This is a genomic window from Nonomuraea sp. B208, assembly GCF_057536035.1.
This window is the reverse complement of sequence record NZ_BAAJOU010000028.1, coordinates 225403-448939: the sequence shown is the minus strand read 5'-3', so window position 1 is coordinate 448939 and position 223537 is coordinate 225403. Positions and strand designations below refer to the sequence as shown.

The 223537-nt window shown below is 73.1% G+C and carries 212 protein-coding genes and 1 riboswitch (2 of these 213 running past the window's edge); of the genes, 100 read left to right on the top strand and 112 right to left on the bottom strand.

What is annotated here, in order from left to right:
* From AC27IY_RS38365 to AC27IY_RS38355, 3 genes are all read right to left on the bottom strand, one after another.
* Positions 1–797: the 5' portion of a HAMP domain-containing sensor histidine kinase gene (locus tag AC27IY_RS38365; RefSeq protein ID WP_487181000.1), read on the bottom strand. The gene continues 514 nt to the left of window position 1, outside the view; 797 of the gene's 1311 nt are visible here — the first part of the coding sequence; it begins with the start codon at positions 795–797; its stop codon lies beyond the left edge, outside the window.
* Between the two features lie 35 nt (positions 798–832).
* Positions 833–1531 carry a response regulator transcription factor gene (locus tag AC27IY_RS38360; protein ID WP_344211891.1) on the bottom strand — a complete coding sequence of 233 codons (699 nt, stop codon included), beginning with the start codon at positions 1529–1531 and terminating at the stop codon, positions 833–835.
* A gap of 62 nt (positions 1532–1593) precedes the next feature.
* On the bottom strand, positions 1594–2796 hold the full coding sequence (locus AC27IY_RS38355) for a cytochrome P450 (protein WP_487180999.1): 1203 nt from the start codon (positions 2794–2796) through the stop codon (positions 1594–1596).
* 84 nt (positions 2797–2880) lie between these two features.
* Between AC27IY_RS38355 and AC27IY_RS38350 the strand changes: the two genes are divergently transcribed.
* On the top strand, positions 2881–3441 hold the full coding sequence (locus tag AC27IY_RS38350) for a TetR/AcrR family transcriptional regulator (protein WP_364444681.1): 561 nt from the start codon (positions 2881–2883) through the stop codon (positions 3439–3441).
* A 78-nt stretch (positions 3442–3519) separates the two neighbouring features.
* On the opposite strand, the gene AC27IY_RS38345 is transcribed toward AC27IY_RS38350, so the two are convergent.
* Positions 3520–5034: a phytoene desaturase family protein gene (locus AC27IY_RS38345; RefSeq protein WP_487180998.1), complete on the bottom strand. Its 1515-nt coding sequence runs from the start codon at positions 5032–5034 to the stop codon at positions 3520–3522.
* 166 nt (positions 5035–5200) lie between these two features.
* On the opposite strand from AC27IY_RS38345, the gene AC27IY_RS38340 reads away from it, so the two are divergent.
* From AC27IY_RS38340 to AC27IY_RS38325, 4 genes are all read left to right on the top strand, one after another.
* The gene (locus AC27IY_RS38340) at positions 5201–6127 is read left to right on the top strand and encodes a pseudouridine-5'-phosphate glycosidase (protein ID WP_344211899.1); all 927 of its coding nucleotides are present in this window, start codon (positions 5201–5203) and stop codon (positions 6125–6127) included.
* Positions 6124–7053, top strand: coding sequence for a carbohydrate kinase family protein (locus AC27IY_RS38335; RefSeq protein WP_371249513.1), 930 nt, complete (start codon positions 6124–6126; stop codon positions 7051–7053). Before AC27IY_RS38340 ends, AC27IY_RS38335 begins: the two co-directional genes overlap by 4 nt.
* An 82-nt stretch (positions 7054–7135) precedes the next feature.
* Positions 7136–9562 (top strand): serine/threonine-protein kinase, encoded by a 2427-nt coding sequence (locus tag AC27IY_RS38330; protein ID WP_487180997.1) that lies wholly within the window; start codon positions 7136–7138, stop codon positions 9560–9562.
* A gap of 85 nt (positions 9563–9647) precedes the next feature.
* The gene (locus AC27IY_RS38325) at positions 9648–10853 is read left to right on the top strand and encodes an MFS transporter (protein WP_487180996.1); all 1206 of its coding nucleotides are present in this window, start codon (positions 9648–9650) and stop codon (positions 10851–10853) included.
* Positions 10854–10999: 146 nt separating this feature from the next.
* Here AC27IY_RS38325 and AC27IY_RS38320 read toward each other — a convergent pair whose 3' ends face one another.
* The 6 genes from AC27IY_RS38320 to AC27IY_RS38295 form a co-directional block, all read right to left on the bottom strand.
* Positions 11000–13996: a helix-turn-helix transcriptional regulator gene (locus AC27IY_RS38320; protein WP_487180995.1), complete on the bottom strand. Its 2997-nt coding sequence runs from the start codon at positions 13994–13996 to the stop codon at positions 11000–11002.
* A gap of 49 nt (positions 13997–14045) precedes the next feature.
* The gene (locus AC27IY_RS38315) at positions 14046–14480 is read right to left on the bottom strand and encodes a GNAT family N-acetyltransferase (RefSeq protein ID WP_364444668.1); all 435 of its coding nucleotides are present in this window, start codon (positions 14478–14480) and stop codon (positions 14046–14048) included.
* Positions 14481–14546: 66 nt separating this feature from the next.
* Positions 14547–15683, bottom strand: a complete 1137-nt coding sequence (locus tag AC27IY_RS38310; RefSeq protein ID WP_364444667.1) for an acyl-CoA dehydrogenase family protein — start codon at positions 15681–15683, stop codon at positions 14547–14549.
* A 1-nt stretch (position 15684) separates the two neighbouring features.
* Positions 15685–16590 carry a hydroxymethylglutaryl-CoA lyase gene (locus AC27IY_RS38305; protein WP_487180994.1) on the bottom strand — a complete coding sequence of 302 codons (906 nt, stop codon included), beginning with the start codon at positions 16588–16590 and terminating at the stop codon, positions 15685–15687.
* Complete coding sequence (locus AC27IY_RS38300) at positions 16591–18564, bottom strand: acetyl/propionyl/methylcrotonyl-CoA carboxylase subunit alpha (protein WP_487180993.1); 1974 nt, start codon at positions 18562–18564, stop codon at positions 16591–16593.
* 2 nt (positions 18565–18566) lie between these two features.
* Positions 18567–20120 carry a carboxyl transferase domain-containing protein gene (locus tag AC27IY_RS38295; protein WP_435874957.1) on the bottom strand — a complete coding sequence of 518 codons (1554 nt, stop codon included), beginning with the start codon at positions 20118–20120 and terminating at the stop codon, positions 18567–18569.
* An 87-nt stretch (positions 20121–20207) separates the two neighbouring features.
* Here AC27IY_RS38295 and AC27IY_RS38290 point away from each other — a divergent pair, with 87 nt between their 5' ends.
* Together AC27IY_RS38290 and AC27IY_RS38285 are read left to right on the top strand one after the other, a co-directional pair.
* Positions 20208–20807, top strand: coding sequence for a TetR/AcrR family transcriptional regulator (locus AC27IY_RS38290; protein WP_344211918.1), 600 nt, complete (start codon positions 20208–20210; stop codon positions 20805–20807).
* A gap of 138 nt (positions 20808–20945) precedes the next feature.
* Positions 20946–21347, top strand: a complete 402-nt coding sequence (locus AC27IY_RS38285) for a hypothetical protein (protein ID WP_487180992.1) — start codon at positions 20946–20948, stop codon at positions 21345–21347.
* Positions 21348–21398: 51 nt separating this feature from the next.
* Here the strand turns inward: AC27IY_RS38285 and AC27IY_RS38280 are convergent, their stop codons facing one another.
* Positions 21399–22769, bottom strand: coding sequence for a hypothetical protein (locus tag AC27IY_RS38280; RefSeq protein ID WP_487180991.1), 1371 nt, complete (start codon positions 22767–22769; stop codon positions 21399–21401).
* A 199-nt stretch (positions 22770–22968) separates the two neighbouring features.
* Here AC27IY_RS38280 and AC27IY_RS38275 point away from each other — a divergent pair, with 199 nt between their 5' ends.
* Positions 22969–25188, top strand: a complete 2220-nt coding sequence (locus AC27IY_RS38275; RefSeq protein ID WP_487180990.1) for a thiamine pyrophosphate-dependent enzyme — start codon at positions 22969–22971, stop codon at positions 25186–25188.
* 4 nt (positions 25189–25192) lie between these two features.
* Here AC27IY_RS38275 and AC27IY_RS38270 read toward each other — a convergent pair whose 3' ends face one another.
* Positions 25193–25891 carry a M50 family metallopeptidase gene (locus tag AC27IY_RS38270; RefSeq protein WP_487180989.1) on the bottom strand — a complete coding sequence of 233 codons (699 nt, stop codon included), beginning with the start codon at positions 25889–25891 and terminating at the stop codon, positions 25193–25195.
* A 34-nt stretch (positions 25892–25925) separates the two neighbouring features.
* Here AC27IY_RS38270 and AC27IY_RS38265 point away from each other — a divergent pair, with 34 nt between their 5' ends.
* Genes AC27IY_RS38265 through AC27IY_RS38250 form a run of 4 tightly spaced genes read left to right on the top strand, consistent with a single transcriptional unit; the run spans position 25926 to position 29173 of the window.
* Positions 25926–26810, top strand: coding sequence for an amidohydrolase family protein (locus tag AC27IY_RS38265; RefSeq protein ID WP_344211928.1), 885 nt, complete (start codon positions 25926–25928; stop codon positions 26808–26810).
* A 1-nt stretch (position 26811) separates the two neighbouring features.
* Complete coding sequence (locus AC27IY_RS38260) at positions 26812–27285, top strand: nuclear transport factor 2 family protein (RefSeq protein WP_364444655.1); 474 nt, start codon at positions 26812–26814, stop codon at positions 27283–27285.
* Positions 27286–27302: 17 nt separating this feature from the next.
* The gene (locus AC27IY_RS38255) at positions 27303–28421 is read left to right on the top strand and encodes a magnesium and cobalt transport protein CorA (protein WP_364444654.1); all 1119 of its coding nucleotides are present in this window, start codon (positions 27303–27305) and stop codon (positions 28419–28421) included.
* An 11-nt stretch (positions 28422–28432) separates the two neighbouring features.
* A complete protein-coding gene (locus tag AC27IY_RS38250; RefSeq protein WP_371249502.1) occupies positions 28433–29173 on the top strand; it encodes a hypothetical protein in 741 nt (246 codons plus the stop codon).
* 107 nt (positions 29174–29280) lie between these two features.
* Here AC27IY_RS38250 and AC27IY_RS38245 read toward each other — a convergent pair whose 3' ends face one another.
* Positions 29281–30081: a Clp protease N-terminal domain-containing protein gene (locus AC27IY_RS38245; protein ID WP_487180988.1), complete on the bottom strand. Its 801-nt coding sequence runs from the start codon at positions 30079–30081 to the stop codon at positions 29281–29283.
* 92 nt (positions 30082–30173) lie between these two features.
* On the opposite strand from AC27IY_RS38245, the gene AC27IY_RS38240 reads away from it, so the two are divergent.
* The 3 genes from AC27IY_RS38240 (at position 30174) to AC27IY_RS38230 (ending at position 36034) form a co-directional block, all read left to right on the top strand.
* Positions 30174–31373 (top strand): hypothetical protein, encoded by a 1200-nt coding sequence (locus tag AC27IY_RS38240; protein ID WP_364444649.1) that lies wholly within the window; start codon positions 30174–30176, stop codon positions 31371–31373.
* 167 nt (positions 31374–31540) lie between these two features.
* A complete protein-coding gene (locus AC27IY_RS38235) occupies positions 31541–32812 on the top strand; it encodes a hypothetical protein (protein ID WP_487180987.1) in 1272 nt (423 codons plus the stop codon).
* 63 nt (positions 32813–32875) lie between these two features.
* Positions 32876–36034, top strand: coding sequence for a coiled-coil domain-containing protein (locus AC27IY_RS38230; RefSeq protein ID WP_487180986.1), 3159 nt, complete (start codon positions 32876–32878; stop codon positions 36032–36034).
* On the opposite strand, the gene AC27IY_RS38225 is transcribed toward AC27IY_RS38230, so the two are convergent.
* Positions 36027–37421: a citrate synthase gene (locus AC27IY_RS38225; RefSeq protein ID WP_487180985.1), complete on the bottom strand. Its 1395-nt coding sequence runs from the start codon at positions 37419–37421 to the stop codon at positions 36027–36029. The genes AC27IY_RS38230 and AC27IY_RS38225 overlap by 8 nt on opposite strands.
* Before the next feature lie 66 nt (positions 37422–37487).
* On the opposite strand from AC27IY_RS38225, the gene AC27IY_RS38220 reads away from it, so the two are divergent.
* Positions 37488–38711, top strand: coding sequence for a LeuA family protein (locus AC27IY_RS38220; protein ID WP_344211946.1), 1224 nt, complete (start codon positions 37488–37490; stop codon positions 38709–38711).
* 3 nt (positions 38712–38714) lie between these two features.
* On the opposite strand, the gene AC27IY_RS38215 is transcribed toward AC27IY_RS38220, so the two are convergent.
* Together AC27IY_RS38215 and AC27IY_RS38210 are read right to left on the bottom strand one after the other, a co-directional pair.
* On the bottom strand, positions 38715–40028 hold the full coding sequence (locus tag AC27IY_RS38215) for an NAD(P)/FAD-dependent oxidoreductase (RefSeq protein WP_487180984.1): 1314 nt from the start codon (positions 40026–40028) through the stop codon (positions 38715–38717).
* 88 nt (positions 40029–40116) lie between these two features.
* Positions 40117–41409: an MFS transporter gene (locus tag AC27IY_RS38210; RefSeq protein ID WP_423450706.1), complete on the bottom strand. Its 1293-nt coding sequence runs from the start codon at positions 41407–41409 to the stop codon at positions 40117–40119.
* A gap of 92 nt (positions 41410–41501) precedes the next feature.
* Between AC27IY_RS38210 and AC27IY_RS38205 the strand changes: the two genes are divergently transcribed.
* Together AC27IY_RS38205 and AC27IY_RS38200 are read left to right on the top strand one after the other, a co-directional pair.
* Positions 41502–42137, top strand: coding sequence for an HAD family hydrolase (locus AC27IY_RS38205; RefSeq protein ID WP_487180983.1), 636 nt, complete (start codon positions 41502–41504; stop codon positions 42135–42137).
* A 95-nt stretch (positions 42138–42232) separates the two neighbouring features.
* Complete coding sequence (locus AC27IY_RS38200; protein WP_423476599.1) at positions 42233–43072, top strand: class I SAM-dependent methyltransferase; 840 nt, start codon at positions 42233–42235, stop codon at positions 43070–43072.
* Positions 43073–43078: 6 nt separating this feature from the next.
* Here AC27IY_RS38200 and AC27IY_RS38195 read toward each other — a convergent pair whose 3' ends face one another.
* From AC27IY_RS38195 to AC27IY_RS38185, 3 genes are read right to left on the bottom strand one after another with little or no spacing between them, the layout of a single operon-like run.
* On the bottom strand, positions 43079–43969 hold the full coding sequence (locus AC27IY_RS38195) for an NAD-dependent epimerase/dehydratase family protein (RefSeq protein WP_423476600.1): 891 nt from the start codon (positions 43967–43969) through the stop codon (positions 43079–43081).
* Positions 43970–44010: 41 nt separating this feature from the next.
* Positions 44011–47817: an AAA family ATPase gene (locus AC27IY_RS38190; protein WP_487180982.1), complete on the bottom strand. Its 3807-nt coding sequence runs from the start codon at positions 47815–47817 to the stop codon at positions 44011–44013.
* The gene (locus AC27IY_RS38185; RefSeq protein WP_487180981.1) at positions 47818–48939 is read right to left on the bottom strand and encodes an exonuclease SbcCD subunit D; all 1122 of its coding nucleotides are present in this window, start codon (positions 48937–48939) and stop codon (positions 47818–47820) included.
* A gap of 107 nt (positions 48940–49046) precedes the next feature.
* Between AC27IY_RS38185 and AC27IY_RS38180 the strand changes: the two genes are divergently transcribed.
* Positions 49047–50546, top strand: a complete 1500-nt coding sequence (locus AC27IY_RS38180; RefSeq protein ID WP_344211962.1) for an alpha/beta hydrolase family protein — start codon at positions 49047–49049, stop codon at positions 50544–50546.
* Here the strand turns inward: AC27IY_RS38180 and AC27IY_RS38175 are convergent.
* Positions 50519–51463 (bottom strand): alpha/beta hydrolase, encoded by a 945-nt coding sequence (locus AC27IY_RS38175; protein ID WP_487180980.1) that lies wholly within the window; start codon positions 51461–51463, stop codon positions 50519–50521. The genes AC27IY_RS38180 and AC27IY_RS38175 overlap by 28 nt on opposite strands.
* 1 nt (position 51464) lies before the next feature.
* A complete protein-coding gene (locus tag AC27IY_RS38170; RefSeq protein ID WP_487180979.1) occupies positions 51465–52325 on the bottom strand; it encodes a crotonase/enoyl-CoA hydratase family protein in 861 nt (286 codons plus the stop codon).
* Positions 52326–52448: 123 nt separating this feature from the next.
* Between AC27IY_RS38170 and AC27IY_RS38165 the strand changes: the two genes are divergently transcribed.
* The 3 genes from AC27IY_RS38165 to AC27IY_RS38155 are packed head-to-tail and all read left to right on the top strand — an operon-like array spanning position 52449 to position 54425.
* Positions 52449–53981 carry an LCP family protein gene (locus tag AC27IY_RS38165; protein ID WP_449945918.1) on the top strand — a complete coding sequence of 511 codons (1533 nt, stop codon included), beginning with the start codon at positions 52449–52451 and terminating at the stop codon, positions 53979–53981.
* A gap of 57 nt (positions 53982–54038) precedes the next feature.
* Complete coding sequence (locus tag AC27IY_RS38160; protein ID WP_487180978.1) at positions 54039–54179, top strand: hypothetical protein; 141 nt, start codon at positions 54039–54041, stop codon at positions 54177–54179.
* Between the two features lie 3 nt (positions 54180–54182).
* Positions 54183–54425: a hypothetical protein gene (locus AC27IY_RS38155; RefSeq protein WP_435874955.1), complete on the top strand. Its 243-nt coding sequence runs from the start codon at positions 54183–54185 to the stop codon at positions 54423–54425.
* Positions 54426–54629: 204 nt separating this feature from the next.
* Here the strand turns inward: AC27IY_RS38155 and AC27IY_RS38150 are convergent, their stop codons facing one another.
* From AC27IY_RS38150 to AC27IY_RS38120, 7 genes are all read right to left on the bottom strand, one after another.
* Positions 54630–55208, bottom strand: a complete 579-nt coding sequence (locus AC27IY_RS38150; protein ID WP_487180977.1) for a hypothetical protein — start codon at positions 55206–55208, stop codon at positions 54630–54632.
* Positions 55205–55429, bottom strand: a complete 225-nt coding sequence (locus AC27IY_RS38145; protein ID WP_487180976.1) for a hypothetical protein — start codon at positions 55427–55429, stop codon at positions 55205–55207. Before AC27IY_RS38145 ends, AC27IY_RS38150 begins: the two co-directional genes overlap by 4 nt.
* A gap of 101 nt (positions 55430–55530) precedes the next feature.
* Positions 55531–56529 carry a hypothetical protein gene (locus AC27IY_RS38140; protein WP_487180975.1) on the bottom strand — a complete coding sequence of 333 codons (999 nt, stop codon included), beginning with the start codon at positions 56527–56529 and terminating at the stop codon, positions 55531–55533.
* Positions 56526–57185, bottom strand: coding sequence for a class I SAM-dependent methyltransferase (locus AC27IY_RS38135; protein WP_487180974.1), 660 nt, complete (start codon positions 57183–57185; stop codon positions 56526–56528). Before AC27IY_RS38135 ends, AC27IY_RS38140 begins: the two co-directional genes overlap by 4 nt.
* A gap of 118 nt (positions 57186–57303) precedes the next feature.
* The gene (locus AC27IY_RS38130) at positions 57304–58308 is read right to left on the bottom strand and encodes an enolase C-terminal domain-like protein (protein ID WP_364444623.1); all 1005 of its coding nucleotides are present in this window, start codon (positions 58306–58308) and stop codon (positions 57304–57306) included.
* A gap of 23 nt (positions 58309–58331) precedes the next feature.
* Positions 58332–59729 (bottom strand): MFS transporter, encoded by a 1398-nt coding sequence (locus AC27IY_RS38125; RefSeq protein WP_487180973.1) that lies wholly within the window; start codon positions 59727–59729, stop codon positions 58332–58334.
* Between the two features lie 101 nt (positions 59730–59830).
* Positions 59831–60571: a TetR/AcrR family transcriptional regulator gene (locus AC27IY_RS38120; protein ID WP_344211982.1), complete on the bottom strand. Its 741-nt coding sequence runs from the start codon at positions 60569–60571 to the stop codon at positions 59831–59833.
* Between the two features lie 106 nt (positions 60572–60677).
* Between AC27IY_RS38120 and AC27IY_RS38115 the strand changes: the two genes are divergently transcribed.
* Positions 60678–62126 (top strand): MFS transporter, encoded by a 1449-nt coding sequence (locus AC27IY_RS38115; RefSeq protein ID WP_487180972.1) that lies wholly within the window; start codon positions 60678–60680, stop codon positions 62124–62126.
* Between the two features lie 35 nt (positions 62127–62161).
* On the opposite strand, the gene AC27IY_RS38110 is transcribed toward AC27IY_RS38115, so the two are convergent.
* The 5 genes from AC27IY_RS38110 to AC27IY_RS38090 are packed head-to-tail and all read right to left on the bottom strand — an operon-like array spanning position 62162 to position 69629.
* Positions 62162–63328 carry a VWA domain-containing protein gene (locus AC27IY_RS38110; RefSeq protein WP_344211986.1) on the bottom strand — a complete coding sequence of 389 codons (1167 nt, stop codon included), beginning with the start codon at positions 63326–63328 and terminating at the stop codon, positions 62162–62164.
* On the bottom strand, positions 63325–65664 hold the full coding sequence (locus AC27IY_RS38105) for a DUF5682 family protein (RefSeq protein ID WP_487180971.1): 2340 nt from the start codon (positions 65662–65664) through the stop codon (positions 63325–63327). The genes AC27IY_RS38110 and AC27IY_RS38105 overlap by 4 nt, the downstream gene beginning before the upstream one ends.
* Positions 65661–66725 (bottom strand): ATP-binding protein, encoded by a 1065-nt coding sequence (locus AC27IY_RS38100; RefSeq protein ID WP_344211990.1) that lies wholly within the window; start codon positions 66723–66725, stop codon positions 65661–65663. Before AC27IY_RS38100 ends, AC27IY_RS38105 begins: the two co-directional genes overlap by 4 nt.
* Positions 66722–68113: a DUF5691 domain-containing protein gene (locus AC27IY_RS38095; protein WP_487180970.1), complete on the bottom strand. Its 1392-nt coding sequence runs from the start codon at positions 68111–68113 to the stop codon at positions 66722–66724. The genes AC27IY_RS38100 and AC27IY_RS38095 overlap by 4 nt, the downstream gene beginning before the upstream one ends.
* Positions 68114–68153: 40 nt before the next feature.
* Entirely contained in the window at positions 68154–69629 is a 1476-nt protein-coding gene (locus AC27IY_RS38090) for an SWIM zinc finger family protein (protein WP_487180969.1), read from the bottom strand.
* A 55-nt stretch (positions 69630–69684) separates the two neighbouring features.
* Here AC27IY_RS38090 and AC27IY_RS38085 point away from each other — a divergent pair, with 55 nt between their 5' ends.
* Positions 69685–70230, top strand: a complete 546-nt coding sequence (locus AC27IY_RS38085) for a cupin domain-containing protein (protein WP_423450721.1) — start codon at positions 69685–69687, stop codon at positions 70228–70230.
* Positions 70231–70256: 26 nt separating this feature from the next.
* Here the strand turns inward: AC27IY_RS38085 and AC27IY_RS38080 are convergent, their stop codons facing one another.
* Positions 70257–71171 carry a sigma-70 family RNA polymerase sigma factor gene (locus AC27IY_RS38080; RefSeq protein WP_487180968.1) on the bottom strand — a complete coding sequence of 305 codons (915 nt, stop codon included), beginning with the start codon at positions 71169–71171 and terminating at the stop codon, positions 70257–70259.
* Between the two features lie 118 nt (positions 71172–71289).
* On the opposite strand from AC27IY_RS38080, the gene AC27IY_RS38075 reads away from it, so the two are divergent.
* The gene (locus tag AC27IY_RS38075; protein WP_487180967.1) at positions 71290–71964 is read left to right on the top strand and encodes an HAD family hydrolase; all 675 of its coding nucleotides are present in this window, start codon (positions 71290–71292) and stop codon (positions 71962–71964) included.
* On the opposite strand, the gene AC27IY_RS38070 is transcribed toward AC27IY_RS38075, so the two are convergent.
* The 3 genes from AC27IY_RS38070 to AC27IY_RS38060 form a co-directional block, all read right to left on the bottom strand.
* The gene (locus AC27IY_RS38070) at positions 71957–72487 is read right to left on the bottom strand and encodes a hypothetical protein (protein ID WP_487180966.1); all 531 of its coding nucleotides are present in this window, start codon (positions 72485–72487) and stop codon (positions 71957–71959) included. The genes AC27IY_RS38075 and AC27IY_RS38070 overlap by 8 nt on opposite strands.
* Before the next feature lie 108 nt (positions 72488–72595).
* Positions 72596–73249, bottom strand: a complete 654-nt coding sequence (locus AC27IY_RS38065) for a CBS domain-containing protein (protein ID WP_423450725.1) — start codon at positions 73247–73249, stop codon at positions 72596–72598.
* An 85-nt stretch (positions 73250–73334) separates the two neighbouring features.
* Entirely contained in the window at positions 73335–74207 is an 873-nt protein-coding gene (locus tag AC27IY_RS38060; RefSeq protein ID WP_487180965.1) for a universal stress protein, read from the bottom strand.
* Positions 74208–74376: 169 nt separating this feature from the next.
* Between AC27IY_RS38060 and AC27IY_RS38055 the strand changes: the two genes are divergently transcribed.
* From AC27IY_RS38055 to AC27IY_RS38040, 4 genes are read left to right on the top strand one after another with little or no spacing between them, the layout of a single operon-like run.
* Positions 74377–74976, top strand: a complete 600-nt coding sequence (locus AC27IY_RS38055; protein ID WP_423476618.1) for a hypothetical protein — start codon at positions 74377–74379, stop codon at positions 74974–74976.
* Positions 74973–75242, top strand: coding sequence for a DUF1876 domain-containing protein (locus tag AC27IY_RS38050; RefSeq protein WP_344212010.1), 270 nt, complete (start codon positions 74973–74975; stop codon positions 75240–75242). Before AC27IY_RS38055 ends, AC27IY_RS38050 begins: the two co-directional genes overlap by 4 nt.
* A gap of 54 nt (positions 75243–75296) precedes the next feature.
* Complete coding sequence (locus AC27IY_RS38045; protein WP_371249476.1) at positions 75297–76169, top strand: UTP--glucose-1-phosphate uridylyltransferase; 873 nt, start codon at positions 75297–75299, stop codon at positions 76167–76169.
* 31 nt (positions 76170–76200) lie between these two features.
* Positions 76201–77754, top strand: a complete 1554-nt coding sequence (locus AC27IY_RS38040) for an aldehyde dehydrogenase family protein (protein WP_487180964.1) — start codon at positions 76201–76203, stop codon at positions 77752–77754.
* Positions 77755–77806: 52 nt separating this feature from the next.
* Here AC27IY_RS38040 and glnII read toward each other — a convergent pair whose 3' ends face one another.
* The gene (gene glnII / locus AC27IY_RS38035; protein ID WP_423450731.1) at positions 77807–78826 is read right to left on the bottom strand and encodes a glutamine synthetase; all 1020 of its coding nucleotides are present in this window, start codon (positions 78824–78826) and stop codon (positions 77807–77809) included.
* Positions 78827–78963: 137 nt separating this feature from the next.
* Between glnII and AC27IY_RS38030 the strand changes: the two genes are divergently transcribed.
* Complete coding sequence (locus AC27IY_RS38030; protein WP_423450732.1) at positions 78964–80184, top strand: TerC family protein; 1221 nt, start codon at positions 78964–78966, stop codon at positions 80182–80184.
* A gap of 30 nt (positions 80185–80214) precedes the next feature.
* Here the strand turns inward: AC27IY_RS38030 and AC27IY_RS38025 are convergent, their stop codons facing one another.
* Both AC27IY_RS38025 and AC27IY_RS38020 read right to left on the bottom strand, forming a co-directional pair.
* Positions 80215–83190 carry an AAA family ATPase gene (locus AC27IY_RS38025; RefSeq protein ID WP_487180963.1) on the bottom strand — a complete coding sequence of 992 codons (2976 nt, stop codon included), beginning with the start codon at positions 83188–83190 and terminating at the stop codon, positions 80215–80217.
* A 10-nt stretch (positions 83191–83200) separates the two neighbouring features.
* A complete protein-coding gene (locus AC27IY_RS38020) occupies positions 83201–83878 on the bottom strand; it encodes an LptM family lipoprotein (RefSeq protein WP_487180962.1) in 678 nt (225 codons plus the stop codon).
* 247 nt (positions 83879–84125) lie between these two features.
* Here AC27IY_RS38020 and AC27IY_RS38015 point away from each other — a divergent pair, with 247 nt between their 5' ends.
* The gene (locus AC27IY_RS38015) at positions 84126–84461 is read left to right on the top strand and encodes a carboxymuconolactone decarboxylase family protein (RefSeq protein WP_344212024.1); all 336 of its coding nucleotides are present in this window, start codon (positions 84126–84128) and stop codon (positions 84459–84461) included.
* Positions 84462–84478: 17 nt separating this feature from the next.
* The gene (locus AC27IY_RS38010; RefSeq protein WP_344212026.1) at positions 84479–85228 is read left to right on the top strand and encodes an SDR family NAD(P)-dependent oxidoreductase; all 750 of its coding nucleotides are present in this window, start codon (positions 84479–84481) and stop codon (positions 85226–85228) included.
* A gap of 105 nt (positions 85229–85333) precedes the next feature.
* On the opposite strand, the gene AC27IY_RS38005 is transcribed toward AC27IY_RS38010, so the two are convergent.
* Positions 85334–86548, bottom strand: coding sequence for an ABC transporter ATP-binding protein (locus tag AC27IY_RS38005; protein ID WP_329574150.1), 1215 nt, complete (start codon positions 86546–86548; stop codon positions 85334–85336).
* Positions 86549–86729: 181 nt separating this feature from the next.
* On the opposite strand from AC27IY_RS38005, the gene AC27IY_RS38000 reads away from it, so the two are divergent.
* The gene (locus AC27IY_RS38000) at positions 86730–87785 is read left to right on the top strand and encodes a LacI family DNA-binding transcriptional regulator (protein ID WP_344212029.1); all 1056 of its coding nucleotides are present in this window, start codon (positions 86730–86732) and stop codon (positions 87783–87785) included.
* On the opposite strand, the gene AC27IY_RS37995 is transcribed toward AC27IY_RS38000, so the two are convergent.
* Together AC27IY_RS37995 and AC27IY_RS37990 are read right to left on the bottom strand one after the other, a co-directional pair.
* A complete protein-coding gene (locus tag AC27IY_RS37995) occupies positions 87754–88932 on the bottom strand; it encodes a 2,5-dihydroxypyridine 5,6-dioxygenase NicX family protein (protein WP_423450737.1) in 1179 nt (392 codons plus the stop codon). The two genes, AC27IY_RS38000 and AC27IY_RS37995, sit on opposite strands and share 32 nt — an antisense overlap.
* Positions 88933–88985: 53 nt before the next feature.
* Positions 88986–89474 carry a glutathione peroxidase gene (locus AC27IY_RS37990; RefSeq protein ID WP_344212033.1) on the bottom strand — a complete coding sequence of 163 codons (489 nt, stop codon included), beginning with the start codon at positions 89472–89474 and terminating at the stop codon, positions 88986–88988.
* Between the two features lie 201 nt (positions 89475–89675).
* Here AC27IY_RS37990 and AC27IY_RS37985 point away from each other — a divergent pair, with 201 nt between their 5' ends.
* Together AC27IY_RS37985 and AC27IY_RS37980 are read left to right on the top strand one after the other, a co-directional pair.
* Positions 89676–90068 carry an aggregation-promoting factor C-terminal-like domain-containing protein gene (locus AC27IY_RS37985; RefSeq protein WP_344212035.1) on the top strand — a complete coding sequence of 131 codons (393 nt, stop codon included), beginning with the start codon at positions 89676–89678 and terminating at the stop codon, positions 90066–90068.
* A gap of 339 nt (positions 90069–90407) precedes the next feature.
* Positions 90408–90893: an aggregation-promoting factor C-terminal-like domain-containing protein gene (locus tag AC27IY_RS37980; protein WP_364444590.1), complete on the top strand. Its 486-nt coding sequence runs from the start codon at positions 90408–90410 to the stop codon at positions 90891–90893.
* Between the two features lie 34 nt (positions 90894–90927).
* Here the strand turns inward: AC27IY_RS37980 and AC27IY_RS37975 are convergent, their stop codons facing one another.
* On the bottom strand, positions 90928–91608 hold the full coding sequence (locus tag AC27IY_RS37975) for a TetR/AcrR family transcriptional regulator (protein WP_487180961.1): 681 nt from the start codon (positions 91606–91608) through the stop codon (positions 90928–90930).
* 36 nt (positions 91609–91644) lie between these two features.
* A complete protein-coding gene (locus AC27IY_RS37970; RefSeq protein ID WP_449945962.1) occupies positions 91645–92124 on the bottom strand; it encodes a nucleoside deaminase in 480 nt (159 codons plus the stop codon).
* Positions 92125–92241: 117 nt separating this feature from the next.
* Between AC27IY_RS37970 and AC27IY_RS37965 the strand changes: the two genes are divergently transcribed.
* Positions 92242–94035, top strand: coding sequence for an ABC transporter ATP-binding protein (locus AC27IY_RS37965; RefSeq protein ID WP_487180960.1), 1794 nt, complete (start codon positions 92242–92244; stop codon positions 94033–94035).
* Positions 94032–95879 (top strand): ABC transporter ATP-binding protein, encoded by a 1848-nt coding sequence (locus AC27IY_RS37960; RefSeq protein WP_487180959.1) that lies wholly within the window; start codon positions 94032–94034, stop codon positions 95877–95879. Before AC27IY_RS37965 ends, AC27IY_RS37960 begins: the two co-directional genes overlap by 4 nt.
* Before the next feature lie 4 nt (positions 95880–95883).
* On the opposite strand, the gene AC27IY_RS37955 is transcribed toward AC27IY_RS37960, so the two are convergent.
* From AC27IY_RS37955 to AC27IY_RS37935, 5 genes are all read right to left on the bottom strand, one after another.
* Positions 95884–96246, bottom strand: coding sequence for a hypothetical protein (locus AC27IY_RS37955; protein WP_423450742.1), 363 nt, complete (start codon positions 96244–96246; stop codon positions 95884–95886).
* A 181-nt stretch (positions 96247–96427) separates the two neighbouring features.
* Positions 96428–96709 carry a hypothetical protein gene (locus AC27IY_RS37950; RefSeq protein WP_364444579.1) on the bottom strand — a complete coding sequence of 94 codons (282 nt, stop codon included), beginning with the start codon at positions 96707–96709 and terminating at the stop codon, positions 96428–96430.
* A gap of 88 nt (positions 96710–96797) precedes the next feature.
* Complete coding sequence (locus tag AC27IY_RS37945; protein WP_423450743.1) at positions 96798–97142, bottom strand: DUF202 domain-containing protein; 345 nt, start codon at positions 97140–97142, stop codon at positions 96798–96800.
* Positions 97143–97158: 16 nt separating this feature from the next.
* Positions 97159–97485 (bottom strand): YidH family protein, encoded by a 327-nt coding sequence (locus tag AC27IY_RS37940; protein WP_344212053.1) that lies wholly within the window; start codon positions 97483–97485, stop codon positions 97159–97161.
* 57 nt (positions 97486–97542) lie between these two features.
* A complete protein-coding gene (locus AC27IY_RS37935; protein WP_423450744.1) occupies positions 97543–97935 on the bottom strand; it encodes a hypothetical protein in 393 nt (130 codons plus the stop codon).
* Between the two features lie 174 nt (positions 97936–98109).
* Here AC27IY_RS37935 and bla point away from each other — a divergent pair, with 174 nt between their 5' ends.
* Genes bla through AC27IY_RS37920 form a run of 3 tightly spaced genes read left to right on the top strand, consistent with a single transcriptional unit; the run spans position 98110 to position 101486 of the window.
* Complete coding sequence (bla, locus tag AC27IY_RS37930) at positions 98110–99033, top strand: class A beta-lactamase (protein WP_487180958.1); 924 nt, start codon at positions 98110–98112, stop codon at positions 99031–99033.
* A complete protein-coding gene (locus tag AC27IY_RS37925) occupies positions 99033–101174 on the top strand; it encodes a transglycosylase domain-containing protein (protein ID WP_487180957.1) in 2142 nt (713 codons plus the stop codon). Before bla ends, AC27IY_RS37925 begins: the two co-directional genes overlap by 1 nt.
* Positions 101175–101228: 54 nt before the next feature.
* On the top strand, positions 101229–101486 hold the full coding sequence (locus AC27IY_RS37920; RefSeq protein WP_364444566.1) for a ubiquitin carboxyl-terminal hydrolase 14: 258 nt from the start codon (positions 101229–101231) through the stop codon (positions 101484–101486).
* A gap of 12 nt (positions 101487–101498) precedes the next feature.
* Here the strand turns inward: AC27IY_RS37920 and AC27IY_RS37915 are convergent, their stop codons facing one another.
* Together AC27IY_RS37915 and AC27IY_RS37910 are read right to left on the bottom strand one after the other, a co-directional pair.
* Positions 101499–103076: a Na+/H+ antiporter gene (locus AC27IY_RS37915; RefSeq protein ID WP_449945971.1), complete on the bottom strand. Its 1578-nt coding sequence runs from the start codon at positions 103074–103076 to the stop codon at positions 101499–101501.
* 75 nt (positions 103077–103151) lie between these two features.
* Positions 103152–104369, bottom strand: a complete 1218-nt coding sequence (locus tag AC27IY_RS37910) for a hypothetical protein (RefSeq protein ID WP_487180956.1) — start codon at positions 104367–104369, stop codon at positions 103152–103154.
* 374 nt (positions 104370–104743) lie between these two features.
* Between AC27IY_RS37910 and AC27IY_RS37905 the strand changes: the two genes are divergently transcribed.
* Complete coding sequence (locus AC27IY_RS37905) at positions 104744–106756, top strand: ATP-dependent DNA helicase (RefSeq protein ID WP_371249622.1); 2013 nt, start codon at positions 104744–104746, stop codon at positions 106754–106756.
* 444 nt (positions 106757–107200) lie between these two features.
* On the opposite strand, the gene AC27IY_RS37900 is transcribed toward AC27IY_RS37905, so the two are convergent.
* The 10 genes from AC27IY_RS37900 to bar form a co-directional block, all read right to left on the bottom strand.
* A complete protein-coding gene (locus AC27IY_RS37900; protein ID WP_344212067.1) occupies positions 107201–107956 on the bottom strand; it encodes an SGNH/GDSL hydrolase family protein in 756 nt (251 codons plus the stop codon).
* Positions 107953–108387 carry a type II 3-dehydroquinate dehydratase gene (gene aroQ / locus AC27IY_RS37895; protein WP_344212069.1) on the bottom strand — a complete coding sequence of 145 codons (435 nt, stop codon included), beginning with the start codon at positions 108385–108387 and terminating at the stop codon, positions 107953–107955. The genes AC27IY_RS37900 and aroQ overlap by 4 nt, the downstream gene beginning before the upstream one ends.
* Positions 108384–109457, bottom strand: coding sequence for a 3-dehydroquinate synthase (gene aroB / locus AC27IY_RS37890; protein ID WP_423450749.1), 1074 nt, complete (start codon positions 109455–109457; stop codon positions 108384–108386). The genes aroQ and aroB overlap by 4 nt, the downstream gene beginning before the upstream one ends.
* Positions 109454–109957, bottom strand: coding sequence for a shikimate kinase (locus AC27IY_RS37885; RefSeq protein ID WP_344212072.1), 504 nt, complete (start codon positions 109955–109957; stop codon positions 109454–109456). The genes aroB and AC27IY_RS37885 overlap by 4 nt, the downstream gene beginning before the upstream one ends.
* Positions 109954–111135, bottom strand: a complete 1182-nt coding sequence (gene aroC / locus AC27IY_RS37880) for a chorismate synthase (RefSeq protein ID WP_344212074.1) — start codon at positions 111133–111135, stop codon at positions 109954–109956. The genes AC27IY_RS37885 and aroC overlap by 4 nt, the downstream gene beginning before the upstream one ends.
* A 43-nt stretch (positions 111136–111178) precedes the next feature.
* Positions 111179–111754 carry a prepilin peptidase gene (locus AC27IY_RS37875; protein ID WP_423476637.1) on the bottom strand — a complete coding sequence of 192 codons (576 nt, stop codon included), beginning with the start codon at positions 111752–111754 and terminating at the stop codon, positions 111179–111181.
* A 116-nt stretch (positions 111755–111870) separates the two neighbouring features.
* On the bottom strand, positions 111871–112398 hold the full coding sequence (locus tag AC27IY_RS37870) for an SseB family protein (RefSeq protein WP_449945982.1): 528 nt from the start codon (positions 112396–112398) through the stop codon (positions 111871–111873).
* Positions 112399–112409: 11 nt separating this feature from the next.
* The gene (locus AC27IY_RS37865) at positions 112410–113285 is read right to left on the bottom strand and encodes an HD domain-containing protein (RefSeq protein ID WP_487180955.1); all 876 of its coding nucleotides are present in this window, start codon (positions 113283–113285) and stop codon (positions 112410–112412) included.
* Positions 113282–113623, bottom strand: coding sequence for a PadR family transcriptional regulator (locus AC27IY_RS37860; protein WP_487180954.1), 342 nt, complete (start codon positions 113621–113623; stop codon positions 113282–113284). The genes AC27IY_RS37865 and AC27IY_RS37860 overlap by 4 nt, the downstream gene beginning before the upstream one ends.
* Positions 113624–113686: 63 nt before the next feature.
* Positions 113687–114787 carry a barbiturase gene (gene bar, locus AC27IY_RS37855; protein ID WP_329574096.1) on the bottom strand — a complete coding sequence of 367 codons (1101 nt, stop codon included), beginning with the start codon at positions 114785–114787 and terminating at the stop codon, positions 113687–113689.
* A 119-nt stretch (positions 114788–114906) separates the two neighbouring features.
* Between bar and AC27IY_RS37850 the strand changes: the two genes are divergently transcribed.
* Together AC27IY_RS37850 and AC27IY_RS37845 are read left to right on the top strand one after the other, a co-directional pair.
* Complete coding sequence (locus AC27IY_RS37850; protein ID WP_364444545.1) at positions 114907–115584, top strand: alpha/beta fold hydrolase; 678 nt, start codon at positions 114907–114909, stop codon at positions 115582–115584.
* Positions 115585–115672: 88 nt separating this feature from the next.
* Positions 115673–116755 carry an FUSC family protein gene (locus AC27IY_RS37845; protein WP_487180953.1) on the top strand — a complete coding sequence of 361 codons (1083 nt, stop codon included), beginning with the start codon at positions 115673–115675 and terminating at the stop codon, positions 116753–116755.
* 30 nt (positions 116756–116785) lie between these two features.
* Here AC27IY_RS37845 and AC27IY_RS37840 read toward each other — a convergent pair whose 3' ends face one another.
* Entirely contained in the window at positions 116786–117952 is a 1167-nt protein-coding gene (locus tag AC27IY_RS37840; RefSeq protein ID WP_423450754.1) for a pyridoxal phosphate-dependent aminotransferase, read from the bottom strand.
* A gap of 25 nt (positions 117953–117977) precedes the next feature.
* On the opposite strand from AC27IY_RS37840, the gene AC27IY_RS37835 reads away from it, so the two are divergent.
* The 6 genes from AC27IY_RS37835 to AC27IY_RS37810 are packed head-to-tail and all read left to right on the top strand — an operon-like array spanning position 117978 to position 122768.
* Positions 117978–119684 (top strand): alpha/beta hydrolase, encoded by a 1707-nt coding sequence (locus AC27IY_RS37835; protein WP_487180952.1) that lies wholly within the window; start codon positions 117978–117980, stop codon positions 119682–119684.
* On the top strand, positions 119681–120610 hold the full coding sequence (locus AC27IY_RS37830; protein ID WP_423476642.1) for a DUF418 domain-containing protein: 930 nt from the start codon (positions 119681–119683) through the stop codon (positions 120608–120610). The genes AC27IY_RS37835 and AC27IY_RS37830 overlap by 4 nt, the downstream gene beginning before the upstream one ends.
* A complete protein-coding gene (locus AC27IY_RS37825; RefSeq protein WP_344212093.1) occupies positions 120570–121346 on the top strand; it encodes a carbon-nitrogen hydrolase family protein in 777 nt (258 codons plus the stop codon). Before AC27IY_RS37830 ends, AC27IY_RS37825 begins: the two co-directional genes overlap by 41 nt.
* Before the next feature lie 26 nt (positions 121347–121372).
* A complete protein-coding gene (locus AC27IY_RS37820; protein ID WP_371249458.1) occupies positions 121373–121819 on the top strand; it encodes a hypothetical protein in 447 nt (148 codons plus the stop codon).
* Positions 121816–122211, top strand: a complete 396-nt coding sequence (locus tag AC27IY_RS37815; protein WP_344212097.1) for a hypothetical protein — start codon at positions 121816–121818, stop codon at positions 122209–122211. The genes AC27IY_RS37820 and AC27IY_RS37815 overlap by 4 nt, the downstream gene beginning before the upstream one ends.
* Positions 122208–122768, top strand: coding sequence for a GNAT family N-acetyltransferase (locus AC27IY_RS37810; RefSeq protein ID WP_449945995.1), 561 nt, complete (start codon positions 122208–122210; stop codon positions 122766–122768). The genes AC27IY_RS37815 and AC27IY_RS37810 overlap by 4 nt, the downstream gene beginning before the upstream one ends.
* A gap of 194 nt (positions 122769–122962) precedes the next feature.
* Here AC27IY_RS37810 and AC27IY_RS37805 read toward each other — a convergent pair whose 3' ends face one another.
* Complete coding sequence (locus tag AC27IY_RS37805; protein WP_487180951.1) at positions 122963–124450, bottom strand: carboxyl transferase domain-containing protein; 1488 nt, start codon at positions 124448–124450, stop codon at positions 122963–122965.
* A gap of 64 nt (positions 124451–124514) precedes the next feature.
* Positions 124515–125672 carry a CaiB/BaiF CoA transferase family protein gene (locus tag AC27IY_RS37800; protein WP_487180950.1) on the bottom strand — a complete coding sequence of 386 codons (1158 nt, stop codon included), beginning with the start codon at positions 125670–125672 and terminating at the stop codon, positions 124515–124517.
* A gap of 74 nt (positions 125673–125746) precedes the next feature.
* On the opposite strand from AC27IY_RS37800, the gene AC27IY_RS37795 reads away from it, so the two are divergent.
* Positions 125747–126277, top strand: a complete 531-nt coding sequence (locus AC27IY_RS37795; protein ID WP_364444526.1) for a uridine kinase family protein — start codon at positions 125747–125749, stop codon at positions 126275–126277.
* Positions 126278–126281: 4 nt separating this feature from the next.
* Here AC27IY_RS37795 and AC27IY_RS37790 read toward each other — a convergent pair whose 3' ends face one another.
* From AC27IY_RS37790 to AC27IY_RS37775, 4 genes are read right to left on the bottom strand one after another with little or no spacing between them, the layout of a single operon-like run.
* Positions 126282–126950, bottom strand: coding sequence for a histidine phosphatase family protein (locus AC27IY_RS37790; protein WP_487180949.1), 669 nt, complete (start codon positions 126948–126950; stop codon positions 126282–126284).
* A 2-nt stretch (positions 126951–126952) separates the two neighbouring features.
* Positions 126953–128761: a hydantoinase B/oxoprolinase family protein gene (locus AC27IY_RS37785; RefSeq protein ID WP_364444521.1), complete on the bottom strand. Its 1809-nt coding sequence runs from the start codon at positions 128759–128761 to the stop codon at positions 126953–126955.
* The gene (locus tag AC27IY_RS37780) at positions 128754–130772 is read right to left on the bottom strand and encodes a hydantoinase/oxoprolinase family protein (protein WP_487180948.1); all 2019 of its coding nucleotides are present in this window, start codon (positions 130770–130772) and stop codon (positions 128754–128756) included. Before AC27IY_RS37780 ends, AC27IY_RS37785 begins: the two co-directional genes overlap by 8 nt.
* Before the next feature lie 7 nt (positions 130773–130779).
* The gene (locus AC27IY_RS37775) at positions 130780–131151 is read right to left on the bottom strand and encodes a hypothetical protein (protein WP_487180947.1); all 372 of its coding nucleotides are present in this window, start codon (positions 131149–131151) and stop codon (positions 130780–130782) included.
* A gap of 75 nt (positions 131152–131226) precedes the next feature.
* Between AC27IY_RS37775 and AC27IY_RS37770 the strand changes: the two genes are divergently transcribed.
* The gene (locus AC27IY_RS37770) at positions 131227–131964 is read left to right on the top strand and encodes a thymidine kinase (protein WP_487180946.1); all 738 of its coding nucleotides are present in this window, start codon (positions 131227–131229) and stop codon (positions 131962–131964) included.
* Positions 131965–132016: 52 nt separating this feature from the next.
* Here the strand turns inward: AC27IY_RS37770 and AC27IY_RS37765 are convergent, their stop codons facing one another.
* From AC27IY_RS37765 to AC27IY_RS37755, 3 genes are all read right to left on the bottom strand, one after another.
* Entirely contained in the window at positions 132017–132688 is a 672-nt protein-coding gene (locus AC27IY_RS37765) for a DsbA family oxidoreductase (protein WP_487180945.1), read from the bottom strand.
* 53 nt (positions 132689–132741) lie between these two features.
* On the bottom strand, positions 132742–133638 hold the full coding sequence (locus AC27IY_RS37760) for a hypothetical protein (protein WP_423450764.1): 897 nt from the start codon (positions 133636–133638) through the stop codon (positions 132742–132744).
* A gap of 65 nt (positions 133639–133703) precedes the next feature.
* Positions 133704–134378 carry an SRPBCC family protein gene (locus AC27IY_RS37755; protein WP_449946004.1) on the bottom strand — a complete coding sequence of 225 codons (675 nt, stop codon included), beginning with the start codon at positions 134376–134378 and terminating at the stop codon, positions 133704–133706.
* 131 nt (positions 134379–134509) lie between these two features.
* On the opposite strand from AC27IY_RS37755, the gene AC27IY_RS37750 reads away from it, so the two are divergent.
* The 3 genes from AC27IY_RS37750 (at position 134510) to cydB (ending at position 137820) form a co-directional block, all read left to right on the top strand.
* Positions 134510–135373 carry a polysaccharide deacetylase family protein gene (locus AC27IY_RS37750; protein WP_487180944.1) on the top strand — a complete coding sequence of 288 codons (864 nt, stop codon included), beginning with the start codon at positions 134510–134512 and terminating at the stop codon, positions 135371–135373.
* Between the two features lie 204 nt (positions 135374–135577).
* The gene (locus AC27IY_RS37745) at positions 135578–136924 is read left to right on the top strand and encodes a cytochrome ubiquinol oxidase subunit I (protein WP_423476652.1); all 1347 of its coding nucleotides are present in this window, start codon (positions 135578–135580) and stop codon (positions 136922–136924) included.
* 17 nt (positions 136925–136941) lie between these two features.
* Complete coding sequence (gene cydB, locus AC27IY_RS37740) at positions 136942–137820, top strand: cytochrome d ubiquinol oxidase subunit II (RefSeq protein WP_423450768.1); 879 nt, start codon at positions 136942–136944, stop codon at positions 137818–137820.
* A gap of 8 nt (positions 137821–137828) precedes the next feature.
* On the opposite strand, the gene AC27IY_RS37735 is transcribed toward cydB, so the two are convergent.
* The 9 genes from AC27IY_RS37735 to AC27IY_RS37695 form a co-directional block, all read right to left on the bottom strand.
* Positions 137829–138251, bottom strand: a complete 423-nt coding sequence (locus AC27IY_RS37735; protein WP_423450769.1) for a hypothetical protein — start codon at positions 138249–138251, stop codon at positions 137829–137831.
* A 53-nt stretch (positions 138252–138304) separates the two neighbouring features.
* Complete coding sequence (locus tag AC27IY_RS37730; protein WP_344212129.1) at positions 138305–138733, bottom strand: hypothetical protein; 429 nt, start codon at positions 138731–138733, stop codon at positions 138305–138307.
* Between the two features lie 32 nt (positions 138734–138765).
* Positions 138766–139782, bottom strand: a complete 1017-nt coding sequence (locus AC27IY_RS37725) for a leucine-rich repeat domain-containing protein (RefSeq protein WP_487180943.1) — start codon at positions 139780–139782, stop codon at positions 138766–138768.
* Between the two features lie 10 nt (positions 139783–139792).
* Positions 139793–142144, bottom strand: coding sequence for an aerobic carbon-monoxide dehydrogenase large subunit (gene cutA / locus AC27IY_RS37720; protein ID WP_449946015.1), 2352 nt, complete (start codon positions 142142–142144; stop codon positions 139793–139795).
* Positions 142141–142617 (bottom strand): (2Fe-2S)-binding protein, encoded by a 477-nt coding sequence (locus AC27IY_RS37715; protein WP_487180942.1) that lies wholly within the window; start codon positions 142615–142617, stop codon positions 142141–142143. The genes cutA and AC27IY_RS37715 overlap by 4 nt, the downstream gene beginning before the upstream one ends.
* Positions 142607–143446 (bottom strand): FAD binding domain-containing protein, encoded by an 840-nt coding sequence (locus tag AC27IY_RS37710; RefSeq protein WP_487180941.1) that lies wholly within the window; start codon positions 143444–143446, stop codon positions 142607–142609. Before AC27IY_RS37710 ends, AC27IY_RS37715 begins: the two co-directional genes overlap by 11 nt.
* A complete protein-coding gene (locus AC27IY_RS37705; RefSeq protein ID WP_344212139.1) occupies positions 143443–144864 on the bottom strand; it encodes a uracil-xanthine permease family protein in 1422 nt (473 codons plus the stop codon). The genes AC27IY_RS37710 and AC27IY_RS37705 overlap by 4 nt, the downstream gene beginning before the upstream one ends.
* A gap of 139 nt (positions 144865–145003) precedes the next feature.
* On the bottom strand, positions 145004–145213 hold the full coding sequence (locus AC27IY_RS37700) for an RNA-binding S4 domain-containing protein (RefSeq protein WP_020540721.1): 210 nt from the start codon (positions 145211–145213) through the stop codon (positions 145004–145006).
* 10 nt (positions 145214–145223) lie between these two features.
* The gene (locus tag AC27IY_RS37695; protein WP_423450773.1) at positions 145224–146843 is read right to left on the bottom strand and encodes a PucR family transcriptional regulator; all 1620 of its coding nucleotides are present in this window, start codon (positions 146841–146843) and stop codon (positions 145224–145226) included.
* A gap of 131 nt (positions 146844–146974) precedes the next feature.
* Here AC27IY_RS37695 and AC27IY_RS37690 point away from each other — a divergent pair, with 131 nt between their 5' ends.
* From AC27IY_RS37690 to AC27IY_RS37655, 8 genes are all read left to right on the top strand, one after another.
* Positions 146975–147859, top strand: coding sequence for an oxamate carbamoyltransferase subunit AllH family protein (locus AC27IY_RS37690; protein WP_487180940.1), 885 nt, complete (start codon positions 146975–146977; stop codon positions 147857–147859).
* Positions 147856–149205, top strand: coding sequence for an AllF/FdrA family protein (locus tag AC27IY_RS37685; RefSeq protein WP_487180939.1), 1350 nt, complete (start codon positions 147856–147858; stop codon positions 149203–149205). The genes AC27IY_RS37690 and AC27IY_RS37685 overlap by 4 nt, the downstream gene beginning before the upstream one ends.
* Complete coding sequence (locus tag AC27IY_RS37680) at positions 149202–150602, top strand: YlbE family protein (RefSeq protein WP_487180938.1); 1401 nt, start codon at positions 149202–149204, stop codon at positions 150600–150602. The genes AC27IY_RS37685 and AC27IY_RS37680 overlap by 4 nt, the downstream gene beginning before the upstream one ends.
* A gap of 144 nt (positions 150603–150746) precedes the next feature.
* Entirely contained in the window at positions 150747–152783 is a 2037-nt protein-coding gene (locus tag AC27IY_RS37675; RefSeq protein ID WP_344212163.1) for a serine/threonine-protein kinase, read from the top strand.
* 46 nt (positions 152784–152829) lie between these two features.
* Entirely contained in the window at positions 152830–153402 is a 573-nt protein-coding gene (locus tag AC27IY_RS37670) for a TetR/AcrR family transcriptional regulator (RefSeq protein ID WP_371249439.1), read from the top strand.
* A 52-nt stretch (positions 153403–153454) separates the two neighbouring features.
* Entirely contained in the window at positions 153455–154657 is a 1203-nt protein-coding gene (locus AC27IY_RS37665; RefSeq protein WP_487180937.1) for a Cmx/CmrA family chloramphenicol efflux MFS transporter, read from the top strand.
* The gene (locus AC27IY_RS37660) at positions 154654–155466 is read left to right on the top strand and encodes an MOSC domain-containing protein (protein ID WP_487180936.1); all 813 of its coding nucleotides are present in this window, start codon (positions 154654–154656) and stop codon (positions 155464–155466) included. The genes AC27IY_RS37665 and AC27IY_RS37660 overlap by 4 nt, the downstream gene beginning before the upstream one ends.
* 104 nt (positions 155467–155570) lie before the next feature.
* Positions 155571–156833: an MFS transporter gene (locus tag AC27IY_RS37655; protein WP_487180935.1), complete on the top strand. Its 1263-nt coding sequence runs from the start codon at positions 155571–155573 to the stop codon at positions 156831–156833.
* Between the two features lie 28 nt (positions 156834–156861).
* Here AC27IY_RS37655 and AC27IY_RS37650 read toward each other — a convergent pair whose 3' ends face one another.
* Positions 156862–158430 carry a bifunctional 3'-5' exonuclease/DNA polymerase gene (locus AC27IY_RS37650; RefSeq protein ID WP_487180934.1) on the bottom strand — a complete coding sequence of 523 codons (1569 nt, stop codon included), beginning with the start codon at positions 158428–158430 and terminating at the stop codon, positions 156862–156864.
* Positions 158431–158451: 21 nt separating this feature from the next.
* Positions 158452–159858, bottom strand: coding sequence for a metallophosphoesterase family protein (locus tag AC27IY_RS37645; protein WP_487180933.1), 1407 nt, complete (start codon positions 159856–159858; stop codon positions 158452–158454).
* A 211-nt stretch (positions 159859–160069) separates the two neighbouring features.
* On the opposite strand from AC27IY_RS37645, the gene AC27IY_RS37640 reads away from it, so the two are divergent.
* Positions 160070–160483, top strand: coding sequence for a hypothetical protein (locus tag AC27IY_RS37640; protein ID WP_344212175.1), 414 nt, complete (start codon positions 160070–160072; stop codon positions 160481–160483).
* A 90-nt stretch (positions 160484–160573) separates the two neighbouring features.
* On the opposite strand, the gene AC27IY_RS37635 is transcribed toward AC27IY_RS37640, so the two are convergent.
* Positions 160574–162142, bottom strand: a complete 1569-nt coding sequence (locus tag AC27IY_RS37635) for an FAD-binding oxidoreductase (protein ID WP_487181223.1) — start codon at positions 162140–162142, stop codon at positions 160574–160576.
* Positions 162143–162173: 31 nt separating this feature from the next.
* On the opposite strand from AC27IY_RS37635, the gene AC27IY_RS37630 reads away from it, so the two are divergent.
* From AC27IY_RS37630 to AC27IY_RS37610, 5 genes are all read left to right on the top strand, one after another.
* A complete protein-coding gene (locus AC27IY_RS37630; RefSeq protein ID WP_423450781.1) occupies positions 162174–162713 on the top strand; it encodes a TetR/AcrR family transcriptional regulator in 540 nt (179 codons plus the stop codon).
* Positions 162676–164211 carry a glycerol-3-phosphate dehydrogenase/oxidase gene (locus AC27IY_RS37625; RefSeq protein WP_487180932.1) on the top strand — a complete coding sequence of 512 codons (1536 nt, stop codon included), beginning with the start codon at positions 162676–162678 and terminating at the stop codon, positions 164209–164211. The genes AC27IY_RS37630 and AC27IY_RS37625 overlap by 38 nt, the downstream gene beginning before the upstream one ends.
* A gap of 104 nt (positions 164212–164315) precedes the next feature.
* Complete coding sequence (locus tag AC27IY_RS37620; protein WP_344212181.1) at positions 164316–165200, top strand: sucrase ferredoxin; 885 nt, start codon at positions 164316–164318, stop codon at positions 165198–165200.
* A gap of 100 nt (positions 165201–165300) precedes the next feature.
* On the top strand, positions 165301–165612 hold the full coding sequence (locus AC27IY_RS37615) for a WhiB family transcriptional regulator (protein WP_080036407.1): 312 nt from the start codon (positions 165301–165303) through the stop codon (positions 165610–165612).
* Positions 165613–165867: 255 nt separating this feature from the next.
* Complete coding sequence (locus tag AC27IY_RS37610) at positions 165868–166509, top strand: maleylpyruvate isomerase N-terminal domain-containing protein (protein WP_487180931.1); 642 nt, start codon at positions 165868–165870, stop codon at positions 166507–166509.
* A gap of 34 nt (positions 166510–166543) precedes the next feature.
* Here the strand turns inward: AC27IY_RS37610 and AC27IY_RS37605 are convergent, their stop codons facing one another.
* Positions 166544–166777 carry a DUF397 domain-containing protein gene (locus AC27IY_RS37605; protein ID WP_091082158.1) on the bottom strand — a complete coding sequence of 78 codons (234 nt, stop codon included), beginning with the start codon at positions 166775–166777 and terminating at the stop codon, positions 166544–166546.
* A gap of 134 nt (positions 166778–166911) precedes the next feature.
* Complete coding sequence (locus tag AC27IY_RS37600; RefSeq protein ID WP_344212186.1) at positions 166912–167790, bottom strand: helix-turn-helix domain-containing protein; 879 nt, start codon at positions 167788–167790, stop codon at positions 166912–166914.
* 129 nt (positions 167791–167919) lie between these two features.
* On the opposite strand from AC27IY_RS37600, the gene AC27IY_RS37595 reads away from it, so the two are divergent.
* Positions 167920–168393, top strand: a complete 474-nt coding sequence (locus AC27IY_RS37595) for an ATP-binding protein (RefSeq protein ID WP_344212188.1) — start codon at positions 167920–167922, stop codon at positions 168391–168393.
* Positions 168394–168406: 13 nt separating this feature from the next.
* On the opposite strand, the gene AC27IY_RS37590 is transcribed toward AC27IY_RS37595, so the two are convergent.
* Together AC27IY_RS37590 and rsgA are read right to left on the bottom strand one after the other, a co-directional pair.
* Entirely contained in the window at positions 168407–169033 is a 627-nt protein-coding gene (locus AC27IY_RS37590) for a phosphoribosyltransferase (RefSeq protein WP_344212190.1), read from the bottom strand.
* Between the two features lie 79 nt (positions 169034–169112).
* On the bottom strand, positions 169113–170213 hold the full coding sequence (gene rsgA / locus AC27IY_RS37585; RefSeq protein ID WP_423476666.1) for a ribosome small subunit-dependent GTPase A: 1101 nt from the start codon (positions 170211–170213) through the stop codon (positions 169113–169115).
* Between the two features lie 248 nt (positions 170214–170461).
* Between rsgA and AC27IY_RS37580 the strand changes: the two genes are divergently transcribed.
* From AC27IY_RS37580 to AC27IY_RS37570, 3 genes are read left to right on the top strand one after another with little or no spacing between them, the layout of a single operon-like run.
* Positions 170462–171073 (top strand): sigma-70 family RNA polymerase sigma factor, encoded by a 612-nt coding sequence (locus tag AC27IY_RS37580; protein WP_487180930.1) that lies wholly within the window; start codon positions 170462–170464, stop codon positions 171071–171073.
* The gene (locus AC27IY_RS37575) at positions 171070–171801 is read left to right on the top strand and encodes an anti-sigma factor family protein (RefSeq protein ID WP_487180929.1); all 732 of its coding nucleotides are present in this window, start codon (positions 171070–171072) and stop codon (positions 171799–171801) included. The genes AC27IY_RS37580 and AC27IY_RS37575 overlap by 4 nt, the downstream gene beginning before the upstream one ends.
* Before the next feature lie 15 nt (positions 171802–171816).
* Entirely contained in the window at positions 171817–173034 is a 1218-nt protein-coding gene (locus tag AC27IY_RS37570) for a DUF3455 domain-containing protein (protein WP_487180928.1), read from the top strand.
* Positions 173035–173206: 172 nt separating this feature from the next.
* Here AC27IY_RS37570 and glyA read toward each other — a convergent pair whose 3' ends face one another.
* From glyA to AC27IY_RS37545, 5 genes are all read right to left on the bottom strand, one after another.
* On the bottom strand, positions 173207–174457 hold the full coding sequence (gene glyA / locus AC27IY_RS37565; RefSeq protein WP_344212198.1) for a serine hydroxymethyltransferase: 1251 nt from the start codon (positions 174455–174457) through the stop codon (positions 173207–173209).
* 24 nt (positions 174458–174481) lie between these two features.
* Positions 174482–174564, bottom strand: a riboswitch (ZMP/ZTP riboswitch).
* A 66-nt stretch (positions 174565–174630) separates the two neighbouring features.
* Positions 174631–176025, bottom strand: coding sequence for a serine/threonine-protein kinase (locus AC27IY_RS37560; RefSeq protein WP_487180927.1), 1395 nt, complete (start codon positions 176023–176025; stop codon positions 174631–174633).
* 26 nt (positions 176026–176051) lie between these two features.
* Positions 176052–176996, bottom strand: a complete 945-nt coding sequence (locus AC27IY_RS37555) for a YihY/virulence factor BrkB family protein (protein WP_423476670.1) — start codon at positions 176994–176996, stop codon at positions 176052–176054.
* 55 nt (positions 176997–177051) lie between these two features.
* The gene (locus tag AC27IY_RS37550; RefSeq protein ID WP_371249425.1) at positions 177052–177426 is read right to left on the bottom strand and encodes a YccF domain-containing protein; all 375 of its coding nucleotides are present in this window, start codon (positions 177424–177426) and stop codon (positions 177052–177054) included.
* A gap of 75 nt (positions 177427–177501) precedes the next feature.
* Positions 177502–178275, bottom strand: coding sequence for a TIGR03084 family metal-binding protein (locus AC27IY_RS37545; RefSeq protein ID WP_423450788.1), 774 nt, complete (start codon positions 178273–178275; stop codon positions 177502–177504).
* Positions 178276–178322: 47 nt separating this feature from the next.
* Between AC27IY_RS37545 and AC27IY_RS37540 the strand changes: the two genes are divergently transcribed.
* The 6 genes from AC27IY_RS37540 (at position 178323) to AC27IY_RS37515 (ending at position 182042) form a co-directional block, all read left to right on the top strand.
* Entirely contained in the window at positions 178323–178448 is a 126-nt protein-coding gene (locus tag AC27IY_RS37540; RefSeq protein ID WP_344212208.1) for a hypothetical protein, read from the top strand.
* Positions 178449–178534: 86 nt separating this feature from the next.
* Entirely contained in the window at positions 178535–178618 is an 84-nt protein-coding gene (locus AC27IY_RS37535; protein ID WP_311132608.1) for a putative leader peptide, read from the top strand.
* 112 nt (positions 178619–178730) lie between these two features.
* The gene (locus AC27IY_RS37530) at positions 178731–180419 is read left to right on the top strand and encodes a nitrite/sulfite reductase (protein WP_487180926.1); all 1689 of its coding nucleotides are present in this window, start codon (positions 178731–178733) and stop codon (positions 180417–180419) included.
* Positions 180416–180559, top strand: coding sequence for an Insertion element protein (locus AC27IY_RS37525; RefSeq protein ID WP_329573976.1), 144 nt, complete (start codon positions 180416–180418; stop codon positions 180557–180559). Before AC27IY_RS37530 ends, AC27IY_RS37525 begins: the two co-directional genes overlap by 4 nt.
* The gene (locus tag AC27IY_RS37520) at positions 180556–181284 is read left to right on the top strand and encodes a phosphoadenylyl-sulfate reductase (protein ID WP_020540752.1); all 729 of its coding nucleotides are present in this window, start codon (positions 180556–180558) and stop codon (positions 181282–181284) included. Before AC27IY_RS37525 ends, AC27IY_RS37520 begins: the two co-directional genes overlap by 4 nt.
* 59 nt (positions 181285–181343) lie before the next feature.
* On the top strand, positions 181344–182042 hold the full coding sequence (locus tag AC27IY_RS37515; RefSeq protein WP_371249423.1) for a sirohydrochlorin chelatase: 699 nt from the start codon (positions 181344–181346) through the stop codon (positions 182040–182042).
* Positions 182043–182061: 19 nt separating this feature from the next.
* Here the strand turns inward: AC27IY_RS37515 and AC27IY_RS37510 are convergent, their stop codons facing one another.
* Positions 182062–182802 carry a DUF1707 SHOCT-like domain-containing protein gene (locus tag AC27IY_RS37510; protein ID WP_487180925.1) on the bottom strand — a complete coding sequence of 247 codons (741 nt, stop codon included), beginning with the start codon at positions 182800–182802 and terminating at the stop codon, positions 182062–182064.
* Positions 182803–182943: 141 nt separating this feature from the next.
* On the opposite strand from AC27IY_RS37510, the gene AC27IY_RS37505 reads away from it, so the two are divergent.
* Positions 182944–184287 carry an ankyrin repeat domain-containing protein gene (locus AC27IY_RS37505; RefSeq protein WP_423450791.1) on the top strand — a complete coding sequence of 448 codons (1344 nt, stop codon included), beginning with the start codon at positions 182944–182946 and terminating at the stop codon, positions 184285–184287.
* A gap of 19 nt (positions 184288–184306) precedes the next feature.
* Here AC27IY_RS37505 and AC27IY_RS37500 read toward each other — a convergent pair whose 3' ends face one another.
* From AC27IY_RS37500 to AC27IY_RS37490, 3 genes are all read right to left on the bottom strand, one after another.
* The gene (locus AC27IY_RS37500; RefSeq protein ID WP_423450792.1) at positions 184307–184891 is read right to left on the bottom strand and encodes an HD domain-containing protein; all 585 of its coding nucleotides are present in this window, start codon (positions 184889–184891) and stop codon (positions 184307–184309) included.
* A gap of 86 nt (positions 184892–184977) precedes the next feature.
* Entirely contained in the window at positions 184978–185868 is an 891-nt protein-coding gene (locus AC27IY_RS37495; protein WP_423476674.1) for a maleylpyruvate isomerase family mycothiol-dependent enzyme, read from the bottom strand.
* Complete coding sequence (locus tag AC27IY_RS37490) at positions 185868–186419, bottom strand: sigma-70 family RNA polymerase sigma factor (protein WP_487180924.1); 552 nt, start codon at positions 186417–186419, stop codon at positions 185868–185870. The genes AC27IY_RS37495 and AC27IY_RS37490 overlap by 1 nt, the downstream gene beginning before the upstream one ends.
* 174 nt (positions 186420–186593) lie before the next feature.
* On the opposite strand from AC27IY_RS37490, the gene AC27IY_RS37485 reads away from it, so the two are divergent.
* Complete coding sequence (locus AC27IY_RS37485; RefSeq protein ID WP_329573962.1) at positions 186594–187019, top strand: OsmC family protein; 426 nt, start codon at positions 186594–186596, stop codon at positions 187017–187019.
* Positions 187020–187119: 100 nt separating this feature from the next.
* Positions 187120–189243 carry a glycogen debranching protein GlgX gene (glgX, locus tag AC27IY_RS37480; protein ID WP_423476676.1) on the top strand — a complete coding sequence of 708 codons (2124 nt, stop codon included), beginning with the start codon at positions 187120–187122 and terminating at the stop codon, positions 189241–189243.
* Positions 189244–189253: 10 nt separating this feature from the next.
* On the opposite strand, the gene AC27IY_RS37475 is transcribed toward glgX, so the two are convergent.
* Positions 189254–189649 (bottom strand): hypothetical protein, encoded by a 396-nt coding sequence (locus tag AC27IY_RS37475; RefSeq protein WP_449946069.1) that lies wholly within the window; start codon positions 189647–189649, stop codon positions 189254–189256.
* A 168-nt stretch (positions 189650–189817) separates the two neighbouring features.
* On the opposite strand from AC27IY_RS37475, the gene AC27IY_RS37470 reads away from it, so the two are divergent.
* The 3 genes from AC27IY_RS37470 to AC27IY_RS37460 are packed head-to-tail and all read left to right on the top strand — an operon-like array spanning position 189818 to position 192071.
* A complete protein-coding gene (locus tag AC27IY_RS37470) occupies positions 189818–190546 on the top strand; it encodes a pyrimidine reductase family protein (protein ID WP_449946071.1) in 729 nt (242 codons plus the stop codon).
* Positions 190543–191703 carry an ATP-dependent DNA ligase gene (locus AC27IY_RS37465; protein ID WP_487180923.1) on the top strand — a complete coding sequence of 387 codons (1161 nt, stop codon included), beginning with the start codon at positions 190543–190545 and terminating at the stop codon, positions 191701–191703. Before AC27IY_RS37470 ends, AC27IY_RS37465 begins: the two co-directional genes overlap by 4 nt.
* A gap of 26 nt (positions 191704–191729) precedes the next feature.
* The gene (locus AC27IY_RS37460) at positions 191730–192071 is read left to right on the top strand and encodes a hypothetical protein (RefSeq protein WP_344212233.1); all 342 of its coding nucleotides are present in this window, start codon (positions 191730–191732) and stop codon (positions 192069–192071) included.
* 19 nt (positions 192072–192090) lie between these two features.
* Here AC27IY_RS37460 and pgeF read toward each other — a convergent pair whose 3' ends face one another.
* Positions 192091–192798, bottom strand: a complete 708-nt coding sequence (pgeF, locus tag AC27IY_RS37455) for a peptidoglycan editing factor PgeF (RefSeq protein ID WP_364444405.1) — start codon at positions 192796–192798, stop codon at positions 192091–192093.
* 72 nt (positions 192799–192870) lie between these two features.
* Between pgeF and AC27IY_RS37450 the strand changes: the two genes are divergently transcribed.
* Positions 192871–194304 (top strand): aldehyde dehydrogenase family protein, encoded by a 1434-nt coding sequence (locus AC27IY_RS37450; RefSeq protein WP_487180922.1) that lies wholly within the window; start codon positions 192871–192873, stop codon positions 194302–194304.
* Between the two features lie 18 nt (positions 194305–194322).
* Complete coding sequence (locus AC27IY_RS37445) at positions 194323–195204, top strand: tetratricopeptide repeat protein (protein WP_364444399.1); 882 nt, start codon at positions 194323–194325, stop codon at positions 195202–195204.
* Between the two features lie 115 nt (positions 195205–195319).
* On the opposite strand, the gene AC27IY_RS37440 is transcribed toward AC27IY_RS37445, so the two are convergent.
* Both AC27IY_RS37440 and AC27IY_RS37435 read right to left on the bottom strand, forming a co-directional pair.
* Positions 195320–195730: an RNHCP domain-containing protein gene (locus tag AC27IY_RS37440; protein ID WP_344212241.1), complete on the bottom strand. Its 411-nt coding sequence runs from the start codon at positions 195728–195730 to the stop codon at positions 195320–195322.
* A 1-nt stretch (position 195731) separates the two neighbouring features.
* Positions 195732–196100, bottom strand: coding sequence for an RNHCP domain-containing protein (locus tag AC27IY_RS37435; protein WP_344212243.1), 369 nt, complete (start codon positions 196098–196100; stop codon positions 195732–195734).
* A 358-nt stretch (positions 196101–196458) separates the two neighbouring features.
* On the opposite strand from AC27IY_RS37435, the gene AC27IY_RS37430 reads away from it, so the two are divergent.
* A complete protein-coding gene (locus AC27IY_RS37430) occupies positions 196459–198495 on the top strand; it encodes an acyl-CoA dehydrogenase family protein (RefSeq protein ID WP_487180921.1) in 2037 nt (678 codons plus the stop codon).
* Positions 198496–198499: 4 nt separating this feature from the next.
* On the opposite strand, the gene AC27IY_RS37425 is transcribed toward AC27IY_RS37430, so the two are convergent.
* Entirely contained in the window at positions 198500–199228 is a 729-nt protein-coding gene (locus AC27IY_RS37425; RefSeq protein WP_423476681.1) for a class F sortase, read from the bottom strand.
* Positions 199218–199790, bottom strand: a complete 573-nt coding sequence (locus AC27IY_RS37420; protein ID WP_487180920.1) for a hypothetical protein — start codon at positions 199788–199790, stop codon at positions 199218–199220. Before AC27IY_RS37420 ends, AC27IY_RS37425 begins: the two co-directional genes overlap by 11 nt.
* Positions 199791–200009: 219 nt before the next feature.
* Between AC27IY_RS37420 and AC27IY_RS37415 the strand changes: the two genes are divergently transcribed.
* On the top strand, positions 200010–200204 hold the full coding sequence (locus AC27IY_RS37415) for a hypothetical protein (RefSeq protein ID WP_344212251.1): 195 nt from the start codon (positions 200010–200012) through the stop codon (positions 200202–200204).
* Positions 200205–200212: 8 nt separating this feature from the next.
* On the top strand, positions 200213–201025 hold the full coding sequence (locus AC27IY_RS37410; RefSeq protein WP_423450804.1) for an MBL fold metallo-hydrolase: 813 nt from the start codon (positions 200213–200215) through the stop codon (positions 201023–201025).
* A 112-nt stretch (positions 201026–201137) separates the two neighbouring features.
* Here AC27IY_RS37410 and ligD read toward each other — a convergent pair whose 3' ends face one another.
* Positions 201138–202142: a non-homologous end-joining DNA ligase gene (gene ligD, locus AC27IY_RS37405; RefSeq protein WP_344212255.1), complete on the bottom strand. Its 1005-nt coding sequence runs from the start codon at positions 202140–202142 to the stop codon at positions 201138–201140.
* Between the two features lie 367 nt (positions 202143–202509).
* Between ligD and msrB the strand changes: the two genes are divergently transcribed.
* Positions 202510–202911 carry a peptide-methionine (R)-S-oxide reductase MsrB gene (msrB, locus tag AC27IY_RS37400; protein WP_020542927.1) on the top strand — a complete coding sequence of 134 codons (402 nt, stop codon included), beginning with the start codon at positions 202510–202512 and terminating at the stop codon, positions 202909–202911.
* A 163-nt stretch (positions 202912–203074) separates the two neighbouring features.
* Here the strand turns inward: msrB and AC27IY_RS37395 are convergent, their stop codons facing one another.
* Complete coding sequence (locus AC27IY_RS37395) at positions 203075–203953, bottom strand: hypothetical protein (RefSeq protein WP_487180919.1); 879 nt, start codon at positions 203951–203953, stop codon at positions 203075–203077.
* A gap of 337 nt (positions 203954–204290) precedes the next feature.
* Here AC27IY_RS37395 and AC27IY_RS37390 point away from each other — a divergent pair, with 337 nt between their 5' ends.
* The 3 genes from AC27IY_RS37390 to AC27IY_RS37380 are packed head-to-tail and all read left to right on the top strand — an operon-like array spanning position 204291 to position 207530.
* A complete protein-coding gene (locus tag AC27IY_RS37390) occupies positions 204291–205229 on the top strand; it encodes an ABC transporter ATP-binding protein (RefSeq protein ID WP_487180918.1) in 939 nt (312 codons plus the stop codon).
* Between the two features lies 1 nt (position 205230).
* Entirely contained in the window at positions 205231–206370 is a 1140-nt protein-coding gene (locus tag AC27IY_RS37385; protein ID WP_487180917.1) for an ABC transporter permease, read from the top strand.
* Entirely contained in the window at positions 206367–207530 is a 1164-nt protein-coding gene (locus AC27IY_RS37380) for an ABC transporter permease (protein WP_487180916.1), read from the top strand. Before AC27IY_RS37385 ends, AC27IY_RS37380 begins: the two co-directional genes overlap by 4 nt.
* A 6-nt stretch (positions 207531–207536) precedes the next feature.
* Here AC27IY_RS37380 and hemQ read toward each other — a convergent pair whose 3' ends face one another.
* Entirely contained in the window at positions 207537–208238 is a 702-nt protein-coding gene (gene hemQ / locus AC27IY_RS37375) for a hydrogen peroxide-dependent heme synthase (protein ID WP_091082099.1), read from the bottom strand.
* A gap of 2 nt (positions 208239–208240) precedes the next feature.
* A complete protein-coding gene (gene hemG, locus AC27IY_RS37370; protein WP_487180915.1) occupies positions 208241–209647 on the bottom strand; it encodes a protoporphyrinogen oxidase in 1407 nt (468 codons plus the stop codon).
* A 107-nt stretch (positions 209648–209754) separates the two neighbouring features.
* Between hemG and AC27IY_RS37365 the strand changes: the two genes are divergently transcribed.
* Positions 209755–210717, top strand: a complete 963-nt coding sequence (locus AC27IY_RS37365) for a DUF4349 domain-containing protein (RefSeq protein ID WP_487180914.1) — start codon at positions 209755–209757, stop codon at positions 210715–210717.
* A gap of 137 nt (positions 210718–210854) precedes the next feature.
* On the opposite strand, the gene hemE is transcribed toward AC27IY_RS37365, so the two are convergent.
* Positions 210855–211853: a uroporphyrinogen decarboxylase gene (gene hemE, locus AC27IY_RS37360; RefSeq protein WP_487181222.1), complete on the bottom strand. Its 999-nt coding sequence runs from the start codon at positions 211851–211853 to the stop codon at positions 210855–210857.
* Between the two features lie 620 nt (positions 211854–212473).
* Here hemE and AC27IY_RS37355 point away from each other — a divergent pair.
* The 6 genes from AC27IY_RS37355 (at position 212474) to AC27IY_RS37330 (ending at position 218149) form a co-directional block, all read left to right on the top strand.
* A complete protein-coding gene (locus AC27IY_RS37355) occupies positions 212474–213070 on the top strand; it encodes a DUF3000 domain-containing protein (protein ID WP_329573918.1) in 597 nt (198 codons plus the stop codon).
* Positions 213071–213115: 45 nt separating this feature from the next.
* Complete coding sequence (locus tag AC27IY_RS37350) at positions 213116–214342, top strand: HRDC domain-containing protein (protein WP_371249405.1); 1227 nt, start codon at positions 213116–213118, stop codon at positions 214340–214342.
* Between the two features lie 113 nt (positions 214343–214455).
* A complete protein-coding gene (locus tag AC27IY_RS37345) occupies positions 214456–214935 on the top strand; it encodes a DUF5946 family protein (RefSeq protein WP_487180913.1) in 480 nt (159 codons plus the stop codon).
* Positions 214936–215016: 81 nt separating this feature from the next.
* Positions 215017–216162, top strand: coding sequence for a Gfo/Idh/MocA family protein (locus AC27IY_RS37340; protein ID WP_423476691.1), 1146 nt, complete (start codon positions 215017–215019; stop codon positions 216160–216162).
* Entirely contained in the window at positions 216159–217310 is a 1152-nt protein-coding gene (locus AC27IY_RS37335; protein ID WP_487180912.1) for a dihydrodipicolinate synthase family protein, read from the top strand. The genes AC27IY_RS37340 and AC27IY_RS37335 overlap by 4 nt, the downstream gene beginning before the upstream one ends.
* The gene (locus AC27IY_RS37330) at positions 217307–218149 is read left to right on the top strand and encodes a sugar phosphate isomerase/epimerase family protein (RefSeq protein WP_423476693.1); all 843 of its coding nucleotides are present in this window, start codon (positions 217307–217309) and stop codon (positions 218147–218149) included. Before AC27IY_RS37335 ends, AC27IY_RS37330 begins: the two co-directional genes overlap by 4 nt.
* On the opposite strand, the gene AC27IY_RS37325 is transcribed toward AC27IY_RS37330, so the two are convergent.
* The 4 genes from AC27IY_RS37325 to AC27IY_RS37310 form a co-directional block, all read right to left on the bottom strand.
* Positions 218125–220740, bottom strand: coding sequence for a PEP/pyruvate-binding domain-containing protein (locus AC27IY_RS37325; protein ID WP_487180911.1), 2616 nt, complete (start codon positions 220738–220740; stop codon positions 218125–218127). The genes AC27IY_RS37330 and AC27IY_RS37325 overlap by 25 nt on opposite strands.
* A gap of 80 nt (positions 220741–220820) precedes the next feature.
* Positions 220821–221768 carry an alkaline phosphatase family protein gene (locus AC27IY_RS37320; protein WP_487180910.1) on the bottom strand — a complete coding sequence of 316 codons (948 nt, stop codon included), beginning with the start codon at positions 221766–221768 and terminating at the stop codon, positions 220821–220823.
* 46 nt (positions 221769–221814) lie between these two features.
* Positions 221815–222588 (bottom strand): sugar phosphate isomerase/epimerase family protein, encoded by a 774-nt coding sequence (locus AC27IY_RS37315; RefSeq protein WP_487180909.1) that lies wholly within the window; start codon positions 222586–222588, stop codon positions 221815–221817.
* A gap of 33 nt (positions 222589–222621) precedes the next feature.
* On the bottom strand, positions 222622–223537 hold the 3' portion of the coding sequence (locus AC27IY_RS37310) for a LacI family DNA-binding transcriptional regulator (protein ID WP_344212289.1). The gene runs 80 nt beyond the window's last position; only the last 916 of its 996 coding nucleotides appear in the window; its start codon lies beyond the right edge, outside the window; its stop codon occupies positions 222622–222624.

Sequence of the window (223537 nt, the reverse complement as noted above, 5' to 3'; positions counted from 1 at the left end):
TCGGCGAACTGCGCCTTGACGTTGACCAGCAGCCGCTGCTTGGCCTCGGGGTCGATGCTGCGGCCGGTCTGCTCGCTGCGCAGCAGCAGGTCGATGTTGGTCCGCAGGGTGGTCAGCGGGGTGCGCAGCTCGTGGCCGGCGTCGGCGACGAGCTGTTTCTGGCGTTCGCGGGAGCCGGCCAGGGCGGAGGTCATCGCGTTGAAGGACGACGACAGGCGGGCGATCTCGTCGGTGCCGCGCACGGGGATGCGGGTGTCGAGGTCCTCAGTCTGCGCGATGTGCTCGACCGCCCTGGTCAGCTCGCCCACGGGGCGCAGCGCGGCGCGCGAGACGGCGAGGCCCGCCATGGCCGCGCCGAGCGTGCCGAGCGCGGCGATGCCGCCGAGCCCGACGGCGGCGTAGCGCAGGGTGCGCTCGACGTGCCAGAGCGGCCGGGCCGCCATCACGGCGAGTCCCGGCTCCACGTTGACGGTCACGACGCGCACCCGTTTGCCGTCCGTCGTCACCCCGTTGCGGTAGATGGGCTCCGGCAGGGGCTCCAGCGCCTTGCGGTCCTCCTGGGTGGGCACGATGGCCCGGCCGAGCGAGCAGGTGGTGCCGTCGGGGCGGAGCACCGTCGCCATGCCCTCGAAGTAGGGGCCCCGCGTGCCTTCGGGGCGGCACTCGTTGAGCAGGTACTTCACGTCCCCCTGGTTCTCCAGGATGCTCTGGTCGACCTGCGCGAGGACCAGCATCTGGATGATGAACCACGACAGGACCGCGCACAGCACGACGGCGAACGACACCGCCCCCGTCACGAGGAGTGTCAGCCGAGCCCGGAGGCTGCGGGGTCTCACGCGCCGGCTCGCAGGACATAGCCCACCCCGCGGACGGTGTGGATGATCCGCGGCTCGCCTCCCGCCTCCGTCTTGCGCCGCAAGTACATGACGTAGACGTCGAGGGAGTTGGAGGTGGGCTCGAAGTCGAAGCCCCACACCTCGCTGAGGATCTGGTCGCGGGTGAGCACCTGGCGTGGGTGCGACAGGAACAGCTCCATGAGCAGGTATTCGGTCCTGGTGAGGTCGAGCCGGCGCTCGCCGCGGGTGACCTCGCGGGTGGCGGGGTCCATGCGCAGGTCGGCGTACGTCAGCGTGTCGCCCTCGGGGCCGCCGGTGCTGAGCGCGCCGCGCCGCAGCAGGGCGCGGACCCTGGCCAGCAGCTCGTCCAGCTCGAACGGCTTGACCAGGTAGTCGTCGGCCCCGGCGTCGAGCCCCGAGACCCGGTCGCCCACCGCGTCGCGCGCGGTGAGCATGAGGACCGGGATGTGGTTGCCCGAGGCCCGCAGGCGGCGGCAGGCGGTCAGCCCGTCGAGCCGCGGCATCATGACGTCGAGCAGCACCGCGTCGTAGGAGGCGCGGGCCAGCTCGTCGAGCGCGGCCTGCCCGTCGTTCGCGGTGACGACCCTGTAGCCCTCGAACTCGAGGCTGGACTGCAGCGCCTCGCGCAACGCGGGCTCGTCGTCGACTACCAGCAACCGTGCGGCCTCACTCATGCAGCAAACGCTAAGGGAACATCATGAGAACCCTATGAACGGGCCGTCCGTGTCCCCCGGGGTCACCAGGTGACGGGGAGCGCGTTGAGCCCGAAGATGGCGGCGTCGTACTTGGCGGGCACCTCCTCCTCGCTCACCGTGGCGCGCAGGTCCGGCAGGCGCTCGAACAGCGTGCGCAGGGCGATCTCCAGCTCGGCGCGGGCCAGGTTCTGGCCGAGGCACTGGTGCACGCCGTAGCCGAAGGCCACGTGGTGGCGGGCGCCGCGCCGGGCGTCGAAGTCGTCGGGGCGTTCGAAGGCCCGCTCGTCGCGGTTGGCGGAGGCGCCGAGGACGAAGATGCCCTCGCCCCGGCGGACGAGCTGCCCGCCGATCTCCTGGTCCTCGGTGGAGACCCGGTCGAAGGCCACCCAGTCGACGATGGACAGGTAACGCAGCAGCTCCTCGACCGCCATGGGCCAGCCGTCGGGGTCGGCGCGCAGCGCGGCGAGCTGGTCGGGGTGGCGCAGGAGGGTGAGCACGGCCAGCGGGATCATGTTGGCGGTGGTCTCATGGCCGGCGACGAGCAGCAGGAAGATCACGCCGACGATCTCGTCGTGGGTGAGCCGGCCGCTGGTGATGATCCGGCCGAGCAGGTCGTCCTCGGGGCCCTTCTCGGCGGCGGTGACGAGCGCGTCGAGGTAGTTCCTGATCTCGGACGCGGCGGTGAAGCGGACCTGCTCGTCGTCGAGCGCGCTGAGCATCGAGCGGGTGCGCGACTGGAAGAACTCGTGGTCGGCGTACGGGACCCCGAGCAGCCTGCAGATGACCAGCGACGGCAGCGGCAGCCCGAAGTCGGCGACGAGCTCGGCCTCCGGTCCCTTGTGCAGCATGTCGTCGATGAGCCGGTCGGCGATGTCCTGGATGCCGGGGCGCATGTCCCGTACGCGGCGGACGGTGAACTCGGGGATGAGCAGCTTGCGGAAGCGGGTGTGCTCGGGCGGATCGAGGTCGATGAAGTGCCCGGGGGCGTTCTCGGCCAGGAGCGCCTGGCGCTCGGGGGTGGCCCCTCCGGGGTGGAAGACGTGGTGGGGGTGGCCCGGCGTGGCGGGGCTGGTGCTGATGCCCGTCCCGGCCAGGACCCGCTGCGCCTCTGCGTGCCTCGTGACCAGCCAGACGACGCCGCCGGGCAGCTCGGCGCGGACGAGGGGGGCCTGCTCGCGCAGGTCGGCGTACTCGGGGGGCGGCGCGAAGGGGCACCTGCGCTGAGCGGGGAAGATCTGAGCCATAGTCTGCTCCCTACAGGCTGGACCGCATTGCTTACTTACACGAAAGTAAGCAATGCGGGAGTGTGCGTCAAGGATGGGAGCGGCATGGCAGGGCGGCGAACGGACACACGAGAGCGGATTCAGCAGGTCGCGCTGGAGCTGTTCGCCGAACGCGGATACGACAAGACCACGCTCCAGGAGGTCGCCGAACGGCTGGAGATCACCCGGCCGGCGCTCTACTACCACTTCCGGACGAAGGAGGCGATCCTCGCCAGCGTCGTGGAGCGGCTCGCCGAGTCGATGGACGAGCTGGTGGCGTGGGCCGAGGAGCAGCCGGCGACGGCGGAGGCCAGGAAGGAGATCCTCGCGCGCATCTCGGGGCTGCTGGAGGACCAGTGGCGGCCGCTGTTCCAGTTCGCTCAGGTGAACCAGGGCGTGATGCGCGAGCTGCCGGCCGGGGAGCGCATGCAGCGGGGCCTGATCGCGATGATCTCGGTGCTGGCCTCGCCCGGCGACGATCCGGTGCGGGCGTTCGAGGCGCGGCTGGCGGTGCTCGCGGTGGTCCTCGGCAGCGTGCCGTTCCTGTTCGACCTGAAGGTGCCGGACGAGCGGCGTACGGAGGTGGCGCTGGAGGTGGCCGGCAAGCTGGTCGCCGGCGGCTACTAGCGGGCGGGGGTTCAGCGCGCGCGGGCGGACACGCGCGGGCGGGCGGTTACCCGCGGGCGAGCAGTTACGGGCGGGTGGTTACCCGCGGGCGAGCAGGGCCATCGCGGCGTTGTGGCCGCCGATGCCGCTGACGCCGCCGCCCCGGCGGGCGCCCGCGCCGCACATGAGGATGCGCTCGTGCTCGGTCTCGACGCCCCAGCCGCCCCGGCCGTCCTCGTCGTACGGCCAGCTGAGGTCCGTGTGGAAGATGTGGCCGCCGGGCAGCCCGGCGTCCCGCTCCAGGTCCACCGGGCTCTTGGCCTCGACGCACGGCGTGCAGTCGGGCGCGCGGAGCAGGCAGTCCTCGATGGGCTCGGCGAGCACCGCGTCCAGCGAGGCGAACGTGGCGCGCAGGGCCGCCGCGCGCGCCCCCTCGGGGTCCTCACGGAACAGCCGGGCGGGCATGTGCAGGCCGAACAGCGTCATCGTCTCGGCCCGGCCGCGCAGCTCCGGCCCCAGGATCGACGGGTCGGTGAGCGAGTGGCAGTAGACCTCGGCGGGCGGGAGGTCCGGGATCCGCCCGGCCGCCGCCTGCGCGTGGGCGCGGGCGAGCTGGTCGCGGGTCTCGTTGATGTGGAAGGTGCCGCTGAAGGCCGCGCGCGGGTCCACCAAGTCGTCCTTGAGCCGGGGCAGCCGGCTCAGCACCATGTTGACCTTGAGCTGCGCCCCCTCGGGGACGGCGGGCGCGCGGCCGAGCAGCCGGTCGAGCACCGCGGGCGGCAGGTTGACCAGCACGTGCCCGCCGGTCACGGTGTGCTCGCCGCGCTCGTCGGCGAACGTGACCTCCCCGGACGGCGCGATCCCGACGATCTCCGCGCCGGTCCTGATCTCCGCGCCCGCCCGGCGGGCCGCCGCCTCCAGCGCGCCCGAGACCGCGCCCATGCCGCCCACCGGGACGTTCCACTCGCCGGTCCCGTCGCCGATCACGTGGTAGAGGAAGCAGCGGTTGGCGAGCAGGTCGGCGGACGGGTCGGCGAAGGTGCCGATGAGCGCGTCGGTGAGGACGACCCCGCGGACCGTGTCGTCGGCGAACCGCGCGTCCACGGCCTGGCCGATCGGCTCGGCGAACAGCGCCCGCCACGCCTCCGGGCCGACCAGGCGCTCGATCTCGGCGGGCGCGCGGAGGGGTTCGAGGAGGGTGGGGGCCAGGGCCTCGGCCACCCGCCCGGTCATCGCGTAGAAGTCCTGCCAGGCCTTGTGGTCGCTCTCGCCGCCGGTGACCGCCGCGAACGAGGCCGCCGTGCGGGCGGTGTCCTCGTTGTCGACCAGCAGGCCCGTGCCGCCCACCGGCGTGTACGAGGCGTAGCGGCGGCGGCGCAGCTCCAGGTCGAGGCCCAGGTCGCGGACGATCCGCGCCGGGAGGAGGCTGACGAGGTAGCTGTAGCGGGACAGCCGCACGTCCACCCCGGGGAAGGCGCGCGTGGAGATCGCCAGGCCGCCCACGTGGTCGTACCGCTCCAGCACCAGCACCCGCCGGCCGGCCCGGGCCAGGTAGGCCGCGGCCACCAGCCCGTTGTGCCCCGCTCCCGCCACGATCACGTCATACGCGCCCATCCCCGCACTTTACGTGTCATACCACGCCCCGCGTCAACGCCGGACGTGTGATCATCGGTGGGGATGACCGACCCCGGGAATGGCCGTAACCTGCATTGTCGGCGAGCGATGCCGTAGAGTTCGCCGTTCCCCGCCCCCGGATTTCGCAAGGAGCACGAGACCCACCATGCGCAGCACCGCCGACTCCGTCCTGCAGCCGTCCGACGAGGTGGCCGAGGCCCTGGCCAGTGGCGCCCCCGTCGTGGCGCTGGAGTCCACGATCATCTCCCACGGTCTGCCGCAGCCGCGCAACCTGGAGGTCGCGCGCGAGCTGGAGGAGATCGTCCGCGCGGCGGGGGCGGTGCCGGCCACGATCGCCGTGCTCGACGGCGTGCCCCGCGTCGGGCTGGACGCGGCCGGGCTGGAGCGCATCGCGACCGAGCCCGGCCTGCGCAAGCTGGGCCAGCGTGACCTGCCCATGGCCGCCGCGCTCAAGGCGAGCGGCGCGACCACGGTGTCGGCCACGTCGTTCCTCGCCGCGCGGGCCGGGGTCCGCATCTTCGCCACCGGCGGGCTCGGCGGCGTGCACCGGGGCTGGACCGAGGACCAGGACGAGTCCGCCGACCTCGACACGCTCGCCCGCACCCGGATCACCGTCGTCTGCGCGGGCGTGAAGTCCATCCTCGACGTGCCCGCGACGCTCCAGCGCCTGGAGACCCGCGGCGTGAGCGTGGTGGGCTACCGCACCGACGCCTTCCCCGGCTTCTACCTGCACACCTCCGGCCTGCCGATCGACTGGCGGATCGAGTCGCCCGACGAGGCGGCGGCGATCATGCGCGGCCAGGACGCGCTCGGGGGCCAGGAGACGGCCCTGATCGTCGCCAACCCCGTCCCCGTGGACCAGCAGCTCGACCCCGAGCTGCACGACCGCGTGCTGGCCGAGGCGCTGGCCGCCGCCGAGCGCGACGGCGTCAAGGGCCAGGCGATCACCCCGTTCCTGCTCGGCTACCTGGTCGACGGCACGGGCGGCGCCTCGCTGGAGGCCAACCTGGCCGCCGTGCGCGGCAACGTCGCCCTCGCCGCCCGGATCGCGGTGAGCTGGGCGGACTCGTGACCGACCGCGGTCTCCTGGTCGTCGGGGACGCGGTCACCGATGTGGTGGCGCTGCACGGCTCCCCCGTCCTGGCGGGCACCGACACCGCGGCCGACATCATGCTGCGTCCCGGCGGCTCGGGCGCGAACACCGCCGCCTGGGCCGCCCACCTGGGCGCCGACACCCGCCTGCTGGCCAGGCTGGGCTACGACAGCAGCGACTGGCACATCGCCGAGCTGACCAAGGCCGGCGTACGGCCCCAGGTGACCGTGGACCCCGACCACCCCACCGCCGTCGTGATCGCGATGGTGGACCCGAGCGGCGAGCGGTCCATGCTCACCAACCGGGGCGCGGGCGGCCTGATCTCCGCACGCGACTGGGACCCCGCCCTGCTGGAGGGGGTGGCCCGGCTGCACCTGTCCGGGTACGTGCTGTTCGCCGAGCCGGGTCTGGGCCTCGCCAGGGCCGCCCTGGCGGACGCGGCGGCGGCCGGGGTCGCGGTCAGCGTGGACCCGGCCTCGACCAAGCCCCTGCTCGACTTCGGCGCCGAACGTTTCATGGCCGAGACCGCCGCCGCCGACCTCGTCATCCCCAATCTCGACGAGGCCCTGCTGCTGTCCGGCGCGCGGACGCCGGAGCGGGCGGCCGAACTGCTGAGTGAGAGATACGGCACAGCCGTGGTGAAACTGGGCGCCGACGGCGCGCTGGCGGCGGTGGACGGCACCATCACGGCGCGGGTTCCCGGGCTGCCGAGCCAGGTCGTGGACACGACCGGAGCTGGGGACGCGTTCGCCGCCGGGTTTCTCGCGGCGACCTTGCGGGGATGCGGGGAAAGAGCCGCTCTTGAGGAAGGATGTCGTGCGGGTGCCGCATGTGTGGCCCAGGTGGGGGGTCGTCCACGGTACGGTTTGGATCTGAACCGTCTTTACCCTATTCACACTGATTGATAGCTTGCCGCGTAGGCTGCACCAAGAGCCACATGCGCAACGGGCAGCACACGCGGCACACTGGGGAGGATAAGGTCCGCCGATGGAAGTCGAGTCATCGATCTGCCTGAGCGACCTAGTCCCAGCTCTTCGCTGGAGCCGACCACAGCAGGTGGCCGAGGCGCTGGGCGACCCGCGCCTGCCCGCGGGATGGTGGTCCTCCCTCCCCCTCTCCAAGGCGCTCGGCACGGCGGGGCTCGACTGGATCTGCGAACGCCTCGGCCGGCTGGCCACCGCCCGCTGGGACCACCTGCCGCTGTCCGACCTGGTGCCCGCGCTGACCGTCCATCCCGTCGACCCCGCGCTGCCCGGCTGGCCCGAGGCCACCCGTACGGCGGTCATCGGCCTCGGCGGCTGGCAGCGGCTGCGCCGCCTGTCCCCCAGCGATCTCGGCACCCCGTCCGCCACGCCTGAAGTGGTGGTCGGCGCGGTCCTCCGCGAGATCCTCGGCCGCATCCCCGCCCTTCCCGCCGCCGGCCAGGCCGAGCTGACGCGGCCGGTGCCGCGCGGCGCGGACGGCGCCGAGGAGACCAGGAACACCGGCTCCTTCCCCGCCGTGCCCTCGGGCGGCCCCTTCGTCGCCCCCTCCCCCAACGGCCAGAGCGGCCCCTTCCCCGCCCCTGCCGACGGCCGCGACGCCCCGCTCGCCGCCTCTCCGGGCCAGAGCGGCCCGTTCCCCGCCCCCGCGGACGGCCGCGACGCCCCACTCGCCGCGTCCTCCGGCCAGAGTGGCCCGTTCGCGGCTTCCGGCGGCGGCCAGAGCGGCCCGTTCGCCGCTTCTTCCGGTGGTGGCCAGAGCGGTCCGTTCGCCGCGCAACCGGGCGGGCAGAGCGCGCCCGGCACGGGACAACCAGGCGGACAGCCGGGCGGGCAACCCGGTGGGCAGCCGGGCGGGCAGGGCAACGGGCTGCCGCAGCGCCCTGCGGCGGCGTTCCCCGGGCGGCCCGCGGAGCCGCCGGCGGGCGGGCAACCCGGCGAGCCGCGCCAGACGGGCTCGTTCCCGGCGCAGAGCGGCGACCGGCACACGGGCTCCTTCCCCTCCTTGCCCGGCGACCGGCAGGCCGGCCCCCTACCTGGCGGCCAGCAGACGGGCTCCTCCCCTGCCGCGCCCGGCGACCGGCAGGCCGGCCCCTCCCTACCCGGCGGCCCGCAGACGGGCCCCACCCCCGCTGTCCCCGGCGAGTCGCGCCAGACGGGGTCGTTCCCGGCGCAGAGCGGCGCGTTCGCCGCCCAGCCGCAGAACGGCGCCCTGCCGCAGCGCCAGACCCCCGGCCAGCCGCCTCAGCCCGGTCAGCCCGGCGCGGGAGCGCTGCCGCAGCGCCCGGCGGCCCGGCAACCCGGCCGCGAGGAGACCGGCTCCTTCCCCGCAGGCCCCGGCAAGACCGGCGCCGGCTCCTCCCCGGTGCCGTTCGACACCGACCACGCGATGGTCCGCGTCGTCGACAACCTCTTCCGCGGCCTGGACAAGCTGGAGCTGGCCGTGGCCGTGCACCGGCTGTTCGCCGAGGACCCGATCAGCCTCCGTACGCTCGCCCACAAGCTGCTGGTCGAGCGCGAATCCCTCTCCCACGCCCAGCGCACGGCCGAGGAGCGCGTGCTGACCTGGCTGCGTTCCTCCGAGTCCGCGCCGGTGACCGGGCACATGTTCCGCCTGACGGAGTGGCTGGGCGCGGCGGCCACCGAGGAGCAGCTGATCGGCGCCGACCCGGCCCACCCGGTGATGGTGCCCTCCCTGCGCACCCCGCTCTGGCGGGTGCTGGTCACGCTCATGCCCGACCGCCGGCTCCAGGACGGCTGGCTCGTGGTGGGCGACATCCACGGCCTCCAGGCCCGTACGCGCCAGCTCCTGGCCTCGGCCCCGCCGGACGCCGACATGGTGGAGCTGATGGGCGAGCTGGGCATCCGCGCCCACTCCGCCAAGGCGTGGCTGGACGCCCTGCCGCCGGAGTCCGCCGACCCGATGGCCTCGGCCCCGTCCCCGGCCCAGCCCCTCCCCCGCCGCACGCCGGGCGCGAACGGCCACCACCACCGCGGCGGCCAGCCGATCCCGTCCGCGACGGCCGGCTCGATCGACCCGTCGGCCGCGCTCGCCACGCTGTCGGCGCTGTCCGGCGGCCGGTCGGGCATGCTGCCCGCCGGTCTCGCGGGCGCCCCGTCGACGCCGCCCCCGCCGCTGCCGAGCCCGTCCTCCGACCCGCGCCGCTGGCAGCGGATCGAGGTCACGCCCGAGCACCTGCGCGGCGGCCCGGTGCCGGTCCCCGAGGGGTACGCGGCCCAGCTCGGCATGCGCCCCGGCACCCTGCTGTCGGTCACCGGCCCCGGCGACAACGCGATCGTCCTGGTCTGGCAGGGCCACCAGCCGGTCTTCGACTCGCTCCAGCCGGTGCTCATGCGCCTGAACGCCCGCCCCGGCGACCAGGTCTACGTGACGGTGGACGGCTACCGCCTGGAGGCCCAGCTCACCGGCTAGCGGCGCCCGTACCCTTGATCACCAGCTCCTTCGCGACGATGCTCTAACCCGGACGAACCTGTGCGGAGCAACGCGAAGGAGATCCATGAACGCCGGGACGACCCCCGACACCTCGGCCCAGCCACGCACTCCCTGGGGCACGATCGCCGTCGTCTACCTCGGAGGGGTCGTCGCGGCCATGAGCCTCGGCAAGTTCAGCCCCGTCGGACCGGCGGTGGCGGCCGAGCTCGGGCTGTCGCTGGCGCAACTGGGCTGGGTCATCTCCACGGTGGTCGGCGTCGGCGCCGCCGTCGGCCTGCCGGCCGGCTACCTGATCCGCCGCCTCGGCGCCGAACGGTCACTGGTCGCCGGACTCGCCCTGACGGCGGTGGCGAGCGCGGCGGGGACGGTCGCGGGCGGCTACGCCTGGCTGCTCACCGCCCGGGGCGTCGAGGGCATCGGATACCTCCTGGTCACCATCGCCTGCCCCGCGCTGATCGTACGGCTGGCCAGGGAACGCGATCGCGGGACCGCGCTGTCCATCTGGGCCACGTTCGTCGCGGTGGGCCTGGGCGCGAGCACGCTCGCCGGAGGCGCGGTCGGCGCCGCGATCGGCTGGCGTGGCTGGGTCGGCGTGCTCGCCGGGCTGACGCTGGTGATGGCACTGGTGGTGCGGTTACGGCTGCCGCGCGGCACCGTCCGGCACCAGGACGCCGGAGCCGTGCCCCGCGTGCGGGCGCTGGCCTGGCCGGGCCTGCTGGCCGCGGCCTTCTGTCTGGCCGTGCTCGTGACCATGCCGGTGCTCGTCCTGCTGCCCACGCTGCTGGTCGAGCGGTACGGCCACTCGACCGCCTCCGCCGGCGCGGTCACCGCCGTGATCTCGCTGCTCAGCGCGCTCGGCGGGGTGGCCGTGGGGATGCTGCTGCGCCGGGGCACGCCGGTCGGCGTCCTCGCCTCTGCCGGGCTGCTCACGCTGCCGGCCGCCTGGCTCATGTTCGGCGGTCACGGCTCGTCGCCGGTCGCGCTGACCGGCGCGGCCGTCATCTCGATCGAGAACGGCTTCCTCGGCGCCCTCGTCATGGCCGCCCTGCCGCTGGTGCTGGAACGACTCGACCACGCCGACGTCGGCAACGGCATCGTCGCCCAGGCAGGCAGCATCGGCTCCCTCCTCGGCCCGCCGCTGTTCGGCCTGGTGGCCGATGGCCTCGACCTGCAAGCCCTGGTGCCGGTCATCGCCGTCGGGATCGTGATCTCCGTCAGCGCACTACTACTGGTCGGCCGAAGAACCTCCCGCACACTGCCCGCCACCTGACCCCAGAGCCGTGGCCACAGACCTGCGGACGCGACGGAACCGGGAAAGGACGGTGGGTCAGGAAGGGACGCTGGGCCAGCGAGGGCCGTGAACCAGGACAGGCGCCATAGGCCCCGGGCGGCCAGTGGGTCACGGGAGGCCCTGGGTCAGGGGAGGTCGTCGAACAGGTGGAGGCGGTGGGCGGTGGCGGCGGCCTCGCCTCGGCCGGCGACGCCGAGCTTGGCCAGGATGTTGGAGACGTGCACGCTCACCGTCTTCACCGAGATGACCAGCGTCTCGGCGATCTCGCGGTTGCTGCGGCCGTTCGTCACCTCGCGCAGCACCTCCAGCTCGCGCGCCGTCAGGCCGAGCGGCTGCCCGTCGCCGGCGGGCTCGTCGGACGGGCCGCCGCCGAGGCGGGCCCGGCGGCGGACGACGTCGAGCTGTTCCAGCAGCGGCGCGGCGCCGAGCCTGGTGGCCAGCTCGCGGGCCCGTTCGAGCCGCGCCGCCGCCCCCTGCCGGTCGCCCGCCGCGAGCAGCGCCTGCGCCGACCCCAGCAGGGCGCGGGCCTCCGGATAGGGCTGCCCCAGATCGACCCAGGCCCCGACCGCGGCCTCCCACGCCTTGACCCGCCACGCGACCCGCGCTTCCACGTCAGTGGCCGGCGACTCCGGCCTCAGTCGCGCAGCCTCACCCGCCGCCGGCGGCTCCGGGCCCAGCAGTGCCTCGAAGGTGAGCCGCTGTGCCTCCTGCAGCTCGCCCTCGGTGCCGATGCGCCGCGCCACCTCCCGCAGCCGGGGCAGCGCCGCCGTCGCCTCCTCCACCACGGACGCCCGCCCCGGAGCCGTCCTGCCCCCGGCTGCGGTCAACAGGTGGGCGAAGGTCACCAGGAGCTGCCACACGTAGCGCGGGCTGGACACCAGGTCGCGTTCCGCCAGCGCCTCGGCCGCCTCCCGCACCGCCTCGCCGGCCTGGCCGCGTGCCTCCAGCAGCTCCACCTTGCGCCGCAGATGCGGCAGCAGCGTCTGGTCGCGGTAGGTGCCCCGTGACAGCACCCCGCGCGAGGCGTCGAACAGCTGCTCGGCCCGGTCGAGCTGCCCGCGCGCGAGCGCGATGTCGGTGATGAACCCCTGCAGGCTCGCCCGGTAGGGCGCGGGGGGCGTGAGGTCGAGGGCCTGTTCGATGACCTCCAGCGCCTCGTCCCACCGCCCGAGCGAGACCAGCGGCTCGGCGAGGTTGATCGCGAGGAAGGTGCCGGAGGTGCGCGCCAGGCCGTAGTGGGCGGAGTCGGCGATGCCCGCGCGGGCGACCTCGGCGGCCCGCTCGTGCCACCCCGCGCCCTCCAGCGCGTCGGACTCGGAGATCGCGCAGCGCATGAGCGCGTTGTAGGCGTCCGCGGCGGCGGCGATGCGGCGAGCCTCGGCGAACGCCTCCATCTGCGCCTCGACCTCGTGGAAGCGGTAGCGCGCCCAGGTGGCGGTGATGAGGGAGTTGGCTTCGACGTTGACGTCGCCGACCGCGCGGGCGATCTCCCGGGCGATCTCGGCGGTGGCGATCTTCTCGTCCTTGTCCTCGGGACGGAACAGCATACGGGACAGGCTCTCCAGCACCTGGGCGCGCAGCCGCGAGGGCGGCTCGGCGGGCACCAGCGAGGCGGCGCGGCGCAGGTCGTCGAGATGGCCGGGGCGGCCCAGGTCGTAGCGGGTCAGGCCGCGCTGGCGCAGGACGACGGCGGTGCGCACCGGGTCGGTCTCGGGGTCGAGCTCGGCGAGGAGTGCGCCGGCCAGGGCGATGCTGCGTTCGTACTCGCCGGCCAGGTGGGCGACCACGGCGGTCTGCCGGAGCACCTCGAGGCGGTCGGCGCCGATGCGCCCGGCGGCGTCGGGCACCTGGTCCCACAGCTCCAGGACCCGCGACAGCATGCGGAGCTGCTCGTCGTAGGCGGTGGAGGTGCGCGCGGCCGCGGCCGCCCGCCACGCGCTGACCAGCGCCCACGTGGAGTCGTGGGCGGCGTGCCAGTGATGGGCCAGCTCGATCGCGCCGCGCGGGGCGGGCAGGATCGACAGGTCGCGCTCCAGCGCCTCGGCGTAGCGGGTGTGCAGGCGGGTGTGCTCGCCGGGCAGCAGGTCGTCGTGGAGCGCCTCGCGGATGAGCGCGTGCCGGAAGCTGTAGCCCTCGCCGTCGACCACGAGCACGTTGCCCGCGACGGCCGGGCGCAGCGCCCGCGACAGGGCGTTGTCGTCGAGCCCGGCGACGGCCGACAGCAGGTCGTGCTCCAGGCGCTGGCCGCCCGCGCTGGCCACCCGCAGCAGCTCCTGCGTCTCCTCGGGCAGCCGCTCGACGCGGGCGAGCAGCAGGTCGCGCAGCGACTCGGGCAGGTCGCCCCGGCCGCCGCCCTCGCTCAGCAGCGCCTCGACGAACAGCGGGTTGCCCTCGCTGCGGGCGTAGATGAGGTCCATGTCGGCGTCCGCCGGCCGGCGCTCCAGGATGCTGGCCGCCTGCGCGACGGCCTCCCTGCGGGTGAGCCTGCGCAGCTCGACCCGGGTGACCCACTCGACCCGGCCCAGCTCGGCCAGCATGGGCCGCAGCGGGTGGGTGCGGTGGAGCTCGTCGCTGCGGTAGGTGACCACGAGCAGCAGCCGCCCGGCGGTGCGCTGGTAGCGGACCAGGAACGACAGCAGGTCGCGGGTGGAGCGGTCGGCCCAGTGGGCGTCCTCGATGACGAGCGCGACCGGGCGCTCCTCGGCCAGCCGCTCCAGCAGCCCGAGCACCAGCTCGAACAGGCGCGCGCGGGCCTCGGCGCCCTCCCTGCCCGGCTCGCCGAACTCGGGCAGCAGCCGGGCCAGCCCGCCGGCCGCGCCGCCGGGCACGAGCGCCGCGACGCCGTCACGGCCGAGCCGCCGCACCAGCCCGCGCAGCACGGCGGTGAACGGCGCGAACGGCAGGCCCTCCGTGCCCAGCTCCAGGCAGCCGCCGACGAGCACCAGGGCGTCGTCGGCGCGGTCGGCGAACTCGCCCAGCAGCCGCGTCTTGCCGACCCCGGCCTCGCCGCCCACCAGCACGGTCGCGGGCATGCCGGCGCGCGCCTCGCCGAGCGCGTCGCGCAGGACGGCGAGCTCACGGGCACGCCCGACGAACAACGGGCTGACGGCGTGTACGGTCACGTACGCAAGGATGCCATCGCCCTCCGACAGAAGCGCCCGCCGATCGCCCTCAGCGCAGCACCTTGCGGAAGAACGTGGCCGACGCCTCATAACCGAGCGCGTGGTAGAACTCCGGCGCCCGCCGGGTGGCCATGGCGACGTAGCCGGCCTCCCGCGAACGGGCCCACTGTTCGAACTCCTCCAGCAGCGCCCGCCCGATGCCCTGCCGGCGCGAGCCCGACTGGACCATGGCCTCCTCGACCCAGGCGACCGGCCCGTTGGCGAACAGCGTGAGGTGCGTGAAGCCCAGCAGGTAGCCGCGGACCCGGCCTTCGGCGACGGCCACGAGCAGCAGGGCGGAGTCGTTCGCCAGCAGCTCGGGGAGTGCGGCGTCGAAGGCCTCGCGCTCGGGCCGGAACGTCAGCCCGAAGTCGCGGGCCAGCGCGAACACCTCGTCCGCGTCCGCCTTCTCCGCCCTCCTGATGAGAAGATCGTCAGCCGTCATGACCCCTGACAGTAGATCCTCGCGCGCCGGTGGCGCAAACATGGAAGCCCTCGCAGGCCAGCGACCTCACAGGTCGGCCAGGCCGAGCTGGCGGGCGATGAGCATCCGCTGCACCTCGCTGGTGCCCTCGCCGATCTCCAGGATCTTGGCGTCGCGGTAGAAGCGGCCGACGGGGAACTCGTTCATGAAGCCGTAGCCGCCGAACACCTGGGTGGCGTCGCGGGCGTTGTCCATGGCGGCGTTGGAGGAGACCAGCTTGGCGATCGCGGCCTCCTTCTTGAACGGCAACCCGGCCAGCATGCGCTCGGCCGCGTGGTAGTAGGCCAGGCGGGCGGTGTGGGCGCGGGCCTCCATGTCGGCGACCTTGAACTGGATGGCCTGGTAGTGGCCGATGGGGTTGCCGAAGGCCCGGCGTTCCCTGACGTACTTCAGGCACTCGTCCACGCAGCCCTGAGCCAGGCCCACGCTGAGGGCGGCGATCGCGATGCGGCCCTCGTCCAGGGTCTGGAGGAACTGGGCGTAACCGCGGCCGCGCTCGCCGAGCAGGTTGGCCGCGGGCACCCGGCAGTCGGAGAAGGACAGCTCGCGGGTGTCGGAGGCGTTCCAGCCGACCTTGGAGTACTTCTTCGACACGGTGAAACCGGGCGTCCCCGCCGGTACGAGGATCGTGGAGATCTCCCGCTCGCCGGTGAGCGCGGCCACGCCGACGACGCTGGTGATGTCGGTGCCGGAGTTGGTGATGAACGCCTTCGACCCGTTGATCACCCATTCGTCCCCGTCGAGCACGGCCGTGGTGCGCATGCCGCCGGGCACGTCGGTGCCGCCGCCGGGCTCGGTCAGGCCGAACGCGCCGAGCTCCGCGCCGGAGGCGAGCCTGGGCAGCCAGTGGGCGCGCTGCTCCTCGGTGCCGAAGCGGTAGATCGGCATCGCGCCGAGCGAGACCGCCGCCTCCAGGGTGATCGCCACGCTGGAGTCCACACGGGCCAGCTCCTCCAGGGCCAGGCACAGGGCGAAGTAGTCGCCGCCCATGCCGCCGTACTCCTCGGGGAAGGGCAGGCCGAACAGGCCCATCGCGCTCATTCTGCGCACGATGTCGTACGGGAACTCCCCGCGCTCGTAGTAGTCGCCGATCACGGGGGCGACCACGTCGCGGGCGAACGTCTCGACCGTCTTGCGCAGCTCTTCGTACTCGTCCTTGAGCATGTCAGCCTTTCGCGAGCGCCTGTACGACGCGGGATGGGCTGGGCCGGCCGAGCAGCCCGGCCAGCCAGGTGCTGGTGGCGACGAGCTTGCCCAGGTCGAGCCCGGTGTCGATGCCGAGTCCCTGCAGCATCCAGACGAGGTCCTCGGTGGCGAGGTTGCCCGTGGCGGACTCGGCGTAGGGGCAGCCGCCGATGCCGCCGGTGGAGGCGTCCACGGTGGTCACGCCGGCGCGGAGCGCGGCCAGGGTGTTGCCGAGGGCCTGGCCGTAGGTGTCGTGGAAGTGCACCGCCAGCCGCTCAGGGGAGCGGAACGCCTTGATGAGCGCGGTGACGTGGCCCGGCGTGCCGACGCCGGTGGTGTCGCCGAGCGACAGCTCGTGGCAGCCGAGCCCGAGCAGCCGTTCGCCCACCCGGACGACCTGCGCGATCGGGGTCGGCCCCTCCCAGGGGTCGCCGAAGCACATCGACACGTACGCGCGCACCCGCACGCCGTTGTCGAGCGCCCTGGCGACGACCGGCTCGAACATCTCGAACTGGCTCTCCAGGCTGCGGTTGAGGTTCTTGGCGGCGAAGGTCTCGGTGGCGCTGGCGAACACGGCGATCTCGGTCACGCCGCGGTCGAGCGCCCGGTCGAGGCCGCGCTCGTTCGGCACCAGGACCGGGTAGCGGACGCCCGGCCTGCGGTGCAGCCGGGTCAGCAGCTCGTCGGCGTCGGCGAGCTGCGGCACCCACTTGGGGTGGACGAAGCTGGTGGCCTCGATGACCTTGTGCCCGGCGTCCGCGAGCCGGTCGATGAACTCGGCCTTCACCTCGACGGGCACGATCGCGGACTCGTTCTGCAGGCCGTCGCGCGGCCCGACCTCGTAGACGGTGACCTGCTTGGGAAGGCCGTCCATGGGATGCGGCATCTAGTCCTCCTCGGGGGTCACGACGGCCAGGACGGCGTCCATGTCGACCGGCTGGCCGGGCTGGACCGGGAGGTCAGTCAGCACGCCGGAGCACGGGGCGGTGACGGCGTGCTCCATCTTCATGGCCTCGACGACGATGAGCGGCTGGCCGGCGCTCACCCGGTCGCCCGGCTGGGCCTTGACGACGAGGACGGTGCCCGGCATCGGGCTGCGCACCACGCCGTCGCCGGAGGCGGCGGCTCCTGGGCGGTCGCCGGGGTCGCCGATCAGGTGGCGGGTGAACGCCCAGGCCCGGCCGTCGTGGCCGAGCCAGAGCGTGTCGCCGTCGCGGGCGCACAGGTAGCGTACGGTCCGGTCGCCGAGCGTGACGGCCACCTCCGGGCCCTCCGCGCGCAGGCGGGCAGGCACCGGGCGCTCGTCCGTCAGCACCTCGGCCGACTCGGCGGGCAGGCCGCGGACCCGTACCTCGTGGACGCCGTCCCTGGACGCCAGCCGCCAGGTCGTCCAGGCCCGCTCGCCGACCCGCCAGCCGTCGGTGACCTCCCACGGGTCGTCGCCCTGCGGCAGCGCGTGGAAGACCAGCCCGGCCGCGGCGAGCACGCCGGCGGGGGCGGCGGCGTCGGTGACCAGCTCGGGCAGGGCCCGCTCGACCAGGCCGGTGTCCAGCTCGCCCGCGCGTACGGCCGGGTGGGCGGCCAGGGCGCGCAGGAACGGCACGTTGGTGACCACGCCCAGCACGGCGGTGCCGGCGAGCGCGCGGTCGAGGGCGCGCAGCGCGGCCTTCCTGTCCGGGGCCCAGGCCACCACCTTGGAGAGCATGGGGTCGAACTCGCTGCCGACGACCCCGCCCTCGGACAGCCCGGAGTCCGTACGGACCAGCGGGCCGGAGCCGGCCGGGTGAGCGGCGGGACCGGGGACGCCGGGCTCGCGGAGCAGCAGGACGCGCCCGCCCGTCGGCAGGAAGCCGCGCGAGGGGTCCTCGGCGTAGACGCGGGCCTCGACGGCGTGCCCGCTCAGCCGCACCTCGTCCTGGCCGAACGGCAGCGGCTCGCCGGCCGCCACCCGGAGCTGCAGCTCCACCAGGTCGAGGCCGGTCACCAGCTCGGTGACGGGGTGCTCGACCTGGAGGCGGGTGTTCATCTCCATGAAGTGGTAGGCGCCGGTGGCGCCGTCCACGATGAACTCGACGGTGCCCGCGCCGACGTAGCCGACCGCCCGTGCCGCCTCCACGGCCGCCGCGCCCATGCGGGCCCGCAGCTCGGGGGTGACGAACGGCGACGGCGCCTCCTCGATGACCTTCTGGTGCCTGCGCTGCAGGCTGCACTCGCGCTCGCCCAGGTGCACCGCGCCGCCGAGGGAGTCGGCCAGCACCTGGATCTCGATGTGGCGGGGGCTGTCGACGTACCGCTCGATGAGCAGCGTCGCGTCGCCGAACGCGGCCCGCGCGGTCCGCCGCGCCGACGCCAGCGCGTCGGGCAGCTCCGCGGCCGAGCGCACCAGCACCATGCCCTTGCCGCCGCCGCCCGCGGACGGCTTGATGAGGGCCGGGAAGTCGCGCCACTCCTCCAGCGCGTCGTCGGGCTCGGCCCCGCCCGGGACCACCGGCACCCCGGCGGCCGACACCGTGGCCTTGGCCCGGATCTTGTCGCCCATGGCGTCGATGGCCTCGGCCGGCGGCCCGACGAACGCCGCACCAGCGGCGGCGCAGGCCCGCGCGAAGGCGGCGTTCTCGGCCAGGAAACCGTAGCCGGGGTGCACGGCCTGCGCCCCGGACGCGAGCGCCGCCCCCGCGATCGCGTCGGCGTCCAGGTAGCTCGGCACCTCCAGGGCGAGGTCCGCCTCGCGTACGTGCCGGGCGCCGGCGTCGGACGGCGTGTGCACGGCCACCGCCGTGACGCCGAGCCGGCGCAGCGTGCGGGCGATCCGTACGGCGATCTCGCCCCTGTTGGCGATGAGAACACGGTCGAACAGCATGATCACATCCGGAAGACGCCGTATCCGGCGGGTTCGAGCGGGGCGTTGGCCGCCGCGGACAGCGCCAGGCCGAGGACGGTGCGGGTGTCGAGCGGGTCGATCACGCCGTCGTCCCACAGCCTGGCCGTGGAGTAGTACGGGTTGCCCTGGTGCTCGTACTGGGCCCTGATGGCGTCGGCGTCGGCGGTGCCGACGGTGGTGAGGACGTTCGCGGCCTGCTCGCCGCCCATCACGGAGATGCGGGCGTTGGGCCACATCCACAGGAAGCGCGGCGCGTACGCCCGGCCGGCCATCGCGTAGTTCCCCGCCCCGAACGAGCCGCCGATGACCACGGTGAACTTGGGCACCCGCGCGCAGGAGACGGCGGTGACCATCTTCGCGCCGTGCTTGGCGATGCCGCCCGCCTCGTACGCCTTGCCGACCATGAAGCCGCTGATGTTCTGCAGGAACACCAGGGGGATGCGGCGCTGGTCGCACAGCTCGATGAAGTGGGCGCCCTTCATGGCCGACTCGCTGAACAGGATGCCGTTGTTGGCCACGATGCCGACCGGGTGGCCGTGCAGGTGGGCGAAGCCGGTGACGAGGGTGTGGCCGTACTCGGCCTTGAACTCCAGGAAGCGCGAGCCGTCCACGAGGCGCGCGATGACCTCGCGCACGTCGTACGGCTGGCGGGTGTCGGCCGGGACGACGCCGTACAGGTCGCGCGGGTCGTGGCGGGGCGGCTCCGGCGTGACCACCGGCCAGGGCCGCTCGGCGCGCGGGGCGAGCGTGGAGACGATGTCGCGGACGATGGCGAGGGCGTGCGCGTCGTCCTCGGCGAGGTGGTCGGTGACGCCGCTGACCCGGGCGTGCAGGTCGCCGCCGCCCAGCTCCTCGGCCGTGACCTCCTCGCCGGTGGCCGCCTTCACCAGCGGCGGGCCGCCCAGGAAGATCGTGCCCTGGCCGCGGACGATGACCGCCTCGTCGCTCATCGCGGGGACGTACGCGCCGCCCGCCGTGCACGAGCCGAGCACGGCGGCGATCTGCGGGATGCCGCGGGCGGACATGGTGGCCTGGTTGTAGAAGATGCGGCCGAAGTGGTCGCGGTCGGGGAACACCTCGTCCTGCCGGGGCAGGAACGCGCCGCCGGAGTCCACCAGGTAGACGCAGGGCAGGTGGTTGTGCAGGGCCACCTCTTGCGCGCGCAGGTGCTTCTTGACGGTCATCGGGTAGTAGGTGCCGCCCTTGACCGTGGCGTCGTTGGCGACGATCACGCACTCGCGGCCCGAGACCCGGCCGACTCCCGTGATGATCCCGGCGGCCGGCGCCTCGTCGTCGTACAGGCCGTTCGCGGCCAGCGGCGACAGCTCCAGGAAGCGCGAGCCGGGGTCCAGCAGGCCGTCCACGCGGTCGCGCGGCAGCAGCTTGCCCCGCTCGACGTGCCGCCGCCGCGACCGCTCGGGGCCGCCGGGCGCGGCGGCGGCGAGGCGGTCGAGCAGGTCGGCGGCCAGGCGTTCGTTGATCTCGGTGTTGCGCTTGTACGCCTCCCCCGCCGGGTCGGCGGCCGAGCCCAGCACCGGCCAGTCGCTGCTCATGCGTCCCCTCTCATGCCCTCATGGCTCGAATGTTAGCGAGCGTTAACGTCATCGTCTAGCATGTGAGACGTGACCAGCACCTCCGCCACCCCTGCCCGCTCCCGGCGCAACAGGCGCGCGGAGATCCTGGAGGCGGCGGCCCGGCTGTTCGCGGCACGGGGCTTCCACGGCGTCCCGATCGAGGAGATCGGCGGCGCGGTCGGCGTCTCGGGCCCCGCGCTCTACCGGCACTTCAGTGGCAAGGAGGCGCTGCTGGCCGAGATGCTGCTCGACGTCAGCTCGCGGCTGCGCGAGTCCGCCGTGGCCGTCGTGACCTCCTCCCCGGGGCCGGAGCAGGCCCTCGACGCGCTGCTCGACGTGCAGATCACCTTCGCCACCGAGCAGCCGGCGCTGATCGTCGTGCACGACCGGGAGCTCGGCAACGTGCCCGAGCCGCACCGGCGGCAGATCAGGCGGCTGCAGCGGCTGTACGTCGAGGAGTGGGTGACCGTGCTGGCCGAGCTGCATCCCGCGTGCCCGGCCGCCCGGCTGCGGGCCGCCATGCACGCGGTCTTCGGGCTGCTCAACTCCACCCCGCACAGCGCGGGCGAGCTGCCCGGCGGCGACATGCGGCCGCTGCTGCGCGCGATGGCCCGCGCGGCGATCGACGCCGCTGTTAACGCTCGCTAACACTCCCGTTGTCGTGGTGCGCGCCGACTAGGACTGGCTTTCGCATCTCCCTGCGCTCGATCAAGTACGGAGGGTAACTTTCCCGATGCGGCCGCGCGGCTTCCCTCCGTCCTCCCTCCGCAGTAAGGAGCGCACCGAATGTTGGATCTCCAGAAGAAGTACGATGACCTGGAAGTGCGGGTCACGGCGCTGGAAGCGGCTACTGTAAGCGGCGTGCCACAGCTCACCATCGCCGACCGGATCGACACGCTGCACCGGCGCGTGGACGACGTCGCCGAGAACCTCCTCGACAAGATCGACCGCGAGGTCGGCGCACTCAGGTCCGAGATGAGGGCGGGCTTCGCCAGAATCGACCAGCGATTCACCCAGATCGACCAGAAGTTCGCTCAGATCGATCAGAAGTTCGTCGAGATCGACGGGCGGTTCGCCAGGGTGGAGGAAAGGCTCGACAGGCTCGAGAAGCGGCTCGACTCGCATGACGATCGCTTCGATCGCCTGGAGTCGATCCTCGGCCGGATCGAGAGCAAGCTCTCCAACTAGCAGCCGGCGACACGAAAAGGCCCGGAGCCGTGGCTCCGGGCCTCCTCCTGCCTACCTGCGGGTCACCCGGACATAATCCGTACGGCTGGAGGACCCGTACGTGTCGTCGTCACCCTTGAACACGAACTTCCAGCGCCCCGAGTCCCAGGCCCTGGCCTTCACGTAGAGGCGCCCGCTGTCACCGGACCGGAACACCTTCACGTACTCCCACTTCTTCGACCCGGCCTTCTTGAAGTACAGCCCGACCTTGCCGCTGTACCCCTCCCAGCCGTCGTCGTCGGCGATCTGCAGCCGCCCCTTGAACCTCAGATACTTGCCGCGCTTCACCGGCTCCGCATAGGCGTTGAACCCGATGATCCGGCTGTCCGCCCTGCTCACCGCGGGCGGCGGGGCGGGCTGTTCGACCGTCACCCAGTCGGCGTCGCCGACGCTGCCGTTCACGCCGCGGGTGCCCGCGTACTCGGCGCGCCACCAGCCGGAGGCGACGGCGGTGGCGGAGGCCCAGAAGCGGCCGTCCCTGCCGGTCACCGTGCTGGTCACGTCCTCCCAGCGGGAGGAGCCCGCGGCCCTGAAGGACACGGTCACGCGCTGCCCGGCGAGCCCGCCGCGGCGCTCGGCCCTGAGCGTGCCGGTGAACGTCAGCCGGTCGCCCTTGTCGACGGGCTCGGGCCGGGCGTCGAAGCCGTCGATCCTGCTGTCGGCGTTCGGGCGCCTGACGGCCACGCCGGCGAGGTCGCTGACGGAGCCCTTCGCGGCGGCGGTTGCGGCGAAGACAGCGCGGAACGTGCCGCTCGTCCGGATCCGCACCCCGTCGCCGAACCAGCCGTCCTTGCCGGTCGTCGTCCTCGCGACCTCGCGGAAGTCGCCGGAGTGGCGGCCGCGGAACTGGAGGGAGACGGTCTGTCCCGCGTACCCCTTGCCGTCGGCGAGCAGGCGCCCGAAGACCTTGACCACGTCACCGCGGTCGGCCTCGCGCGGCCGGACGCCGAAGGAGGCGAACTTGGTGTCGAGCGTCTTCTTGACGACCACGTCGAAGGTCCCGGAGGCGGACTTCTCCTGGCCGCCGCCCGTGGCCGTGGCGAGGTAGCTCCACGTGCCGGTGGGCGAGGTCTCGAACTTCCTGGTGCCGGTCCACTTGACCCAGTCGCGTACCGGCGTCCTCGTCAGCTCGCCTATGGAGGTATAGACCCCCACGGGCGGCTTGAGCTGGAGGGTGGCCTTGTCCGCGTTCTTCGTGAAGACGGTGAAGGTGGCGGTGACCGGGCCGCCGGTCACGTCGAGCGGCGAGGCGGGGCTGATGACCACCCTGCCGATCTCGACGGGTTTCTGCGGGGCCGCCGACGCGGCTGCCGGCGCGAGGGCGACCAGGGCCCCTGCGCCGATCATCACGGCGAAGGCGGTGACACGGAGGCGTTGTAACATGCGGGTTCCTTTCTGGAGACCCCAGTGCTTCAACGCGGCATTGAGGGTGCCACGTGTGTCTCCTTTAGAGACGCCCAGGTGAGTGGCGAGGTTCGAAATACTGACAAACGGTTATAGATAAGGGTCTATAACGACCGGACCGCAACCTGTCCCCACGCGTCGGGCAGACGCCGGGCCCGATGACAGACATAATCGGGGTGTGGCGCGGGACACTGTTGAAACACATTTCACCGAAACCGTCGCGACCCTTGAAGCGGGTCCCCCGCGAGATCCGGCCCAGCCGGTCCGGGAGGGGACGACGCTGACCGGCGAGCGATGCCGGGCGCTGTTCCGGCGCCAGCTCGACAGCCGGCTGCTCGACATCGCCGCCCGCTGGCTGCGCGAGCAGAACGAAGGCTTCTACACGATCGGCTCGGCCGGGCACGAGGGCAACGCCGCGGTCGCCGCCGCGCTGCGGCCCACCGATCCCGCGCTGCTCCACTACCGTTCCGGCGCGTTCTACCTCACCCGCTCCGAGCAGAAGGGCCGGCTGCCCGAGCAGGGGCTGCGCGACGTCCTCATGGGCCTGAGCGCGGCGGCCGACGAGCCGATCGCGGGCGGCCGGCACAAGGTGTTCGGCCATCCCGAGCTGGCGGTCATCCCGCAGACCTCGACCATCGCCAGCCATCTGCCGAGGGCCGTGGGCGTCGCCTTCGCCGTCGAACGCGCCAAGGCGCTCGGCGCGCCCTGCGCGTGGGAGCCCGACGCGGTGGTGGTGTGCAGCTTCGGCGACGCCTCGATCAACCACGCGAGCGCGCTGTCGGGCCTCAACCTCGCCTCCTACGCCACCTTCCAGGGGCAGGCGCTGCCGATCCTGTTCGTGTGCGAGGACAACGGGCTCGGCATCAGCGTACGCACGCCCAAGGGCTGGGTGGCGGCGGCCGCGCGGCGGCCCGGCATCGAGTACTTCGCGGCCGACGGGTGCGACCTGGCCGACGCCTACGACGCCGCCGCGCGCGCGGTCGAGCACGTACGCACCCGCCGCTCCCCCGCCTTCCTGCACCTGTCGACGGTGCGGCTCATGGGGCACGCCGGGTCCGACGTGGAGGCGGCCTACCGCACCCAGCGCGACATCCGCGCCGACCTGGCCCGCGACCCGCTGCTGCGCACCGCCGCGATGCTCGTCGAGGCCGGCCTGGAGACCCCGGACGAGCTGCTCAAAAGGTACGAGAGCGCACGCGAGCACGTGCTGCGCATCGCCCTGGAGACCACCCGCCACCCGCGGCTCGGCACCGCCAAGGAGATCAAGGAGCCGCTCGCGCCGCGCGACCCCGACCTGATCGCCCGCATCAGCCCGGTGGCGGCCCCGCCCGCGGCCAGGGACAAGGCGTTCGCCGGGGCGCTGCCCGAGCTCGACAAGCCGCTCACGCTCTCCCAGTCGATCAACCGCACGCTCGCCGACGCGCTCGCCGTCCACCCCGAGATGCTGGTGTTCGGCGAGGACGTCGCGCGCAAGGGCGGGGTCTACGGGGTGACGCGGGGGCTGCAGAAGCGCTTCGGCGCGGGCCAGGTGTTCGACACGCTGCTGGACGAGCAGGCCATCCTGGGGCTGGCGCTCGGGTCGGGGGTGTCGGGGCTGCTGCCGGTGCCGGAGATCCAGTATCTCGCCTACCTGCACAACGCGCTCGACCAGATCCGCGGCGAGGGGGCGACGCTGTCGTTCTTCTCCCGCGGCGCCTACCGCAACCCGATGGTGGTGCGGGTGGCGGGCTACGCCTACCAGAAGGGGTTCGGCGGCCACTTCCACAACGACAACTCGGTGGCGGCGCTGCGCGACATCCCCGGCCTGGTCATCGCCTCGCCGGCGCGGCCGGACGACGCCTCGGCGATGCTGCGCACGTGCCTGGCGGCGGCGCGGGCGTGCGGGACGGTCGCGGTGTTCCTGGAGCCGATCGCGCTCTACCACACGCGCGACCTGTTCGAGGAGGGCGACGGGGGCTGGCTGGCGCCGTACGCGCCGCCGTCGCGCTGGGCCGAGACGCACGTGCCGATCGGGCGGGCCCGCTCCTACGGCGACGGGCGCGACCTGACGATCGTGACGTTCGGCAACGGGGTGCGGATGAGCCTGCGGGCCGCCGTGCGGCTCACCCAGGAGGGCTACGGCTGCCGCGTCCTCGACCTGCGCTGGCTCGCGCCGCTGCCGGTGGAGGACCTGGTGCGGGCGGCGGAGCTGACCGGGAAGGTGCTGATCGCCGACGAGACCCGGCACTCCGGCGGCGTCTCCGAGGGCGTGCTGGCGGAGCTGGCGGACGCCGGGTTCACCGGGCAGGTGGCGCGGGTGACGTCGGACGACAGTTTCATCCCGCTGGGCGGGGCGGCCGATCACGTGCTGCTGTCGGAGGCCGAGATCGAGCAGGCGGCACGCAAGCTCCTCGGATGAGGCTTCAGAGCGGGTTCATCAGGTAGGCCCCGAACGCCGCGGCCGTCACCGCCACCACGAAGAAGAAGAACACGAAGAAGCCGCCCGGCAGGATCGTCAGCCGGGCGAGCTGGTCGGCGTCGGAGTCCCTGGCCTGCCTGCGGCGCCGCTTCTGCTGCAGCTCGATGATCGGCCGGATCCCGCCGAGCAGCAGGAACCACACGGCGACGAAGGCGACGCCCTGCTGGACGGCGGCGGGGGCGTACATGCTGAGCGCGAACACCGCGCCCCCGGTGGCGAGGAGGATCAGCGCGCCGTAGAGGTTGCGGATCAGCAGCAGCATGCAGACCAGGAACAGCAGCACCGTCCAGATCAGCAGCGTGATCCGCCCTTGCTGGGTCAGCCAGGCGGCGGCCAACCCGAGCAGCGGGGGCGCGAGGTAGCCCGCCATCGCGGTCAGCACCATGCCGGGCCCGGTCGGCTTCCCCCTGGTGAGCGTCACGCCGGAGGTGTCGGAGTGGAGGCGGATGCCCTCCAGCTTGCGCCGGGTGACCAGCGCCATGAGCGCGTGGCCGCCCTCGTGGGCGATCGTGATCAGGCCCCGGGAGACCTGCCAGGGCATGCGGAAGGCGACGATCGCGAGCGCGACCAGAGCCGAGACCACCACGACCCAGGGGTGGGGGTCAGGCTGAACCTTGATCAGGTGGGCCCAGAGCTTGTCCATCGAGACAGAACCCTATCCAGGTAAAGTCACGGCCGTGGTCACGGAACGACATTCTGACCAGGGGGTGCCGGAGTGGTGGCGGCGGCTCGGGCTGCCCGGCCTGGTCGACCTGCACGTGCACTTCCTGCCGGAGCGGATGGAGCGGCGGGTCTGGCATCACTTCCGTCACGGCGGGCCGCTGATGGGAGAGGGCTGGCACATCGCGTACGAGTGGCCGGTGGCGGAGCGGGTGGCGCACCTGCGGGCGATGGGGGTGCGGAGCTTCCCCGCGCTGGCGTACGCGCACAAGCCGGACATGGCGGCCGACCTCAACGCCTGGACGATGGATTTCGCCCGCCGTACACCGGGTTGTCTCCCGTCGGCGACCTTCTACCCGGAGCCTGGGGTGGTGGCGTACGTGCGGCGCGCCCTGGACGACGGGGCCCGCGTCTTCAAGGTGCACCTGCAGGTCGGCGGGTTCGATCCGCGGGTCCCCGAGCTGTCGGAGGTCTGGGGGCTGCTGGCGGAGTCGGGCGTGCCCGTCGTGGTGCACGCCAGCTCGGTGCCGGTGCCCGGCGGCCACGTCGGCGCGGAGCCCATCGGCGAGGTGCTGCGCCGTCATCCCCGGCTGCGCCTGGTGATCGCGCATCTCGGCATGCCGGAGTACGACCCGTTCTTCGAGCTGGCCCTGCGCTACGAGCGGGTGGCGCTGGACACCACGATGGCGTTCACCGACTTCAGCGAGCGGGGCATGCCGTTCCCCGCCCGGCTCCGCCCCGCGCTGCTTGATCTGGGACTTGCGGGGAAGGTGATCCTCGGCAGTGACTTCCCGACCATCCCCTACCCCTACGCGCACCAGCTCGACGCGCTCGCCCGCCTGGACCTCGGCGAGGACTGGCTCAGGGCCGTGTGCTGGCGCAATGGGCGGGCCGTGATCTGATATGAAGGTGAACGAACGTCACATGGCGCTGATCAGCGCTTTCTTCGACGCGCTGGGGCGAAACGACCTCGCGGCCATGGAGAGCTGCTACCACCCCGAGGTCAGCTTCGGCGACCCCATCTTCCAGGAGATCGAGGGCCGCGACCGGGTGATGCGGATGTGGCGGCTGCAGCTCGGCGTGCGCGACGGGTTGCGGTCCGCCTACAAGGACGTATGGGCCGACGACCACACCGGCACCGCGCGCTGGACCGCCCGCTACACCTTCTCCAGCACGGGGCGGGAGGTGGTCAACGAGGTGGAGGCGCTGTTCAGGTTCGAGGACGGGCTGATCGTGCGGCACCACGACGAGTTCGACTTCAAGCGCTGGTCGAGGATGGCGCTCGGCCGCCCGCACGGGCTGCTGTTCGGGTGGACGCCGATGTGGCGCAAGACCATCAGGGATCGGGCGACGCAGCAGCTCGACGCGCTCGCCTAGGAAAGGATCGGAGGGGCATGGCCAGGGTCAGGAGTCTGCGCCGCGGCGGTGACGCGCGCGAGGAGCCGCCCGAGCACTCGATGGACCCGCGGGCCACCGAGGAGCCCCCCTACCAGCCCACCGTCATCGACAACGCCATCTACCGCGACGGCGAGCGGGTCGACAACCCCGGCTCGCTCGCCGACGCCTTCGAACGGCTCAAGGACATGCCGGGCAGCATGGCCTGGATCGGCCTCTACCGGCCGAAGGAGTGGGAGCTGGTCAAGCTCGGCGAGGAGTTCAAGCTGCACGAGCTGGCGCTGGAGGACGCCATCGTCGGCTCCCAGCGCCCCAAGGCCGACCGCTACGGCGACACGCTGTTCGTGGTGCTGCGCGCCGCGCGCTACCTCGACGAGGCGGAGGAGGTCGCGTTCGGCGAGCTGCACGTCTTCGTCGGCCCCGACTTCGTGATCACCGTACGGCACGCGGAGGCCCCCGACCTCCAGGGCGTCCGCAAGCGCATGGAGTCCGACCCCGACCTGCTGCGGCAGGGCCCGCAGGCGGTGCTCTACGCGATCGTCGACGCGGTCGTGGACGGCTACGCCCCCGTGGTGGCCGGGCTGCAGAAGGACATCGAGGAGATCGAGGCCCAGGTCTTCAGCGGCGACCCCTCGGTGTCGCGGCGCGTCTACGAGCTGTCCGGCGAGGTCATCGAGTTCCAGCGGGCCACCGCGCCGCTCGTCGGCATGATCCACGGCTTCATCGCCGGAGCCCCCAAGTACGGACTCAACGACGAGCTGCAGAGCTATCTGCGTGACGTGGCCGACCACGCGATCACGGTGTCGGAGCGGGTGTCGTCCTTCCGGCAGATGCTCCAGAACATCCTGGTCGTCAACTCGACGCTGGTCACCCAGGCGCAGAACGCCGAGATGGCCCGGATGACCGAGGCCAGCATCCAGCAGGGCGAGGAGGTCAAGAAGATCTCCGCGTGGGCGGCCATCCTCTTCGCGCCCACGCTGGTCGGGACGATCTACGGGATGAACTTCGACTTCATGCCGGAGACGCACTGGGCGTTCGGCTATCCGTTCGCGATCGTGCTGATGGCGGCCGTCTGCCTGGTGCTCTACATGGTCTTCAAGCGGCGCGACTGGCTCTAGTATCCCACCTCATGATCTCTCGTTTACCGGCGGCCGCGTTCGCCGCCGCCGCTCTGACCCTGCTGTCCACCGCGACCGCCGCGCACGCCGCGCCCGTGACGGGCGCCCCCGAGCTCACGCACAACGCCCTCTACAAGGCGGCCAAGCTGCCCAAGGTCGGCTGCGCGCTGAAGAAGGGCACCACCGCGGCCTCCACGAGGAAGTACGTCACCACGCTCGTCGGCTGCCTCAACAAGGCGTGGAAGCCGGCGATCAAGGACTTCACGCCCGTCGAGGTGCAGTTCAAGGAGTCCAAGGACAAGAAGTCCTGCTCCACGGGCCTGGAGGTGTCGGGCTCGTTCTCGGAGATCTGCGCCACGGCCGTCCGGGTGCGCCTCGCCGACGACTGGATCAAGGCGAAGGACGACAGGAAGGTGTTCACGTCCGTGGTCAGGACGTGGAGCGGGGTCGTGACCGGCCAGACCGGCATCGGCCGGGCCTGGTGGGGGCTGGAGAACGGCGGAGTCGAGACCGTCATGGACGAGCACAACCGCCGCTACTACCTGCAGCTCGACTGCTTCTTCGGGGTCTCGGCCAAGAGCCTCGGCCGGGTGGTCAAGGACTGGAAGCCCGTCCTCGGCATCCCGGACATCTGGAAGAACCGTTTCCACGGCAAGACCGCCAACCGCCTGTCCTGGGTGCGGGCGGGATACGAGACGGGCAAGCCGGGGGCGTGCAACACCTGGAAGGCGAGCTCGGCCAAGGTGGCCTGACGTCCTAGGGCTGTCACAGGGCCCCGACGACCAGGCCGACGAGGATCAGGGCGACGAGGGCGAGGCGTAAGGCGGCGAGCACGTGCCGGTTGCCGTCCACGGCGGGGTCAGGGCTTCAGGCCGGCGTGCGTCTCCAGGCGTTCCAGGCGCTCCACGATCGGCCGCAGCTCGGCCTTGAGCTGGGCCTTGAGCGCGGCGGCCAGCTGTTCGGCCTGGCCGGGAGCGGGAGCGGGGGCGGCGGCCTGCTGGGTGTTGGCGCGCAGGTGCACGTACCCGGCCAGGGCCGCCGACACGGCGCGGCGGGTGAGGCGCGGCTCGGCGCCCAGGGCGCGCAGCACCTGACCGGCCGTGCCGTCGGGCTCGGCGACCAGGCCGAGCAGGAGATGCTCGCAGCCGACGTAGTTGTGGCCGAGCGCGATCGCCTCGGTGACGGCGAGTTCGAGGGCGTTGGCGGCGGGCGAGCTGAGCCGGCGCGAACCGGCCCCTGCCGGGTCGGCGGGAGCGGCGGCGTCGGCCGGAGCCGGGTCGGTGGCGGGCGGGACGTGCCGGTCGAGGTCGCGGCGCACCTGGTCGAGGCCGATCTCCATGGCGCGCAGCACGTGCAGGGCCAGGTTCGTGCCCTCGGTGAGCATGGCGTCGAGCAGGTGCCCGGTGCCGACCTCGACGGTCCCCTGCGTGCGGGCGGCCTCGGCGGCGAGCTTGAGCACCGTACGGGTCCGGGCCGTGAGGTGGGTCAGCGCGCCGGTCGGCTGGTCCAGGTCGAGATCGCCGAGCGAGGTCTCCCTGATCGCGGTCACCCGGCGGACCGCCTGCTCCAGCGCCCGCTGGCAGACGGCGGACACCGGCACGCCGGCCTCCTTGACGGCCTCGGCGAGGTCGTCGGGCAGGTACACGTTGATCTTTGGCATACCCCCACCATAACCCCGCTGGGGTTACACGTCCAGGGTCATAGTGGCGTCGAGTTCTCCGACTGTCGGTGGGAAGCCGTACCTTAGAGCGCGTGTCCGAACAGCCCCTGACCCTCGACGCCGTCCTCACCGACGAGGCGGTCCTGTCCACCTACCGCCGCATGTTCGCCGCGCTGGCCCGCGACAGCGGGGCCGTGGTCGACGACCCGGTGCTGGTCGACATCGCCGAGACGCTGTTCGCGGCGTTCGCGGAGGCGGGCGAGGAGTGGCTGACGCACGAGCAGATGCGCTTCGCCTGCCGCGCCTACCCCGGCGAGCAGTTCGACAACCGGCTGCGGGTGCTCAAGGGGCTCGGCGCGATCCGCGAGGTGTTCCCCAAGCCCAACCAGCTCCGCTACCGCGCCTCGTTCACCAGCGTCGTCGGGCTGATGTTCATCCGGCGCATGATGGACGACGGCGGGCAGTCGGAGATGCACCGGTTGCTCGCGCTCGAAGACCTCAACGTCGCCGACCCGCGCACCACCATGGAGGAGGCGCGGCAGAGCGCGGTCAACCTCGCGCGGGCGTTCCGGCTGTGGGCGCTGGAGCTGATCACGCTCACCACCGGCACCATCGAGGAGCTGCGCGAGCAGGCGCCCAAGCTGTGGGGCACCGAGGAGATCGCGCGGCGGGCGCAGGGCCTGCACGGCACCATCCTGACCCGCTGGCCCGAGCTCGACCGGGTCTGCACCGACCTGCGGGCCGCCATCTACGCCTACAGCGACGCCTCCCGGCGAGCGGCCGGGCGGCTGGCCGACTCGGCGGGCACCACCCGCAACCTCACGCTGCTGCCGACCGAGACGTGGCGCACCTTCTCGCAGACCGCGTCCAAGGAGCGGCTGGCCGCCGTGCTCGACGGGTTCGTCTTCGACGCGCCCGCGCCCTGGCACGATCCGGCCGCCATCGCGCGGGCCGTGGACGAGGCGCCGCGCCCGGCTCCGGCGCAGCCCACGCCGCCGCGCTCCACCCTGCCCGATCCCGGGCCGTCCGACTCGCTCGACACCTCGCCGGGAGCCGCCGTCGAGCGGCTGCGGGAGATGGCCGAGTCGCTGCTCGGCGGGTCCGCCCGGGTCGCGCTCGGCGACGTGCTCGGGCCCGACTGGGTGACCGCCCGGCGGGTGCTCGCCGACCTCACCAGCATCGATCTGCGGCCGGAGCTGCCCTACCGGCTGACCTGGAGCGACGAGCTGTCGGTCGATCCCGGGCGGGAGCCGGCCTGGCTGTCCTGCGGCCACCTGGAGCGTACGCGATGAGCACCGGTGAGGGGCAGGGGCTTACCGGGGAAGAGCGGGCCGCAGCGGGCCCGGACGCGAAAGGTCCGGTGGCGCGGGGGTCGGTTCTGGAGGGGCCGGTCGCGCATGTGCGGGCGCGGTCGGGCGGGCCGTTGCCGCTCGGGCCTGGGGCACCCGCTCCGGCCGGGATGATACGGCTGACCTGGCCCGACTCCACCGGGCAGGCGCTGCCGGTGTGGCCCGACGGTGTGACGCCGGCGCTGCTGGAGGAATACCAGGTGGCGCCCGCGCCCGTGGAACGGGCCGGGGAGACGCGGCGGGTGCTGGCGGCCGTGCTCAAGTGCTGCTGGACCGACCTGTCGGTCGATCCTTGGCCGGGTACGCCCGCGCCGGTGGAGCTGGTGCTGGACACCTATCGGGCGCTGATCGGGCGTACCGACGACCTGATGCGCAACTGGGCCGTCGGGGCGCTGCGGCGGCTGCACGACTCGGCGTGGGTCGTCGTGGACGACGGTGTGGTCGTGCTCGGGCCGAGGTGCGCGCTGTGGCCGGTGGAGGCGCACGCGCAACTCCAGGAGCTGGTGCGCCGGCTGCCCTCACCGGACCGGGCCGAGCTGACCGTGGTGGGCGACGCCGACATCGTCGCCGCCGCCATGCCCACGATGTCCAGCATGCCCGCCGAATCCGGAGAGTTCGCACAATCCGCCGGGCTCGCCGCGTTCGGAGAGGCCGCCGGGTCCGGTATGCCTGCCGCGTCCGTTCCAGATGCCGCCGCCGGTGGGCGGGCCGAGGGTGGGGGTGCCGGGTTCGATGACCTGCTCGGTGCGTACGACGAGCGGCGGCGGGCGGAGCTGGTGGCGGCTTACATGGTGGTGGAGCACGCGGCGGAGCCGGTGCAGGAGGTGCGTTTCGCCGCCCTGCGGGATCCGGCGCTGCGCCACACGCTGAGCGAGATGCTGGCCCGGCGCGGCCGGGTCCTCGTCCAGCACCGCGACCGCTGGATCTCGGGTTACGACGACGCCTGCGCGGCGGTCCCGGCCGCCTCCGGCCCAGACGACCGCGCCGCCGAGCCCCCGCCTTCCGTGGGCGGGGGGCGGCTCGGGGTGGCGGAGCGGGCGGTGCTGACGCTGGTGCTGGTGCACTCGGTGGCGATCCCGCGGGCCGAGGGGCTGCTGCCGGAGGACTCCTGGCTGTCGCCGCACCCCACTCCGGCCGACGAGCTGCGCCGGCACACACAGTTGCCCATCGGGGAGCTGGAGGCGGCGCTCCGCACCCTGCGCCACGCCGGGCTGCTCGCCCAGGTGAAGGCCGGTGAGGAGGCGGGCGGTTACGTCCCTGGCCCGCAGTTCCACCGGCTCACCCCGGCGGCGCGGCGGCGGCTGCAGGAGGAGCTGATTCTCGCGGCCGGGCCCAACACGCCGCTGGCGGCGGCCGTACGGGCCCGCAGGTCGGCCAGATGACACGAACAGACACGGGCAGAGCCAGAGCAGCCACAACGGGCGGAAGGGTTACGGGGGTCACAGGTGTCGCAGGTGGAGAACGTCGTCGGAGACCGGGTGCTGATCGCCGTGCAGGCGGTCAACATCTCGCGGCTGTCCACCCATCCGGTGCCCACGGTCCCCGGCACGCTCATCGTGGTGGCGGGCGCCGGGCCGAAGGACTCCAACGGGGCGGGCAAGTCGTCGTTCATCGCCTCGATCACGGCGCTGCTGGGTGACGAGCAGTGGCGGTTCGCCTCGGGCGCGAAGGCGGTCTCCGAGCTGCTGTTCAACGCCGAGCTGGCGAGCGGCGCGGGCGGCCGGCAGTGGGCGAGCGCCGACCACGGCTACATCGTGGGGGTCTTCGCGCCGCCCGGCATGAACGGCTTCCCCGACGACGACGCCCAGCCGGCCCAAGTGGACGAGCCGGACGCCGTGCCCGCTGACGAGCTGCTGCTTGTGGACTCGGGCGAGGCGGGCGGTGAGCTGTTCGAGGTGCCCGACACCTCCGGCGGCGCCCTCACGGTGTGGCTGCGCGTCAACCAGGAGGCGCCCCACCTGGAGATCCGCTGGCGTGAGGGCGTTCATCTGGCGGCGTCGCCGTCGGAGGCCGAGCGGGTGGCGCGGGCCGACGAGATCTGGGCGTCGCTGCCGAAGTCGGCGGGCAAGCGTGACGTCGTGGCGCGCGACCTGACCAAGGCGCTCTACGGCGACCGGGTCAGGTGCGTGTCGTTCCTGTCCACGTCCGTACGCAGCAAGGTCGCCACGAACCTGCTCTCCCAGCCGCTCAACGAGATCTCCCCCGAGCGCGTCTTCGAGGCCATCGCCGCCCTGACCGGCCTGGACGCCGAGCTGGAGCAGGAGCGGGAGGCCCGCAGGGACGAGCACGCCAAGCGGGTGCGCGCGGCGCAGGCCGGCGAGCGGCTGGCGGAGTTCGAGGCGGAGTCGAAGGCGCTGCTGGGGACGTTCGACCGGCGGGACGAGGCGCGGGTCCGGCTGGCGGAAGCGTTGCGGTGCTGGCGGGGGCGGCAGGCGCGCAAGCTGGCCGACGCCGCGGCCAAGGACGACGCGCTGGCCGCCGAGCTCGACCGGCACCGCGCGGCCGGCGAGGCGGCGAGCGAGGCGATCGCCCTGGTCCGGGCCGAGATCGGCACGCTGCGCGAGGACACGCTCGACCGGCAGGTGTCCGAGGCGCGCAAGGAGCTGGCGGCGCTGCAGGCCAGGGCCGCCAAGCTGGACGCCGACCGGGCCGTGGCCGACAACTCCGCCGACGAGCTGCGCGGCCGGATCCCGGCGCTGGAGCAGAGCCGCAGGTTCGCCGACGGGCGGGACGTGCCCGCCGCCGAGCGGGAGCTGCGCGAGGCCAGGCTCCGGCTCAACGAGGCGCTGAAGGCGCTCGGCGTGGCCGACCAGGAGGTTGCGTCGGCGCAGGCGGCGCTGGACGACGCCGAGGGCGGGCCGGCTGCGGCCCAGCTCAACGCGCTCGCCGCGGCGGGTGTCGGCGCCACCGGCCTCCTCGACGCGCTCGACGTGGCCGAGCAGGCCCGCGACAACGCCGCGCACACGCCCGGACGGACGCGTACCGCCGGTCAGACGGGCGCCCCCGGGAAGGCAGGCGCGACCGGGAAGGCGGGCGCGACCGAGCAGGCTGGCACGGTCGGGCAGGTGGGGCGGTCGGTCGGGCAGGTGGTCGGGTTGCGGGGGTGGCCGCATGAGCATGCGGTCATCGTGGACGCCGCCCGGCTCGGCGAGGCGGCCGAGGCGTTGGCGGGGCTGCCGGGGTCGGTGCTGGTCAGCGCGGCCGGGGTGAGTGTGGTGGGGGCGTTCGAGGGGGTGGCGACCGGGCGGGAGGCCCGGATCAAGGCCGCCGAGCAGCGCCTGCACCGGGCCAAGGACGCGCAGGAGACGGCGGCCCAGGCCGTACACGACGCCGAGGAGGCCGTCGCCGAGGCGCAGCGGCGGCTGGACGGCGCCCAGGCCGGGGTGCGGCTGGCCGAGGTGGAGGCGAAGCTGGCCGAGCGGCGCGCCCGCCTGACCGAGCTCAACGCGGCCGTCGAGGAGCTGGCCCCCAAGGTCGCCGAGGCCGAGCGGCTGGCCGGCGCGCTCGACTTCCGGGCCCGCACCCGGGACATGGAGATCGAACGCCTGGAGGGCCGCAGGCAGCGGCACGAGAGCGAGCGGGCGCAGGCCCGCGACCAGGAGGCGAAGGTCGCCGCCGAGCGGGAGGCGCTGCGCCTGGACGCGCTCGCCGCCGACTGGGGCGGCACGGCGGAGACCGCCAGGCAGTGGCTGGAGGCGCTGCCGGAGGATGAGCGGCCGCGCACCGCCGACGAGTGGTGGCGGGTCGCCGAACGCCACTTCGACCAGGCGCTGCGCGACACGTTCCCCGAGGAGGACGCCGAGATCCCCGAGGAGCTGGCCTTCCTGCTCAACGAGCGGGGCGGGAGCACGGCACGCGAGCAGGCCACGTTCGCGGCGGTGTGCGGGGCGCTCGCGTCCTATCTGCGCGCCCAGGAGGAGTACGAACGGCACCAGCGGCGGCAGATCGAGGCGCAGCTCGGCTCCCGGCAGCGCGACCTGTCGGCGGCGGCCCGGGGCGCCGAGGAGGCGGCGCAGTCCACGGCGGTGCACCGGGCGGCGCTGACCGCGGCGATCAGGGCGCGGCTGACGCGGGTGGCGGAGGAGTTCGACAAGCTCGACACCTCCTACGGCGGCTACGGCGCGACCCTGGAGTTCCCGGTGCCGCCCGCGCCCGCCGATCCCGAGCAGCGCTGGCAGTGGCGGGTCACGCCGAAGTGGCGGCGCGGCGAGGGCCAGGGGTTCGTGCCGTACAACCGGCGGGCCAACACCGCGCTCATGGACGAGAAGGCGGTCAAGCTGGTGTGCGCCGCCGCCATCGCCTCGTCCGGGGGCGGTCACCTGTGCCTGGTCCTCGACGAGCTGGGCCGCAACCTGGGCAAGGAACACCGGCGGGAGGCGGTGGCGCTGTTCCGGCGGATCGGCGAGACGTATGGCATCACGGTGATCGGGGCGTTGCAGGACGACATGGAGCCGTACGCGATCGACGCCTGCGGCCAGTACGTCAAGCTGCGCCGGTCGTCGGACGCGATGCCGTACAACGAGCCGCCGGTGATCGTGGGCCACGACCAGCACGCGGAGCGGGTCCGGGCGCTGGCCGCGTACGTCGAGCGGACCGCTATCTGACCGGCGGGCCGGTGTAGGAGGCACGCAGGCGGAGGAGGCTGCCGCGCTCGTACTCCTCCATGGCGTGCGCCAGCCAGCCCGCCACCCGGGCGACCGCGAAGATCGCCTCGCCGGCTCCGGGGGTCATGCCGGCGACGGCGGTGAGGACGGCGAGGGCGAAGTCGACGTTGCGCTCGGGGAGCCGGCGCCGGCGCATCTCGGCGGCCAGCGCCTCGGCCGCGGCGATCCGATCGTGCCCAGGGACGGCCCGTTCGACCAGGTCGAGCAGGACGGCGCCGCGGCCGTCGCCGTTCTTGTAGACGCTGTGGCCGAAGCCGGGGACGCGCTCGCCGCGCCGGACCCGCTCGGCGACGGCGCGGGCGGCCTGGCCCGGCTCGGCGACCTCGCGGAGCAGCCGTTCGGCCTGGTATGACGCGCCGCCGTGCAGCGGGCCGCCCAGCACGCCGAGGCCGGTCAGCACCACCGCGTACGGGTCGGCCTTGGCGGAGGCGGCGACCCTGGCGGCCAGGGTGGAGGCGGCCAGTTCGTGGTCGGCGAGCAGGACCAGCGCGGCCCGTAGCGCGTCGAGCAGGGCGGGCGTGGCGGGCTGCGGGCACAGGCGGGACCAGAGCCGGGCGGCGATCGATTCGCCGGCGGGCTCGCTCAGGGCGGGGAGGGCGTCCACCAGGCCGGCGATGAGGCGGCGGCCGGTGGCCGCCACCGAGGCGCGGTCGAGCTGGAAGCGCAGCGAGTCGGACGCGCCGAGGACCGTGGTGATCACCTGGAGGCGGTCGAGCGGCAGGAGGTCGGCGGGCAGACCCCGCTGCGCGGCCACCGCCGCCCGCAGCGCCTCCTCCTCACACCGCCACGGCCCCCCGTCCCCGCCATCTGCCTGAGCGTCGGAGCCAGGCGGATTGGAGAGGGGGGTTGCGGGGTCAGGGGGACGGGAGAGGGGGTCGAGGTCAGGGGGACCGGAGAGGGTAGCGGAGGCGGGGCCCGGCCCGGGAGTGGAGCCCGGATCGGGAGTGGAGCCCGGATCGGGGGCGGGGCCCGGCCCGGGCGCAGGTGCGGGGGCAGGTGCGGGGGCGGGGGCGGAGGTGGCGGTCCAGAGCCAGGTGGCGACGGTTTCGAAGGGGTGTCTTCTGGCCAGTTCCAGGGCGTCGGCCCCGCGATAGTACGGCCGGTCCACGCCCAGCGCCGTCACCGCCGACTCGATGACCAGCTCCGGTGGCTGGCTGCGCGGCCGGCCGCGGCGGGCGAGACGTTCGACCTCCTCGGCGGAGAAGAGGCTGCGCCGCCCGTCGTCGGCGTGCCGCCGCTGCAGCACTCCCCTGCTCACGTACGCGTACAGAGTGGCCGGTTTCACCCCGAGCCGTTCGGCGGCCGTGGCCGCGTCGATCCACTCCATCGGACCCTTCCACGTTGACGAAAATCAATATTGATCCATATTGAGCAAGCATGTCAACGTGAGTGCATGCCCAAAGTTCACTTCCTCGACGTGACCAACCGGGACGGCGTGCAGACCGCGCGTACCGGCCTGTCGAAGTTCGGCAAGACCATGGTCAACTTCTATCTGGCCAAGCTCGGGGTGGCGCAGTCCGAGATCGGCTTCCCGTTCCTGTTCCACGAGGTCCCGTACGTACGGGCACAGCTGGCGCTCGCCGAGGCCGGCGCGTTCGGGGAGCTGCGGCTGTCCGGCTGGTGCCGGGGCGTGCCGCAGGACGTGGAGCGGGCCGCCCCGCTCGGGCTGAAGCACTACAACCTGTCCATCTCGACGTCCGACTACATGATCCAGAACAAGTTCCGCGGCCGGCTGGACCGGGAGGCGATCATCAGGGAGATGACCGCGGCGGTGCGGGCGGCCAAGGCCGCGGGCGCGCTGACCGTGGGGGTGAACGCGGAGGACGGCTCGCGTACGGACGACGCCTTCCTGCTGGAGTTCGCGCTGGCGGCGAAGGAGGCCGGGGCCGACCGGGTGCGCTACTGCGACACGATCGGCGGCGACACGCCCGACCGGATCCGCGAGCGCTTCGCCAAGCTGGCCTCGGCCGCCGCGATGCCCGTCGAGACGCACTGCCACAACGATCTCGGCCTGGCCGTGGCCAACTCGGTCTCCGGCGCGCTCGGCGACCTCGACGCCGGCCAGGACGCCTGGATCAACACCTGCGTGAACGGCATCGGCGAGCGTTCCGGCAACGCCGACCTGCTCTCCACCATCCTGGCCTTCCGGCACGGCTTCGGCCTGGACGCCGAGATCGGCGACGACCTGGACCTGTCGTGGGCGCGGCGCTTCGCGTTGTGGGCGGCGTACGCGTTCGGGCAGCCGCTGCCGTACAACCAGGTCGGGGCGGGGCGGAACGCCTTCGCGCACGAGTCGGGCATCCACGCCGACGGCGCGCTGAAGGACCACGGCAACTACGAGCTGTACGACGAGGCGACGCTCGGCCCGTTCCCGCAGGACTGGCACGCCCGCTCCGGCCGGGTGGTCCTGACCGGCGAGTACGGCGGCAAGGCCGGCTTCCGCCACGTCATGGACGGCCTCGGCGCCGAGGTGGCCGCCGGGGACGAGGAGCTGGCGTTCCGCCTGGTCCAGCTCTGCAACGCGATGACCGGCAAGCCGCTCACGGACGACGAGCTGCGCCTGATCGCCGCCCACCCGCGCGAGCTGTCGCTGCTCTTCCCCGGCCTCACCGAGTGATGGTCAGGCCGCCCGGGGCGCGTCGAGCGCGGCGGCGGCGCGGAAGTCGGCGTCGGCGTGCTCGATCGCCTGGAGCGGCACGGTCTCCCTGCGGAAGACCGCCGACAGCGCCCAGTCCGTCAGCACCCGGGCCTTGTTGCCGAACGTCGGCACCCACGCCAGGTGGTACGCCCGGTGCGCCAGCCACCCGAGGAACCCGGTCAGCCGCAGCCGGTACACCTGGGCGACCCCCTGGTGGTGCCCGAGCCCGGCGACCGAGCCGAGGTAGGCGTGCCGGTACGGCCGCAGCCGCCGTCCCCGCACGTGGGCCACCACGTTGCGGGCGAGCAGCTTGGCCTGGCGGACCGCGTGCTGGGCGTTGGGGGCGGTGAACTCGCCCGGCCGGGTCAGGTCGGGCACCGCGGCCCCGTCACCGGCCGCGAACGCGTTCGGCACCCCGGCCACCGTCAGGTATTCGGTGGCGACGATCCGCCCGAGCCGGTCCACGGGCAGGCCGGCGGCGGCGGCGAGAGGATTCGGCCGGCCGCCGGCGGCCCAGACCAGCGTGCCGGCGTCGAGGCGGGTGCCGTCGCTCAGCTCGGCGACGCCGCCCTCGGCCGAGACCAGCCGGACGCCGACGCGCACGTCCACGCCGCGGGCGCGCAGCGCGCCGGCGGTCCACCGGCCGAGCGCCGCGTCCAGCTCGGGCAGGATGCGCTCGCCGGCCTCGACCAGGGTCCAGCTCAGGTCGGCGGGCTCGACGCCGGCGTGGTGCCGAACGGCCTCGTCGGCCAGGCCCTGCATCTCGGCCAGCGCCTCCACGCCCGAGAACCCGCCGCCGACCACCACGAAGGTCAGCGCCCGGCGGCGTATCTGCTCGTCGTCGGTCGAGACGGCGGCGGCGAGCTGGGCGAGGACGCGGTTGCGCAGGTGCACGGCCTCGCCGACGGTCTTGAAGCCGACGGCGTGCTCGGCCAGCCCGGGGATGGGCAGCAGGCGGGTGACCGAGCCGGCCGCCATCACGAGGATGTCGTACGTGAGAGTCCTGGCCGGCCCCTGCACCGGCTGGAACTCGGCGGTGCGGGCCGCGTGGTCCAGGCAGGTGACGTGACCGGTCAGCACGCGCGCGCCGGGCAGCGCCGGGGCGAGCGGGGCGACGACGTGCCGCGGCTCGACCGCGCCGCCGGCCGCCTCGGCGAGGAAGGGCTGATAGGTCATGTAGCCGCGCGGGTCCACGATGGTCACGCTCGCCTCTCCTGAACGGATCAGCTTGCGCAGCCCCAGAGCGGTGTAGAAACCGACATATCCGCCGCCGACGATCAGGATGTGCTTGCTCACTGTCCCCAGCTCCTTTCGGTTCTCACCATGAGGACGGGACAGCGCCGCCGGACGTGACAACCCGGCGCAGGAACTTACGACGTCCGGTTCACAAAGTCCGGTCGCCGGTCTCCGGCAGGGCGAGCAGGCAGAGCAGGCTCAGCAGGGCCATCGCGGAGACGTACGCGCCGACCGCCGTCGCCCCGAGCCCGCCGGCCTGCATGCCGGTCGCGACCAGCGGCGGCACCGCGCCGCCGAGCACGCCGCCGAGGCTGTAGGCGACAGAGGCGCCGCTGTAGCGGTATTCGGTACGGAACAACTCCGGCAGATAGGCGCCCATCGGGCCGAAGACCAGCCCCATGAGGCCGAGCGCGCCCGCCAGCGCCACGCCGACGAGGACCACCGACCGGGTCTCCATCAGCGGGAACATCACCAGCCCCCACGCGATCGCCAGCCCGCACCCGGCGATCAGCGTGCGCCGGCGGCCCAGCCGGTCGGACACGATGGAGGAGGCGACCGTCCCCGCAGCCATGAAGAGGACGCCGACCATGGTGAGGCCGAGCATCGTGGTGCGCGGGATCTCCAGCGTGCCGGTGCCGTACGACAGGCAGTAGGTGGTGGCGGTGTAGAACAGCGTGTACGCGACCGTCATGGCCCCCGCGCCGAGCAGCACCCGCCGCCACTGGTGCCGCATGAGGCCGACGAACGGCACCCTGGCGATGCGCCGCTCGTCCATCGCGGCTTTGAAGACCGGCGTCTCGGAGATCTTGAGCCGGACGTACAGGCCGACGATCACCAGCAGCAGGCTGGCCACGAACGGCAGCCGCCACCCCCATCCGTCGAACTGCTCCTCGCTCAGCGCCTCGCCGAGCACGAGGAAGAGCCCGTTGGCGGCCAGGAACCCCACCGACGGCCCGAGCTGCGGGAACATCGCGTACAGGCCGCGCTTGCCGGGCGGCGCGTGCTCGGTGGCGAGCAGCGCGGCGCCGCCCCATTCGCCGCCGAGGCCGATGCCCTGGGTGAAGCGCAGCAGCACCAGCAGCACGGGCGCGGCCACGCCGATGGCGGCATAGCCGGGCAGCAGCCCGATGAGCACCGTCGACAGGCCCATCACCAGCAGCGACACGACGAGCATGGACTTGCGGCCGATGCGGTCGCCCCAGTGACCGAACACGGCCGAGCCGAGCGGCCGCGACACGAACGCCACCGCGAACGTCGAGAACGAGGCCAGGGTGCCCGCCACCCGGTCCATCTCGGGGAAGAACGCCGTGTTGAGCACCAGGGCGGCGGCGGTCCCGTAGATGTAGAAGTCGTAGAACTCGATGGCGGTGCCGGCGAGGCTGGCGACCGCGATCCTGGACCGGCTCGGGGCGGCCGTGTCCGGCCGGGGGGTTGTCTTCATGGCGCTCACTCTGGGGGCTGACGTGCGGTGACTCGACCTGTCAACGCTACCTGCCGATAGGGTTCGGAACGAACAAGGGGAGGTAAGGCGCGTTGGGTGTCGAACTGGTCATCTTTGACTGCGACGGGACATTGGTGGACAGCGAGGCCATATCGGTCCGCGTAGGCACCGCCGCGCTGCGACGCCTGGGCTGGTCGATCGACGAGGCGGAGTACGCCGAGCGCTTCGTGGGCTGCACCAACGAGTTCTGGGCCGAGCAGGTCGGCGAGACCCCGCCCGGCTGGAAAGAACAGCTCGACGCCGAGTACGAGGCCGCGATCACGGCCGAGCTGCGCGTGATCGCGGGCATCGAGACGGCGCTCGACCAGCTCGACGTGCCGAGCTGCGTGGCCTCCAACGGCCGCCACCGGACCATCCGCCGCAGCCTGGAGATCACCGGGCTGGCCGGGCGGTTCGCGGGCCGGGTGTTCAGCGCCGAGGACGTCCCGCGGGGCAAGCCGGCGCCCGACCTGTTCCTGCACGCCGCCGCCACGATGGGGGCCGACCCCGAGCGGTGCGTCGTCGTGGAGGACAGCCCGTTCGGGGTGATGGCGGCGGTGAGCGCTGGCATGCGGTGCCTCGCTTACGCGGGCGGCTTCCACCCGCCCACCCGGCTGACCGGCGCGGGCGCCACCCACCTGTTCCACGACCCGGCCGGCCTCCCCGAACTGCTCACCAGGCTGGACTGAACTTCTCCCGTTCGGGTTTTCTTTTGTTATCGCAAATTGACATTCACGTGTTATGCTGTTTGCATTCCCATAAATGCCGTGGCTAATATCGCCGCGTGTTCAGCGAGAAACCCAGCCAGACCGCGATGATGGCCGCCGCCGCGCGCGCCGCCCACCTCGTGGTCGACGAGCCCCCGCACATCTTCGCCGACCGTCTGGCCGCCCCGCTGCTCGGCGAGCGAGCCGGCGAACTGCTCGGCTACCACCGCCTGCACGGCGGCCATCTCATCCTGTCCGGCACCCGCGCGCAGGTCACCGCCCGCAGCCGGCACGCCGAGGACCGCCTGCTCGGCTCAGGCCTCACGCAGTACGTCAGCCTCGGCGCCGGCCTCGACACCTTCGCCTACCGGCAGGCCGGCGGCGGGATCCGGGTCTTCGAGGTGGACCATCCGGCCACCCAGGAATGGAAGAAAAGGCTCCTCGCCGACGCCGGAATTTCGGTGCCGGAATTTCTCACCTTCGTCGGCGTTGATTTCGAGAGGGAGGACCTGAATTCCCGGCTCGGCGCGGCGGGATTCGCGTTCGGCCAGCCCGCGTTCGTGAGCTGGCTCGGGGTGAGCATGTATCTCACGGCGGAGGCGGTGTCGGCCACGCTGGCCGCGTTCGCCGCCTTCGCGCCCGGCTCGGAGCTCGTCATGGAGTACGCCCTGCCGCCCGAAGCCCGGGACGCGCTGGGCGCGGAGATGGCCGGCTATGCCCTGCCCGCCGCCGCCGAGCGCGGCGAGCCCTGGCTGACGTTCCACACGCCCGAGTCGGTCACCGCGCTGCTGGCCGGGCACGGGCTGCGGGTGGTCGAGCACGTGCGCCAGCCCGACCTGCCGGCCGTGGCCGCGCGGACGGCGGCCACGCCGGTCAGCGTGGACCTGTGCCGCCTGGTCGTCGCCACCCCCGCCTGAACGCCGTCAGCCCTCCTTGACTCGGGCGCGGCCGTTCTCGTCCAGGTAGTCGCGCCACGACCGCTTCGGGGTCCAGCCCAGCAGGCGGTGCGCCTTGGCGCAGGAGACGCCCGAGGCGTCGGGACGGGCGAGCGGCCGCAGCTCGATCGTCTCGCTCACGTGCTCGCGCAGCGCCGCCGCGAAGTCGTGCCCGCCCGCGTTGTCGGGGGCGGCGATGTAGAACACCTCATGGCCCGGCAGGTCGGACTCCACGGCCAGGACGATCGCGTCCGCCAGGTCGTAGGCGTCGGTGTAGCTCCACAGCCCCGCCCCGGGCTGGCTGACGTCGCGCACCTGCGGGCCGAGGTTGCGCTCGTAGTTGCCCTCGTGCTGCACCCAGCTCGGCCGCAGGGAGATGCACCTGAGGTCGGAGCGGCGCACGGCCGCGTCCATGAGCTGCTCGCCGACGTGCTTGGACAGCGCGTACGGGTCCTGCGGCCGGATCGGGTGCTCCTCGTCCACCGGCACGTAGTCCGGCAGGAACGGCCGCTCGGCGAAGAAGAACCCGGGCACCGTCTCGCTGGAGATGTTGACGAACCGGGTCACGCCGAACCGCACGGCCGCCTCGACCAGGTTGAACGTCGCCATGACGTTGTTCTGGAACACCACGTGCGGCGGGTTGTGCGTGGGGTCGGGAATGGCCGCCGCGTGCACCACCGCCTCCGCCCCGCGCGCCACGGCGAACGCCTGACCGGCGTCCGTCAGGTCGGCCTGCACGTAGCGGGGGGTGCCCGGATCCTCCCGTTCCCAGACCGGACGGGTGACATCGCAGGCGGTCACCTCGTGACCGGCCGCCAGCAACGCCTGGACGGCCGAGCGCCCCACCTTGCCGTGGGCCCCCGTGACGACGACACGCATGGGTTTGTCTCCTTCGCCGCATAGTGGTGGATCCTGAAAGATCATCCCACCCCGGAGATGGCCAGCGCCGAGCCTCTGCGGGTCTTGGTGACCTTGAGCTGAGCGGTGATCCGGGACCGCAGCTCGGCCACGTGGCTGACGATGCCCACCGCCCGGCCGCCGTCCCTGAGCCCGTCGAGGATGTCGAGCACGCCGTCGAGGGTGTCCTCGTCCAGTGTGCCGAAGCCCTCGTCCACGAAGAGGGTGCCGATCTCCGCGCCGCCCGCCTCCGCGGTGACCACGTCGGCCAGGCCGAGCGCGAGGGCAAGGGAGGTGATGAAGCTCTCGCCGCCCGACAGGGTCGCCGGGTCGCGGTCGACGCCGGTCCAGCCGTCGGACACGCGCAGCCCCAGCCCGCCGCCCGAACGGCCGCGCGAGCCGGCCGTCTTGCGCAGGTCGTGCTGGAGCAGGTAGCGGCCGGCCGACATGTGGTCGAGCCGTTCGTTGGCGGCCTCGACGACCGCGCGCAGCCGCTCGCCGAGGACGTACGACGAGAGGCTCATGCTCCACCGGTTGTCGCTGGAGGTGCCGCCGGTCAGGGCCGCCATGCGCTCGGCCAGGCGGTGCCGCTCCTCCGCCGGACGCCAGCGCTGGACGCACGCCGACAGCTCGGCCTCCAGCTCCGCCAGGCGGCGGGCCCGGGCGGCGGCCCGGTCGCGTACGCTCGCCAGGTTCGTGTGCGCCTGCTCGGCCGCCTCGCGGACCGCGGCGGCCCCGGCCAGGTCGGGGGCGGGCTCGGCCGCGGCGGCGGCCAGCTCGGGATCGGCGAGGGCGGCGGTGACGGCGGCGTGCTCGTCGTCGAGCCGCCGCAGGGCCTCGGTCTTGCGCTCCCGCTCGGCGGGGCCGCGGTAGGCGGCCTCGGCCTCCTGGACGTCCGCGAACCCGGCCTCGGCCGCCGCCTCCCGCGCCTGGCCTCGCGCGCGGGCCAGCTCGTCGTCCGCCGCCAGCGCGGCCCTGGTGGCCTCGACCGCCTCGCGCAGCAGCTCGGCCTCGTCGGTGAGGCGGGACAGGCGGGCGGTCAGGGTCGCGTCGCCGCCGCGCGCCGCGTCGAGCCGCGCGGCCAGGCGGGCGGCGTCGGCGCTCAGCTCCTCGTGCCGGGCGCGGCCCGCCGCCAGCCGGGAGGCGACCGCGCGCGCCCGCTCCTCCTGCTCCCGCGCCTCCTCCCGCCGCCGGGCCACCTCCCGCGCCGCCCCGCTCTCCACCTCCGCCACCCGCCGCAACCGCCTCAGCTCCCCCTCAACCTCCGCCAGCACCGCGACGGCGGCGTCGGGCGCGGAGAGATCAGGCATCACGGAATCGGGCACAGCGCCAGCGGCCGCGCCCGCGCCGGGCGCGGCGGCGTCGGGCACGGCAACGTCGGGCGCATCGGGCGCGATAGGCACGGCCGCATCGGCCACGGTCGCATCGGGTGTATCGGGCGCGCCGACACCAGCCACAGCAGCATCGGGCGCGGTGGCGTCGGTGGTGGCCGCATCAGGCGTGCCCACCGCGACTTCGGGCGCGCCCACCGCGATCCCGGGCATGCCCGGAGCGGCTCCGGGCGTGTCCGTAGCGGCTCCGGGCGTGCCCATCGCGGCTTCGGGCGTGTCCGTGCCCGGCCGGGTGAGGTGGGTGCGGAGACGGGTGTGGTCGGTTGTCAGGCGGGTGTGGAGGCGGGTGCGGGCGGACTCCAGGTGGGTGCGGTGGGCGTGGCAGGCGGCCAGTTCCTCGGCGACCCGCGCCGCCTGGTCGCGTACGCGCTCTCGCTCGGCCTCGACCCGCTCCAGCGCCGCCGCCAGGGCGGCCTCACGCCCGGCCACCTCCCGCAGGCGGGACAGCTCCTCCTCCGCCTGGTGTACGCGGTCGGCGGCGGTCTCCGGGTCGAGGTCGCCAATGGCCTCGGCGGCGTCGGCGTGCCGGGACCCCAGGGAGGCGAGGTGGCGCTCGGACGCCTCCCGCTCGGCCAGGGCGCTCTCGTGGGCGCCCTCGGCCGCCCGCTCGTCGTCGGCGGACGGCGCGCTCGGGGCAGGGGACGCCGGATGGGGATGGTGTTCGGAGCCGCAGACCGCGCACGGGCGCCCGTCGGCGAGGTCGCGGGCCAGCTCGGCCGCCATGCCGTCCATCCGGGCCTGGCGCAGGTCGAGCCAGCGTTCGCGGAGCGCCTGGGCCTGGTCGACCAGCACCTGATGGGCGGCAGTCGCGGTCTCCAGCTCGGCGGCCAGGACGTCGCGGCGGCGTACGGCCTCCAGCGCTGCCCGCGCGGCGTCGAGCCCGGCGGACGCGATCGGGATGGCGGCGGCCTGGGCGCGCACCTCCTCCAGGGCGGCGCTCGACGCGGCCAGGCGGGCGGGCAGCTCGGCCTCGACGGCCGACACCTCCGCCTCGCGCCGCTCCAGCGTCTCCAGCTCCGCCGCGAGCCCCGCCAGCTCCCTGTCGACGCCGATGAGGTCGGCGGCGGCGGCGCGTACGGCCTCGGCGGCGGGGATCCTGGCGGCGGCGGCGCGGCACCGGGCCAGCTCGGCCTCGGCCTGCTCGATCAAAGCGGGGAGCGCGGCCAGCCGGGCGGCCACCCGCTCGTCCTCGGCGGCCAGCCGGGTCAGCTCCTCCTCGACGCGGAGCAGGTCACGCCGTACGCCGGCGAGCCTGGACTCCTCGGTCAGCAGCTCCGACAGGCGCGCGATCTCGGCCCGCCGGTCCCGCTCCAGCGCGGCCAGCTCATCCGCCGAACGCAGGGACGACGAAGGCAGGGACGACGGAGGCAGGAGGGGATGGGCGCGGGCGAGGGCGTCGGCAGCCAGGGTGCGGGCCTTGGCGGCGGCCTCCTCGCGTTGCCGTACGGCGGTGACGAGCGGGATGACCCGATCGGCGCGGGCGGCGTCGTCGAGGACGGCCTGGAGGTCGGCACGCTCGTCGGCGCGTTCGTCGAGCGCGCGCCGGGCGGTCAGCGCGTCGGCGTGACGGCGCTGCCGGTCGGCCAGGGCGGCGGCCTGGTCGAAGCGCTGGCGGGCCTCGCGCAGCGCCCGCGCGGCGGCCTCGTGCTCCTCCTCGGAACGTACGGCCACCGCCCTGGCGGCGGCGAGCAGCGCCCCCGCCCAGCGCAGGGGATCGTCGTCGCGCGAGGGCGCCCCGTCATCGGGAGCGGCGGGCAGCGGGATCAGGGGGTCGAACGTGGCCTCCTCGACGCGCTGGACGGCGAAGTCCACCTGCCGCCGCAGCTCCTGCGCCTCCCGCCAGGCCAGTTTGCGCTGCTCGGCCAGCCATCCCTCCGCCGCCGTGAACACCTTGACGGTGAACAGCCGCTCCAGCAGCTTGCCGCGCTCCTCGCCGTCGGCGCGCAGGAACTTGGCGAAGTCGCCCTGCGGCAGCATCGCCACCTGCCAGAACTGCTCGGCGTTCATGCCGAGCAGCCCGCCCACCAGGTCGCCGGCCTCGTCCAGGCGGGTGGTGAGCCCGTGCCAGGCGCCGTCGCGGCGTTCGGAGACGATGACCTTGGACTTCTCCTCCGTGACGCCGCTGCCCCGCAGCTTGGGACGCAGCCACGCCGGGGAGCGCTCGACGCGGAGTAAGCGGCCCCGGATGGTCGCCTCCAGGGTGACCGACGGCCCGGTGCCGGCCGGGGCATGGTCGCAGCGCAGGCTGCGGGCGCTGTTGCGCTGCCCGGGAACCTGCCCGTAGAGGGCGAAGCACAGGGCGTCGAGGATGGTGGTCTTGCCCGCGCCGGTCGGCCCGTGGATGAGGAACAGGCCCGCCTCGGCCAGTGCGTCGAAGTCGACCGTCTCGGTGCCGGGGAAGGAGCCGAACGCCGTCAGCGTCAGCCGGTGAGGCCGCATCTACGCCATCGTCTCCTTTGTCCTCGACGCCTCGATGGCCCGTCTTAGCAGGTCTTCCTCCTCGGGTGCGGCAGGCTCGCCGCGCACCTCGCGGACGAAGTCGAGGGCGACCTCGGCCTCGGGCCGCCCGCTCAGGCGGACCGGCTGCGCGGCCGGGGCGGCCTCGGCCGGGTCGAAGGCGAGGGCGAGGGTGTGCGGGAAGCGGGCGCGCAGCCGGTCCATGGCCGCCTTGGGGCGTACGGGGTCGGTGAGGGTGACCTGGAGCCAGTGGTCCTCGACGGCGGCGTGCCGCGGATCGGCGAGCAGCCGCTCCAGCTCGCCGCGCAGCCGCCCGACGGGACGGGGCACCGGCGCGGGCACGAACTCGGCGCAGAACCCGTCACCGCCCCCCAGCGTGACCAGCCACGAGCCCTTCACGTGGCCCGTCTCGGAGAAGGAGTAGGCGATCGGCGAGCCCGAGTAGCGCACGGTCTCGGACATGCGCTGGCGGCCGTGCAGGTGACCGAGCGCGACGTAGTCCACGCCGTCGAACGCGGCGAGCGGCACGTGCGCCACCCCGCCCACGCTGATGTCGCGCTCGCTGTCGCTGGCCTGCCCGCCGGTGACGAAGCAGTGGGACAGCACGACGGCCGCGCGGTGGCGGGCCGCGTCGGCGCGGACGCGGTCCATCGCGTACGTGATCGCCGCCGTGTGGCTGCGGTCGGGCAGCTCCCACGGCGCCCGCACCAGCTCCGGCTCCAGGTAGGGGATGCCGTAGAAGGCGACGCCGTCGACGAGCACCGGCTCCCAGGCCCGCTCGGGCGCGCAGCGCACGTGCACCCCGGCGGACTCGAACAGCGCCGACCCGAACCGCAGCCGCAGCGCCGAGTCGTGGTTGCCGCTGATGAGCACCACCCGCGCGCCGGCGCCGGTCAGCCGGGCGAGCGCGTCGTCGAGCAGGGCGACCGCGTCGACCGGGGGCAGCGCCCGGTCGTAGACGTCGCCGGCGACGGCCACGACGTCGACCCGCTCCTCCCGCACCGTCTCGACCAGGTGGTCGACGAACGCGGCCTGCGCCGCGAGCAGGCTCTCCCGGTGGAAGGCGCGCCCGAGGTGCCAGTCGGAGGTGTGCAGGATCCGCATGTCGCAGGAAGCTAACAGCTCTCACCGACAAATGTGGCCCCACTGGTCCCAGGAGCCGGGAGTACGCTAGAAGATCGGCGGGCAAACCAACGCACATGGGGAGGCCGATGCGCACGGGCCGGGGCACCTTGAGCATCGCCGCCGGTCTGGTGCTGGTGGCGCTCGCGACGGTCGGCTACGTCCTGCCGCCCGCCTTCGACCCTCCGCCGCTGAAGGCGGACCCCGCCTTCCAGGCGATCCCGCCGCAGCCCGAGCACGAGCTGAAGCCGCCGGCGGCGACCGCCGCGATCCGCCGGCAGGAGATCTCGGTCGCGGCGGAGGGGCAGCGCCTCTACGGGACGCTGCGCACGCCGCTGACGCCGGGGCGGCATCCGGCGATGGTGTTCGTGTCGGGGTCGGGCAACGGCTCGCGCACGGAGTTCACGCCGCAGGCGGAGTTCCTGGCCAAGGCGGGCGTGGTGACGATCGCCTTCGACAAGCGCACGGTCGGCTACGACTTCCGCGAGCGCGACTTCGGCCTGCTCGCCGACGACGCGCTGCGCATGGTGGAGTACCTGCGCGCGCTGCCCGAGGTGGACCCGGCGCGGGTCGGCGTCTGGGGCGTCAGCGAGGGCGGCTGGGTGGTGCCGATCGCGGCGGCCAAGAGCGCGGCGGTCGGGTTCGTGGTGCTGGTGTCGTCCCCGAACGTCTCCCCGCTGCGCCAGGTCGCCTGGGCGCTGAACGAGCAACTGCTGCGGCTGCGCGCTCCCATCGGCGCGCGCGACCTGCTGACCAGGGCGATGGGCGGGGTCGGCTTCACGTTCCTGCGCTACGACGCGATGCCCGCGCTCAGCGGGATCAAGGTGCCGGTTCTCGCGTTCTACGGCACGACCGACCCTTCGATCCCCTTCGTGGAGTCCACCAAGGCGCTCGTCACCGCGATGGGCAGGGCCGGCAACGACGACTACACGATCCGCTTCATCGGTCAGGGCGACCACGCCATGCGGGTCGGTGGCGGGCCGTTCGCCAAGGGCTACCTGGAGACCCTCGGCAACTGGATCAGCGGCCTGCCGGCCACGGCCAAGCCGGCGGCGCACCTGGCGGGCGCGACGCCGGTGCAGCGGTTCGAGGCGAGCGACGTCCCCGCGGCACCCTGGTACGCGGGCGGCACGATGCTCGGCCTGACGATCTGCTTAGCGGCCGTCGGCTACGTGGCGGGGCCGGTCGCCGCCGTGGTCGTCCGGCTGCGGGGCCGCGGCCATCCGCTCGTCGTCGCCGAGGCCAACGCCCGGCTGTGGCCGCCGATCCGGCGCCGTCTGGTCAGGATCGCGTGGACCAGCCTGGGGCTGCTGGCGTCGGTGGTCGCGTTCATCACGCTGCTGGTGCTGTTCTCCATCAACCAGGCGGGCGCGTGGCCGGCGGTGCTGGCCGGCTGGCTCGTGGTGCGCATCCTCGCCGTGCTCATGCTGGTGCAGGAGGTCACGGCGGTGGCGGCGGTGCTGTCGGCGCTGCGCGAGGGCATGCGGCCGGGCCGCTGGCAGCACGTCGCGGTGGCGGGCGTGCTGGGCGGCACCGGCCTGCTGATGGTGGCGGCGGCCTACTACGGCCTCTTCGCGTTCCCCTGGTGAGCGTCTCCCTGGTGGATGTAGGTGCTCATCCAGCGGTCCAGCTCCGCGAAGACCTGCTTGCGCACCGGCTCGGCCGACAGCACGAGGTCGTGCACGCCGTCCTGGATCCGTACGCAGGTGACGTGCGGCCCCACCGAGGTGGACCAGCGGGCGATGTGGGCGGGGTCGAGCACGATGTCGGCCGAACGCGCCTCGGGGACGAAGTCGCGTACCCGCAGGCCGTTCGACGAGGCCAGCACCAGCACGGGCACGTCCACCGCGAGCCCCTTGTGCAGGCGGCGCTGGGCCCGCCGGATGGCGGCCAGCCACATGGCGTGCACGGAGAACCCGCCGAGCGGCTTGAGCTGCAGGTCGTAGTCCCATTCGCCGCCGTGGTCGCGGTGCAGCGTCTGCCCGTAGACGGTGCTGACGCCCAGCGGGAGCGGCCGGCGGGTGTACGACAGCGGCGTCCGCAGCAGGTCGGCGGCCATCCGCAGCGGCGCGGGCACGTTGAGGTCGAAGAACGGGCTGTTGAGCGCGAGCCCCTGCACCAGCCCCCGGCCGCGGACCCGGTCGGCCCACAGGGCGGCGACCAGGCCGCCGGTGGAGTGTGCGTTCAGTGTCAGCTCGTCGTGGTCGCGCCGGATGAGGCGGACGGCCTCGTCGATCTCGGGGAAGTAGTCGGTGACGCTCCTGATCAGGCCCCTGGTCTGGTGCGGGAGCAGGGAGCGGCCGTACTTGCGCAGGTCGAGGGCGTAGAAGTCGATGCCGCGCTGGACGTAGTGCTCGGCCAGGTGGTCCTGGAAGAAGTAGTCGGTGAAACCGTGCAGGTAGAGCACCGCCCTGCGGGACGCGGCGCCCGCGGTCCTCGCCACCAGGGTCGCGACGACCTCGCCCTCGAAATCGTCGGGCAGCCGCAGAGTGGTGATTTCGTACATGTCAGAGACCATAAGGATTGTCGGGCCAGGACGGTACACCCGGCGGCAGGTCCTCGCTGACCTTCATCGGGAAGTCGGCCTGCCGCTTCTCCAGGAACGCGGTCACCCCTTCGACCGAGTCGGCCCCGCCGCCCAGCTCGGCCATGAGCCGCGAGTCGGCGGCGTGCGCCTCCCACGGCGAGCTCGCCGACAGCCCGGACCACATCAGGCGGCGGATCGCGGCGACGGAGACGGCCGAGGTGTTGTCGGCGATCTCCCTGGCCAGCGCGTACGCCGCCGGCAGCAGCTCCGCGTCCGGCAGCACCCGCGACACCAGCCGCCCCGCCAGCGCCTCGGCGGCCGGGAAGACGCGGCCGGTCGCCGCCCACTCCATGGCCTGCGCGATGCCGACGATCCGCGGCAGGAACCAGCTCGACGCCGCCTCGGTGACGATGCCGCGGCGGGCGAAGACGAACCCGAAACGCGCCGACTCGGCCGCCAGCCGCACGTCCATCGGCAGCGTCATCGTCACGCCGACGCCCACGGCCGGGCCGTTGATCGCGCCGATGACCGGCTTGAGCGAGCGGGCGATGCGCAGGGCCACGGTGCCGCCGCCGTCGCGCGGCGCGCCCTCGACGGTCTCGCCCCGCTCCCGGTGGCCGAACGTGCCGCCGCCCCCGCCGAGGTCCGCCCCCGCGCAGAAGGCCCGGCCCGCGCCGGTCACCACCACCGCGCGGACCCCGTCGTCGGTGTCGGCCCGGTCGAACGCCTCGATGAGCTCGACGCGCATGGTGTGCGTGAACGCATTCAGCCGCTCAGGGCGACACAATGTGAGGGTGGCCACGCGGTCGGCCACGTCGTACGCGATCTCGGTGAAGGCCATGAACCGAATCTTATTCGGTCAGTGGTGTTCACCTGCCGATAACGACATCATTCGTTTTCGGTGCGTATGCTGCCGCCTCGGTCCGGTGGCCTATGGAGACCTTTACGGGGAAACGGGGATGTCGTGCAGGCAAAGGAACCGGTGAGCACCGGCGCGGTGCTCGGCTGGCTGGCGCTGTCGGCGCTGGCTCCGGGCGCGGCGCACCTGCGCGCGGGCCGCCGCAGGACGGGCCTGGTCCTGCTGTCCTGCTACGCGGTCCTGCTGCTGACCGCGCTCGGGGTGTGGCTCGCGGTCGACACCGGCGACCTGGTCGGCGCCCTGATGGACAACACCGCCATGACGGCGGTCATCGCCGGCACGATCGCGCTCGGGGTGGCCTGGTTCGCCCTGATCGTCCACTCGTTCGTGGTGCTGCGGCCCAGCGGGCTGTCGCAGGGCGGGCAGATCCTCACCGGCACGCTCGCGGGGCTGATGGCGGTGCTCGTCGTGGTGCCGTTCGGGGCGCTCGGCAACCTGGCCTGGACCGCCCAGGCGACGATCAACGACATCTTCCAGGAGCCCGCCGACGCCGCCGCCGACCCGGGCACCGGGCTCAGCGCCGACGCCGGCACCCCGGCCACGGCCCAGCCCTCGCCCGAGGACCCGTGGGCGGGACGCAAGCGGGTCAACATCCTGCTGCTGGGCGGCGACGCCGACGACCACCGCGTGGGGGTCCGCACCGACAGCATGAACCTGGCCAGCGTGGACGTGGAGACCGGCAACACCGTGCTGTTCAGCCTGCCGCGCAACCTGGAGGACGTGCGTTTCCGCCCCGGCACGCCGATGGCCGAGCGCTTCCCCAGCGGCTTCCGCCTGCCGGCCGACCCCGGCGGCGGCCGCAGCGACCTGCTCAACAGCGTCTGGGAGTACGCCGACGCGCACCCGGAGATCTTCGGCGGCAAGCAGCACCAGGGCCCCAAGGTCCTGATGGACACGATCGGCTACACCCTCGGCCTCAGGGTCGACTGGTACGCCCTGGTCAACATGTGGGGTTTCGCCCGCCTCATCGACGCCATCGGCGGCATCACGCTCACCGTCGAGACGGACGTCGTGTTCGGCCGCTACAACGAGGGCCTGGTCAAGGCCGGCACGCGCAAGCTCAAGGGCGCCGACGCGATGTGGTACGCCCGCTCGCGCACCAACAGCGATGACTTCACCCGGATGCGCCGCCAGCGGTGCGTGCTCGGCGCGCTGCTGACCCAGGCCGACCCGGCGACGGTGCTGACCCGCTTCAACCGCATCGCCCTGGCCACCAAGGAGCTGATCAGGACCGACATCCCGTTCTCGATGCTGAAGAACCTGGTGCCGCTGGCTCTCAAGGTCAAGAACGCGAAGGTGTCGAGCGTGCAGTTCGTGCCGCCGCTGATCAACACGGGCTATCCCGACTGGGACAAGATCCGCGGCATCACGGCCAAGGCCATCCGCGACTCCTCCGCCGCGAGCCCGGCCGTCGCGGCCACCGGGCCCGCCACGCCGGCGAACGCCGACAGCGGCGCGTCGGCCGACCCCTCGCCGACCAAGACTCCGGAGAAGAAGGCCCCGAAGAAGAAGCAGCAGTCCGGGACGGACGACGACCCGGTCAAGGGCCTGACGGAGGGCTGCGGCGGCGCCCTCTGAGCGCCATCGTCCCCGCCGTCGTCAGCGCGCCAGGCGCTGCCCATCGGGATCATCCTCATGGTGATCAGCGAGCAGATGTGGAGCGGCATGATCCTGCTCGGGCTCGTCGGCATCGCCCTGCCGACGGCGTTCCGGGCGGTGGAGGCCCGGCTGCCGCGGTGGTACACAGGTTTGCCTACGGCACAGCGAGGGCGCTGATGCATGACCGCCATGCTGGACGTCCGCGGGTCGCGGAAGGTCTACGAGGGACGGGGCTTGAGTGTCGAGGCCGTCCGCGACCTGCGGGCGGTCGCGTACGAGCCGCGCCTGCTGCTGATGGACGAGCCGTTCGCCGCCGTGGACGCCCAGACCCGCGCCGACCTGGAGGACCTCGTCCGCTCGCTGTGGCGGCGGCTCGGGGTCACGGTGCTGTTCGTCACGCACGACATCGACGAGTCGGTCTAGCTCGGGCAGCATGTCATCGTGCTGTCCAACTCGCCGACGGTTGCGCTGGAGGACGTCCCGCTCCCTACCCCGCTTCGCCGAGCTCCGCCCCCACATGTACGGACTGATCCGGCTCGCCAAGTCCGGCCACCGCCCCACCTGACCCCCCGTCAGGATCGAGCCGGTGACCGACGCCCTGCTCCACCCGGGCAGGCCGCGTACGGCTCATCGCCCTTTGACCGGCTCCGCCGCGGCACCGGCGCCATCGCGCAGCCGTTCCCTCAATGCCCTGAGCTTGCCCAACGTGGCAGGCGTCGGATCACCCTCGGGCACATCAGGAAGAAGCGACCTCAGCAGTTCCATTCTGCTGAAAGCGTCCGCAGAGCGGGGTGCGGCTGCCTCCTCCGCCTCCTGCAGCAGCTTCCCGACGGCCTGATGGGAGATGCCCAAGAGGTAGCCGATGTCGCGGTGGACATAGCCTCTGCGTGCCAGATCGGCCACGGTCGTCTGCGTCACTTCCGCGGCCTGCTGCTTGGCCACCCTGGCGGCGAGGCGGGCCAGCAATGTGGCCTCCAGTTCGGTGGCCACGTCCTCGTCGGCCACCGTCAGCTCGAAATCGGCGTCGACCTCGGAGGCGTCGACGTCGAGCATCGTGGCCACGAGATCGCGAGCCATCTCCTCGGCGTGCTCCAGGCGCTTAACCTGAGTGTGGTAGCCGCGCTTGAGGCCGGGCCCGCAGACGGTCAACGCCCACCAGTGGCCGCTCCTGCCAGCGGTGATGATGTAAGTGTCGCGTGCGCTCACTGACCCTCCTGCTCCTTCGCGGCCTCGACGAGGATGCTCTCCCAGTTCTCTAAGATTCCTTTCGCCGTCCGCTCGTTGACCTCCGCATGGCGAGGGACGGGCATCGCCTCTGAACCGGCGTGCCACTTGGTGTGACTGCCGCCTTCAGTGGAGCGCACAGGCACGCCGTATTCCTTTGCGAGCTTACGCATCCGGCGTTCTAGCTCCCGCTTCCTCATCACGCAGTTTAGGCTACCCAGGTTGCAAAACTCCAGGCAACCTAGGTTGCAGATTGTCCGCAATTGCGCGACCGAAACAGGAACAGCAGTGGGAAAGTGACACGTCAGGCGGGGGTGACGGTTTCCGTGGCCTCGTTCCAGCGCCACGCCACCTGGTGGCCGTGCAGGTGGACGCCGCCGATCCACCGGTCGACGCCGTTGAGCGTGACCTGGTCGGCCTGGCCGGCGAGGACGCGCGCGCCGGTGTCCGTCAGGCGCAGTCGGGTCGCCCGCGTCACCGGCCCGGCGGCCGGGTCGAGGTCGAGCAGCGGGTGAGGGCCCCGCGCCAGCCGTTCCATCCGGTCGAAGCAGGTGAGGTCGCCCATGAACGGCCGCGGCTCGCGTGCCGCGGCCCGGACGAAGGCCGTGCCCGCGTCGGGCGCGCCGGCGGCGACGGCGGCCAGCACCCGGCGCTCGGACAGCGACAGCCCGTCGCGGGTGGAGGGGTATTCGCGGCCGAGCCGGTCGAACGCCTCGCCCAGGAAGCGCAGCTCCCCCAGCCGGGCGGCGGCGATGGCGGCCAGGCCCTCGGGCGTCGGCGCGCGGAAGGCCGCCCACGCGCGGGTGGCCAGCTCCAGCGCCGCCGGGGTCAGCCGGGCGCACGCTCCCGTGCCGGGCAGCTCGCGCAGTTGCTCGGCGGTGAGCTGCCCGAGGCCGCCGAACTGAGCGATCCCGGGGTATTCGCCGATGCAGATCAGCGTCACCCGCTCTGCGGAAACGCCCAGGGCGGCCAGGCGGGCGAGGATCTCCACGATCTGGAGCTGGTCGTACAGGTCGGCCTCGAACCACAGGACGTACGCGCCGTCGCGGTTGTCCTCAAGGGCCTGGTCGCGTTCGGTGAAGGCGCGCAGCGTCGCCTCGCGCTCGGCACCGTGGCAGGCCGTGAGGTAATCGGCGCGGACACGGCGCAGCTCGGCCGGGGCGACCTCCGGCACCGGGCCCTCGTGCAGGACGTCGCGCCAGTAGACCACGCGCCGGGCGAGCCCGGTGCCCGGCACGTCGGTGGCGTCGCCGTTGCTGAGGTGCAGCGCCTCCTCGGGCAGCACGGCGCTCGGCCCGTTCATGCCGTGAGCGAGCGGTGGAAGGTGGCCCGCCAGCGGTGGCGCCCGCCGTCCCGCAGGTCCTCGACTGTGCCCCGCTCCAGGCCGTCCGTCGCGAACGCGGCGATCTCGGACGGCGTCAGCGGCCACGGCGGCGCGAACACCGGCCCGCCCTCCTCCCGCCCGGTGGCGATCACCAGCAGCGTGCCGCCGGGGCCGACGAACCCGGCGACCGCCTCGGTGGCGGCGGCGTGCAGCGGCTCCGGCAGCACCTGCACGGTCATGATCTCCACCACCAGGTCGTACGCCCGCCGCCACTCCTCCGGCGGGCGCAGCAGGTCGGCCACCTCGTAGCGCACCCGGCTCCCGGGGAACCGCTCGCGCGCCAGCCGCACCGCCGACTCGCTCACGTCGAAGGCGACGGTGTCGTAGCCGAGCCCGGCGAGGTGTTCGGCGTCGTCGCCGAGCCCCGCCCCCGCGACGAGCGCCCGCCCCTTTCCGTCGGCGTGGGCCTCGGCCCACTCGCTGAGCAGGGGGTGCGGGGCGCGCGAGTCCCAGGGCACGATCGCCTCGCCGGACGCCGACTCGGCGTAGAGGCGCTCGAACCAGCCCAGCGGATCGCCGGCCGCCAGCGACTCCCCGGCCAGCCGGATCGCGTCCTCGTCGGGGTCCTTCGCCATCAGCCCACCTCCGGCAGCAGCCCGGACGGTCCCGCCGCGCCCGGCTCTCCGGCCAACTCCACCACGTCGGCGCGTCCGCCGGGCCGCCCGGCCGGTACGCGCTCGGCGAACACCGGCCTCAGGCGTGGAAGGTCTCCTTCGCCATCCGGCGCAGGCGGGTCTCGTCGATGTCGTGGCCGAGCCCGGACTGCGTCAGCGGGACGGCGATGACGCCCGCGTTCGCCCCCACGATCGGGGTGACGAGCTGGTTCTGGCGAGGCGGCTGGGTGACGTCGCAGGGCAGCGTGCAGCCGGGCAGGCTGGCGACGGCGACGGTGGCCGCCCTGGCCAGCCCCATCCCCTGGCCGCCCGCGCACTGGATGTCCCAGCCGGCCGCCGCCGCGCGGTCGTGGGCGCGGCGGGCCTCGCTCAGGGACGGGAAGGCCGTGGGCCGCAGCAGCAGCACCCGCGCGGCCCGTACGGTGAGGAAGTCGTCGAGCTCGGCGGTGGAGGCGACCTCGACGGCCACGGAGGCCGTCACCTCGTCCTGGAGCGCGGCGTGGGCGTAGACGTCGCCGGTGGCGAACGGCCGCTCGATGACCTCCAGGCCGTAGGAGTCGAGGGCGACGAGCTGGCCCTGCTCGGTGTAGGCGTTGCCGCAGTCGACGGCGAGGGTCAGCGCGGGGTAGGCGGCCCGGACGGCGCGTACGGGCTCGACGTCCCAGCCGGGACGCACGTCGAGCGTGACGTGCCCGTAGCCGGCGCAGACCTGCTGGTTGACCCGGCTGACCAGGCTTTCCGTGGACGGATCGGGCGACAGGCGGACGGTGGCCATGAGGGAGGTGCGGGTGCCGCCGATCGCCTCGGCGAGCGGCACGCCGCGCATCCTCGTCCACAGGTCCCAGCAGGCCATGTCGACCGCCGGATCGCCGCTCGGGACGGCGTCGGGGTGCTCCCAGTCGACGCCGATGAGCAGGGCTGCCAGCGTCTCTTCCAGCTTCGACCAGGTCTTGGGCTGAGGGGAGAGCGCTTCGCCCCACCCGGTCATGCCGCCTTGGTCGGTGAGCTTCACGAGCAGGGTCTCCGACCTCCTGCCGTACGGCAGGACGAGCCGGAAGACCTCGAGCTCACGCACTCGCGGCATGTACCCCCCTCTTACGGCCCACTTCAGGGCACGGTCACTTCCATAGTGCCTGCTGTGCGGGACCGGACCAAACGGGGGGCCAGCGCGAACGCCAGCACGGCGAGCGCGACGGCGGTGAGCAGACCGGCCGCGTAGCTGCCGCCCGAGGCCGTGAAGATCGCGCCGCTGGCCGCGACGGCGACCACGGTGAAGACCGACTCGCCGACGCCCACGGCGGCGCTGTTCTGGCCCTCCTCCCCCGGCGCGGACATCTCCAGCACCAGCACCGAGACCGTCGGGTGCAGCATGCCGATGCCGAGTCCGGCGACCGCCATGGCGACGTGCGCGAGCGCCAGCGGCACCGAGTCCACCAGCACGAGCGTGACCAGCGCGAGGCCGGTCGCGAGCAGGGCGGCTCCGCCGCGGACCGCGAGCAGGTTGCTGATCCGGCCGCGGCCCTTGAGCCAGGAGCCGGTGGACCAGCCGAGCGCGCCGACCGTGAGGACGATGCCGGCGGCGGTGGCGCTGAGCCCGCGCTCGTTGATCAGCATGAGGGGAATCAGCACCTGGGCGGCGGTGAGCGAGCCGAACGCCAGCCCGCGCAGCACCGGCGCGCTCGGCAGGCCGGGCGCGGCCCGCAGCGAGCCGGTCGGCAGCAGCCTGGGCAGTGCCACGGCCAGCAGGACGACGCCCGCCGCGAGCAGGGGCAGGCCGGCCAGCTCCAGGGCGCTGCCGTACTGGATGAGCGCGGCGGCCACGGCCGTCACCGCGGCCCAGACCAGCTTGCGGCCGAGCGCGGGGGCGGGGTCGGCGCCCGGCGCGGGCTCTCCGCTGCCCGTGCCGAGGTCGCGGCCGGTGGTGCCGCGCCAGAGCAGCAGCGCCGACGGGACGACGATGAGCGAGACGCCGAGGAAGATCCACCGCCAGTCGGCGTTCTGCACCACGAACCCGGCGATCGCCGGGCCCACCATCGACGGCACCACCCACGCGGCCGAGAACAACGCGAACACCTTCGGATGCAGCGCGGCGGGGTAGACGCGGGCGACCAGCACGTACAGGGCGACCTGGGTGGCCCCGGCGCCGAGCCCCTGCACGAACCGGCCGGCCACGAACACCTCCATGGTCGGCGCGAACCCCGCCAGCAGCAGCCCGGCCACGAACGTCACCACCCCGGCCGCGATCGGTTCGAGCGGCCCGCGCCGGTCGCTCCACCGCCCGCCCAGCACGGTCGCGATCACGCTGGCCGCCAGGGTGGCGCTGAAGGCCAGGTTGTACAGGGGCATGCCGTCCAGCTCGCGGGCCACCACGGGCATGGCCGTGGCCACCGCCATCGCCTCGAACGCCAGCAGGGTCACGATGGCCACGAGCCCGAAACTCAGCGCACGGTACGGCGCCGACACCACGCCGGCCGGGGCCGGCTTCTCCTCAACGATCGTCGTCATGCCGGTCACGCTAGGGCGAAGGCACAGCTCAGCACATCGGCCGCTGGTCCTAGCCGCCTCTCGGCACTTGGACCTAGATCAGGCTCTGGACCGGGGCCGGGTCAGGCTCCGGGCATCCGGTTCTCCAGGCCGTCGAGCATCAGCTCCAGCCCGTACATGAAGCGGTTCTCGCCGTCGTCGGCGACCAGCTCGTCGATGTGCTGGTGCAGGTGCGGGAAGGTGGAGGCGGGCAGTGCGCGGTAGTAGGTGGCGATCTGGCCGGAGAACCGCTCGAAGTACTCCTGCGGGTCGGTCAGCCCGGCGGCACGCATCCTGGCGCGGTGCAGGGAGCCCTCGTAGGCGTCGCCGATGAGGTAGAGCGAGAGACGGTCCATGACCAGCGACGCCTCCCTCGGGTGCATGCCGGCCTCGATGAGCAGCCCGTAGACGAACTCGCCCGCGCGCAGGGAGTTGGGGCCGGTGGGGATGCTCGCCAGCGCCGCGCGGGCCACGTCGGAGTGGTGGCCGAGGACGCGGTGCACCTCCAGGCAGTACGCGCGCAGCTGCTCCTTCCAGTGGGCCGCGTCGCGCTCGGGCAGCCGGATCTCGCCGAGCACCCGGTCGTAGATCAGCTCCAGCAGCTCCTCCTTGTTCGCGACGTGCGCGTACAGGGACGCGGGGCCGGTGTCGAGCTCCTGGGCGACGCGCCGCATGCTGAGCGCCTCGAACCCCTCGTCGTCCAGGATCCGCAGCCCGGCCTCGACGATGAGGTCCTGGCTGAGCTGGCGCTTGGGCTGCGGCTGCCGGCGTGACTTGCGCCAGGGAGGGGCGGGCACGCCGTCGGTCGTCCTCGTCCGGTCCATACCGAACACTGTACTTGACACGAACGGTGTTCGCTACTAAAACGGTGTTCGTGACGAACACCGTTCGTTCCCCAGAACACTGTTTCATCCGTCAGGAGTTACCAAGATGACCGTCACCGCCTCCCAGGAGACAGGCGAGGCCCAGGGCTACCGGTGGCGATGGGTCGCGCTCTTCGTGATCCTCGCCGCCGAGGTCATGGACCTGCTCGACGCCCTGGTCACCACCATCGCCGCCCCCACCATCCAGCGCGACCTGGGCGGGAGCGACAGCCTCGTGCAGTGGCTCGGCGCCGGCTACACGCTCGCCATGGCCGTCGGCCTCATCACCGGCGGCCGGCTCGGCGACCTCTACGGCCGCAAGCGCATGTTCCTCATCGGCGCCTTCGGCTTCACCGCGGCCTCGCTGCTGTGCGGCGTCGCCGTCAGCCCCGAGATGCTGATCGCCGCACGGGTGCTGCAGGGCCTGTTCGGCGCCGTGATGCTGCCCCAGGGGCTGGGCCTGATCAAGGAGATGTTCCCGCCGCACGAGATGGGCAAGGCGTTCGGCATGTTCGGGCCGGTCATGACCATCTCGTCGGTCGGCGGCCCGGTGCTCGCCGGCTGGCTCGTCGACGCCGACTTCTTCGGCACCGGCTGGCGCATGATCTTCCTGATCAACCTGCCGCTCGGCCTCGCCGCCGCGCTCGCCGGGATCCGCTTCCTGCCCGAGTTCCGCCTGTCCAACGCCACCCGGCTCGACCTCGGCGGCGTCGGGCTGGTCTCGCTCGCCGCGCTGCTGCTCATCTACCCGCTCATCCAGGGGCGCGAGCAGGGCTGGCCCTGGTGGACGTTCGCGTCCATGGCCGCCTCGATCGTGGTCTTCGCCGTGTTCGCCCGGTACGAGACCCGCCGCGCCGCCTCCGGCAAGGACCCGCTGGTCGTCCCCGGCCTGTTCCGCAAGCGCGCCTTCACCGGCGGGCTCGTCGCCGGGCTCGCCTTCTTCACCGGCATGATGGGCATCGGCCTGGTCTTCGCCCTCTACACCCAGATGGGGCTCGGCTTCTCCCCGCTCAAGGCGGGCCTCGCCGGGCTGCCGCAGGCCGTCGGCGGCGTGGTCGGCTTCGGCCTGGCGATGTCCGGGCTGCAGGAGAAGCTCGGGCGCGGGCTGCTGCAGATCGGCGCGACCGTGATGGGGGCGGGCGCGGCCGTGCTCGCGCTCACCATCCACTTCGCCGGGCTCGACGTCACCGTCTGGCAGCTCGCCCCCGGCCTGGGCCTCGTCGGCATCGGCATGGGGCTCACCATGGCGCCGTTCTTCGACATCGTGCTCGCCGGCGTCGAGCCGCACGAGTCCGGCTCGGCGTCCGGGACGCTGACCGCCGTGCAGCAGCTCGGCGGCGCGCTCGGCAGCGCCGTGCTGGGGACCCTGTTCTTCAACCTGCTCGCCGACCAGTGGGGGTTCGGCGCCTCGATGGAGGTCACGGTGTGGGTCGAGGTCGGGCTGCTGGTGCTGACGTTCGCGCTGTCGTTCCTGCTGCCCCGGCACGCCCGCCCCGACCAGGAACCCGCCCACTGAGCCCCGCCGGCCATGAGGACGGCAGGGCTGTGGGATCAGGCTCCGAAGGTGTGCTCCGCCCAGCGGCCGATGTCGCGGCGCTCGATCGCCGCCGCCATCAGCCCGGGAAAGGCGTCGGGGGTGCAGGCGAACGCCGGCACCCCCATCGCGGCCAGCGCGGCGGCGTTCTCGTGGTCGTAGAAGGGCGCCCCCTCGTCGGACAGCGCCAGCAGCACGATCACCTGGACGCCGGCCTCCTTCATCGCCGCCACCCGGCGCAGCATCTCCTGCCGGACACCGCCCTCGTACAGGTCGCTGACCAGGACGAAGATCGAGTCGGCCGGACGGGTGATGAGGCCCTGGCAGTAGGCGACGGCCCGGTTGATGTCGGTGCCGCCGCCGAGCTGGGTGCCGAACAGCAGCTCCACCGGGTCGTGCAGCTGGTCCGTGAGGTCCACCACCGCCGTGTCGAACACCACGAGCGACGTCCGCAACGACCTCATCGAGGCCAGCACCGCCCCGAACACGCTTGAGTACACCACCGACGCCGCCATCGACCCGCTCTGGTCGACGCACAGCACGACCTCCCGCTGCACCGCCCGCCTGCGCCGGGCGTAGCCGACCAGCCGGGACGGGACCACCGTGTTGCGGTCGGGCAGGTAGTGCTTGAGGTTCGCCCGGATCGTACGGTCCCAGTCGATGTCGGCCGTCCGCTTCGGGCGGTGCGTACGCGCCGAGCGGTCGAGCGCGCCCGCCACCGCCGCCCGCGTCCGCTGCGCCAGCCGGCGCTCCAGCTCCGCCACCACCGTGCGGACCACCGCCCGCGCCGACTCCCTGGCCTGGTCGGGCATCACCTTGTTGAGCGCGAGCAGGGTGCCGACCAGGTGCACGTCGGGCTCCACGGCCTCCAGCATCTCCGGCTCCAGCAGGAGCCTGGTGAGGTTGAGCCGTTCGATCGCGTCCTTCTGCATCACCTGGACGACCGTGGCGGGGAAGTAGGTCCGGATGTCGCCGAGCCAGCGCGCCACGCGCGGGGCCGACGCCCCCAGCCCGCCCTCTCTGCCGCCGCCGCCGGTCCCGGCGCCGCCGCCCTCGCCGTGGTCGTAGACGGCGGCGAGGGCGGCGTCCATGTGGGCGTCGTCCCCCTGCAGCCCGAACCCGACCCCGTCGGCGTCGCCGCCTCCCAGCACCAGCCGCCAGCGCCGCATCCGCTCGTCGTTCATCGTTCCCCCTCGGTCGTGCGGGCGGGTGTGCGGGCGGGTGTGCGGCCGATGATCGACAGGACGGTGGCGACGGCGCCGGCCGCGCGGCGGTCGTCCAGGTCGTGGGCGTCGTCCCGGTCCCGTTCGCGTCCCGCCGAACGCAGGCGCTCGCCGATCGAACGGCGCTCGGGGGCGGCGAACGCGCCGAACGTACGGCGCAGCAGCGGCAGCACGTCGGTGAACTGGTCGCCGGACAGCCCGGTGAGCCAGCCGTCCACCAGGGAGAGCAGCCGCGGGTCGTGCACCAGCAGCAGGCCGCCCCCGCTCAGGAAACCCTCCACCCAGGACGCGGCCCGCGCGGGCGCCTGTCCGCGGGACATGGCCCGGGACATGCGGTCGCCGGCGTCGTCGAGCTCGCCGCAGTCGAGGAGGATCCGGGTGAGCCGGCCTTCGATGAGGCCGTGCAGATCCTGCCGGTCGCTGAGCCCACGCAACGTCGCCAGCCAGCGTTCCCGCTCCCGTCCCCCCTCGGGCCGCTCGACGGGCTCCGCATATCCGGCGTGTTCCGCCTGTTCCGTCTGGTCCACGTGTTCGGTGAGGAGGGCGACGGCGGCGTGGACGGCGTCGATGTGTTTGAGCAGGTCGGCTGCGGCGTCGTCGTCCAGGCCGGTCACGGCGACCGGCAGCCCGATCCTGATCCGGTCCAGCATCGAACGGACGATCACCGCCAGCCCCTCGGCCGGGGTGCCGCGTACGTCGCCGTACCGGTGGGCGCGGACCATCGCGGGCAGCGCCGCCATGAGGTGCGTGACGTCGGTGTCCAGGGCGGCCCGCGCCGACAGTGCGGCGAGCACGGCGGGCAGCGCGTCCGGCAGGTCGGCCAGCAGGCAGTGCTCGACCAGCGCCGTCAGCTCCGCCAGCGCCGCCGAGCCGCCCCCGGCGCGGTCGGCGGCGCGCCGCGTGGCCGCCGCCGCGACGGTGGTGCCGAGCGCGGCGTGCTCGATGAGCGCGAGATCGTGCTCCGGCCGCCACCGCAGGGTCCACGTCTCGCGGAAGGTGCCCTTGCCGCGCGCCTGCCCCGGCGTGCCCCAGCCCACCTCCAGCAGCCGCAGCCGGTGCAGCAGGTGGCTGCGTTCGAGGTCGAGGGGTTTGCGCAGGTCGAGGTCGAGCTCGCGGTCGAGCGCCTCGGGCCGCAGCCGCAGTCGCCGTTGCTGGTCGCGCAGGTCGCGCTGGAGCGGCACCATCGGCACGCCGTCCGGTACATGGCCGAGCCGGTCGCCGACGACCAGCCGCCGCTGGATCAGCTCCACCGCCAGGTCGTCGCCCTCGCACAGGACCGCCCGTGCCGCCTCGGTGACCTCGCTCAGCCCGGCCAGGGGCCGGCCGCGGAGCGCGGCCAGGCTCTCGGCGAGCCGTACGGACTCGATGACGTGCGCGGACGACACCGCGAGCCCTTCGTCGCGCAGCACCCCGGCCGCCTCGGCCAGCCACCGCTCCACCGGGTGGTCGGGCACGGTGAAAAGGTGGTGGTACCAGCCCGGCGAGGTGACGCCCGCGCCGTAGCCACTCCAGGAGGCGAGCCGGCCGTACGTCCACGGCACCCAGGTCAGCTCCACCTTCACCTTGGGCAGGCCGCGCAGCAGCGCGTTGTCGGCCGCGGCGGACGGCTGCGGGCCGGCGAGCGCGGGCACGTGCCAGGCGCCGCAGACGACCGCGACGCGGGTGTGGCCCTGTTTGAGCGCGGCGCGGACGGTCCTGCGCATGTAGGCCTCGCGCCTGGCCTCCCGCTCGTCGGGCACGTGACCCTCGCGTACGGTGGCCATGGCCTCGGCGATCACCTCGAACCAGGGCGCCGGCCCGTGTGCCGGCGCTTCGGCGGTGGGGCCGGGCCGGTGCTCGACGACGTCCTCCCACCAGCGTTCCGGGTCGTCGTAGCCGGCCGCGGCGGCCAGTGTGCCGATGGGGTCGGCCGGTCGTGCGTCGGGCGGCTGGTCCTCGCCGCCTCGCGGGTCCTCGGCCAGGGTGTGCGCGGCCGGCAGATCGCAGAAGCGCACCGGTACGCCGGCCGACACCCCGTACAGGATCGCCTGCCACTCGGGCGAGAACCCGGCGAACGGCCAGAACGCCGCACGGGACGGCGCCCCCGGCACGTGCGCCAGCAGCGCGACGGGCGGGTCGAGACCAGGGGCGAGGCGGACGAGCGCGTCGGCCTCGGGCGGCCCCTCGATGAGGATCGCGTCGGGGCGCAGGCGTTCGAGCTCGGCGCGGACGGCCCTGGCCGAGCCCGGCCCGTGGTGGCGCACGCCGAGCACCGTCACGCGCGCCTCCCCCACCACCAGCACTCCGGACGTGGTCATGTGGCCTCGCGGCAGGCTCGGTAGAAGTCGCGCCAGTCGGAGCGCTCGCGGACCACGGTCTCCAGGTATTCGCGCCACACCACCCGGTCGGACACCGGCTCCTGCACCACGGCCCCGACGATGCCCGCGGCGACGTCGGCCGGGCGCAGGACGCCGTCGCCGAAGTGGGCGGCGAGCGCGATGCCGCTGGTCAGCACGGAGATGGCCTCGGCCGTGGACAGCGTGCCGCTCGGCGACTTGAGCTTGGTGCGCCCGTCCTCGGTGACGCCCATGCGCAGCTCGCGGAAGACCGTCACCACCCGCCGGATCTCCTCCAGCCCCGTGGCCGTCTCCGGCAGCTCCAGCGAGCGCCCGAGCTGGGCGACGCGCCGGGCGACGATGTCGACCTCCTCCTCGGCGGTCGCCGGCACCGGCAGCACCACGGTGTTGAAGCGGCGGCGCAGGGCGCTGGACAGCTCGTTGACGCCACGGTCGCGGTCGTTGGCGGTGGCGATGACGTTGAAGCCGCGTTCGGCCTGCACTTCGCGGTTGAGCTCGGGGATCGGCAGCGTCTTCTCCGAGAGGACGGTGATCAGCGCGTCCTGGACGTCGGACGGCATGCGGGTCAGCTCCTCGACCCTGGCGATGCGCCCCTCGGCCATGGCCCGCATGACGGGCGACGGGGTGAGCGCGTCGAGCGAGGGGCCCTCGGCGAGGAGGCGGGCGTAGTTCCAGCCGTAGCGTACGGCCTCCTCGGCGGTGCCGGCCGTGCCCTGAACGAGCAGCGTGGAGTCGCCGCTGACGGCGGCGGCCAAGTGCTCCGACAGCCACGTCTTGGCGGTGCCGGGCACGCCGAGCAGCAGCAGCGCGCGGTCGGTGGCGAGCGTGGCGACGGCGACCTCGACGATGCGGCGGGGACCGATGTACTTGGGGGTGACGCGGTCGCCGTCGCCCAGCACGTAGGTGGTGACCGCCCACGGCGACAGCCGCCAGCCCGGCGGCCGTGGCCGGTCGTCGTCCTTGGCGAGGAGGGCGAGCTCCTCGGCGTACTGGTCTTCCGCGTGCGGGCGCAGAACGGTCATGGGTGCTCCTTCGTCGGTCTCATGACCGGGGCGCTGTCGGACATCTCGGGCAACAACTCCTTGTGCAGGTCGGCGCGGAACCGCAGCAGGGCCGCGACCTGCTGGATCGGCTCGACCGGCGAATAGCTCTCGGCCAGCGGGAACAGCGAAGGGTCGATGTGCTCGCCGGCCAGCTTGACCAGCTCGCCGAGGTTCCACGGCTGCGTGGCCGACACCTTGACGATCTTGTGGAGGACGGCCGTGGCCAGCTCCTCCTTCCACGGGGACGACACGCCGCCGAGCACCATGATGAGCTGGCTGTCGGGTTCGTGGCCGCGTACGAAACCGGCCGCCAGGTCCTGCTGCTCCTGCGGCGGCAGCGACACCAGCAGGTCGGCGATCGGGTCCCAGCCGAACATCGCCCGCGCCCACGCGGGGTCGCGCTGGAGCACGGCGGCGCGTACCCAGGCGGTCCTGACCTCGGCGTCCCAGTCGGGTACGCGCATGGCCAGCAGCCGCTCGGGCGGGTGGCCCCAAGCCGCGAGGGGGGCGCGGGAGATGAGCTGCTGGAGCCACCAGGCGCGCTCGCCGAGGCCGCGCGGGGGCTTCGGACGGATGCCGTCGCGCTCCATCGCCTTGTCGCACGCCTCGGGGGCCTCGATGACGATGACGTCGCCGGTGACGGTGACGCACGACCGCAGCCGCTCGGCCATCCGCCGCGCCATGCGGGAGGCGGGGAGGCGGGTGAGGAGGTTGGCGGCGGTCTGGCGCACCTCGCGGCGGCGGTCGTCGAGCGCGGCCTCCAGGAACGGCTCGTCGGCCATGCTCAGCCCGTCGGACAGCAGCGCGACGAACTCGGCCCGGTCGTCCGGGGTCTCGCGCTCCCACGTGCTCTCCAGCAGCAGCCTCGCCTCGCCGGGGTCGGCCGCGCGCAGCGCCCGCAGGTGGGCGCGGCGGTCGGCGGGGCCGCCGAGCTCCCAGGTCTCGCCCGTGGGCTCGGCCAGCAGGTAGGCCCACGCCGGGTTGAGCGCGGCCAGCCACCTGCCGCGCCGCCCGGCCAGCACGCCGAGGTGCGCCCGGATGGAGCCGTCGCGCCGGCCGCGGTCGAGCAGGTCGGGCAGCACGCGCGGGGGGACGCGGCAGCCGGTCGCCGCGGCGGCGGCCAGCCACTCGGGCAGCAGCCGCTCGTGCTCGCCGCCCAGGATGCGGGCCAGGCGCTCGGCCGCCTGCCGTCCGACGGCCGGGCGGTCCTCGGCGGGCGCGGGGTCCGGAGGCGCGAGCGGGCCGAGGCGCCGCCCCGCCCGCAGGCGCGCCACCTCTACGGCCGCGTCCTCCAGCAGCACACCGTGGTACGGCCGCCGATCGGTGCCCACGAGCGCCGCCGACGTCAACTCGTCCCACCGGCTCACCGAGCCCCCTCCCTCACTGCTCCCACCGGCCCTCGTACGCTCACAAGATCACCGCCGCGCCGTCGTCGTCCCAGGTGGTGAGGGGGCGCAGGCCCCGCGGCGTCCACTCGGCCGCCACCGTGAGCGGATGGCCGCCCGACACCGCGAGCAGTCGCCAGGGGTCGTGGGCGGCGGGGTGCAGCGGGAGCCCGCCGAGCGCGGTCCGCTCGGGGACGACGTCCGCCAGCACCACCGGCCACGACTCCACCCACGGGTCCTCCGCCACGGCGCGGGCGACCTCCTCCAGCGCCTCCTCGGGCGGGCCGCCGGGCGGTGGGCCGGCGGCGGGGACGGTGCCGTGCCGGTCGGCGACCAGGGCCCGCAAGGGGGCCGCGCCGGGGTAGAAGGCGACGTCGGCGTCGAGGGTGACGCCCGTGACCAGGGAGGCGTCCAGCGGCTGGCCCTGCGGCGCGAACGACAGCACCAGCGCGGCCCGCCCGCTCCGTCGCCCGCGCAGCCACACGCGGCGCGCGGTCAGGCGGTCCTGCACCTCGTCGCGGCGGCCCAGGACGTCCCAGTGGTCGCGGAGGGCCGGGCCGGCCAGCACCTCCTCCCGCGTGACGGGGAATCCGGCGCGGATGAGGACGGTACGGGCCAGCGGAGCGGGCAGCTCGGCGCGCCGCCGGTAGGCGACGGCGAGCAGGTTGATCAGCGCGTACTCGGCCAGCAGCCGGCCCGGCCAGTCGTCGCCCGCCCGCACCTGGGCCAGCCGCGACACCATGCCCGCGACGCCGGGGGCCTGCGCGTCGATGAGGCGCTTGGCCAGGCCGTCCCACTCGTGCTCGGCCGCTCCCGCGAGCCCCTGCCTGACCTGGTCGGCCAGCCACCGCTCCACCTCGGCCAGCCCCGCACCCACCCGCCCATGCCGCACCGACTCCGCCGCGGCGGGCTGCCGCGCCGGTCCCATCTCGACCCCATCGGCCTGCTGCCCCGGCCCTACCTCGGCCTCCTCGGCCTGCCGCCCTGCCCCGGCTTCGGCGGGCTGCCGCTCCGGCCCGGCCTCCGCCTTCTCGGGGCGTCGCTCCGGCCCCACCCCGACCCCATTGGACTGCTGCCCCACCCCGGCTCCGGCGCCGGCCGGCTGCCGTTCCGGCGCCAATTCGGGCTCGGTGGGGGGCTGCGCCGGAGATCGGGTGGAGGTGGCTCGGGCGGTGCGGGCGGTGAGCCACTCGGTGGCCCAGGCCGGGGCCTGGGTTCCCGCCGGGACGGCGTCACCCGCCCACAGCAGCAGCAGCCCCAGCGCGTGCTTGCAGGGGAACTTCCGGCTGGGGCAGGTGCAGCGGTAGGCGGGCTCGGTCAGGTCGACGCACGCCAGGTAGGGCGTGGCGCCGCTGCCGCGGCACGCGCCGTAGAGAAGCGCGCCGGCCACGCCGCGCACCTGCCATTTCCCCGGCGACGCCACGCCCTGCGCGGCCTTGCGGGAGGCGGCGTCGGGGGCGAGGGCGAGCACCTGATCACGGCTCCACCGTTCGATCACCCGTCGCAGACTAGCCACTCCGACCGACATTTCGCGGCCCCCTAGACTCGGCCGGGTGGAGCTCAAGACCTATCCCGACGGGCCGTCCGTCCACGTCGCCGACGAGGCCGCCGCGCTGGCCGCCGGCCTGCCCGGACAGCTCGTCCTCGACGGCACCCGCTTCCTGCGCAGGGACGTCACCGGCGCCCCGGTCGCGTTCGTGGAGCGCCCGCCCGTGGCCGCCGCCCTGGACCTTCTCCCCCACCCGGAGGGCGGGTGGTTCAGGGAGACCTGGCGTACGGGGGTGACGTTCGAGCCGCCCGGCTACGCCGGTCCCCGCGCCACCGCGACCGGCATCTACTTCCTGCTCAACCCGGGCGAGGAGTCCGTGCCGCACGCGGTGAAGTCGGACGAGGTCTGGCTGTGGCACCGGGGCGGGCCGCTGGAGCTGACGATCGGCGAGCGCACGGTCGTCCTGGGGCCGCGGGTCGAGGACGGCGAGGTCCCGCAGGCCGTCGTCCCCGGCGGCGTCACGCAGTCGGCCCGGCCGGCGGCCGGCGAGCCGGTGCTGGTGAGCTGCGTCGTCTCGCCGGGCTTCGACTTCGCTGACTTCACGGCCTGACGCCGCCGAGGCCCGGACGCGCCGATTCAGCCGATCCAGGCCGTCAGGCCCGCCCTCGTGCCGCGCCGGCACAGGCGGGCCAGCGACTCGCGTTCGAGCTGGCGCACCCAGTGCGGGGTCACGCCCATCCGGTCGGCGATCTGGCGGGGGGTGTGCTCGTCCTGGCCGTCCAGGCCGTAGCGCATCCGTACGATCATCGCCTGGCGCGGCGCCAGCCCGGCCACCAGCGCCGTCAGCACGTCCTTCAGCGCCTCCCGCTCGGCGCTCTCCACGGGCGCCGGTCCGCCGGGGTCCTCGACGAGGTCGCCGGGCGCCAGGTCGAGGCTGACGCAGCCCTGGGAGATCCGCCGCAGCAGGACGAGCTTGGCGGGCTTCTCGCCGAGGTGGGCGGCCAGCTCGTCCTCGGTGGGGGTGCGGCCGAGGCGCTGCGTGACGGCGCTCTCGGCCCGCGACAGCCTGCCGAGCTCGTCCTGGACGCCGATCGGCAGCCGCACGGTGTGCGCGTACTCCAGTCCTTGCTGGATGTACTTGCGGATCCACCAGGTGGCGCAGGTGGCGAAGCGGTGGCCGCGGGTGTGGTCGAAGCGTTCGACGGCCTCCATGAGGCCCAGGTTGCCGTCCTGGACGACGTCGGCCCAGGACATGCCGCGGTAGGCGTACCGCTTGGCGACGGAGACCACGAGGCGCAGGTTCGCCCGGATGAGGTGCTCCCGCGCGGCCCGGCCGTCGGCGGCCAGCTCCTCCAGGCCGGGCCGCGCGTCGCCGGCGGCGAGCAGGCGGGCGGCGGACCTGCCGGCCGCGACGCGCCCGGCCAGCGCGACCTCCTCCTCGGCGGTCAGCAGCGGCGTGCCGCCGATGCGGGCCAGGTAGTCGCCGAGCCGGTCGGCCTGCGGCCCGGTGTCGTGTGCCGTAAGGGAGCCGTCGGACCCCACCATGCTCATCACAGCCTCCTGATCACTCCGGCTCCCATGACATCGCCGGGGCGGGCGGCGGGCCCAGCGGCGAAAGTCCTTTTCGTGAGGGACCTCCGGGCATGTACGCGGCCGTAGGCTGGCGGGCATGTCGCCGCTCGTGCTCTTCGACCTGGACCGGACCCTTCTCGACCTGGACACGGCGGTGGCCGGATGGGCCGCCGAGCTGGCGGAGGAGCGGAAGCTCGGGCCGGAGGCGGCCGGGCTGATCACGGCGCTGGACGCCGAGGCGGGTGCGGACCGGGCGCGGTTCTTCGCGGGGGTGCGGCGGCGGTTCGGGCTGCCCGAGCCGGCGGCCGAGCTGTGGGAGGCGTTCCGGCGGCGGCTGCCGTACCTGGTGGACTGCTATCCGGGGGTCCGCGAGGCGCTGGCCGAGCTGCGCGCCGGCGGCTGGCGGGTGGGGATCGCCACGAACGGCTCGGGCGAGCGCCAGCTCGCCAAGATCCGGCGGACGGGGCTGGACGCGCTGATCGACGGTTACGCGATCTCCGGCGCGGAGGGCGTGCACAAACCGGCGGCGGAGCTGTTCGCGATCGCGGCCCGGCGCTGCGGGGCGGACCTGGCGGCCGGGGGCTGGATGGTGGGCGACGACCCGGCCACGGACGTCACGGGCGCGAGGGCGGCCGGGCTGCGCAGCGTGTGGATCGACCACGGCGTCTGGCCGGTGGACGCGAACGTGGCCGACCATGTGGTCGGCCACGTTCTGGCGGGTGTGTCTGTTCTGCGGGAAGCCGGTTCCGGGGCGGGCGGTCCGGCTACCTGAGCCACGCGTGCTCGCGGACGATCCGCAGGTTGCCGAGGCCGAGGGTGGCGCCGGCGTCGGCGAGGGCCAGACCGACGAGGACGATCGCGTAGATGATGTGCTCGTCCATGAACGGGTTCGTGGTGAGGGGCAGCTCGGCCGCCCACATGAGCACCAGCATCAGGGTCCCGGCGACGGCGGCGATCCGCGTGCCGACCCCGAGGACGAGCGCGGCGCCGACGCCGAGGAGGCCGAGCATGAACAGCCAGTCCACCCAGACCTGTCCGGCCAGCGCGGTGAACAGGCCGCCGAGGGCGTTCTCGCCGGTGCCCTTGAGGAAGCCGGTGGTGGGGCTGCCGCCGTTGATCCAGGCCTTGGCCGCCGGGGTGGCGAAGCCCCAGCCGAAGGTCTTGTCCAGGAAGGCCCACAGGAAGACCCAGCCGAGGGCGACGCGGGCGGCGGCCCAGACGTAGTCCACGGGGCGGCGTGCGCTTTCGGTGGCGACGTTGGCCCGGGTGGCGTGCTTGCTGGCGGTGGCGGTCATGACGGCGTCCTTTCGGGGAGATCGCGTCGATTTCCGGTATCTCAAGGACATCGCTTCACCCGGTTCTGACGCAGAGCCGTACGACCCGCCTGGCGGGGCCTTTGGTCCTCAACCCGGCGGCATGGCCACGAGGTCGTCCACGGCGCAGCGCACGTCCGCGACCACGTCGATGACGCCCTCCACCGCGCGCAGCCGCTCCACGAGCGCGATCACCTGCGAGCGCCGTTCGGCCTCGCCCGCGACGCGCACCACGCCCCGGTCGATCTCGACCGTGTACGCCCCCCGCTCGGGCAGCACGGCCCGCACGTCGGCCGCCAGCTCCTCGCCCGGCCGGGTGAAGACGCGCAGCACGTCCCGCTGGTGGAGGGTGCCGACGATCCTGCCGGTGTCCGGGTCGACCACGGGGAGCTGCTTGACGCGCCTGTCGTGCATCAGCCGGGCCGCCACCCGCACCGGGTCGCGGGGCGTGACGGTGATCGCCGGCGAGGTCATGAGCCGGGCGGCCGTGACCGCCGCCGCCTTCTCGTGCTCCGCCCGCTGCCGGTGCGACTCGTACATCGAGACGCTGTGGCGCACCTGGTCGGTCTCCTTCATGAGGAGATCGTCCGCGGTGACCACGCCCACGGGACGCCGCTCGGCGTCGATGACGGTGACGGCGCCGACCGCGAACCGCCTCATCGCGGCCACGATGTCGGCGAACGACGCGTCCTGCCTGACGGCGATGGCCACCCGTCCCATGAGGTCCTTGACTTCGATGGTCATGCTCTTCCCACCTCGCTTTCCCCTCCCACGCTCCGCTACCCGCGGGCGTGCCCGTCACCGGCGAACGTCCCGTGCCGGTGGTGGCTTAAGTCCTCTGCGCGGGGACGTCCGCTCTCGGAGCCCGTACGACGGCGACCGTGCAGCGGGCGTGGTGCAGGACGCCCCGGCTGACCGAGCCGAGCACCGCCGCGCCGAACGGCCCGCGCCCGTGGGAGCCGACCACCACCAGGTCGGCCTCGGCGGAGGCCGCGGTGAGCGCGTCCACCGGGTGGGCGAACCTGACGGTCTCCTCGACCTCCAGGTGCGGATAGCGCTCGCGGAAGGCCCGCAGCCGCTTCTGGACGACCCGGTGCCGGCCGGCGCGCACCTCGTCGAGGTCGCGGGCGATCTCCGGCGCGAAGGCGTGCACCACCTGGAGGGCGCTGCCGCGCAGGTCCGCCTGCTGGAAGGCGTAGGCGAGCGCAGGCTCCGACGTCGGCGAGTCGTCCACGCCGGCCACGATCCTGCCCTGCCGGGGCCGTCGTTCGCCGCGTACGACGACGACGGGGCAGCGCGCCTGCCCGGCCACTTGGGCGCTGACGGAGCCGAGCAGCGTCCCGGCGAAGCCGCCGAGCCCCCGGCTGCCGAGCACGATCTCGTCGGCCCGCTCCGCCTGCTCGCGCAGCACGGCCACGGGCGAGCCCTCGAGGTCCCGCGTCGTCACCTCGACCGAGGGCTGCCGCTCGCGCGCCAGGGCGACGGCCTCACGCAGCACCCGCTGCCCCTCACGGACCAGCGTGTCGCCGCCGACGCCGCCCCCGATGCCGCCCCTGGAGCCGCCGGACCTGTCCACCTGGTACGGCGAGCGGTCCACCGCGTGCACGATCCGCAGCGGCAGGTGCGCGCGGAAGGCGTCCGCGGCCGCCCAGTCCACCGCCGCCCGCGCGGTCATCGATCCGTCCACACCCACCACGATCATGATGGCCTCCTCTCGTCCTTCCATCGCAGCGCGCGGGCGGGTGCAGGGCGCAGGGCCGGAGGTCCATCAGGCGGGGGCCGAAGGACCTCCGCACGCCCACCCGAACGTCCGCGCCACCACCGCCCTTCGGCACTGGCCGCCGTCAAGGGGCAGAACGGACACTGAAGACATGAGAGGTTTCTCCAACCCCCGGCCCTTCTGGTGGGCGGCCGTGCCGGTCGCGTACCTGCTGCTCGTCCGTCCCCGGCTGCTGCGCTGGGGCGCGACCCGCGAGGAGGCCCGCGCGGCGCTGCCGGGCGACGAGCTGGTGACGCACCCGCACGTCGTCGCGACCCGCGCCGTCACGATCGAGGCACCGCCGGAGGCGGTGTGGCCGTGGCTGGCGCAGGTGAGCGGCCCGGACGAGCGCTTCGCGCCGGAGCCGGGGAAGCTCGAGGTCGGCGACCTGCTGCCGGCCAAAGGCGACGACGTGGGCTACCGGGTGACGCAGGCGGAGCCGGACCGGCTGCTGGTGCTGTCGATCCGCGCCTTCCACGTCACGCTCGCGTGGACGATCGCGCTGCGCGACCTCGGCGAGGGGCGCACGCGGCTGGTGTCGCGGCAGCGGATCCGCTGCCGCCCGGGCGTGCCGGGCCTCGTCTATCTGCTGCTGTCGCAGTCGGCCGACTTCCTCGCCGTACGCGGCCGGCTGGCCGCCGTGAAGGCGCTGGCCGAACGCGAGTTCCGGCGGAGTTTCCTCGAGCCGCGGGTGGGCAGCCGGGTGCCATGAGAGCGAAAGAATGGAACGTACGCCTGGAGCTGACCGAGGACGGCGACGACACCTCGGCGCGGGCGGAGCTGGTGACCGACGCCGGTGTCGAGGTGACGGGTCAGGGGCGGGCGCGACGCAACCCGTCGGACCCGTCGGTGCCGCTGATCGGCGACGAGCTGGCGGCCTCGCGGGCCCTCGCCGACCTCGCGGAACAGCTGGCGCTGACCACGCGGAAGGACATCGCGAGCTCGGCCGAGACGTCCGCACCGAACCGTTCGTGGTGATTTCGTCATGAAATGATCCCGGTGACGTGCCCACACCTCGCGAAGGAGATCGACGTGGTGCGCAAAGCCGTGATCCCGGTGGCCGGTCTGGGCACGAGGCTGCTGCCTCTGACCAAGGCGCTGCCGAAGGAGATGCTGCCGATCGGCGACAAGCCCGTCATCGAGCACACGATCAGGGAGCTGGTGGAGTCGGGCATCGACGACATCACCATCGTCACCTCCTCACGCAAGGAGCTGGTCCAGCGGCACTTCGCGCCCGACGCCGACCTGGAGGCGCAACTGGCCGCGGCCGGCAAGGACGAGCTGGCGGCGGCGATGGCCGAGCTGTCGTCGCTGGCCCACATCACGTACCTGTACCAGAACGGCCCCTACGGCAACGGCACGCCGGTGCTCAACGCCGCCCGCGTCATCGGCGACGAGCCGTTCATGGTGCTGTGGGCCGACGACGTGTTCGTGGCCGAGGTGCCGCGCGCCCGGCAGCTCAAGTCCGCCTACGAGGCGACGGGGGCCCCGGTGCTGGCCCTGATGCCGATGGCGGTCGAGGACGCCTCCCGCTACGGCGTCCCCGTGGTCGAGGAGGATCTCGGCGGCGGCCGGCTGCGCATCTCGGGGCTGGTGGAGAAGCCGCGCCCGGAGGAGGCCCCGTCCCGTTACGCCGCCATCGGCGGCTACGTCGTCACCCCGGGCGTGGTGGCGGAGCTGGAGGCCGCCACCCGCCGCTGGCACGAGCATCCCGAGGGCGAGATCTACCTCACCGACGCCCTGCACCGTCACGCCGCCGCCGGCAACCCGGTCTACGGGCAGGTCATCGACGGCACCTGGTGGGACACCGGCACTCCGCTCAACTACCTGAAGGCGCAGTTCGCCGCCGCGCTCGCCGATCCCGCCTACGGGCCGGAGCTGCGTAAATTGGCTCAGGAGGGCTAGCGTCTACCGCAACACTTACGGAGGAGGCCCGGTGAGCCGACAAATCATGTCCGTCGTGGGCGGCAAGGAGGCCGCGAGCACGGCCACGTACGACTCGACCAACCCGGCCAGGCCGGCCGAGGTCGTGGCGCGGGTCGGCCTGGCGGACGCGGCCACGTTCGCCGCCGCCTGCCGCACCGCGGCGGAGGCGCAGCGCGAGTGGGCGAAGGTGCCGGCGCCGGTGCGCGGCCGGGTGATCGCCTCGATCGGGCGGCTCGTGGAGGCCAACGCCGAGGCGCTGGCCCGGCTGGTGACCGAGGAGATCGGCAAGCCGTACGCGGAGGCGCTGGGCGAGGTCCGCGAGATCGTCGACACCTGTGACTTCTTCCTGGGCGAGGGCCGCCGGCTGTACGGCCAGACGGTGCCGTCGGAGATGCCGGACAAGAACCTGTTCACCTTCCGCAACCCGGTCGGCGTGGCGGCGGTCATCACGGCGGGCAACTTCCCGGTGGCCGTCCCCTCGTGGTATCTCGTCCCGGCCCTGCTGTGCGGCAACGCGGTGGTGTGGAAGCCCGCCGAGTACGCCGCCGCCTCCGCCCACGCCATGTTCCAGCTCTTCACCGCGGCGGGCCTGCCCGACGGCGTGCTCAACGTGCTCTTCGCGGACGGCGCGGAGACGTTCGCGGGCCTGGAGCGGGCGCTCGGCGAGGGCACCGTGCACAAGGTGGGCTTCACCGGCTCCAGCGAGGTCGGGCGGCGCATCGGCGAGCTGACCGGCCGGCACCTGCAGTCGGCCTGCCTGGAGCTGGGCGGCAAGAACCCCATGGTGATCATGCCGGACGCCGACCTCGACCTCGCCGCCGAGGGCGCGCTGTTCTCCGGCTTCGGCACCGCGGGCCAGCGCTGCACCAGCCTCGGCACGGCGATCGTGCACGAGAGCGTCCACGACGCGTTCGTCGAGCGGCTGGTGCGGGCGCTGGCGGCCGCCACCGTCGGCGACCCCACCGGTGACGTGCTGGCCGGACCGCTGCTCGACCGCAAGTTCGCCGACCGCTACGAGGAATACCTCACCTGGATCCAGCCGCACCACACGGTGGTGTCGGGGCCTGTCGGGCGCATCACGAAGGACAACCCGCGCGGCGGCTTCGACGGCGGCGAGGGCCTCTACTACCACCCGGTGGTCGTGGACGGCGTACGTCCCGGCGACAGGCTGTTCATGGAGGAGACGTTCGGCCCGATCGTGGGCGTCACGACCTTCGCCACCCTGGACGAGGCCGTCGAGCTGGCCAACCTGCCCGGCTACGGGCTGTCCAGCTCGATCTACACGAGCGACGCGCGGAGCGCCTTCCGCTTCCGCGAGGGCGTCTCGGCCGGCATGGTCAGCGTCAACAACTCCACCTCCGGGGCCGAGGCGCACCTGCCGTTCGGCGGCAACGGCAAGTCGGGCAACGGCAGCCGCCAGTCGGGCATGTGGGTGCTCGACCAGTTCACCCGCTGGCAGGCGATGAACTGGGACCACTCGGGCCGGCTGCAGAAGGCGCAGATGGACGTCGCGGAGATCGTCCCCGACCTGGACTTCCGGCTCGCCGAGACCCGCCTGCCCTGAGCGCGCGAAAAGGGGGCTCCCGCCCGGCGGGAGCCCCCTTTCACGTCTGGGATCAGACCTGGCCGGCCTTCTCCAGCGCCGCGCAGCAGGTGTTCACCAGCAGGCGGGTGACCACGTACGGGTCGACGTTGGCGTTGGGGCGGCGGTCCTCGATGTAACCCTTCCTGTCCACCTCGACCTGCCACGGGATGCGCACCGACGCGCCGCGGTCGGAGACGCCGTAGGTGTACTTGTTCCACGGGGCGGTCTCGTGGTGGCCGGTGAGGCGGAGCTCGATGTCGGCGCCGTACTGGCGCACGTGCTCCATCGGCTTGTCGCCCTCGCCGAGGGCCTCGCAGGCGGTGATGATGGCGTCGTAGCCCTCACGCATGGCCTTGGTCGAGAAGTTGGTGTGGGCGCCGGCGCCGTTCCAGTCGCCGCGGGCGGGCTTGGCGTCGAGGGTGGCCTCCACGCCGAACTCCTCGGCGGTCCGGTAGAGCAGGTAGCGGGCGACCCACAGGTGGTCGGCGACCTCGATCGGGCCCGCCGGGCCGACCTGGAACTCCCACTGGCCGGGCATGACCTCGGCGTTGATGCCGGAGATCTTCAGGCCGGCGGCGAGGCAGCGGTCGAGGTGCAGCTCGACGATCTCGCGGCCGAACACGGCCTCGGCGCCCACGCCGCAGTAGTAGTGGCCCTGCGGGGCGGGGAAGCCGCCCTCGGGGAAGCCGAGCGGGCGGCTGCCCTTGAAGAAGGTGTACTCCTGCTCGATGCCGAACCAGGACTCCTGGTCGGCGAACTGCTCGGCGATCGGACGCAGCAGGGCGCGGGTGTTGCTGGCGTGCGGCTCGCCGTTGGTCTCCTCGACCTCGCACAGCACGAGCTTGTGGTCGCCGCCGCGGATCGGGTCGGGACACGTGAAGACAGGGCGGAGCACGCGGTCGGACGCGTGGCCCTGGGCCTGGTTGGTGCTGGAGCCGTCGAAGCCCCACACCGGCGGCTCGACCCCGTCAGCCACGATCCTGGTCTTCGAACGCAGCAGGGCGGTGGGCTCGGTGCCGTCGATCCAGATGTACTCAGCCTTGTAGCTCACGGTGGTCCCTTTCACGTCTCTTCCAGCCACGCCGAGTCTTGCGGACGGCCGTTTCCCGCTTTTTGCCCGAATGTGAACGCCGTGTTAAGGCGCAGGCAGCCTCATAGGAAGGTCACGGGAGGCATAACCAGCGGAAGGTGGGACAGACGTTACTCATGAGCGTCTCGCCGCTGGTCTGGGGTCTCACGATCGCCGGGATCGTCGCGCTGCTGCTGTTCGACTTCTTCTTCCACGTGCGCAAGGCGCACATCCCCTCGCTGCGCGAGGCGTCGCTCTGGTCGGCCCTGTACGTCGGCATCGCCCTCGTCTTCGGCGCCGGCGTGTGGTTCTTCGGCGGCTCCGACCCCGGCGCCGAGTACTTCGCCGGTTACGTGACGGAGAAGGCGCTGTCGGTCGACAACCTCTTCGTCTTCCTCGTCATCATGTCGAGCTTCAAGGTGCCGCGCGCCGACCAGCAGAAGGCGCTGCTGTTCGGCATCGTGTTCTCGCTCGTCGCGCGGACGCTGTTCATCCTGCTGGGCGCGGCCCTGATCAACACCTTCGCCTGGGTGTTCTACCTGTTCGGCCTGATCCTGCTGCTCACCGCGGGCAACCTGCTCAAGCCCGAGAGCGAGGAGAGCCACTCCCCCGACAACCTCATGGTGCGCCTGGCCCGCCGGGTCTTCCCCGCGACGGACGTCTACGACGGCGACCGGCTGTTCACCGTCAAGGACGGCCGGCGGGTCATGACCCCGATGCTGCTGGTGATGATCGCCATCGGCGGCACCGACATCCTGTTCGCGCTCGACTCGATCCCCGCGATCTTCGGCCTCACCCAGAACGTCTACATCGTCTTCACCGCCACCGCGTTCTCGCTGCTGGGGCTGCGCCAGCTCTACTTCCTCATCGACGACCTGCTCGACCGGCTGATCTACCTGGCCTACGGCCTGGCCGTCATCCTGGGCTTCATCGGGGTCAAGCTGATCCTGCACGCGCTGCACGAGAACAACGTGCCGTTCATCAACGACGGCGAGCCCGTGCCGGTCGTCGAGATCAGCACCGGCCTGTCCCTGATAGTGATCATCGCCGTCCTGCTGGTCACCGTGGTCGCCTCGCTGGCCAGCCCGAAGGGCCGGGCGCAGAGCACCGTCTCGGCCGCGCGCCGCTACACCCAGGAGTACCTGGAGGTCGAGCACGACCCGAAGCGGCGGGCGGAGCTGTTCGCGAAGGTGTGCGCCAAGGAGCGGGACCTGCGGGAGCTGCCGGAGAAGTACCGCAGGCGCATCCGCGAGGAGGACAAGCTGCTGGCGCTGCTGCGCCGGGTCCACGAGGAGCACGACCGGCACCAGGAACGCGAGGAGCGCGACCGGAGCCGCTGAAGGCTCCGGCCGCGCTCCTCAGGCCCGCGGTCAGGTACGGCCGTCGCGCCCGTTGCCGTTCCCGTTGCCGTCGTAGCCGAGCAGCCGCAGCGCGGTGTCCGGGTCCATGGCGGCGGCGAGGAGCTGCGCCCGCGCGTGCGCCTCGTCGCGCTCTCGCTCGGCCTTCGCCTGGGCCGCGCGGACGCCCTTGACCGCGACCAGCGCGAGCCCGCCGCCCACGATGACCGCGACGATCACCACGAACAGCACCAGCAGCAGCCCCGGCGAGGCGATCCCCGGGGAACCGGCGGCGTTGAACAGGTTGCCGCCCGCGCCCGTCACGGCCAGCGCGGCGATGACGGACAGCACGACCAGGCCGAGCAGGCTGGCGACGACCAGCCACACCCTGCCCGCGGCCCGGCGTCCCCGCGAGGGCTCCGGCACGGTGGCCGCCGGCCCGACCACCACCGGCGCCGCCGGCGCGGGCGGCCGCTGCTCGGCCGCCCACGGCACGAACTCCGGCCGCTCGGCGCCCTCCCCCAGGGCTGCGGGAGGTGGGATCGGGGACGGCACGATCACCGGGGGCGGGGGCGGGGGTCCGATCTGGACGGCCGTCGCGACGGTGCCCCCCGCGTGGGCCGTCGCCGCCGGGACGGGCGCGCGGGCCGGGCCCGGCAGCTCGCGCTCGACCCGGCTGTGCTCCCGGTGCGCCCGCGCCGCCTCCGCGTGGTACTCCTCCAGCTCCTCGTAGAGCGTGTCGGAGGCGTAGACGGTGCCGTCGACGAGCGGCCCGGGCTCGCGCCGGATGATCGCCACGACGTCGTCGCCGTTGAGCGTCTTGTGCGTCTCCAGCGCGTGCGCCACGCAGAGCACCTCCCTGCGGTGCTCGCGCAGCAGCTCCTCGGTCTGCTCCAGCAGCCGTACCAGGTTGAACTCGATCCGCTCCCCCAGCACGTCGGGGGTGAGGTCGGGCTCGCGCCTGGCCGGCTCCCTGTCGGTGATGCCGATGCCGCCGCCCCCGCCGGCCGGGCGCTTGCGCACGGCCTTGCCGCCCAGGATCTCCAGCTCCTGGAGCGCGGGCAGCGAGGTGACGCCCGATCCCATGCCCCAGTACGACTCCATCATGGCCGTCAGGTAGGTCGCCGAGAACAGGTCGCCGGAGACGCCGGAGGAGTTGTCCTCGCCGAAGAACATGCGCTCGCCGGCCAGCGACGCCAGCGACACCATGATGTCGGCCTCGTGCTCGGACTTCCACCGGGTGAACTGGTCCTCGGGCTTGATCGAGGCGACCATGCCGAGGTAGTCGGCGCCCTTCTCGATGGTGGCGATGTCGATCTCCAGGTGGAACCTGGTCGCGTACGCCACCACGGCGTGACAGGCCTCGTGCACGGCGACCGCGTGCCGCTCGCGCTCGATGTACTCGACGTCCTCGGGCGGGCCGAGCTGCTTGAGCCGTTTGGCGCGCAGCACGTCGGACCAGGTGATGATCTCCCGGCCGTCGCGGATGGCGGTGATCAGTGACTCGTTGACCAGGTCCTTGATCGTGGCGCCCGTCGCGTACGGGGTGATGGTGGCGAGCTTGTCGATCTGCTCCGGGGTGAGCTCGTGCCAGACCTTGTCGAAGTAGCCCTGGTAGGTGCGCACTCGCCCGGCCTTGGACGGATAGCCGACCTTGTAGATGCGGTCGATGCGGCCGGGCCGCAGCAGCGCCTCGTCGAGCGCGTCGGGCCGGTTGGTGGCCATCATGACGAGGATGCGGTATTTGGGCGGCGGCTTGGGCCGCATGCCGAGCAGCCGGCGGACGAACCGGTTGAAGAAGCCGCGCGGTTTCTTGAGCCCGGACAGCTCGGTGAGCAGCGCCTGGAGGGTGCCCGGGTCGCCGCCGCCCATCATGCCGCCGCCCATCATGAAGCGCTCGCGCCCGCCGGGCTCGTCGCGCTCCTCGTGCCGGGAGCGGAAGGTGAGCATCTGCCTGGTCGGCTCCGACAGGTAGCCGAAGCCGTGGCAGCCGTGCGCGTCCGTCATCGCGGAGAAGCCGCCGCCGGGCACGTTGGGCCCCTGCTGGGCGAGCCGGCCGCGCTTGCCGAGCGAGTCGGCCTCGTCGAAGAAGACGATGACGCCGCCGTAGCGGAGCGCCAGCTTGCGCAGCTTCCTGAACAGCGTCTTGACCTTGAGGATGCCGATGCCCATGAACATGTTCGTGAACGCGCCCGGGTCCACGAACACGTACGGCTTGCCGGTCTCGCCGGCCACGGCCTCGGCCATGAGGGTCTTGCCGGTGCCGGGCGGGCCCCACAGCAGCAGGCCGCTGGGGACGTACCCGCCGCGCCGCTCGATCTCGTCGGGCCGTTCCAGGAAGACGATGTTCTCGCGGACCCGCTCGACCACGTGGTCCTGCCCCCAGACGTCGTTGAAGCGGGTCTTGATGTCGTCGGGGAAGTACGTCTCCACGCCGCCGCGCGACAGGAACCAGAACAGGCCGACGAACTGGATGATGACGAAGAAGAACAGGAAGACGATCTGGAGGAAGAACGGCAACGCCTGCCAGATCAGCGCGGGCGCCTGCATGAGCGCGGCGAACGGGCTGACGTCCAGCACCGCCCCTAGCACCAGGGCGACCAGCGCGACCAGGAAGGCGATCTTGAGCGCGCGGGAGAGCCGGTAGCGCGTCCAGTCGTCGAAACGCCGGTGCGTCCACCGCTCGAAGCCGCCGAAGACCTTCTGGCTCCAGAACCGGTGGTAGCCGGACCAGTGCTCGCTGACGAGGAAGTGCAGCTGACGCACGAGCTCGACGCCCAGCAGCCAGAAGATCCAGGGGTAGGCGTTCGCGATGGACCGGGCCGCGTCGGGGAAGGTGGTGACGCCCTCGTAGTCGGCCATCACCTTCCAGGTCAGGACGAGGTAGGCGAGCACCAGGGCGATGAGGAACTTGCTCCGGTCCCAGAACTGCATCTTCTTCCTGGTCACGGATTCGGGATCGGAGGGCCCGCTGCCGGGTGCGCGCAGCCCTTCAAGGTGATTGGTCAATGGTGCTCCCTCATCCAGGCAGCCGGAGCAGCTTGAAGGAACTCGCGATCCTGTCGAACTCGTCGGCGCGCCGCCGGTAGCAGGTCGTCTGGCAGGCGATGAGCATGACGGAGACCGTGTCGCCCTTCTCGCCGAGGATGGCGGTGTGGTCGAAGGTCTGGACGTCCGCGCCGATCTGGTAGTTGAACCGCACCCGTACGCCCTTGGCGCCTCCGCCGAGGATCAGGACCTGGTCGTCGAGGAGCTCGAAGTTCCTGAAGACCGGCGGCTGCCCGGTGGCGGCGGCCTGCTGCGCGTAGAGCTCGCGCACTTGCTCGGTGACCGGCAGCACGAAGTCGCGCAGCCGGTTGAGCGAGATGCCGTCGCGCTGCTCCTCGGTGAGCTGGTGCACGGTGGCGTAGACGAAGGGGTCCTTGGAGCCCAGCAGATGGTCGACCGAGGGGGCGGCCGACTGGTCGAAGGCCGTCGACCAGACCCGCTGGGCCCGCAGCGCCGCCGCCGCCGAGCCCGGGTGGTCGCCCGACAGATACTGCTCGATGGGGTTGGCGTCGAGTTGCTTGAACGAGGACGGCACCTTGAAGTATGTCGTCCCGTCGCGGTCACGGACGTAGGTGAACTCCGGCTGCCCGCAGGCGGACAGCAAGGTCACCGTCACCATGAGCGCGATCAAAGCCCGTGTCTTGGTCACCAGGGCTTACCTCCGGTTTACGGACCGACGGAGTTGTTGTGCCCGCTTTGCAGAGGGAATGAGCCCGCGACGGAATGAGAAATCTTGACCAAATCTTGCCCGGCTCTTGGCTCGATTTGTTACAGATCCGCCCGAGAGGCGGAGTCTCCGGTGGCGTCGGGGTCACTACAACGTTCATGCAACCCCCATTGGTTCAATCCAGGAAGTAGCGAAAGATATGAGGATCCCTATCGACCCGGAGCTCGTGATGACGGAACCCGCAATGCAGATCGTCGACTCCTTCGGCATGATGGCCGAGCGCCGGTTCGCCGACGTGTGGGCGAGGACCGTCCTGCCGGTCAGGGAGCGAAGGATGCTCCTCCTCGGATTGCTCGTCGGCCAGGGTCTGGACGATCAGGTGGAGATCCATCTGGACGCCGCGCTCCGCACCGGCGAGCTCACCGAGACGGAGCTGCGCGAGGTGGTCGTGTTCCTGTCCCACTACGCCGGCTGGGCGCGGGGAGCGCGCCTCAACGACCAGGTGGAGAGCCTGATCGAACGCGCCGGCCGGCCCCGCTCCGGTGCCGCGGGGCACGCGGGGTAGGCGTTAGGGTTGCGGGCATGCCCACCGCTCTGATCACCGGCGCCACCGCGGGCCTCGGCGCCGCCTTCGCCCGCCGCCTGGCCGCCGAGTCCTTCTCGCTCGTCCTGGTCGCCCGTGACGAGGCCCGCCTCACCGAGACCGCCGGCCAGCTCAAGCTGAGGTACGGCGTGAGCGTCGAGGTGCTGCCCGCCGACCTGACGACGGAGGAGGGCCTGGCGGCGGTCGAGTCGCGCGTCCGCGACGGCGTCGATCTGCTGGTCAACAACGCCGGTTTCGGCAACCGCGGCCATTTCCCCGAGGTGCCGGTCGCCGACGAGGTGCGCATGCTGCGGCTGCACTGCGAGGCGGTGCTGCGGCTCACCCTGGCCGCGCTGCCCGGCATGCGCGAGCGCGACCGGGGCGCGATCGTCAACGTCGCGTCGGTGGCGGCGTTCTTCACGCGGGGCACCTACAGCGCGTCCAAGGCGTGGGTGGTCAACTTCAGCGAGTCGGCCGCGAACGAGGTCGGCAACCCGCGCATCAAGATCATGGCGCTCTGCCCGGGGTTCGTGCGCACCGAGTTCCACCAGCGGGCCGGCATGGACACCAACGGCATCCCGGGCTTCCTGTGGCTCAGGGCCGACGACGTGGTCCGCGAGGGGCTGCGCGACCTGGCGCTGGGCAAGCGGGTGTCCGTGCCCGACCCGCGCTACAAGGCGATCGTGGCGGTCGGCCGGCTGGTGCCGCGCGGCCTGCAGCGCTACGTCTCCTCCCGCATCGGCCGCTGACGGCCCCGAATGAGAACGGGCCCCCGCCGCGGGAGGGGGTCGCGGTGGGGGCCCAACGGCCGTGAGCCAAGCTCACGGCCGGGATTCAGGAGACGGGAAGCCCGCTCAGCGGTTGGCCTCGTGGCCGATGGACAGGCCGGAGGTCGTGTCGAAGAAGTGCAGGTTGTGCGTGTCGACGACCAGGTCGAGGCTCTGGCCGGAGCGCGCGTGGCTGCGGGCGTTGACGCGGGCGGTCCACAGCGACTTGTCGCCGGCCAGCGGCAGCGTCGCCTCCTCGTCGTCACCGGTGTCGGCGGCGGCGACGGTGTCCTTGTGCTCGACCGGCGGGGCGTCGATGAGGAACAGCACGTTGATCTCGGAGCCCAGCTCCTCGGTGACCTCCACGCGGACCGGCAGGGTGGCCCAGCCGTTGGCGTGGTTGCCGGCCGAGTTCGCGTCCTCGAAGTCGGACGGGCGGATGCCGAGGATGATCTTCTTGCCGACGTACTGGTCGAGGCCCGGCTTGTCGGTGAAGGTGGAGTCGGGGATGGGCAGCTTGTAGCCGGCGAAGGCCACGGCGGCGCCGCCCTCGTCGCGGACCAGCTCGGCGGTGACGAAGTTCATCGCCGGGGAGCCCATGAAGCCCGCCACGAACAGGTTGACCGGCTTGTCGAACAGGTTCTGCGGGGTGTCGACCTGCTGGAGGATGCCGTCGCGCAGCACGCAGACGCGGTCGCCGAGGGTCATGGCCTCGACCTGGTCGTGGGTGACGTACACGGTGGTGACGCCGAGGCGCTCGTGCATCTGGTTGAGCGAGGCGCGCATCGAGACGCGCAGCTTGGCGTCGAGGTTGGACAGCGGCTCGTCCATGAGGAAGGCCTGCGGCTCACGCACGATCGCGCGGCCCATGGCGACACGCTGGCGCTGACCACCGGAGAGGGCGGCCGGCTTGCGCTTGAGGTACTGCTCCAGGCCGAGCATCTTGGCGGCCTCGTTGACGCGCTTCTGGATCTCCGGCTTCGGCATCTTGCGCAGCTTGAGACCGAAGGCGAGGTTCTCCTCGACCGTCATGTGCGGGTAGAGCGCGTAGTTCTGGAAGACCATCGCGATGTCGCGGTCCTTCGGCGGCAGGTGGTTGACCACCTTCTCGCCGATGGAGATCTCGCCCCCGCTGATGTCCTCAAGGCCGGCGATCATCCGGAGCGCGGTCGACTTACCGCAACCGGACGGGCCGACCAGCACCATGAACTCGCCGTCCTTGATCTCAAGGTTGAGTCCGTTCACGGCCTTCACGCCACCGGCGTAGATCTTGTCGACGTTGCTCAGAACGATGGATGCCATGACAGTCCTTCGTGCTCCAGGGCGCGTTGAAGCCCGGATTGGTAGCGTGTCCCCACGTACGTGGATACGTTTTCAAACATCTCACCGGAAAGGGTGATCCGTGTCAAGAGTTCCCGTGTGACCAGGCGTTGGCAGCATGCGTAGCTTCCCTCTTCGCGGAAACCATGATGGAATCGTTTCCATGGAGAAGCGGGCGACCATCAAGGATGTGGCCGAGGCGGCCGGCGTGGGCGTCGCGACCGTCTCCAGGGTGCTGTCCGGCGGCTCGGCCAGCCCCCGCACGCGGGAGCACGTGCTCGCCGTCGCCGCGCAGCTCGACTACCGGCCGAGCGCGCTCGGCCGCAACCTGCGCCAGCGCCGCACCGGCGGCATGGGCCTGCTCGTCCCCGACCTCACCGACACCTTCTACGGCCAGCTCGCCGAAGGCGTGCTCGCCTGCGCCCGCTCGACCGGCGAGCCCGTGGTGGTCGGCTCCACGGGCGACGACCCCGAGCAGGAGTCGGAGCTGATCGGGATGCTGCTGGAGCAGAGCGTGGACCGGCTGATCGCGGTCCCCACGGGCGACGCCGAGACCTGGGCGCCGGCCGTACGGGCGGGGATGACGGTGGTCTTCGCCGACCGCCTGCCCGCGCGGCCAGCCGAGGAGGAGCAGCAGGACGCGGTGGACGACCTCATGCGCCTCGACGGCCTGATCCCCGCCGCGCGCCCGCGCCCGCCGGAGGTGCCGTCGGTGCTGGCCGACGACCGCGCCGGCATCCGCACCGCCGTGCGCTACCTGCGCGGCCTCGGGCACCGGCGCATCGCCTTCCTCGGCGGCCCCGGGCACGACCGGAGGGTGGCGGCCTTCCGCGAGGCGGTGGGCGCGCCGGTGGACGAGGAGCTGGTGGTCTTCGCCACCGGCAGCCGCGACTCCGCCTACGCGGCGGCCTCCGGGCTGTTCCAGAGCCGTCCCGACCTGACGGCCGTGGTGGCCGGGGGCAACGTGCTCGGCGAGGCGGCGGTGCTGGCGGCCAGGGAGCTCGACCTGCGGGTGCCCCGGGACGTCTCGCTCGTCATGTACGACGACGTGCCGTGGGCCGAGCTCTGCTCCCCGCCGCTCACGGTGATCGCGCAGCCGGGGCGCGACATGGGCTACCGGGCCGCCGAGCTGGTGCTGCGTCCTGGCGGCCGACGGCCGCGCACGGTGGTGCTGCCGACCGAGCTGATCATCCGGGGAAGCTGCGGCCCGCGCCGCTGACCGGCTCCGCACCCGTGTCCGTCACGGCTCCGGTGTAGCGGCGCGGCAGGATCATCGTCGGGTTGTCGTCCAGGATGACCTCCGGCGGCCCGAACCGCGCCGCCACCTCCCTGATCTCCGGGTCGTCGAGCAGCAGCAGCCGCCCCCGCTCGATGAACAGCTCGCCGTCCACCACCATCGTCGGCCGGTCCACCTGGATGTCGCAGTGGGCGAAGCCGGGCCCGCTGGTGACCGGCACGCCGTCGGTCAGCCCGTCGAGGCCGCAGTAGAAGGCGCCCGCGTGCTTCTCCCGCTCGAACTGGGTGCCGCCCGCCACGCGTACTTTCGGGTTGAGCCCGAGGAGGCCGTGGCGCATGTAGAAGCCGCCGGGCGCGTAGCGGCGGAGCTGCTCGGCCCCCATGCCGCCCTCGATCTTGCGGACCAGGTTGCCCTCCAGCGTGACGCGCAGCGGCTCCTCGGGCACGCCGGTGACCGTGGAGTCCTCGATGACGATCACGCCCTCGGTGTCCGTGGGCCAGAAGTTGGCGCCGCCGTACGGGAAGGGCCGCCAGTCCCCCGGCCGCATCGCCCCCGGATCGGGGTCGAAGGTGAACCCCGAGTAGGTCACGTCGGTGCCCCGCTCGCTGGTCACCCGGATCGAGCGGGCCGGTGACAGCCGCTCCAGCGTCCGCCGCAGCAGGGCGTAGAAGACCTCGGCGGGCAGCCGGCCGCCGGTGAGCAGCGCCCCTGCGGTGGCCGTCATGTGCAGCGACAGCCAGCGCGAGGGGCGGGCCTTGATCTGGTCGAAGAACAGCGGGGCCGTGTGCACCTCGCCCCACCACGTCCCGGCGATGATGACGTCGGCCTCGCGGAAGGCGGCGGTCTCGATGGTGAGCGGCGCCTCCCTGTCCCATCCGCCGGCGCTGAACGGCGGCACCGACAGGATCCGCACGTCCGCGTCACGGAACGCGGCCGCCGCCGCGAACGCCTGCACCACGACCGGGTCGACGGCGTGCTCCATCATGAGCAGCACCCGCTCCCCTGCCCGCAGCCGCAGGTAGTCCAGCGCGTTACGGACGCCGGGCATCAGCTCGACGATCGAGTAGGGCGCGGCGGCGGGTTCGGCGGCGTATCCGACGTGGGCTCCTGCGTACGGGTTGCTCGTCATGGGTCACCGATACCCCGCAGCGGAAATCGCGTACCGTAACCGGACGATCTCTCTCAGCTCAGGAGCTTGTCGATGGCCGAGGTGACGGCCGGGTCCTCCGGCGTGGTGCGGGGGCGGAAGCGGGCGACCGGGGCTCCCTCGCCGTCGACCAGGAACTTCTCGAAGTTCCACTGCACGTCGCCGGCCTCGCCCTCGGCGTCGGCGAGCTGGGTGAGCTCCGCGTAGAGAGGGTGCCGGCCGGGGCCGTTGACCTCGGTCTTGGCGAGGAGCGGGAAGTCCACGCCGTACGTCGTGGCGCAGAAGGTCTGGATCTCCTCGGCCGAGCCCGGCTCCTGCCCGGCGAACTGGTTGCACGGCACGCCGATGACGGTGAGGCCGCGCGGGCCGTACTGCTCCTGGAGCTTGACCAGGCCGCTGTACTGCGGCGTCAGGCCGCAGCGCGAGGCGACGTTGACGATGAGGGCGGGGCGGCCCGACGTGAGCTCGCGGAGCGTGGTCGGGGCGTCGGCGAGCGTGCGGAGCGGGATGTCACTGAGGCTCATGATCCGACGATACAGAACCCCGCTCGGCGGTCGGTCCGCCCGAAATGTGACGCAGACCTCATTTAGCTGACAAAACCCCTGGACAGCGAGACACAGCCACCTTTACTAACGATCTACTCTTTCATGGTCAATTCGCAACGAAAGGTGCTTATCGGGCAGGGTGACGCGGTCCATGTCACCTTCGAAAGGGAATCCATGCCCATGCTCCGCCGTACCGGCGTCCTCGTCCTGACCGCCACCCTGGTGGCGGCGGGCGGCGCCTCGGCCGCACAGGCGCAGAGCTCCCAGACGAGCAGCAGCAGGAACAAGTCGATCGCCAAGCCCATGGTGGCCGCGCGCGGCTGGAACAGCGTCCAGTTCAGGTGCCTGGAGCGGCTCTGGGCCCGCGAGAGCGGGTGGAACCACCGGGCCGCGAACGGCTCCGGCGCCTACGGCATCCCGCAGGCGCTCCCCGGCGTCAAGATGTCCTCATCGGGCCGCGACTGGCGCACGAACCCCCGCACCCAGATCAAATGGGGCCTCGGATATATCAAGCAGCGATACGGCACGCCGTGCGGCGCGTGGGGACACTTCCTCTCCCACAACTGGTACTGACCCAAACCCCAGGATTGTCCGCACTTTGCGGCAAGACCTCGTCAGTGCCGCGACCGGCCCGGCAATACCGGCCCAGCGAGGCCGCCTTTTATCCGCAACGATCACACAAAGGCCTGTCCTTCGCGTGTCCCGATGTATGACCCGTGGTGACACCGCGTAATAGGAATCGTGCTAAAGGACACGTCGCGGTGCCCTCCGGGCCGCCCAGCAGGATCGGGCGGAACCAGAATCCCGGAGAGCCGGCGGACCCCTTCGCGTGCGCGCCACGTACGCGGAGCGGCAGGGCGCCCCGTTTCTGCGGGGCGCCCGTCCGCGCGCGACCCGGAAGCAAGGATCGCTTTGGACAGCAAACGCGCGCGCGGCGGCACGCTCATCGGCCTGACCGCGTTCACCGCGCCCGTGATCGCGCTCAGCACGATCACCACGCCCACGGCCTGGGCGGGGACGGCGGAGACGCCGTTCCCGATCAGAACCAGGACGTGGACGACATCAGCGCAACCCGTCATCCCGGCCGTCGTGCCGGCCAACAGAAACAAGCGGATAGCCCTCGGCCACGTCGTCCAGCGATCGTGGAACCTCAGGGAGTTCCGCTGCCTGGACCAGCTCTGGACCAGGGAGAGCAACTGGAACCATCACGCCTACAACCGCTCGTCCGGCGCGTACGGCATCCCGCAGGCGCTGCCCGCGGGCAAGATGAGCGGCGCCGGCCGCGACTGGCGGTCCAACCCGGAGACGCAGATCCGCTGGGGCCTCGCCTACATCAAGGGACGCTACGGCAGGCCGTGCGGCGCATGGGGACATTGGAGGTCGCACAACTGGTATTGACGCCTGATTCGCCGACGCCCGGGAGGGCGCCCGGTCAACGGGTGCCCTCCCGGCTCACCTGCTTGTCCTTGTCCGCCTGCCCGCCGCCGGGCGCGCGGGCCGTGGCGGCCTGGATGAGCATCTCCAGCCCGAACTCGAACTCCCCCTCGTGGTCGCACGTGCTGAGCAGCGACGCCATCGCGCCGACCTCGGGGAACAGCGCGGGATCCACGCCCGCCGGCGGGAGCGCCGGGGCGCTCGCGGGCGCGAACGCCGGCGTCACCCCGACCTCGCGCAGCAGCGACCCCACGATGTAGGCGATGAACACCCGCAGCATGCTGACCGCCTCCGCGCCGTCGAACCCGGCGCTGCGCAGCGTGGCCAGCGCCCGCTCGACCGGCAGCAGCCCGGCGGCGGAGTGGAGCTGCCTGCTGACCACCAGCATCGTCGAGCGCGGGTAGTGGCCGGCGATCTGCCGGAAGGCCCGCGCCTGCACGCGCACCCGGTCGGCCCAGGGGGCGTCGGGGTCGTCGGTGAACTCGATCTCGCTCAGCACCGCCTCGGCCACGCCGCTCAGCAGGGCGTCCTTGCTGGGCACGTGGTTGTAGAGGGACATCACGCCGACGCCCAGCTCGGCGGCGATGCGGCGCATCGAGACCGCGTCCGCGCCCTCGCGCTCGATGAGGTCGATGGCGGCCGCGACGATCCGGGCTCGGGAGAGCGGCTTCGTGGGCATGGCTCATTCTGTACCAGAAGGGCAAGGAGGAGGTCGTCAGGTCCCGCCGTGGAAGCGGCGGTGCAGCTCCCTGACCTGCCCGGCCAGTTCGGGCACCGGGCCCTCGACCGGCACGCCGGGCACGATCTCGGCGATCGGCAGCGTACGGACGGGCGGCGCCGGCACGCCCAGCTCGCCCAGCCAGGCGGCGAGCTGCGCCGACGAGGCGACGTACACGATGCGGCCGAGCCCCACCCAGCCGTGCGCGGCCGCGCACATCGGGCAGTGCTCGCCCGAGGTGTAGACGGTGGCCGCGGCCCGCGCGGCCGGCGTGAGGTGCTCGGCCGACCAGCGGGCCGCCGCGAACTCCGGATGCCGCGTGCGGTCGCCGGAGGCCACCCGGTTGTGGTCCTCGAACAGCACCTCGCCGTCGGCGGAGACGAGCACGGAGCCGAACGGCTCGTCGCCCGCCTCCAGGGCCGCGGCGGCCAGCTCCACGCAGCGGCGCAGATGACCGAGGTCGATTTCGGAGATCATCTTCTCAGTCTACGCCGCGCAATGTGCATGATCCTTCACGTTTTCCCACGTCACATACGTGAAACGCACCTCGGGGCCACAAAAAACGGGTTGATCGCCGGTATTAGCCTTGAGGGGATGCCTCCCGATACTGACGTACCTCGCCGTCCCCTGCTCTCCTCACTCTCCTCCAACTCCCTGTGGCGGATGAAGTCCTACCTCCGCCCCTACGTCGTCAGGCTGATCTTCATCTGGCTGTCGGCGATCATCGGCATAGGCGCGAGCATCGCCCTCCCCCTGATCAGCAAACAGGTCATCGACGGCCCCGTCTACCACAAGGACGCCGACGCGCTGCTCCCCCTCGGGCTGCTCGCGCTCGGCGTCGGCGTGATCGAGGCGGGGCTGATCTGGCTGCGGCGGTGGGCCCAGGTGAAACCGGTGCTCGGCCTGGAGACCGCCATCCGCGACGACCTCTACCAGCACCTGCAGCGGCTGCCCATGCGCTTCCACGGCGACTGGCAGTCGGGCCAGCTCCTGTCGCGGGCGACCACGGACCTGTCGACCATCCGCCGCTTCCTCGGCTTCGGCCTGCTGTTCCTGGTCATGAACATCCTGCAGCTCATCACCGTCACCGTGCTGCTGCTCAACATGTACTGGCCGCTCGGGCTGCTGGTGCTCGCCTCGGCCGTGCCGATCGTGTGGACGTCGCTGCGCTTCGAGAAGCGCTACATCCGCATCTCCCGCCAGGTCCAGGACGAGCAGGGCGACCTCGCCACGCTCGTGGAGGAGTCCGCGCTCGGCATCCGCACCATCAAGGCGTTCGGCCGCCGCCACCACGTCTACGACCGCTACGACGACGCGGCGCTCAAGGTGTACGACACCTCGCTCGCCAAGGTGCGCATGTCGGCCCGCTTCTTCTCCTTCCTGGAGGTGATCCCCAACGTCACGCTCGCGCTGGTGCTGCTGCTCGGGGCGCTCGCGGTCGGCGGCGGCGGGCTGACGCTAGGCGCGCTGGTCGCCTTCACCACGCTGATGCTGCAGCTCGTGTGGCCGATCGCGAGCCTCGGCTACATCCTGGCGATGGCCCAGGAGGCGATGACCTCGGCCGACCGCCTCATGGAGGTCATGGACACCGTCCCGTCCATCGAGAGCGGCACCGAGACCATCGAGCGGCCCCGCGGCCACCTGCGTTTCGAGGGCGTCGGGTTCAGCTTCCCCGGCGCCGAGCGGCCGGTGCTGAGCGACGTCCGGCTGGAGGTGCGGCCCGGCGAGACCGTGGCGATCGTGGGCCCGACCGGCGCGGGCAAGACGACGCTGACGGCGCTGGTGCCCCGCCTGCTCGACCCGACCGAGGGCCGGGTCACGATCGACGGGCACGACGTGCGCGACCTGGAGCTCACCGCCCTGCGCACGGTGGTGGCCACGGCGTTCGAGGAGCCGACGCTGTTCTCGATGAGCGTGCGCGAGAACCTCATGCTCGGCCGGCCCGACGCGACCGAGGAGGAGCTGGCCGAGGCCATCCGCACCGCGCAGGCCGGGTTCGTCCACGACCTGCCGTGGGGTCTCGACACCCGCATCGGCGAGCAGGGCCTGTCCCTGTCCGGCGGCCAGCGCCAGCGCCTGGCCCTGGCCCGCGCCGTGCTCAGCAGGCCGCGCATCCTGGTGCTCGACGACACCCTGTCCGCGCTCGACGTGGAGACCGAGGCCCTGGTGGAGGAGGCGCTGCGGCACGTGCTGCGCGACGCGACCGGCATCGTGGTCGCCCACCGCGCCTCCACCGTGCTGCTGGCCGACAAGGTGGCGCTGCTGCGCGACGGCACGATCACCCACGTCGGGCAGCACCACGAGCTGCTGGCCGAGGTGCCCGAATACCGCGAGCTGCTGGCCCAGGACGCCGACCTCGACGACGCCTCGGAAGGAGCGCTGCGATGAGCACCACCACCACCGGGTCCTCGCGGGCGTCCTGGCGCGGGGTCGCCTCCGAGGACCAGGACGAGCTGCCGGAGAAGGTCTCCGTCCTGCTGCGCGACCGGTCGCGGCGGCTGCTCGGCGCGCTGCTGCGGCCCTACCGCAAGCAGATCGCGCTGCTCGTGGCCACCATCGTGCTCTCCAGCGCGGCCGGGCTGTCCATCCCGTTCCTGGTCTCGATCGGCATCGACGAGGGCATCCCGCCGCTCTCCCGCGGCGACGGCCCGGCGGTCCTGCTGACCGTGGTCGGGGTGATCCTGTTCGCCACCCTCGTGCAGGCGGTGACCAGGCAGACGTTTCTCAACATGTCCGGCCGGATCGGCCAGAACACCCTGCTGGAGCTGCGCCGCCGGGTCTTCGACCACTTCCAGCGGCTGTCGCTGAGCTTCCACGAGCAGTACACCTCGGGGCGGGTCATCTCGCGGCTCACCTCGGACATCGAGAACATCGCCGAGCTGCTGCAGTCGGGCTTCGACGCGCTCGTACGCGCCCTGCTGACCATGATCGGCACCGCCGTGCTGCTGCTGGTGCTGGACGCGCACCTCGGCCTGATGGCGCTGCTCCCGCTGCCGTTGCTGCTGCTGTTCACCCGCTGGTTCCGCCGGCAGTCGGCCATCGTCTATCGGCGCACCCGTGAGACGGTCGCCTTGGTGATCGTTCACTTCGTGGAGTCGATGACCGGCATCCGCGCGGTGCAGGCCTTCCGCAGGGAGCCGCGCAACCAGGAGATCTTCGAGCAGCTCAACGACGACTACCGCGACGCCAACGCCGGCGGCATGAAGCTCGGCGCGACGTTCATGACCGGCATCAGGCTGGTCGGCAACCTCACGGTCGGCGGGGTGCTGCTCTACGGCGGCTACCTGGCGCTGCACGACGAGGTCAAGGTCGGCGTGCTCGCCGCGTTCCTGCTCTACCTGCGCCAGTTCTACGAGCCGATGCAGGAGGTCAGCCAGTTCTACAACACGCTGCAGTCGGCGAGCGCCGCCCTGGAGAAGCTGTCGGGCGTGCTGGAGGAGGAGCCGTCGGTGCCCGAGCCGCGCGATCCGCAGCCGCTGCCGCAGGGCCGGGCGCGCGGCCGGATCCGTTTCGAGCACGTCAGGTTCGCCTACGTGGAGGAGATGCCGATCCTGCCCGACCTCGACCTGACGGTCCCCGCCGGGCAGACGGTGGCGCTGGTCGGCTCGACGGGCGCGGGCAAGACGACGCTCGCCAAGCTGATCTCGCGCTTCTACGACCCGACCGAGGGCCGGGTGCTGCTCGACGGCGTGGACCTGCGCACGCTGGACGAGCCGACGCTGCGCGGGGCCGTGGTCATGGTGACCCAGGAGAACTTCCTGTTCAGCGGCACGGTGGCGGACAACATCAGGTTCGGCCGGCCGGGGGCCTCCGACCGGGAGGTGCGCGAGGCCGCCAAGGCGATCGGCGCGCACGAGTTCGTCACGAGCCTGCCCGACGGCTACGACACCGAGGTCGGCAAGCGCGGCGGCCGGATGTCGGCGGGGCAGCGGCAGCTCATCGCGTTCGCGCGGGCGTTCCTGGCCGACCCCGCGGTGCTCATCCTCGACGAGGCGACCTCCAGCCTCGACGTGCCCAGCGAGCGGCTGGTGCAGCGCGCGCTGCGGACCATCCTGGCCGACCGTACGGCGCTGATCATCGCGCACCGGCTGTCGACCGTCGAGATCGCCGACCGGGTGCTGGTCATGGAGCGCGGCCAGATCGTCGAGGACGGGCCGCCCGACCGGCTCATCGCCTCCGCGGGCCGGTTCGCCGGCCTGCACCAGGCGTGGCTGGACAGCCTGAGCAGCTGACCCGTCAGTGGTGCACGGGCCGCGCGATCGCGGCATAAAGCTCGTAGCCGACGAACAACGCGATCGGCGCCCCGAGCGCCACCAGCAGCCGGCCAGGCAGGGTGACCCGCTCCACGGCGGCCACCCGGTCCGGCGGCCTGACCCCCGGCACCCGTACGGGGTCGGGGTCCGGTTCCTGGGCCGCCACCAGCTCGGGGTGGTGGCTCAGGTAGCCGGACGGGAACGAGGTGACCCGGTAGGCGCCGCAGCCCGGGCAGGACGGCCCCGACCAGGGCGGCTGCACCGCCACGCCGGAGCTCAGCCAGATCTGCCTCTCGTTGCCGCGCGCGTCGACGACGGTGCGGAGGAGGTAGTCCTCCTCCCACACGTGTAAGCAACGCAGGCACTCGAAAAGCCATGACACCCGGGTCTCGAACCCATCGGGCACGATGATCACCCCCGACCGCGGATCGCCCTTCGCCCTCAGTGTCCGCCTGGTCACATTGGACCGGCAAGGCGGTCTTGTGACACCTGACGTCAGGGAAAGCTCACCAACCGTCAGGTTTGCCCTAATAGAGCGGCCTCGGGACGGGGCTCAGCAACGGCGTCTCGTCGGGCGCCGCCGCGGCATCCGGCGGGACCAGCTCGGGATGCCGCAGCAGGTAACCCTCGGGGAACGTGGTCGCGTGCTCGCAGCCGCACCTCGGGCACCTGGCCCCCGGGGAGGGCGGCGGGACCGGAACCCTGTTGCGCAACCAGAGCGTCGCCTCGTTGCCGTGCTCGTCCTCGACGTGCCGGACGAGGTATTCCTCCTCCCACACGTGCCAGCAGCTGCGGCACTCGAAGGGCACGTTTCTGCGTTCTTCCTCCAACGAAATCACCCCCTCATCTAGAGTGTCCGCCCTGGACGCCGGATCACGCAAACCGGCCCTTCGCAGGTCAGAGGGTGCGCGAGCCGACGAAGACGGCCGCGCCCAGGACCACGCAGAGGGTGCCGAGCCAGGCGACCAGCACGTCCGCGCCGTGGTCGAGCGGCCGGCCGCCGTGCAGCGCCGCCTGCACCCGGCGGTAGCGGGCGCGCGTCCTGATGAGCAGCACGCCGCCGCAGAACGAGGCCGTCGCGAACACCGCCACCACGGCGACCGGCAGGCCGTTGCGCAGCGCCACCCCGGCCGCGCCGAGCCCGCCGGTGGCCAGCAGCACCGCCGTGCGCACCCAGGCCAGCCGGGTCCGCTCGCTCTGCAGGCCGCTGTCCCAGACCTCCTCCTCCGGCGCGCTCCCCATGGCCGCGTACCCCCCGTCAGGCCGCGAGGAGGACGAGGACGAGCGCGATGACCGCCACCAGCGCCACGCCGTAGCCGAACACGGCGGCGAGCGCGGGCGGCGGCAGCGGCGCCTGGGCGCGCAGGGCGCGCTGGATGTTGCGCCAGCGGGGATAGGCCAGGCCGGCGGCCAGCGCCGAGAGCGCGACGAGCACGACGGCCAGCGCGGTGCGGATCCACGGCACGAACACGTCGGCGGGCAACGCCGCCATCGCCACCCCGCCCGCGCTGAGCGCCAGCGCCGTGCTCAGCCAGGTGAGGAAGGTGCGTTCGTTGGCCAAGGTGAAACGCGGGTCGGGTTCCATAGGAAAAACGGTAATTCGTCCACTTTTCCCCTAGAGAAGGCGGGATTGCCCGCCCGCTCAGTTGGTGCAGGCCTGCCGGACCGTCTCCAGGTACGCGACCGTCTCCTTGCCCACCTGCTGGGCCGCGTCGACGGCGTCGTTGACGTTCTGGACCGAGATGCCGCTCAGCTTGTCGGCCAGGTTGTCGGAGGCCTCCTTGAGCGTGGTGTTGGCGGCCTGGTCGGCCACGTCGCCGAGCTTGGCCGCGGCGTCGTCGAGCGCCTTGTCCATGGCCTGGGGATCGTCGGTGAGCTTGGTGATCTGCGCGCCCAGCTCGGTGACGATCTTCGGCGCCTCCAGGCACGCCTGGGCCTTGTCGATGGTCTGGTTGACCTCGCCGCATCCCGCGAGGGCGAGGGCGACGGCGGAGAAGCCCGCGAGGGACAGCAATCGGCTCTTGTGGAGTCGCATGCCCCGACCCTACCCAAGCAGGTGCCGACGCGCGGTTGCCGAAATCTGCGGCCATCCCGACCAGCGGTGATATCGGGATGGATATCGACTGATTGCCGATATCGCTATTAGACATCTGGTGATCCGGTCTGGTGTGCTGCTGCCTTCTGACGGACGACAGTTAGGACAGGTCACATGCGACACGCCTCCGCCCGCCGCCTCGCCGCCGCCCTCGCGGCCACGCTGCTCACCGGGAGCACGCTGGGGACGGCGACGGCCGCGACCGCGGACGCCGCCGTCGCGCCGCAGCGGGGCGGGCAGGCTCAGGTGACGAAGGAGCTGCGGGCGCTGGAGAAGTCCTACAAGGGACGGATCGGGGCGTACGCCATCGACACCGCCACCGGCCGGACGGTCGGCTACCGCTCGGGCGAGCGGTTCCCGCTGCTGTCCACGTTCAAGGCGCCGGCCTGCGCGGCGGCGCTGCACAAGGCCCGCACGTCCGAGCCCGGCCTGATGGACAAGGTCGTCAAGTGGACGAAGGCCGAGCTCAAGCCCAACTCGCCGACGACGGAGAAGCACGTCGCCGACGGCCTGACCGTCGCCCAGCTCTGCGAGGCGACCATCACCCTCAGCGACAACACCGCGGGCAACATGGTGCTCAAGCAGATCGGCGGCCCGGCCGGGCTCACCCGCTACTTCCGGTCGCTGAAGGACCCGGTCTCGCGCCTCGACCGCTGGGAGACCGAGCTGAACGACTGGACCGCGAAGGACAAGCGGGACACCACCACGCCCGCCGCCATCTCCCGCGACCTGCGCCTGCTCACCTGGGGCGACGCGCTCGACGCCAAGGACCGGCGACGGCTCAACGGCTGGCTGCGGGCCACCCGGACCGGCGACAAGCGCATCCGCGCCGGCCTGCCCAAGAGCTGGACCATCGGCGACAAGACCGGCACGAACGCCGAGGTCGGCGGCGCCAACGACATCGCCGTCGTGTGGCCGGACAAGGCGGCCGCCCCGATCATCATGGCCGTCTACACCACCCGCTCGACGCCCGCGGTGGACGAAAAGGTGCTGGCGAAGACCGCGACCGTGCTCGCCCGCGGGCTCGGCAGGCTCTGATGGCGGGCCGGGGGACGAAGATCGTACGCCTGGCCGCCGCGGGGGCCGCGGCGGGCGTGCTCATGGCCGGGATCGCCGTCCCGGCCGTGGGCGGGGCCGGGTTCGGGCTGGTGGCGGCGGCCGACGAGGTGGACCTCAAGCCGGTCGACCTGGTCGAGCCGCCGCCCGCCGAGGTCACGATCGTGCGGGACGCGAAGGGCCGCGAGATCGCGCGTTTCTACGAGGAGTACCGCGAGGTGGTCGGCTTCGACGCCATCGCCGAGGTCATGAAGACGGCCATCGTGGCGATCGAGGACTACCGCTTCTACGAGCACGGCGCGATCGACGTGGAGGGCACCCTGCGCGCGCTCGCCACGAACCTGCGGGCGGGCAAGGTCGCGCAGGGCGGTTCGAGCATCACCCAGCAGTACGTCAAGCAGGTGCTGCTCAACTCCGCCGGCACCGACGCCGAGCGCGAGGCCGCCCTGGAGGCCAGCTACACACGCAAGCTGAACGAGCTGCGTTATGCGATGGGCGTGGAGAAGAAATACACCAAGGACCAGATTCTTGAGAAATATCTGAACATCGCATACTTCGGCGCCGGGGCGTACGGGGTCGAGGCGGCGGCCAGCCGCTTCTTCGGCGTCCACGCCGCCCGCCTGACCCTGCCGCAGGCCGCCACGCTGGCCGGCGCCGTGCAGGACCCGAACGCGACCGACCCCAACCTGGGCCGTGAGCAGCGGGCCCGCCTGCTGAAGCGGCGCAACGTGGTGCTCGACCGGATGGCGGAGCTGGGGAAGATCACCCAGGCGGCGGCCGACCGGGCGAAGCGCACCAAGCTCGGTTACAAGGGCACGAAGCTTCCCGGCGGCTGCGAAGTCAGCAAATATCCCTATTTTTGCCTGTACGTCCGCCAGGAGATCCTCAACAACCCCGACTTCGGCCGGACCGCCAAGGCCCGCCTCGCCACCCTGAACCGCGGCGGCCTCACCATCAGGACGACCCTCGACCCGGCCAAGCAGGCGGCCGCCGAGCGGGCGATCCGCGCGTACGTCCACGCCTCCGACGGCCCGGTCGCCGCCGAGGCCCTGGTCCGGCCGGGCACCGGCGCGATCGAGGCGATGGCGGCCAGCCGCCCCTACGGCAACCGGGCGGCACGCCACGAGATCTCGTACAACGTGGTCGCCGACGCGGCGCACGGCGGCGGGATCGGGTTCCAGGCGGGCTCGACGTTCAAGACGTTCACCCTGATCAGCGCGCTGAAGCAGGGGATGAAGGTGGACGACGGGTTCACCGTGGGCGCGGGTTACCGCGCGCCCGCGTACGCGACGTTCAAGAACTGCGCGGGCGAGAACGTCGGCGACCCGTCCCACACGGTCACCAACGACGAGGGCTCCCCCGGCTGGAAGACCCTCAGGACGGGCACGTGGGGGTCGGTGAACACGTTCTTCATGGAGCTGGAGCGCCGGGCCGGCCTCTGCGAGACGGTGACCACGGCCAAGTCGCTCGGCATCCGCCGCGCGGACGGCCGCCCGCTCCAGGAGTACGAGACGTTCACGCTCGGCATCAACGAGATGGACCCGGTCACCGTGGCCACCGCGTACGCGGCGATCGCGGCTCGCGGCACGTACTGCGCGCCGATGGCCATCACCGCCATCACCGACAGGAACGGCAAGACCACCCGCTACCGGCCGAAGTGCCGCCAGGCCCTCGAACCGGCCGTCGCGGACGCCACGGCGGACGTGCTGTCCGGCGTGTTCACCCAGGGCACGATGCGCGGCGTCGGCGGCATCGGCCGGGACGCGGCCGGCAAGACCGGCACCACCGACGACTACGCGACCGCCTGGTTCGCCGGTTTCACCCCCGATCTGGCGGCGGCGGTGAGCATCGGCGACCCGCGGGGCTCGCAGCGGCACAAGCTGGTGGGGGTGACGATCGGCGGCCGGTACTACGGGATCGTCGCCGGGGCGAGCCTTCCCGGGCCGATCTGGAAGGCGACGATGCTCGCGGCGCTGAAGAACGTCCCTCCGGCGTCGTTCACCCCGATCGACCGGGACCGCTTCGAGGGCTGCACCGCCCACTGCCGTCCGGCGGGGGACGCCGATCCGGAGCGGGAGAGCCAGGAGGAGACGCCTCCGGAGGATCGGCCGCAAGGGCGGTGAGCAGGAACAATGCCTCGATGATCGCCTTTGTCACCGCGTACTAGGATGATTCATATGGCTATTTGTGAGCATCTTTCCCAGGCCGACGACCCTGCGGCGCGCACTCCTGACGGCTGCGAGGAGTGCCTGGCGGCGGGCGGCCGATGGGTCCATCTGCGGCGCTGCCTGGAGTGCGGGCACGTCGGCTGCTGCGACTCCTCGCCGAGCAAGCACGCCACCGCCCACTTCCACGACACCGGGCATCCGGTGATGCAGTCGTTCGAGCGGGGCGAGAACTGGCGCTGGTGCTTCGTGGACAACCAGATGGGCTGAGGCCGGCCGGCCTCAGCGCTCCAGGATGGCCTCCTCGAAGTCGAGCTGGGCCATCACCTCACGCAGCACCTCGTCGTCGAGGCGCCGCTCGTCGCGCAGGCGTACGAACACCTGGCGCTCGGCCTGCAGCATGTCGCGGCGCAGCCGCCGGTAGAGCGTGCTCGGCGTCTCCGCGCCGCCCTGCCCGGTGCCGCCGCCGAGCCGCTCCCACGCGGTGAGCGAGCGCCGCCAGGACTTCTCCCTGAGCTGGTCGACGACCTGCTTCTGGATCTCGTCGGGCTCGCTCCCGAGCTCGGCCACCAGCCGGTCGAGCTCGGCGAGGCCCGCCTCCAGCGCCGCCTGCTGGGCCGCCGCCTCGGACAGCCGGTCCTCGTAGCGCTCCTGGTCGCTGGACACGCCGAGCCGCCTGATCAGCGCGGGGAACGTGGTGCCCTGGATGAGCAGGGTGCCGATGACGGTGGTGAAGGTCAGGAACAGCAGCATCGCCCGGTCGCGCGGCGGCACCTCGGGCGGGATGGCGAAGGCCGCCGCCAGCGACACCACGCCGCGCATGCCCGCCCAGCCCAGCAGGACGGCCTGCTGCCGGCCGGGCCCGCCCGGACCGCCCCGCACCTTGATCAGGAACGTGGCGGCGAACACCCACACGAACCTGGTCAGGATGGTCGCGCCGAGCACCGCGGCGGCGTAGCCGGCCACCTCCCAGGCGCTGTAGCCGGAGATGCCGCGGATCACGGTGACGAGTTGCAGCCCGATCAGCGCGAACACGATCGTCTCGAGGAAGAAGGCGGTGACCTGCCACACCGCATCGGACACCAGCCGCGTGCCGAACCCGCGCAGATGCATGCGGGAGCCGAGGTAGAGGCCGACGATGACCACCGCGATCACGCCGGAGGCGTGCACCGACTCGGCCGCGAGGTAGGCGGCGAACGGGATGAGCAGCGTCAGCGTGTTCTCGACCAGCGAGTCGCGGGTCAGCGTGAACAGCCAGGCGAACACCAGGGCCAGCGCCAGCCCGATCGCCACGCCGCCGACCGCCGCCAGCAGGAACTCCCCGACGCTGTGCAGCAGATCGACGGTGCCGCCCAGGAACGCGCCGATCGCCACCCGGTAGGCCGTCAGCGCGGTCGCGTCGTTGAACAGGCTCTCGCCGATGAGGAGGGTCAGCGTGCGGCGCGGCAGCCCGAGCCGCCGCCCGACCGCCACGGCGGCGACCGCGTCGGGCGGCGCGATGATGGCGCCCAGCGCGAACGCCAGCGCCAGCGGCAGGTCCGGCAGCAGCAGGTGCACGACGAAGCCGACCGCCGCCGCGGTGAACAGCACCAGCCCGATCGACAGCAGCCCCACGGCCCGCCTGGCGTCACGCAGGCGCAGGTAGGAGCTGTCGAGAGCGGCGGAGTAGAGCAGCGGCGGCAGGAAGACGAAGAGGACCAGCTCCGGGTCGAGCGGCACGAACGGCACCAGCGGGGACACCAGCAGCCCGGCGGCCACCAGCAGCAGCGGCGCGGGCCAGCCCTTGCGCCTCGCCACCGCGGCGACGGCGATCGCGCCGCCCGCCACCAGCAGCAGTTGCAGGCCCATGATGGGACTCACCGCTGTGCCTCCCCCCGTCGGCTGATCGGATTCGCCGACGAGAGCGTACCTGGCCGCGCGGACTCCGAAGTCCGCTCACCAGTCCCTGCGGTCGCTCCGCTCGTGGTAGTCGGGCTGGTCGGGGCGCAGGCGCTCGCCCGTGGAGAACATGGGGTCCCCGACGTACGGGCGGGTCATGCCGGGGTCGGGCTGCTGCTGGTACTGCTCCTGGCGGCCGAGCGCGAGCAGCGGGTCCACCGGGTTGGGCTGGGGCTGCTGGTAGGAGCCGTAGTCGTCCCGGTAGTCGGCGCCGTAGCCGGCGGAAGGCTGCTGGGGGGCGGCCTGCTGGGGGGCGGTGCGGCGGCGGCCTGCGCCGGGGATGCCGTGCATGGGCGTGCCGAGCCCGGCCCCGCCGGAGGCGCCCTGGCTCTGCTGCTGAGCCGGCTGCTGGGCGTAGGAGTCCCGGCGGCCGTAGGAGTCCGGCCCGTAGGAGTCCGGCCCGTAGGAGTCCGGCCCGTAGGAGTCCGGCCCGTAGGAGTCCGGCCCGTAGGAGTCCGGCCCGTAGGAGTCCGGCCCGTAGGAGTCCGGCCCGTACGGGTCCGGCTGGTAGGGCTGGGCCTGCTGGCCGCTCCCTGCGTACGTGCCGGCGGCCTGGGACGGGAAGCCGAGGGGGTCGGTGCTGAGCGGCGCCGGGCGGCGCTGGTCGGCGCCGGGCATCTGGTAGAGGGGCTCGTTCTCGGCGTACTGGGGCTCGGCGTACTGGGGCTCGGCGTACTGGGGGCCGGTGAAGCGGTCGGGCTGCTGCTGCGGCGGCTGGTAGGCCGGCCGGTCGGCGGTGTACTGCGGGCCGCTGAACGGGTCGCCGGTGTACTGGGGGCCGCTGGCGGGGTCGCCGGAGTAGTGGGGGCCGCTCGCCGGGTCGCCGGTGTACTGCGGGCCGCTGTAGGGGTCGCCGGTGTAGCGGGGCTGGGGGCCGGTGCTCTCGACGTACTGAGGGCCGGTGAAGGGCGCCCGCTCGCCGTAGGCGGGGGTCTGCTCCCTCGACCCGGTCGTCTCGCCGAACCCGGCCACGAGTTTGTCCTGGGGCGCGGGGCCCCGGGCCACGAGGACGTCGTTCGGGGACAGCGCGACCGGCCGTTCGTCGAGCGGCGGCTGCGGCTGGTGGAGGGGCTGCGCCGGGCGTTGGTACTGGCCGGTGCCCGGCATGACCTCGGTGCCCGGGTCGTGCTCGGGCACGGCGGGCTGCTCGCCCGTGGCCTCGGCGAAGCCCTCGTCGAGGGTGTCGAGCAGCCGGCCGACGTCCTCCATCGGCATGCGGAAGCTCGCTGTGCACATCTCCCCACGCCACAGGCTGAGCACCAAGGTGCCCTCGTGCCACGTGACCCGGAGACAGCGCTCCTGACCTCGTGCATCGAAGAAGACTTCGCCGAACGACGGCAACGGGACAACTTCCGACATGGCAGACATACTGTATTAACCAGCCTTTATGCGTCCACTCAACCCCGGAAAACCCTACTGAACCGGCTCTCCCATACACACCCCAGGCCCCCCTCGTCAACCACCATGAGCGCGTGTCCGACTTGTTGGGGTCCCGATCGCCCAGTGTGCCACGCCCGCCGCCGCACGCGTTCGGGAACGCCGGGATGCGTCTGGCCGATCACACCGCGTTCGGCGCGGCGACCCGGCAAATGCGGGTAGCGTTTACTGCCGTGCCGGACTCCCATCTCCCGTCAGTCGACGAACTGCTCAGCATCGCCGTCAACGCCGTCGGAGGGAGCGAGCGACAGGGCCAGGTCACCATGGTCCGCGCCGTGCAGCAGGCCATCGACGCCGACGAGCATCTGGCCGTGCAGGCCGGCACGGGCACCGGCAAGTCGCTGGCCTACCTCGTCCCGTCGATCCGCCACGCCATGGACAGCGACAAGCCCGTGGTCGTCTCCACGGCCACGATCGCGCTGCAGCGCCAGCTCGTCGACCGCGACCTGCCCCGCCTGGCCGAGGCGCTGGGCAAGGAGCTGCCGCACGAGCCGACGTTCGCCATACTCAAGGGCCGGCGCAACTACCTGTGCCGCTACAAGGCGACCGCCGGCTGGCCCGAGGACGACGAGCAGGACCAGCTCTTCGACCCGCGCGAGGTGAGCGCCACCGGCCGCATGGTGCAGCGCATCCAGGAGTGGGCCGAGGAGACCGAGACCGGCGACCGCGACGAGCTGGTGCCGGGCGTGAGCGAGCAGGCCTGGCGGCAGTTCTCGGTCAGCGCGCAGGAGTGCCTGGGCGCCAACCGGTGCCCCAGCGGGGCCGAGTGCTTCGCCGAGCTGGCCCGGCAGCGGGCCGGCGAGGTCGACGTCGTGGTCACCAACCACGCGCTGCTCGCCATCGACGCCATGGGCGAGCTGCCGGTGCTGCCCGAGCACAAGGTCGTGGTCGTCGACGAGGCGCACGAGCTGGTCGACCGGGTCACGTCCGTCGTCACCGGCGAGCTGTCGGAGCTGACCGTGTCGCTGGCCGTACGACGGGTCGGCCGCCTCATCGAGCAGTCGGTCGCCGACCAGCTCCAGGAGGCCGGCGAGGACCTCAAGGCGCTGCTCGCCGCCGCCCCTCCGGGGCGCGTCGACGAGCTGCCCCAGGTGCTGGGGCTGACCCTCCAGCTCATCCGCGACACCGCCTGGCGCTGCGTCACGGCGCTCGGGCCGCGCAACGCCGACAAGGACGACCCCGACAAGGCGGGCCAGCGCAAGGCCGCGTTCACCGCCCTCGACGAGGTGCACGACACGGCGGTGCGCATGCTGGACGCCTACGGCCACGCCTCCGAGGCCGACCGCGCCGAGGTCGTCTGGCTCGACGGGGGCACCGACCGCCGGCCGCCCGCACTGCGCGTCGCGCCGCTCACCGTCAGCGGCATGCTGCGCGACAAGCTGTTCGGCGAGCGTACGGTGGTCCTTACCTCCGCCACGCTCGCACTGGGCGGCACGTTCGACGCGCTGGCCGCGCAGTGGGGGCTCAGCGGGCCCGGCGAGTGGCAGGGCATCGACGTCGGCTCCCCCTTCGACCACCCCAGGTCAGGCATCCTCTACGTCGCCAAGCACCTCCCCCAGCCCGGCCGCGACGGCCTGCCGCAGCAATACCTCGACGAGATCACCGAGCTGATCGAGGCGGCAGGAGGGCGCACGCTGGGCCTGTTCTCCTCGATGCGGGCCGCCAAGGCCGCGACCGAGGCGCTGCGCGACCGGCTCGACGTGCCGCTGCTGTGCCAGGGCGACGACTCGACGATGCTGCTGGTCAAGCAGTTCGCCGAGGACGAGCCCACCTGCCTGTTCGGCACGCTGTCGCTGTGGCAGGGCGTCGACGTGCCAGGGCCGTCGCTGCGGCTGGTCATCATCGACCGGGTGCCGTTCCCGCGCCCCGACGACCCGCTGACCTCCGCCCGCCAGCGGCACGTGGCCGCGCGGGGCGGCAACGGCTTCATGGCGGTGGCCGCCAACCACGCCGCGCTGCTGCTGGCCCAGGGGGCGGGGCGGCTGCTGCGCTCACAGCACGACAAGGGCGTCATCGCGGTCCTCGACCCGCGCCTGGTGACGGCCCGCTACAGCGGCTTCCTGCTGAACTCGCTGCCCCCGTTCTGGCGCACCACCGACCCGGCGATCCCCCGCGCCGCCCTGAAGCGCCTGGCCGCCGAGTCAACGGAACCAGCCGACGCCTGAGGCTTGCGGAGGGCCGTCCCACCGAAGCACGGCGGACGGCCCGTAGGTGCTTGGCCCGGAGCTTGAGCCGAGGCGAGCGTTCAGCCGATGGCCCACGTCCTGAAGGGTTGGCGGCCTCCAGGACTTGAGGCCGGATGCCAATGGCCACCGGGCACGCGAGCTGCAGACCGACGGCCATCCAGCACGTGCGCCAGACGTCGGAGCACCCAGGACGCGAGCCGGACGCCGGGGCCGCTCAGGGCGTGAGCCGCAGGCCGGCGGTGCCGCCCAGGGTGTGAGCCGCAGGCCGGCGGCCGCTCAAGGTGTGAGCCGCAGGCCCGGCGGCCGCTCAAGATGTGAGCCGCAGGCCGGCGGCCGCTCAAGATGTGAGCCGCAGGCCGGCGGCCGCTCAAGGCGTGAGCCGCCGGCCCGCCGCCGCTCAGGGCGTTAGGCGGAGGGCGGGGGTCAGCCCCAGGGGGTGAGTTCGGGGCGTTTGGGGGACAGGCCGTCGCCCGAGGAGACGCCCCGCAGTCGGCGCCCCACCCAGGGCACCAGGTACTCGCGGATCCACTGGGCGTCCTCGCGCCGCCGCGCCCGCGGGTCGACGGACCGCTCCGGCCAGTCCTTGCGCCAGTCGTCGAACGGCACGCCCAGCACGTCCAGGACCCGGGCGGCCACCAGCCGGTGCCCGTCCTCGTTCATGTGCAGCCGGTCCGGGCTCCAGGCCCGCCAGTCGCGCAGCCCCTGCATGGACCACTGGTCGACCAGCCGGCACCCGTAGAGGTCGGCGATCGAGCGCAGGTGCAGGTAGAAGACGGCGAAGCGGCCCCGCAGCCGGCGCATGAGCGGCGTGTCGCGCGGATCGACGCCGGTGAACAGCAGCACGTCGGCCCCGCCCGCCCGCAGCTCCCGCACCGCGCGGGCGAGCTTCTTCGCCATCACGTCGGGGTCGCTGCCCGGCCTGAGCAGGTCGTTGCCGCCGGCGCAGAAGCTGACCAGGTCGGGCGCCATCTCGACGGCCACGGGCACCTGCTCGGCGATGATCTGGTCGAGCAGCTTGCCGCGTACCGCGAGGTTGGCGTAGCGGAAGGAGGGGTCGTCGGCGGCCAGCCGCTCGGCGACCCGGTCGGCCCAGCCACGGTAGTGGCCGTGGGGGCCCGGGTCGTTCAGTCCTTCGGTGAAGCTGTCGCCGAGCGCGACGAAGGACTTGTAGTGCCTCATGAGGTGGTGTTCATCTCCGCGATAGCGTGCAGCGCAAGGACGTACGACTGTAGTCCGAAGCCGGCGATGGTGCCCGTCGCCACCCCGGCGACGACGGAGTTGTGCCGGAACTCTTCCCTGGCCGCGGGATTGGTGAGGTGGACCTCGACGAGCGGCGCCGTACGCTGGGCGATGGCGTCGCGCACCGCGTAGGAGTAGTGGGTGAACGCGGCCGGGTTGAGCACGACCGGGATGCGGCCGTCGGCGGCCTCGTGCAGCCAGCCGATCAGCTCGGCCTCGTCGTCGGTCTGCCGGACCTCGACGTGCTCGCCCAGCTTCTTGCCGGTGTCGCGGCAGAGCGCGGCGACGTCCTCGAAGGTGTCGGCGCCGTAGACGTCGGGCTCGCGGGTGCCGAGCCGGCCCAGGTTGGGCCCGTTGAGCACGAGGATCATGCCGAGATCTCCTTGTAGGCCGCTTCGAGCAGCTCTTCCGGGGGGCCTTCGAGCCGGCCGGGCTCGGCCAGTCCGTCGAGGACCACGAACCGCTGCTTGGCGCCGCGGTTCTTCTTGTCGAGCCGCATGTGGTCGCGCAGCCGCGGCCAGGCGTCGGCCCGGTAGGAGACGGGCAGCCCGACCGAGGTGAGCACGGCCCGGGTGCGCGCCACGAGGTCGGCCCGCCCGGCGAGCCTGGACAGCTCGGCGGCGTAGACCATGCCGATGGCGACGGCCTCGCCGTGGCGGATCCGGTAGTGCTCGTCGCGTTCGATGGCGTGGGCCAGCGTGTGGCCGTAGTTGAGGATCTCGCGCAGGCCCGCCTCGCGCAGGTCGGCGCCCACGACGTCGGCCTTGACGCGGATCTTGCGCTCGATGAGCTCGCGGGTGTGCGGGCCGCCGGGCCGGGTCGCGCCCTCGGGGTCGGCCTCGATGAGGCGCAGGATCTCGGGGTCGGCGATGAAGCCGCCCTTGATGACCTCGGCGAGGCCGGCGCGGTAGTCGTCGCGCGGCATGCCGTCGAGCGTCGACAGCTCGCACAGCACGCCCGCGGGCGGCAGGAACGTGCCGACGAGGTTCTTCCCCTCGGGGGTGTCGATGCCGTTCTTGCCGCCGACCGCGGCGTCGACCATGGCCAGCAGCGTCGTGGGCACGAGCACGACCTGTACGCCGCGCAGCCACGTGCCGGCCACGAACCCGGCGAGGTCGGTGGTGGCGCCGCCGCCCACGCCGACGACGGCGTCGGAACGGGTCACGCCGTGCCGGCCGAGCTCCGACCAGAGCCGGGCGGCCACCTCGACGGTCTTGGCCTGCTCGCCGTCGGGCACCGGCAGGGCGACGACCTCGTGCCCGGCGGCCGCGATGGCCTCGCACACGGGGCGGGAGATCTCCGGCAGGGTCTCCGGGTGGATGACGGCGACGGTGCTGACGCCGGGCCTGAACAGGGTGGGCAGCTCGGCCAGCACGCCGGTGCCGACGACCACGTCGTAGGGGCTGTCGCCGTGCACGGTGATCCTGGTCGCGGCGCTCATGCCGGCAGCCCCTTCAGGATCTCCTCGGCGAGCTCCGCCGGCTCGCGCTGGTCGGTCGTCACGGTGACCGCCGCGAGCCGCTCGTAGACCGGCCGCCGCTCCTCCATGAGCTTCTTGAGCTGGCTGCGCGGGCTGAGCACCAGCAGCGGCCGGGCCGAGGCGAGGCCGACCCGCTGGACCGCGTCGGCCAGCCCCACCTGGAGGTAGACCACGTGGTGGCCGGCGAGCAGGGCCTGGGTCTCGGGGTGCAGCACGGCGCCGCCGCCCAGGGACAGGACGCCGTCGTGCTCGGCCAGGGCCCGGCGTACGGCCTCGTGCTCCAGCTCGCGGAAGCGGGCCTCGCCGTCCTCGACGAAGATGTCGGAGACGGGCTTGCCCGCGACCGCCTCGACGTCGGCGTCGGTGTCGCGGAAGCCGACGCCGAGCCGCTCGGCGAGCAGGCGCCCGAGTGTGGTCTTGCCGGAGCCGGGAGGCCCGATCAGCACTGCCTTGGCCGTCATTTGATCACCATCGAAGAGAGGTAGCCGGACAGGTTGCGTGCGACCTCCTCGACGGAGTCGCCGCCGAACTTCTCCAGGGCCGCGTCGGCCAGGACCAGCGCGACCATGGCCTCGGCCACGACGCCGGCCGCCGGGACGGCGCAGACGTCGGAGCGCTCGTGGTGGGCCTTGGCCGCCTCGCCGGTCTTGACGTCGATGGTGGCGAGGGCCCGCGGAACCGTGGAGATCGGCTTCATGGCGGCGCTGACGCGCAGGATCTCGCCGTTGGTCATGCCGCCCTCGACGCCGCCCGCGCGGTTGGTGAGGCGGCGTACGCCGTCGTCGGTGGTGTAGGCGATCTCGTCGTGGGCGCGGGAGCCGGGCCGCCTCGCGGTCTCGAAGCCGTCGCCGACCGCCACGCCCTTGATCGCCTGGATGCCCATGAGCGCGCCGGCCAGCCGGGAGTCGAGCCTGCGGTCCCAGTGGGTGTAGCTGCCGAGGCCGGGCGGCAGGTTGTAGGCGAGGACCTCGACGACGCCGCCGAGCGTGTCGCCGTCCTTGTGTGCCCTGTCGATGACCTCGACCATGGCGGCGCTGCCCTCGGGGTCGTGGCAGCGGACCGGGTCGGCGTCGATGCGGGCCAGGTCGCCGGGTCCTGGCAGGGTGTCCGACGGGCTCTCGGCGCCGCCGATCGAGGTCACGTGGCTGACGATGTCGACGCCGAGCGCCTGCTTGAGGAAGCGGCGGGCGACCTCGCCGAGCGCGACCCTGGCCGCCGTCTCGCGGGCGCTGGCGCGGTCGAGCACGGGGCGGGCGTCGTCGAAGCCGTATTTCTGCATGCCGGACAGGTCGGCGTGGCCGGGGCGCGGGCGCGAGCGGGGCGCGTTGCGCGCCAGGCCCTCCAGCTCGGCCGGGTCGACCGGGTCGGCCGCCATGACCTTCTCCCACTTGGGCCACTCGGTGTTGCCGACGCGGATGGCGACCGGGCTGCCCATGGTGCGGCCGTGGCGGACGCCGCCCACGATCGTGACCTTGTCCTCCTCGAACTTCATCCGCGCGCCGCGGCCGTAGCCGAGCCTGCGGCGGCGCAGCGCCTCGTCGATGGCGGCCGTGGTCACCTCGACCCCGGCCGGCAGGCCCTCCATGACGGCGACGAGTTCGGGCCCGTGGGACTCTCCGGCGGTCAACCAGCGCAACATGCGTACAAGTCTTCCACGTGCCGCCGAGTGGGCTGACCCACGTTCACCCGTCGAGACACAGCACGATGAACGCGCCCATCAGCATGAACGGGCCGAACGGGAACTGTGTGTGCCGCGTGCCGCTCCGCGTGGCGAGCAGCGCGAGTGCGTAGAGCGCGCCGAGCGCCTGCCCGGCGAAGGCCGCGGCGACCCACGCGGGCCAGCCGGCCGCGGCGGCGTTGAGCCCGATGAGCCCGGCCAGCTTGACGTCGCCGAGCCCCATGGCCTCGGGGCGGGCGAACCAGAGCAGCCCGTAGAGCGCCGTCAGCGCCGCCGCTCCGGCCAGCGCCCGCGGCAGCTCCCCCGTCGGCCAGAGCGCCAGGGCGGTGATCGGGTACGCGGGGAGCGTGAGCGCGTCGGGCAGGATCGTGGTGCGCCAGTCGATCACGGCCAGGGCGACCCCGATCACGGCGAACGGCACGTACGGCAGGCCCATGCGCCACGCGGTCAGTGCCGCCACGGCGGCGGTCAGCAGCTCGATCCCTGTTCCGGGGGTGGGGGGCGCGGGGGCGTAGGTGTCGGCCAGCGCCCTGATGCGATGCCCGCAGACCAGGCCGGCCAGCGCCATGAGTGCGACCACGAGCCGACCCTAGTGCGCGACACGCCGTCCGGCGCCCCGTTCACCGACACCGGTCCAGTTGGATGGATCAGGGGAGCGTCGCCCCTAGGCGGCGTGCCGGATGAGGCGGGGGTGGGTCAGCGGCGGGAGAACCAGCGGCGTTTCGGGGTGGGTTCGACGCGGGCGACGGTGGCGCGGTCGAGCTGGGCGGCGGTGCCGGACTCGACGGCCGCCAGGGCCTCCAGCACCGCGCCCTCGATCACGAACGGCACCGGCCCCGCCACGTCGATCACGACCGCCGCCGCGCCCTCCTGGGCGGCGGCCCGGCACACCTGGAGTGTGGTGCTCTGGATCGGGCGGGCGTCCGGCCGCCATCTGGTCAGCGCGTCGGTGCCGGTGAAGGCGGGGACGGCGTGCCGGCCGTCCTGCCCGACGAGCTTGGGCAGGGCCATCTCGCTCTCCTTCTCCTGCCGCAGCCCGTGCTCGCCCACCTCGGACCGGGTCAGCAGCGCCACCACGGGCACCAGCAGCCGCGCCCCGGCGAGGGCGTTGAGCACGGCGGCGACGTCGCCCGTGCCGTCGCGGTGGGCGGCGAGGGCGGCAGCCACGGCGGGCGGGGCGCCGCCGTCGTCGGTGGGGTCGAGGGGTTGCGGGATGCTCGGCACAGCACCCGAGACTACCTGCGCCTGCGCCCGGCCCCGATCCTGCCCCGCAGCGCGCGCAGCCCCCGCAGCTCTCGCAACGCCCGCGGCCCGCGGGGCCCCCGCGGCGCCCGCGGCCCTCGGCGCGCCCGCAGTGCCCGCGCCCATCTCGCGACGTCCCAGCGGCCGAGGGCCGCGGCCAGGCTCGGCATTCCGAGCAGCAGGCCGGCGGCGAACCGGTTCCGCTCACGGCGGCCGGGAATGGTGTGCAGTTCGGCCAGCCATTCCTCCAGGTAGCGGGCTCGGGCGTGTGGCGGGAGCAGGACCGCGCCCGCCCTGACGAGCCGGTACGGCCCGTTCCCCGGCAGGTTGGCGGTGGCCAGCCGCCGCAGCTCCTCCCCCACCCGCTCCAGGCCCGCCCTCCCGGCGGCGGGCACGTACAGCTCCAGGGTCTCCCGCGCCTTGCGGGCCCGTTTGGCCTTCGGGAGGAAGCGGGCGGTGCGCAGGTTGTGCAGGCGGTCGGCGAGTTTGAGCGCCAGGACGCGCTCGTCGGCGAGGTCGCGCCGGTCCGGCGGCAGGCCGCGGGGGTCGTCGAGCGCGGAGAGCCCGCGCAGCAGCGCCATGACGTCCTCGCCGAACTCGGCCAGCTCCGCCTCGGGGCACGCCGTGTCGTCGAGCACGTCGTGCAGCAGGGCCGCGCACAGGATCTCGTGGTCGCGTACGCCCTGCTCGGCGAGGATCACGGCGACGGCGAGCGGGTGCGTGACGTAGGGGTCGCCGCTGTGGCGCCGCTGCCCGTCGTGCCAGTGGGCGGCCACCTCGTAGGCGCGGCGCACCAGCCGCAGCCGTTCGCCGTCCAGCCATTCGCCGGTGGCTCGGAGCAGGGGCCCGAGGGGGTCGCCGCGATTCATGAGGTGCCTCCCGGGTGGAGCAGCCAGGCCGGGACGGGCTGGCGGCGGGAGCGGTAGGCGCGGGCGACGGCGTCCCGTCCGCGATCGGCCCCGTCGGGGGTGATGCGGTAGTAGCGGCGGCGGGGGCGGCCCGCCTCCTCGTGGGCGCTGGGTTCCTCCCAGCGGCTCTCCACCCAGCCGAGCCGCTCCAGCCTGGCCAGGATCGGGTAGACGGTGCCGCCGGGCAGCCCGGCGAGGTCGCAGAGCTCCAGCCCGTACCGCTCGCGGGCGGGGTCGGCGAGCAGGGCGCGCAGGACGGCCTGGGTCGGCAGGGTCATCCGGGGTGCGTTGCTCTTCATAGCTCGTACTCTACATAGGTAGAAGAGCGTGAGGCAGAGCGGCGGAAGCCACTCTGCCCTTACCTACTCGCCCAGGTCGGCGATGGCGGCGACCGGGCCGCCGCCCGACGGGCCCTGGTGTACGGCCGCCACCGACACGAACACCGCGGGGTCGCCGGTCACCGACGCCGCCACCCCGCCCACGGCCGCCTTGATCTGCCGGTGCCAGTGCACGTCGGAGTCGTCGAGCATGATGTTGCGCCGGCCGCGTACCCGACCGGACGGGTCGGCCTCGCACTTCATGAAGACGTTGACCAGCCGCCCGCCGAGGTCCGACGGGTGCGGGCGCTCGGGCAGCGGCAGGCCGGAGTCGCGGATGGCGGCCCAGATGCCGTCGGCGTCGAGGGCGTCCTTCATGACGCTGTGGCCGATGCGGTAGCGCCCGCCGATGCCGCGTACGTTGCCGACCAGCACGATCTGCGCCCGGTCCAGCTCGACCCCCGACGAGCACGAGGCCACCGACGAGTAGAGCGACAGGTCCTTGTGGATCTGCTCGGCGCGCGGCATGTCGATCTCGCCGAGCGCCACCGCGATGCCGAGTGCCGTGGTCGAGTTGGACAGGTCCATGGAGGGGCCGGTCTCCTCGATGGCGGTGTCCTTGCCGCGGCTGCGCGCGTCGGTGATGGTGGCCAGGGTGAGCAGGGGCGTCTTGGTCTGTACGTAGTGGACGTCGCGCGGGTCGTCGATGCCGGCGATCTTCATGGCCTCGCGGACCCCGGCGGCGACCTTCTCCACCATGGCGGGGCGGCCGATGTCCTCGGGCAGGATGACCTCGCTCATCGCGACGCCTACCGACAGGCGCGGCTCGTCGGTGACGGGGGCGCGCTCGGCCGGGGTGGTGGCGAAGACGGTGGCGTGCGGGCTCAGGATGCCGTCGGTGCCGCCCGACCACACCAGGGGGACGTTCTCCGGCGCCGGATGCCCGTGCCTGGCCAGCACCTCGCGGAAGGCGCGGTCGGCCAGGATGCGGGTGTAGTCGTTGACGCCGCCGTTACCCTCGGTCTTGCCGACGACGGCGAGCACCCGTTCGGCCTCGATCACACCCTCGGCGATGAGACGTGACAGCCCGGAGGCGTCGGTCACGCTCTCGATCGGCACCTTGCGGACCTCGATGGGTTCCGGCATGCGACCACCCTTTCTGTGCACCCCTGGCGACGCTAGCCGAGCCCGCCACCGGCCTTCATGGGCAATGTCTGCCCATGAAGGCCGTCCGCCATGTCAAGGCGCGCCGTACGCTGATCCGCGTGATTCGCGAAGCACACGTGAACGGGATCAAGCTCGTGTACCGGGAGGAAGGCCACGCGGAGGCTCCGCCGCTGCTGCTGGTCCACGGCCGGACGGCCGACCACAACGACTGGAACGGCATCACCCAGCACTTCGCCGCCCGCTACCACGTGCTCGCGCCCGACCTGCGGGGTCACGGGAGGAGCGACCGGCCGGGCGACTACCCGCTGCCCGCCATGGCCGAGGACCTGGCCGGCCTGCTCGACCACGCGGGGGCGGCGCGGGCCACGGTGATCGGGCACTCGCTGGGGGGCATGGTGGCGTACCTGCTCGCCGCGAACCATCCCGAGCGGGTCGCCAGGCTCGTGCTGGAGGACGTCCCGCCGCCACTGCCGCTCCAGGGCCGCTCACCCCTCGTCGAGGACGACTCCACGGACTCCACCGGCTTCGACTGGCGGATGATGCACGACACCGAACGGCAGATGCTCGACCCCGACCCGGCCTGGCTCGACGGGCTGGCCAGGATCACGGCGCCCACGCTGGTGCTGTCGGGAGGGGCGGCCAGCCCGTTCGACGCCGCGGGTCTCGCGGCGCGCGTCCCGGGGGCCGAGCTGGTGACGATCGAGGCGGGACACCTCATCCACACCAGCGACCGGGCGGGGTTCCTGCGCGCCGTGGACGGCTTCCTGCCGGTGTGAGATGTCGCTCATTGGACGCGGGTCGTGCAAATCGGCTAGAACGGGCTGAAGTGATCCGAATGTCATAAAGATCCGCCAAGGTGAAAAGGTGCGTACGAGGCTCAGCGAGCATGTCAGGGAGCGGCTGGGCACGTTCGCCCTGGCGTGGCCGTCCATCGCGCAGTGCGCGGTCGGCGCGGCGCTGGCCTGGATCGTCGCCGTCCGGCTGCTCGGCCACCCGCGGCCCTTCTTCGCCCCGATCTCCGTGCTCATCTGCGTGGGCGTGGGACTCGGGCAGCGGCTGCGCCGGGTGGCGGAGCTGATCGTCGGGGTCAGCCTCGGCGTCGGGGTGGGCGACCTGCTGGTGGCCTGGATCGGCTCGGGGCCCTGGCAGATCGCGCTCGTGGTGGCCCTCGCCATGGCCATCGCGGTGCTGCTGGACGGCGGGGCGCTGTTCGTGGCGCAGGCCGGCTCGTCGGCGGTGCTGGTGGCCACGCTCGTCCCCGTCGAGGGGGCGGGCGGCCTGGACCGCATGGCCGACGCGCTGACCGGCGGCGTCATCGGCATCGCGGCGGTCGCGCTGATGCCCGCGAGCCCGTTCACCATCGCGGGCAAGCACCTGTCCGACGTGCTGGACGCGCTGTCCACCGCGCTGGAGCGGGCCGCCGAGGCCATCGAGAGGCGGGACGTGGACCTCGCGGCCGAGGCGCTGGAGGCGGCGCGCGGCACCCAGGCGCTGGTGGAGGAGCTGGAGAAGGCGCTGGAGACCAGCAAGGAGATCACCACGATCTCGCCGCTGCACTGGCACCGGCGCGCCCGCCTGGCCCGCTACGAGGCCGCCGTGCTCCCGGTGGACCTGGCGATGCGCAACGTCCGGGTGCTGTGCCGGCGGACGCTGGCCTCGCTCGGCGAGGCGAGCCCTCCCCCAGCGGCGCTGGCCGAGGCCCTGCGCGAGGTGTCGGAGGCGGCCCTGCTGCTCCAGCTCGAACTCGGCGCGGGCCGGGAGCCGACGCTGGCCAGGCAGGCGCTGCTCGCCGTGGCGGGCCGCGAGCGGCCGGAGCACCTGGGGTTCTCGGCGCACGTGATCATCGCGCAGCTCCGATCCGTCGTGGTGGACCTGCTGGAGGCCACCGGCATGGACCACGAGGCGGCCAGCGCCACGCTGACGCCGCTCGACGGGAGCGCGGCCTGAGAGCTCGGCCTGAGAGCTCGGCCTGAGAGCTCAGGCCGACAGGCGCTTGAGCCTCGCCGCCGCCTCGTCGATGACCTCGTCCTTCTTGCAGAAGGCGAAACGCACGTAGTGCCTGCCGCGCTCGGGGCGGTCGTAGAAGACCTGGGTCGGGATGGCGACCACCCCGGCCAGCTCCGGCAGCCGCCGGGTCAGCTCCAGGCCGTCGGTGAAGCCGAGCGGCCTGATGTCGGTCTGCACGAAGTAGGTGCCGGCCGGCCGCAGCACCTCGAACCCGGCCGCCGCCAGCCCCTCCATCAGCCGGTCGCGCTTGTCCTGGAGCCCGGAACGCAGCGCGGACACCCACTCCAGCTCGTGCCGCAGCCCGTAGGCCACCGCGAGCTGCCACGGCGCGCTCGCCGTGAACGTGAGGAACTGCTTGACCGTCTGCACCGCCGTGACCAGCGGCGCGGGCGCGCACACCCAGCCGGTCTTCCACCCGGTGACCGAGAACGTCTTGCCGGCCGAGGAGATCATCACCGTCCGCTCGCGCATGCCGGGCAACGTCGCCATCGGGACGTGCGCGACGCCGTCGAAGGTCAGGTGCTCGTACACCTCGTCGGTGATCGCGATCAGGTCGCGCTCGCGGCAGAGCTCGGCGACGACCTCCAGCTCCTCCCGGGTGAAGACGGTGCCGGTCGGGTTGTGCGGCGAGTTGACCAGGACGGCGCGGGTGCGCGGCGTGACGGCGGCGCGCAGCTCGTCGGGGTCGAAGGTGAAGCGGCCCTCGACCGGCCGCAGGGTGACGGGCACCAGGCGGGCCTGGGCGAGGGCGATGGAGGCGGCGTAGGAGTCGTAGTAGGGCTCGAAGGCGATCACCTCGTCGCCGGGCTCGCACAGCGCCAGCACGCTCGCCGCGATCGCCTCGGTCGCGCCCACCGTGACCAGGACCTCGCGGGCGGGGTCGTAGTCGAGCCGGTAGTGGTCGGCCCGGTGCTCGGCGACCGCGCGGCGCAGCTCGGGCACGCCGGGCCCCGGAGGGTACTGGTTGGCGCCGGAGCCGACGGCCTGGACCGCCCGGTCGAGCATGGCGGCCGGTCCGTCGGTGTCGGGGAACCCCTGGCCGAGGTTGATCGAGCCGGTCTGTACGGCGAGCGCGCTCATCTCCGCGAAGATGGTCGTGCCAAAAGCACGCATCCTGGACACTAGTGGTTCCGTCACGGTCCCAGACTATTAGTCTCGTCGGGTGATCCTTCGGGTCGTGCTCGCTCTCGTCCTGTCCGCGCCGCCGGTCATGACCCCCTCAGCGCCGCCCGCGCGGCCCTGTCCGGTCGCCGTTCCCGCCGGCACCACGTGCGGTTTCCTGCTCGTCCCCGAGCGCAGGGACTCCCCCGGACGGACGATCCGGGTGGGCTACGCCGTCCACCGCTCGACCGTACGCGAACGCAGGCCGGACCCCGTGGTCTACATGAGCGGCGGCCCCGGCTCGGCGTCGCTGCAGCTCACCGGCTTTCTCGCCCAGATGTTCCCCGACCGGGACGTGGTGGCGCTCGAACAGCGCGGCGGCCGCTACTCCGAGCCGGTGCTGGACTGCCCCGAGACCGCCGAGGCGCTGCTCGGGCAGCTCCGCCGCCCGCCCGCCGACGTGGCCGCCGCCGCCGTCACCTGCCGCGACCGGCTCCGCGAGCAGGGCGTGGACCTGCGCGGCTACACCACCAAGGAGATGGCGGCCGACGTCGTCGCGCTGCGCCGCGAGCTCGGCTACCCGAGCTGGAACCTGTTCGGCGTCAGCTACTCCACCCGCGTCATGGCGGAGGCCGCCGCCGCCGACCCCGAGGGCACCCGGTCGCTGGTGCTGGACTCGTTCCTGCCGGAGGGGGTCAACTGGTACGACGACGCCGAGCGCAACCTGGCCGACACGATGGCGAAGCTCGGCGTGAAGGACGCCTTCGAGGCCGTGACCGCCCGGCTCAACGCCTCCCCCGCCCACGTGCCGGCCACCGATCCGCTGCTCGGGCAGGAGTTCACCGCGCGGCTGAGCGGCGACGACGTGGCCGCCGTGCTGTTCGAGGGGCTGGCAGGGGCGGACGTCGCGGCGGTGGCCCCCGCGCTGCTGCCCGCGCTCGCCGAGGGCCGCGACGAGCTGCTGCGGCCGCTCGCCGACGCCGCCGGCGAGGGGCTGGTCTCGCACGAGTTCGGGCTCTACCACGCGGTGCAGTGCCAGGACGAGCTGCCGTTCAACGCCTCCGCAGGCCGTTCCCGGCTGTTCACCCACAACGCCGACAAGGCGGTCTGCGACGCCTGGGCCCTGCCGCGCTCACAGCCCAGCGCGGCGGCACCGCGCGCGCCCGCGTTCGTGCTCGGCGGCCAGTACGACCCCACCACCCCCGTCAGGACCAGCAGACCGGCCGCCGAGGCGCTGCCGGACGGCCGCTTCGCCGAGATCCCGGGCGCCTCCCACGCCGTCTTCCTGTCCAGCGCGTGCGCCCGCCGCATGATCGTCGAGTTCGTCGCCGACCCGGCCGCCGGGACCGCCGCCTCCTGCCAGGACGCGGGCGGCGGCCGGCGGGAGGACCTGCGGGTGACCGCGGCGCCGTACGCGATCGCGCGGGCGCCCTGGCTGGCCGCGCCGTTCGCGATCTTCGCGCTGACGGCGCTCGCGCAGCTCGTGGCGGCCGCGTTGAAGGGCCGGGCGCTCGCGGCGTACGGCGGGCTGTGCGGGGTGGCCTTCGCCGGGCTGACCGCCCAGGCGGTCTACGGCCTCGCGGCACGCAACGCGACGGCGCTGGCCGTCGGACTGCCCGCCGACGTCGTGCCCTACACGTGGATCGCGGTGGCCTCGGTCGTGCTCACCGCGGCCGGCGCGCTGCTGCGGTGGCGCCGGTGGCCCGGCTGGGCCGCGACCGCGGTGGGCGCCGGATTCCTCGTATGGTGGATGCTCTGGGTGACGTGACGCGCATCAGAGAGCTCGACGCGCTCCGCGGGTTCGCGGTGTGCGGCATCATGCTGGTCAACACCTGGCAGCACACGCGCGTCCCCAACGCACCGGCCACCTCCGTGGACCTCGTCGTGGACCAGCTCTTCCAGAGCCGGTTCTACCCGATCTTCTCGGCGCTGTTCGGCATCAGCTTCATGCTGTTCCTGCGCGGCAACAGCAGGTGGGCGCTGCTCAGCCGGTTGTTCTGGCTCTACTGCTTCGGGCTGGCGCAGGGGCTGTTCTACGAGGGCGAGGTGCTGACCGACTACGCGCTCTGGGGCGCGGTGGCGCTGCTGCCCGCCTCGTTCATCCCCGGCGGCTGGGCGCAGCTCGCGCTCGGCGTGGCGGGGCTGGCGTGGGGGCTGCTCGCCAAGGGCGGCGGCTCGTGGCTGATCCCCGGCCTGCTCCTGGTGGGCATGGGGCTGTGGCGGCTGAATCCGCCCCGGTCGCTGCTGCTGCCGGGGTTCGCGGCGAGCGCCCTCGTCTCGGCGCTGCTCGGCTACGTCGCCTTCACCACCGGCGACTGGAACGCCTACAGCGTGGCGGCGCTGGCGGGGGCGCTGGCGTACTCGCTGGGGCTGCTCCTCGTGCTGCGGCCGGGGCTGTCGGCGGTGCTGGAGCCGCTCGGCCGGATGGCGCTGACCAACTACGTGACCGGCACCGCGTTGATCGTGCTGACGCTGCCGCTGGTCAGCGCCGACCCGACCCGCTGGGCGGTCGTGGGCCTCGCCGCCGTCACCATCGCCGCGCAGGCGCTGGGGAGCCGGTGGTGGCTGGCCCGCTACCGGTACGGGCCGCTGGAGTGGGTCTGGCGGTGCCTGACCTGGTTTCGGCGGGTGCCCAACCGGTTAGAGTCGGGCCGTGACCACAATCGCCCTCTGCCAGATTCCGGTCTCCCCTGATCCCTCGACCAACCTCAAGAGGGCCAGGGAGGCGCTGTCCCGCGCCGAGGGGGCCGACCTCGCGATCTTCCCCGAGGCGACGCTGACCCGCTACGGCCGGCGCATCACGGGCCTCGCCGAGCCGCTGGACGGGCCGTTCGTGTCGGGCCTCGCCGAGGCGGCCCGCGAGCACGGCCTGGCGGTGATCGCCGGGACGTTCGAGCCGGGCGACGGCCGGGTCCGCAACACGGCCGTGGCGCTCGACGCCCAGGGGGAGCTGCGCGCGGCCTACCGCAAGATCCACCTGTTCGACTCCTTCGGCGCGAAGGAGTCCGACCTGGTCGAGCCGGGCGCCGAGCCGGCGGTGGTCGAGCTGGCCGGCCTCAGGATCGGGCTGATCACCTGCTACGACGTACGCTTCCCCGAGCTGGGCCGGGCGCTGGTCGACCGGGGGGCCGAGCTGTTCGCGGTGATCGCCGCCTGGGGGTCGGGTCCGCTCAAGGAGGACCACTGGACGACCCTGGTCCGCGCGCGGGCCCTGGAGAACACCATGTGGACCGCCGCCGTCGGCCAGGCGCCCAACCCGGGAGAGTCCTCCGACGGCTACGGCGTGGGCCGCAGCATGCTGGTCGACCCGCTCGGCGTGGTCCGCGCCGACCTGGGCACCGCGCCGGGGGTGCAGGTGGTCGAGATCGACCGCGCGTACGCCGAGGCGGCGCGGGCGACGCTGCCCTGCCTTCAACACCGGGTCTTGTAGGGGTCAACCGACCGTAAAGTAGTAGCGTGAGCGGAACGCAGATGCAGAAAGTGATCCCGCCGCGTCTGCTCGTCCCCTATCTGTCGGGCAAGCGGACGGTGATCTCCGGATATGTCTACCGGGTGCAGGACTGCGTCAGGCTGACCACCCCCGAGGCGCTCTATTGGGGCCTCGATCTGTCGTTCGACGGCTCGGAGCTGTTCGCGGAGGTCCCCGAGGTGTATGTCATGCGCTGGTACGCCCGCGACGTCGACACCTACGCGGTGCCGTACGGTCCGCACATGGGCGGTGACTGGAGCGACGCCCCGCCGTTCGCCGGCAACGGCTTCACCACCTCGCCCGACCACGTCGTGCCGCAGTTCCACACCGTGCCGATGCCGATCCCCGCCGGGGCGGAGATCGTGCACGTCACGCGCGACGGCGAGCGGCCCTTCGCCGATTACGACGGGCTGACCTGGCGGCCCGCCGCATGAGCGAGGAGATCACGCCGGTCGCCTCCGGTTTCGTCGCCCGTTTCGGTGAGCACACCCTGCCCGCCGCCGTGGGGCCTGACGACGGCCAGGTGGTGCTGTTCAGCGAGGCCGAGCTGCCGGGCTTCGAGCCGGCCAGCGGCTACTGGCGGCGGCAGGTGGCGCGGGCCGAGGTCGAGTGGCTGGTGCTCGTCCGCACCGTGGGGGCGTTCGGCGGCGAGCCGTGCGTCATCCTCGACGAGGACGAGGACGGCCTGCACATCGCCTACACCGGGCACAGCGGGATGAAGGCGGAGGCGTTGGGTTACTGGATGGTGGATCACGGGGCCTACGAGGTCGTGGTGCCCCGCGAGGAGGTCTTCTCCATCAGGGTCGAGCGGATCCCGGTCCCGTGAAGCACCTCTTCGCGGTGGAGCTCGGTGACGACGGCGCGCTGCTGGCGGCCCTGGAGCCGTGGCGGGCGGCGGAGTTCCTGGCGCACATGGAGCGCGGCAGGGAGCACATCGGGCGCTACACCGGCCTCGCCGACGTCGTGACGGACCTGGAGTCCGCCCGGTCCTACCTGGTGTCCTACGCCGACAAGGCCGCCGCCGACAGCGGCCGGCTCTACGGCATCTGGCTGGACGGGCTGCTGGTCGGCGGGGTGCTGTTCCGCACGATGGACGTCGCCCAGGGCGTCGCCGAGGCGGGCTGCTGGCTGGAGCCCGCGGCCGTGGGCAAGGGGCTGGTCACGCGGGCGGTGCGGGTGATCATCGACTGGGCGGTCGAGGAGCGCGGCATCCATCGCGTGGAGTGGTGGGTGGCGGCCGACAACGCCGCCAGCATCGCGGTGGCCCGGCGGCTCGGGATGACCCGCGACGGGGTGCTGCGGGAGCACTATCCGCATCGGGGGCGGCGGCTCGACATGGAGATCTGGTCGGTGCTCGCCCCGGAGTGGCGCGCCGCCCGCTGAGCCCGGAGGCCGGCGCCTCCAGGCGCCCAGGTCGTGGCGGCGCCCAGGCGCCCAGGCTGCGGCGGCGGTCAGACGCCGAGGTCGCGGCAGCGTCCACGTCGCGGCGGCGGTCAAGTCCCGAGGTCGCGGCAGCGTCCACGTCGCGGCGGCGGTCAGGTCCCGAGGTCGCGGCAGCGTCCAGGTCGCGGCGGCGGTCAGGTGCCGAGGTTGCGGTAGCGGGACAGGCGGGTGGCGAGGCGGTCGGCCGGGTCCTGGCGCAGCAGCATCGCGATCTCGTGCTCCAGCGCCCGCCCCACCCGCTCGCAGAACTGCCGCGGCTCGTAGGCGGCGTCGGGCATCTCCGGGATGACCCGGTCCACGATGCCGTCGCGCCGCAGGTCGGTGGCGCGGACGCGCTGCAGCCGGGCGATCTCGGGGGCGAAGTCGACCGAGCGGTAGAGGATCGCCGAGGCTCCCTCCGGCGGCAGCGGCGACAGCCAGGCGTGCTGGGCGCACAGCACCCGGTCGGCGGGCAGCAGGGCCAGCGCCGCGCCGCCCGCGCCCTCGCCGAGCAGCAGGCAGACGGTCGGCACGTCGAGCATGACCAGCTCGGCCAGGCAGCGGGCGATCTCGGCGGCGAGGCCGCCCTCCTCGGCCGCCTTGGACAGGTCGGCCCCTCCGGTGTCGATGACGGTGACCAGCGGCAGGCCCAGCTCGCCGGCCAGCCGTACGCCGCGCCTGGCGACCCGCAGCGCGGCCGGGCCGAGCGGTGCGCTGACCCGCTGGATGCGCCGGTCCTGGCCGAGCACCACGGCCGGCGCGCTGCCGAACCTGGCCAGCGCGAGCAGCAGTCCTGGCTCGTTGTCGCCGGTGCCGGTGCCGCTCAGCGGGGTGGCCTCGGTGGCGGCGAGCTTGAGCAGGCTGCGTACGCCGGGCCGGTCGTCGCGCCGCGAGCGGGTGATCGCCTCCCACGCCTCGGCCGGGCGCAGGTCCTCCTCCGGCGGCTCGCCCGCCTCGACCGCGCCCAGGTCGGCGGCGAGCACGCCGAGCGCGCGGATCGCGACCGGGCGCAGGGCGTCGGCCGACACCACGGCGTCGAGCAGGCCCTTGTGGAAGAGGTTCTCGGCGACCTGGACGCCCTCGGGGAACGGGTAGCCGTGCAGCGCCTCGAACACCCGCGGCCCCATGAACCCGATGAGCGCGCCCGGCTCGGCGGCCGTGACGTGCGCGAGCGACCCCCACGAGGCCAGCACGCCGCCGGTCGTCGGGTGGCGGAGGTAGACCAGGTAGGGCAGGCCGAGCGCGCGGTGCCCCTGGATCGCCGCGGTGATCTTCACCATCTGCACGAACGCCTGCGCGCCCTCCTGCATGCGGGTGCCGCCCGAGGCGGGGGCGGCCAGCAGCGGCAGGCGTTCGCGGCCGGCCCGCTCGATCGCGGCGGTGATCCGCTCGGCCGCGGCCACCCCGATGGAGCCCGCCATGAACGAGAACTCGGAGGCCACCACCGCCACCCTGCGGCCGTCGAGCAGCCCCTCACCGGTGATCACGGCCTCGTCGTAGCCGGACTTGACCCGGGCGGCGGCCAGCTCGTCGGCGTAGGGAGTGCCCGGCTCGGCCGGGTCGGCGGGCGGCGCGTCCCACGACTTCCACGACCCCCTGTCGAGGACCGTTTCGATCAGTGTGCGCGCGTCCGGACGGCTCACTCTCGCTCCCTCGTGGTCGGCCCTGCGGTGTTGACGCGCGAGCGCCGGTGGCGTCGCGTGGCGGTCATCGTTCGCGCTCCTCCAGCCAGGCGAGCACCGCCTCGCCGTCCTGGCCGAGCATCGGGGGCGCGGTGTGCTCGCGGGCGGGCAGGCCGTCGAAGCGCAGCGGCGGACCCGGCAGCTCGACCCGGCCGAGCACCGGATGGTCGACCTCCACGACCAGGCCCTGGGAGCGGGTCTGCTCCCACGTGTAGACCTCGTCGATGGAGCGGATCGCGCCCGCGGGCACGCCGGCCGCGCCGAGCTCGGCCAGCCAGTGGGCGCGGTCGTGGGCGGCCAGCGCCTTCTCCATCTCGGCGACCAGTTCATCGCGGTGGGCGCGGCGGTCGCGGTTGGTGCGGTAGCGCGGGGTGTCGGGGTCGATGCCGAGCAGCCCGGCGACCTTGCGCCACTGGCCGTCGTTGGCGGCGGCGATCTGCAGCATGCCGTCGGCGCAGCGGAACGAGCCGTAGGGGGTGATCGAGGCGTGGTGGTTGCCGGCGGCGCGGGAGACCTGGCCGCCGACCGTCCAGGCGGTGCCGTGGTAGGAGTGGACGCCGGTGACGGCGGCCAGCAGGGACGTGCGCACGACGCGGCCCTTGCCGGTGTGCTCGCGCTCGTAGAGTGCGGCGGCGACGCCGTACGCGCCGTGGATGCCGGCCAGCAGGTCGGCGATCGAGGCGCCCACGCGGTAGGGCTCCTCGGGCGAGGGGCCGGTCAGTGACATCAGCCCGGCCTCGCCCTGGGCGATCTGGTCGTAGCCCGGCCGCCCGCCCTCGGGGCCGTCGTGGCCGAAGCCGGTGATCGACAGGACGACCAGGCGCGGGTTGAGCTCGTGCAGGCGCTCGACGGAGAAGCCGAGGCGGTCGAGCACGCCGGGGCGGAAGTTCTCGACGAGGACGTCGCTCTGGCGGACGAGGCGTTCGATGACGGCTTTGCCCTCGGCGGACTTGAGGTCGAGGGCGATGGACTGCTTGTTGCGATTGGCTGCCAGGAAATATGTCGATATTTCGTGATCAGGACCTACGAACGGCGGGCCCCAGCCCCGCGACTCGTCGCCGCCGTCAGGATGCTCCACCTTGATCACCCGTGCGCCGAGGTCGCCCAGCATCTGCGCGGCGTGCGGCCCGGCCAGCGCCCTGGACAGATCCAGCACGACGATGTCGCCGAGGGGTCCGAGCACGGTCAACCTCCTGCTTGCGTCGGGTGAAAGAACATTCTCTCAGTTGCGGGTGATCCGTCACCTACCCTGGGTCGGTGAATTCGCTGGCCGCCCGCATCCGGGACCTGCCGCCCTCCTGCGGCCCCGTCCGCCTGGTCGCCGTGGACGGGCCGGCCGGGTCGGGCAAGACGACGTTCGCCGGGCGGCTCGCGGAGGCGCTGGGCTGCCAGGTCGTCCACAGCGACGACTTCCCCGTGCCGTGGGAGGAGGGCCCCGGCGGCTGGTTCCACGCGCTGGAGGAGCAGGTGCTGAAGCCGCTGCGGGACGGGCGGCCCGGCGGGTTCCGGCGCTACGACTGGGTGCGGGGCGCCTATGCCGAGCGGGTGGCGGTGCCGCCCGCGCCGGTGCTCGTCGTCGAGGGCGTCGGCACCGCCCGCGCCTCGGCCGCGCACCTGGTGGCGTACACGGTGTGGGTGGAGGCCGCCGAGCCGGTGCGGCTGGCCCGCGTGCTGGAGCGGGACGGGCCCGAGCTGGCCCCGCGCTGGCGGGAGTGGTTCGCGGCCGAGCGCGCGTGGTTCGCCGCGGACGGCACCCGCGAGCGCGCCGACCTCGTCGTCCGCACCTGAGCGCTCACGCCAGGTGCCCGACGTCGTTGAAGCGCACCGGCTCGAAGGACCCCTCCCCCGCGCGCCAGACCGACACCGAGGCGTTGAGCACCGGCGCGAGGGGCGGGCCGGTGCTCTGGACGCCCTCCAGGACGTGGCGGAGTGCCAGCACCACCGAGTCGTGCGCGACGATCAGCACCGGCCGGCCGCCGGCCTGCCCGTCCAGGTCCCGTACGAACGCCCGCACCCGCGCCACCACGTCCGTCAGCGACTCACCGCCGGGCGGGCGGAAGGCGTAGACGCCCGCCGCCTCGCGCCGCGCGGCCTCCTCCGGGAAGCGCTCGCGGACGGCCGCCGGGTTGAGCCGGTCGAAGGCCCCCTGCTCCTGGTCCCTGAGCCGCTCGTCCACGGCGACCGGCAGCGTGTCACCCCAGCCGTCCCCCGCGATCTCCCACGTCTCGCGCGCCCGCAGGTAGGGCGAGCACCACACCGCCTCGGGCCGCTCGCCGGCGGGCAGCGCCGCGAGCAGCCGCCCGAGCGCCGCCGACTGCCGCCGGCCGAGGGCGGTGAGGCGCACCTCGTCGTCGCCCAGCCCGTAGACCAGCGGCCGGTCGCCCGCCTCCCGGTGCGCGAGGTTGGCCTCGCTCTCGCCGTGGCGTACCGCGATGATCCGCGAAGGTCCGGCCCCGGTCATGGTCAGAGCTCGTCCACGTCCGCCTGGGTCCGGCCGCCCGACAGCCTGGCGAAGCCCGGCCCGCGGTCGAAGAAGCGGTTGGACGGGGGCCGCAGCGTGGCACGGAGCTCGGCGGTGCCCCGCTCGTCGATGCGGTCGCCGTCCAGCACCACGCCGTAGTCGCCGAGCGCGCCCGCGATCGAGACCTTGCCGTCGCGGACGTCGGCGGCGACGGCGCGCGGGTCGCGGTCGTAGGGGGAGCCCCAGCCGCCGCCCCCGGTGGTGCGGATGCGGATGATCTCGCCGGCGTGCACCGGGAAGTCGTCCACCAGGCCGTCCATCTCCTTGCCGTTGACCTCGACCCGGAACGGCCGCCCGGCCAGGCCGCCGTTGACGCCCCAGCACGACAGGATCGAGCGGTCGGCGATCGACATGTACGAGGCGTCGCGCAGCATCCTGATGTGCTTGTCGTAGCCGAGCCCGCCGCGGAACGTGCCCGGCCCGCCGGAGTCGCAGGCGAGCCCCAGCCGCTCGACCCGGAACGGCCAGCGGGCCTCGGCGAACTCGACCGGGATGTTGCGCGAGTCGGGCACGACGTGGATGGTGTCCTCGCCGTCGGCGTACCAGCGTCCGCCGGAGCCGCCGCCCAGGACCTCGCGCATGAGGTAGGGCTGCCCGTCGGCGTCGGCGCCGTACACGCCGGTGTAGCGGATCGTCTCCTGGTCGGCCGGCATCCGCCCGCCGGTGGCCTTGGCGAGCACGCCGGCGAGCACGCCGAGCAGGCGCAGGATGACGAACGTGCGGGCGTTGGTCGGGGCGGGGAAGACGGGCGTGAGCAGCGTGCCCTTCTCCGGGAAGATCATCTTGATGAGCGGCACGACGCCCTCGTTGACGTCCAGCTCGGCCATCCGCTCCGGTGTGTCGGCCAGGTTCCGCAGGATCGGGGCCAGCCACTTCTTGAGGAACACGCCGTCCGCGTAGTCGCCCGCGTGGTTGATCGGGCCCTTGGCCTGCGGCGAGGTGCCGGTGAAGTCGATGGTCAGCGGCGTCTCGGCGGCGTGGTCCACCGTGAGGGTGATCCGCTGGGCGTGCAGGCGGGGCTCGTCCACGCCGTCGTGCTCGGCGTAGTCCTCCCACACGTACGTCCCCTCGGGGATCTTCGACAGCAGCTCGCGGCGGAAGGTCTCGGTGGTCTTGCCGATGATCGCGTCGAAGCACTCCTGGACCGCCTCGCGGCCGTAGCGCTCGAACAGCTCGCCCAGCCGCCGCGCGCCCATCAGGCAGGCCGAGCACTCGGCGTCGAGGTCGCCGGCCAGCGAGTCGGGCATGCGGGAGTTGCGGGTCATGATGCGCAGCGCGGCCTCGTTCGGCACGCCCTGGTCCCACAGCTTGATCGGGGGGACCATCAGGCCCTCCTCGAACACCGAGCGCGCGTGCGAGGGCATCGACCCCGGCACGCTGCCGCCGATGTCGTCGTGGTGGCCGAACGCCTGCACGAACGCCACCACCTCGCCGTCGTGGAAGACCGGCACGGTGACGCACAGGTCGGGCAGGTGGCCGATGCCGCCCTCGGACAGGTAGACGTCGTTGTGGAAGTAGACGTCGCCGGGCCGCATCGTCTCGATCGGGAAGTCGCGCACGACCGGCTGGACCAGCGCGCTGTAGGAGCGGCCGGTCAGCTTGCGCAGGCGGGCGTCGTGGATGCCGGCGCGGAAGTCGTGCGCGTCGCGGATCATCGGCGAGCGGGCCGTGCGCGCGATCGCGGTCTCGACCTCCTTCTCGACCGACGCCAGGGTGCCCTCGACGATCTCGATGAGGATGGGATCAGTCACGCTTGACCTCCACGTTGCCGTACGCGTCCACGGTCGCGGTGAAGCCCGGATGGATGGGGATCGTCGAGCCGTACTCCTCGATGACGGCGGGGCCGCTCACCGTCGCGCCGGGGCCGAGCGCGGCGCGCTGGTGGATCGGCGTGTCGCGGGTCTCGTCGAAGTGCACGGCCCGTACGGAGGTCGCGCCCGCGCCCGGCTTGTCCAGGGGACGCAGGGCCGGGCGGGTGATGGGCCCGACGCCCGAGACGCGCAGGTTGACCCATTCGACCGCGTGGCGGGGGTCGTCGCGGTAGGCGTAGCCGTACAGCTTCTCGTGCGCCTCGTGGAAGCGCTCGACGACCTGGGCCCGCCATTCGGCGTCGATCTCCCCCGCGGGGGCGGGGACCCTGACCTCGTAGCCCTGGCCGTAGTAGCGCAGGTCGGCGCTGCGGATGTGGACGGGGTCGGCGAAGCCCTCGCGCTCCAGCGCCTCCGCCGCCTGATGCTCCAGGTCGTCGAAGATCTCCGCGGCCTTGCCGAGTGACAGGTCGCGGGTGACGTACGTGCGTACGTAGTCGTTCTTGACGTCCACCGTGAGCAGCCCGAACGCCGAGACGTTGCCGGGGTCGCGCGGGACGACGACCGAGGGCAGCCCCAGGATGTCGATGAGCCGGCAGGCCAGCAGCGGCCCGGAACCGCCGAAGGTCACCAGCGGGAAGTCCCGCACGTCCAGCCCCCGCTTGACCGTGAGCTGGCGGATCGCGTTGCTCTGGTTGAACGCGCTGATCTCCAGGATGCCCGTCGCGGTGCGCTCGGGGGTGAGGCCCAGCTTGTCGGCCAGGGCCTCGATGCCGGCGCGGGCGGCCCCGGCGTCCAGCGGGATCTCGCCGCCCAGCAGGTGCGGCGGCACCCGGCCGAGGAAGACGTGCGCGTCGGTGACCGTGACCTCGGTGCCGCCCCTGCCGTAGCAGATCGGGCCGGGGTCGGCGCCGGCGGAGCGCGGGCCGACCTTGAGCGTGCCCTCCGGCGAGATCCACGCGACCGAGCCGCCGCCCGCGCCGACCGTCACGATGTCGATCATCGGGATCTTGCACGGGTAGCGCCCGATCGTGCCCTCGGTGGTGATGGACGGCTCCCCGTCGATCACCACGGCCACGTCGGTCGAGGTGCCGCCGCCGTCCAGGGTGATCACGGACTCGTGGCCGGCGGTGGAGGCGATGAGCGCCGCGCCGAGCGCCCCGGCCGCCGGGCCCGACAGGACGGTGGTGATCGGCTGGTTGACGACCTCGCGGGCCGACAGGATGCCGCCGTTGGACTTCATCACCGAGAACGGGCGGCCGAGCCGGGTGGACAGGTTGGCGAGGTAGCCGCGCATCGCGGGCTTGACGGCGGCGTCCACCAGCGTGGTGACCGAGCGCTCGTACTCGCGGTACTCGCGCAGCACGTCGCTGGAGAGCGAGATCACCGCCTCCGGGTGCTCACGCCACAGCACCTCGCGCATGCGCCGCTCGTGCTCCGGGTTGGCGTAGGAGTGCAGGAAGCAGACGCCGATCGCGTTGATGCCCTTGCCGCGGAACCAGCGGGCCGCCTCGACGGCCTGCTCCTCCGAGAACGGCCGCACCTCCTCGCCCAGGTGGTCGAGCCGCCCGCCGACGGTGCGTACGTGATGCACCGGGACGATCCGGGGCGGCTTCACCCAGAAGTAGGAGTTGCCGTAGCCGTCGGGGACGCTCTGCCGGGCGATCTCCAGGATGAACTCGAACCCCTCGGTCGTGATGAAGCCGAGGCCGGAGATGCGGTCCTCCAGCAGCTGGTTCGTGGCGACGGTCGTGCCGTGCACGATGCCGCCCACGTCGAAGCCGCCGCCGCCGTCGAGCTCGCTCAGCTTGGCGATGCCCGCGAGGAACCCGTCGGCCGGGTTCGCGGGCGTCGAGGGGGTCTTGGTGGTGAGGATCTCACCCGTCTGCTCGTCCACCGCGACGACGTCGGTGAACGTCCCCCCGGTGTCCACTCCGATTCGTACGCTTCGCATGGCTCCTCTAGCCCCGGCGCCGGCCGAGCACTTCGTCGACGACCCTGGGCGCGTTGGCCGTGCCGACGTGCGCGGCCAGGCGGATCGCCAGCTCCTGTGTCCTGGCCAGCTCGGCCTCCACCCTGGCCTTGCCCGACTGGCCGGCCTGTACGCCGAAGTACGCGCCGACGATCGTACCGATCACCCCCGCCACTCCGGCGAAGAGCGAGGCGAACTCGCGCGTGGCGAACACCGCCGCCGCGAAGGCGATCAGGACCGCCACGATTCCCGCCACGACCACGTAGAAGCCGTAACGCCATCGGGTGGCGTCGGCCTGCGCGGCGGTAAGATCGTCCTGCTGCAGCATCGCGTCGAGCGAGGACGGTTTGTCGGTGACCACAGTTCCTCCTGAAACCTCAGGGGGAAAATGTCCCACGAGGTCATGGGACAAGCCAAGCCGCTAAGCTGGCGGCCCGTGACCCAATCGTCTGCCTTGTCGCCGGTGCCGTCCGGGGCGCGGGACGCCGTGCTGAAGTTCTACTTCGGCCCCATGGACTGCGGGAAGTCCACCCTCGCGCTTCAGATGAACTACAACCACGCGAGACAGGGCCGGCGCGGCCTGGTGCTCACCAAGCACGACCGCTCGGGCGGGCCTCAGGTGACCAGCCGCATCGGGCTCGGGCTGGAGGCCGTCGAGGTGGAGGACGGCCTCGACCTCGTCCGGCTGGTGACCTCTCACGACCGCGTCGACTACCTCATCTGCGACGAGGCGTGCTTCTACAGCGTCGAGCAGATCGAGCAGCTCGCCGACCTGGTGGACGAGCACGGCGTGGACGTCTACGCCTTCGGGCTCGCCTCCGACTTCCGTTCGGTGATGTTCCCGGCCGCGCAGCGGCTGTTCGAGCTGGCCGACGAGGTGTGCCGGCTGCAGGTCGAGGTGCTGTGCTGGTGCGGGCGGCCCGGGCAGCTCAACGCGCGGGTGGTGGGCGGCGTGATGGCGCGGACCGGGGAGCAGGTGGTCATCGGCGACACCGACGACTCGCCGGTGCGCTACCAGGTGCTCTGCCGCCGCCACCACCGGTCCGGGCAGCTCGGCGAGGGCACCCCCGCCGACCGGCCCGGACCGATCGAAGAGGGCTCCCCCACCGACCGGCCCGACCGGTCCGGCCGGCTTGACGACGTCCTCGCGCCGGCCGCTCAGACCGCGCAGTAGCCCGTCGACCCCGCCGCCTCAGACGGCGCAGTAGCCGTCGACCCCGCCTGCCTCAGACGGCGCAGTAGCCGTCGTCGTCGCAGCCGTCCGCGGGCGCGGCCAGCTGCGTGATCGGCTGCTGGCCGGTGCGCTCGGCCACCTCGTCGATGGCCGCGTCGAACGCCTCCTGCGGCTGCGCGCCCGACACCGCGAACTTGCCCTCGAACAGGAACAGCGGCACGCCGGTGATGCCGAGCGACCGCGCCCGCGCGATCTGCTCGCGTACCTGCTCGGCGCCCTCCCCGGTGTCCTCGACGCCGGTCTCCGCGGCCAGCTCGGCGAGCACCGCGGGGTCGGCCACGTTGCGGCCCTCGGCGAAGTGCGCGCGGAACAGCCGCTCGGCCATCTCGCCGCCGCGGCCCTGCCGGGTGGCCAGCTCGATGAGGCGGTGCGCCTCGAACGTGTTCGCGCTCACGCCCTTGTCGTAGTCCATGGCCAGGCCGTCGGCGGCGGCCACGCCGGCCACCCGCTGCACCATCTGGGCGGCGTTCGGCCCGAACTTGCGCTCCAGCATCGGGATCACCGGCTCGCCCTCGTGCGAGGCGTCCGGATCGAGCTGGAACGGGCGCATCGTCACCTCGATCGTGCCGCCCCTGGCCCGGAACCGCTCGGCCGACTTGAGGAACCTGGCATGCCCGATGTAACACCAGGGACACGCGACATCGGAGAATATTTCCACCTTCACGCCAGGGGACAACCCCGGCGGCCCGCGACCGATTCCTGCCCGCCGGCGGGGCGTCAGCCGGCGGCCAGCTCCTCCAGCCGGTACGGCAGGTACGCCGAGTCGTCCACCAGCGCCGACACCCCCCGCCACCAGCCGAACCACTCGCCGCTGCGCCACATCCAGTCGACCCGCTCGATGGCCGCCACCACGTCGCCGACCGTCTCCCAGGTCTCGCCGAGCTGGTCGCGGGTGGCCCCGTGACGCAGTGCCCAGGCGCGCAGGATGCCGGAGGCCCGTGCGGGGACCTCGCGGGCGTACGGGTCGGGGTGCTCGCCGGGCAGCCGGTGCGGCCCGAGCCCGGCCGCCACGCCCCAGCTCCACTGGGCCTCGGCCGGACGGGAGTAGCGCAGGGACTGGAAGTCCAGGTTGGAGCCCAGCTCCTCGTCGGCCCGCCGGGTGACGACCGCGTCGAGCCGGCCGCCGGCGTCGAAGTGCACGACGAGCCGCTGCCCCGGCCGGACGCCCGGCGGCAGCGCGAAGCGGTCCTCCGCCTGCCAGGAGTTGAGGTCGACCTGGGCGACCGGCGCGCCCCAGAGCTGGTCGGCGGCGTCGTCGGCGATCCAGGCGGCGAGCATCTCCAGCGCGGTCAGGTCGGTCCACGGCTCGATCGCCACGGCCGTGCGGATCACCTCGTCGGGCGGCGGCAGCTTGCCGCCCCGGGCGCGGGTCCACCAGGCGGCGCCCAGCTCGCGGGTGCCGACCAGCAGCGCGGCGAGGGCGGCCAGCTCGGCCGAGCGCCGGGTCAGCGCGGCGCCGAGTGCCAGGTCGAGCGCGCGGCCGGTGCGCTCGTCCCCCAGCACCGGACGCACGGCGGCGATCAGGGTCCGGGCGGACGGCCGCTCCTCGCCCAGCAGGTCACGTACGATTCTCCTGGCTTCGGTCCGTGCGTCTTCAGCGTGTTCCTGCCGCATATCGCCACGTTACGCCGGGAGATCCTTTTCCGCGAGAGGCCATGGCCCTCCCGGAGAGCGATCTCTCAGGGGCGGGAGCGGCGGCCTGACCTGGCGAGCAGCCAGCCCACCGCGACGCCCGCGAGCGCCACGCCCGCGCCCGTGCCGAAGGAGGCGAGCATCACCCACGGACGGGTGGTGGTGTGGGCGGCGCCGGGCTTGGGCGGCCGCTCGTAGACGGCCCCGGCCCGTGGAACCCCGGCCGCCGTCTCGGCCGGAACCATCTCGGCGAGCACGGGGGCTGCGGCTCCGGCGGGAGCTGCGCAGAGGTGCTGCTCGACGGCCGAGAAGAACTCCCCCGCCGTCCGCTTGGCCACCGAGCCGAGCATGCGCTGCCCGACCCCGCCGATCATCCCGCCGATCACCGCCTCGGCGTCGTAGTCCACGCGGGTGCCGCCCGCGCCGTCCGCCTCGCTGAGCCGGAGCTGTACGGTCGCCTCCACGGTGCCGGGCGCGCCCTGCCCCCGCGCCCTGAGCGTGAAGCCCTCGCACGGCACGGGCTCGGTCAGCACGACCTCCCCCTGGTAGACGCCCTTGATCGAGGCCACCCCCGCGTTGACCGTCATCCGGTACGCCCCGGGCCCGGTCTCCTCCAGCCGTTCGCAGCCGGGGATGGTGCGCACCAGCACCGCCGGGTCCTGGAGCGCCGCCCACAGCCGTTCCTTCTGCACGCCGATCACGGCGCTGCCCGCCACTCGCATGCCGCCACTCTAGGCAGCGCGGGCCCGCCGGATAAGGGCAACACCTGCCAGACGGCGGCGGTGTCGCACCGACAAGGGTCGTCCCCATGGGGCCCCTGAGAGCCCTCGGAGAGATGGCAGGATGGTCCCTCGTGCGTCCAAGATCCCCGTTAGAAGCGCTCAGGCCCGCCTGCGTCGCGCTCGCGCTGCTGGCCGCCGCCTGCGCGCCGGGCGGCGACGCCACGCCCGACGGTTCCGGCCCCTCCGCGGCGCCGACGGGATCCGCGCCGCGCTCGTCCGCCCCGCCCCGCCCGCAGGGCCCGCCGGGGGCGCTCCCCCGCCCGGGCGAGGTGCGTCCCCTCCGCACCGGCGCGCTCCCCCCGGTGATCAGCTCGATCCCCACCAAGCGCAAGGTCGTCTTCCTCACCATCGACGACGGCTGGGAGCAGGACCCGGGCCTCGTCCGCCAGGTACGCGACCAGCGCATCCCCCTCACCGTCTTCGCGATGCGCGACGCGGTGGAGGCGAAGGGCACCCCCGACCAGTCGGGCGGCCAGGCCCGCTACGTCGGCGCCGGCAAGTGGGACTACTTCCGCGAGCTGCGCGACGCGGGCTCCCCCGTCGAGAACCACACCCTCACCCACCCCGACCTGCGCGCCCTCCCCTACGCCGCCCAGCGCCGCGAGCTGTGCGGAGCCTCCCGGCTGATCGGGAAGGAGCTGGGGGCCCGCCCGACCCTGTTCCGCCCGCCGTACGGCTCCTACAACACCGACACCCTGCGGGCCGCGAAGAGCTGCGGCATGTCCGCCGTGCTCCTCTGGACCGCCACCGTCCAGCCCGGCGGCAAGATCGCCTACCAGGTGCCCGACAAGCAACTGCGCCCGGGCGACGTCCTCCTGCTGCACTTCCGCCCCAACCTGGCGCGCGACTTCCGCGTCCTGGTGAAGAAGATCAAGCGCCGCGGCTACGAGCTCGGCAACCTCCAGGCCTACCTGGACGCCACTTTGGCCCGCTGACTCCAGGGTCCGCCGGGCGGGGTACCCCGGAATCAGCCCGGCGGGTGACGCCCCGGGCCGCCCTTCGGCGGCATTCTCGATACCCGGCAACCAGCACGTACGTAAGCGGATGTGACCAAGGTCGCATCGCGTTGCTCTACGGCCTGTAGTACTACTAAGGGTAGATGTACTACAGCTTGTAGAGCTCAGGAGTCGACGGGGAAGATGGACGCACTTGACCTGGCACGGTGGCAGTTCGGGGTCACCACCGTGTACCACTTTCTGTTCGTGCCCCTGACCATCGGTCTGGGGATCTTCGTGGCCGGGCTGCAGACCGCCTGGCACCGCACCGGCAAAGAGCACTACCTGAAGCTCACGAAGTTCTTCGGCAAGCTGTTCCTGATCAACTTCGCCATGGGCGTGGTCACGGGCATCGTGCAGGAGTTCCAGTTCGGGATGAACTGGAGCGAGTACTCCACCTTCGTCGGTGACGTCTTCGGGGCGCCGCTGGCGATGGAGGCGCTGCTCGCCTTCTTCATGGAGTCCACGTTCCTGGGCCTGTGGATCTTCGGCTGGGACCGGCTGCCGAAGAAGGTGCACCTGGCCTGCATCTGGGCCGCGGCCATTGGCTCCAACCTGTCGGCGTACTTCATCCTGGCCGCCAACGCCTGGATGAAGCACCCGGTCGGGTACGAGGTCGTGGACGGCAAGGCCCGCATGACCGACCTGTGGGCGGTGCTGACCAACTCCACGGCGCTCGCCCAGGTGCCGCACGTGGTCGGGGCGGCGTTCATCGTGGCGGGCGGGTTCGTGCTGGCCGTGTGCGGCTACTGGATGCTGCGGCGCAACGCGCCCATGTGGCGCAGCGCGGCGCGCGGCGCGCTGGTCATGACGGCGATCGCGGGGGCGGTCGTCGCCGGCACGGGCGACATGTCGGGCAAGCTGCTGTACGAGCAGCAGCCCATGAAGCTGGCCGCCGCCGAAGGTCTCCGGCACGACACCGCGGGCGCCGGGTTCAGCATCGTCCCCGGCATCGAGATCCCCCACGTCCTCAGCTTCCTCGCCACCAACGACCCCAACGCCACCGTCCAGGGCACCGAGGACCTGCAGCGCCGCTTCGAGCAGCAGTTCGGCCCCGGCGACTACCGCCCGGACCCGACCGTCGTCTTCTGGTCGTTCCGCCTGATGATCGGCTTCGGGATGGCCACCGTGGGCCTGTCGGTGCTCGGGCTCTGGCTGACCCGCCGCCGGCGCGAGTTCCCCCGGTGGCTGTCGCGGGCGCTGGTCGCGGCCCTGCCGCTGCCGCTGCTCGCGGTGATCGCCGGCTGGCTGCTGAGCGAGATCGGCCGCCAGCCGTGGACGGTGGCCGGCGAGCTGCTGACCGCCGCCAGCGTCTCCCCCGGCGTGTCCCTGGCCGAGGTGGCGATCTCGCTCGCCGTCTTCACCCTCCTGTACGGCGCGCTCGCCGTGGCCGAGGCCGTGCTGCTGACCCGGCACGTACGCGAGGGCGTCCCCGAGCCCCAGCCCGTCCCCCTGGCCGAGCAGCGGCGCGAGCCGTCGCTCATGTACTGAGCAGAGGCACACCGACCATGATCGATCTCTGGTTCGTCATCATCGCCTTCCTCTGGACGGGTTACTTCGTGCTGGAGGGCTTCGACTTCGGCGTCGGCCTGCTGGCGCCCCTCCTCAGCAGGAACGACGCCGAGCAGCGGCAGAGCCTGCAGACCATCGGCCCCGTGTGGGACGGCAACGAGGTGTGGCTGATCACCGCGGTGGGCGCCATGTTCGCCGCCTTCCCTGCCTGGTACTCGGGGGTGTTCAGCGCGTTCTACCTCCAGGTCACGCTGATCCTGGTGGGGCTGATCCTGCGCGGCGTGGGCCTGGAGTGGCGCGGCAAGGTGCGCAACCCGGCCTGGTGCGACATGGCGGTCATGGTGGGCAGCGGGCTGCCGGCGTTCCTGTGGGGCGCGGTCTTCGCCGACCTGCTGTTCGGCAGCCCGGTCGCGGCGGTGATCGGCGGCGCGTTCACGCTGGCCGTGTGCGTCCTGCACGGCGCGGTGTTCCTGGCGCTCAGGACCACCGGCCCGATCCGTCACCGGGCCCGCCTCGCCGCCATGGCGGCCGGCGCCGCGGTCATCCCGGTCGCCGTGCTCGCGCTGTCCAACCTGGGGACGTTCCCCGCCCTCGCCGCCATGGCGGCGCTCGCCGCGGCGGCGGCGCTGATCTGGCGGCGCAGGGAGGGCTGGGCGTTCACGGCCACGGCCGCCGCCATCGTGCTGTCCACGCTCGCGGTCTTCATGGAGCTGCGGGTGCGTCCGCTGCCGGGGCTGACCCTGGCGGAGGCGGCCTCCGGGGCATACACGCTGACGATGCTGAGCTGGATCGGGCTGATCGCGCTCCCGTTCGTCCTGGTCTACCAGGGCTGGACGTACTACGTGTTCAGGAAGCGGGTCCGCGTGGCCGCCTGAAAGGCGGCTCAGCCGACCACCTTCATCTGCTTCGTACGGTGGTCGGTCAGGTGGAGGTCGCCGCCGAGGCGTTCGCGCAGCAGGTCGAGCACCTGGCGACCGGACAGCACCGTCCACAGGTTGCCGACCAGGTGCGGGTTGTACTCGGGTGCGGCGTCCATCCAGGCGTCCTTGCCCGCTTGGGAGGCGAACGTGGTCACGAAGAACTCGCCGTCGGGGGTCCGGCAGTAGCCCGTACGGAGCTCGGCGGCGTCGACCTGGATGCGCGGCTTGCAGCCGACCTTGGCGGCGAGCTGCTCGACGGAGGGCGGGGCGGCACCGGCCCGGCCGCCCGCGCCGGAGGGGCCGCCGCCGCTCCCGCTGCCCTGGGAGCAGGCGACGGCCAGCCCGGCGAGCAGCACTATGGCCACCAGACGTGGAAATGTCGTCATGTGCGGAGGTACGCAGCCCTTCCGGCCCCGGTTCGGCCCCATACCCGTTCGGGCTACTTCGGGGACGGCGTCTGCGAGACCCGGTGGTCCATGAGATGCAGGTCCCCGCTGAGCGGGGACTTGAGCTGCTCCAGCACCTCCAGCGGGCCGAGCACGGTCCAGCGCGGGCCGACCAGGTGCGGGTTGTACTCCGGCGCCTGGTCCATCCACTGGTCCTTCAGCTTCTCGGACTTGAAGGTGTTGACGAAGAACTCGCCGGCCTCGGTCTTGCAGTGGCCGGTGCGGATCTCCTCGCTGTCGACCTGCATCTTCGGCGTGCAGCCCACCTTGGCGGAGAGCTGTTCGACGGAGAGCGGGGTGGCGTTCGCCTGTTGCTGGTCGTTGCCCGCTGCGACGTAGCCGCCCCAGCCCCCCGAGGAGGAGCATCCGGCGACCAGTCCGGCCAGCAGCGCGAAAGCGGCCAGACGTGGAAATGTCGTCATGTGCGGAGGTACGCAGGGACGCGGGGTCCGGTTCAGCGCAGGACGACGCAGCCGCGCCCTTCGAGCACGCGCAGCACCTCGGGGTCGCCGTCGAGCTTGTTCCAGCGCAGGTCCAGCTTCTCCAGCGCGGTCAGCCCGGCGAGACCGTCGGGCAGCTCCCGCAGCCGGTTGGCGCGCAGGTCGAGATGGGTGAGGCGGGGCGGCAGGGCGTCCGGCAGCGCGCGGAGGTGGTTGCCGCGCAGGTCGAGCACGCGCAGCTCCGCGCAGGCGGCGAGGGCCGCGGGCAGTCGGGTGAGCCGGTTGCCCTGCAGGTGCAGCTCGCGCAGCCTGCTCAGCCGGCCGAACGACTCCGGCAGCGCCTCCAGCCGGTTGTTGTAGAGGCGCAGCTCCATCAGCGCGGCCATGTCGCCGAGCGCGTCGGGGAGGCGGGTCAGCCGGTTGTCGGTGAGGTTGAGGTAGGCGAGCCGGTCCAGCCGCCCGAGGGCCGCCGGCACCTCCGTGAAGGCGTTGTCGCTGAGGTAGAGGTAGTCGGTGAGCGGCAGGTCGCCGAGCTCGGGCGGGATCGCGGTGAGGCGGTTGTGGCCGAGGTCCAGCATGCGCAGCCGGGTGAGGCCGCCGACGGCCGCGGGGAGGTCCGTCAGGGCGTTCTCGGCCAGGTTGAGCGAGCGCAGCCCGGTGAGCTTCCACAGGGCGCCGGGGACGTCGGCCAGGCCGTTCGCGCCGGCGGCCAGGTGGCGGAGCGCGGGCGGCAGGCGGTCCGGGAGCTCGCGGACGCGGTTGCCGTACAGGAAGAGCGTCTCCAGGCCCGGCGGGCAGGAGGGGAAGGCCGTGAGCCGGTTGCCGTCCAGGTGCAGCGCCCGCAGCGCGCCGAGCCCGGACAGGTCGGGCAGGGCGGTGAGGGCGTTGCCGTCGAGCCGCAGCTCCTCCAGCGCCGCGAGCCCGCCCACCCGGGCGGGCACCTCGGCGAGGTCGTTCCACGCCAGATCGACCACCCGGACGTCGTCCGGCACCTCGGGGAACACGGTCAGCCCGGAGGCAGGCGCACGCATGCCGCCGATCTTACGTGCCGCGCAGATGGAACAGGTCGGAGGGAGAGATGGGCATCCGGTCGATGGGGAAGCCCTCGGCGTCCTCGATCGCCGAGGCGATGACGGCGGAGACCGGGATCACGCCCGCCTCGCCCGCGCCCTTGATGCCGAGCGGGTTGAGCGGCGACGGCGTCTCCAGGTGGGCGGTCTCGACGTGCGGCACCTCGGTGGCGTACGGCATGAGGAAGTCCATGAAGGAGGCGTTGAGCAGCTGCCCGTGCGGGTCGTAGACCATCCGCTCGTAGAGCGCGCCCCCGATGCCCTGCGCCACTCCCCCGTGGATCTGCCCCTCCACGATCATGGGGTTGATGAGCCGCCCGCAGTCGTGCACCACGGCGTAGCGCAGCACGCGGATCTCGGCCGTGTCGGGGTCGGTCTCGACGACGGCGGCGTGCATCCCGGCCGCGAACGTGGACCGGATCGGCGAGTAGTAGTCGCGCCCTTCCAGCCCCGGCTCCTCGCCCTCGGCGACCGGCGGCCGGTCGGGCGCGGCCGACCCGGCGAACTGGGTGGCCTTGGCGGTCTCCTCGTCGAAGGCGTAGCGCAGCGGGTTGGCCAGCACGGCGACCGTGGACAGGGGGACGGCCGCGTGCGGCGCCCCTGCCACGTGCACGATCCCGTCGGTGATCTCCAGGTCGGCGGGGTCGGCCTCCAGCGCGTCGGCGGCGATGCGCAGCGCCTTCTCGCGCACCTTGCGGCAGGCGAGCGCGATGGCGTTGCCGCTGACGACGGCGGCGCGGGAGGCGAAGGTGCCGACCGCGTAGCCGAACCTGCGGGTGTCGCCGGTGACCACGCTGATCCGCTCGATGGGCACGCCCAGCTCGCTCGCGGCGATCTGGGCGAAGGCCGTCTCGTGGCCCTGCCCCTGGGAGGTGAGCCCGGTGGAGACGTGCACCCGCCCGTCGGAGGTGATCTGCACGTGCCCGCCCTCGTACGGCCCCACGCCCGTACCCTCGACGTAGCAGCCGATGCCGATGCCGCGCCCCGGCACGCGCTCGAAGGAGTCCCAGCCGATGAGCTCCTTCAGCAGGCGCAGCATCTCGGGGTAATCGCCGCTGTCGTAGATGAGCGGCCGGCCGTCCTGGAAGGTCATCCCCTGGTCGTACGGGAACTCGCCGGGCCCGATGAAGTTGGCCGCGCGCACCTCGGTGCGGTCGCGCCCCAGGTGGCGGGCGATCTTGTCCATGGTGCGCTCCATGCAGAACACGCCCTGCGGGCGGCCCGCCCCACGGTACGGCGTGACCTGCACGGTGTTGGTGTAGACGGAGCTGAACTCGACCCGGTACGCCCCGATCTTGTAAGGGCCGAGCAGCTGCGTCGAGGTGACGATCGGGACGATGATCCCGTAGGGGGTGTAGGCGCCGTGGTCGTGCAGGATCGTCACGTCCAGCCCGAGCACGCGCCCGTCGTCGTCGAACCCGACGCGCACGTACTGCACCTGCCCGCGTTCGTGTGCCGAGGAGATGAAGTGCTCCCTGCGGTCCTCGGTCCACTTGACCTCGCGGCCGAGCGTCATGGCCGCCCACGGCACCAGGATCTCCTCCGGCCACGGGTGCACGATCTTGACGCCGAAGCCGCCGCCGACGTCCGGCGCGATGACCTCGACCTGCGGCAGCGGCAGGCCGAGCGCGGCGGCGACCGCCATGCGCACGCTGGTGGAGGTCTGGGTGCTGGAGTGGACGCGCAGGTCGCGGCCGTCCCAGCGGGCGTGGACGCCCCGGCCCTCCAGCGGCATGCTGGCGCTGCGCTCGATGTCGAGCCGGAAGGCGAGCGTGTGCGGCGCGGTCTCGATGGCCTCGCGGGCGCCGCGCCCGTCCGCGCCGGGCACCTCCTGGACCAGGTGCGCGCCGACGTTGCCGGGCACGTCCTCGTGGACGAGCGCCGCCCCCTGCACGGCCTCCTCCAGGCCGACGACCGGCTTCAGCACCTCGTAGTCGACCTCGATGAGCGCGCAGGCGTCCTCGGCGGCGTAGCGGTCGGCGGCCACCACCATGACCACCGGCTCGCCCACGTGCCTGACGACGTCCCTGGCCAGCGGGTACGCGGTCCGGCCGTGGGTGAGCGCCGGGTGCGGGATGAGCAGCGGCAGCGGCCGGCCGACCCGTTCGGGCAGGTCCTCCCACGTGTAGACGGCGACCAGGCCCTCGACGTCGAGCGCCGGGCCGACGTCGATGTCGCGGATGCGGGCGTGCGCGTGCGGGGCGCGGACGAACGCGGCGGCGAGCGCGTCGGGGCCGAGGTCGTCGAGGTAGCGGCCGCCCCCGGTCAGCAGCCGGGGGTCCTCGCGCCGCTGGACCGGCTCCCCGAACAGCTTCGTCGTCATGCTTCCTCCGCCATCAGCTCGGCGGCCCGGTGGACGGCCTTGACGATGTTCTGGTAGCCGGTGCAGCGGCACAGGTTGCCGGAGATGCCCTCCAGCACCTCCTCCTCGGTGGGGGCGGGGTTCGCCTCCAGGAACGCGGTCACCGTGCACAGGAAGCCGGGGGTGCAGAAGCCGCACTGCAGGCCGTGGCACTCGGCGAAGGCCCGCTGCACCGGCGACAGCCCGCCCGGCCCGGCCAGCCCCTCGACGGTGGTGATCTCGCGGCCGTCCACGGTGACGGCGAACGTCAGGCACGAGCGCACCGGCTCGCCGTCGAGCAGCACCGTGCAGCAGCCGCAGACGCCGTGCTCGCAGCCGACGTGGGTGCCGGTCAGCCCGAGGTCGTGGCGCAGGCAGTCGGACAGCAGCCGCCTGGCCGGGACGCTCACCCGCCGGGCGGCGCCGTTCACCACGAGCGTGATCTCATGCTCCAAGGGTCTCCGCCTCCTGTGCGGCCTCGCGCAGGGCCCGCTCGGCCAGCACGCCCACGAGGTGGCGGCGGTAGGCGGCCGTGGCGTGGATGTCGTCGTCGGGTTCGGTCTCCTCCCGCACGGCACGCGCCGCCGCCGCCCAGTCGGGGGCGAGGGCGCTCACGTCCACCACGACGGGGACGGCGCCGACGCCGACGCAGGCCACCCGGGCGGCGCCGCCCGGGCTCACGACGGCGCACGCCCCGGCGAGCGCGTAGTCGCCGTGCCGGCGGGACACCTCGGCGAAGGCGCATCCCGCGCCCGGCGCGAGGTCGGGGAACCAGGCCGACACGGCCAGCTCGCCCGGCAGCACCGCCGACTCCATGGGGCCGGTGAAGAAGGCGGCGGCCGGGATGTCGCGCTGCACCACGGCCCCGTCGTGCCGGCGGGCCACCCGTACGGACCCGCCGAGCACCGCCAGCACGGCGGGCAGCTCGGCGGCCGGGTCGGCGTGGACGAGGCTGCCCACCACGGTGCCGCGGTTGCGGATCACCGGGTGGGCGACCAGTTTGAGCGCCCGGGTGAGCAGCGGGTGCGCGCCGGAGCGCTCGGCCTCGGCGTGCCGGGCCAGCGCCCCGACGCGTACGCCGCCGGGCTCGCGCCCGATGCCGCCGAGCCCGGCCACCCGGTTGACGTCCACGAGGTGCGCGGGCGCGACCAGGCGCATGTTGAGCATGGGGATGAGGCTCTGCCCGCCGGCCAGCACCTTGCCCTCCGCCCCGACCTCCGCAAGGGTGCGGAGCGCCGCGGCGAGGTCGCGCGGTGCGTGGTAGTCGAACGGCGGCGGCTTCACCCGGCCTCGTTCCCCGCCGGCGTGGCCGGTTGGAGCGGCCGTCCGGCGATGGCCCGCAGCAGGTGGTAGCCGCCGAGCACGACGATGGTGCCGAGCGCGATGCCCTCCAGGGTGAGGTCGCCGCCCACGAAGTGGCTGACCGGGCCGATGGCGAGGATGATGCCGGCGCCGGTCGGCACCATGTTGACGGGGTCGGCGAAGTCCACCCGGTTCTCGATCCAGATCTTCGCGCCGAGCAGGCCGATCATGCCGTAGAGGATGACGGTGACGCCGCCGAGCACGCCGCCCGGCGTGGCCGCGACGAGCTGCCCGAACTTGGGGCACAGCCCGAACAGGATCGCGATCACGGCGGCGATGTAGTAGGCGGCGGTCGAGTAGACCTTGGTGGCGGCCATGACGCCGATGTTCTCGGCGTAGGTGGTGGTGGGCGAGCCGCCGACCGCGCTGGCGACCACGGTGGCGACGCCGTCGGCGGCGACCGCGCGCCCGACGTAGGGGTCGACGTCCGTCCCGGTCATCTCGCCGACGGCCTTGACGTGCCCGACGTTCTCCGCGACGAGCGCGATGACCGCGGGCAGCACCAGCAGCACCGCCGAGAAGCGGAAGTCCGGCCCGTGGAAGCTCGGCAGCCCGAACCAGTCGGCCTTGGCGACGCTGTCGAAGCTCACCCGGTCGTGCGGGAAGGCCGTTGCCAGGCAGTACGGGCCCTCGGGGGCGCACGCGTTGCCGGCCGCGTCGCGCAGGTTGGCGCCGGGCAGCACGGAGGTGACCGGCCCGGCCAGGCGGTCCAGCACCCACGACAGCACGAACCCCGAGACCAGCCCGACCAGCACCCCGATCCGCCCGATGAAGCCCTTGAAGGCCACGATCACCACGAACGTGATGAGCATCGTGAGCAGCGCCACCCAGTGGTCCTGCGGCCAGTAGACGTCGGCCACCACGTAGGCGAGCCCGAACCCGATGAGCATGACCACCGCGCCGGTGACGACGGGCGGGAACACCCGGTGGATGATCTGCACGCCGAGGAAGTGGATGGCGACCCCGATGAGCGCCAGCACGAAGCCGACGACCAGGATCGCGCCGGTCACGACGGCGTCCGCGCCCGCCGTGTCGCCGCCGGCGACCGCGCGGATGGCGAGCACGCCGCCCACGAACGAGGCGCTGGTGCCGAGGTAGCTGGGCACCCTGCCCTTGACGATCAGCAGGAACAGGATCGTCGCCACGCCCGACATCATCACCGCGACGTTGGGGTCCAGCCCCATGACGAGGGGGAAGACGAACGTCGCGCCGAACATCGCGATCACGTGCTGCGCGCCGAACCCGACCATCCTGGGCCAGCTCAGCCGCTCGTCGGGCCTGACCACCTCGCCGGGCGCCAGATGCTTGCCGTCACCGTGTCTGGTCCATCCCCAAACCATGAGCGCCCCTTTTGCGCTGGGCCTTGCCGGCGACCCGTTTACCGTTGCGGGCACATTAGGCCCGCCCCGGTAGTCCTACACGGGCATGATCTGCCAAATCTGCCCGGCCCACCAGGGGGAACCTCGCGCACATGCCGATTCAGGCGACGTGAATGGAGAAACCGTCGCCGCTCACGACCTGGCCGGCCCGGATCTTGGCGGTCTTGCGCAGCTCCACCTCCCCGTCCACGAGGACCAGGCCCTCAGCGATGAGGTGCTTGGCCATGCCGCCGGTCTCGGTGACGCCGCAGTACTTCAGCAGGTCGCAGAGCGGGATGAAATCGGAGCGCAGTTCGAAGTCGAGGTCCACGGGGACAAGCCTAGATACCTCTCATGCGCAGGACGTGCAGGGCCAGCGTCAGGTTGAGCCGCAGGTGCGGGTCGTCGGTGAAGTTGCCGAGCATCCGCTCCAGCTTGCCGATGCGGTAGCGCAGCGTGTTGTAGTGGAAGTGCAGCCGGCGCGCGGTCTCGGCCACGTTGAGGTTGGTCTCCAGCAGCACGTGGAGGGTGCGGCGGAGGTCGGCGTTCTCGGCGTCGTCGTCGGTGGCCAGCGGGCCGAGCGTCTCGCGGACGAACGCGTGCAGCTCGTCGGTGTCGTTGACCAGCGACAGCAGCCGGTAGACGCCGAGCTGGTCGAAGTGGGCGACCGCGCCGGGCCCGTGGAGCTGGCGGCCGACGCGGGCCGCCTTGAGCGCCTGCGCGTACGCCTCGGGCAGCGCGTCCGCTCCCGGGCTCGGCCGGGAGGTGCCGGTGGAGAACGTCGCGGGCGGCAGGTCGGCGAAGGCCGCGGCGGCGTCCTTGGCCACCCGCGCCGCGTCGAGCCCGGCGTCGATCACCGCCACCACCTCGTGCGAGAACCCGGCCACCGCGCCGCGCGGGTCGTGCCGCCTGACGGCCGCCGTCCAGCAGGCGACCAGCCGGTCCTGGGCGCTGCGCTCGTCGCCGTCGGGGTCGAGCTCGGCCACGAGCACGGTCACCGGCCGCGACAGGTCCCATCCGAACGCCCGCGCGCGGCCGTTGACCCGTTCGGCCGTGCCGGCCCGGCCGGTGAGCACGTCGCGCAGGAAGTCGGCGCGGTATTTGCTCTCGACGGCGTTGACCGCCTCCTGGCGGGTGACGACGAGCGCGGCCACGGTGGCGGCCCGCTCCAGGATGCCGACGTCGCTGTCCCTGATCGCGGTCGAGGCGCTGTAGGCGACGATGCGGCCGTGGTGGTGCCCGCCGGCCAGCACGGGCACCGAGGCGAACTCCCTGCCGCGTCCCCCGGCCCTCGCGGGCGCGCGGGCGGCCGTGGTGGGCGGCCCCTCTCGGGAGATCGACTCGCGCAGCGCGGCCACGTGCTCGGCCGGACCGGCGGTGGCCAGCACGGCGCCGGCGCCGTCCACGACCGCCACCGACACGTCGAGGAGCTGCGCCACCTCGGCGGCCACCTCGCCCAGCCCGCCGCCCGCCAGCACGACCTGCACCAGCGCGCGGTGCGCCTCCTCGGCGCGGGCCAGCACGGCGGCCTGCCGGTTGAGAATGTCGGTGAGCACCTGGTTGAGGATGTCGTCGAAACCCACGTCGTTGGGCAGCAGGATGAGCGGGAAGCCGAGCCGGTCGGCCTGCTCCACCATGTCGCCGGGCAGCTCGTCGACATACCTGCCGAGCTTGATCGCGAGGGCGGCGAGGCCGCGCTCGTCGAGGTCGGCGACCAGCCGGCCGAGCGACTGCGGGGTGTTGCGCAGCGGGTAGCCGGTGGTGAGCAGCAGCTCGTGCGGCTTGACCCAGGCCAGGATGTCGGGGACCTCCATGACGTTGAGCCGCTGCACGATACGGCCGAGCCCGCTCTCGCCCGCGATGAGCCTGGCCTCCGCGAGGGTCGACACGCCCAGCACCTCCCCGACGGAGACACCGTGAATGATGGTGCCGGTGCTGGCGAGACGGACTGGGGGCTCCATGGGGAGATTGTGACCCCCGGAACGGTCTGTCAGGAAGAGCCAACCTTCCCGCGCACTGTTGGCAAATTTCTCCGTACGGAGGGTTCGCCGGCCGTTCTACGGTCAGGTCCAAGGTCGGTCAGGGAGGTCCGTTGCCCGTCGGTGTCCATGTCAGCACGTCCGCGCGGCGCACCCGCGTCCGTGCCTCGGCTCACGTCCCGGGAGCGGCCAGCACCGCGGTCCGTCCGCTCCTGGAGGCGTCGCGGCGGCCCGCCCGGGTGCTCGCGGCGTTCCCCGCCGGGGTCTACCTGGAGGTGCGGACGGAGCTGGAGCCGACGGTGATCGCGGTCATCACCGGCGAGGCGGTCCGGCTCCCCAACTCCGTGCTGCTGGCGGGCGGACTGCCCAGGGTCGAGGTGGGCGAGGAGGCGTGGGTGGGCGACCGGGGCGTGGACCTCGGGCCGCTGAGCCTGCGCGTCCGGCGCTGGTGGGACCCCGCGCCGCCGCTGGGGCAGGTGGACCTGGCGGGCCTGGAGGGGGCCGCCACGGTCCTCGTCCGGCCGGCGGAGCCCGCTCCCGGGCTGCCGGGCAACGGCGCGGTCGCCGCGCTCGCGGCGGCCTGCGGGCGCGGCTGGCTGCTGGGCATGGCGACGGCGGCCGAGCAACTGGTCGGGCTCGGTCCCGGGCTCACGCCGAGCGGCGACGACGTGCTGGCCGGGCTGCTGGTGACGCTCCGGCACCTCGGGACGGCGACGGGGACGGAGCGGGCGGTGTGGCTGGCCGGCTGGCTGGCGGCGACCGTGACGTTCGACGCGCGCACCCGTACCACTCCCCTGTCGGCCACGCTCCTGCACTGCGCGGCCCGTGGCGAGGCGAGCCCGGAGGTGACGGCGGTGCTGCGCGGCGTCGCCGGCGCGCAGCCGCTCGAACCGGCGCTGCGGCGGCTGCGCCGGGTCGGCCACACCTCGGGGGCCGACCTCGCGCAGGGGATCGCGATCGGCGTGGACGCGGTGCTCTCACTCGGCGGGCGCCCGTGAGCGGGGAGGTCGTCCTCGTCCGCAAGGGCGCCTATCACGACTCGGTACGGCTCATGCGGGTGAGCAGGGCGCTGTCGGCGACGCCGGGCGTCGAGACGGCCATGGTCGCCATGGCGACGGAGCTGAACGTGGCGGTGCTCGGCGACCTCGGCTTCACCGTGCCGCCGGCCGGTCCTGGCGACCTGCTGATCGCCGTACGGGCCGACGACCCCGGCGCGGCCGTGGCGGAGGCGGACCGGCGGCTCGGCGAGCTCGAACGGCCCGGCGAGGCGGGGGCGGACGGGCAGCCGCCGCTGACGACCGGGTCGGCGATCCGCCGCGAGCCCACCGGGCTGGCGCTGGTCTCGGTGCCGGGCGAGCACGCGTTCTGCGAGGCGTACGACGCGGTGGCGGCCGGGCTACCCGTCATGATCTTCAGTGACGGCGTGCCGGTCGCGCTGGAACGGCGGCTGAAGGAGCTGGCCGAGGAGCGGGACGTCCTGGTCATGGGCCCCGACTGCGGCACCGCCTCGATCGGCGGGGTGGGGCTCGGGTTCGCGAACGTGCTCGCGCCGGGGCCCGTCGGCGTGGTGGCGGCCTCCGGCACCGGCGCGCAGCAGGTCACCTCGCTGCTCGACTGGGCGGGGGCGGGGGTCAGCCACATCCTGGGCGTGGGAGGCAGGGACCTGTCGGCCGAGGTCGGCGGCCTGTCCACGCTGCGCGCGCTGCGCCTGCTGGACGACGACCCGGCCACCGAGCTGATCGTGCTGATCTCGAAGCCGCCCGCGCCCGAGGTGGCGGGGGCGGTGGCGGAGGCCGTGGCGGGGCTGCGCACCCCGGTGATCAGCGCGCTGCTCGGGCGGGACGCCACCGACCTGACCGACACGGCCGAGGCGGCGCTGCGGGCGCTCGGCCGGCCGGTGCCGGAGTGGCCGTCCTGGCCAGGCCCGGTGCGTGGCGGCGCGCGCAAGGCGCTCAAGGGCCTCTACTCCGGCGGGACGCTGAGCACGGAGGCCGCGCTGGTCGCCGGGCAGGGCGACTTCGTGGACTACGGCGACGACGCCTACACGCGGGGCCGCGCGCACCCGATGATCGACCCGGCGTTGCGCGTGGAGGCGCTGGCGCGGGCGGCGGAGACGGACGTGGTGCTCATGGACGTCGTCCTCGGCCACGCGGCCGACCCCGACCCCGCCGTGACGCTCGCGCCCGCCATCGCCCGCACACCGGCCACCGTGGTCGTGGCGCTCGTCGGCACCCAGGGCGACCCGCAGGACCTGCACCGCCAGGCCGCGGCCCTGCGGGAGGCGGGGGCGGCCGTCTACCTCTCGAACGCCCAGGCCGCCCGGCATGCCAGGAGCCTCCTATGACCTTCCTGTCCCCCCCGTCCCGCGTGGTCACGACCGGGGCCGGTCTGCTCGACGAGTCCCTGGCCGCGCAGGCCGTGGCCACCACGCCCGTGGACTGGCGCCCGCCGCTGCCGGGCACCGCCGAGGCGCTGGTCAGGGTCCTGTCCGACCCGCGCAGGCAGGCCGCGAACGAGCTGGCCGCCCGCCGCCTGACCACCGCCAGGCCGCATCTGGTGGGCGTCCGGCGTGCCTCGGAGGTGCTGGGCGAGGCGCTGGCGGGCGGCGCATTCCTGCACGCGGGGCCGCCGATCACCTGGGAGCGGGCGTCCGGGCCGCTGCGCGGCGCGCTCATCGGCGCGATGCTGCTGGAGGGCCGGGCGGGCGACGAGCGCGACGCGGAGCGCGGGCTGGCCGCCGGCGAGGCGGCGCTGCGGCCCTGCCACGAGCACGGCGCGGTGGGGCCGATGGCGGGCGTGGTGAGCCCGTCGATGTGGATGTTCGAGGTGCGCGACGAGGAGCACGGCGGCCTCGCGTACTGCTCGCTGAACGAGGGCCTGGGCAAGGTCCTGCGGTACGGCGCGTACGGCCCCGAGGTGCTGGAGCGGCTGCGCTGGATGGACGAGGTGCTCGGCCCCGTGCTCGCCGCGGCGCTGGCCGCGACCGGGCCGCTCGACCTGCGCGCGCTCGTCGCGCAGGCGCTGCAGATGGGCGACGAGCTGCACAACCGCAACCGCGCGGCCACCTCGCTGCTGCTGCGCGAGCTGGCCCCGGCCGTGGTCGAGGCCGCGCCGGGGCGGGCGGCGGAGGTGCTGCGCTTCATGGGCGGCAACGACCACTTCTTCCTCAACGCGGGCATGGCCGCGGCCAAGGCCGCCACGGACGCCGCCCGCGACGTGCCCGGCTCGTCCATGGTCGTGGCGATGGCCCGCAACGGCACCGAGTTCGGGGTGCAGGTGTCGGGGCTCGGCGGGCGCTGGTTCACCGGCCCGGCGGGGGTGCCCGACGGGCTCTACCTCGGCTCGTACGGCCCCGACGACGCCAATCCCGACATCGGCGATTCCACGATCACCGAAACCGCGGGCCTCGGCGGTTTCGCGATGGCGGCCGCGCCCGCGATCGTGCGTTTCGTGGGCGGCGAGGTGGCCGACGCGGTACGGGCCACCCGCTCGATGTACGAGATCACGCTCGCCGAACATCCGGCGTACCAGATTCCCGGGCTCGGCTTCCGCGGCACGCCGGTCGGCGTCGACGTGGCCCTGGTGGCCAGGACGGGCGTGCTGCCGGTGGTCAACACCGGTATCGCGGGCCGCGTGGCGGGAACCGGGCAGGTCGGGGCGGGTCTGGTCGAACCACCCGCACAGGCGTTCGTGGCCGCTTTGCTGGCATTGGCCGCAGCGGTAAATGATCCAATTTCTTGAAATTCGCCATATCTGCACGTCAAGGGCGTTGTAACGACGTATCAGCTTCCCTTGCGCATTCGCCGCCGTTATCGTAACGAACCTCATAATCTGCAAGTAGCGTGATGAACGCACGTGACGGATGAGGGAGATGGGGGCGGGATCATGGCAGCCGACCGCTTGCTCGGCGGATCCGGCCAGGCAGGGGACGCCGTGAGCGGCGCCGCCCAGGGCCAGGGCCGGCTGGTCGGCCGGCGCTACCGCCTGATGTCCCCGGTCGGCAGGGGCGGCATGGGCATGGTGTGGCACGCCCACGACGTGCTGCTCGACCGGGACGTGGCGGTCAAGGAGCTCATGCTGCCCTACGGGCTCGACCAGGCGGGCAAGGAGCTCGCGCACCGGCGGATGCTGCGCGAGGCGAGGTCGGCCGCCCGGCTGCAGCACCCCGGCATCGTGACCGTCCACGACGTGGTCGAGGAGGACGGGCGGCCCTGGATCGTCATGGAGCTGGTCCGCGCGTGGTCGCTGGAGCAGGCGGTGCGCCAGAGCGGGCCGCTGCCGGTGATCCAGGCGGCCGAGATCGCCATCCGGGTGCTCGACGCGCTCATGCACGCGCACGCCGCCGGCATCCTGCACCGCGACATCAAGCCCGGCAACGTGCTGCTGACCTCCGACCGCGTCGTGCTGACCGACTTCGGCATCGCGGCCATCGAGGGCGACGTGACGATCACCCAGACCGGGCTGCTCATGGGGTCGCCGGCGTACATCCCGCCGGAGCGGCTGTCGGGGCAGACGATCACGCAGGCGGCCGACCTGTGGTCGTTCGGCGCCACCCTGTACGCCGCCGTCGAGGGGCGGCCGCCGTACGAGGGTCCTGACCCGGTCGCGGTGCTCGGCCAGGTGCTCACCCAGCCCCCGATCACGCCGCAGCGCGCCGGCTCGCTCATGCCGGTGATCGAGGGCCTGCTGCGCAAGAACCCCGAGGAGCGGCTGACCGCCCCGCAGGTCGTCGAGATGCTGGAGGCGGTGCTGCGGGCGCACGGCTCGGTCCGGCCGCGCACGCCCGAGCCGCTGCCGAGCCCGGTGGAGCCGGTGCCCGCCGACCTGCTGCCGCCGCTGGACCCGCCGTCGGGGCCGATGCCCTCGCGGATCGTGGAGACGCCCTCGGGGCCGGTACGGATCCCGTACGACCCGCTCACCAGCCCGTCGGGCGGGCACGCGATGCCGTACGACGGGCTGGGCTCGCCGTCCGGCAGCCACCGCACCGACCAGATCCCGCGCCCGCAGGGCTTCGGCGACCCCGCCTACCCCGGCGGGCCGCCCCCCGGCCTGTCCCCTGGGCTCAACAGGGAACCGGACGACGACCTGATCGGCGGGTCCGGCCCGCATCCGCGCCCGATCCTGCCGCTGACCACGGACAGCCGCTCCGCCGGCCCGGCGGACACCCCGTGGCCGCTGGCCTCCCCCGACGACCTGCGCGAGCACTCGCGCGGCCTGACCGACGACCTGCGTCCCGGCCGCCTGACCCGGCTGCCCTCCGCCGCGCCGCGCACGGGCAGGAGCCGGCGGCGGACCGAGGACGACGACGGCCTGTGGATGCGCGACGGCCGGCCCACGCCGCTCACGATCGCCGGCTCCCTGGTGGTGGTGGGCGGCGCCATCGTCGCGGCCGTACTCGGCCTGTCGAGCGGCGGCTCCCCCACGCCGGTGGCCGGGCAGCCCGCGGCCACGGCCACCGCCCGCACCCTGCAGAGCGAGCCGTCGGCGGCGCCCGACGGCTACCGGGAGCAGACCGCGGCCGGGTTCACGGTCGCGGTGCCCGAGGGCTGGAAGCTGGCGGCGGCGGGCGGCGTGGCGACGTTCACCGGGCCCAAGGACTCCGGTCTGCGCGCGGTGGTCGAGGACGCGAGCCCGGAGGCTGACGGCGGCCTGGCGGAGCTGAGCCACCGGGAGTCCGAGGGCGGGAAGGAGAGCTACATCCAGGTGCAGCTCCAGGGCGTGAACTACCGGGGCTGGAAGGCGGCCGACTGGGAGTACACGTACACGACCGCGGCCGGCGTCCCCATGCACGCGCTGACCCGGTACGTCACCGTGGACGACACCACCGCCTTCACGATCACCTTCGACGTGCCCGAGCTGAAGTGGGACGAGCAGGCCGACATGCGCAAGGTGTTCCTCAACACCTTCCGCCAGACCACCTGACCCCCGTTTTGCACTGACCGTTCCAGAACGTGCTAGCGTGGCCGCCATGGCACGACCGAGGACGTTCGACGAGGAGGCCGCCGTCGAGGCGGCGATGCGCGCGTTCTGGCGGGCGGGTTACGAGGCCACCTCGACGCAGGACCTCTGCGCGGCCACCGGGCTCGGGCGCAGCAGCGTCTACAACGCCTTCGCCGGCAAGCACGACCTGTTCCGCAGGGCGCTGCGCCGCTACATGGACCAGCGCGACGCCGCGCTCATCGAGCTGATGGACGGCGAGCTGCCGATCAGGGAGAAGGTGGCCACGGTGCTGGGCTGGGCGGTCGCGCCCGACCCCGACGACCCGGACGGCTGCCTCGTGGTCAACTCGATGATCGAGCTGGGGCCGCGCGACGCGGAGGTCGCCGAGATGCTGCGGCGCGACACCGAGCTGCGGGTGGGGATCATGCGCGCGGCGTTCGAGCACGCCAGGGCGCGGGGCGAGCTCGCGCCGGACAAGGACCCGCTGGAGCTCGCCAGGTTCGTGACCGCCACCGTCTCCGGGCTGCGCGTGCTGGGGCGCGGCGGGGCCGACCGGGCGGCGCTGGAGTCCGTCGTGCGCACCGCGCTGGGCGTGCTCTGATTTTTTCGTGCCCGAATTTTGGACTGACCGATCTAAAAGAAGGGAGACCGCCGTGCCCTTGGCGGTTTACGTACTGGGCCTGTCGATCTTCGCGCAGGGCACCTCGGAGCTGATGCTGGCCGGGCTGCTGCCCGAGCTGGCCGCCGACCTCGGGGTGTCCGTGCCGCGGGCCGGGCTGCTGATCTCGGCGTTCGCGATGGGGATGCTGGTGGGCGCCCCGGTGCTGGCCGTGGTGACGCTGCGCTGGCCCCGGCGTACGGCGTTGCTGACGTTCCTGGTGATCTTCGCGCTCTCCCACGTGGTCGGCGCGCTGACCAGCGACTACGCCACGCTCTTCGTCACCAGGGTGGCCGGCGCGTTCGTGTACGCCGGGTTCTGGGCCGTGGCGGCGGGCACCGTCATCGGCCTCGTGCCCGCCGGGGCCCGTGGCCGGGCGATGAGCGTGCTCGCGGGCGGGCTGACCGTCGCGACCGTGCTCGGGCTGTCCCTGGGCACCGTGCTGGGGCAGCATCTCGGCTGGCGGGCGGCGTTCTGGGCGGTGGCCGCGATGACGCTGCTCGCGGGCGTGGGCGTGCTCGCCACCATCCCGGGCGGCGGCGGGCGCGGCGACTCGGCGCCGCGGGTCGGGGCGGAGCTGCGCGCGCTGGTCAACCCCCGGCTCTGGCTCGCGTACGGCACCACCGCGCTCGCCACCGCCGCGCTGCTGGCCACCTTCAGCTACCTGAGCGCGCTGCTCACCGTCACCACCGGGCTGGCCCCCGCCTGGGTGCCCGCCGTGCTGGCCGGATACGGACTCGGGGCGCTCGCCGGCATCACGGCCGGCGGCAGGACCGCCGACGCCCGGCCGTTCCCGACCCTGTTCGTCGGCGTCGCGGGCGTGGTCGTCGTCTCGGCGGCGCTGGCCCTGGCCGCCCCGGCGCCGGTGCTCGCCGTCGTGCTGGTGGTCCTGCTCGGCGGGTTCGGCTTCGCCACCAACCCGGCGCTCAACACCCGCGCCTTCGCGCTGGCGGAGGGCGCGCCGACGCTCGCCGCCGCGGGCAACGTCGCCGCCTTCAACGCCGGCATCACGATAGGCCCCTGGCTGGGCGGCCTGGTCATCGACGCGGGCCTCGGCTACCCGTCGGTCTCGTGGCTCGGCGCGGCGATCGGTCTCGCGGCCCTCGCCGCGGTCGCGCTGGCGGCGCGCCTGTCCCGCGGAGAGGCTTCCGCGACCCAGGACCGGGCCGTGCCCGGTGCGGTACGGTCAGCGATATGAGGCTGGCCAGCATCCACCGATATCCCATCAAATCGACTGCCGGGCACGACCTCACCGAGGCCGAGGTGCAGCCCTGGGGCCTGGCGGGCGACCGCCGCTACCTCATCATCGACGAGCGTGGAGACATGCTCACCGCCCGCGACGAGCCCCGGCTGCTGTCCTGCGTGGCCCGGCTCGACGGCGACCGGCTCACCCTGACCGGGCCGCACGCCGATCCGTTCCCCGTGGTCCCGGATGGCACGCTGTCCACCGTGGACGTGTGGGGCACCCCGGTGGAGCTGACCGACTGCGGCGACGCGGCCGCGCGCTGGCTGTCGGAGCTGGCCGGGCGGCCGGTCCGGCTCAAGTGGCTCGACGACCCCACGCGCCGCCGCATCGACCCGCCGTACGGGAGGCCGGGCGACAGCGTGAGCCTGGCCGACGGCGCCCCGCTGCTGCTCACCACGACCGCCTCGCTGGCGCGGCTCGACGAGTGGGTCGCGGAGGGCGCGCTGGAGCGCGGCGAGGAGCCGCCCGCGCCCCTGTCCATGCGCCGCTTCCGGCCGAGCGTGGTCGTGGACGGCGCGACGGCCTTCGCCGAGGACGAGTGGAAGCGGCTCAGGATCGGCGACGTGGCCTTCCGGGTCACCAAGGGCTGCGACCGCTGCGTGCTCACGACCATCGACCCGGAGACCCACGCGAAGGGCAAGGAGCCCATCCGCACGCTGTCCCGGCACCGCAAGTGGGACGGCAAGGTCTGGTTCGGCATCAACCTGATCCCGGACACGACCGGCAGGATCAAGGTGGGCGACGCCGTCACCGTCCTCTGAATGCTCCCGTTTTCCTGAAATATCGCAGAAAAAGGTCTTCCCGGGCGGAAAAGGGTTGCTGCCCTTCTTTGGGGTGTTGTTGAGGTACATGCGAGACTTCACACGTGACCAGCGCCCCCACCAAACCCACCCAATCCTCGCCTGACCGGATCCAGAGCATCCAACGCCGCACCTTGGGCGTGCTGTCGGCGGCCCAGATCATGGGCGGCGTGGGGGTCGCGGTCGGGCTCGCGCTCAGCTCGGTCGTCGTGGACGAGCTGTCGGGGTCCACGGTGATCAGCGGCTTCGCGGGGACCGCGACCACGCTCGGCGCGGCGCTGCTGGCCCTGCCCACCGCCAAGGCCTCCGGCAGGGGCGGGCGCCGCGCGGGGCTCACCCTCGCGTACGCGGCCGCACTCGCCGGCAGCGTGATCTCGGTGGCCGCCATCAGCCTGCGCACCTGGCCGCTGCTCCTCGCCGGGCTGGTGCTGGTGGGCGGCGGCAGCGCGGGCGGCCTGGCGGCGCGCTACTCGGCCACCGACCTGTCGCCGAAGGGCCGCTCGGCCCGGCACCTGTCGCTGGTCGTCTGGGCCGCGACCATCGGCTCCGTGGCCGGCCCCAACCTGGCCGAGCCCGCCGACCTGATCGGCACCCAGCTGGGGCTGGTGCACAAGGCGGGCCCGTTCGCGTTCGCGGCGCTCGCCTTCACCCTGGCGATGATCATCATCCTGGGCCTGCTGCGCCCCGACCCGCTCCGGCTGGCCCGCCGCCTGGACGGCACGGCCGAGGACGGACCCGCCGGGAACCGGACGATCCGCACCGCCTGGGACACCCTGCGCACCACCCCGGCCGCCCGCCGCGCCCTGGTCATGATCGCGGTGAGCCACACGGCCATGGTGTCGGTCATGTCGATGACCCCGGTCAAGCTCCACCACGACGGCTCCACGCTGGACGTCATCGGCCTGGTGATCAGCCTGCACATCGCCGGGATGTACATGCTCTCGCCGCTCGTCGGCTGGCTGGCGGACAAGGCGGGCAAGGTGCCCGTGCTGCTGCTCGGCTCGGCGCTGCTGGTGACCGCCGCCGCGCTCGCCGGCACCGCCGGGCACCGGGTCGGGCAGGTGACGGCGGCGCTGTTCCTGCTCGGCCTCGGCTGGTCGTGCGGGCTGGTCGCCGGCTCGGCGCTGGTCACCGAGTCGGTGCCGATCGAGCGCCGCCCCTCCGTCCAGGGGCTGTCCGACCTGATCATGAATGTCTGCGGCGCGACCGGCACGATCGTCGCGGGCGCGATCGTCGGCGTGCTGTCCTACGGCGCCCTGGGGCTGGCCGTCGGCGTCATGGTCGCCCTCGCCGGGCTCTGGCTCCTCGCGGTGCGCTCCCGGCCATGACCGGGATCACTTCGCGTCGCCGTAAGGCTCATTTGGCATCGCCGTAGCAGGTGACGGCCACCGCCTCCATCGGGAAGCGGACCGGGGTGTCGCCGAACAGCAGGCGGGTGGCCTCGGCCGCGGCCGCCTGCACCGCCGCGACCGCCTCGTCGGCCTGCTCGCGCGGGCAGTGCACCATCACCTCGTCGTGCTGGAAGAACACCAGCCTGGCTGGCTCGGGCAGCAGCCCCCGCAGCACCGCGAGCAGCGCGAGCGCCCACTCCGCCGCGGTGCCCTGCACCACGAAGTTGCGGGTGAAGCGGCCCCGGTCGCGGGCCGCGCGCCCGCCCTCGGGCCCCGACACGAGCTCGCGCCAGCGCGCCGACGGCGGCGGGCTGGTGCGGCCCAGCCACGAGCGCACCAGCCGGCCCTCCTCCCCCGCCTTGGCGGCGTCCTCCACGAACTGGTAGGCCTTCGGGAAGCGCTGCCGCATCACGGGCAGCAGCTTGGAGGCGTCGCCGCTGGTGCCGCCGTACATCGCCGACAGCATGGCGATCTTCGCGTGGTCGCGCTGCCCGCCGAAGGACGTGGCGAGCGCCGAGTAGAGGTCGATCTCGCCGGCCGCCCTCGCCAGCCCGACGTCACCGGCCATGGCGGCGAGCACCCGGGGTTCGAGCTGGGCGGCGTCGGCCACGACCAGCGTCCAGCCCTCGTCGGCCACCACCACGCGGCGCATGACCTTGGGGATCTGCAGCGCGCCGCCGCCGCTGGTGGCCCACCGCCCGGAGACCACGCCGCCCACGACGTATTCGGGGCGGAACCGCCCGCCGCGCACCCACTGGTCGGCCCACGCCCACCCGTGCGCGCTGAACAGCCTGGCCAGCTCCTTGTAGGCCAGCAGCGGCGCCACGGCGGGATGCTCGACCCGTTTGAGCTCCCACGACCGGGTGCTCTTGAGCTCGACCCCCGCGTCCTTGAACGCCTTGACGAGCTGGCGCACCGAGTCGGGGTTGACCGGGCGGCCGAACGCCGCGGCCACCTCGTCGGCCAGCGCCTGCAGCCTGGCCGGCCGCATGCCGTGCACGGGACGCGGCCCGAGCAGGCCGGTCAGCAGCTCGTCGTGCAGGTCCTTGCGCCACGGCATGCCCTCATGCGTCATCTCGGCGGCGACCAGCGCGCCCGCGGACTCGGCGGCCACCAGCAGCCGGAACCTGCCCGGCTCGGGCAGCGCCGCGACGCGCCGGAGCTGGTCGGCCAGCACCTCGGCCACCGCCTCCGCCGCCATCGGCTCGGGCGCGAACAGCGTGCCCGGCGGGCTCGGCGCCTCCTCCGGCACGGGCAGCCCGCGCAGCCGCGCGTGGGCGGCCCGCGCCGTGCGGCTCTCGCCGTGGCGGCCCTCGTACGCCAGCAGCAGGCCCTCGGTGAGCGCGAGGTCGTGGCAGCGGCCGACCCGCACCCCTGACTCCAGCAGCGCCGGATAGGTCTCGCGCGTGTCGGCCCACACCCACCGGGGCCGCTCGGCCGCCTCGATCTCCCGCACGGCCGCGGCCAGGTCGGCGGGACGGCTCACCTCGCCCCCGACCGGGAGCACCGTCTCTCCGGCGACCACCACGTACACGTGCTCAAGGGTGCCAAACGGCTACGACAGACTGATGCGCACCTCGTCCTCGACGGGCGGCTCCAGCTCCTGGTCGAGGCAGCCGGTGACGGCGAAGCACCGCAGCGTCAGCTCCTGCGGCGTCACCGAGGCGTGCAGGAAGTGCTTGAAGAACGGCGGCGCGTCCCAGTCGGACAGCTCCGACAGGAAGCGGTGGTTGGTCTTGCCCACGGGCAGCCGCAGCGGCCACGGCCAGGCGCCGAGCAGCCGCGCCGCCCACCGCATCCGGCGGGTGACCTGGACCGGACCCTCGGGCGTGCGGGGCGGCTCGTTGCCGATGCGCTCCGCCGAGATGCACACGGCCTCCCGCGGCCGCAGGTAGAGCCACCTCATCCGGAGCCTGCGGGCGTAGAGGTGGCTGTAGTACGACAGCGAGTCGCCGCGCAGCGGGTAGCACTTGAAGTCGTCCTCGGCCACCCCGGCCACGTCGACCCGGTCGATGGTGTGCGTGGCGTGCATGAACGCGCCGCCGCCGCCGGAGACGACGTACTGGATGACCCGGTCGCCCACGCGGACCGGGTAGCGCTGGTAGTTGTGCACGTCGCCGCCGATGGCCGCGACGTAGCGGTGGGCCGGGTCGCGCACGATGTCGTCGATCGTGCCGCCGCCCTCCAGCGCCGACGGTTTGTACGCGTTGTTGACGTAGATCGGCTTTCCGGTCACCAGGATCTTGGGGCGCGGGTCGAGCGAGACCCGGCGCAGCCAGGCGGTCTGGCCCTCGTCGATGACGTTCTTGATGCCGGTGTCCACGCCGACGATGAGCAGGCTGTCGGTCTCGATCGCCCAGTAGGGCCCCGGCTGGGCTCCCTGCTGGGACGGCCGGCCGCGCAGCGCGCGGGACTCCTTCAGCAGGGCCTCGTCGATGGTCTCCGGCTTGCGCCAGAGCAGCCCGCGCAGGCCGCGGTCCGGCTCGGGCTTGAGGGCCGGCGCATCGCAGAAGACGCGCATGAAGCCGCCGAGGCCGTCGTACCAGTCGTGGTTGCCGGGGATCGCGTAGATGGGGGCGTCGTAGTCCTTGTACGGGCGGAAGAATTTGGGGCCGTACTCGTTGCCGGATCCGGTCGGATAGATCACGTCGCTGGCGATGACGGCGAAAGCGGTGCCGGCGCCCACTTTCAGCATCGGGGGGACGACGGCGTACTGGGAGGCGTCGCCCTCGCCGGTGTCACCCAGCAGGAGGAAATCGAAATTTCCCTTTACTGGCGGCCTGATGCGAAATTCCGGATCGACCCCGCGAACTTCCTGTTCCGCCACCCACCGCGCCCGCACCTCGCCCGACGGATCCCCGAACAGCCCCGCCAGGATCTCGTTGCGCGAGCGCCACAATGTTCTCGCGTTGAGCCAGGTGAAACCCCGGTCATCCGGTCTTAACGCCGCGAATGTGCCCATCTGCGAGCAGGCCCATCCCGCTCCTTCCTCAGACTCCCGCGAAGAGAGCCTTTTTCCACGCTCGGCCGCCGCTTCCACCATGACCACATCTTTACCTCACTCCACCCTTCACGCATCATGGACGCTCTGTGCCGTGAAGAACACAGAAGGTTCACAATGGTGTACCCTCACCCCCCAAGCAAGCGGTTGGGACCACCGAGGGGAGGCTCCCATGACGCGTAACGGCCCGGACGACGCGACCCGGAGGGGAACCGCGGAGACGGCCGAGATCGAGGGCCTGCTCGCCCTCGCCGCCACCCGCCCGAAGTGGGGCAGGGCGGCACTGAACGTCATGAGCGAGGCGATCGCCAAGTGCAGGGTCCTCCGGCGCAGGTTCCCCGGCGAGCACGACGCGCTGCTCGCCCGCTGCCTCTGGACGGCGGCCCTGATGCTGCTTGACCGGCACCAGGCCGTCGAAGCCCTCCCGCTCGCCCAGGAGGCGGTGGCGCTCACGCGCGAACGCGGCGGCGCCCCCCTGGTGCAGGCGCTGCGCCACCTGGCGAGCGTCGAGGAGGCGCTCAACCGCTTCAGCGAGGCCGCCGCGACCCTGGAGGAGGCCGACCGCGACAACCGGCCGCCGGGCTGACGGCCTCCGCCGAACTGGCGGCCTCCGCCGGGCTGACGGCCTCCGCCGGGCTGACGGCCTCCGCCGGACTGACGCCTGCGGGCTGAGGGCCTACGGGCCGGCTACCAGCGCGCCCGGGTTGAGTATCCCGGCGGGGTCGAGGCGGGCCTTGACCGCCTGGAGGACGGCGACGCCCAGCGGCCCGATCTCGGCGGCGTAGGCGTCGCGGTGGTCGCGGCCGACCCCGTGGTGGTGGGAGATCGTGCCGCCGGCGGCCACGATGGCCGCGTTCACCTCGGTCTTGGCCCGCTCCCACTGCGCCACCGGGTCGCCGTCCTGGGGAGTGACGACGGTGAAGTAGAGGGAGGCGCCGGTCTCGTACACGTGCGAGATGTGGCACATCACCAGCGGCGAGCCGAGCGCGCCGAGCAGCGCGAGCCGGACCGCGTCGTAGAGCCGTGGCAGGTCCGCCCAGAACCCGGCGGTCTCCAGCGTCTCGACGGTGGCCCCGGCGGCGAGCAGCGAGTCCCGCAGGTACGGCGCGGAGAAGCGCCCGTGCTCCCACGCCCGCCCGGGCTCCTCCCCCAGCGGCTCGCCGCCGAGCCGGGCCAGCACGGCCCCCGCGGCCTCCCGCCGCGCGGACACCGACGCGCCCTCGTAGCCCGCGACCAGCAGGCACCCGCCCGAGCCGCCCGAGCCGATCGCGTCCGGCTTGGCCAGCCCGATCATCGTCTCGGTCTCGTCCGACAGCCGCAGCACGGCGGGCGTCGGTCCCTCCTGGGCGAGCGCGCGCACGGCCGCCGACCCGGCCGTCCAGTCCGGGAAGCGCCAGCCCTCGTAGACCCGCTCGGCGGGGGCTTTGCGCACGCGCAGCCGCAGCGCGGTGATGACGCCGAACGCGCCTTCCGAGCCGAGCACGAGCTGGCGCAGGTCGGGTCCGGCCGCCGACTTGGGCGCGCGGCCGAGTTCGAGCGTGCCGGAGGGCGTGGCCAGGGTGAGGCCGACCACCATGTCGTCGAAGCGGCCGTAGCCGGCGGAGGCCTGGCCGCTGGAGCGGGCCGCGGCGAAGCCGCCGAGCGTGGCGTACTCGAAGGACTGGGGGAAGTGGCCGAGGGTCAGCCCGTGCGCGGCGAGCAGCCGCTCGGCGTCGGGGGCGCGCACGCCCGGCTCGAACTCGGCGGTCATCGACTCGGCGTCCACCGAGCGCAGCCGGTCGAGCCGCGCCAGGTCGAGCGCGATCACGCCGGCGAAGCCGTCGCGGGCGCTCGCGGCGAGCCCGCCCACCACAGAGGTGCCGCCGCCGAAGGGCACGACCGCGACGCGCTCGCGGGCGCAGAGGGCGAGCAGGGCGGCGACCTCCTCGTGCGAGCCGGGCAGCACCACGGCGTCGGGCGCGTCGGAGCCGTCGCCGGCCCGGATGCGCAGCAGGTCGGGCGTGGACTTGCCGCGTGTGTGGCGGACCCGCTCCTCGTGCCCGGTCCGTACGTGCTCCGCCCCGACGACCCCGGCCAGCGCCTCCAGCTGGGCCGGGGTGAGGGCGACCGGCGGCAGGCGTACCGACTCCAGGGCGGCGGCCGGCGCGTCGGGGGCCCGCACGCCCAGGAGGTCGCGCAGCAGCCCGCGTACCTGTTCGGGCAGCTCGCGGGCCTTGGCGGGGTCGCCCCAGCCGCACCACAGCATCGGTTCTCGGGTCATGCGTACACTGTGACACATGACGGCTATTCGTCACAATGACGGCGTTCTGGACGCGGCCCGCGACTGTGTGCTGGCCTACGGAGTCCGCAGGACGACGCTCACGGACGTGGCGCGGCGGGCCGGCGTGTCCCGGATGACGCTCTACCGCCGCTGGCCCGACGTGCGCACCCTGGTCGCCGACCTCATGACGCGGGAGTGGGTGCGGGTGCTGTCCGGGCTCGACCTCGGCGACCCGGTCCCGGCGGTCGTCGCGGGCGTACGGAGCCTGCGCGCCCACCCCCTCTGGCGCAAGATCGTCGAGGCGGACCCCGACCTGCTGCTCCCCTACCTGCTCGACCGGCGCGGCGCCACCCACGAGGCCGTGCTGGAGCTGCTGGAGCCCGCCGTCGGCGACCCGGCCAGGGCGCGGGCCGTGCTGCTGGTGGCCCAGTCGTTCCTGCTGTCGGCGCCCACCATGCTCGACCCCGTCACCATGGACGAGCTCGACGCCGAGCTCGCCGCCCTGCTGGAGGCCTATCTTGGACAGTTCGCTCAACGCCGCCCGCCGCGCCCGTGAGCTGCGCAGGGTCGCCGAGGAACGGCTCGACGTGCTGGTGGTCGGGCTGGGCGCGACCGGCGCGGGAGCCGCGCTGGACGCCGCCGCGCGCGGCCTGCGCGTGGCCGCGATCGACGCGCACGACCTGGCGTTCGGCACCTCACGGTGGAGCTCCAAGTTGATCCACGGCGGGCTGCGCTACCTGGCGAAGGGCCAGGTGGGCGTGGCGCACGAGAGCGCCGTCGAGCGCGGGATCCTGCTGCGCAGGACGGCTCCGCACCTGGTCAGGGCGCATCCGTACGCGCTGCCGCTGACCCCCGCCGTGTCACGGAAGCAGGCCGCGCTGGTGATGTCCGGCTACCGGCTCGGCGACGCGCTGCGGGCCGCCGCCCGCACCCCGCGCCGCCTGCTGCCCGGCCCGTCCCGGCTGGACGCGGCGCGGGCCCACACGCTCGTCCCTGTCGCCCCCGCGGGGAGCCTGCGGGGCGCGCTGCTGTCCTGGGACGGCCGGCTGCTCGACGACGCCCGCCTGGTGGTCGCGATCGCGAGGACCGCCGCCGCGCGCGGAGCCCGCGTGCTGACCCGCTGCCGTGCCCTGCACCTCACCGGCTCGGCCGGTGCGATGACCGTCGCCGTGCGCGACGAGCTGACCGGCGAGGAGTTCGAGCTCCGCGCCCGCACGGTGATCAACGCCACCGGCGTGTGGGCCGGGACCCTGGACCCCCGCGTACGGCTGCGCCCGTCCCGTGGCACGCACCTCGTGCTGCGGCCGGGGACGCTGCCCGGCCTGATCGCCGGCGTGCATCTGCCCCTTCCGGGCGAGACCAACCGGTTCGCCCTGGTGCTCCCCCAGCACGACGGCCGCGTGTACGTCGGCCTCACCGACGAGCCCGTGGACGGGCCGGTGCCCGACGTGCCCGAGGCCCCCGAGGAGGACGTCACAGCGCTCCTGGAGGTGCTGAACGGGGTTCTCGGGACTCGGGTGGCCAGAGAGGCGGTCGCGGGCGCGTACGCGGGCCTGAGGCCGCTCCTGGCGGCCGGCGGAGCCGGGGACGACGCGGCGGACGGGCGCACGGCCGACCTCTCCCGGCGGCACGCGGTGCTGTCGGAAGGCGGCCTCGTCACCGTCGTCGGCGGAAAACTCACCACATACCGCCGCATGGCGGAGGACGCGGTTGATCGTGCGGTTACGTGCGGAAACCTGCGGGCAGGACGGAGCAGCACCCGGCGCATCCCGCTCGTGGGCGCGCAGCCCCTCGCGGCCGACGGCGTCCCCGCCCGGCTGATCGAGCGCTACGGCGGCGAGGCGGCCGCCGTCCACGAGCTCGTACGGGCGCACCCGGAGGAGGTCGGCCTCGGCATCACCGTGGGCGAGCTCCTGTGGTCCGTCCGGCACGAGGGCGCGCTCGACGCGAGCGACCTGCTGGATCGCCGGACCAGGATCGGCCTGGTCAAAGAGGACAGGGAGCGCGCTCTGCCCGCGACACGTGACGTGCTGGCGCGAATCCCCCACCTCTGATGTCGCCGATCCGTTAGGTTAGTCTTACCTAATTCACAGGCGAACGAGGAGGACCGGCGTTGGGGAAGGGCTGCGACCATCCGCTCGGGTGCCACAGCGGGGAGGTGCCGACTCTCGCCAGCGCCACCGTGGGCGCCCGGCTGTGGCTGCTCGTCGAGTATCCCGGCCCCTGGCCCTCCCACCTGGAAAGCTTCGAACTTCCTGAAGAAATCTCAGAACTGGTCCGCAGGGCGCTCGAACGCGGTATCAGGCCCCAGCTGATCCGCCGTCCAGGCCGCCGGACCCGCCCGCGGGAGCAGGGGATCCGTGTGCTACTCGCGTACGCGGCAGGAGAGCGTCCCTGGCTCGCGAGCGGCATCGTCGCAGGTCCCGAAGATCTTGACCTGGACGCGCTGGTGGCCGGAGTGGTCCCAGGGTCCTGCATACTGGAAGACGAGCCGGTATTTCTGGTCTGCACGCACGCCAAGCGCAATGTGTGCTGCGCCCGCATTGGACTACCCCTCGCTCGGTCCCTGGCCGAAAACCTGCCGGACAGAGTATGGGAAACGTCACACGTTGGCGGCGATCGCTACGCCGCCAACCTCGTGTGCTTGCCACACGGAATTTTCTACGGCAGCATGTCTCAGGCTGCTGCACTGGCAGCGGCTAACGCGTACCGGTCGGGCGAGGTCATCCTCGACCGCTACCGGGGACGCGCAGGCATCCCTGAGCCATTGCAAGCCGTCGAGCACTTCGCCCGAGCCCATACGGGAGAGTGCTCCGTCGGCGCGGTGGCCGTGGAATCCTCCAGGACGGACGGCGACGTCACCGAAGCCATCGTGCGGGTGCGCACGAAGCGGCACGGCGACGTACGGTTCCAGGTTGTGGTTGAGCCATCGGCGTTCACGACGCCGTGTGGTACGGCTTGCGCCGAGACGATCATGACCTACCGGCTGGTTTCGCTGGACAGGCTCACGCCTGTGCGGTACGCCACGCCCGCCCTCGCCTGATCAGGGAACATCACGGCTCCTCCTTGCGTTGGAACAGTGACGCCAAAAGCGTCCAATGCGGCTCAATTACCGAAATACCTCTCACGAAGGTGGTTTTCTCATGTCTCAGGTACGTCGGCAGCTCGCCCGCCCGCGCCCCAGCTGGGGTTGGCAGGATGATGCCGCGTGCCGGGGTGAGGACCTCGTGCTCTTCTTCGGCCCCGACGGAGAGCGGCAGCCCGAGCGTGACGTACGTGAGCGGAAGGCCAAGGCGATCTGCGCCCAGTGCCCCGTCCGCAACGAGTGCCTTGACTACGCGCTGTCCCGGCCGGAGAAGTACGGCACGTGGGGCGGTCTCAACGAGGACGAGCGCGCCAGCGAGCGTCGCCGTCGCATGCGCCGCGCGGCCAGCGCCGGCATCTCCGCGGCCTGACACCTCACCCGGCAGCAACGCCATCATCGCGTGATCACGCAGTTGTTCCGATGAACCGGAGCCTGGCGTCCCACGACCAGGCTCTGGCGAACCCGGTCGGGACAACTGCCTGATCAGGCGCACACGAACCACGAGGAACCCGACGCACGGCGGCCCCCACTAGCCGCCGGGCGATCGGGTTCCTCTCGTTTTCCGCCTTCGACGAAGGTGACCCCTGATCGGGGGGCACCGGCCGCGCGCGTTAGAGTGCCCGGCATGGCACGGACGAAGCGGACTCCGGTGACGGCCGACGACCTGCTGCGGGTCGTCCACCTGGCCGTCGACCTGCTCGCCGGCGCGCCCGCGGGCGCGTGGGAGCGCAGGGCGGGCTCGCTGGAGTGGACGTGCCGCGAGACCGCCGACCACCTGGCCGACGACCTGTTCGCCTACGCGGCGCAGCTCGGCCCGCGACGTCCGCCGCTGGATGGCTATGTCCCCTTCGCGGTGAACGCCCGCCGGGAGGGCGCGCCCGTGGAGACCATCCGCACGCAGCCCGAGGCCGGGCCGGAAGGGCTGCTGCAGGTGGTGGAGGCGTGCGGCGCGCTGCTGGCCGCGATGGTGCGCACCGCGCCGCCGGACGTGCTCGCCCATCACGGGTTCGGTGACGCCGATCCCGAGGGCTTCGCCGCGATGGGGCTCGTGGAGACGCTCGTGCACACGTACGACCTGGCCGAGGGGCTCGGCCTGACGTGGGAACCACCCGCGGAGGTGTGCGCGCGGGTGCTCGCCCGGCTCTTCCCCGACGCCCCCGAGGACGTCGAGCCGTGGCCGGCACTGCTGTGGGCGACGGGACGCGCCGAGCTCCCGGGGCGCCCGCGCCGCACGGAATGGCGCTGGTACAGCGCGCCCCGGGACTGACCGGCGGCCCCGGCCTCACACGATGAGCCCGGCCTCACACGATGAGGTCGTCGAACTCCCCGTCCTTGGCCCCGAGCACGAACGCGGCGATCTCCGCGGGGGTGTAGACCAGGGCCGGCCCTTCGGGGAAGCGCGAGTTGCGCATGGCGATCTCCCCGTTGGGCAGGGTCGCCACCTCGACGCAGTTGCCGTTGGGGTTGCTCCGCTTGCTCTTGCGCCAGACGACGGGAAGGCGGCCGGCGGGGGTTCCGTTCCGGAACTCGTGCATGGGGGCGGCTCCTCGCGATCTTACGGATGCACGTGCATCCGCGTTTGCGAAAGGACAATACGGCAGCACGAAGACCTCCATATACCGGACGACCAAAAATCCGGTATGGAGTGGATCACAGGGATATCAGCAGGTCATGAAATGAGACGTTCCAGGAAGCGGCGCGTCTCCCTGGGCGTCTCCGCCTGGACGCTGAGCCGGTCCATGACCTCCATGTAGTGGTCGGAGTCGGCAGGTTTGTCCAGATAGAGGGCGCTGGTGAGCTGTTCCATGTAGACCACGTCGGGCAGCTCGCGCTCCGGGAAGCGCAGGATGCTGAACGGCCCGCCCGCCGCCGCGTGCCCGCCCCGGTCGAACGGCATGACCTGGACGGTGATGTTGCGCTCGGCCGTGACGTCCAGCAGGTGCGCGATCTGGGCCCGCATGATGTCGGGCCCGCCGAGCGTGCGCCGCACCACCGCCTCGTCGATGACGGCCCACAGGGTGAGGCCGCTCTCCAGCCGCCGCTGCCGCATGGTGCGCAGCGCGACCCGGCGGTCCAGCTCGGACCTCGTCGCCTTCTCGTGGGCGAGCTCGATGACCGCCCGCGCGTAGCCGGCCGTCTGCAGCAGTCCGGGGACGAACTGGTTCTCGTAGGTGCGGATGCTCGACGCGGCGCCCTCCAGGCCGATGTAGACCTCGAACCACGTGGGCAGCACGTCGCCGTACTTGTGCCACCAGCCCGGGGCGTTGGCCTGCTTGGCCAGGTCGAGGAGCTGCTGGCGCTCGCCGGGGTCGGTGACGCCGTACAGGGTGAGCAGGTCGGCCACGTCACGCTGCTTGAAGCTCACCTGACCGAGCTCCAGCCGGCTGATCTTGGCGTGAGAAGCGCGAATCGAGTATCCGGCGTCCTCCCGCGAGATACCCTTCTCCGTACGGAGCCGGCGAAGCTGGGTTCCGAGGAGGATCCGCAGCACCGTCGGGCTCCCCGGCGCATAGCTGAGAAGCTTCCCCTCCGCGCTCTCTGCGCTCACCGTACCGCTCCTAGATCATCTGCACGTGCAGATGCGATTCGCATCCGTAAACTACGAAAAGTCTTGCATTGGTAAGCGCTCCCCGTAAAGATGGGCATTGGATCACCAGACCGCGCTTCGGGGGCCAGAATGACGACTTTCGACGCTCGGCCGCAAGCCGCCATCGGTTCCCGGCCTCCTGGCTGGCTGTTCTCCATCTTGGTGGACGGCCTCGCCGGTGAGTGTGACGCCGTCTTCCCCTTTCAGGAACGGACGGCGCTGGAGCCCGCCTGCGTCGCCACCGCCCGCCGCTTCGTGGACCGGACGCTGGGCACGTGGGGCGTCGGCGACATCGCCTTCGAGTGCCAGCTCGTGGTCTCCGAGCTCGTGACCAACGCGATCCGGCACGGCGGCGGCGCCGCCCAGCTCCGGCTGCTGACCCACGGCCCCGAGCTCGCCTGCGTCGTGACCGACCACAGCCGCACCGTGCCGGTGGCCGCCACGCCCGACGTGTTCTCCGAGTACGGGCGGGGCCTGCGGCTGGTCGACGCCCTCTGCAGCGGCTGGGGCTGGCTCACGACCGGCGCCAGCCGCAAGTGCGTCTGGGCCGTGCTCGCCAACTGAGCGAAGGCTCTGCTCAGACCTGTCCCAGCAGGTCCAGCACGTCGGCGTCGCTGAGCTGCTCGAAGTGCACGTACCACTGGCCGACCGCGCGGAAGTCCACCGGCGTGAGCAGCACCACCACCTCGTCGGCCTCGTGGCGCAGCGACTCCACCGTGCCGAGCGCCCCCACCGGCACCGCCAGCGTCACCCTCGCGGGCCCGGCCGCGGCCACCGCCCGCAGCGCCGCCCGCGCCGTGCCGCCCGTGGCCAGGCCGTCGTCCACGACGATCACCTCGCGGCCCGCCAGCGCGGGCAGCGGCCGGTCGCCCCGGTAGACGCGCACCCGGCGGGCCAGCTCGCGCCGCTCCTGCTCCACCACGTCCGCGACCGACTCCGGCGTCATGCCGAGGCGGCGCAGCAAGGTCCGGTCGAACACCGGCTCGCCGCCCTCGGCGACGGCGCCGACGCCCAGCTCGGGCTGCCGCGGATAGCCGATCTTCCTGGTCACGAGCACGTCCAGGGGCACGCCGAGCCGGCGCGCGATGGGCGCCGCCACCGCCACGCCGCCGCGCGGCAGCGCCAGCACCACGGGATCGTGGACGTCCAGCAGCCGCTCGGCCAGGCGCCTGCCGGCCTCGGCCCGGTCCGCGAAGAGCTCCATGCTCTCTGCCTACCCACCAGCCCCCGTCCCTCGCCCCTCCGGCCCTGGTCAGGGCCGGAGGGCGACGGGGCGTGCGGCCTCAGGGCCGGTTACGGCCCGAGCGGCGCATCTCCTTCGTGATGATCTTCCACTTGTTCTGCTGCTCCTTGCGCAACCGCGCGTCCGTCCTGGACGCCATCCAGGCCGCCTCCCGCTGCAGCTTGCGCCAGCTCTCCAGACGCCGCTCCGGCAGCTCGCCGCGCTCCAGGGCGGCCACCACCGCGCAGCCCGGCTCGCCGTCGTGCCCGCAGTCGCCGAACCTGCACCGCTCCGCCAGCTCCTCGATGTCGGAGAAGACGAGGTCGACGCCCTGGTTCATGTCGTACAGGCCGATCCTGCGGATGCCCGGCGTGTCGATGACGATGCCGCCGCCGGTCAGCGGGATCAGCTCCCGGTGCACGGTGGTGTGCCGACCGCGGCCGTCGGCGGCGCGTACCTGCTGGGTCTCCATGACCTCCGCGCCGGCCAGCGCGTTGACCAGGGTGGACTTGCCTGCCCCGGACGGGCCGAGGATGACCGCCGTGCGGGAGCCGCCGAGGTAGGAGCCGACCAGCTCGACCCCCTCGCCGCGCAGCGACGAGACGGCGTGCACGTCCACGCCGGGCGCGGCCGTGCGGACGTCGGCGAGCAGGTCGTCGAGGCCGTCGTCGAACAGGTCGGACTTGGTGACGAGCACGACCGGCGTGCCGCCGGACTCCCAGGCGAGCGCGACCAGCCGCTCGATGCGGCCGAGGTCGGCGAAGTCGGTGGAGTGCATGGACGGCTCGGCGACGAAGACCACGTCCACGTTGGCGGCGAGCACCTGGCCCTGGCCGTCGCCGGACAGGCCGCCGACCGAGTCGCGGCTCACGCCGCCACGGACGAACGCGGTGCTGCGCGGCAGCACCGCGTCGAGCTCGTAGCGGCCCTCGGGCAGCAGCCGCAGCGCCGCCCAGTCGCCGACGCAGGGCAGCGCGACCGGGTCGGCGGCCGAGGCCCGGCGTACGGGCGCGGAGTAGCGGACGTGGTGCTGGCCGTCGGCAGCGATCACCTCGGCGGCGCCGCGGTCGACCCGGGCCACGCGGGCGGGAACGGTGCCGTCGGGCAGCTCGGCGGCACGCGAGTCGGTCCAGCCGAGCAGGGAAAGGTCAAAAGAAGACACTGGAGTGGAAACCTTTGATCGAGAAGGAAGAGAAGAGCCGGGGCGGCGTCTAGCCGCGCGCCCGGAGGTGGACTGACGGAACGCGGAACAGGACGACCCGCATGGTCCTCACCTCCTCGATCGTTGGAACGGGACGACTCTACGCATCCCCCTTCCGGTAGGCAAACCTTTTTGGTCTGGCGTGTCGTTGAACCGCCCCAGGCCGGCTCCCCGTACCTCCTCGCGACGGACACGAGAAAGGGGAGCACATGCGAACGAGCACGTACCCCCCGCCCTCGGCCGACGGAGCCACCGCGCAGGGCAAGCCGCGCGCACACCACTGGATGCGGCGCGTGCGACCGGAGCACGAGGTGCCCGACGACGAGGTGGCCGTGTCCGCGCTCTACCGGGAGTATCACGGCCCGCTGATGGGCTTCGTGATCCGGCTGACGGCGGGCGATCGGCAATGGGCGGAGGACGTGGTGCAGGAAACCATGATCCGGGCCTGGCGCAGCGCCGAGCGGCTCGACCCCGACGCGGTCTCGCTGATGCCCTGGCTCGCCACGGTGGCCAGGCGGATCGTGATCGACGACCGGCGCCGCAGGGACGCGCGCCCGCGGGAGTCGGGCGACGGGCCGCTGGAGAGCATGCCCGTGCCGGACGAGATGGAGGGACTGCTGCACCAGGTGGTCGTGACAGAGGCGCTGAAGGCGCTGTCCCCGGCCCACCGCGAGATCCTCAACGAGACGATCCTGCGGGACCGGTCGGTGAACGACGCCGCCGCGGCGCTCGGCATCCCGGTGGGCACGGTCAAGTCCCGCGTGTACTACGCCGTGCGCGCGCTGCGGATCGCGCTGGAGGAGAGGGGGGTGACGGCATGACGGCGGGAGTCGAGCACACGGACGTGGGCGCGTACGCGCTCGGCCTGCTCGAAGAGGAGGACAAAGCGGCGTTCGAGACCCATCTGCTGCACTGCGGCGGCTGCCGGGCCGAGCTCTCCGACCTGGCGGGGGTCGCCGGCGCGCTGGACGGCCTCGCTCCCGTGCGGGACCTGTTCCCGCCCGGCGACGACTCCGCGCCCGGCCCGGCCATCGACCTGATGCGCCGCAAACGGGCCGCCGACCGGCGGACCCGCAGGGGGACGTTCATCATCGGGATGGCCGCCGCGGTCACGCTGGTGGCCGGCGGGCTGACCGTCGGCACGCAGCTCGCCGGGGGCAGCACCGCCCAGCTCGCGCGGGACCACTCGGGTCACGCGAGCCACATGGGGCCGGCCGAGCAGTTCTACGCCGACGGGCGGCCCATCGAGGGCAAGGGCGTGGACGGCGTCACCGGCGGGCTCGTGGTGGAGTCCAAGGGCTGGGGCACGCACGCCGCGCTCAGGCTGGCCGGCGTCAAAGGGCCGCTCCAGTGCGAGCTGGTCTCGGTCGGCCGGGCGGGCGAGCGGCGGGTGATGACCGGCTGGGCCGTGCCCACCGCCGGGTACGGCGTGCCGGGCTCGCCCGATCCGCTCTACATGCACGGCGGCAGCGCCACGCCGCTGAAGGAGATCGACCACTTCGAGGTGGTGACCTCGACGGGCAAGCGGCTGCTGACCGTCCGGGTCTGAACGCGGGGGTTGTCCATGTCGGTACGAAGATCAGCCGTTTCCTGCCTGATGCTGGCCGCCGCGCTGCTGGCCGCGCCCGCGCCCGCCTCGGCGGACGACGGCCCGGTCTACCTCGCGGCGGGGCTGCGGGGCGCGAACGAGACGGGCCTCCCCGGCGACCCCGACGGGCAGGCCACGGTGGTGCTGCGGATCAGCGGGGACGAGATCGCCTTCGCCGCCCGCTGGGAGCGGCTGGACACACCGGTGGACGTCCGGGTGGCCGCGGGCGGGAAGGGCGTGCCCGGCGAGGAGCGGCTGCGGCTGCTGACCGGGCCGCTGCCCGCGTCCGTACGCGGCGTGACCGGCACGGTCCGGGCCGCCCCCGACCTGGTGGCCGCGCTGCTCGCCGACCCGGCCGCCTTCCACGCCGGCGTCCGCGACGCCCGGGGCTCGGTCCGCGGCCGCCTGCACCGCCTGTCGCGCCCCGTCGACCTGAACGGCGTGCTCAACGGCCCCGACCAGGCCACCCTCGCCGCGGCGACGACCCCGCAGGGACGGGCGACCTGGTGGCTGCGGCCCTCGGGCGCGGCCCTCGCGTACGCCGCGTCCTGGTCCGGCGCCCCCACGCCGGTGACCGGCGGTCTGGTGGCGCGCGAGGGCGTCACCAGACCGGCCTCGGTGAGCCTGTTCGCGGGCGCCCTGCCGCAGAACGTGACCGGCGTCTCGGGGGTGACGCCGGTCCCGCCCGAGGTCCTGCGGCGGATCGCCGCCGCCCCCGCCCGCTGGGACGCGGTGCTGCGGACGCCGGGTCCGCCGGTGCGCGCGCGGCTCGGCGGCGGGCCGGTCACGCACCCGCGCGCCCTCACGGCGCCGGTGCTGCGCGGCGAGCAGATCTACACCTGCGCGCGGCAGCCGTCGGGCGCGTACGCCTTCGCCCAGCTCGGCGTGGCGGCCACGCTGCGCCGAGGCATCGAGCACACGTACGTGACCCCGGGCAGCGGCCCGCCGCAGTGGGTCGCGCCCGACGGCAGCGCGGTGCGCGGCTCGGTCGTCACCCGGACGCCGAACGGCGACGGCGTGATCCCCGAGCTCGTGCTGGACGCCGCCCAGGCGGGCGCGGCCGACGGCCTGCTCGCGCGGGTCGCGCAGATCCTGCGGGTCAACACCACGGGCGGCACGGCCCCGGCGGGGCCCTGCGAGCCCGGGACGGAGGCCAGGGCGCCGTACGGCGCCGACTACGTCTTCCTGAGCTGAGGCCCGGCGGGAGGCGACTCGGTCCCGTCCCCCGCCGGCCGTCCCCGGCCGTGCGGCGCTCCCCGGAGCACCGCGCGGCCACCGCGAGCGGGGCGATCCGGCCTGCTCCGCTCGCGCCGGGCGCCCCGCCGCACACGGAGCCCGTGCGGCGGGGCGTTCGCGCGCTCTTGGCCTACAGGCCGGGGGCCGGGAACTGCGAGGTGAGCTCGCTGACCTCGCGGTGGACGCGGGCGATGACGTCCTCGGCGTCGCCCTTGGCGAGGGCGGTGACGACCTCGTCGATCCAGGCGCCGATCTGCCGCATCTCGGCCTCGCCCATGCCGCGCGAGGTGACCGAAGGCGTGCCGATGCGGATGCCCGACGGGTCGAACGGCTTGCGCGGGTCGAACGGCACCGTGTTGTAGTTGGTCTCCAGCCCGGCCCGGTCGAGCGCCTGGGCGGCCGGCTTGCCGCCGATGCCCTTGGGCGTGAGGTCGAGCAGGATGAGGTGGTTGTCGGTGCCGCCGGAGACGAGGTCGAACCCGCGGCTCGCCAGCTCCTCGGCCAGCGCCTTGGCGTTGGCGACGATCTGGTGGGCGTAGTCGCGGAAGGCCGGCTGGGCGGCCTCGTGCAGCGCGACGGCGATGGCGGCGGTGGTGTGGTTGTGCGGGCCGCCCTGGAGGCCGGGGAAGACGGCCTTGTTGAGCGCCGTGGCGTGCTCGTCGCTGGTCGCCATGAGCATGGCGCCGCGCGGGCCGCGCAGCGTCTTGTGGGTGGTGGTGGAGATCACGTCGGCGTGGCCCACCGGGGAGGGGTGGGCGCCGCCCGCGACGAGGCCGGCGATGTGCGCGATGTCGGCCGCCAGCACGGCACCGACCTCGCGGGCGATGGCCGCGAAGCCCTCGAAGTCGATGGTGCGCGGGATGGCGGTGCCGCCGCAGAAGATGACCTTGGGCCGGTGCTCCAGGGCGAGCTCGCGGACCTCGTCGAGGTCGACGCGGCCGGTGTCCTTGCGCACGCCGTAGCGGACGGAGTTGAACCACTTGCCGGTGGCCGAGACCGACCAGCCGTGGGTGAGGTGGCCGCCGAAGGGCAGGCCCATGCCCATCACGGTGTCGCCCGGCTGCAGGAACGCCAGGTAGATGGCGAGGTTGGCGGGCGAGCCCGAGTAGGGCTGGACGTTGGCGTGGTTGACCCCGAACAGCGACTTGGCACGCTCGATGGCCAGCGTCTCGATCTGGTCGATGACCTGCTGACCCTCGTAGTAGCGCTTGCCGGCGTAGCCCTCGGAGTATTTGTTGGTCAGGACGGTGCCGGTGGCCTCCAGCACGGCCTTGGAGACGTAGTTCTCCGAGGCGATCAGCTTGACCGTGTCGGCCTGGCGGCGCTCCTCGGCCTTGATGAGGTCGGCGATCTGCGGGTCGACGCTAGCGAGAGAACCCATGACTCCCCTGTCATCGTTGACGACTGCGAAGACCCAGGCGCCCGGCCTCCGCTCCTTTCGCTCCCTGGTGGTCGATCCCACCCAATGCGCCAGTCGCGTCTCGCTGTAGACGATAGCGGATGCGGCGGTGGGCTTTCCCCGCTCCGATCAGCGCATCCGCCCCGCTCGTACGGTCAGGCCGGGGTGATCGGCACGTCGCGCAGGACGCCGAGCACCCTGAGGTCGACGTCGACCGTCTCCACGTCCTGGGGGACGTTCTCGAAGATCGCGTACATGCGCATCTGATCGCCGCCGCCGAACGGCGCGGCGGCCATGTCGGTGCACTGGCAGGAGCCGTTCTTGACGGCGGGGCGGATCGGTTCCGCGACGCCGGGCGGGATGAGGTTGACCGCCGAGACGGAGAAGTCGAGCGCGCCGTTGCCGAACTGGTTGTAGAGGGGCGCGTTGCCGTTGCCGACGTTGGTGACCGTCCACTGCAGGCGGACCGTGCCGCCCTTCCGGGTCAGCGCGTCGATCCGGACGCTGAGCCTGCTGCCCGCGGCGTCGAGGGTGGCCGCGACGGTGGGCTCGCCGGACCCGCCTCCCCGCGCCTCCCAGGGGCGGAGCACCGCGAGCGTGGCGGCCACGCCGAGCGCGGCGGCGGCGAGGCCGACCAGGACGGTCGGCAGCAGGCGCCGCCCGGCCGGAGGGGGTGGCGGGTCCTGCCGGGTGGGCGGGGCGACGACGGGCGTCCAGGTCTCGGAGACCGCCCTGGTGGCGGCGTCCACCGGCACCGCGGAGCGCCCCATGAGCAGGTCCATGAGCTGCTGGGCGCTCGGCCGCCTGGCCGGGTCCTTGTCCAGCGCCCGCTCCACGAGCGGCCGGACGCGCTCGTCCAGCCCGTCGAGCGCGGGGGCGTGGTGGATCACCCGGTAGACGACCTCCGCCACCCCGCCGGTGCCGAACGGCGGCCGGCCGGTGCCCGCGTACGCGACCAGCGAGCCCCAGGAGAAGACGTCGCTCGCGGGGGTGGCCTGCTCGCCTCTCGCCTGCTCGGGCGACATGTACGCGGGCGTCCCCATCCCCTGGGCCAGGGTCGCGGGCGCGTGCCCGGAGGTGTCGGCGAGCTGGGCGATGCCGAAGTCGATGACCCGGGGCCCGACCGGGCTGAGCAGCACGTTCGACGGCTTGAGATCGCGGTGCACGACGCCCGCCTGGTGGATGGCGGTGAGCGCGGTGGCCACGCCGATGGCGAGCGCCTCCAGGTTCGCGCCGGTCAGCGGCGCCTGGCGGACCACGGAGGCGAGGTCGGGGCCCTCGACGTACTCGGTGGCGAGGTAGGCGACGCCGCCGTCGAACCCGGCGTCCAGCACGGGCGCGGTGCAGAACCTGGCGACCCTCCTCGCCGCCTCGGCCTCCTTGCCGAACCTGCGGCGGAACTCCTCGCGGGCGGCCAGCTCGGGCCGCATGGTCTTGAGCGCGACGCGCCGCCCGGACGCGTCCTCCGCCAGGTGCACCACGCCCATGCCGCCCTCGCCCAGCTTGCTGAGCACGCGGAAGGGCCCGACCTGCTGCCGCATGACGTCCATCGGGGGGATTATCGCGAAGATCCCCGCTATTTGGTACGGCTTTCTCCCGGCCACAGCCGATCGACCTCGGCGTTGAGAATCGCCCCGATGAGCACGGCGAGGGCCGTGATGTAGAGCCACAGCAGCACCGCGATGGGGGCGGCCAGGGAGCCGTACACGGAGACGGGCGAGAACCAGGCGGCCAGCACGGCGCGCAGCACGGCGGCGCAGACGATCCAGAGGAACAGGGCGAGGATCGCGCCGGGCAGCTCGCGGAACCACCGGGTGCGCACCGGGACGCTGACGTGGTAGAGGACGGTCAGGAAGAGCACCGACCCGATGGTGACGACGGGCCAGTAGAGGATGTCGATCATGACGCCGTACTGCGCGGGGAGCGCGTCCTTGAGCAGCGTCGGGCCGACGACCAGGATCGGCATGATGATGATCGCGATGACCAGGCCCACGACGTAGAGGCCGAAGGACATGAGCCGGGTGCGGATGATGCCGCGCTCCTCGCCGAGGCCGTAGGCGACGGAGATGAGGTCCACGTAGACGTAGAGCGCCCGCGAGCCGGACCACAGCGACAGCAGGAAGCCCAGCGAGATGATGGACACCTTGCTCGCGTTGTCGCTGAGCACGTCGGTGATCAGCGGGTTGACGACCTTGGTGACGGCCTCCTGGGTGAACAGCAGGCCGGCCTGCTGGATCACCCAGGTCTTGACCTCGTCGACCACGCCGCCGCCCACCCAGGTGCCGATCTTGCCGAGCACCCCGATCAGGCCGAGCACGAACGGCGGCAGCGACAGCAACGCGAAGAACGCCGCCTCCCCCGCCAGCCCCGTCACCCGGTAGGCGACCCCGGCGTTGGTCGAGGCCCGGACGATCGCCCACGCGTGGGTGTCGAGCACCCAGCTCAGCCTGGCCCTGGCATGCCTGACCAACCCCTTTTTCGGCCGCTTCTTCAGCCGGGGAGGCGCATCGGTGGACGTCATGGCACCCAACGTTCGCAGTGGTTCTTCGGGACAGCTTACGTCCCTGGCCCCTGCCCTAGTCGAGGTCCACGATGCGGGCTCCCAGCGGAAGGAGGGAGACGGGCACCAGCTTGAGGTTCGCCACGCCCATCGGGATGCCGATGATGGAGAGGAACAGCGGGATCGAGGTGACGACGTGCCCGATGGCGAGCCAGACGCCGGCCACCACGAACCAGATGATGTTGCCGATCAACGAGAACACCCCGGCGTCCGGATCGCGCACGACGGTGCGGCCGAACGGCCAGAGCGCGTACGCCGCGATCCGGAACGAGGCGATGCCGAACGGGATGGTGACGATCAGGATGCAGCAGATGATCCCCGCCAGCGCGTAACCGATCGCCAGCCAGATCCCCGCGAACACCAGCCAGATGACGTTCAGCAGAGTGCGCATGACTTCAGCATGTCACCCGCCGGGCGGCCACCGGCATCGGGGAACCACCCTGATCGCACCCTGAGGAGCACCCCGTCACGAGGAGCGCGGCGGCCGTCCCTCCCCCGGCGGGCCCGCGAACGCCTGGGCGGTCTCCATCCAGGCCCGCGCCGGCTCGCCGACGACCTCCAGGCCGGTGTCCGAGAGGTGGATGCGCTGGGTGACGACGAGGCAGAAGTCGAGCATGGAGCCGCGTACGACGCTCGCGGCGTCCGCGGGGCCGGCCGTCCAGACGTCGCCGCCGGGCATGACGAGCTCCACGCGCACCGGCTCGGCCGGCTGGGGCAGGCCGCGCACCGCGAAGCCGTACGGGCGGGCGCGGTAGCCGATCGTGGCGACGTGCCTGAGCCGGTCCGTGGGCTCCCTGACGACGCCGAGCGCGTCGGCCACGTCCTGGCCGTGCGCCCAGGTCTCCATCAGGCGCGCGGTGACGAAGGAGGCGGCCGACATGGGAGGCCCGAACCAGGGCACCCGGTCGCGGGCGTCCAGCCCGGCGAAGACCTCCATGCTACGCCCGCGCGCGGCGCGGAACCACTCGCGCAGCTCGTCCGGCGGCATGCCGCGCGCCTGGCGGGCGAGGTCGTCCACGGAGGTGACGGCGGGCAGGCCGGCCGTGAAGCCGTCGGGGTCGGTGACGGCCCGGGTGGCGGCCTCGTCGAACCAGGCCAGATGGCTCACCTGGTCGCGGACGGCCCAGCCCGCGGCGGGCGTGGGCAGCTCCCAGTCGGCGTCCCGCAGCGGCTCCAGCAGCCGTTCCAGTGACGCGGTCTCGGCGCGCAGGTCGTCCAGCAACTCGGCCATGAGGTCCACGCGCGCCAGCCTAACCCGAACAACGTTCGGGGAGAATAATCGGAGGTGTGATCTGCGAGAGCTGCAAGGACAAGCGCCACGAGGACTGCCGCGGCGGCTCCTGGTGCGACTGCCAGCACCAGAGCCCCGAGCGGCCGGTGGAGTCCGAGCTCGACTGGCCGCGCCAGGGATAGCCCGGAGAACCGGCCCTCAACTCGGACAGTCCCACACTCTGGACCCGGTCTTGGACATCCCGGACCCCCAAGGTATCGTCGAAGGCATGCCAGCGGACCCCATGCTCGTCGGTCGACGCCACGTCGACCTCCAGCGTGTCCGCAGTGCCATCTGTTGCGACGCCCGCTAACTCCGCTTTTTCTCTGCCGCTGAGCGCGTCGCGACCCTCCTGGAACTCCCTGCCCCTCGATGACGAGGCCAGGTAGGGCCCTTGCGCGCGCCCATGAATCGAAGGACGCGCAATGAGCACCCCTGCCAGCCGCACACCCGCAAGCCGGCATCACAAGCGCCCGCGTGGCGAGGGCCAGTGGGCTCTCGGCTACCGGGAGCCGCTGAACAAGAACGAGGAGAACAAGAAGAACGACGACGGGCTCAACGTCCGCCAGCGCATCATCGACGTCTACTCCAAGCGCGGGTTCGACTCGATCGACCCGGCCGACCTGCGCGGCCGGATGCGCTGGTACGGCCTCTACACCCAGCGCAGGCCCGGCATCGACGGCGGCAAGACCGCGGTGCTGGAGCCGGAGGAGCTCGACGACCGCTACTTCATGCTGCGGGTGCGCATCGACGGCGGCCAGCTCGACCTGGCCCAGCTCCGCGCGATCGCCGACATCTCCAACGAGTACGGCCGCGGCACCGCCGACCTGACCGACCGCCAGAACATCCAGCTCCACTGGGTGGAGATCGAGTCGGTGCCGGACATCTGGGAGCGTCTGGAGGCCGTCGGCCTGTCGACGACGGAGGCGTGCGGTGACACGCCGCGCGTGATCCTGGGCTGCCCGCTGGCCGGCATCGACGTGGACGAGGTGCTGGACGCGAGCGAGCAGATCCGCGAGATCCAGGACCGGGTGGTCGGCAACCCCGCCTACTCGAACCTGCCGCGCAAGTTCAAGACCGCGCTGAGCGGCTGCCCGGCGCACTGCACGGTGCACGAGATCAACGACGTGGCCTTCGTCGGCGTCGTCAACGAGCACGGCGAGGCCGGCTACGACCTGTGGGTGGGCGGCGGCCTGTCCACCAACCCGATGCTCGGCAAGCGCCTCGGCGTGTTCGTCCGGCCCGAGCAGGCGGCCGACGTGCACGAGGGCGTGGTCGGCATCTTCCGCGACTACGGCTACCGCCGGCTGCGGCACCGGGCGCGGATCAAGTTCCTGGTCAACGACTGGGGCGTGGAGAAGTTCCGCGAGATCCTGGAGACCGAATACCTGAAGGCGCCGCTGCCCGACGGGCCCGCCCCCGAGCAGCCGCGCGGCAGCCGCCGCGACCACGTGGGCGTCTTCCCGCAGAAGGACGGCAACTTCTACGTCGGCTTCGCCCCCAAGGTGGGCCGGCTGGACGGCGACGCGCTGCACAAGATCGCCGACATCGCCGAGCGGCACGGCTCCTGCCGGGTGCGCACGACGGTCGAGCAGAAGATGGTCATCCTCGACGTCGCGCCGGACCAGGTCGACTCGATCGTGGCCGAGCTGGAGGCCAACGACCTTCAGGTGCGTCCCTCGACTTTCCGCCGCCAGACGATGGCGTGCACCGGCATCGAGTACTGCAAGCTGGCCATCGTCGAGACCAAGGCCACCGCGGCGCAGCTCATCGACGAGCTGGAGCGCCGGCTGCCCGAGTTCGCCGAGCCGCTGACCATCAACGTCAACGGCTGCCCCAACTCCTGCGCCCGCATCCAGGTCGCCGACATCGGGCTGAAGGGCCAGCTCGTCGTGGACGAGAACGGCGACCAGGTCGAGGGCTACCAGATCCACCTGGGCGGCTCGCTCGGCGTCAACGCCGGCTTCGGCCGCAAGGTGCGCGGGCTGAAGACCACCGCCAAGGCCCTGCCCGACTACGTCGAGCGGGTGGTGAAGAACTTCGACGCCCAGCGCAAGGAGGGCGAGTCGTTCGCCGACTGGGTGCAGCGGGCCGACGAGGCGGACCTGCGATGAGCGAGCGCGCGGTTCCCTTCCACTGCCCGTACTGCGGTGACGAGGACCTGGAGCCCTACGAGGGCGACGGCGGCTGGTACTGCCGGTCCTGCGCCCGCGCTTTCAAGCTGAAGTTCCTGGGGATCGGAGTGACGAGATGACGCTGGTGGACATCGAGGTCGGTTTAAGAGATCAGCGCGGCACGCTCGACCTGCAGGACATCGTCGAGTCCGCCGCCACGTTCCTGGAGGGCGCCACCGCCAGGGAGATCATCCGCTGGGCGGCCGCCACGTTCGGCGACCGGCTCTGCCTGACCTCCTCGATGAGCGACGCGCTGCTGATCGACCTGGTGAGCAGGGTGAAGCCGGGCGTGGACGTGCTGTTCATCGACACGGGCTACCACTTCGCCGAGACCGTCGGCACGCGGGACGCGGTGCGCCAGGTCTACGACGTCAACGTGATCGACGTGAAGCCGTCGCGCACGGTGGCCGAGCAGGACCGCGACCTCGGGCCGCGGCTGTTCGGGCGCAACCCCGACCTGTGCTGCTACCTGCGCAAGGTGGAGCCGCTGAACCGGGCGCTTGAGCCGTACCTCGCGTGGATCTCCGGCATCCGGCGGGACGAGTCGCCGGCCCGCAAGGACGCTCGGGTCGTCGAGTGGGACGCCAAGCGCCAGATGGTGAAGGTCAACCCGATCGCCGCCTGGACGCAGGAGGACGTCGACAACTACATCGCCGACAACGGGGTGCTCATCAACCCGTTGCACTACGACAACTACCCCTCGATCGGGTGCGCGCCCTGCACGCGGCAGGTCGCCGAGGGGGAGGATCCGCGCAGCGGGCGCTGGGCGGGCCTGGGGAAGGTCGAATGCGGCATTCACCTGTGATCCCCGGAAGGGGTCTCGTCCCGTTGGCAGGCGGGACGGCCCCCGGTCGCGTGCCACTGGTGGCGGTGGCGCACGGGTCGCGTGACCCGCGTGCCGCCGCCACCGTGGCCGCGCTGCTCGACCAGGTGCCGCTGGACGTGCGGGTGGCGTACCTCGACCACTGCGCGCCGACGCTCGGGCAGGCCCTGCACGGCCTGGAGGAGGCCGTGGTGCTGCCGCTGCTGCTCACCGAGGCCTACCACAGCCGGGTGGACCTGCCGGCGGCGCTGAACGAGGCGCGGGCGCACCAGCCCCGGCTGCGCGTCCACTACGGGACGACGCTCGGGCCGCACCCGCTGCTGCGGGCCGCGCTGGAGCGGCGGCTGGCCGAGGCGGGCGTGCGGCCCGGCGACCCGGACACCGCCGTGGTGCTGGTGTCGGCCGGGTCCAGCGACGCGCGCGCGAACGCGGTCGTCTCGCGCATGGCGCGCGAGTGGCGGCGCGGCGGATGGTGGACGGTCCGGGCCGCGTACGCCTCGGCCGCCGGGCCCACGCCCGCGCAGGCCGTGGCGGAGCTGGTGCGGGCGGGCGCGCCCCGCGTGGTGGTGGCGCCGTATCTGCTGGCGCCCGGCTACTTCGCCGACAAGGTGCGGCGGGAGGCGCTGGAGGCGGGCGCCACCGTGGTGGCCGACGTGCTCGGCGCCGCGCCCGAGCTGGTGGACGTGCTGCTGGAGCGGTACGAGGGCGCGCAGCGCGACCCGGTGTCCCTGGTCGGCTGACCCCCGCTCTTGGGGTGTGTCAGTAGCCGCGCCCCATGCCGTCACGCCCCATGCCGTCGTGCTCGCCGCCGAGCTGGCGGCGCAGCTCGCGGCCCTCGTGCCGGAGCTGGCGGCCGAGCTCGCGCCAGTCGTCGCCGTGCAGCTGCCGCCAGTGCTCGCGCCAGGCGGCGAACCCGCGCCGCAGCGGCTTGGCCCGCGAGTCGCCGACCACCTTGACGTCGCCCATCACGGCGTAGGCGTGCACCCGCACCACGGGGACGTTCATGCCGGGCGCGGCCTCCAGCACGTCGATCTTCTTGTCGCCCATGATCGCCATGCCGTCGAGGTCGACGTGGACGCCGTCAGGGACGATGATCTTCACGTCGCCCATGACGGAGACGGCCGTGATCTCGACCATGTCCGTGCGCACCTCGGCCTCGCGCAGGTCGAGCAGCACGTCGCCCATCACGGCGACCGCGCCGAGCTCCTGGTCGACGCGCCACGAGCCGCGCCGCTTGGTGTCGCCCATCACCCCGACGAACCACCGCCGCTTGCGCTCCGGCCGCCCGGACCCGGGCGAAGGCGCGGGCACGGCGCCGCCGGCCGGGAGGTCCTGGGTGAGCAGCGCGAGCTCGGCATGCGTGGTGGCGGAGTAGGCGGCATCCGTGCGGTCGGTCAGCTCGACCAGCGTGAGCCTGCCCTCCACCGAGGCGACGCGGAGTTGTTCGACGACGGCCTCGCGCTCGGCGTCGGACGCGCGGACCCCACCAGGATCGGTCATACTCGCAACATATCGCGTTTCGCCGGCGGCTGACTCCTCCCCCAGGAGGAGTTGCCGCCCGCCGAAGGATGCACGCCTCCGCGCCGGGGACCTGTCGCTGCTTGGCCCGGTGCGCGGCCTCACCAGGCTAGGGTCCGTGTCATGCATGAGGAACAGCTCTACCGCGCGGCGTTGAACGGCGAGACCGACACGGTGGCCAAGCTGCTCGCCGCCGGCGCCGACCCCAACAGGCCCAGCGAGGGCGAGGAGGAGGGCCTGCCGCTCTGCGCGGCCGCCGCATGGGACCGCGAGGAGGTCGCCGAGACGCTGCTCGCCGCCGGGGCCGAGGTGAACGGGCGGGAGGCCGGCGGCTGGACGGCGCTGCTCTGGGCGGCCGCCAACGGCCAGGCCGCCGTCGCCCGGCTGCTGGTCGAGGCGGGGGCCGACGTCGACGCGACCAACGACGACGGCGACACCCCGCTCACCCTGGCCGCCAGGCGCGGCGCGCTCGGCGTGACGCAGGTGCTGCTGGAGGCTGGCGCGGACGCCGGCAAGTACGACGGCGACGGCGACACGCCGCTGGACATCGCCGCCGACTGGGTGGGCGTGCACCTGGAGAGCGCGCTGCTCGACCAGATCGAGCAGGACGGCTGGGAGTACGTCGTGGCCCGCCAGTACGCCAAGGACGGCACCGAGCTGGTCACCGTGGCCGGCCGCTCCCCCGACGGCGAGCAGAGCGAGCAGGTCCAGGCGCAGCGCGGCCACGCCGCGATCGCGACCCTGCTGGAGGACGCCGCGGGCGTCGAGACGCCGGTCGAGCGGCTGGTGGCGCGGGCGCTGGCGCACCGCGACGTCGACGAGGACGCCGAGACCTGGTGGATCGTGGCCGACACGCTGGCCAAGCGGGCCGACGACGACACCTACGAGGCGCTGGCCCGGCTGTGCGTGAGCGAGGACGCGAGGGAGCGCGAGTTCGGCGTGGACGCGATCGCGCAGTTCGGCTTCGCCGACGGCGAGAAGCCCTACCTGGAGCGTACGCTGCCGCTGCTGCTCAAGATGGTCACCACGGAGGGCAACGGGCAGGTGCTGCGCTCGGTGCTGGCCGCGCTCGGCCACCAGGGCGACCCGCGGGCGCTGCCCGCGGTGCTCGACATCATCGGCCGCCCGGAGCACAAGCGCACGATGACCGACCCGATCGCGCTGGCCGACGTGCTGCCCCCGGACCACGAGGAGGGGCTGGCCCTGCTGATCGAGATGAGCGAGGACGACGACGCCGAGGTGCGCGACTGGGCGACGTCCGGGCTGGCCGGGCTCGACGCCGACACGCCGCGCATCCGCGAGGCGCTGGCGGCCCGGCTGGGCGACGCCGACCTGCGTACGGTGGCCGAGGCCACGCGCGGGCTCGCCGTGCGCGGCGACGACCGCGCCGCCCAGGGCACCGCGCGGGTGCTCGCCGAGAGCGACGACGAGTACGCGCGCGACCTCGTCACCCAGCCCCTGGCCTGACCGGCGCCGCCGGAGACGGTCACGGGACGCCGCCGCCGTTGAGCACGCGCACCACCCAGTCGAGGGTGCCCGTGCTCAGCGCCTCCTCCGCCAGCCGCTTGCCGGTGGTGGTCGTGATCGCGGCCAGCGAGCTGTCGATCCACCCTTGCGTGTTGTGGTTGCCCTGCTCGCGGTACTCGACGGCCTGGAGGAGGCATTCCAGCTTGTCGGCGTCGCGCGCGCAGACGGCCTCGATGCTGGTCTTCTCCTCGTACTCGGCGACCGCGTCGCGCACCATGTCGGCCACCGGCCCGGCGACGTCACGCGTCTGGTCGGCGGTGACCTCCTCGTTGGAGGCCGCCTTGAGATAGCGCTTGCCGAGGTAGGGGATGTCGGTGACGCGCGTCTCCTGCGAGTCGTGGAACAGCGCCATGAACGCCGCCCGCTGCGGGTCGCCGCCCTCCAGCCTGGCGATCACGGCCGCGATGACCGCCGTGCGGAAGGAGTGGTCGGCCACGCTCTCCGGGTCGCGTACGCCCGCGACCAGCCATCCCGTGCGCTTGTAGCGCTTGAGCAGACCGAACTCGTACAGCAGGTCCGTAAGCCCTGTCACGTCGCTCGCCACGATGAGCCCCCTCTCGTCATGCGCCCCGAGCCCGAACGTGCGCGGGGTGCAGATGTACCCAGCGAGGCGGCGGCTCACCCTCCCGGTCAGGGACCGGAGAGCGTGGGGGCGGTGCGGAGGACGTCGGCGGCGAGGGCGCGGTCGCCGGTGACCGTCGCGGGGAACGTGGCGGGATCGCCGCGGCCGCCGAGCAGGAAGCAGAAGGCGCGGACGTCCGCCGTCAGGTGCGCGTCGGGCTCGCCCGGCGTGGTCTCCTCGACGCCCAGGGGCAGCAGCCACTCGCCCCCGCCGGCCCCGGTCAGCGTGAGCCGCAGCGTACGGCCCGAGCCGTCCAGCCCCGCGAAGAGCATCGTCCAGGGCAGCAGCCGGGCGCACAGGTCGGCGGTCGGCCGGATGTGCTCGGGGATCGGGTCGGGCAGCCGGACGCCGGCCGCGCGGGCCGCGTCGTCGGCGTGGATCCACGTCTCCAGGCCGCGCCCGAGCACGTGGTCGCGCACCGGCACCTCCAGCCCGTCCAGGGTGGCGGGGGCGGTCTCCGGCAGCCCGGCGAGGTGCCGGCAGAGGGCGTCGGCCTGCGCCCGCCAGTCGCGCCGCGTCTGCTCGGGGCTGCGCGCCCGCTCGTACGCCTGCACGTCGCCGGTGCGTCCCATCGCGTCGAGCGCCCGCAGCGGCGGGCCGAGGACGGGGGCGCCCACGGAGGCGGCCAGCAGCCCGTCCTTCGCGGCCAGGTGCGCGACGAGCTCCTGGAGCGTCCATCCTTCGACGACGACGCGCGCCCAGTCGTCGTCCCCTGCCGTGGCGAGCAGGGCGTCCATGGCGGCCACCCGGCCCGCGTACGGGGCCGCCCACGAGGCCGTGGCGGCCGCGGGCCTGCGCCGGGCCCGGGCCCCGGCCAGGAGCTGGGGCCGCAGTGAGTGGGCCGGCACCGCCGGCTCCTCCATCAGCGCGTCCAGGTAGAGACGCTCGACGGGGTCCATCACACCTCTTCCTCCGCCAGCGCGTCCGCCAGCCGCCTGAGTGCCAGCCGGATGCGCGATTTGGCCGTGCCCTCGGGCACGCCCAGTTCCTCCCCGACCTGCCGGTACGTCCGGCCGCCGTAATAGGCCAGCTCGACCGCCTGGCGTAAGCCGTCGGGCAGCTCGGTCACCGCCTGGCGGACGCGGTCGGCCTCGTCGGCGGCGAGCACGCCGTCCTCCAGCCGGGCCGGCTCGCGTTCGAAGAGCCGGGGGCCGAGCGCCGAGACCCGCCGCCGCTCCTCGGCGCGCACGTGGTCCACCGCCCGCCGGTGGGCGATGGTCGCCAGCCAGGCGCGCAGCGTGCCGCGGTCGGGGTCGTAGGCGAGCGGCCGCTCCCAGAAGACGAGGAACACCTCCTGCGTGATGTCCTCGGCGATCACCCGGTCCCTGGTGACCCGCAGGGACAGGCCGAAGATCAGCGGGGAGAGCCGATCGTAGACCTCGCCCAGCGCGGACTCGTCGCCGCCGACCACCCGCTGGTGCAACAGGCGGTCGTCGTACGGTGCCTCCACTGGCACCACGCTCCCGTTGTATCCGGACCCAGGCGGCAGGTGCGCCGCGACCCGAGCATGTCATTATTCGCCGCAAAAGTAGAGCCGGATGAGTGCCTCGCCGGATTCGCCGCTCCCGGGGGCAGGGTTCCTGACAGGGTAGGGTCGGAAGTCCGTACAGGAGGGAGCACGTCAATGGCCACCACCCGCACCGCGACCACGCAGTGGAAGGGCGCACTGCTCGACGGGTCGGGCACCGTCTCGCTCGACACCTCGGGCGTCGGCACGTTCGAGGTCTCGTGGCCGTCGAGGGCCGAGGCGGCCAACGGCAAGACCTCTCCCGAGGAGCTGATCGCGGCGGCCCACTCGTCCTGCTTCTCGATGGCGCTCTCGCACGGCCTGGCCGGCGCGGGCACGCCGCCGGAGTCGCTGCGGACCAGCGCGGACGTCACCTTCCAGCCCGGCGAGGGCATCACCGGCATCGTGCTGAGCGTGCAGGGGCAGGTCCCCGGCATCACGGCCGAGCAGTTCCAGCAGGCCGCCGAGACGGCCAAGGCCAACTGCCCGGTGAGCAAGGCGCTGGCCGGCACCACGATCACGCTCAAGGCCGAGCTGCTCTGAAACGTCATCCACGGCGCCGGTATCCTTCCGGCGCCGTGCAGGTGAGGGCATCCGCACATTGAGAGACCAAAACCGGCTTCCCATGCGACAATTGGGCCACATGCGCGAGGTCTGGCCGGGGCAGCCCTATCCACTCGGCGCTACCTGGGACGGCGTTGGCACGAGCTTTGCGGTGTTCTCAGAGGTCGCCGAGCGGGTCGAGCTTTGCCTCTTTCACGATGACGGCTCCGAGGACCGGGTGGAGCTCCCTGAGGTCGACGGGTTCGTCTGGCATGGCTACCTGCCGGGCATCCAGCCGGGCCAGCGGTACGGCTACCGCGTCCACGGCCCCTACGCCCCTCAGCACGGGCACCGGTGCAACCCGAGCAAGCTGCTGCTCGATCCCTACGCCAAGGCCATCGACGGCGAGCTGACCTGGAACCAGGCGCTGTTCCCCTACTACTTCACCGATCCCGGGCGGCGCAACACCGAGGACAGCGCCCCCTACATGCCGAAGAACGTGGTGATCAACCCGTTCTTCGAGTGGGGCAACGACCGGTCGCCGGGCGTCCCCTACCACCAGACGGTGATCTACGAGGCGCACGTGCGCGGGCTGACGATGCGCCATCCCGACGTGCCGCCCGAGCTGCGGGGCACCTACGCCGGGATGGGCCATCCGGCGATCATCGACCACCTGCTGTCGCTGGGGGTCACGGCGGTCGAGCTGATGCCGGTGCACCACTACGTGCCCGAGCACTTCCTGGTCGCCCGCGGGCTCACCAACTACTGGGGCTACAACACCATCGCCTACCTCGCCCCGCACGGCCGCTACTCCAGCAGCGGCACCCGGGGGCAGCAGGTGCTGGAGTTCAAGGCCATGGTGCGGGCGCTGCACGAGGCGGGCATCGAGGTCATTCTCGACGTGGTCTACAACCACACCGCCGAGGGCGACCACATGGGCCCGACGCTGGGCTTCCGCGGCATCGACAACGCCGCCTACTACCGCCTGCACGACGGCGACCGGCGCTACTACCTCGACTACACCGGGTGCGGCAACTCGCTCAACGTGCGTTCCCCGCACGCCCTGCAGCTCATCATGGACTCGCTGCGCTACTGGGTGCTCGAGATGCACGTCGACGGGTTCCGCTTCGACCTGGCCTCGGCGCTGGCCCGCGAGCTGCACGACGTCGACCGGCTGAGCGCGTTCTTCGACCTCATCCAGCAGGACCCGGTGATCTCGCAGGTCAAGCTGATCGCCGAGCCGTGGGACGTCGGGCCGGGCGGCTACCAGGTGGGCAACTTCCCGCCGCTGTGGACGGAATGGAACGGCAAATATCGCGACATCGTGCGCGATTTCTGGCGGGGGACGCACTCGGCGCTGCCCGAGTTCGCCTCCCGGCTGACCGGCTCGGCCGATCTCTACGAGTCCTCCGGCCGCCGCCCGGTCGCCTCCATCAACTTCGTCACCTGCCACGACGGGTTCACGCTGAGCGACCTGGTCTCCTACGACCACAAGCACAACGAGGACAACGGCGAGGACAACCGCGACGGCACCAACGACAACCGCTCCTGGAACTGCGGCGCCGAGGGCCCGGTCGAGGACCCGGAGATCATGGCGCTGCGCCGCCGCCAGCGCCGCAACTTCCTGGCCACGCTGTTCCTGTCGCAGGGCGTGCCGATGCTCTCCCACGGCGACGAGATCGGCCGCACCCAGCACGGCAACAACAACGCCTACTGCCAGGACAACGAGCTGGCCTGGGTCGACTGGTCGAGGGTGCGCACCGAGTCCGACCTGCTGGAGTTCGTCCGCGCGCTGGCGAAGCTGCGCCGCGAGCACCCGGTCTTCCAGCGCCGCCGCTTCTTCCACGGCCGCCATCCCGACAACGGCGACCGCGACCTGGTGTGGCTCACGCCGGGCGGCTCCGAGATGACGGCCGGCGACTGGCACATCGGCTACGCCAAGTCGCTCATGGTCTATCTCAACGGCGAGGCGATCACCGAGCCGGGGCCGCGGGGCGAGCGCATCGTGGACGACTCGTTCCTGCTGCTGATCAACGCCCACCACGAGAACATGCCGTTCACGCTGCCGGGGCCGGAGTGCGGCGACGGCTGGCTGCCGGTGCTCGACACCGCCCACGACTCGATCGAGGACCTCGTCGCCGAGCCGTGGCAGCCGGCGGGAGGCGTGGTGACGGTCACCTCGCGCTCGCTCCAGGTGCTCCGCCGTCCCCGCGAGACCCAGTAGCGAGGGGCCGTCAGAAGACGCGGGCGGCGCTGGCCGTGAGGAACACCAGCGCGAACACGGTCACCCCCGCGAGACCGTGCAGCGCCACCGCCAGCACGGGCAGCCCGGACACGGCGTCCCCGTGCCTCCCGCTGCCGAGCCACCTGGTGAACATCACGAACCCCAGCAGCGCCGTCGCCGCCAGCCCGGCCGTGGCCAGCCAGGCGAGGGTCCGGCTGCCGGTGGCCAGCGCGGCGGCCCAGCACGCCATCGCCGACACCGCGAGCGCGGGGTGGGAGAGGATCAGCGCCAGCGGGAAGCGGGTGACCTTGGCCCGGCGGCCTCCGCCGCCCGCCAGCCAGCGGCGCAGCAGGTACGCCCCGGCGAGCGCGGCGATCGTCCACGTTCCGGCGGTGATCAGACCCATGGGCCCTCTCCCCCTGTCGTCCCATGCCTGCCTTGACGTCACTTGACGTTAATCGTCACGTTAAGCAGAGCGTCGGCGTTATGTCTTCCGATACACAAAGGTGCGATATGACCGAGACCGGCGGACGCCCCCGGGCCGGTTGTCGGTGGCGTGTGCCAAGGTAGAGGGGTGCGGCGCATCCTTCCCGACATTTACGACAATCCGGACATCGCCCAGGCGTACGCCTATCCCGAGGGCCGGCCGTGGCTGCGGCTCAACATGGTCTCCAGCGCCGACGGCGCCGCCTGGCTCAAGGGCCGCTCCGGCGGCCTGTCCACCCGTGGCGACAAGCGCGTCTTCCAGGTCCTGCGCGGCCTCGCCGACGTCGTCATGGCGGGCGCGGCGACCGTGCGCACCGAGGGCTACCGCCCGATCGAGCCGCGCGCCTCCTGGGCGGAGATCCGCGCGGGCCGGCCCGACGTGCCCCCGATCGCGGTCGTCTCCCGCACCCTCGACCTCGACCCACGCCACCCGCTGTTCACCGGCGCGCCCAGCCGCACCCTCGTCATCACCTGCGAGGCCGCGCCGCGCGAGCGGCGGGCCGAGCTGGCCAAGGGCTGCGACGTCATCGTGGCCGGCGACGAGAGCGTCGACCTGCACGAGGGCGTGGCGCGGCTGCACGAGCGCGGTCTCGGCCGCATCCTGTGCGAGGGCGGTCCTCTCGTCAACGCCCAGCTCTCGGCCGCCGGGCTGGTCGACGAGCTGTGCCTGACGATCAGCCCGCTGCTGGTCGGCGGCGACGCGGCGCGCATCCAGAACGGCGAGGCCGCGCTGGTCGGCCTGGACCTGGTCCAGGTGCTGGAGGAGGAGGGGGCCCTCTTCTGCAGATACGTCACGGGGAAGGAAGATCACGCATGACCACGGACCCGACAGTCAACGCGGCGCCGGCCGAGGAGCCCGAGCCGGAGCCGGTGCCCAACCTGGTCGTACGCCCGCCGGTGCCGCCCATGCTGGCCAAACCGGTCAAGGCCATGCCCAGGCAGGACGGCAACCTCTTCTACGAGCCCAAGTGGGACGGCTTCCGCTGCATCATCTTCCGCGACGGCGACGAGGTCTACCTCGGCAGCCGCAAGGAGCGGCCGTTCACCCGCTACTTCCCGGAGATCGTCGAGGCGGCGAAGGCCGAGCTGCCCGACAAGGTGGTGATCGACGGCGAGATCGTGCTGCCCAGAGGCTCGCAGCTCGACTTCGACGCGCTGCAGCAGCGCATCCATCCGGCCAAGTCGCGGGTGAAGCTGCTGTCGGAGGAGACGCCCGCCCAGTTCATCGCCTTCGACCTGCTGGCCATCGGCGAGGAGTCGCTGATGGAGGCGCCGTTCGCCGAGCGCCGGGCCCGGCTGACCGAGCTGTTCACCAAGGACGGCGGCTCGATCCGGCTGACGCCGGTGACGACCGACGACCGGCAGGCGGACGAGTGGTTCGAGACGTTCGAGGGGGCGGGGCTCGACGGCATCATCGTCAAGCCCGGCGACCAGCCGTACGTCCCGGACAAGCGCACCATGTTCAAGGTCAAGCACGAGCGCACGGCCGACGTCGTGGTGTGCGGCTACCGCGAGCACAAGTCGGGGCCGATCGTCGGCTCGCTGCTGCTCGGCCTCTACGGCGACGACGGCAAGCTGCATCACGTCGGGGTGGCGGCGTCGTTCCCGATGGCGCGCCGGGCCGAGCTGGTGGAGGAGCTGCGGCCGCTCATCGCCGACCTCGGCGAGCACCCGTGGGGGCACTGGGCCGAGGCGGCGCAGGCCAACGTGGGGCAGCCGGCCGCCGGGCCGTCGAGGGGCGGCCAGCGGGTGCCGGGCGCGGTGTCGCGGTGGAACGCCAAGAAGGACCTGTCGTTCATCCCGCTGCGGCCGGAGCGGGTGATGGAGGTCGCCTACGACCAGATGGAGGGCGACCGGTTCCGGCACACGGCCCATTTCCGCCGGTGGCGGCCGGACCGCACGCCGGAGTCGTGCACGTACGAGCAGCTGGAGCGTCCGGTCAGTTACAACCTCGATGACATCCTTGCCCACTGAGCGGAATGCCCCAATAGTGTCTAGGCATGAGCACTGGGGATGAGTTGAAGGCCGCTGTCTCGGCTCGCCGTGACTTAGGGCCCGACTTCGAGGACGCCATCGTGGAGTCGTTCCTCGACAAGATGGGCAAGGAGGTCGACCGGCGGGTGGACGAGCGCCTGGCCCAGGCCGGCCCGAAGGCGTCGGCCCAGCGCCGGTCGAACGACGGGCAGCGGCTCGCCCTGGCCATCGTCTCCCTGTCCCTGGGCACGGTCGCCACGCTGACGCTGGCGCTCGTGGGCGAGGGGCAGAGATTCCTCCTCATACCCGTCTGGGTCGGCATCATCATCGTGAACGTGGTCTTCAACAACGGCCGGGGCAAGGACTGAGCGCCGCCGGCCGCGGGCGTCAGTCGAGCCAGACGAGGCCCGCGAACCGGCCGCCCGGCTGCTCGCGGCGGTGGGAGTAGAGCTCCTTCGACTCGATGGTGCAGCGCGCGTCGTGCCGGATCTCCGCCAGCCCGGCCGCCCTGAGCTGGGCCTCGATGCCGGCCCGCAGGTCGAGCGCCGGCGTCTGCCACGACGTCGTGGACCACGTCTCCGGCACCTTCGCGGCCACGCGCTCGCGCAGCTCGGCGGGCACCTCGTAGCAGCGGCCGCACGCGCCGGGGCCGATCAGCGCGACCATCCGGCCCGGCTCGGCGCCCTTCGCGGCCATCGCCGTCACCAGCGCCGTCGCGATGCCCGCCTCGGTGCCGGGGCGGCCGGAGTGCGCGGCGCCCACCATGCGCGCGACCGGGTCGGCCACCAGCACCGCCGGGCAGTCGGCGCCGAGCGAGGCCAGCGCCAGCCGGGGCTCGGTGGTGAACACGCCGTCGAGCGGCGGCGGGTCGTCGCCGAAGGGCTCGCTCACGTACGCGACGTCGGCACTGTGGACCTGGCGCATGTAGACCACGGCCCGCACGCCCAGCTCGGCCGCGACACCGGCGCGGTTGGCGCGCACGGCGGCCGGGTCGTCGCCGACCATGCCGCCGAGGTTGCGCGAGCCGTAGGGCGGGGCGCTGACGCCCCCGTGCCGGTCGGTGACGGCGACGTGCACTCCGGGGGCCAGTTGCATACCCCGATCCTAGAACGCCCCCGGCCCCGCCTCGCCTGGCCCCTTCTGTCAAGCAAGCATATGCTTGGTCGCGTGCCTGACTATCGTCATCTCATCGGCGGCGAGCTGGTCGCCGCGTCCCGCACGATGGAGTCGGTCGACCCGAGCACCGGCGAGGCGTGGGCGCGCGTCCCGGCCGGCGGCCCGGCGGAGGCCGAGGCGGCCGTGGCCGCGGCCGCCTCGGCCTTCCCCGCCTGGGCGGCGCTGCCCGCCCTGGCCCGCGCCCACCACCTGCGCAAGGTGTCGGAGATCTTCGGCCGGCACGCGGAGGAGCTGGCCCGGCTGGAGACCCGCGACAACGGCCGCATCCTGCGCGACACGCTGAGGAGGGACCTGCCGGGGATGGCGTTCCTGTGGCAGCTCGCGGCCGGGCAGTGCCTGGACGCGGTCACCGGCGACACCGTCATCCTGGGGCCGGACACGCTCGGCCTGACCCGGCGCGAGCCGTACGGGGTCGTGGTCTGCATCATCCCGTGGAACTCCCCCGTCTCGACCTTCTCCGCCAAGGCCGCGTACGCGCTGGCGGCCGGCAACACCGTGGTCGTCAAGCCCGCCGAGCAGGCGAGCGCGTCGGTGCTGCGGCTGGGCGAGCTGCTGGCCGAGGTGTTCCCGCCCGGCGTGCTCAACATCGTCGGCGGGCTCGGCGAGGAGGTGGGCGACGCCCTCGTACGCCACCGCGACGTCGCCAAGATCAGCCTTACCGGCTCCACGGAGACCGGCCGGGCGATCACCCGCGCGTCGGCGGACGCGCTGAAGCCGATGACGTTCGAGCTGGGCGGCAAGTCGCCCAACATCGTCTTCCCCGACGCCGACCTCGACGCCGCCACCCGGGGCGTCACCGTCGACTCGATCTACACGGGCAACGCCGGGCAGGTGTGCGTCGCCGGCTCGCGCATCCTCATCCACCGCTCGATCTGGGACGAGATGCTCGGCCGGATCAGGGACGCCTGCGCGGGGCTGGTGCTGGGCGACCCCCAGGACCTGCGGACCACGATGGGGCCGATCGTGTCGGCCGGGCAGTTCGAGCGGGTGACCTCGTACCTGGAGCTGGCCGCGAAGGAGGGCGCCCGGCTGGTGTTCGGCGGGCGGAGCGGCGCGGAGGTGGTGCCGGAGCTGCCGGGCGGCTACTGGGTGGAGCCGACGCTGTTCGCGACCGAGGACAACGCGCTGCGGGTGTGCCAGGAGGAGATCTTCGGGCCGGTGGCGGTGGCGCTGCCGTTCGACAGCGACGAGGAGGCGCTGGAGATCGCCGACGACTCGCCGTACGGGCTCGCGGCCGGCGTCTGGACCCGCGACCTGGGGCGGGCGCACCGGTTCGTCCGGGATCTGCGGAGTGGGACGGTCTGGGTGAACACCTACCGGCAGATGCCGCCCGGCCTGCCGTTCGGCGGCGTCAAGGACAGCGGGTACGGCCACGATTCGGTCCTGGAGTTCACCCGGGAAAAGGCGGCCATTATCCAGATCTAGTGGATAGAGTTCCGCGTCATGAGCGAGGGGATCAAGGACCGGGCCGAGCCCGGAATGCCCGAGGCGGCGGCTCAGTCGCGGGCGTCGGTGCTGCGCAGCCGCGCCGAGTCGTACATCGCCCTGTCGCGGTACGAGGCCGCGATCGCGGACCTCACCGAGTCGATCGCCCTGGTGCCCGACAACGCCCGCGCCTGGCGGCTGCGCGGCGAGAGCCACCGGATGATCGAGCGGTACGACGCCGCGCTGACGGACTTCGACGAGTCGTTGAAGCTGGAGCCCGACAGCGCGTACGCGCTGGGCTCACGGGGGCAGACGTACGCGGCGATGGACCGCCTGGAGGAGGCCATGGCCGACTTCGAGCACGCCCTCACCCTGACGCCCGACTCGCTGTGGATCCTGGAGGCGAAGGCGGACGCGCTGGTGGACCTCAACCGGCTCGACGAGGCCCTGGACGAGCACGCCAAGATCATCAGGATCAACGGCGAGCAGCCGTACCCGTGGGTGGCCCGCGGCGACCTCTACCAGCGGCTCAACCTCTACCCCGAGGCCATCGACGACTACGCCAAGGCCCTCGCCATCGACCCCGGCCACGTACGCGCCCTCAGCAGGCGCGGCGAGGCCCTGCGCATGATCGACCGCTACGAGGAGGCCCTGGAGGACCTCAACCGCGCCCTGGAGCTGGACCCGAACAACGACCGGGCGCTGGGCAGCAGGGGCGCGGTGCTGAGCGAGCTGGGCGACAACGAGGCGGCCCTGCACGACCTGGACCGGGCCCTCGAACTGGACGACGAGTACGTCTGGGCCTACCGGGTGCGGGGCGAGATCCTCCAGGAGCTGGACCGCCACGAGGAGGCCGTTGCCGACTTCACCCGGGCGCTGCACCTCGAATTCGGCGATTGAGCCTCGCGGCGGGCGGCGGACACGATAGAAAAGCAGCGAAGCCCCCGGCATCGACGGGCGTGGTTGTGGTGGCCCTCCCGTTCGCCGGGGGCTTCGCTGTGCTCTACGGGTGTCCTCAGATCGCGAGCAGCGCCGAGGCCGGGAGCCGGCCGCCCGCGGACAGCGGGCGCATGGCGATCCGGAGCAGCGCCAGCGCGTTGTCGTCGCCGGCGATGCGGTTCGCGCTGAGCTCGTCGCACGACTGGCAGTGATGGATGATCAGCCACTCGCCGTCCGGCCGGACGGTGACGCTGAACGCCGCCATCCGGCCCCGGCAGCCCGCCCGGCGGTCCCCGGGCACCCGGCGATCGACGTGCAGGCTGGTCAGGCAGTGCGGGCAGTGGTTGCGGTGCGCGGTGCCGGGCGCGGACATGGGCACGTCCAGCCGGCAGCCGACACAGCGGAACGCGTCGCCGCGCTCGCCGTGCCGGACCGCGATCTTGCGCCGTTGCGGCCGTTCGCCACGGCCAGGGTTCCTCCTGGGCATGTCACAGATCACCGAACGCCTCAAGCGGGAACGGCGGCTGCGCGAGCGGGCGTACCGCCATGCGCATGAGGATGAGCTGGTTGTCGTCCCCGCAGATGGGGTTGGACGTCAGCTCGCCGCAGCGGGTGCAGCGGTGGATGAGCATCCAGTCGCCGGTGCGCAGGACCGCGATCGAGATCGGGATCATGCGCGAGCGGCACTCGGACGGGCCGCCCTCCACCCGGTCGAGCACGTGCAGCGAGTGCAGGCAGCTCGGGCAGTGGTTGCGGCGGGCGCCGTCGGGCGCGGCGGCGGTCACGGTGAGGCCGCAGCGCACGCAGGCGAACGTGTCGGTGGAAATGGTGGATCGTGGTTTGCCGTTGCTGGACAACGCGGGTTGCTCCTTGCCGGAAGAAGAACGATGAGCGTCGACGAATGCGGCAAGGGTGCGCCTGGCGGGCCGTCGCGCGTATGGACGCGCGGGCACGCCGGTGCCGTGGGCTGTCGTCCTCCGGCCGGTCGGTGCGGGTGAACGCGGGTCAGCGGCAGGAGGGGCCGGCGGCACGTCGAGGCGCACGCCGCAGCGTGACGGTCATAAACGCACTCCCTCCAGGGGCGGCGGGGTCGCCTGCCCGGCTTTCTCCTCGATCCGATGCTGACGATTCGGACTGTAGCCGGGACGGGTGGCGGGGGGCCAACCATTTTTCCTGGACTGGAGGTACACCGAACAATGTTCTAGGTTCGGTGCCATGAGTATCGGGTTGAGTGAGGAACACCGGGCGCTGGCCGCGTCCGTGCGCGGGCTCGCCGGGCGCGGCGCCGATCACCCGGCACTGGCCGCGCAGGGGCTCCTGGGGCTGCACCTGCCGGAGCGTTGCGGCGGGCAGGGGTACGGGCTGCTGGAGCTGTGCGTCGCCCTGGAGGCGCTGTCCGAGCGGCGGGCCGGCGGGCCGTACCTGGCGAGCGTCGTGGCGTCGGCCGTCCTCGCGCGGAGCGGCGGCCACGACGACGTCGTGGCCGCCCTGGCGGACGGGTCGAGAACCGCCGCCGTCGCCCTCCGCCCGGCCGGCGGGGGCCTTTCCGTGCTCGCGCTCGGGGCGGCCGACGCCGGCCATTTCCTCGTGCCGGTCGGTGACGGGTCCTGGGCGCTGCTGGGGCGGGACGCCGTCACCGTCACCCCCGCCGACGGCGTCGACCTCGACCGGAGCCTCTGCACCGTGACCCTGGAGCGGCCCCCCGCGGCGGAGGCGGTGCTGCGCGACGCCCCCGTACGGGAGATCGCCGCCGTCCTGCTGGGCGCGGACGCCTGCGGGGTCGCCGCCTGGGCGGTCGCGACGGCCGCCGAGTACGCCAAGGTCCGCGAGCAGTTCGGCCGCCCGATCGGCCAGTTCCAGGCCGTCAAGCACCGGGTGGCCGCCGCCCTCGTGGCCCTGGAGCAGGCCCGCGCCGCCGTCTGGGACGCCGCCCGCGCCCTGGACGGGCCCACCCTCGACGACGAGACCCGCCTGGCCGTGGCCGTCGCGGGCGTGCTGGGGCCGGACGCCGGCGTACGGTGCGCCGCCGACGCCATCCAGGTGCTCGGCGGCATCGGCTACACCTTCGAGCACGACGCCCACCGCTACTACCGCCGGGCGCTGTCCGACCGCATGCTCGCCGGCGACCCCGGCCCGTGGGCGGAGGAGGTGACCGGGCTGGCGGTGGCCGGCGTACGGCGGGCGATGGAGCCGGACCTGCCCGAGGAGGCCGCCGCCGTCAGGGACGCCGTCCGGGCCGAGGCGGAGTCGCTGCGCGCCGAGGAGCCGGAGGCCAGGAAGGCGAGGTTCGCCCGGGAGGGATGGATCATGCCGCACCTGCCGAAACCGTGGGGCCGGGGCGCGTCGCCGCTGGAGCAGGTGATCATCCATCAGGAGTTCCGCGGACTCAAGCGGCCGAACCTCGGCATCGGCGCCTGGGCGGCGCCGTCCATCGTCGCGTACGGCACCCCTGAGCAGCGGGAACGTTTCCTGCCGAAGACCTTCACCCGCGAGATCGTGTGGTGCCAGCTCTTCAGCGAGCCCGGCGCGGGCTCGGACCTGGCGGGCCTGACGACCAGGGCCGTGCGCGTGGAGGGCGGCTGGGCGCTCACCGGGCAGAAGATCTGGACCTCGCTCGCCCAGTACGCCCACTGGGGCATCTGCCTGGCCCGCACCTCGCCCGACCGGCCGAAGCACGACGGCATCACGTACTTCCTGGTGGACATGTCCTCCCCCGGCGTCACCGTACGGCCGCTCAAGGAGATCAACGGCGACGAGATCTTCAACGAGGTGTTCCTCGACGACGTCTTCGTCCCGGACGACCTGGTCGTCGGCGAGGTGGACCAGGGCTGGCGGGTCGCCAGGGACACCCTCTCCCACGAACGGGTCGCGCTCGGCGACTCCTGGGGGCCCGGATCGCAGCACACCGACATGGCCGATCTCATCGCCCGGCTGCCCGCGCTGGGGCAGGCGCGGCGCGAGCAGGCGGGCCGGCTGTGGGCGGAGGGGCAGGCCATCTCGGCCCTCGGGCTGCGGGTGACGCTGTCGAAGCTGTCGGGGGGCGACGCGGGGGCCGCCGCGAGCGTACGGAAGCTGCTCGGCATGCGGCACTCGCAGGCGATCTCCGAGTTCTGCTGGTCGCTCGCCCCGGACGACCCCTACTGGAGCCGCATGATCCTGACGACCCGGGCGTTCACGATCGGCGGCGGGACCACCGAGGTGCAGCTCAACATCATCGCCGAACGGGCGCTCGGGCTGCCCCGCGACCCGTGACCGGTCAGCTCCCGGCTCCGGGATAGTACGGGGCCGCGAGGTGGGCGTACACGATCGTGTTGTCCCGGTAGCTGTGCGCCCGCCGGTCGAACGTCCCGCCGCAGGTCACCAGCCGCAGGCCCGGGTAGGAGAGCTTGCCGTAGACCTTCCGCGCGGGGAAGCCGGACTTCGGCGCGTGCTCGACCCGGTCGACGACGAAGACGGCCACCGAGCGGTCGGCGCGCAGCACCTGCACCTGGTCGCCGCGTCTGACGTCCTTGAGGCGGGCGAAGACGGCGGGGCCGCTCCTCGTGTCGAGGTGGCCGGTGATGACGGCGGCGCCGCGCTGGCCGGGGACGGGGGCGTAGCGGTACCAGCCGGCCAGGTTCGGATGGTCGAGCGGCGGGTTCTGGATCGCGCCGCCGGCGTCCAGGCCCAGCTCCATCAGGGGGGCCGCCACGCCGACGGACGGGATGTAGACGGCGGTGGGGCGGGCGGCCTTCATCGGCCGGGCGACCACGCCGACGGGCAGGGGGCCGGTCACGGGCGCGGCGCCGGGCGGCGCCTGCCGCGCCGTCGTCCCCGCCGTCGTTCCCGCCGATGGGGCCGGCTCGCCGCCGTCCCCTGTCATGCCGCGCAGCCCGTACGCGATCAGCGCCAGCCCCGCCACCGTGACCACGGCCGTCAGCGCCCAGATCCCCCACTGCCCGCCCCTGCCGGCCGTTCGCGCGGGGGGCGCAGGGTCAGTCGGCATCCCGGCGGCGGCGTACCGCGACGCCGGTCAGGCCCGCGCCCGTGATCAGGGCGAATCCGCCGACCGCGAGCGCCCACACCGGCCCGTCATGGACGAGCCCGCCGCCGCCCGTCTCGGGGTGGCCGCGGGGGACCCGGTGCTCGCGTTCGCGGGCCGGCCGCCAGGGCGCGTCCGACGGCTGCGGGGTGGGCGCCGAGGACCAGGAGTCCTGCGGGGCGGGGCCCCCGGACCAGGTGTCGCCTGGGGTCGGGACGCTGGACCAGGTGTCGCCGGGGGCCGGGGCGTCGGACCGGGGGTCGTCGGGGACCGGCGACCAGGAGTCGCCCCGGCCCGACCAGGAGTCGCCGGAGCCCGACCACGAGTCGTCCCCGCCGCTCGGCCGGGAGGCGGGCGGCCCGGGGTCGCCTCCGGTCCACGAGCTGTCGGCGGGCGCGTCGCAGCGGAGCGGCGGCGGTAGGACGCAGGCGGATCCCGTTCCCGGCACCTGGGGATCGGTGCGGATGACGGCGGAGGCGGAGGCGGAGGCGGCGAGGCTCACTCCCGCCACCACTAAAGCCGTCACCGCTCCCGCGGCCGCGAGACGTCGCGCTCTTGCCATGGAAGGCTCCCGAAGAGTCGGCTGTCGCCCCCGATGCTCTAGCGAGCCTTGCGAACTATTGGACCGAGCGTCAAGTTATGTGACCGAAGTGAAACAGGCCGGTACGTTCTGTTCGCGGTGTTTGGCTCTCGACCGAGGTGGCAGGGGACCTCGGACAAGCCGTACAAGTGAGGACGAAACACCATGAGTAACCCACAGCAGCCCGAACTACGCAGATCAGGCAAATCTGCCACCGAGTCCAAGTCCGCGAACGCCATCCCCGAGACGAGGAGCGGCGGGAAGCGCTCGGCGCGGCCGCACGGCACCGACAAGGGCGGCAAAGGCGGCGGCAAGGGCGGCGGCGTGCCCCCCGGACAGCAGTCTCCGCACCCGGAGTGAGCGCCGCCGTGAAGGGGAGCATCCAGTTCATCGGGAACGCGACGACGCTGATCCGCTACAACGGCTTCACGCTGCTGACGGATCCCAACTTCCTGCACCGCGGACAGCGCGCCTACCTGGGCCACGGCCTGGTCTCGCGCCGCCGTACGGACCCCGCCCTGGAGATCGAGGACCTGCCGACCCTGGACGCGGTCGTGCTCTCGCACATGCACGGCGACCACTGGGACCGGGTCACCCGCAGGGGCCTGGACCGCGACACGCCCATCGTGACCACGCTCTCCGCGGCCGGCAAGCTCCGCCGCCGGGGCTTCGGCCAGAGCGTCGGCCTGCGGCAGTGGCAGCAGCACGAGCTGCGGAACGCCCAGGGTAGCGTCACCATCACGGCGCTGCCGGCGAAGCACGCGCCGGGGCCGCTGGAGCGGCTGCTGCCGCCGGTCATCGGGACCATGCTGGAGTTCCGTGACCGCGATGAACGGGTGGAGCTGCGCCTGCACATCAGCGGCGACACGCTGCTCGACCGCCGGCTCGACGCGATCCCGCGCCGCTTCCCGGAGATCGACGTGGCACTCGTCCACCTGGGCGGGACCAAGCTGCTCGGGACCCTGCTCGTCACGATGGACGGCAGCCAGGGCGCCTCGTGGGTGGACCTGCTCGATCCGCGTACGGTCGTGCCGATCCACTACGACGACTACACCGTCTTCACCTCGCCGCTGGACGACTTCCGGCACCACGTGGAGCAGGCGGGCCTGGGCGACCGGGTGGTCTATCTGGAACGGGGCGAAACACGGGAACTGGCCCCGCACCAGATCGCCCGCCACTGACCGCCACACATCAACCTGATTCGCCACCTGGCCCGGCATGGATCGACCCGCCGCCGATTCGTCACCGGCATGTCCCGGCACCCCGGTGCCTCCCGGGCAACCGGCGGCGGCGTCAGGCTTCCGGGTGGCGGGCGCGGCTGGGCTGCACGCGCATCGGCTCGCCCGGCATCTTCGGATAGTTGGGCGGATAGGGCATGTCGCCGCGATCGTCCTTGGCGTAGAGCTCCAGCAGCGGCTCGATCGAGTAGGCGTGGTCGTCGATGGCCGCGTGCACGTCGCCCAGCTCGGCGAAGCGGGCGGGCACGGTGCGGATGTCGAAGTCGCGCGGGTCGGCGTCGGCCAGCTCGTCCCAGGTCAGCGGGGTGGAGACGGGCGCGTGCGGCTGGGCCCGCACGGAGTAGGCGCTGACCACGGTGCGGTCGCGGGCGTTCTGGTTGAAGTCGATGAAGACGCGCTCCCCGCGCTCCTCCTTCCACCAGGCGGTGGTGACCAGGCCAGGATCACGCTCCTCGACCGCCCTGGCCAGGGCGATGCCGGCGTGACGGACCTGGATGAAGTCCCATCTCGGCTCGATGCGTACGGCGATGTGCGCGCCGCGGTTGCCGGAGGTCTTCACGAAGCCGGTCATGCCCAGCTCGCCGAGAACCTCCCTGGTCAGGAAGGCGGCCCGGCGCGCGGCGTCGAAGTCGAGGCCGGGCTGCGGGTCGAGGTCGATGCGCAGCTCGTCGGGGTGCTCGACGTCGGCGGCGCGCACCTGCCAGGGGTGGAAGTCGATGGTGCCGAGATTGGCGCAGTAGGCCAGGGCGGCCACCTCGGTGACGCGCAGGGACTGCGCCGTGCGTCCGCTCGGGAAGGTGACCGTGACCGACTGGAGCCAGTCGGGGTGCTTGGGCGGCATGCGTTTCTGGTAGATAGCGTCGGTCTGCACGCCGTCGGGGTGGCGCTTGATGTTGGTCGGGCGGTCGCGCAGCGCCCGCAGCGCGCCCTCACCGACGCTGACGTAATACTCCACCAGCTCGCGCTTCGTGGCGCCGAGCTGCGGGAAGTAGACCTTGTCGGGGTTGGTCACCTTGACGGTGCGCTCCCCCACCTCTAGCTCGATGAACGGCGATGCCATGCCCAGGAACCTACAGCCCTTCTCCGACAGAAACCGGGTGGCAGGCCGGTCGCGAGCAGGGTGGGCCCGCCCCGGAGCACTTCTCGGTGGCGGGACCGAGGGCTCGACAGGGCGGGCCTGCAGATCGTCCACCGCCGTTCCGGGCGCTGGCGCGCCACCCGGCCGGCCGTTCCGACCCCTTCAGCGGCGCCAGCACGGGCGTGGGCTGTGCCGCTCATCGGGTCCGCGGACGATCTCACCCCTTCGCAGGAGGCGATGACACCCCCTTACCGACAAAGACGCGAATTCTCCCCAGAATGGATGCTTCACCCTGCGGAGATCTCTTTTTGCCGGATCTCGCACTTCGGCCGTCTCGTACTCTGGGGGTATGGAAAAGGTCGTCAAGAGCGAGGCCGAATGGCGGTCGCAGCTCTCCCCGGAGGAGTACCACGTCCTCAGGGAGGCCGGGACCGAGCGCCCGTTCACGGGGGAGTACGTCGACACCAAGGTCGAAGGCGTCTACTCGTGCCGCGCCTGCGGCGCCGAGTTGTTCCGCTCCGACACGAAGTTCGAGTCGCACTGCGGGTGGCCGAGCTTCTACGCCCCCTCGGAGTCGGACGCGGTGAAGCTGATCGAGGACCGCAGCCTCGGCATGGTGCGCACCGAGGTGCGCTGCGAGAGGTGCGACTCGCACCTGGGGCACGTCTTCCACGGCGAGGGCTACCCCACGCCCACCGACGATCGCTACTGCATCAACTCGGTGTCGCTGCGCCTCGAACCCAAGGCGTGATCACTCAGCGACTCCGCGTACCAATCTTGGGCCACGGGTAAGCCTCCCCGCGTGCGGTTCATCCATCTCCGCCACCGGTGGGTGACGATCGAGACCATCGGCCGGGTCGTCACCCAGCGGTGCGAGGTGTGCTCGAAGACGCGCGTACGGGTGCGTTGAGCCCTCATTCCGGGGCGGGGTGGGTGAGGGTGCAGCTGCGGTCAGAGGGGCCGATGATGTTGGCGAGCACGGGGTTGCCGTTGCCGCCCAGGCGCGCGTGTACGAACACCACGCGGCGGGTCGCTCCGGCGGCGCGCAGGTAGTCCATGCCGCGTTCGCACAGGACGACGGCGGTGCGGGAGTTGCGCGCGGACTCCGGCAAGTTTGTGTAGATGCGTAAATATCCGCCGACGGAGCGGATGTCCGTGACGCGGCTCTGTGCCTTGTCGGCGGGGGCCCAGTGCGCGCGGAAGTAGTCCATCGCGCGGTGGTCGGTGTGCGAGGACGGGCCGTCGGCCCGGTAGCCGTCGGTGCGGTAGTCGTCGGCCCGGTAGCCGTCGATGTTGTAGCCGTCCACGTTGTAGCCGTCGGTGCGGTTGTCGTCGGCCGTGTCCGTACCGGGGATGGCGAGCAAGCCCTCGTCCTGGGGTGGGGTGGCGCCGGGGATCGCGGCCGGGCCGGTGGTGCCGGTGCCCGGGACCGGCGCGGTCGTGGCGGCTCCGCCGTTGAGCGCGTCCGCCGCAGAGGTGGTCTGTCTGGGAGCGGCGGTCCCCCGGGAGGCGGCCGACGAGCCCGGGGCCGTAGTTCTCCCGGACGTGGCGGACGAGCCCGGACCTCCCGGGGCCGCCGGCCGGGCCGCGTCGCTCGCCGCGGACGGAACGCCCGCTCGCGGCCCTGTACCGTCCGCTCGCCCGGATGACGCCGGACCGTCCGACCGCGTCCCGCCCGGCAGCGCGGCGAGTCCTGGGCCGCTCGTCCCGCCGCCTGCCAACGCGCCGCCGAACACCCCGCCGGCGAGCGCCCCCGCCACTCCCCCGGCCAGCACGAGCGCCCCCACGACCATCGCGACCACTGAACGCCCAGAAGCCGCACGCGCAAGAGCCGGGCGCGCAGAGGCCTGACGGGCCGCATCATTCCGCGCATCGCGCCCCCTCGACCCGCGCCGCCGCAGTCTGCGCCACCACGGCCCGTGCCCCCACAGGCGCCGCGGGCGCTGGGCCGCGTGTCGTCCGCTCGCTTGCCTGCGGCTCCCCGGCCGCGGGGCCTCTTCCCGCCGTGCCGGATCCGGGTCCGGCGTGTGGCGGGGCTTGCCAGGTGGACGCATGGCGGCCTCCTCACCCCCGTGGGCCCCGGTCGGTCGGGGCTTGCCGGTGTAGGACGCCTACGATCACACTACGGTTGTGGCCCAGGACGAGATCCTGAAATGTCATGAGTTACGCAAGACGTTCGGCGATCTCGTGGCGGTCGCCGACGTCAGCTTCGCCATCGCCGCCGGCGAGACGTACGGCCTGCTGGGCCCCAACGGCGCCGGCAAGACGACCACGATCTCGATGATCGCCGGGATCCTCGGCCGCGACGGCGGCGAGGTGCTGGTCTGCGGCCGTCCGCACAGCCCGTCGAGCACCTGGGGCAAGCGCCGCATCGGCTACGTCCCCCAGGAGCTCGCCCTCTACCCCGACCTCACCGCCCGCGAGAACCTGCGCTTCTTCGCCCGCCTGCACGGCCTGGGCCGCGCCGAGGCCCGCCGCCGCATCGATGAGGTGCTGGCCGTCGTCGGACTCACCGACCGGGCGAAGGACGCCGTCAAGGAGTTCTCGGGCGGCATGAAGCGGCGGCTCAACATCGGTGTCGGCCTCCTGCACCGCCCGCCCCTGCTGATCCTGGACGAGCCCACCGCGGGCGTGGACCCGCAGAGCCGCAACGCCATCCTGGAGAGCGTCGCCGCGCTCGCCGGCGAGGGCACCGCGATCCTCTACACGACCCACTACATGGAGGAGGCCGAACGCCTCTGCGACCGCATCGGCATCCTCGACCTCGGCCGGATCAGGGCCGAGGGCACCCGCAGGGAGCTGGTCGGCCTGGTGGGCGAGCTGGACCGGATCACGCTGACGGTCGAGGGACCGCGGGTGGTGCCGGCGCTGCTGGCGCTGCCCGAGGTGCGCGCGGCCACCGGGCACGAGGGCCGTGTCGAGGTGATGGTCGAGGACGCCGGCCGGGCGCTGCCCCGGGTGCTCGGCGCGGCCACGGAGGCGGGCGTGACCGTACGCGCGGCCGAGGTGCACGAGCCGAACCTGGAGTCGGTGTTCCTGCACCTCACCGGCAAGGCGCTGCGGGACTGACATGCGCGCGACCCTCCTCGTCATGGCCAAGGACCTGCGCCAGCGGGTACGCGACCGCTCGCTGTTCCTGCTCGCGCTGGTGGTGCCGTTCGCCCTGGCGGCCGTGTTCAGCCTGGTGTTCAGGGGCGTCGACGCCCAGCCGGCGCCGACGCTCGCGCTGGCCGACCGGGACGGCGGGCCGGTCGTCACCGCGTTCGCCGAGCAGGCGCTGCGCCCCCTGGAGCGGAACGGCGTCATCAGGCTGCGCCCGGTCGCGGACGAGCGGGAGGCGCGCGCGGCGGTGGAGCGGGGCGAGGCGGACGCCGCCTACGTCGTCCCGCCCGGGTTCAGCGACGCGGTGACCGGCGGCCGGCCCACCACCCTCCAGATCATCGGCGACTCCGGCCAGGGCGCGTACGTGGCCCGCGCGATCGCCGAGTCCTTCGCCGCCGAGGTCCGCTACGTGCAGGTGACCCTCGCGGTCGTGGACGGCGGGACGTTCGAGGGGGCGACGCTGGTCCCCCGCCCGGTCACCGTCGAGGACCTGGGGGCGGAGCGGCGGCAGCTCTCGCTCGCGGAGGGGTTCGCGGCCGGGATGGCGGTGTTCTTCCTCTTCTTCACCGTGCAGTTCGGCTTCAGCTCGATCCTGGACGAGCGCCGCGACGGCACCCTGGCCCGGCTGCTGGCCGCGCCGGTCCCTCGGGCCGCGATCGCGCTGGCGAAACTGCTGACGGGGTTCGTCGCCGGCGTCGCCGCCACGGCCGTCCTCATGAGCGCCGCCGCGCTGCTCCTGGGCGCGCGCTGGGGCCATCCGCTGGGCGTGGGGCTGCTCGTCGTGGCGGGCGTGCTGGCCGCGACCGGGGTCATGGCGCTGGTGGCGACGGTGGCGAGGACCGCCGAGCAGGCGGGCAACCTGCAGAGCGTCGTCGCGGTGCTGTTCGGGGTGCTCGGCGGCGTGTTCGTGCCCGTCCAGCAGCTCGGCGACGCCTTCGCCGCGCTCAGCCTGCTCACCCCGCACCGCTGGTTCCTGCAGGGCCTCGCCGACCTGCACGGGGAGCACGCGCCGGCGGTCGCGCCGGGGCCGACGCTGGCGCTGCTCGCCTTCGCGGCGGTCACGACCGGCCTCGCGCTCCTCCGGGTGGGAAGGATGCTGCGGCCATGACGAGCGCGCGCGCCGCCGGGGCGATCGCCTGGGCGAACCTGGTCCGGCTCTTCCGCGACCGGACGAACGTCTTCTTCGTCGTCATCTTCCCGATCGTGCTGATCATGGTGTTGGGGCTGTCGTTCGGCTCCGGCTTCCGTCCCCCGCTCGGCGTCGTGAACGCCGACGGCGGCCCCCGGGCGGCCGAGCTGGTACGGGCACTGGAGACGGCCGGCCACCGCGTCGTGCCGGTGAGCGGCGACGCCGAGGCCCGCGACGCGGTCGAGCGCGGCAGGCTGGCCGGCGCGCTGATCGTCCCGGCCGGGTACGACCGCGCCCTGCGCTCCTACACCCCCGTCACGCTGGCGTTCATCGGCCGGGACGAGCCCACGGCCCGCCGGCTCGGCGTCGCGCTGAACGCCGTGGTCACGCGGGTGACGATGCCGGCGCGGGCCGCCGCGTACGCGCGGAGCGCCGGCCTGTCCGGCGGCTTCGACGAGCTGGTGGCGAGGGCGGAGGCCGCTCCCGCGCCCGGCGTCACGGTCGCCGTGAGCGCCGCCGGGGCGGCCGGCCCGTCCCCTCCGGGCGGCTACGACGTCGCCGCGACCTCGCAGCTGCTCCTGTTCATGTTCCTGACCTCGCTGAACGCCGCCCCGGCGGTCATCGAGACGCGCCGGCTCGGGATCTCGCGCCGGATGTACGCGGCCCCGGTGCCGGTCGGCGTCATCCTGCTCGGCGAGGCCGCGGGCCGGGTGGGCGTGGCCCTGCTCCAGGGCCTGGTCATCATGGCCGGGTCGGCGCTGCTGTTCGGGGTGCGCTGGGGTGACCCGGCGGGCGCGGCCCTGCTGCTGGTGGCGTTCGCGCTGGTGAGCGGCGGGGCCGCGATGCTGCTCGGGGCGGCGGCGCGCACCGAGCAGCAGGCGAGCGCGCTGGGCCTGCTGCTCGGCCTGGGCCTGGCCGCGATCGGCGGCGCGATGGCGCCGCTGGAGTTCTTCCCCGCGCCCATGCGCCTGCTCGCGCACGTCACCCCGCACGCCTGGGCCCTGGACGGCTTCGCCGGGCTGCTGCGCGGGGACGCCGGCCTGACCGGCGTCCTGCCGCAGCTCGGCGTGCTGACCGGCTACGCGGCGGCGCTCCTCGCGCTCGGCGCGTGGCGCCTGCGCGCCGCCCTGACCGAGTAGAACCCGTTACGGCAGGGCTTCGACCAGCTCGCGCACCGGCTTGCGGGCGCCGGTGTAGAACGGGATCTCGACCCGGGTGTGACGCCGGGCCGCGGCGCCGCGCAGCGTACGCATGAGGTCGACGATGCGGTGCAGCTCGTCGGCCTCGAAGGCGAGCATCCACTCGTAGTCATTGAGCGAGAAGCAGGAGACTGTGTTGGCCCGCACGTCGGGGTAGTCGCGCGCCATCCGGCCGTGCTCGGCCAGCATCGCCCGCCGCTCGGAGTCCTCCAGGAGGTACCACTCGTAGGAGCGGACGAACGGGTAGACGCTCACGTAGGCGCGCGGCTCCTCCTCGGCGAGGAAGGCCGGGATGTGCGACTTGTTGAACTCGGCCGGCCGGTGCAGCGCCATGGCCGACCAGACGGGCCTGCTGTGCCGGCCGAGCGCCGTGCGGCGGAAGCGGGAGTAGACGTCCTGCAGGTCCTCCGGCGTCGGCGCGTGCCACCAGAACATGAAGTCGGCGTCGGCCCGCAGCCCGGACACGTCGTAGACCCCCCTGGTCACGACGTCCTTGCCCGCGGCCTGCTCCAGCAGCTCCTCGACCTCGCCCGCCAGGCCGTCGCGGTCGGCGGGGCACGGCTCGGTCGCCTGGAAGACCGACCACATGGTGTAGCGGATCACCTGGTTGAGATCGCGGGCCTTCGGCCGCGGAGCTCCTTCTGTCATCGTCACTCTTCTCCTCGCTGGGACAGCTCTTCCAAGATCCGGGCGGCCGCCGTACGGGCGGTGCCGATGCAGGCCGGGATGCCGATGCCGTCGTAGGCCGCGCCGCACACGGCGAGCCCCGGCTCGACCGCGACCGCCGCGCGCACGCGGGCCACCCGGTCGAGGTGGCCCACGTTGTACTGGGGAAGCCCGCCTCCCCAGCGGGTGACCCGGCTGTCGACCGGCAGGCCGCGCGCGCCCATCACCTCGGCCATCTCGGCGATGGCGAGCGACACCAGCTCGGCGTCCTCGCGCTGGAGCAGGTGCTCCTCGCCCAGGCGGCCGATCGAGCAGCGCAGGATCACCAGGTCCCTGGCCAGGTGGGGCCACTTCACGGAGCTGAACGTCACCGCCTTGACCGGGCGGCGCTCGACGGGGGGCACGAGGTAGCCGCTGCGGGCGGGCGGCTGCGGGAACGCCGACAGCGGGTAGGCGAGCGTGACGACGGCCATGCTGGCGTACTCGATCCTGGCCAGCTCGGCCGCGGCCTTCGGCACCTCGTCCTGGAGCAGGCGGGCGGCGGCGGGGCCAGGCGCGGCGACGATCACGGCGTCGGCCTCGACGGTCTCGGGCCTCGGCACCGGCCCGGTCACCAGGCGCCAGCCCTGACCGGCGCGGCGCAGTTCGCGTACGGTGACGCCGGTCCTGACGTCGGCCCCCGACGCCTTGGCGACCGCCTCGGGCAGCGTGCCGACGCCGCCGCGCAGCGTCGTGAAGACGGGCCCGGCGTTCTTGGGGGTCTCCTCGACCAGGTGGCGGGCGGCCGACAGCAGCGAGCGCTCGGCGCGGGCCACGGCCGCCACGCGGGGCATCGTGGCCTCCAGCGAGAGCAGGTCGGCGCGGCCCGCGTAGACGCCGCCGAGCAGCGGCTCGACCAGCCGGTCGACGATCTCGGCGCCCATCCTGGCGCGGATGTAGGCGGCCACGGACACGTCGGTGCGGACGAGCGTCGCGGGCAGGATCTGGTCGAGCGGCACGCGCAGCAGCCCGGCGGGCGAGATGATGCCGGACTTCGCCAGCTCGGTCAGGTCGGCGGGCACGCCCATGACCTGGCCCTTCGGCATGGCGTGCAGGGCGCCCCTGGAGTAGATGGCCGAGCCGGTGGTGCCGGGGAAGACCAGCTCGTCGCCGAGGCCCACCGCCCTCGCCAGCTCTGGGCCCTCCGGGCGGCGGGCCAGCATGGCCTCCGCGCCGGCGTCCACGCTCACCCCGGCGACCTCGGAGGCGTGCAGCTTGCCGCCGATGCGCGGGCTCGACTCCAGCACGGTGACCTTGACCCGTTCGTCCGCGCCCTGACGGAGGTACCACGCGGCGGCGAGGCCGGAGATCCCTCCGCCGATCACGACGACGTGCGCCCGATTCCCTTCCACGCCTCCTGACGCTACCGCCTCGGCGGGCCGCCCACCTGCGCGGGGCGCGTGACCGGACCGTGATTCATGCCATCAAACCGATCCGCCCGCCGATCCGTCTTCAAGGCATGAGGAGAATCCGGTACGGCATCACGTCATCGCTCGCGGCAGCCGTTCTGCTCCTGGCGGGCTGCGGCGGGGGCGGCGCCACGGTCCAGAGCGCGTCCGCCCCTGCCGTCGCACAGGACATGAACGCGGAGGCCCGGCCGGTGCCCACGGCGTCCAAGGCGGCCCGGGGCGTCGCCAAGACCGATCAGGCGGGCCTGGTGTCCGACGTCAAGGTGACCAGGCAGGACCGCCAGGTCATCTACACCGGCAGCATGACCGTCCGGGTCAAGCAGGTCAGCGACGCCGTCGAGCAGGCCAAGCAGATCGTCACCGCGGCCGGCGGCTACCTGTCCAGCGAGCAGAGCAGCTCGGCCAGCAAGGCGCGGGAGACCGCGACGCTGGAGTTCAAGATCCCGCCGACCGGCTACAACGCCGCGCTCGGCCGGCTCGGCAAGGAGCTCGGCACCCAGGTCTCCATGAAGCAGTCCACCCAGGACGTCACGCTCCAGGTCGCCGACGTCGAGAGCCGGCTCAAGTCGGCCGAGCGGTCGCTGGAGTCGCTGCGTACGCTGCTCAAGCGGGCCGACACGATCGGCCAGGTGCTGGACGTCGAGCGCGAGATCGCCTCCCGTCAGGCGGATCTGGAGTCGTTGCAGGCGCAGCAGAAGGAGCTGGCCACGCAGGTCGCGATGGCGACGCTCACGCTGCGGCTGCTCGGGCCGGTGGCCGAGGCGGCGCAGCCCGAGGAGGAGTCCGACGGGTTCCTCGCCGGGCTGAAGAGCGGCTGGAAGGCGCTGCTCTCCAGCCTGGTGGTGCTGCTGACGCTGCTCGGCGCGGTGCTGCCGTGGCTGCTGGTCTCGCTGCCGCTGGTGGCGCTGCTGGTCTATCTGGTGCGCCGGGACCGCGCCCGCCGCGCCGGCCAGGGCCGCGTGCCCGCCGCCCCGCCCTCCCGCCCGGCCGACCCGGACCCCGGGACCGCGTGACCCGTCCCCAGGCCGCATGACCCCGGACCCAGGGACCGCGTGACCCGATCCCGAGGCCGCATGACCCCGGACCCAGGGACCGCGTGACCCGATCCCGAGGCCGCATGACCCCCGGACCCCGGGCCCGGTGGCCTGGGTCAGGCGGAGTGCTCGTGGACCAGGTCGGTGAGGCGCTTGAGCTGGTCGGGGTCGGTCGAGGGCAGGACGCCGTGGCCGAGGTTGAACACGTGCCCCTCGGCGGCGCGCCCCTGCCGCAGCACCTCGCGCGCCTTGCGCTCGACGACCTCCCTCGGGGCGAGCAGCACGGCCGGGTCGAGGTTGCCCTGCAGCGCCTTGCCCGGCCCCACGCGGCGGGCCGCCTCGTCGAGCGGCACCCGCCAGTCGACGCCCACGACGTCGGCGCCCGCCTCGCCGAGCAGGCCGAGCAGCTCGCCGGTGCCGACGCCGAAGTGGATGCGCGGGACGTCCGTGAGGCCCTCGAAGATGCGCCGGGTGTGCGGCAGGATGAACTCGCGGTAGTCGGCGGGGGCCACCGCGCCGACCCAGGAGTCGAAGAGCTGCACGGCCGAGGCGCCGGCCGCCACCTGGATGCGCAGGTGCTCCAGGACGATGCCGGACAGCCGTTCCATGAGGTCGTGCCAGAGCTCGGGGGCGCCGTACATCATGGCCTTGGTGCGGTCGTGGTTCTTCGACGGGCCGCCCTCGATCAGATAGGACCCGAGCGTGAACGGCGCTCCCGCGAACCCGATCAGCGGCGTGCCGCCCAGCTCGCCGGTGAGCGCCCGGATCGACTCGGTCACGAACGGCACGTCGTCCGGCTCCAGCGGCCGCAGCGCCGCGAGCCCCTTGGCGTCGCGGATCGGGTCGGCCACGACCGGCCCGACCCCCGGCTTGATGTCGAGGTCGATGCCGATGGCCTTGAGCGGCACCACGATGTCGCTGAAGTAGATGGCCGCGTCGACGCCGTAGCGGCGGACCGGCTGCATGGTGATCTCGACGATCAGCTCGGGGGTCGCGCACGCGGTGAGCATGGGGACGCCCTCACGCACCTTGAGGTATTCCGGCAGCGAGCGCCCCGCCTGGCGCATGTACCAGACCGGGGTGTGCGGAACGGGCTGGCGGCGGCAGGCACGCAGGAACGCGGAGTCGGCGAGATTCACCCATCAAGGGTGCCATGTCCGGGCGCCGGTCCCGCCATCGGTGCTGGGAGACGCGCGGTGTCGGAAAAAGATGCATTGGACACCCAAAATCATGATCAGATAGCAAGATGAAGGTTTACCGGTCTGCTCGACATCGGCGTCCCGCGCGGGTCGAGCACACCCCACGGCCGGGCAGAGAGCCGGTCCCGGCTGCGTCAAATGTTCGCCAACCCACCGCGCGGCACCGATTCAGCGACCACTTTCGGGACACGCCGAGCGCGTTGCGGGGAATTGTCAGCGGCTCGTGCCAACGTCGGAGCCACGACCCGAAGAAAGGCCCCGTTGCGATGTCCGCGTTGTGGAGTTCCCCAGAGCGCCGTAGTGAGCGCTGCGCTTCCTGCGGTGGCGATCGGCCCTTCGAGCAGCCCCCGTGCCCGGACGGGCACGAGCCGGGCGAGTGCCCCGAGTGGGCCTGCTCCGGCTGCGGCCACGCGATCGTCCTCGGCTCCGCCGAGACCGCCCGACCGGTTCGCCAGCTTGTTACGGCTTTGGCTTGATCACCAAGGATGCGCACCCCCGTGGTCCCCTTCCGCCCGACATCGACCTACGCTTCGGCTATGCCACTCGGTGACCAGCCACCGCCTCCGGCCACGTTCCTCCGCGCGGCCCAGAGCCTCCGGCTGTCCGAGGTGCGGCCGGAGATCGAGCTGGAGGACCTGCCCGCGCCCCAGCGTCTGGCCCCCTACTCGGCCGCCATCGGCGCGTCCGTCTACCGCGACGACGACGAGCTCGCCGTCGGCCGGCTGATCCTCCTCTACGACCCCGACGGACAGCGCGGCTGGGAGGGGCCGTTCCGGCTGGTGGCCTACGTCAGGGCCGACATGGAGCCGGAGATCACCTCCGACCCGCTGCTCGGGCCGGTCGTGTGGAGCTGGCTCACCGAGACTCTGGAGTCCCATCAGGCCGACTACTCGGCCGCCGGCGGTACCGTGACTAGAGCCGTGTCCGAGGGGTTCGGCAACAAGGCCGAGGATCCGGTCACGACCGAGCTGGAGCTGAGAGCCTCCTGGTCTCCCGCACAGGAGGATCTGTCCGGCCATGTCGCCGCCTGGTGCGACCTGATGTGCCTGGCCGCGGGCATCCCGCCGCTCCCGCCGGACGTGGCCGCGCTGCCCCGGCGACGTGATGATCCGGAGAGTGACCGTACGAAGTGAGGGCACCAGTCGACACCGCACGAGCGTCATGAGGTCGGTGAACTCATGACAGAAGAACGAACCGTCGAGCCGCTGCTCGAACCCCGCGAGGGCATCCCGCCGGTGATCGCCGACGCGGACGGCCTGGCGAGGATGGTCGAGCGTTTCGCCGCGGGCGAAGGGCCCGTCGCCGTGGACGCCGAACGCGCCTCGGGCTACCGCTACGGCAACCGCGCCTACCTCGTGCAGCTCCGCCGGGCGGGGTCGGGCACCGCGTTGATCGACCCGATCGCCTGCCCCGACCTGTCCGCGCTGGACGCCGCCGTGGCCGAGGCGGAGATCGTGCTGCACGCCGCGTCGCAGGACCTGCCGTGCCTGCTGGAGGTGGGCTTCCGGCCCCGGGAGATGTTCGACACCGAGCTCGCCGGGCGGCTGCTCGGCTACGAGCGGGTGGGGCTCGGCACGATGGTGGAGACCGTGCTCGGGCTGCGGCTGGAGAAGGGCCACTCGGCCGCCGACTGGTCCACCAGGCCGCTGCCGGAAGACTGGCTGCGCTACGCGGCGCTCGACGTCGAGGTGCTGGTCGAGCTCCGTGACGTCCTCCACGCGCAGCTCGCCGAGAGCGGGAAGCTGGAGTGGGCGCGCGAGGAGTTCGCCGCCGTGCTCGGCACGCCGCCGCCCGTGCCGCGCTCCGACCCGTGGCGGCGCACCTCGGGCATCCACAAGGTACGCAACGTGCGAGCCCTCGCCATCGTGCGCGAGCTGTGGCTCATGCGCGACCGCATCGCCCGCGAGGCCGACCTCGCGCCGGGCCGGGTGCTGCCCGACGCGGCCATCGTCACGGCGGCGCTCGAAGGGCCGCGCACCAAGAAGGCGCTGACCGAGATCTCCGCCTTCACCGGGCGCAGCGCCCGGCGGCACATGAGCGACTGGCTGGCCGCCGTCCACCGCGCCCGCAACCTGCCCGACAGCCAGCTCCCCGCCCCCAGCACGCCGGGCGACGGGCCGCCGCCGCCCAACCGCTGGGCCGACCGCGACCCGGCCGCCGCCAAGCGCCTGGCCGCGGCGCGGGCCGTCATCGCGGCGCTGGCCGACGAGCACCACATGCCGACCGAGAACCTGTTGCAGCCGGACGCGGTGCGCCGGCTCACCTGGGAGCCTCCCGACGATCTCGACGACGAGACCGTGGCCGACCGGCTGCGCGCCCTGGGCGCGCGGGAGTGGCAGATCACCCTCACGGCCCACCCCATCGCCAAGGCCTTGTCCCGGTTGCAGATCCGGGGTGAGCTCTGACGCTTCGCCCGGGAGCGGTCTCGTCATCATGAGACCGCTCCCGCTACGGCGGCAGTCAGGGGATGCCGAAATTCCGTCGACAAGGCTGTCACCCGCCGCCTAGGTTGCGGATCATGGCAGGAAGCCCCGAGTGCGACTGCGGCGCGGTCGCCGGCCCGCTGGGCGCGTGCGTGGACTATTACCACGCGATCCTCTCCGAAGAGCAGGCCGATCCTCGGATGTACAGGTGGCACGCGCCCGTGGTCTGCGCCTATCTCCTGCAGCATCCCTCCGGAGCGCACGAGAAGTACCTCGACGGGCAGTTCCGCCAGTTGCAGCTCTACCTGGACAAAGGGCTTGACGCGCTGCTTCGCGTGGCGGCTCATCAGGTGGCCAGGAACAACCACCGGGCGCGGGCGGGCTACGACACGAGCCCGCTCGCGGCGTACGAGCCGCTGCCGCCAGGCGGGCCCCCCGGGCGCTTCCGGGCCTCGTTCTGCGGGTTGCCGGTCAGGGACGGCAGCTTCGTGTTCGACGGGCATCAGGCGTACGGACACCGCATCGAGCTCATCGCCGAGGCGACCGTAGAGTCCTGGAGATCCGTCCAGGCGTAGTGAGGGGACTTGACGCGTTCGGGCGCGCAGCCGTACCGTTCGGGAAAGCGCTTTCCCCGTTTTGTCCTTGAAGGGATCCCTATGAGCGTGCGCACCATCGGCGTCGTGATGAACGGCGTCACCGGACGGATGGGCTACCGCCAGCACCTGGTCCGTTCCGTCCTGGCCATCAACGAGCAGGGCGGCGTGACGCTCTCGGACGGCGAGCGGGTGAAGCTGCGGCCCGTCCTCGTCGGCAGGAGCGCCGGCAAGCTCGCGGACATCGCGGCCAGGCACGCGATCCCCGACCACACCACCGACCTCGACGCCGCGCTCGCCGACGACGACAACCTGATCTACTTCGACGCCCAGGTGACCAGCGCCCGCGTGAAGGCCGTGCTGAAGGCCATCGAGGCGGGCAAGCACATCTACGCCGAGAAGCCCACGGCCGAGTCGGCGCAGGAGGCGGTCGCGCTGGCCGAGGCCGCTGCCGCCAAGGGCGTCAAGAACGGCGTGGTGCAGGACAAGCTGTTCCTGCCCGGCCTGCTGAAGCTGAAGCGGCTGATCGACGGCGGCTTCTTCGGCCGGATCCTGTCGGTGCGCGGCGAGTTCGGCTACTGGGTGTTCGAGGGCGACTGGCAGGAGGCCCAGCGCCCGTCCTGGAACTACCGCGCCGAGGACGGCGGCGGCATCGTGCTCGACATGTTCCCGCACTGGCACTACGTGCTGGAGAACCTGTTCGGCCGGGTCGAGTCGGTCTACGCCCGCGCCGTGACGCACATCCCGTCCCGGGTGGACGAGCAGGGCGCCACCTACCAGGCCACCGCGGACGACGCCGCGTACGGCGTGTTCGAGCTCGAAGGCGGCATCGTCGCGCAGATCAACTCGTCCTGGGCGGTCCGCGTGAACCGCGACGAGCTGGTGGAGTTCCAGGTGGACGGCACGCACGGCAGCGCCGTCGCGGGCCTGCGCAACTGCCGCGTCCAGCACCGCTCGGCCACGCCGAAGCCGGTCTGGAACCCCGACCTGCCGGTCACCGCGCGCTTCCGCGACGACTGGCAGGAGGTGCCGGACAACGGGGAGTTCGACAACGGGTTCAAGATCCAGTGGGAGGCGTTCGTCCGGCACGTGCTGGAGGACGCGCCCTTCCCCAACGACTTCGCCTCCGGCGCGCGGGGCGTCCAGCTCGCCGAGCTGGGGCTGCGCTCGTCGGCCGAGGGCCGCAGGATCGAGGTGCCGCAGCTGTGAGGATCGACCTGCCGGGGCACGGCCCGTACCCGGTGCGGGAGCGTACGGACTGGGCGGTGTCGGCCGCGCCGGCCGCGAGCCGCGTCGCCTACGCCGCCGCCCACGTGGTGGCCGACCCGCTCGGCGACAACACGCCGGGCTCCCCCGCCGCCGTGGACTGGGACGCCACCCTCCGCTTCCGCCACCACCTGTGGGCGCACGGCCTGCGCATCGCCGACGCGATGGACACCGCGCAGCGCAACATGGGCCTGGACTGGGCGGCGACCGCCGAGCTGATCCGGCGCACCGCCGCCGAGGCGCGGACGCTCGGCGACCCGGCCACGCTGGTGTCGTGCGGCGCGGGCACCGACCACGCGCCGGACGCCGCCGACCTGGACGCGATCACCGCCGCCTACGCCGAGCAGATCGAGACGGTCCAGTCGGCGGGCGCGGGCGTGATCGTCATGGCCTCCCGCCAGCTCGCCAGGGTCGCCACCGGCCCCCGCGACTACCACCAGGTGTACGGCAAGCTCTTCGGCCTGGCCGAGCGCCCGGTGATCCTGCACTGGCTGGGCGAGATGTTCGACCCGCAGCTGGCCGGCTACTGGGGCTCGCGGGACGTGGCGGCGGCGACGGAGTCGTTCCTGGAGCTGGTGCACGCCCACGCCGCCATGGTGGACGGCGTGAAGGTGTCGCTGCTGGACGAGGAGCACGAGGTGCGGCTGCGCGCCGCGCTCCCCGACGGCGTGCGGCTCTACACCGGCGACGACTTCAACTATCCGTCGCTGATCGCCGGCGGCTCGCACGCGCTGCTCGGCATCTTCGACGCCATCGCCCCCGCGGCGGCGGCCGCGCTGCGCGAGCTGGACGCCGCCGAGGCGGGCGACGAGGCGGCCAGAGCCCGCTACGAGGAGATCCTGGCCCCGACGGTCCCGCTGTCGCGCAAGATCTTCGAGTCGCCGACCTACCACTACAAGACCGGCATCGTCTTCCTGTCCTGGCTGAACGGCCACCAGGACGCCTTCGCCATGGTCAACGGCGCGCAGTCGGCCCGCTCGCTGCTCCACCTGGCCGAGGTGTTCCGCCTGGCCGACCAGGCGGGGCTGCTGGCCGATCCGGAGCTCGCGGTGCGCCGCATGTCGGCGCTGCTGGCGGTGAACGGCCGGTGAGCCTGTCACTCAACCAGTGGACGACGCGGCGCTGGTCCGTGGCCGAGGCCGTGGACGGCTGCGCGCGGCACGGCCTGGAGGCGATCGGGCTGTGGCGGGAGAAGGTGGCCGAGCAGGGCCTCGCGGCCAGCGCCAAGCTGGTACGTGACGCCGGCCTGCGGGTGTCGTCCCTGTGCAGGGGCGGCTTCCTGACGACGGGCGGCGAGGCGTTCGCCGCCGCGCTGGCCGACAACCGGCGGGCCATCGACGAGGCGGCCGAGCTGGAGGCGGCCTGCCTGGTGCTGGTGGTCGGCGGCCTGCCCGGGATCAGGCCGGGCGAGCCGCTGACCGAGACGTCCGGGCGGGACCTGGCGGGCGCGCGGGAGCGGGTGGCCGAGGCGCTGGCCGAGCTGGCGCCGTACGCCGGGGAGCGGGGCGTCAAGCTCGCCCTGGAGCCGCTGCACCCGATCTACTGCCCCGACCGGGCGGTGCTGTCCACGCTGGGCCAGGCGCTCGACCTGGCCCTGGCCTACCCGGAGGAGCAGGTCGGCGTGGTCGTGGACACCTTCCACGTGTGGTGGGACCCGCGCCTGTTCGCCGACGTGGCGCGGGCCGGCCGCCGGATCGCGAGCTACCAGGTGTGCGACTACCTGCATCCGCTGCCGGCGGACGTGCTGCTCGGACGGGGCATGATGGGCGACGGGGTGATCGACTTCCCGCCGATCACCCGCGCGGTCCTGGACGCCGGCTACACCGGCGACGTCGAGGTGGAGATCTTCAACGCCGACGTCTGGGCCGCCGACCCCGACGAGGTGCTGGCCACCATGAAGGCCCGCTACGCGGAGGTCGTACGGGCCTGATCCGGTGACGACGGCGTGACCGTGCCGGCCGCGCCGTCGAGTTCGATCTCCTGTCCGGTCGTGATGCGGTGCGTGGCGTCGGCGACGCCGACGACGGCCGGGATGCCGTACTCGCGGGCCACCACCGCGCCGTGCGACATGGCCCCGCCCATCTCCATGACCAGCCCGCCCGCGGTCAGGAACAGCGGCGTCCAGCCCGGGTCGGTGGACGGGCAGACCAGGATCTCGCCCGGCTCCAGGTGCGCGCCGACGGGGTCGAGCACGACGCGGGCGCGGCCGGTGACCGTGCCGGCCGAGGCCGCGGTGCCGACCAGCGCGCCCTCGGCCGCCGGGGAGGCCAGGGCCTCGGGCTCGGTGCCGTCGGACAGCAGCATCCGGGGCACGTGCCGGCGGCGCGACTCCCGCTCGTGCTCCGCTCTGCGCCGCGCCACCAGCTCCCGCAGGTCGCCGCCGGCCAGCGCGGCCCTGGTCTCGCGCAGGTCGAGGAAGAACACGTCGCCGGGGGCGTCCAGCACGCCCAGCCCGGTCAGGTGCTCCCCGACGGTGAGCAGGCTGTGCCGCACCCCGGACAGCGCCTTGACGAGGTAGAACTTGGGCAGCTCGCGCAGCCCGGCGTAGGCACGGGTGCGCCGCAGCGCGAACCGCGTCACCGGGCCCCGCCACCGGCCCCTGGCGCGGGCCGCGGCGGTCACGCGGGCGGCGGCCGCCCGCGCCTGGGCCTCGCCCTTGGCGAACAGCGCGGCGGGCGCGAGGTCGGAGCCGGCGTCCATGCGCAGGTAGTTGGCCAGCGCGCCGAGGATGTGGGCGGGCTCCTCCGACCAGCGGGGCACGCCGAGGTCGATCTCGGCGACGCCGCGGTGGCCGTACTCGGCGAGGAACGCGGCGACGCCGCGCTGCGCGACCGGCGGCAGCTCGCCGGCCTCGTAGCGGCGCACCAGCTCGGCGACCGTCAGCTCGGCGAACGGCTCCGGCTCGACGCGGGTGGCCAGCTCCCACAGCTTCAGGTCCATCTCGGTGGTGGGGTTGTGCGGGAGGCCGCGCAGCACGTCCTGCATCTCGCCCAGCGGCAGGCCGGAGAGCCGGCCGGCCAGCGCGAACAGGCCGTAGCCCGTGAGCACGATCGGCATCACCGAGACGATCGACGGGAACGTGGCGGCCAGCAGCCGCTCGGCGTGGTCCAGGCGTTGCGCGGGCGTGGCGGTGGCGGGCACCCGCAGCCGCCGGTCGAGCACCTCGCCGACCCGCCGGGTGTAGCCGAGCGCGCGTTCCGGCGCGGTGAGCGCCAGGAACACCCGCGACGGCAGGTGGACGCGCCGGGCGAAGCGGGCCAGGCCGCGCAGGAACGGGCGGCGCGAGGAGCGGGCGAGCTCCAGGCGCGGATCGTCGAACAGCCGTCGCACGAGGGCGACGCCGCGGGCCTCGCCGAGGGTGAGGGCGCGCGGCAGGACGGCCCGGCCGGGGCGGCTGCGCAGCGCGGCCGTGAGGTCGAGCCAGAGGCGCTGCCCGGAGACGGACATGAAGGCCGGGCCGTCGAGCGGGTCGGCGGGGCCGTGGCCGACGATGCCCGCCGCTCCCCCGCCGATCAGCCGGAACGCCGCCAGGCCCATCGGGGTGAGCGGGCCCATGACGCCCTGGACGACGTTGAGCGAGAAGTAGACGCGCAGGCCGGGCCGGGCCGGCTCGGGCAGCGGGTAGAGCGTGGTGATCGGCCTGGCCTGGGTGAGCCAGATCTCGCCGTCGGCGCCGACGGCCCACTCGGTGTCCTGGGGGGCGCCGTAGTGGTCCTCGACGCGGCGGCCCAGCGCGGCCAGGCGCAGCACCTCGGCGTCGGTGAGGCAGAGTTCAACGTGGGGTCCGTCGTGAGCGACTTCGACGCGTTCGGTGCCGCCGCCGGGCAGCGGGCGGATGACCACGCGCTTGTCGCCGGCCCGGCGCTCCAGGATGTCGCCGTCGTACGCCACGAAGCGGTCGGGGTTGACCGCGCCGGACACGACGGCCTCGCCGAGCCCGGGGCTGGCGTCGATGACGGTCTCGCGCCGCCGCCCGGTGACCGGGTTCGCGGTGAACATCACGCCCGCCACCCGCGCGTCCACCATGACCTGGACGACCACGGCGAGGCGGACGGCGGCGTGGTCGATGCCGTTGGCCTCGCGGTAGGCCACCGCCCGGTCGGTCCAGAGCGAGGCCCAGCAGCGGCGTACGGCCTCGACCACGGCCTCGGCACCGACGACGTTGAGATAGGTGTCCTGCTGCCCGGCGAAGCTGGCGAACGGCAGGTCCTCGGCGGTGGCCGACGAGCGCACGGCCACCGCCACGTCGGGGCCGAGCGCCGCGTAGTGCTTGACGATCGTCTCGTGGACGGCGTCGGGGACGGGGGCCTCCAGCAGGTGCCGCCGGGCGCGCTCGGCGAGCGTGCCGTCCGGCGTGAGATCGAGGCCGGTGGCGGCCAGGCCGTAGGCGTCGGTGGTCAGCACCCAGCCGAGCGGGACGGGCAGCCCCGCGCGGGTGAGCTCGCCGAGGTTCGCGGCCTTGCCGCCGACCTCGGCGAGCATGCCGCCGTCGATCTCGGAGAAGTCCAGTGCCGTGTTCATCGCGCGCACCCCTGCCGTTCAGCGTCGTGTCACCAGTGTCACGCCTGCCGGGCAGAAATTCAACACCCGATGAAAATCGATCACGGCTCCAGGGGCGCGCCGTCCAGGTCCCAGTCCGGCTCGATCGGCACGCCCAGCGCGGCCAGGGCCGTCGGGCCCACGTCCACCAGGCGCGGAGCGGCGAGCCGCCGCCCGCCGAGGTCCTTGCCGAGGTGGTGGGCGATGACGAAGACCGTGCGCTCCTCGTCCGAGACGCCGCCGTGGCCGCCCTCGTCCACGTGGCCGTGGTCGGTGGTGACGAGGACGGTCCAGCGCTCCTCCCGGTATGCCGGCCGGGCGCGTACGGCGTCGAGCAGGCGGCCCAGGTACGCGTCCTGGGTCCGGAGCGCGACGGCGTACTCGAGGCAGTGGGGGCCGAGCTCGTGGGCGACCTCGTCGGTGTCGCCGAGGTAGACGAAGACCGCGTCGGGGTCGTCCTCGCCGAGGTGGCGCTCCGCCTCGGCGGTCACCCGCTCGTCGGCCGCGCTCCAGCCGCCCTCGCAGGTGTAGCCGTCCAGGACGAAGCGGTGGTCGATGGCCGGGCCGAAGGCTCCGTGCTCGGCGAGCGCGGCCCAGGAGAAGAACGCCGAGGTCACCAGGTCGGGGCGGGCATTCTTCGCCCGCGTCAGGAAGTCCGGAAATTTCAGGAATCGGGGGTCGGTGAAGGCGTTGTCCACGACGCCGTGCTTGTCCGGCCACACCCCGGTCGCGATGGACGACCAGCCGGGGCCCGAGTCGGTACGCGAGCGGATCGCCCGGGCCGCGGCGCTGCCGTCGTCGCCCGGCTCGGGGCTCTTCGGCACGACCTCGCCGATCGACTCGGTGTGCGGCGCGCCGGCCTCGCCGTAGGGGAGCATGCTGGTGCCGTACGCGCCGGCGGACATCAGCGCGGTCAGGACCGGCGCGCCCGAGGCGGCGAGCAGGTCGAAGCGGAGCCCGTCCATGCCGACCACGAGGACCTTGTTCCTCGCCGTGCTGGATCTTGCCAAGTTAGATGCGGACATACCGCTATCTAAGCGGCACAATCCGGTCGGTTCACCCCGCGAAGCGCCGCACCCAGGCCGCCGCGCCCGGCAGGATCTCCTCGACCGGCGCGACGTGCGGATACCACGTCCGCTCCCACTCCAGCGACGCCCAGCCGGCGTAGCCGGCCGCGCGCAGCAGGGCGCCCGCCTCCTCCAGCGGCACCGAGCCCGTCCCCAGGGGGACCGGCGTGGTGTCCTCGGCCGAGACCGCGTCCTTGATCTGCACGTACGCGAGGTGCGGCCCGAGCGCGGCCAGCGACTCGGCCGGCGGCTCGCCGTGCCTCCAGGGATGCAGCAGGTCCCAGATCGCGCCCGTGACGCCGGGGCGATCGGCCGCGTCGAGCAGCCCTGCCACGGCCGCGCAGGTCGCCATCGCGTCGTGCGTCTCGACCAGCACCCGGACGCCGAGCCCCGCGGCGCTCTCGGCGACCGCCCTCAGCCGGCGCGCGCCGATCGCCGGGTCCGCGCCGCGCGGGAACACCCGGACCCCGGGCGCGCCCAGGTCGGCGGCCAGGCGCAGGTCGGCGAGGAGGGCATCGGTGACCGGCTCGTCCGGCCCCGGCTCGCAGATCCTGACATATCCAGCTAAGGCGGCGATCTCCAGGCCCGCGTCCGCCACCCTCGACCGCACCGCGCGCCGCTCCGCCGCGTCCAGCCCGGCGTGCACCCCGGTGTCCGGATGCAGGCGCAGCTCCAGCCCCTCGCACCCGTGCCGCGCCGCCAGCTCCACGGCCCGGCCGAGACCTTCGCCGGGCATCCCCAGCGTGCTGACCGCCAGCCTCACAGCGTCCTCACCAGGGCCTCCCGCTCGCCCGCGTCAACCGAGCCTCCGTACGCTCTCGCGCAGCACGACCTCGCCGGCGACCTGCTCGACCACCGGGGCGACGTCCTCGGCGAGCGCCAGCTCCAGCGCCCGCGCCCCCATGTCCTTGAGCGGGAGGCGTACGGTCGTCAGCGCAGGAACGTGATCACGCAGCGTGACGATGTCGTCGAACCCGGCCACCGACACGTCCTCAGGCACCCGCACCCCGGCCTCGCGGTAGGCGGCCAGCGCCCCCACGGCCATGACGTCGTTGACCGCGAACACGCACGTGACGTCCGGATCGACGCGCCGCGCGGCCTCGTGGCCGCCGTCGCGGTCGAACGGCCCGGGGACGATCTGCGGCGCGGGCAGCCCCAGCTCCTCCAGCGCCCCTGCGAAGCCCGCGCACCGGTCGGCCGCCGTCACCAGGTGCGGCGGCCCGGCCAGCACCGCGAAGCGGGTGTGACCGAGCCCGGCGAGCGCCCGCGCCAGCTCCGCCGCGCCCGCGCGGTTGGCCGGCGCGACGGTGTCGACGCCGAGGAGGTCCTGGCCGACGCAGGCGGCCCGGCCGCCGCCCGCCCGGTAGCGGGCCAGCTCGTCGCGGAGCCGCCCGGTGACCTGGGCGTCGGCCACGCGGGAGCCGACCAGCAGCACCGCGCGGACGCGCTGGGCGCTCAGCGTGGCGACGTAGGCGATCTCCTGCTCGGGGTCGCGGTGCGTGGTGCCCACCATGACCAGCAGGCCCTGGGTGGCCGCGGCCCGCATCGCGCCGTCGGCGAGAGCGGCGAAGTAGGGGTCGGTCAGGTCGTGCACGACGATGCCGATGACGTTTCCTGCTCCCCTGGCCAGCGTCTGGGCCGCGATGTTGGCGCGGTAGCCCAGCTCGTCGGCGGCCTGCTCGACGCGGGCCCGCAGGGCCGCGCCCACCTGG

Bases quoted from the DNA above. Each gene is read 5' to 3' on its own strand.
- AC27IY_RS38225 (WP_487180985.1), bottom strand. From the start codon at position 37,421: ATGGAGTGGATCGACGCGGCCACGGCCGCCGAACGGCTCGGGGTGAAA.
- AC27IY_RS37385 (WP_487180917.1), top strand. From the start codon at position 205,231: ATGCGCGCGACCCTCCTCGTCATGGCCAAGGACCTGCGCCAGCGGGTA.
- AC27IY_RS38120 (WP_344211982.1), bottom strand. From the start codon at position 60,571: ATGGACCGGACGAGGACGACCGACGGCGTGCCCGCCCCTCCCTGGCGC.
- AC27IY_RS38235 (WP_487180987.1), top strand. From the start codon at position 31,541: ATGATACGGCTGACCTGGCCCGACTCCACCGGGCAGGCGCTGCCGGTG.
- AC27IY_RS38060 (WP_487180965.1), bottom strand. From the start codon at position 74,207: ATGATCGTGGTGGGTGTGGACGGATCGATGACCGCGCGGGCGGCGGTG.
- AC27IY_RS37350 (WP_371249405.1), top strand. From the start codon at position 213,116: ATGACAGAAGAACGAACCGTCGAGCCGCTGCTCGAACCCCGCGAGGGC.
- glgX (WP_423476676.1), top strand. From the start codon at position 187,120: ATGCGCGAGGTCTGGCCGGGGCAGCCCTATCCACTCGGCGCTACCTGG.
- AC27IY_RS38000 (WP_344212029.1), top strand. From the start codon at position 86,730: ATGGAGAAGCGGGCGACCATCAAGGATGTGGCCGAGGCGGCCGGCGTG.
- AC27IY_RS37780 (WP_487180948.1), bottom strand. From the start codon at position 130,772: ATGCGAAGCGTACGAATCGGAGTGGACACCGGGGGGACGTTCACCGAC.
- AC27IY_RS37365 (WP_487180914.1), top strand. From the start codon at position 209,755: ATGAGGAGAATCCGGTACGGCATCACGTCATCGCTCGCGGCAGCCGTT.
- AC27IY_RS37560 (WP_487180927.1), bottom strand. From the start codon at position 176,025: ATGGACGTCATGCGGCAGCAGGTCGGGCCCTTCCGCGTGCTCAGCAAG.
- msrB (WP_020542927.1), top strand. From the start codon at position 202,510: ATGGAAAAGGTCGTCAAGAGCGAGGCCGAATGGCGGTCGCAGCTCTCC.
- AC27IY_RS37605 (WP_091082158.1), bottom strand. From the start codon at position 166,777: ATGCACGAGTTCCGGAACGGAACCCCCGCCGGCCGCCTTCCCGTCGTC.
- AC27IY_RS38160 (WP_487180978.1), top strand. From the start codon at position 54,039: ATGGTGATCAGCGAGCAGATGTGGAGCGGCATGATCCTGCTCGGGCTC.
- AC27IY_RS37430 (WP_487180921.1), top strand. From the start codon at position 196,459: ATGAGTATCGGGTTGAGTGAGGAACACCGGGCGCTGGCCGCGTCCGTG.
- AC27IY_RS38010 (WP_344212026.1), top strand. From the start codon at position 84,479: ATGCCCACCGCTCTGATCACCGGCGCCACCGCGGGCCTCGGCGCCGCC.
- AC27IY_RS38180 (WP_344211962.1), top strand. From the start codon at position 49,047: ATGCGCACGGGCCGGGGCACCTTGAGCATCGCCGCCGGTCTGGTGCTG.
- AC27IY_RS38170 (WP_487180979.1), bottom strand. From the start codon at position 52,325: ATGGCCTTCACCGAGATCGCGTACGACGTGGCCGACCGCGTGGCCACC.
- AC27IY_RS38260 (WP_364444655.1), top strand. From the start codon at position 26,812: ATGAAGGTGAACGAACGTCACATGGCGCTGATCAGCGCTTTCTTCGAC.
- AC27IY_RS37570 (WP_487180928.1), top strand. From the start codon at position 171,817: ATGTCGGTACGAAGATCAGCCGTTTCCTGCCTGATGCTGGCCGCCGCG.
- AC27IY_RS38065 (WP_423450725.1), bottom strand. From the start codon at position 73,249: ATGACCATCGAAGTCAAGGACCTCATGGGACGGGTGGCCATCGCCGTC.
- AC27IY_RS37990 (WP_344212033.1), bottom strand. From the start codon at position 89,474: ATGAGCCTCAGTGACATCCCGCTCCGCACGCTCGCCGACGCCCCGACC.
- AC27IY_RS38285 (WP_487180992.1), top strand. From the start codon at position 20,946: ATGTTGGATCTCCAGAAGAAGTACGATGACCTGGAAGTGCGGGTCACG.
- AC27IY_RS38115 (WP_487180972.1), top strand. From the start codon at position 60,678: ATGACCGTCACCGCCTCCCAGGAGACAGGCGAGGCCCAGGGCTACCGG.
- AC27IY_RS37355 (WP_329573918.1), top strand. From the start codon at position 212,474: ATGCCACTCGGTGACCAGCCACCGCCTCCGGCCACGTTCCTCCGCGCG.
- AC27IY_RS37595 (WP_344212188.1), top strand. From the start codon at position 167,920: ATGACGACTTTCGACGCTCGGCCGCAAGCCGCCATCGGTTCCCGGCCT.
- aroC (WP_344212074.1), bottom strand. From the start codon at position 111,135: ATGTTGCGCTGGTTGACCGCCGGAGAGTCCCACGGGCCCGAACTCGTC.
- AC27IY_RS37465 (WP_487180923.1), top strand. From the start codon at position 190,543: ATGACCACGGACCCGACAGTCAACGCGGCGCCGGCCGAGGAGCCCGAG.
- AC27IY_RS37900 (WP_344212067.1), bottom strand. From the start codon at position 107,956: ATGAGGCACTACAAGTCCTTCGTCGCGCTCGGCGACAGCTTCACCGAA.
- AC27IY_RS38015 (WP_344212024.1), top strand. From the start codon at position 84,126: ATGACGGAACCCGCAATGCAGATCGTCGACTCCTTCGGCATGATGGCC.
- hemQ (WP_091082099.1), bottom strand. From the start codon at position 208,238: ATGACAGAAGGAGCTCCGCGGCCGAAGGCCCGCGATCTCAACCAGGTG.
- AC27IY_RS37995 (WP_423450737.1), bottom strand. From the start codon at position 88,932: ATGACGAGCAACCCGTACGCAGGAGCCCACGTCGGATACGCCGCCGAA.
- bla (WP_487180958.1), top strand. From the start codon at position 98,110: ATGCGACACGCCTCCGCCCGCCGCCTCGCCGCCGCCCTCGCGGCCACG.
- AC27IY_RS37475 (WP_449946069.1), bottom strand. From the start codon at position 189,649: ATGGGTCTGATCACCGCCGGAACGTGGACGATCGCCGCGCTCGCCGGG.
- AC27IY_RS38250 (WP_371249502.1), top strand. From the start codon at position 28,433: ATGATCTCTCGTTTACCGGCGGCCGCGTTCGCCGCCGCCGCTCTGACC.
- AC27IY_RS37865 (WP_487180955.1), bottom strand. From the start codon at position 113,285: ATGAATCGCGGCGACCCCCTCGGGCCCCTGCTCCGAGCCACCGGCGAA.
- AC27IY_RS38005 (WP_329574150.1), bottom strand. From the start codon at position 86,548: ATGGCATCCATCGTTCTGAGCAACGTCGACAAGATCTACGCCGGTGGC.
- AC27IY_RS38330 (WP_487180997.1), top strand. From the start codon at position 7,136: ATGGAAGTCGAGTCATCGATCTGCCTGAGCGACCTAGTCCCAGCTCTT.
- AC27IY_RS38195 (WP_423476600.1), bottom strand. From the start codon at position 43,969: ATGCGTGTCGTCGTCACGGGGGCCCACGGCAAGGTGGGGCGCTCGGCC.
- AC27IY_RS37380 (WP_487180916.1), top strand. From the start codon at position 206,367: ATGACGAGCGCGCGCGCCGCCGGGGCGATCGCCTGGGCGAACCTGGTC.
- AC27IY_RS37535 (WP_311132608.1), top strand. From the start codon at position 178,535: ATGCCAGCGGACCCCATGCTCGTCGGTCGACGCCACGTCGACCTCCAG.
- AC27IY_RS38300 (WP_487180993.1), bottom strand. From the start codon at position 18,564: ATGCTGTTCGACCGTGTTCTCATCGCCAACAGGGGCGAGATCGCCGTA.
- AC27IY_RS37985 (WP_344212035.1), top strand. From the start codon at position 89,676: ATGCTCCGCCGTACCGGCGTCCTCGTCCTGACCGCCACCCTGGTGGCG.
- AC27IY_RS37485 (WP_329573962.1), top strand. From the start codon at position 186,594: ATGGCCACCACCCGCACCGCGACCACGCAGTGGAAGGGCGCACTGCTC.
- AC27IY_RS38355 (WP_487180999.1), bottom strand. From the start codon at position 2,796: ATGGCTCAGATCTTCCCCGCTCAGCGCAGGTGCCCCTTCGCGCCGCCC.
- AC27IY_RS37425 (WP_423476681.1), bottom strand. From the start codon at position 199,228: ATGCCGACTGACCCTGCGCCCCCCGCGCGAACGGCCGGCAGGGGCGGG.
- AC27IY_RS37555 (WP_423476670.1), bottom strand. From the start codon at position 176,996: ATGACGTCCACCGATGCGCCTCCCCGGCTGAAGAAGCGGCCGAAAAAG.
- AC27IY_RS37660 (WP_487180936.1), top strand. From the start codon at position 154,654: ATGAGGCTGGCCAGCATCCACCGATATCCCATCAAATCGACTGCCGGG.
- AC27IY_RS38125 (WP_487180973.1), bottom strand. From the start codon at position 59,729: ATGACGACGATCGTTGAGGAGAAGCCGGCCCCGGCCGGCGTGGTGTCG.
- AC27IY_RS37575 (WP_487180929.1), top strand. From the start codon at position 171,070: ATGACGGCGGGAGTCGAGCACACGGACGTGGGCGCGTACGCGCTCGGC.
- AC27IY_RS38270 (WP_487180989.1), bottom strand. From the start codon at position 25,891: ATGGACAAGCTCTGGGCCCACCTGATCAAGGTTCAGCCTGACCCCCAC.
- AC27IY_RS38175 (WP_487180980.1), bottom strand. From the start codon at position 51,463: ATGTACGAAATCACCACTCTGCGGCTGCCCGACGATTTCGAGGGCGAG.
- AC27IY_RS37860 (WP_487180954.1), bottom strand. From the start codon at position 113,623: ATGAAGAGCAACGCACCCCGGATGACCCTGCCGACCCAGGCCGTCCTG.
- AC27IY_RS37745 (WP_423476652.1), top strand. From the start codon at position 135,578: ATGGACGCACTTGACCTGGCACGGTGGCAGTTCGGGGTCACCACCGTG.
- AC27IY_RS38310 (WP_364444667.1), bottom strand. From the start codon at position 15,683: ATGCTCAAGGACGAGTACGAAGAGCTGCGCAAGACGGTCGAGACGTTC.
- AC27IY_RS38360 (WP_344211891.1), bottom strand. From the start codon at position 1,531: ATGAGTGAGGCCGCACGGTTGCTGGTAGTCGACGACGAGCCCGCGTTG.
- aroQ (WP_344212069.1), bottom strand. From the start codon at position 108,387: ATGATCCTCGTGCTCAACGGGCCCAACCTGGGCCGGCTCGGCACCCGC.
- AC27IY_RS37940 (WP_344212053.1), bottom strand. From the start codon at position 97,485: ATGGAACCCGACCCGCGTTTCACCTTGGCCAACGAACGCACCTTCCTC.
- AC27IY_RS37790 (WP_487180949.1), bottom strand. From the start codon at position 126,950: ATGACCGGGGCCGGACCTTCGCGGATCATCGCGGTACGCCACGGCGAG.
- AC27IY_RS37970 (WP_449945962.1), bottom strand. From the start codon at position 92,124: ATGATCTCCGAAATCGACCTCGGTCATCTGCGCCGCTGCGTGGAGCTG.
- AC27IY_RS37325 (WP_487180911.1), bottom strand. From the start codon at position 220,740: ATGAACACGGCACTGGACTTCTCCGAGATCGACGGCGGCATGCTCGCC.
- AC27IY_RS38135 (WP_487180974.1), bottom strand. From the start codon at position 57,185: ATGGCGAAGGACCCCGACGAGGACGCGATCCGGCTGGCCGGGGAGTCG.
- AC27IY_RS38155 (WP_435874955.1), top strand. From the start codon at position 54,183: ATGACCGCCATGCTGGACGTCCGCGGGTCGCGGAAGGTCTACGAGGGA.
- AC27IY_RS38220 (WP_344211946.1), top strand. From the start codon at position 37,488: ATGCCCAAAGTTCACTTCCTCGACGTGACCAACCGGGACGGCGTGCAG.
- AC27IY_RS37725 (WP_487180943.1), bottom strand. From the start codon at position 139,782: ATGCGTGCGCCTGCCTCCGGGCTGACCGTGTTCCCCGAGGTGCCGGAC.
- AC27IY_RS37445 (WP_364444399.1), top strand. From the start codon at position 194,323: ATGAGCGAGGGGATCAAGGACCGGGCCGAGCCCGGAATGCCCGAGGCG.
- AC27IY_RS37525 (WP_329573976.1), top strand. From the start codon at position 180,416: ATGAGCGAGCGCGCGGTTCCCTTCCACTGCCCGTACTGCGGTGACGAG.
- AC27IY_RS38350 (WP_364444681.1), top strand. From the start codon at position 2,881: ATGGCAGGGCGGCGAACGGACACACGAGAGCGGATTCAGCAGGTCGCG.
- AC27IY_RS37615 (WP_080036407.1), top strand. From the start codon at position 165,301: ATGTCTCAGGTACGTCGGCAGCTCGCCCGCCCGCGCCCCAGCTGGGGT.
- AC27IY_RS37580 (WP_487180930.1), top strand. From the start codon at position 170,462: ATGCGAACGAGCACGTACCCCCCGCCCTCGGCCGACGGAGCCACCGCG.
- AC27IY_RS37885 (WP_344212072.1), bottom strand. From the start codon at position 109,957: ATGACGGCCAAGGCAGTGCTGATCGGGCCTCCCGGCTCCGGCAAGACC.
- AC27IY_RS38075 (WP_487180967.1), top strand. From the start codon at position 71,290: ATGTCGCCGCTCGTGCTCTTCGACCTGGACCGGACCCTTCTCGACCTG.
- AC27IY_RS37910 (WP_487180956.1), bottom strand. From the start codon at position 104,369: ATGCCGATGGAGGACGTCGGCCGGCTGCTCGACACCCTCGACGAGGGC.
- AC27IY_RS37695 (WP_423450773.1), bottom strand. From the start codon at position 146,843: ATGGAGCCCCCAGTCCGTCTCGCCAGCACCGGCACCATCATTCACGGT.
- AC27IY_RS37975 (WP_487180961.1), bottom strand. From the start codon at position 91,608: ATGCCCACGAAGCCGCTCTCCCGAGCCCGGATCGTCGCGGCCGCCATC.
- AC27IY_RS37965 (WP_487180960.1), top strand. From the start codon at position 92,242: ATGCCTCCCGATACTGACGTACCTCGCCGTCCCCTGCTCTCCTCACTC.
- bar (WP_329574096.1), bottom strand. From the start codon at position 114,787: ATGCCGGAACCCATCGAGGTCCGCAAGGTGCCGATCGAGAGCGTGACC.
- AC27IY_RS37340 (WP_423476691.1), top strand. From the start codon at position 215,017: ATGAGCGTGCGCACCATCGGCGTCGTGATGAACGGCGTCACCGGACGG.
- AC27IY_RS38245 (WP_487180988.1), bottom strand. From the start codon at position 30,081: ATGCCAAAGATCAACGTGTACCTGCCCGACGACCTCGCCGAGGCCGTC.
- AC27IY_RS37550 (WP_371249425.1), bottom strand. From the start codon at position 177,426: ATGCGCACTCTGCTGAACGTCATCTGGCTGGTGTTCGCGGGGATCTGG.
- AC27IY_RS38315 (WP_364444668.1), bottom strand. From the start codon at position 14,480: ATGACGGCTGACGATCTTCTCATCAGGAGGGCGGAGAAGGCGGACGCG.
- cutA (WP_449946015.1), bottom strand. From the start codon at position 142,144: ATGACGACGAAGCTGTTCGGGGAGCCGGTCCAGCGGCGCGAGGACCCC.
- AC27IY_RS38255 (WP_364444654.1), top strand. From the start codon at position 27,303: ATGGCCAGGGTCAGGAGTCTGCGCCGCGGCGGTGACGCGCGCGAGGAG.
- ligD (WP_344212255.1), bottom strand. From the start codon at position 202,142: ATGGCATCGCCGTTCATCGAGCTAGAGGTGGGGGAGCGCACCGTCAAG.
- AC27IY_RS38305 (WP_487180994.1), bottom strand. From the start codon at position 16,590: ATGCCGCATCCCATGGACGGCCTTCCCAAGCAGGTCACCGTCTACGAG.
- glyA (WP_344212198.1), bottom strand. From the start codon at position 174,457: ATGGGTTCTCTCGCTAGCGTCGACCCGCAGATCGCCGACCTCATCAAG.
- AC27IY_RS38080 (WP_487180968.1), bottom strand. From the start codon at position 71,171: ATGAGCATGGTGGGGTCCGACGGCTCCCTTACGGCACACGACACCGGG.
- AC27IY_RS37705 (WP_344212139.1), bottom strand. From the start codon at position 144,864: ATGGTTTGGGGATGGACCAGACACGGTGACGGCAAGCATCTGGCGCCC.
- AC27IY_RS38070 (WP_487180966.1), bottom strand. From the start codon at position 72,487: ATGACCGCCACCGCCAGCAAGCACGCCACCCGGGCCAACGTCGCCACC.
- AC27IY_RS37610 (WP_487180931.1), top strand. From the start codon at position 165,868: ATGGCACGGACGAAGCGGACTCCGGTGACGGCCGACGACCTGCTGCGG.
- AC27IY_RS37935 (WP_423450744.1), bottom strand. From the start codon at position 97,935: ATGCGACTCCACAAGAGCCGATTGCTGTCCCTCGCGGGCTTCTCCGCC.
- AC27IY_RS38345 (WP_487180998.1), bottom strand. From the start codon at position 5,034: ATGGGCGCGTATGACGTGATCGTGGCGGGAGCGGGGCACAACGGGCTG.
- AC27IY_RS37635 (WP_487181223.1), bottom strand. From the start codon at position 162,142: ATGCTGTGGTGCGGCTGGGGCGACCCCGCCAAGGCCCGCGAGCTGCCC.
- AC27IY_RS38110 (WP_344211986.1), bottom strand. From the start codon at position 63,328: ATGAACGACGAGCGGATGCGGCGCTGGCGGCTGGTGCTGGGAGGCGGC.
- AC27IY_RS37460 (WP_344212233.1), top strand. From the start codon at position 191,730: ATGAGCACTGGGGATGAGTTGAAGGCCGCTGTCTCGGCTCGCCGTGAC.
- AC27IY_RS37345 (WP_487180913.1), top strand. From the start codon at position 214,456: ATGGCAGGAAGCCCCGAGTGCGACTGCGGCGCGGTCGCCGGCCCGCTG.
- AC27IY_RS38325 (WP_487180996.1), top strand. From the start codon at position 9,648: ATGAACGCCGGGACGACCCCCGACACCTCGGCCCAGCCACGCACTCCC.
- AC27IY_RS37675 (WP_344212163.1), top strand. From the start codon at position 150,747: ATGGCAGCCGACCGCTTGCTCGGCGGATCCGGCCAGGCAGGGGACGCC.
- AC27IY_RS37815 (WP_344212097.1), top strand. From the start codon at position 121,816: ATGAGCGAGGAGATCACGCCGGTCGCCTCCGGTTTCGTCGCCCGTTTC.
- aroB (WP_423450749.1), bottom strand. From the start codon at position 109,457: ATGAGCGCCGCGACCAGGATCACCGTGCACGGCGACAGCCCCTACGAC.
- AC27IY_RS38340 (WP_344211899.1), top strand. From the start codon at position 5,201: ATGCGCAGCACCGCCGACTCCGTCCTGCAGCCGTCCGACGAGGTGGCC.
- AC27IY_RS38210 (WP_423450706.1), bottom strand. From the start codon at position 41,409: ATGAAGACAACCCCCCGGCCGGACACGGCCGCCCCGAGCCGGTCCAGG.
- AC27IY_RS37735 (WP_423450769.1), bottom strand. From the start codon at position 138,251: ATGACGACATTTCCACGTCTGGTGGCCATAGTGCTGCTCGCCGGGCTG.
- AC27IY_RS38190 (WP_487180982.1), bottom strand. From the start codon at position 47,817: ATGCGGCCTCACCGGCTGACGCTGACGGCGTTCGGCTCCTTCCCCGGC.
- AC27IY_RS37590 (WP_344212190.1), bottom strand. From the start codon at position 169,033: ATGGAGCTCTTCGCGGACCGGGCCGAGGCCGGCAGGCGCCTGGCCGAG.
- AC27IY_RS38280 (WP_487180991.1), bottom strand. From the start codon at position 22,769: ATGTTACAACGCCTCCGTGTCACCGCCTTCGCCGTGATGATCGGCGCA.
- AC27IY_RS38105 (WP_487180971.1), bottom strand. From the start codon at position 65,664: ATGACCACGTCCGGAGTGCTGGTGGTGGGGGAGGCGCGCGTGACGGTG.
- AC27IY_RS37520 (WP_020540752.1), top strand. From the start codon at position 180,556: ATGACGCTGGTGGACATCGAGGTCGGTTTAAGAGATCAGCGCGGCACG.
- AC27IY_RS37760 (WP_423450764.1), bottom strand. From the start codon at position 133,638: ATGCGGCAGGAACACGCTGAAGACGCACGGACCGAAGCCAGGAGAATC.
- AC27IY_RS37905 (WP_371249622.1), top strand. From the start codon at position 104,744: ATGCGGGTAGCGTTTACTGCCGTGCCGGACTCCCATCTCCCGTCAGTC.
- AC27IY_RS37645 (WP_487180933.1), bottom strand. From the start codon at position 159,858: ATGGGCACATTCGCGGCGTTAAGACCGGATGACCGGGGTTTCACCTGG.
- AC27IY_RS37505 (WP_423450791.1), top strand. From the start codon at position 182,944: ATGCATGAGGAACAGCTCTACCGCGCGGCGTTGAACGGCGAGACCGAC.
- AC27IY_RS37960 (WP_487180959.1), top strand. From the start codon at position 94,032: ATGAGCACCACCACCACCGGGTCCTCGCGGGCGTCCTGGCGCGGGGTC.
- AC27IY_RS38050 (WP_344212010.1), top strand. From the start codon at position 74,973: ATGAGAGCGAAAGAATGGAACGTACGCCTGGAGCTGACCGAGGACGGC.
- AC27IY_RS37630 (WP_423450781.1), top strand. From the start codon at position 162,174: ATGACGGCTATTCGTCACAATGACGGCGTTCTGGACGCGGCCCGCGAC.
- AC27IY_RS37945 (WP_423450743.1), bottom strand. From the start codon at position 97,142: ATGGGGAGCGCGCCGGAGGAGGAGGTCTGGGACAGCGGCCTGCAGAGC.
- AC27IY_RS38185 (WP_487180981.1), bottom strand. From the start codon at position 48,939: ATGCGGATCCTGCACACCTCCGACTGGCACCTCGGGCGCGCCTTCCAC.
- AC27IY_RS37510 (WP_487180925.1), bottom strand. From the start codon at position 182,802: ATGACCGATCCTGGTGGGGTCCGCGCGTCCGACGCCGAGCGCGAGGCC.
- cydB (WP_423450768.1), top strand. From the start codon at position 136,942: ATGATCGATCTCTGGTTCGTCATCATCGCCTTCCTCTGGACGGGTTAC.
- AC27IY_RS38055 (WP_423476618.1), top strand. From the start codon at position 74,377: ATGAGAGGTTTCTCCAACCCCCGGCCCTTCTGGTGGGCGGCCGTGCCG.
- AC27IY_RS38100 (WP_344211990.1), bottom strand. From the start codon at position 66,725: ATGACCGTTCTGCGCCCGCACGCGGAAGACCAGTACGCCGAGGAGCTC.
- AC27IY_RS37530 (WP_487180926.1), top strand. From the start codon at position 178,731: ATGAGCACCCCTGCCAGCCGCACACCCGCAAGCCGGCATCACAAGCGC.
- AC27IY_RS37415 (WP_344212251.1), top strand. From the start codon at position 200,010: ATGAGTAACCCACAGCAGCCCGAACTACGCAGATCAGGCAAATCTGCC.
- AC27IY_RS38140 (WP_487180975.1), bottom strand. From the start codon at position 56,529: ATGAACGGGCCGAGCGCCGTGCTGCCCGAGGAGGCGCTGCACCTCAGC.
- AC27IY_RS37920 (WP_364444566.1), top strand. From the start codon at position 101,229: ATGGCTATTTGTGAGCATCTTTCCCAGGCCGACGACCCTGCGGCGCGC.
- AC27IY_RS37440 (WP_344212241.1), bottom strand. From the start codon at position 195,730: ATGCCCAGGAGGAACCCTGGCCGTGGCGAACGGCCGCAACGGCGCAAG.
- AC27IY_RS37395 (WP_487180919.1), bottom strand. From the start codon at position 203,953: ATGGTCGTGGGGGCGCTCGTGCTGGCCGGGGGAGTGGCGGGGGCGCTC.
- AC27IY_RS37925 (WP_487180957.1), top strand. From the start codon at position 99,033: ATGGCGGGCCGGGGGACGAAGATCGTACGCCTGGCCGCCGCGGGGGCC.
- AC27IY_RS37495 (WP_423476674.1), bottom strand. From the start codon at position 185,868: ATGGACCCCGTCGAGCGTCTCTACCTGGACGCGCTGATGGAGGAGCCG.
- AC27IY_RS37670 (WP_371249439.1), top strand. From the start codon at position 152,830: ATGGCACGACCGAGGACGTTCGACGAGGAGGCCGCCGTCGAGGCGGCG.
- AC27IY_RS37730 (WP_344212129.1), bottom strand. From the start codon at position 138,733: ATGACGACATTTCCACGTCTGGCCGCTTTCGCGCTGCTGGCCGGACTG.
- AC27IY_RS37640 (WP_344212175.1), top strand. From the start codon at position 160,070: ATGACGCGTAACGGCCCGGACGACGCGACCCGGAGGGGAACCGCGGAG.
- AC27IY_RS37680 (WP_487180938.1), top strand. From the start codon at position 149,202: ATGACCTTCCTGTCCCCCCCGTCCCGCGTGGTCACGACCGGGGCCGGT.
- AC27IY_RS37755 (WP_449946004.1), bottom strand. From the start codon at position 134,378: ATGCGAGTGGCGGGCAGCGCCGTGATCGGCGTGCAGAAGGAACGGCTG.
- AC27IY_RS38130 (WP_364444623.1), bottom strand. From the start codon at position 58,308: ATGCCGCGAGTGCGTGAGCTCGAGGTCTTCCGGCTCGTCCTGCCGTAC.
- pgeF (WP_364444405.1), bottom strand. From the start codon at position 192,798: ATGCAACTGGCCCCCGGAGTGCACGTCGCCGTCACCGACCGGCACGGG.